Below are 230,686 nucleotides of genomic sequence, written 5' to 3' on the forward strand. Positions count from 1 at the left end.
GCCAGCCGGAGTTGCGGGCTGATTGTATCGTCGCTCGAGCGAGACATAGTGTTCTCTTAACGAATTGGTCCCTTCACCAGTGTGGTGACAGCAATCAGCGTTTGCAAGGACTCCACACGCCGTCCCAGCAGTCAGCGCCGTCCCTTGCACAGCATTGTTTCGAAGCCGCTAGTCTCGTCGGGGAAGCTATGCTTTCCCCTCCGGTTCTCCCCGGCAATCTTGCCGGGTGCGCTCGATAATTCGACTCTCGCGACCTCAACTGCCACTGGTCATGATTCGCGTTAGCGGCTGCAACAGTCAGTCTTAAGAGAGCCGATCTGCGGCGTGATACTGATCGGAATTGATCCGATTGCCATCGAGCCGGCGTCGCTCGGTGTGCTGCTTCCTAGGCTCTGTTGGAGAAGAAAGCCGCGTTTCCTCGACCTTGTCCTTGGGCAAATCGGTCATCGCGCGGGCGCCGGAGCCTTTACCCTGACGGCAGAGGTGATGTCTACCGCCGGATGCCATCTAGTCCTCCTTCGGATTGTGGGCACTCACAGGTGCTTTTTCTATTTGACGCCCGAACAATCATTGGGCCGTAATGTTCCGTCGGATGCAGTAAGAAGAAAGGCATTGCCATCCCACAGCCGGAAAGGCTTCTCGCCGTCAACCACGACCTGCATGCCGTGGGCTTCGGCGAGGCGGTGAACATCGGCACGATCCAGCGCCGGCGGTCCGCGATAGGAGTAATTCAGAAGTGCTGCCATGCCTGACGTTCTCAGAACACGCGCAATTTCCTTGAAATACCGCTCCGCCAGGCCCGCCAGCACTAGATAGGGGAAGCTGTCGACAGCCAGCACGCAATCGAAGCTTGCGTTGCTGAAATCGGCAAGATCTAGACCAGAGGTCGACCGCAGGTCCACATTGCGCAGCCCGGCACATCGCCGACGAGCAACCGAAATCATCTTTGAGGATACGTCGATGCCGACGAGCCGGTGCGCTGCATCCGAGAGCGCGCTTTCGAAACGTCCGATACCGCAACCAATATCCAGAATGGTTCGGTCGGTGCCGGTGAAGCCTTGCCTTTCCAGCCATGCGACGATCTCGTCGGTGGCGGCGGTGAGTTTCTCCTCGTCTCCCAACGAAGACAGCTGAACGCTCGCCGCCAGGGAAACCGTCGCCGCTGCATCAAAGCTGGCGGCCAGCCGCCTGACCACCGCGGCGTCAGTTTCCCACCCATCGCGCTCGTGGCGAACGGCCGCACCTGTCTCACGGAGCATGGCAAAGATATCAGGCCTATGACGAAGAAGATCGGCGATCCGCTCCAGTCTGTCTCGTTTTCGAAGGTCGGCTGAACACATATCCAGCGCCACATCGGCCAATTCTGCGGCATCGATTCCCGTCTCGAAGCGAAGCGCCAGTCTGGCGATGATGGCTTCGACGCAGGCGCCGTCGGCCATGCACTCATCGAGCACCATTCTTGCAGTCGACGCCTGTGGCGATGGCTTTCGTTCAGTCGTGCTCATTGAGCGATGCTCCGCGTCCAGACCTTTCGCATTGTCCATTGGTCGACGGCGCCCCAGCCGTATTTGTAGGTTTCCTGGCCGCGCAGAAAGTCGAACTCCCGCGCCCCTTCACGAGCCGCCTCGGCAATCGCGTGGCCGATGAGGATTGCGCCGGGACTTTCCTCAGCATAGGCCGGATCAAAACCGCCAAGGTAGGCGTAGGCGCGGTGGCGATGATGAAATCCGTAGTAGGCGCCGACGACCGCATCATCGATAGCAACAAGCCAGCATCGGATAAGGCCCTGTGCGGCAAGCAGGGGAAGCGCCTGCCGATGGAATTCTTCTGCAGCCGGATCGGCCAGCACGCCATCGCCATGCCCGGCCCAGCGCGCGCCGTGAAGGCGGATCAGGTGATCCAAGAACGTTTTGGGATCGGCTTGCGCCGACATGATGGAAACGCAGCCGCGCCTGCATGCGGCTTTATGTGCGCGGCGCAACTGGCGTCTTCGCCGCGCCGGAACGCAGACCGCCAGCGCCTCGTCCCCGGCAATCGAGAGCACGGGACAAGCAGCGTGATCGACGAGTTGACCTGCCTCCAGCGCAGGGTGCGTTATGGCGAGACCCGCGGCACCCGCCGGTAGGTCTGGCAAAATCCATTGCAACCAATTGAGCGCAAGAACCCGGTCGGCGATGACGGCGGCGACAGCCGCTTCGATGCCGGGGAAACACAGGACATCCAGATAGTCGCTCAACGAAATCCCGACCGGAAGCAGTTTCGAACCAGAAGTTCTGTGTTCTAGATAAAGCGGCGCCAATCCCACCAGATCGTCGCCACGCCAGACGGCGATCGTCGCCAGTTCTCCGGGCGCGAATGTGCGCCACCACGGCACCAGCCAGGCGGGGCATTGAAATGGCGTCGCCGTCCGGCTGTGCGCCCAGAGCTCCCGCCAGCGCGGCGCCAGGGCCTCAAGGGCGGCCGGATCGTCGATGATCTCAGAGCGGAGCATGAAAACCGCTCACTGCACCGGACTGCGGCCGGCACCAAGCTCTGCCAGCGCATGGTACGCGTCCATGTAAGACGAAATCATTTGGTCGAGCGAAAAGCGCCGCCGCGCCTCGGCCCGGCATATCTCGGCATCCAGGCGGGATGCTGCGACGATGGCTCCCGCCATCTCATGGACGTCATTGACCAGAAAGCCCGTCCTGCCGTGTTCGACCACGCCCGGCAGCGCGCCGTTTGGAAAGGCGACAACCGGCGTGCCGCAGGCCAGCGCCTCCATCGCGACAAGCGAACTGGTTTCTGCGGCAAGGCTGGGAATGACCAGGCACCGGGCGGCATTGAGAAAGCGCCGTTTGGCGGTGAAGCCGAGCGGACCGAGGAAGCGGCGCTGCTTGTCGAGGCGCGGCTGGACCTCATCACGAAAGTACAGAGTGTGCGTTTCATAGGGGTAGACCTTGCCGCCGATGACCAGCGGCACACCAGCCTGTTTGGTCGCATCCAGTGCAAGATGGATGCCCTTTTCCGGGCAGATGCGGCTGAGCACCAGTGCGAAATTGCGCTTGGACTGCCGACCGCTCAGCGCGTCGATATCGACGCCGTTTGGAATGGGCGCAGCCAGTTTGGCACCCGGCGGCGCGGTCCTCTGTTGGGCCGCAGAGACGGCGTGCAGCCATAGATCGTCACGGATTGGGCGCAAAGCATCGGACGGATACCAATCGAGCGGCAGGTGCAGGCTTACAAGCGTCGGGCCATGGTCAGGCAGATAGGCATCGAAATCGATGCCGTGCAGATGAACCACGTCGATCGGCCAACGGGCGCGTGCGACGTCTATCGCTGCGCGGTGGGAGCGCTGTGCCCGTTTTTTCGCCCCATCGTCGAGCACGCCTGGTTCAGCAGGTGTCTCGATGAGGACGCCCGCTGCTTTGGAGCCCTGGCAACCGATTACGATGGAGCCGTGTCCCGCGCGCACGAGTGCCTGGTCGAGCATCGACAGCACCTGCTCGGCACCGCCAACCGCATCCGGGCCGACTGGCGCGAGAGGGTAGGCGACGTTCAGGACGGTGAGGGTCATGGCCGGCCGAGCCCAAGCTCCTCATGTGCAGCGGCCGCGGCGTGGAGCCAAACCGCCGGCTCGAAGCCGAGCGGCAGCGCCTCGTAAAAGAGCTTGCCGTTGTTCGGCAGCGCCAGGAAATCATAGGTGGGCGCCACCCGGAAACGTTCAACGCGCGCCGTAAACGGCGCCAGCGTCCGTTGCTGTGTCCGGTGGCAGGCCAGCATGCACTGCTTCCGTTCGAAGGCCGCTTCCGTAAGGTGGAGTTCGATGCACTCACCGCCGGGATCGCTGTTGAAATCCTGGAGGACTGCGCCCTCAGGTCCGGCGCAATAGAACGCCATTTCGACGATGGCCGGCGCCGGGCGTCCATCGCGGCGCAGCAAATGGCAGGCCGCATGTACGGCAAAGGCCGTCGCGTCATGATCGGGGTGACCGCCTTCATAAGGATGCGTACAGACGAAACTGACATTGCGATCGGCCAAAAGGCCGGTCAGCTCCCGTGCGAGCGAGCCAAGATTCCCGGCGGCTTGTTTGTCAGGATAACCGAGGCTGATCATGGCCGTCGACGGAAATCCCGCTGCCGCCAGCGCCGTCTCCAATTCCCTATGGCGGGCCTCGGCGTAGTCCTGCCAAGTCTCGAAGCCGTACGCTCGCGCGTCATCAAGGTCTCGCGGCGCGCCGTCAGTGACATGCACGATGCGAGATCCGCGCAATCCGGCAAGATGTCCGCCGATGCCGATAGTCTCGTCATCCGGATGCGCGACAACGATCATGATTTCAGCACCGTCAGAGCCGTGCGGGGCAGCGCCTGTCAACAGGGCCGCGAATTCGGCAATCGTTCCGGATCTGTCAGGTGCGTGTTGCATTGCTCACTCATGCTGCCGAAGCCCGCACCGCTCTGACTGGCGAGGCAGCCATGGCGGGAGCGTAGCGGCGGGTCATCGTCGCGCAAAATTCGGCAAATTCCTCCGGCACTAGCGGCGGACTGGTGTGATGCGGCATCACTCCGCGGTGCTCGGGAGTGAAGCAGAAGGTGATGGTCACGTCGAAGTCGGCAAGCGCTTCCATCTGCCGGTCGTACCAGTCCAGCGCATTCGGCCTGAAACTATCGGCCCAGGAAAGTCCGGTGCGCAGATTGGTGACGCCCAGCCGCTTCATCCAGGCGACGGCGTCATCCAGCCGGGGATCTTCAAAGTGGAACCATTGCACCAGTCCCATTTCGGGCGTGTAACGCAGGAATTCCTCGAGCGCGGGTTTGGGCGTACCGTCTTCGCGTAGCAGGCCCATGTAGAAGTGGCGATAGTAGGAGGAGCCTTCCGCCTCGCGATGGCGTGTCGTTGCCCCCCATTCGCGCGGAAGATCGTAGAGGCTGTACCATTGTATGCGAGAGGCGTTGCCGAGCAGCAGTTCGGCGGTCCGGCGCAAGCCCCATAGCTGCACCTCCTCGGCACCGAAGCTCGACACACCGACTTCGCTGACCCATACAGGAAGATCGGTGACGGTGGAAATCTCGGCGATCTTCTGGGGCCACTCCTGAATCTGCCAGAGGTTCCAGTCGAGCGGGAAGCCATGCACGGCGACAGCATCGACATGATCCAGCGCGCCATACTGCTTCATGAGCGCCATGAAATCGGCATCGATCGGCGAAATGCCGCCCAGGATCTTGGTTACGGTGGGGTTTTCCGTTGCGATCGCATCGGCGGCCAGTATTGCCATATCGGCGAAGCGGCTCCAGTCGGGGTCGAGTTCGGGATCCCAATGGGACTTGTTGTTCGGCTCGTTCCAGATCATCGCAGCTTCAATCATGAAGTTGTCCTTTCGACGGGTAGGCGGCGCCGCCACCGGCCGGTTCGTTGGCGGCGCGGCAGAAATAAACCTCTTGCTCCGGGTGCAGCACGGTCTCGAAGCCGGCGCTGCGCAGCATCGCTTCGGTGCACGCGCGATTGGGAATCCACCAGTTGGTCGGGTCGTCGGCATAGCGATGCTCGACGAAATGCAGCTTCGGAAACTCGGGCCGGTCGAACAGATCGTGTGTCCAGAAAGGATAATTCTCATCGAGTGCAGGCAGTTCGGTGCTGCCACGCTGCATGGACTGGAAGATCATCAGGTCGCCGGCGACGTGCTCCCGGATCAGATCGAGAGCGAGCAGGGGGTGGCGCAGGTGATACAGCACACCCATGAACAGGACGATGTCGAATTTCTCCCGCAGCGCGCCGACGTCGTAGACCGACAGTAGCTGGAATTCGATGTCGCAGTCCGCGATCTCGGCGGCGAAGCGCGCCTGCGCCAGATAGGCTTCATCGAAATCGATGCCGAGGACGCGGCCGGCGCCGCGTCGTTTCATCTCAATCGAGTAGAAGCCGGCGTTGCAGCCTATGTCGAGCACGGCCTTGCCGGACAGATCGGCAGGAATGGCGTCGGCGAACTTGCGCCATTTGATCAACGGGTAATTGCCGAGGAAATGGTCGGGGGCGGTTTCGACGCCTGCCAGCTCCATATTGTGAAACCACGGGCCAAGGGCATCGATGCGGCGACGGATTTCGGCGTTCGAATGCAGCATGGCTAGCCTCCTTCGCCTGGATGGCTTGGTAACTGCGACTGCCCTCGCAGCGCGAACATGAGGTTTTTCGGGTCCTCAAACGTAGTGTCGTTGTTCTCAAGCAGCCGAAGTGCCGTGCGGTAGCCGTTGAAAGTGCCGACGTCGACATAGGCGGTGCCTGCCTTGACGCCGTAAGCCTCACCGCCGGCCGCCAGATAGGCATTGATGAGTGTACCGACATATTCGTCGCTTTGATCCCGCTCGCGCCAAAGCGCGGCAAGCTGGTGAAGTATCCGGCCCGGCATCTTGAACGCGCCCCAAATCCAGTTCGATGCGGCGTCTTGTTGCTTGACCTGGATCTCCCTCACTCGGTCGCCCTGGTCGAGAACGACGGCATCGAAGAGTTCGGGGTGATCCACCGGGAAGAGTAGAAACGACAGCCGGTCGTCCGGCAGGCGGCAGAAGCCATCTTCCGGAAACCAGATCGTATCGGGCAGGCCGATCAGAACCGTCTCGTCCGGTGCGACGAGCGGGGCGGCGCGGAAGATCGCATCGCAAAGACCGACGGGGGTGGGCTGTACGACGAACAGTGCGGCGGCGTCGCCGTAGCCGGCGGCATAGTATTCGAGGATGTCCGATTTGCCCGATCCGATGACGAAGCAGATTTTGTCGACACCGTTGCGCACCATGCGACGCACCAGATATTCGCTCACCGCGCACGGGCGCTCGGTCTGGCCGTCGACGCGGCTGCCGACCGGCAGGAGCTCCTTCGAGAAGCCGAGCGGTTGAATACGGCTGCCGCGGCCGGCAGCGGGCACGATGCCCAACATCAGATTGCTTCCTTCAACGGCTCGTCCGCCGTCAAGCCCTGCAATGCATCGGACAGGAGGCGGTCCAGTTCCCTGGCGCGCTGCGCAGAGGTGTGCTCGTCCAATACCCGCTCGCGCGCACGGCGCCGGATTGCGTCGACGTCGCTGTCGGACAAGCAGACTGCCGCGACCACGTCGTCGGTGGTGTCCGCCAGGATGATCTCGCTGCCGGGTTGGAAAAAACTGCTCAGGCCTGGCCAGGTGTCGCTCACGATCGCCGCGCCGCAGGCTGCCGCCTCGAACAGCCTGCCCGAAGGACACCAGCCCCTCTTGGCCATCGCCTCGCGGGTCACGTTCAGCGTCAGACGCGATGAGCAAAAGAAGGCCGGATGATCCGCAGGCGGAAGATGCCTGACAAAGAAGATGTTTTCGCCCCACGGAAATTCGTGCGGATATTGGGCGCCGCCGATGACGAAACGGTGGTCCGGCAGGCGCGCTGCCGTGCGGACCAGCAGCTTTTCGACGCCGGCCTGGCGATCAGCCGCATAAGTTCCGAGATAGGATAGATCTCCGGCAAATTCAGCCCGGGGCTCTGCTGGCCGGTGTCGCTCGGGATCGACATGACCATAGAGAGGCAAGACACGGCGCGCACCCAGCAGAGTTTTCAGCGCATCGATTGCGGTTCCCCCCGTATAACTCAGGACGAGGTCGAAATCCCGAAGGCCTTCGGGCCCGTAATACGCCGGTCGTAGACCTTGTTCGATCCGGGCGAGTGTGACCGGGGTGTCCAGATCGTAGAAAACTTTCAGCCCGCGACAGGTCTGCTGCGCCAGGCGCGATGCCTCCACGGCGTCGGGGCAATAGGACGTGACGATGACGACGTCCGATTGCCCGATAGCCTGTTCCGCGACATGGCGAATGTCTTCCCAGTCCGGATAGAGAACGACGTTGCCGCCATCGAGATGATCAAGGTCGCGCGCCCCGGCATAATAGGGAGTGTTGCGTTCGAAGAAGGTGACGGACCAGCCCAGCCCGCCCAGCGCCCGGATCAGGCCGCGCCACAGCGTCGCGTGTCCGTTTCCCCACGAGGAGGTGACGGTGAGACCGAAAATGACCATTCGCATCCGGCAGTCCTCGTCAGGCGGCTTCGTTCAATCGGATCAGCTTGGAGCCCCAGTCACCGGATACGACCGTGGTGATCGAAGCAGGATCGATATCGAAGCGAAAACAGTCTCCCAGCGGCAAGCCGAGCACCTTGCAGACGGCGGCCTTGATCACGTCGGCATGGCTGACCAGTGCCACGGACTGGTTCTGGTAGCGTTTGCGAAGCTGCTGCATCAGCGAGGTGACACGTTGCTGCACGTCCAGCATGGTCTCGCCGCCCGGCGTCCTCGCCTGCTGACGCCGACTGTTCCACACCCGCCAGTCGGCGTCCTGGTTCAACTCTTCGAAAGTCTTTCCCGACCACGCGCCGAAGTCGATCTCATCGAGCTCTTGGCAGATTGTAATCTTATCGGGACTGCAGGCGATTGCGATCGGTTTTGCGGTTTCCAATGTTCGTTCGCGCGGGCTGCAACAGATGGCTGCTAACGGCTTCGGTGCCATGTGGCTGGCCAGGCGCAACGCCTGTGCCCTGCCGGTGTCGCCAAGGCAAACTCCGGCCATGCGTCCGGCAAGATAGGTGCCGACATTGTCGTGCGCCGCATGGCGGATCAAAAAGAATGTCGTCGTCATTCCGCGGCATCGAGCATCGGCTCGTCCCTACCGGCGATGAAAGACAGCGTGCGCAGGCGTGCCTCGGCATCGGTGAACTGCTCGGGCGGCGACTTCATGAAATAGCTGCAAGGGCCGGTCAGCGCTCCCGCGATGCCGCGGTCGAGCGCCAGCTTGGCGCAGCGGACAGCATCGATAACGACCCCGGCGGAGTTGGGCGAATCCCACACTTCCAGTTTGAGCTCTGCATTCAGCGGCACGCCGCCGAACGTCGTGCCTTCGACGCGGATGTAGGCCCATTTTCGATCGGTAAGCCAAGGCACATGGTCGCTGGGGCCGACATGGATGTTACCGGCCTCCAGGGGAACGTCGAGCTGGCTGGTTACGGATTGTGTCTTGGAAATCTTCTTCGATTCCAGCCGCTCGCGTTCCAGCATGTTGAGGAAATCGGTGTTGCCGCCGAAATTCAGCTGATAGGTGCGGTCGATGCGGACGCCGCGCTCGCGGAACAGATTAGCGAGCAGCCGGTGCACGATCGTCGCGCCGACCTGGCTTTTGATATCGTCGCCGATCAACGGCAGGCCACGCTGTTCAAAGAGCTGGCGCCATTCCGGTCGCGACGCGATAAAAACCGGTATGCAGTTGACGAAGGCGCAGCCGGCCTCGAGCGCGCATTCGGCATAAAAACGCGTAGCCTCTTCCGAGCCGACCGGCAGATATGAGACCAATACGTCAGCGCCGCTTTCCCGCAGCAGCGCGCTGACATTCGCGACCGGCTCTTCTGCCTCCTCGATTTCGTCGCGTAGATATTTACCGATTCCATCGAGCGTTGGTCCGCGCTCGACGCGAACGCCGGTTGCTTCGACATCGGCAAAGCGGAAGGTGTTGTTGGGCGCATTGTATATGGCTTCCGCCACATCCCGCCCAACTTTGCCCTTGGCGACGTCGAAAGCACAGACGACCTCGATGTCATCGACATGATAACCGCCAAGATCGGCATGCATCAGGCCCGGTATCGGCTCATTACCTCTGGCGTCCCGATAATATGAGAGGCCCTGGACAAGGGAAGACGCGCAATTGCCGACGCCGGCTATTCCAATCCGTACCTTTTTCGATCCCACGAAACTGCCGCCATCGCTGTTGAAGGTAAGTTCCTCGCGCCGAACTGCCAGCTGCCGGGAATGTTCCTTGCGACCTGGAAAAATCACGAACTCCATGGCCGATTAAAGCTGGCGCTGTTTGAGGCTGCCTGGGCCTAAGCGCCGCAAGCCTCAGTCGAGCCGTCGCAGCATATCCGCTTCTTTTTCGAGGATGGTGGCCACTTCCTCGCGCTCGAGGTGCGTCATCATCAGGCTCACACAGCATTCAAGGTAGGTGATCGAGGCACGTCTCAGAAAGGCAGCCGTTTCCCTTTCGGCCATTTGCTCGATGTCCTTGGCGGATCGTTTTCGATGCACGGGTCGGTTCTCCATGCCGGTATCTTCGCCCAACGGCGAGCTCGGCTGGATGTTCCCATAATGACAAAAAGTGTAGCGCGCGTTCGGACGCCACGGTCTCACATGGCCGTCCGAGCGCACAGCTCTCCCTGACTTGAGGCCGGCAAGTTTTGCAGTCGGCCTGAAGCGGACCTCACGCTTGGCGCAATTGGGGGAATTCGATCCTCGTTGCGGCTCGCTTCGAGCTCCATAAAATAGCTGATCGTCTGCATCAGGCCTTGCCTGAGCGGCACCTTTGGCGACCAATCCAGAAGGGTTTTTGCTCGGGAAATGTCCGGTTGCCGCCGGCGAGGGTCGTCTTGCGGCAGTGGCAGGAATTTGAAGACCGAGTTGCTATGGGTCATATCTCTCACTAATCCAGCCAGTTGAAGAATGGTGAATTCCCCGGGATTGCCTAAATTGACCGGTTGGCGCGGATTAAGATCGACATCCATAAGACGGACCAGACCGTCAACCAGATCGGAGACATAGCAGAACGACCTGGTCTGCAGCCCGTCGCCGAATATCGTCAGTGGTCTCTTCTCGAGAGCCTGCATCACCAGGTTCGAGACAATCCGGCCGTCGGCAGGATCCATCCTCGGACCATAGGTGTTGAAGATGCGCGCGACCCGGATGTCGGCCATCTCGGTTCTCAAATAATCGAAGCACAAGGTTTCGGCGGTTCGCTTGCCCTCGTCATAGCAGGCACGAGGACCGGTGCAGTTCACATGACCGACATAGTCTTCCCTTTGCGGGTGCTGTTCGGGATCGCCATACACTTCGCTTGTCGATGCCTGAAGGAAGCGCGCATTATTTCGGGCGGCAAGCTCAAGCAGATTGAGCGTTCCGATCACACAGGTTCGCGTGGTATGAACCGGATCGGCTTGATAGCGCGGCGGCGATGCGGCGCACGCCAGGTTGAAAATGCGGTCCACCGGCTCAGCAAGATCCAATGGTCGGCAAATATCCTGCTCGATCAACCGGAAACGAGGACGGTCCATCATCGAGACCATGTTTTCCATCCGGCCGGTAAGAAAATTGTCGACACAGGTCACCCGGTACCCGGTCTGAAGCAGTTTTTCGCAAAGATGCGAACCGAGGAAACCCGCGCCGCCGGCGACAAGCGCCGTTTTGGTCCGTTGCGTCCTTCTTGATTGCCGCATCTCTATTTTCTCCTGTCTGCCAGTCATGCTGCACTTTCGATGTCCAGATCGAGAGCTGGACGTGCCGATCTTGGCCGCGCCAGCAGTGAAACGAATTCGCGAGCTCTCGCGGCGCCAGTATGTGATGCCAGGATCGTCGCGCGCGCTCGCTTGGCCATAGCCAGCCTGACGCGGTCGGATTGCCTGGACAGGATATCGATCACCTCTTCCGCTTGGCCGGCCGTATTGATCGTGGCTGTCGGAAAGAAGCTATCCAGACCGGTCCAGCGATCGCTGATGATCGCCGTGGCACAGGCAGCCGCCTCGAAGAGGCGTACGCTGGGAGACCACCCAGCCGCTACCATGGAGCTGCGTGTGACGTTCAATGTGTAGCGCTGGCGGCTGTAGAAGGCGGCGTGGTCTGCCGGCGGCAAGTGCTCGATGCGATCGACGTTGCTTGGCCAGACGGTCTCGGACGGGAATTGCGAGCCGGCCACGACGAAGCGACGGTCCGGCATGCGTCTTGCCGGTTCGAGCAGGAGAGCATCCAGCGTCGCCTGCCGGTCCGAGCTGTAAGTACCGAGGTAGCCAAGGTCCCAGCAGATCGGATCGGACGTTCGGCGATGCCGCTCCGGGTCGACGGAGCAGTAGAGCGGCTCGGCGCGCCGTGCACCAAAATCCGCCGCCAAACGGGCGAGCGTTGGCCCGCCGGTGAATGAGAAATAGACGTCGAAATACGGAATCTGCCGTCGGCATATGTAGTCGCAATCATTCGCGGCGAGCTTTGCCAGCGTGACCGGCGTGTCGATGTCGTAGAAGCAGAACTGGCCCGTGCACAAGGACGCGACGATGTCGATAACGGCTCGCCCCTCCGGAACGAAGGACCCAACCACCACGACATCGGCCTGCTGCAGGCAGCGAGCATACGTCCGACGAAGATCGTTCGTCGTTTCGTAGTAGCGCAACGTGCAGAAATCCGGGTCGCGTAGATCGCGATGGTTTGCATACCATGGCACATCGCGCTCGAGGAAAGTGATGCGATGGCCTAGTTCGTGCAGGCCCTTCAGCAACCCGCGAAAAGTCGTGGCGTGGCCGTTTCCCCATGAAGAGGACAAAGACAGGCCAAGAAAGACGATATCCAGCCGCTTGGTCATTCTGCTGCCTCCACGGTGGGACGCTCGAAATGACGCCTGAAAACGGCGTCGGCCGCGGCTGCCCTCAACGCATAAGTATGCTCGGCGAGAACACGCCGAAGCGCAGATGCGCCGATCGCCTTTGCCCGCTGGGGTGTGAGGGTTCGCATGATTTCGGCGACATCGTCGCCGTCGCGCGCCACCAGGATCTCTTCGCCAGGGATCAGGAACAATTCGACGCCAAGCCAGGCGTCGGTGATGAGGCATGCGCCGGCGCCCGCAGCCTCGAAGACGCGCGTGGCAGGTGAAAAGCCGTTGGCGGCCATGCTGTCGCGGCTGATGTTCAGCACCGCCTTGGGTGTGACGTTGAACGCATTGTGGTCGCGCGTCCCGACGTGGCCGAGCCATGCGACATTTGCCGGAAGCTGCTTGTCACCCCAACCCGATCCGCCGAGCAGGAAGCGCTGATCGCCCGAACGGCTGGCCGGGTCGAGGAAGAAGGCTTCGACGCGTGCCTCGCGATCCGGGAGGCGGTTGCCGAGGAAGGCAAGGTCGCAAGCGAAACGCTTGTCCTTGGCGACCGGATGATGCGTTTCGGGATCGAGCGCATTGTAGATCGGCACGCATTCGGCAGCCCCCAGCGCACGATAGGCCCAGACGACCGGATCGCCGCCGCCGTAGGTGAGGACGAGGTCGATTTCCCGCAACACGCGGTGAAGGGGGTGGTCCGGCTCGTCGCGCAATTGGCCCAGCGTGGCCGGTGCGTCGACATCCCAGAACACTGTCAGCGCATCCGTACGGGCGTGGTCGAGTACGGCGCGCAGCAGCGCTTCGTCCTCGAAGCCTACTCCGCTCGCCTTGACGACGATGTCGGCTTCGCGTGCGCTTGCTGCCACCTGCATCAGCGCATGCGGGGTCGCCTCGTAGACGACGACGTTGCACCAGTCTGGTGCCTCGATATCGCGGTTCTTCTGCCTGTCGTAGACGTCCGGTTCATAGAAAGTGATCTCGTAGCCGAGCTGAGAAAGAGCCTTGAGCAATCCGCGATAATAGGTCGCCGCGCCGTTCCAATAGGACGACAGCAGGCTCGATCCATAAAATGCAATCTTCATGCGACTGTCTCCTCTATGGCGATGGGACCGATGGCTTGGCGGTTGCCGCATTCGGCGAGCACGCCGAACAACTCATCCGCCCGGTGCCGGCAAGTGTGTCGCCTCCCGATGGTTTCGAGGCCGGATTTCACCAGAGAGGCAGCCAGGTCAGCATCGTCCAGCACGTCGCAAAGATGACGGCACATCTCGGATCCGTCGCGCGCGAAAAGGAAGTCGATGCCTGGCCTGAAGAGTTGCTCAACATCGGTCCAAGGCGCCGAAACGAGCGGGATGCCACAGGCGAGCGCCTCGAACATGCGGATCGTCGGGATTCCGGGCAGGCTCTCCCGATAGGGTCGCCGCGGAATGTGGACGGTTACGCGATGGGCCGCGAATGCCTTGGGCACGTCGGCATTGGCAATCCAGCCTTCGTAACCCAGGCCAGCGGCGGCAAGATCGGCGAGCGCTTCGCGCGGATAGCGCACGCCATGAACAGTGCCACCCAGGCCAAGTTCTTCCACTGGATTGATCAGGAATTCCTTGATTTCGGCACTGCGCTCGTCGTCGCCCCAGTTGCCGATCCAGATCACGTCGGATGTAGGGTCGATCTCCGGGTGCGGCTTGAACAGGCGCTCATCCGCCGCCTCGTGCCAGGTGAAAGCACGTTTGCCCCAGCCGGCGCGAAGATAGCTTTCCCGCAACGCTTCGCCGAAGGCGAGCACGCCGTCATAATGCTCCAGCCGCAGAGCCGAGATCGCCTGCGTCGCCGAGACGGCGCGATGATGGGTGTCATGGAACAGAAGCGTGAAACCGCCTCCGTTCGCCTTTGCCCTGCCGATGCGCGCGACAAGGTCCGGGTCAGTCCATTCGTGGACGATCACCACATCGGCGCCGGCAATCCAGCCTTCATGGACGAAGGAGGCGTCGTAGGTCACCGGCATCAGCTCCGGAAAATCCTTTCTGAAGCGCTCGACCGCGAAGGGTCCTTTCTCTGCCAGCAGGTTCGAACGGCTCCAGCCGTCTGCGGGCTCCAGCGCGATCGCCTGATGTCCGCGTGCAACGAGCTCCCGCATGATGCCGCGCAGGAAATGTGCGTTGCCGTGGTTCCAGTCGGAAACGACCGAATGGGTATAGAACAGGAACCGCATCGTCAGCGTTCCGCAACGGCCAGGGCGGCCCGATCGTAGATCTTGTGCATGGCCGCCGCTTGCCTTGCCGGCGAAAACTTGCGCGCTCGGCGTGCGGCGGCTTCGCCGAGCCGGCGCCTATGTTGGGCGTCGTCAGAGAGACGATCGACACATCTGGCGAGATCGCGTGGATCATGGGCGTCGTAGAACATAGCCGCGCCGTTCCACAATTCGCGATAGGTCGGGATATCGGCAAGCACCAAAGGTGTTGCGGATGTGGCTGCCTCCAGTACGGCAAGGCCAAAGGGTTCATAGACGGATGGCGACACGAAGATGCCGGCCTGCGCCATCAACCGACGTACTTCATCGTGGCAGACAGAACCCAGAGGAGCGACGTTGCTGAAACTGGTGCGTTGCCCATCGGCGCCCTCGAGCGGCCCGGCAGCGAAGACCGGCCATGTCGTCAGCGATGCTGCCTGGTCCAGCGTAGCTGCGTTCTTTCCTTCGTCCCACCAGCGCGCGGCGGCGAGAACCATTGGTTCGCGCGTCTCTGCCTTTGGACCCGGCCGTGTGCCGTTGCTGACAACGCTCAGGCGGGCGATCGGCCCGTAGCAGGCCTCGAGCATGTCGGCATGGCTGCGGCTGGGCGCGATTACGGCATTTGCCCAATCGAAACCGCGTCTGTTGCGGTCCTTCTGCCAGGCCCATTCGCCGTCCACAGCCTGTCCCCTGACGGCGTGGAGCCACGTCACAACGCATGAATGCGAGACCGCCACGACCGGGCAAGGCACATCAAGTCCCACGGCCTGCGTCGGCGCATTGAGATGGACGAGGTCGATCGCGCAATCGCAAACAAGCGCGCGCAATTCCTGCGGCAATCTTTCCAGATCGCTCTCATTCCGCGTCATCCAGTCCGGCGGTGTCTTGAGCCACGCCAGGGCCGCGAAAGCCTGCACGTCCTTCGCCTGCTCCTCGGACGGTTCCGGGCCTAACCCGGCGAGCACGATGCTGTCGCCGCCGTGGGTCAACTCCCGCGCCAGATCAAGCGCGTAGCGCCAGACGCCGCCGACGGCGTCGACGGTCATCAGGATTCGCCGCGGGCGGCGGATCAGCGACTGCAACATGTCGCCTCCAACTCGGCCAACGCGCGCGGACGCTTCTCCTGGATGTCGCTGAAGGTCCGGAACGAGGCCAGGTAATGCTCGTGGGCGCGCTCCCAGGCGAGATCGTCGGGCTCGCCCCAAAGCTCGCGATAGCTGGGCGAACTGGGGTAGGGATAGAGCGGCACCGGTTCATTGGCCCATACACCGCGGTCGATGAGGTGCTTGCGCCAATGATCGACCAGAGCGGGATCGTCCTCGATCACGCCGATCAGATTGGCCTGGACGAACGGAACGTGACGTCGTGCATTGACCAGCAGCGCGGCCAGTTCCTCGGTGCCCAGCCGGCAACGCTTTGCCAGCATGGCCCGGCCTTCCACGGTCAGGCTTTCGAGGCCGGCCTCGATGGAAACGCAGCCGGCGGCACCCAGCAGTTCCAGGAGCTCCGGCTTCCAAAGATCGATGCGGGTCTGCACGCCGAACTTGACGTCGCGATCGACCAGTGCCTCCAGCAGCGCCTTCTGCGGCAGGAAGATCTCGTCGATAAAATAGATGTAGCCGACGCCTTGTCCGATCAGCCGGTCGATTTCCGCCATGATCGCATCGTGGTTCCTGCGGCGATAGGCGTCTCGGAAATCGATCTTGGCACAGAAGCTGCAATTGTAGGGGCAGCCGCGAGACGCCTCGACCTCCGCTCCGAAGCCCATCTGATTGTCGTCGAACCTGTGGTGATGGTGCAAATGGGCGGCAATCCAGTCGGACGGCCAGCTGAGAGGCGGATGACCGACAAACGAGCTGGCGTGGACGCCGCCATTGCCGACAAGTTTTCCCTCGTAGAGATGAGCGGTGTGAGGCACGGCTCTCCAATCGTCACTGCGGGCGAGTTCGGCGACGACCTCTTCGCATTCGCCGCGCACGACGACATCGACGCCCAGCTTGCGCAGCGTTGGCGCCGGCGTCGCCGAGCTGTGCGGTCCGACAGCCACGGTGCGGCCGCCGCGCCCGGCAAGGCTGTTGAGGAAGTCGGCAGGCACGCGCAGCTCGGGCGGCGCGCAGCGCCAGAACAAATAGGTCGGCGCCGTGCTGACAACCGTCATGGCCGGAGCGAAAGCGGCGACGCGATCGGCAAGTGCTGCGTTGTCCAGCTTCTGGATTTGCCCGTCCAGCATCAGCACCTGATGGCCGTCGGCCTCCAGCAAGGCTTTCGAGTAGCCCAATTCCAGCGACAGATGTGGCTGTCGGCAGCCGAAATAGATGCTGTCCTCGTAGGTCCAGAACGGATTGACCAAGGTGACTTTCATGCCACGTACCTCGCTGCTTCAGCATGTGGTTCGAGGCGATGAAGCTGGAGCCAATCGGCCAGATCACGGACGCCGTCGCGCCAGGACACATGGGCTTTCCAGCCGAGCGTCACTTCTATCTTGCGGGTGTCGGCGACAAAGAATGGCTGGTCGCCGGTGCGTTCCCGGTCGTAGCGGATCGAGAGGTTCCGCCCGGTCAGCTCGCCGATCTGCTTGAGCAGCATGCGCAGGCTGACGGCGTTGCCCGGACCGCCACCGAGGTTGAATGCCTGCCCCTTGATATCCTCGATCCGGGCAAGTACCCCGCGATAGGCCGCAACAGCATCGGAGACATGAAGGATGTCGCGCACCTGCTTGCCGTTGCCGTAGATCGTGATCGGCCGGCCAGAAAGCGCGCTGAGCAGAAAATGGGCGACCCAGCCCTGGTCTTCCGTGCCGAACTGGCGCGGTCCATAGATGCAGCTCATGCGCAGGACCGCGGTCGGCAGATCGTACGACTTGGCATAATCGAGCACATACTGGTCCGCCGCGCCTTTGGAGCAGCCATAGGGCGTGCAGAAATCCAGACCGCAGGTCTCGTCTATGCCGTTGGCGCGGATGCCGCCGTCGCAGGGTACGCACCGATCGTCCTCTTCGCGGACTGTGACATCGGGCAGGCCGCCATAGACCTTGTTCGTGCTGGCGAAGATCACGGGAATGCGTCTGCCGCTCCGGCGAGCCGCTTCCAGGACGTTGAAGGTTCCGCGAAGATTGATGTCGAAATCTTCACTTGGCTGGACGAGACTAGTGGTTACAGCGGTCTGCGCGGCGAGATGGAATATCGCCTTGGAATGCGCCAAAAGCCGCGCCAGCACGTCTCCGTCCCGCACATCCACAGTCTCCACGGCAAGTTTATTGCCGTGCTTCTGCGCCAGCCAAGCCAGGTTCTGATCGACGCCCGGGCGGCTGAGATTGTCGATGACCAGCACCGGCACCCCGTCCGACAACAGGCTGTCGGCGAGGTTCGAGCCGATGAAGCCACTGCCGCCGACGATGGCAACCGGCGCTTCACGAAACCCGTCCGGCCTCATGATACCAGTCCCCGCTCTTCGAGTTCCCGTTTCATGTCGGCGCCGCGGTCGATGGCGACCGTGTTGCGAACCCATGCGACGAACTCGTCGAGTGAATCCTCCAGCCGGTGCTGCGGCTCGAAACCGAGCAGTTCGCGCGCCTTCGAAATATCGGCGAAGCAATTGCGGATATCGCCGGCGCGCGCCTTGCCGAGGATTTCAGGCCGATGTTCCGGCACACCCATAGCGTCGGCGAGCAACCGGGCGACCTCGCTGATCGCATAGGCCCGTCCGCTGCCGATGTTGATGACGTGGCCGCGCGCCTGGCGTTGTTCCAGCGCCAGGCGGAAGGCGCGGGCGACGTCGCGCACATGGACGAAGTCGCGCTTCTGCTCGCCATCTTCGAAAATCATGGGCCGCTGGTCGTTGGCGAGGCGTGAAGCGAAATTCGCCAAAACGCCGGTGTACGGGTTTGAAAGCGCCTGTCCGGCGCCGAAGACGTTGAACAGGCGCAGCGCCACCGAGTCGACGCCATAGGCATCCCCGAAGATCAGCACCGCGCGCTCCTGGGCATATTTCGTCAGCGCATAGATAGAGGCGAGGTCGACCGGCTTTTCCTCGTCTGTCGGCAGGGGCGACAGACTTTCATCCGCCGCCGACAGCGGATTCCATTGGCCGCTCTTGATGTCGTTAGCCTGCCGCCGTGCATTGTCGATGCGCCGACCGCCTGGCGTGACATAGAGGCCCTCACCATAGACGCTCATCGACGAAGCGACAACGATCCGCTCGACCGGATGTTTGATCAGCGCTTCGAGCAGGGTGGCAGTGCCGAGGTCGTTCGCGCCGACATAGCGGGCGATCTCGTACATGGACTGGCCGACGCCGACCTCGGCCGCCAGATGGATGATGGCGTTGACGCCCTGGAGCGCTTCGGCGACAGCGTCGCGATCGCGAACGTCGCCCTTGATCAGTTCGGCTCCCGCTGGCAGGCCGATCGCCCCACTGCCGTGCACCTGTTCCAGCAGCGCATCGAGAATGCAGACAGCATAACCATGTTCGACGAGTTCCTGGGCGACGTGGCGGCCAATGAAACCGCACCCTCCTGTTACCAGTATGCGTTTCACGATAACTCCTCAGGCAGTTGGCCTTGGCGCCCCGAACTGTTTGGCAAAAGGTTTGTTCCCTCTGCTTCAACAAAGATCGATTGGAGAGGCTCGCAAACCGACGTGGCGGAACATTGCAGCTTCCTTGGCGTTAGGGCGCTCATCCGGCGCGTAGTCGGGAAAGCGGGTATGATCTAGCCGTCCGGTTCCGCCGCATAGCAAGCAGACCCGATGGTGAGGATCATGCGCCTGCGAAATCTGGGATCGAAAGGAGATTCCGATGTCTGAATCGAAGACGACTACCGATCATGACGAGATCCGCCAGTGGGCCAACGATCGAGGCGGGCGGCCTGCCACTATACGCACCAAGGGCGAGGGTGGTATCCTGCGGATCGATTTTGGCGAGCCCGAGGAGGAGTTCGAAGCCATCGAATGGGATGAGTTCTTTCGGATCTTCGACGAAAACAACTTGGCCTTCCTCTACCAAGACGAGACCGGCGGGGGGAAAACCAGCCGATTCAATAAATTTGTCGACCGGAGCAAGAACGGCTGACAAGGCTGCTCGAAGGGCGGCGGGCCCTTGGAGCGCTTTGTCCTCAGTTTGGTGTATCCAACTTTGCCGGGCGCCAAACAATGACGCTTGGCCGCGAAATGGGACAATTCATAAGTTAAACCCTTCGGAGGTGCCGAACGGTCGCAGCCTCAGTGCAACAGGCTCGCCCCGCTCGATCTAGCGACATTTCGCATGATGCCGTTCAGCCAGTCTTCGGTCGACACGCCGGCCCGCCGCCTGTCGATCTCGCCGATGGCGCGCTCCAGCGTTCGCTCGACCAGACGGTCGGAAGCCTCCACGTCCCCCCAGAAGCAGACGCGCCACGAGCCTGAGCTTCGGCAGAAGTGAAAAGACGTTGTCGGACAAGTTGACGGGAGGGCTCCCCGCCAAGGCCGATCTTTCCGGAGGAAACAAGGCATCGAAGACGGCAAAGCTGTCAGACGATTTTCGAAGGTTGCTGGCGTGGCGCAGACGTTCGGGAATGACGATGTCCTCGTCACCGCTGAAAAAGACGAACGGCACGCCGCGGCGCATCAGCTCGTCTGCGATCGGAAACACCCGCCGCCCATTGAGATTGACGTCGAGGATCGCGGCCTCAGCCGCCTCGGTATGCATGGACGCATGTTCGACTGTCGCCGCAGGGCCGAGGACGACCGCGCCCATATTGCCGAAATATCCTGACAATGGCAGATCCCGACCCGTAGCGGTGTGCCGCTCAACTTGAAGCGAACAGCGCCGCACAAGCAGCCGCCGTCCCGTACGATCCCGGCCTCGCCTTTCAGTCCAGCGGCTTTTCCGTCGGCCGTGGCGTGGTGCCTGACTGGCGCGGCCGGCCGGCGTTGCGGTTCGCTACCGGATTGTCCAGCGGAGCAGTCGATGGCTTCGAGGTCCCAGCGGTCTTTGGCGTCGGCGGTCTCGCTCCCGCATCCGTATCGTTGGCGTCCCGCCTTGGATGTCGCAAGCCGTCGGCATTAGCCTGCCGAATTGCCGGCTTCGATGTGGTATTCTTGTTGGCCATGTTGTCTCCTTCCTGCTGCGACTGAGAACTATGAGCGGCTCATCGCTCGCCGCCCATCAATCGTGCATGTCAACCGCCGGCAAGGTGCGAAGTTCCACGACCTTCAGCTTTACGCATCCCCTGGATGCGCAACGTATGCTGCAAGGCATTGATCTTGCCAATTCATGGTAGATGGGAACCATTTTCGATACTGGCTGTTCGGCTCGCAGGAAGGAGCCGGACATGGAGCGACGTAACGCTATACTTTCGCTGGTGATAGCAGCGATCATTATCGTCGGCTTTCTCATTGGCTTTTTGTATGCCGATATGGGCTGGCGCACCTCGCCATTTGAAAGGGCCGCTGAACAAAACCAAGGGGGAAACGCCCCGGCCGACACCTCGCCTGCCGCGGGGATCAAGAAGAACCCCAAAGAAAATACCGAGATGCCGGATCAGCAATAACCGCGGTCCTTCGGGCAGGAATACAAACCGGGGAGTGCATTGGCGACACGCTGGGATAGCCTCACTCAACGCCGGCAACCGATCGCTGCATCGGTTTCGCTGGTGATGTCGGACTTACGTAGGCTGCTGGTTCCTGGCTGCCAACGCAGCGGCCTCTTCGTCCGTCACTGAAATCTTCCCTGCGGGTGTAAGCCATTTCTGACATTTGCGTATGGAATCACGCCGTGCTCAGGCTCCAGGGATGATAACCGGCCGATCCAATTGCTTCTCACCGATGCATCTTGATTGGCTCTCGCTGCGAGCCACTCCGCCCGCTCCCGCGTCAAGCCGATAAGGCAAGTGCCAGCGAAGTCCGCGGGCACATCCACGGTGGTATCGAATACGGCCCATGTGTTGGTCGGTTCCTGAACGGGCAAAAACCTCATAACAGCACCTGCTAATATACAGTACGAACTTACGGACGGAGCATTGTTCCGGCATCAACCAAACGAAGGAGAGTTTTTCGTTTTTGAGACGCCGCGGCGCGTTGAGCCTTGAGCGGGCAAATTGATCGATACCTTCTGCATCGCGGCTGCGACGTCGCTGAAATAGGGTGGCAGATCGACGAGCCAACGCATCGGCTGATGTAGTTCACCGGCTTTCCAAAAGCGCAATTTCGAAACCTGCCGAAGCCCGCCAAGCGGCGGCGCTTTTGTGCGTCAGCTATCCGCCTTCAGTGCTTCATCTTGCGGGTAGTCGACCTCAGGGTATCCCCCAAGGAACTGTCAGCTGGCTTGGGAGCGCTGCTCGGAACCAGGAATCCACCCTTTAGCAACTCCAAGGCGTCGAGTGCCTCGTCGTCCTGCAAATTTGTCAGAGCCACCCCGTCTGCGAAGACAACCCTATCGTCGTCTATGTCGTAGACCTCCCAAAGCCCATCCTTGATTCTTCGAATGGCGTGCCGATGCTCCATAAGAAGACGCTAATTGAGTCTCGGAAACGGTGGCTAGAGAAAATCAGGGGTAGTCCGATATTAGTAGTGGAAAACTCGGGCGCTCTCCGACGCGTGGTGCGTGGACGGAAGGCAAGAGTGCAGGGCGGCCGTCGGGCCTGGCAGGCGGCAGTTGACGTTCGTCGCTGGGCGAAACATAGGTGCGCCCGCGCGAGCTGTGTTTTATTGGGGGCATCGCCGACCACAACCAGCTGCAACTTGCCACGATCAGAATGCCAGCCGCGCGTGGTCCGAGAGGGGACCAAATCGACCACGGGTCCAAATAGCCGAGGTTGAGAAACCGTTTGACAATCATTGCGGACACTCGGGCTCTGATGTAATTTAGGGTTCGATCAAGTGAGGAATATACCGCTGTCGCGACGGCTGTTCTCTCTTTCCTGTCTCGGCAGATAGCATGCTCTCTAACGGACCTTGGCACTGCAAGCTGTGTTCTTGTGGTCGCCAGGTAACAGCGTTTAAGGGATTTGCCATGCTCCGACGTTGCGGAATCGTTGCGGCCTTGATGCTCGCAAGCGTCACGACTTTCGAGGCTTCTGCAATCGAACGAAGGGTCGCCTTTGTAATCGGCAATTCCGACTACCAAGAAATCTCGGCCCTCAAGAACCCGGCCAAAGATGTGGTGGACGTATCCAACACGTTTCGAGCGGCTGGTTTTGATGTTTTCGTCGCGAGCAATCTTACAAAGCTGCAGTTTGAAGACCAGTTCCGCAACTATCTTGCCGCCGTGGACGGCGCGGAGGTGGCTGTCGTCTACTATTCCGGTCACGGTTTTCAGATCGGCGGCGAAAATTTCCTGATCCCTGTCGATGCCTCGTTGAAAGATGCGGCGGACGTCGAGGTCCAGGCAATCAAGCTGAACGATGTGCTGCAGCAGATGCGTTCGAAATCGAAGATCCAGGTGATCATCCTCGATGCCTGCCGCAACAATCCATTCCCTCGCAAGGACTATTGGCTCAGGGACCAGCTTCTTACCGCCAGCGGCACCGGCCTTGCGGAAGTAAGAAGCTCGCTGAATACACTGATCGCTTTCGCCACCGAACCCGGCGCGGTTGCCTACGACGGCGCCGGCGACCTCAGCCCATTTTCATTCGCGTTTTCTCGTCGGGCCTTGGCTCCGAACCAGGAGATTCGCACGGTCATGGCGGCCGTGCGCCGGGATGTGGTTGAGGCTACCAAGGGCCTGCAGGTTCCCTGGGAGAACTCTTCGCTGATCGACGAAGTCGTTCTGATGCGTCGCAGCAGCCGCCCATCGCTGCCGCCCGTGTTGGAGAAAGTCGTGTTGTCGGGAGTCGGGCCTGTCGATCTCAACCTCCCGGAACCGGTGGAGGTCGACGGCGGATCAATCACCGTCAGCATCGAAAGACCGCCCGCCTTGGGACGTCTGATGCTGAATGGCAAGGTTGTCGAGGCCGGGGATCTGATCCAGGGCAAGGATCTGCCGCATTTGCAGATGGATGTCCCCAAGGGAGTTGGCGAGCCGGAAGAGATGGATATGCTGGCCTACGCTGCACGCGACAATTGGGGCGGCGAAGCCAAGGGCATGCTGGTGTTCCGGGTCAAGAGCGGCGAAGGAGCCCAGGGCGAACAGGTGATGGCCTCACTCGAAGCCGAGCAGAAGCAGCAGGTGCTGCAGCGCGGCATTCATGTCACTGGTGCGGCCGAGGCGATCGAGAACCGGGAGATCGACGTTCCGGTCGGCATCGGCGCGGTTGCTCTGAACCTGGACCTCCCGACAGACGATTCGGCGGTCAGCCTGAAGGTTACCAGCTATCCGGCAACGGGAACGCTCTCCCTGCCGGATCGAGCCCTGTCGCCCGAATCGAGCTTGACGGTCGGTGAAGTCGAGGGGCTGCGCTATGAACCCCAGATCGGAGCCAGCGCACCGGTCGAGATCGCCTTCGAAATTCGGGCGGACAGCGCAGTGTCCAAACCCGCCAAAATGAAAGTGTCGCCAACCGTTGATCCGTGCGACTTGGCTGCCGGCGAACCTCTCGACCTTCAAGGCGTCGTCCCCGGCCTGCTGCCAAATGAAATCGGCGCCGACGCGGTGAAGCTCTGCGAGGCTGCGGTGAAGGCATATCCCGATGTCGCGCGCTTCCGCTACGAACTGGGGCGCGCGCTGCTTGCGGCCGGCAAGGTGGAGCAGGCCAGGAAAGCCATCCAGCAGGCTGCCGATAGGGGACACGTGCGCGCAGTGTTCGAACTCGGCTACCTCTACGCGACCGGAACAGGCGTGGCTGTCGACCGCAAGCAAGCCAACACCTTCTACGCGGCTGCGGCCGACAAGGGCGATCCCTATGGGATGACGTCGTGGGGCCGAGCCTTGTTCCATGGCTCCGGCGTCGAGCCCGATACAGCCAAGGGGCTGGACCTGCTGCTCAAGGCGGCGGCGATGGGTCACACATATGCCATGAACGATCTCGGCGCGATCTTCACCGAAGGCCGCAACGGTGTGACCGCAGATCAGGCCCGTGCCGTTGCCTTCCTGGAGGCTGGCGTCGAGCGGCAGGACATGTATTCGATGAACCTGCTTGGCCGGAACTATCTGTCCGGCGCGGGCGTCGATAAAGATCCCAAAACGGCGCTGGCCCTGTTTCAGAAAGCCACCGAACTCGGCCAGCCCTACGCTCCAAGCAACCTGGCGCGCATGTACCGCGACGGCGTGGGCGTGGAGCGCAACCCGGCGGAAGCGCAAAGACTGTTCGAGATGGCGACCATGCGGGGCGATGAGTATGGTGCATTCGATCGCGCGGTTCTCGAAATGGAAAAGGGCGAAAAGGCCGACCAGGCCACCGCGGTCCGCTTTCTTGCATTTGCGGCCGCGCTGGATTTTCGCAACCAACTGCCAGAGGCCCGGACGAACCTCGCAAATTTCGGCACCAAGGTGAAAACGACGGCGTTGAAGCAGCTGCGCCGGGAACTCAAATCGAAGATTCCTGCGTCCGGTTCGCTGGACGACCAACTGGTCGGCGCGGCCAGGCGGGTCTGGGAAGAAGCCAACCCGCGTCGGGACGTGTTTTAATCAATCAGGAGGTAAACGGTGCGCAGGACATTGAAGCACGCAATCGTCGGAACAGCCCTGTCCGGCATCCTGGTGGGGCTCACAGGCTGCACGTCCTTGATGCCACCCGAACCAACGCCGCTGGTGGAGACGTCACCGCCGAAGGTCGTTCGCAGGACACCTGTAGAGCAGAAGGTCGTCAAGGCCGCTCCCAAACGGGTGGTGACGAAAAAAGTGATCAAGCCGGTTGAGGTAGAGCCTGTTGCCGCACCTCCTGTGATCGCTCCTGCTCCTTGGCGAGGCGGAGGCGGAGGCGGAGGCGGCGGCGGCTGGGGATAAGCCAACTTCCGTTTCGCTTTCACGAAAGCTCGCGCAACATCACGGGGCGGATCGGAGGATGCCGCACCATGTCGTTCTCGACCGCACCGCGAAGATCTAGGGATGACGGATACCGTTGATCCACTGCCTGGCTTCGGACGACCCTATTTTTTTCCCGACCTATCTATAGACTTCGGCGATCCCGCAATCGACGGAAAGAGCTCAAAGGCAAGCCACGCTTCAGTCCGGTGGAAGGGCTCGACGAGGCAATATGGGACAGTCACTACGATGGCTGCCATGGAACTGGGCTCGGTTGTGCGGACAGGAAGTTTCGCCACCGACGACGTCTCGGTGCTGCGGCTGCAACATCCGCTGGGGACACGTTTCAGGGTGGCGCTGCCAAATGGGTCCAAGACGGCTGCAAGTAAGGCAAGCAATCAGGATCCAGACTGCACTCTAATTTGCATCCGCTGATTGGCGCAGCGCCTCGATCTCCGCCATCTGAATGCCCATTTCGACAAACGCGGAAAGAACTGAAAAGCGGTCCTCCAGCGCAACGCGTGCCAGTCCGGCCAGAACCCCCGCACTCACAGCGCGGGCGGCTGGTTGCAAGGCCGATACCGCTGACGTCTCCATAGCTGCACCATTGCCATGCCATCCTGCAGCCAGGGCAATCCAGACGGCAGGCGTTGTTGGCGGCATTCCTGCCGCAGCCTTGCTCACTTCTGGGCGATGGTGAGGGCTATCCGGTTCGCTGACCCAGTCACGAACAAGCGCGAGCAATTCCTGATCCCTGCGATCGAGCAGAACGGTGAGGTGGCTCAGGCACTCATGGGCCCACCACACCGCAGCCCGCTCGGGAAGCAGATAGGCACAGAACGTAATCGCCTCCTCGGGCACCCGCCCGGCAAGGAGGGCGCGGCAAAATTCGATTGAAGGCTGTTCGGTCGGGAGTGCCACCATGTCCCTGAAAACAGCGGGGCAGGCCATGAAAAGATCCCGTGCCGTTTTGAATCGAAGCTCATTGGCCATGGCCGCCACGCTTTTGCTGGGGAACAATCGACACTGAAGCCTGGACAGGGTGCGGGTCAAGTCTCCAGTCCTCAGCAAGATGCAACTGCCGCCCACTCCTCGTATGCCTGACGTTTATTGACAGACATTCGCTTCGGAATTTGGTATTGTCCGCAGTCGATGAAATCGGATGCTCAAGACAGGAGTAACCGTCATGCAGTTGGGCAGTTTAGCCTTCGCGTTTACGGTCACGCTTTTTTCGACCCACGCTTTTGCTGATCCGCTTCAGAAATCAGAAGACATCGTGAAGTTTTTTGACGCGGCGAGCGAGTTCGGCCCGTCGCGTGGAATTTGCGTCGGCACCGAAGAGGAATGCAGCAGCAAGAACAAAGCAGCGCCGGCCGAAAAAACCAGCCTCGACATGCTGATCAACTTCGGCCTGGATTCTGCGGAACTCGATGCGACTGCGCGCGCTGAACTGGACGAGTTCGCCAAGGCACTGAAGGACAGCCGACTGAGCACTCTGAACTTCGTTGTTGAGGGTCATACAGATGCGACCGGCTCGGCTGATTACAACGAGGGACTGTCGGAACGAAGAGCCAGATCGGTAACAACCTTCCTGACCTCTAACGGCATCGATCCTGCCCGCATCAAAGCGACAGGCATGGGCGAAACGAACCCACGCAACCCCAACCCATACGATCCGGTAAACCGCCGGGTGGAGATGCGGATAAGGACTGAGTAGCTGGAGCGGGTGCGCTAGGCTGAGACCAGAGCCGCGCGCCGTTTTCCACGCGCGAACCGGAGGTTAGCGCAGCAAAACCGATTCCGATTTCCGGGTTATGGTTGGTTCAAAGGGTATTCTGCATCGGGCTTATGAGGGCCGTGATCGCCTGCTTGTATTTTTCGAACTCCGGCGATGTCTGCCGGACTTGCGTTGTTGTCGTTGTCTGTTGAGCCACCTCAGTCGTCGTCGGGCTCAGCTTCCTGCCCATTTTCCTTTCGGCCCAGCTCACGACATAGCTGGCGGACTTGCCGGTGAGAAACGGGTTGGCTTGAATGACGGCCGACCCGAGCACGGCGCTCAATTGCGCCGAACCCGGCGATGACAACACTTGATGGGCGCCTTCCATTCCCAGGAAATGACAGAGATAAAGCCGGCCGGCTGTGATCTGGTGGCCGCGCGCCCGAAGATAGGCTTCGCCTTCGCGCGCCAGATTGCTGACCATCTCGCGCGAGATGGTGGCGTCGTAACGTAAAGCGAGCAGGTCGGCGGTTGACAGTGTCCGCGCAAGTTCGGGGCGGTAGGTGTTCATCATCCTGATCCAGGTCTTCGTTATGAACTGACCGGCGCCGGTCGCCGAAGAAAGTGGGTTCTTGGCGCGGGCGCTGCCGCCACTTTCGACTTGAACGATACGGTCGGTCAGCGTTTCGACAGCGGAATCATCCGTTGCGATGGCGGTAACCGTACCCAGGGGATCGATCGCCTCGCCATCGCGATAGAGTTCGAAATGCAGGTGCGGCCCAGTCGAAAGGCCGGTAGTGCCAATGTAACCAATGATATCGCCTGCCTTCACCTTCGCGCCGACACCGCCTTTGACCGCGAATTTCTGCATATGCGCATAGCGCGTCTCGCGCCCGTTTCCGTGCGAAATCTTCACCAGGTTGCCGTAACCCCCTCCGTCGCCTTGAAAAACGACTTCGCCGTCGAAGGCGGCTGCAATCGGCGTACCCAGAGGCGCCGCCCAATCCACGCCCTTGTGGATGCGAACAGTCCCGAGGATCGGGTGCTTGCGTGGGCCGAAGGTGGACGTCATGACCCCGTTGACCGGGGTGACCATGCCGTTTGTGACCGTCAGCGAGCGAACCTGATCGTCGCCGCTAACGCATGCAAACTGGCCGTCGGTCTGCTGGAACACGAAACAGTCGAGGCTTTTTTCGGCACCCTGGACACCCACATATAACACGCGCCCGGCCGTCTCTTCCTTGCCACGCGGCCTTTGCGAATAGATCAGGACCAGACGTTGCTCTTCGCTGGCAAACGCATCCAGATCCTGTCCTCGCGAGAGATACATGATCGCTTCTCCGATCACGCCGGTCGGGACTTTGTTGCGTGCTGCTGTTGAGTAGATTGCATCGAGCAGCCGGTATTGCCTTTTGTGCGTGCCTTGTGCCTGTGCGCCCGAGTAGTTGAACAGATCTTCGCGGACCCAGGGATCCACACCAGACACAAACACACCAGCGGCATTGCGCGTCAGCGTACCGACAAATACATTCTTGGCGTAGATTGAAACCTGCATGAGGGACATGGTTGTCGTCTCGCGCGTCGGCCTGAAACCGCGCATGGCGACGACATAACCTGGCTCAAGGCTTTCCCGATTGAAAAGCGTCTTCAGGGCTTCGCCTGCCAGTTTGGCATCCTCGGCGGAGAAATGCGCATCCAGGGCAACGCTGTCCAAGCTGCGGTGGTTGAGAATCTTTACGAATGTGTCCTCGGTAGCCTTGTATCGTTGATACTCGCTGGTGACGTTTGCGACGCTTGTGTTGTTTTCGATCTGCGTTTTCCGGAACGTGGGAAGGGCTGCCTCGCCTGAATCGATTGTTTCGCCCCAACCTGCTTCGGCATCATCGCCGTCCACCTGCGGGTCCGAAGCAACCGGAGCCTCGTTTAGAACGGGCGGTGGCTGAACATCGTCTTGCAGATCGTTGGATGACGCCGGCGCGGTCTGTCGCTGTGCCTGGAAGAATGCGAAATCTTCTTGTGTGGACGGTATCGTTGTCATGAACTTTTCGCTGGCGCTAAGCATCACGTCAGCCAGAATCTCGATCTGCGGAGAAACTCCGGCCCGCTCGAGTTCTGCCGGGCGCGGGATCACTTGGCTTTTTGTTGCGCCGCCGGTGTCGGGCGCAAGGGTGATCCACATCGGGTCTCCTGCGAGATCGATGATGGCAGGCACATAGACGGATGCGTCGGCTGGCACATCGTCGGTTCCCTCGACGGCCTGCAACTCCTCATCCTCGTCGCCAAACGACCAATAATCCGCGGTGAGATAGAAGCCGGCAGCGATCGACAACAGGACAGCCACGGCAAGACCGGCAAGCAGCCTGCGCCAGAGCCTGCGTCTGCGCAGGGCGGCGCGCGCCTGCTTTTTCAACCTGAAGCTTGTGTCGATACTGTGCGTCACGGATTGCTTCCGGTCAGAAAAAAGGTCCACCGCACCTGTTCAAGCGTATCGACTTCGAGAAATCGTGCGGCGATATGGCCGCGCTGCCAGCATTCATCGATTCCGCGTATCGAAAAACGCCGCCGGTCGATGCACATTTCGGTCGACCCGGTCAGGGTCGCATGGCCAAAGACGTCCGTCGCATAGATGTAAATGTAGCGGTTGGTGAGTTCCTCGCGGATGACGTTCACGCACTGATTTGCGCCGATGGTCCACCAGCCATCGGTCTGGTCCGCATTGTCGACCTTCTGGCCGACAGCGAGATTGACGACGTCGAGCGTCTGATTGCAGACGGTGAATTCGGCGCGCGCTTCGTGGGACGACAGGAGAGCCAGCAATGTCGCGCCCAACATGACCGCAAGTCTGATACGGCCTCTCAGGCCAAGCAGGCCGCGAAGCTGGTCACGCTGACTGTTGGGCGGGACAGTTGTCAGGAAGGAAATGCGCGAGCGGCGGTGGTCCATCGGCGTTCATGCTACCCGCCGAGCCGGAAGTACTTTGCCGTTGCGGAGAACTCAGCTCGGTTGGCGTCGATCTCATCGAGAATCCTGGGCAGCAGCAGCGCGGCTGGTGTCGGCGCGGAGAACGCCGCAGCCTGAATATCCTGTGGACCCGTGATCACCATTATGATCTGCGGCACGACCTTGCCGGCCGCCTTGTCGGCTGCGCCGAGATCGATCGGAATGTTGAAAGTGGCCTTGTCCGCTTGCGCCAGGATACGATCGTCAAGGCTGAATGCCATGCCCCTGTGGTCGATCAGCAGCACGCTGGAAATAAGGCCGCCATGCGTCACCAGCTTGCCGCCGATCGGCGAGCCGCTTGGCACCGTCGTTCGATCGAGAACAAGCTGCGGCTTGTCAGCCGGCATCTGGTCAAGAAAGCGCAGAAAGTTGGTGACTTCGCATTGAGCCGGCTCAATGAGGCGGACGCTGATGTCCGGTTCGACACGGAATCTTGCCTGGAAATCGGACAACATTCGTTCGAACGGCTGGACCTCCGTGCCCAATCCTTCGATCGCAACGGCGGCCTCGGTTGCCGACGTCAACGTCGCATAGAAACAGTCGCCGCCGTTGAAGTCGCGCACCCAGGAGACCCGTTGCGCAGCGTGGTCGAGGGCATTTTTCGGCGGCAGATCCGGTCTCGGCACGTTCAAGGCAACAGTGGCCTCGCCCGGCTGTTTGCCTGGCGCCGGCTCGTACCGCTGCCGTTTTGCGCCCCCATCATCCGTCTGGCTTGCGGCGGGTTCGGGCACCCGCGCGGCCGCCTTGGGTTGTGTCTGCTGGCTGGCCGGCTGATCGGGCTTCCGGCTCTCCATTATTTCGGGCTGGACCGCTGGGGGCGAAGCCTTGTCGGCCGCCGGCATCGGCGCGACCTGGATGCGCGGCGGAACCGGCTCCGGGGTTTCCTCGGTTGGCGAAAGGACTTCGGCCGGCCGTGTCGGCTCCAACTTTTGATCCGCCGCGGCATCTGCCCGATTTTCAGCTGGCGATGGCGCCTCGGCTGCCGCCGGCTCCGAGGTATCCTCGGATGCCACCGGCTCCGAAATGTCCTCGGATGCCGCCGGCTCCGGGGTGTCCTCGGTTGGCGAGAGGACTTCGGCGGGCCGCGTCGGCTCCAGGCTTTGATCCGCCGCTGCACCTGCCTGACTTTCAACTGGCGGCTGCGCTTCGGCTGCCGCCGGCTCTGAGCTTTCCGCGGATACCGCCGGCTCCGAGTCTTCCGCGGATACCGCCGGCTCCGAATCTTCCTCGGATGCCGCCCGCTCCGGGGTTTCTTCGGATGGTGAGAGGACTTCGGCGGGCCGTGCCGGCTCCAGCTTTTGATCCGCCTCGGCACCTGCCTGACTTTCGGCTGGCGGTGCAGTGGCTTCTGTTCGTGACTGCTCAGGTGGAACTGACTTTGCCGGTTCGTCGCCCGGCGAGCTTGCAGCGCTGTCCGTCGGGGCCGGTTTTGATGCTTTTGGCGACAAAAACGCTGTATCGCCGGCAGTCGGCGTGGAAGGCGTCATCAGGCCGCCCAGATAAACACCTGCACCCGACGCGACAGCCAATGTCGCCAAGGCAGCGATCGCGATCGATCGGGTCTTGGCCGACTTTGCAGGGAGCTTTGGCAAGACCGCGCGAGCAGGACCGGCAACTGGCGAAGGCCTTGACTCGGACAGAAGCGCCGGCCGGACATGCGGAACGAAGCGCTGCTCACCGGCAGCCGCCGGAGGCTGACTTGCCATATTAGGACCGGCAAGCTTGGGACCGGGAAGCTTGGGGCCAGGCGCGGCGGTTCCCCCGGTTCGCAGCGTCCGATCGCGCGGTGTGGTCGACGTTGGCGGCCTTGTCTCCTCGTCCGTGTCGTCACGTGTCGCCCTGGCGATATCCGCCATGCTGATCGGCCGTTCCTGTGGATCCGGCTGCAGCATGGCCTCAACAATTCCACGAAAATCGGCATCGATGTCGGATAGGTCCGGAACGCTTCGGCGTTTTTCCACGATCTCGTACTGGGAGCCGCCCATGTCGATCGGTTTTCCACGCAGAGCAGCGGCCAGCACCAGGCCCAGGCTGTAGATGTCGGATTGCTCGCTGACTTCGCCGCTGTACAGCCCGAGTTGCTCGGGAGAAACGTAGTCGTACTTTCCCGCGAACTTTCCGCCGATCAGCGTCTCGCCGCCGACGGTCGCCGACCGCGCAATACCAAAATCGATGATCTTTGCGCGATCGACCCGGCCTCCCGGCAGGATGATGTTGTCCGGGGAGAGGTCGCGGTGTATTGCTCCCGCCTGGTGCACGGCGCTCAAGCCGGAAGCCAGGCGATGGCACAGCTTGCGCACGTCTTCCGTCGGCATCGGGCCACGTCGCATAATATCGAACAGCGATTGGCCGTCGACGAATTCCATGGCGAGGTAGGGGCGACCAATGCCTGGGTCGATGGTGAAGACGTGATATCGCACGACCGCTTCGTGCGACAGGTGATTGAGGATCGATGCTTCCTTGCGGAACAGCGACAGGATCGTCTGATCGCGGGCGAACTCGGGCAATACGATCTTGATCGCGACGTGGTCGCCGGTCTGGATGTTGTGGCCACGGTAGACTTCGCCCATGCCACCGAATCCGATCCGCTCGTCCAGTTCATAGATGCCGCTGAGTTGCGTGCCTACGGCTGTTGTGGCCACGTCAGGCGATATCCGCGTCTTGTCGTCGGCGCTCATCAGCCTCAACCTTCCGCCCTGGAAGGACCGGGATAGGCCCCATTGCCCCCGTCTCCGATCTTGACGAGCACGATCGTGACATTGTCCGTTCCCCCGCGCGCCAGCACCATTTGCAGCAGGTTTTCGCATGCCGCCTGAGGTGTCGCCGACACCGCCGCCGCCTCGATCTCGGCGTCTGTGACATGCGCTGTCAGCCCGTCGGTGCTCAGCACAAATATGTCGCCCGGCGTGATTTCGCCTTGCTGGAAATCGATCACGATCTCGTCGCTGACGCCGACCGCATGCGTGATAACGTTGCGGCGCGGCCAGGTGAGCGCCTCGGCTGCGCTGATCATGCCCTTGTCGAGAAGTTCCTGGACTTCGGTATGGTCTCTCGAAATCTGGGAGATCGAGCCGTTGCGGATCAGGTAGACGCGACTGTCGCCCGCCCACAGGCAGGCAAACCGCCCGTCCATAGCCAGCAGGGCGGCGACAGTGGAGCCAATGGTCACGCCGCGGGATTGCGATATCCTGCGTATTTCGGCGTTGGCCCGGCTCAGCCGGTCCTCGAAGCGCGCGCGAAGATCCGGTGCGGAGCTTGCAATACCAATCGTTGCCAGATGATCGACGATGCTGGCCGATGCGACTTCCCCGGCATCATGTCCACCCATTCCATCGGCCACCACCCACAGGCCGGTGTCCGGCTCGACCAGATAGCTGTCTTCGTTGAGCTCGCGGACACAGCCTCTGTGGCTGACGCCGAAGCTTTCAAAGGGGAGGGCGACATCGTTCACTTTGCCACCAAGCGCTTCTCAAGCGTCCTCTGCGGCGCACCGTCAGGCGCTCGCTCGCGCCAGTTTGCCACAGGCTCGAACGTTAGAGTATCGAAATCAACGTCCGCCCAGCTGTTGCCGATGGACAGCCGCACCCTATTGGAAAATTCAAAGGTCATCTCAAAACGCCTTTGGACAGCTGAACCCGGAAAGCGCAGGAAGGAAGAGAGGGATTTGGTCCGAACTGGCCTGGACCGTATAGGCGACATCGCGTCCGCCGATCACGAAGCGGGCTTGCGTGTTGCCGCCGGTGCTGGTGATGTCAGCCTTGTCCAGCAGGCGCTTCAGTGCCCACGGACCGTCGAACTTGATCGCGGATTCACGGCCCGGCATTTGGGGAATGAGGCTCAGGCTCGCCGACGCGGAAGCCATGCCGCTCGGCCAGGTCACCGTGCTTGGCGCGTTGCCGGCCTGGTTGCTTTGGACGATCTGGCCATCGACGTCGAGTACCGCCGTCTCGGCATCGCCATGCAGTGAAAACGGCGTAAAGGTGACACTGACCGACGGCACCGAACCACCTGAAGGAAAGAAGGCGTTGCGGATTTCCGCCGCCAACTGGAAGTTTTTCAAGGTCGACTTCGACAGGTCGCGCCCGAAACGCGCATCCTGCTTCCAGTTCCAGTCCTGGCCGGTCATGTCGATCAGCGATGCGAGATTCTGTGCGAAGAACCGGTCCATCAGTCCGCCTGGAGCGAACAGTTTTGCGAAATCCGCCATCGCAATATCCTCCGGGCCATCGCTGGCGAAGGGATAACGGCCCTCGACCATAGCCTCGCAGGCGCGCGTGACCGTCTGGTCGAGCATCTGGTTCAAATTCGTCAGCGAGGTTTCTGCGACATTGCCATCAAGCTCGTCGGCGGTCGCAGTAACCATTCGGGCGAGTTGCTTGGGCAGACGCGAGACATTGGCGCGAAGGGTGGATATCTGCAGCTGCAGATTCATGTTGGCGCGTTCCGTTTGCGAAGGGACATCGGCCGCCAATTGCAGGCTTTGATGGATGTCGCGGAAATTCTGGGTCAGTGCATCGATTGGGCGGCGCCCAGTGGGACCGTTCACCAAGGCCTGAAATGATCTGAATTGCGCTTCGATGTTCGCCCCGGGGTTCTGGTTTTGCCCGCGAGCGGACCCCGTGCCGGCCCGGCTTTGCGATTTGCCGCTGGCGATTTGAATGCCGATGCGGGCCAATCCGCTGGCGATATCTGCAGCGTTTTGCGGCTCGGTTTGAAGCATGCCGGCTTCGGCCCCGGAGCCGGACTCTTCGCTGGGACCAGCGTCTCGCGTCAGCGCTGTTTCGTCGGCGATCGCGGTAAAAAGCTGGTCGATTGGCGAGCTTGGTGACGCGGCGGCGGAGAGCGCGATATAGTCCGGCTTGTCCTCCAGCATTGCCTTGAACTTCAGCTTTTCGAGAACGCCGTTCCACGCCGCGGCGAACTCCCTGCCATAGCGCTCGACAAGTTCGGGACCGAGTTTTGGCAACTCCTGGTCGATGCCGCCTTGCTCGGCGCCGCCGCCGAGAACCCACTGGTCATCGACAAGCATCTGCGCAATGCGCGAGAGTTGTCCGAGATAGAAGTCGTTGAAGCCGCTATAGGTGTAGATACCCGGAACGCGAAGACCTGACAGATCGCCGCCATCGACACGCTCGAACAACAGCTGCGCTTCCGGGCCGCCTTTGACGGACACGGAAAAATCATCCAGCGCTGCGGCGTAGACCGCCGACTTCACCAGGGCAGAGGCACGATCGGCAAGGCTCATGCGTCCGAGCGAGCGTTGAGCGGCTTCGACAAGTGGCTGGTTGAGTTCGAAAACCGGGTCATAGGCATCGTCCAGCGCAAGCATGGCCCGCAGATGCTTTTCGAGTTGCGCCCGTCCCTCGCGGTTGTTTTCACCCGGATACCGGTTCTGCTCCCAGTCCCGCCTCATCCAGGACACGATCAACTCGTCGTCGACCTTGGGCGCCTTGCCGCCAAGCATCATGTAGATCTTCAGCGGTTCGTAGAGCGAGGTGGGATCAGCCATCCTGGCCTGGATCGTCCGTTCGGCCTGAAGCAGCAGGCGCGAGCGGAACATGCGCTCCAGCGCTTGCCGGTAGGCTGCTTTTGATGCCGAAAGAAGTCTTTCCCGCTGACTGAGACCGAACGTCTCCTGGATCGGGGTCGGCAGGTCACTGGTGTCGAACCCGGCCGGCAGTTCGCGCAACTGGTCGAGCGGGCCGATGACGTTTTCAAGGTCGACGTCGGCGACGGTCGTGCTTTTGAGGAGCGGGTCCGCCGTCTCGCGATACTGGCTTGCAGCCTGCGTGGTGGAAGCGATCAGCGACCTGTTGGCCGTAAAGCTCAGGGCCAAGGTGCCCAGAGCCGCGGCAGCCATCAATGCTATTGCGCCAAGGCCGCCATACCTGACGATCGCTGCGCGCCTTTCAGCCGATTTGTCGTATGAAACCCAGCCGGATTCCGCGAAAATGACGCCGGTCAGAAGATCATGCAGGAAGAAGCTCTTGCCGGTGCCGGAAAGATGGGCGCGAGAAGCGCTGCCGAAACTGCGGCCGATTGCGCCCAGCACCTGGTCGATCGGCGTGCCCTCCTGCGTGCCTGACGAAAAATACAGTCCACGCAGGCTGACATTCACCTGGCTGCGGGCCGGATCGAACAGGCTGGCGACGAAATCGGCAATACGGCCTTTCAGCGCGCCAAACTGGGCTGGAAAGCCAAAGATGGCTATGCGCGCGACCGGATCGGCCTCTTCCTGCAGGCGGTCGGCGATCTCCTCCGCCAGGCGCTTTGCCAATGCGTCGAATTCGGCCGGTGCCTCACCGGCCATGTTCTTGCTGCGATCGGCGGTCTGGAATGTCGCGCCCCACACTTTGCGGCGGCGCTGCTCGTCGAAGCCGCCAAAATAATCCATGAAACCGGAGACAAGGTCGGCCTTGGTGAAGAGCAGGTACACCGGGAACTGGATTTTCAGTGTTTCGTGAATTTCGCGCAGACGGCTGCGTATTTCGACGACATGGACGTCAAGCTGCCGATCATCGAGGCTGATGAGATCGGCAAGGCTGATGGCCAGTATAACCCCGTTGATCGGTTGCCGGGGGCGGTATCGCTTGAGCAGCGACAAGAAGGCGAGCCAGCTCTTCTTGTCGCTCTGCGCATTGGAATCCTGCGTGGTGTAGCGTCCGGCGGTGTCGATCAGCACCGCCTGATCGGTGAACCACCAGTCGCAGGATCGTGTGCCGCCAACGCCGGCCACCGGCTGGGCGTGTCCCGAACCGGCAAGCGGAAAGTTCAGACCCGAATTGACCAACGCCGTTGTCTTGCCGGCACCGGGCGGGCCGATGACGACGTACCAGGGAACTTCGTAGAGGAAATTGCGCTTGCCGCTCGACCGCTTGAGCGCAGCGATGGCTTCATTCATCCGAGCCTCGAGCACCTGCGAGTCGTCATCCCTGTCGTCATTGCGGGCGACTATCGTCTCGAGCGCCTTTTGCGCCTTTCGCTTTTGCCAGAAACGCACGCCATAAAACAGCGTCGCGATCGCAACGATCACGCCGATGATCGTCACGCGCAGCCAGACGGGTGCCAGCGGACGCGTGTCGGCAAAGCGGATCAATGGTCCGGCAAACCAGACGGCCGCCGCGAAACCGGCCAACGCGATCGCGCTGAATATCCGCAGCAGCCAACGCGTCATGGGCGCTTCCAGATGGCCGTGCTCACAGCGTTTCCTCCTTGGGGATCATCAAGTCGACACGGCGATTCTGGGCGCGGCCTTCCGGCGTCGCATTGTCGGCGATCGGTTCGTCTTCACCCCTGCCGTCGACGGTGATCCGGGAAGGCTTGCTGAACCGTGGCGCCATGACAGCTGCGACGGCCTTCGCCCGGGCGATGGAAAGGTCGAAGTTGGATTTGAACGGGCTCGATTTCTGCGGCCTCACATTGTCTGTGTGGCCGACGATCATGATCGGTCCAGGCTCCGGTTCCAGCGCGGCGGCGATGTCCGCGGCGATTGGTCCAAACTCCGGTTTTATCTCGGCCCTGCCGGACGGGAACAACAGGATGTTGTTGATCTCCACGATGATGAACCTGCCCTGCGTGCCGACGCTCAGCCCGCCGCGCGCGATAGTCTCGGCCAGTGCCGCGTGGATGCGATCGATCTGGGAGCGGGTAGGGGCGACAGGCGGAGCGACTTTCACCGGCGCAGCCGACGGCGCCACGCTGGCGCGTTCGATGGCGATCGGCGTCGACGGATCGAGTGCCAGCAGCCTGCCGGCAAGAGCATCGCCCTCGTCGGTGACGAAGACCCGCAATGCGAAGAATGCCGCCGTCAGCAGCGCCGACGCAGCCGCCGCAGTCACCCAGAGCGGCAACCTGGCCGACGACTGTGGGCTGGACAGCGCCAGGCTCTGCCAGTGCGGCGAGATGTCGTCGTCGGCGCGCGCCCTGAAGTAACGAAGCGTCTCGTAGACGTCGCGTCGAACGCGTTCGAGATTGTTGTCCTCGCGCGCAAGGCCTCGATACTGGCCTTCGAACCCCAGCGACAGGCAGGCATGCATCAGTTCCAGCAAATCGTAGTGTGCCTCCGGCGCCGCCAGTATCTTGTTCAGCGCTGCGTAGAAACCCGAGCCGGTGGGCACGACGTGAAAGAACTGTGACAGCATGCTGTGCTGCGCCCAGGCGTCTGGCTTGGGCCAAGGCAGGTTGCCGATGAGGTCGTCAGCGGTTTCGCAGAGAACAAATTTTGCGATCCGTGCATCTTCTTCGGGAACACCGGCTTTCTCGATTGTCCGGTCGAATTTTTCGATCGCCTCGGAAACATGTTCCGCCAGCTGTTCCGCCTGTCTTTCGACAGCCATAAGCCTGAGCTGGCCAAACAGCATCAGCAAAGGCGCGGCCGCGGCGAGGATCTGATTGGCTGCGGAATATCTGACGCTGTCCGTGGCCTGCAGCAGGATGTCCTGCTGAATGCCCGGCGCCGCCGCAAAGGAGCCGGTTGCCGCTGCGCCGGGGTCTGCGCCCTGATAAATCACGGTTCCGGATGTCCAGCCCGGCGGTGCATGCCGAGCGACCGGATCGAAAACCGTTGAATCCTTGACCGGCGAGGGACCGGGGTGCCCGCCGCCGGGAACGGCCCCCTGGGGATCGGGCGCTGATTTTTCAGCGCGGCGCGGTGCGCGAATGACGGTCTTGCCCGCTGGGCCGAAAGGATCGTCCTTCGAGCTCATCGCCAAACGTCCGTCCACGCGTCGGCGCCGCCTGTGCGCCACATCAGGGCAAGACGGTCCCCGGCCAAGCGCAGGAACTGCAGGCGCTGCTGACGAGGGCAGTGCCTGCAAGAAGGTCGGCTATATTTTTCGATCCCGCCGTAACATGACATGTGCCGCAGACCCCCAGGTCAATCAGCCTACCCGCTGGCGAACTGTCGAAAATGATCGTAAGCTTAGAAACGGCCGATTGGAACCAGATGCAGTGCTGCGAAAGGATTTTTCTTCGCCAACGACAGCGCCGCATCTTTCGGCTCGCCAAGGGCGCCCTGATACATTCCAGTTGGTGCGTGATCCGTTCCGCAGCCGAAGCCAAGCGCAGCAAACCGATCCGATTTTCGGTGCATCTGCCAGGTTTCGGTCTACTTTTGCTTGTCGGCTTTGGCATAGGCTTCGCTGAAATAGGCCAGGAATATGTCCAGCATTCCGTTTTCGTGCGCTTCCTCCATGGTCCGCCATTTGGCGACGAAGGCGTCCCAAGCCAGGCCCTTCTTCGATGTGAATGACGTCGGTGGAAGTTTCTTGCTGATCGCCTCGGGCGACAAATCGTCAAGCAGCCGCGAGAGCGCAGCTTGCATGGCTGCATAGGTGGCAAATTCGTGCGTCTTGAGATCGCGGAACGCGTCTTCGACACTGTGCCTGGCATCAAGGTAGCCGGATCTGCGCCGCGCAAACATGATTTCGAGGATTTCGTCGGTTCCCGGGACGAACTTTAGCGGATTGTTGTCGGCAGCGCTGATCATCGTCCGGTGTGTGCTCTTGGCCAGTATTTTCGCAGCCGCACGTGCTTTCAGCAGCAGGGCCAGTTCCTCGACAACCGTCCGCAGCACCGCGCCGATTTCGGCAGCCACTTCATGCGGATCACGCGACTGAAGCAATTCCGGCGCGATGCCGGCTGCGATCGCGATTTCCCGCAGCACCTCGTCTCTCGTCGAAGCGAGAGGCGCGGGCGGCGAAGACGTCGACGCCGGTGCTCTCTGCCCGGGCCGTTGCTCCCCCGGCTCGAAGAAAGGCTGGTCTGCGATATCCTTGGGCCGGCCTGTTGTGATCGGCATTTGTCGCTGCGTCGAACCGTGGCTGCTTCGAGGAAGCCCTGTCGCGGCGCGCTCGTCATCAATGGAAACCAGGACGACATAGCGGCCGATCAGCAACCGGTCGCCTTGACCGAGCCGGTGAGGGCCGGCCATGCGCTGGGTCGATCCGTTGATGAATGTGCCGTTGCGCGAGAAATCGTACAGCCAGAACGCGCCTGCCTGGTAACGCACTTCGCAGTGTCGGGCGGAGATGAACTTGTCGGGATCTGGCAAGGTCCAGTCACAGGCCTCGCGGCCGATTTCAAAGCTGCGATCACGAGCGGAGTAGCCGGTCGACATACCGGCGGGCAGGGAGACGACATTGTTGATCTGCAGACTGATATACATTCAAAATCGCCGTCGATCCTGTCGGCAAACTCGCCCAGGACACCCCATTATACCAGCAATTTCTGAGCGCGGCGGCACAGAAGCGTTCAAGTCGATGATTTCACAGGCGATTAGGCTGCAGTCGCCAACGGTCCCCTTTGGTCGGTGCAAGACATGTGCTAGGCTCAGCCAGAAACGAGCGGCGGGAGGGGGCACGACCCATGCCGAACGAACGTGCCACGGTTGTGCAGACGCCGGTTGGCGCTGAGCTGTTGACCTTCACGCATCTTGTCGGGCGCGATGAGATCAGTCGTTGTTTGGCCTACACGGTCGGGTTCGTCAGCAGCAGCCCCGACGTCGATCCGCTGAAGATGCTGGGCGGTGCTGTTTCGATCGAAGGTGAATCCGATCCCAAACGCTGGTTCAGCGGCCTTGTCTCCGAGTTTCGGCTGACCCGCATCGAGGACCGCCTGGCATACTACGAAGCCGTCATCAGGCCATGGCTCTGGTTTCTCGGCAATACCACCGACTGCCGTATTTTCCAGAACATGAGCGTCATCGAAATCGTCGAGGAGGTTTTCTCGAAATACAGCACGGCAAAGTTCGAGAAGCGCCTGCAGGGGTCCTATCCGCCGCGCGAATATTGCGTCCAGTACGACGAGACCGATCTCGATTTCGTCCAGCGGCTGCTCGAGCACGAAGGCATCCTGTATTTCTTCGAGCATGACGAGGGCAAGCACACGCTTGTGCTCGCCGATGCCATGAACAAGCTCAAGCCGGCGCCGGGCTATGAAAAGGTGCCCTATCACTTTGAAGGGCAGGGCTCCCGGCGCGATGTCGAATACATCACGGAGTGGATTCCGGGCAGTTCGGTGCGGCCGGGCGCCTATGTCCATACCGACTATGATTTCAAGAAGCCGGGCGCCGACCTGATGGCCAAATCCGCCCAGCCGTTCAGCCACAAGCAGGCCGCGGGCGAGAATTACCGCCAGCCCGGCGCGCATCTCGACGTCGGCCGCGGCGACAGCCTGGCCGCGATCCGGCGCGAGGAAATCCAGGCCGTGCACCAGCGCATCGCTGCAGTCGGCACCGTGCGCGGCCTGTATTCCGGCTGCACGTTCAAGCTGGACGGGTTCCCTAGGGAAGACCAGAACCAGGAATATCTGGTGGTCAGCGCCGAATACAGGCTGTTCGATCCCGGCTACAGAGCCCTTGCCGACGTCGAAAGCGAGAACTTCAAGGTGATCCTCGGCGTGGCGCCTACCGCCTTGCCCTATCGCCCGCCGCGGGTCACGACACGGCCGATCATGCGCGGCCCGCAGACGGCGACGGTGGTCGGCCCGTCCGGCGAGGAAATATTCACCGACAAATATGCACGGGTGAAGGTGCAGTTCCACTGGGACCGTCTCGGCAAGAAGGACCAGAACAGTTCTTGTTTCGTGCGGGTGTCGCAGACCTGGGCCGGCAGCGGCTGGGGATTCATCCAGATCCCGCGCATCGGCCAGGAGGTGATCGTCGATTTCATCGAAGGTGACCCCGATCTGCCGATCATCACCGGCCGCGTCTACAACGCCTCGCAGATGCCGCCCTACGGATTGCCGGGCAGCGCCACGCAATCCGGCTGGAAATCCGACTCCTCGAAAGGCGGCGGCGGATACAACGAGCTGATGTTCGAGGACAAGGCCGGCTCCGAACTGGTCAATTTCCAGGCGCAGAAGGACCACAACCTTCTGATCAAGAACGACCGCACCAAGCTGGTGCAGCACGACCAGTCCGACCGCATCGACCACGACGCCAAGCACTCCGTCGGCCACAACCTCGACGAGGACGTCGGCAACAACAAGACGGTCAAGGTCGGCGTCGACCAGACCACGGATATCGGCAACAACGACACCGAGACCGTCGGGGTGAACCGTTCGCTGAAGGTGGGGTCGAACGAGACGATCAATATTGGGTCGAACTCGACGGAGACGATCGGCGCCAATCATACGCAGACCGTGGCGCTTGTGCAGACCATCACGGTGGGCGCCGCGCGAGTGGATTCAGTGGGCGCGGCAGAAACCCGAAGCGTTGGCGCCGTCCAGACGAATCAGATCGGTGCATCGCGCTCGATGACGGTTGGGGCCGGACAGAGCCACAGCATCGGCTCCTCGGATACATGGAAGATCGGCGCAAGCCAGAATATCAGCATCGCTGCGGACCAGAATAAGAAGGTCGGCGGTGGCCAAAATTTTGAAATCGGTAAAGGCCGCAAGTTGAAGATCGGCGCGGACGACGCGACCGACGTCGGCGGCGGGCACACCCTGAAGGTCGGCAAGTCCAGTGCCGTGGATGTTGCCAACGATGGAAGTTTCAAGATCGGCAAGGACTTTGCGATCGACGCCGGGGATTCGATTTCGCTGACGTGTGGCAGTGCCTCGATTACTATGAAGAAGGACGGAAATATCATCATCAAGGGCAAGGACATTACCGTCAACGCATCCGGCAAGATCAATATCAAGGCATCGAGCGACATCACCATGAAGGGTTCCAAAATCCACGAAAACTAGCGGAAGCCTTGTTTTCATCGATGGCGGGATAGCGCATTAACAAATCGCGTACCGTGAGAGAATGGCTTCTTGCCCCAAATGAACATCCTAGCGAATATTGTAGGGCAGCATGCTGAGCAGGCGGCATCGTTGTGGGCACAAAGGGACAATTTAGCCCTTGACGATCCCCCAGATCTGGACGCCGTAGCGGCTATAGACGATAGATTGGAAATGAGCCTCGATGGCATAAGGGTCGCAAGCCGGGCGGCTTGGCCCTGTGTCCTCGCCCTCCATCAGGCGTCGCCTGGCAAGGGCGAACTCTTCGTCGTGTCTTGGACGGCTCTCGAGTTCGAGAGCGCCGATCATGTCGCGCAAGCAGTTGAAGTTGGTCGCACCGCGATCGACGGCCCAGGTGGCCTGCTCGGCGCGCTGGCCTGGCATACGCCTCGCCTAATTGCGCCATGGGTGCGAGCGTGGATTAATGACGCGTGTGATCCGTTCAAGCGGTTCCTGGGCGTGTCGGCCTGCTTCGAACACCGCGTCGATCCAAAACAGATGCTATCGTTGCGACTGCGCGATCCCGACACGTCAGTACGTGCGGCGAGCCTTCGGCTGGTCGCGAAGCTCGGTCGCGCCGATCTGACGGGCGAAGTCAGGAATGCGGGTTTCGATGAGGACCAGCAGGTGCGTTTCTGGGCTGCCTGGGCTTTGAGCGAACTTGGCTCAGGCGACCTCGCTGTTCCTGAACTGAGAAGGGTAGCAGTGCAAGGCGACGACAACGCGCTGAGCGCGCTTCGAGCTGCGGTAAAGGCGATGCCGATGAAGGAAGCGCGAAGCTGGATAGGCTCGCTGTATACCTCACCGCAGAGCGCCTCCCTCGGGGTGAGAGCGGCTGGCATGCTGGGCGATCGATCGATCCTGCCGTGGTTGATTGAACAGATGGGCAATCCCGCCCTTGCAGTGACCGCGGGCGCGTCGTTTCTGGAACTGTTTCCCGAGGCGCGGCAGGAGAGCGATCTCTTCACGACTGACCCCGGCGCGGCGGGGCTTCGGTTCGAGGAATATTTCGGTAATCAGGCTGCAAGGGTCCCGCTTGCCGACAGGGTCCTGGAATGGGGGCGGCGACAAGGATGCATCATGTAGCCGGAGTGAATGAGCAGGTATTAGGGGGCGGCTGGATTCATGGTAGGCGCGTGGGCGAGCGAGCCAAGCTGTTGGCTAGGGGAGCATCCGGCGCACTTAGCGCTAAATCCAGGGTGGCGCCTCGCCTCTGACGCTGCGTCCCGTTTGCAAAGATCTCCATCAGATTCTCCGCCGCTAGGGCCTTGCCCTGCAAATACCTTTTACCTGGACTGAAATCTGTCTGGTTGCGCCGCCACCATTCGCGGATCTTGCGGACATCGGGCCAGACCAGATACTCGTCGCGAGCGGAGTAATCGTGTGGCGACGCATCCCCCGAGTCCATGTCAGCCGGCGGCTCGACGTGCATCGCCTCGCGCTCGAGCGACATCCCGGTGATCGTTGCAAAACTCTCGCCGGCCAGCCGTGCGAGTTTCGGGTCACGCATGCGCGTAGTTAGCCACGGCACGAAGACGGGGTCCCCCAGGATGCCGGCCCCGGCGGCAATCAAGCGCTCCTTCGAACGATCTCCACGCAGGCTGAGCAGCCATTCCACGGCGCTTTGATGATCCGCGGCTCGCAACAGAAGCTGCACGCCCTTCCAGCCAAGCGCGTCAGCGCCGCAGTACAGGCGCAAGATCTTAGGCGCCTCATGCCTGTCGCCCAGCAATGTGCAGGACCATGCCGCCCAGAACCGGCATGTTTCGTCCGGATCGTTCAAAGCTGCCTTGATGTCGGCGAGCAGATCGACGCGCCCAACTTCGCCGGCGAGGCGCAAGGCCCTGGCGCGCACCGCTGGAGCATCGCTGAGGAACAGCGGAAGACGCGCCGCGGGATCCATCCGCCGGACGGAACACGCGGCCAAGCCGAGCAGGCGCCTGCTCGGGCGCGCATCGTCCAAGAGAGAGCGTACGGTCCCGCGAAGCCGGTGCGGTTCCACCCAGCCCAAGGCCGACACGGTGGCTCGGAATAGTTCTGACGACGCTTCGGCGAGATTCAAAACGTAGCCAATCCTGTTCTCGGACAGGCTCTCGAGGGCAAGAACGGCCGCCACGAAGGTTTCGCCAGGCTCCTTATACTCGTCAAAGGCCCGCTCCGCTGCGTGCCAGCCCCATTCGCCCGCAATACGAAGACCGTCAATATGGGCCTCCAGCCGGTTGTCCAGCCGGTTCAAATCCTTGAGATACAGGTCGGGAGCATCGACCGCCCTGTCACGCTGCAGCCAAAGAAAGGCCGCGTCCTCGGCATGCTGCTCGACGATGTGCTCGATAACGCGGCGCGACATTCGAGGCTCTAGTTAAGCTGGATGGAGCCCCCCTTGATCTTGTTGGGGCCAGAGGAGCGGCTGAGAATATACGTGCCGCGCAGAATGATCTTGCCGGTACGGGTCAGCGTTATGCTGGCCTTGCCGCAGCGAAGCACGATTTCGCGTTCGGCGGAAAGATCCAGGCGCTCCCCGTCCAGCGTCACGGCGACATCCTCCGCGGTAACCGGCTTCGGACGCAGCAGGCGGCCCAGAATGACGGCGCGGTCGGGATCGCCCCCGTCGAACATCACGACCACGTCGGTCCCGAAATCCGATGCCTCGAGCATGGTTGCCGCGCGGGCAGCAACCATCCTGCTCTCGATTCCGTCCGGTACGGAGACGATCGGCTCGCCTGACTTGTTGCGTCCTATGAAGGTGCCGATGACAAGGCCATCGCTGAGACCGCTGCCTACGCGCGCGAAGTCGGGGCGATCGTTCACAGGTGCTTACCTTGTGATTAGCTTGACGTCTTTGGCGCATGATAGCCGTGATCTGAATGCGGCGCAATTCGTCGCTATGCTATGGGGAGAACTACAGGCGCACTGACCTGCACCCGCAGGATGTTATTTCTCATGGTGCTATACAAAACTTGCAACGTATACTCAGGGAATTTCCAGGTTGCCTCTCCTGTGAATTCCTCGTCATAATGCTTGATCGGCTCCGCTGGGATCTTTCGAAATACAACTTCGGGCGAATCGTCGAAGTGCAATCCATTCGGAAGTGTGCCGGGCCAACGCGCCCCGTCAGCTTCGTATTCTCGATAGAACAGCACATGGGTCAGCGCCAGATCGCGCCCCCCCTCCATGTACCGGAAGTGAAGGAAAAGACCCAAGTGTTTATCGAATCTTCCAACCAGGCCGCCATCATCGGCCTCCAGATTTTGCTCCAATCGCAGAGGCGAAAACATCAGCCGGAGTCCGGGGTCGGACAACTTCTTGCCAAGCGCGGCCATGATATTTGGGGTTGACGGTATCAGAGCTGCATCGTCGTAGTCGGCAGGCATCGGCGGCGGTCGAAGTTGACAAGAAACGAAACCTATATTCGTGCCGCCATTTGCATAACCAATGATGAGCTGAAACTGTGGAAGCTCCCACGTGTCCCTGGTGTAGGAACGCCGGGTGCTCTCGTAGGCGGCCAACCTGTCTCGCGCCGAAATCCTGCTGTCCGAAGCCACGAGGCCGGCAGGCAAAGATCCTTGGTACGGGCCGACATCATAGCGCTCGCAGTAAAAGTAGATCTGAGTGAGCAGCATCGGCTCGTTCTTGGGATCCTCTATTTCCTGCCCGAGCAGGTGCGCTCTCGCCTCGAATCCCAGTTCCACCCCAAGCTTCTTGTTCAGAAGCCAATCCTGAGCATTCAGGACAGAGCCGTCGTTCTCGTCGAGCACGACTTCCGGCTGCCGCAAAATGGCCAGCCGCGACATCAAGGCCTGAACCTCGGTATCCGTTGACGATCTCCCAAGAAGGCTTACAGCTCCGCTGAAGTCCATGCCAGGCCGTATCCGTCCCCTATTTCGGTTCTTCCATGCTTAAGGTAACCTTCATGAGAGCGTCACCATCGATTTTGTAGCGAGCCTTCAGGAGAAGTTTGTTGGACACTCTCCATTGGTCCCAAGCTTCCTCCTGCTCGACCGGAGTTCCAAATCTTTCCCTCAGGCTCGGCCGAGTTGCATCTTTTGGGATATCATAAGGAGACGGCCAGGGTTCCCTTTTCACATGCATGGTCACACTGGTGAGCACGCATGTGCCGGCGCCCCCCGGAACATCCTTGAAGAGCTCAACATCCTCAAATTGAAGGGTCATTCCATCTACATCGACGGAGAGGTAGATCTCATCCCTCGGCATAACCACACGTTTTGTGACACCTGACCGTTTCAAATTTTCCTTTAAATCCGGATCGTTATTCGTCCTTCCAAACAGGTCTACCCATTTCTGATAATCCATCACTGCCTCCATACTGACTTGATCGATGGTCAGCCCTCGCACTCCTTGACCGCCTCTTTTATCATTCCCTCGAAATCAAACTCTTTAAGTTCCTTGACCGCCGCAGCATATGCGGGTCCGCACTCGGTGTCGTCCAACGCTGCTTGTATTGCGTCGGTGTCTCGTTTTATGGCATCTTTCATGCTTTGCTTGGTTTCCGCGTCCGGCTTCATCAGCGGTTTGTTTAAATTCCCGCATGTTTCACTGTCCGCCCGGTGAACTTTGCGTGGGATTACGATAGCCATGCCCCTGCTTTCCACTTTGTCCTTTACGCACTTTGCAACGTCTGGGTCGAAAGGGCCGAAGCGTTTTACGGCGCGTGCATATAAGGTTCCCTTCGCCGGAACGTGGTCGCGCTCCCATACCCGCGACCCGTCTGCTCGACTCGCCTTGCCGCTGTTACAAAGACTTCCATAGCTGCCAACCTCGCCGCATTTATGCATCGGCTTGTTGTCCGGACCCTGCTTGTTACCGGTCGAGGTGGCGGAGTTCTTAGCTCCCATTGTTCGTCATCTGATCGCCGAGCAGTTGGATGTTCTTGCCTTCTGCCTTCACGTCCATCGAGCCGGGCGCGACGAACTCGGTCTTTCCCTGTGTAGCCGACGACACCACGCCGCCGCCGGTGCCCTGGCTCGCCACATCAGGCGACGGCGCGCTCATGTAGTAGCTTCCCTTGATGGCTATCTTCTTCCCTTCGATCTTGACCGTCGAGGTGGCATCCGACAGCCTGTCGGCGGAGCGTCCGAAATTCGGCAGCGGAACAGGCACGAACGGAGCCGGCGGTCCCGGCATCTTGCACACATTGGGCACGTCCGCCGGCGCCATGTCTATGCTGCCCTCGGTCACCGGCGTCTTGGGCGGGTTGACTCCAACGGAAACCATCAGGCAGCCTTTCTTGGCGGGTTGGCAGAAAAGTCCAGTAGCGTCACCGCGCGCTGGCCGCCTTCGGAACTGGCCCAGAGCGCCGCTCGCGAACCGTGGCTGTAGCCCTTGCTGGCGGCGGCGTGAGCCAGCGCCGCGAACAGTGGACCTGACGCTGCGCCGACATCGCCCCAGCAGTCAGCTGGATGCAGATAGTGGGTTGCCTCATCTGAAAGATGCTGAACTCGCAGGATCGTGTAGACCAACTCCTCGCTGCGGTAGCGCTGTCCATTGAGATCGCAGTAGGTGTCGGTGATCTTGCGCCGATCTGTGCCAATGACCGGCTCGAGTCCGAGGAAGGCGGAGCTCAGCCCTTCGCCCACGCAAACGCCGTCCTCGCCGTGTCGCTTGATGGTGATCCGCTCGGGCGCGGTGCTAACTGCGCTCAGTTGCGCCAGGGCCTCCAGGCCCAGTTCTGATATCAGATTGCGGCGTGCCAGCAGGCACGCGCCAGCTCCCTCTCCCGGGAAGAAGCCGTCTCGGTTCACCTCGGATTTGAGTTGCCCCGTCTCATCCATCCATTCCAGCGTTTGATAGTCGTGATAGGAATCCACGCCTGCCACCACCGCCAGATCCGTCTTGCCTTCATCGATCGCCTTGGCGGCCATACCGAACGCAAACATTCCGGCAGCGTGTCCGTTGGCCAAGCATTGCACGCGCAGGTTCGCCGGGCCGAATCGTCCCATTACGGCACGACCGAGCACTTCGGCGATGCCGTCCGGTAACCCGGGCCGCGGCTCCGGCGCACAGATGATCAGGAGCGTTCTCAGGCCGTTGGCCGACAGCGCCGCGGCCTGCGGCAGTTGCAGCAGCGTCGACAACAGCAGTTCCTTCATGCGCTCTGCCAGCGGCACCTCGGGGCCGATGACCGCATCCTGCGCCAGGCGCATGGGCTCGCCATTGCGGTCGACAAAGAACGGATGCTCGGAAATTGCTGAGATCCCCGCCCGCACCGCTGCGGCAGCGCTTTCGGGACGCAGACCAACCGGAGTCCGCGCTGAAAGACCGGCCAGCCAGACTGGCGTCCGAGGGAGATAGGCTGCGACGCTTGGCGTAGGCATCGTCATTCCATCACATCAGCTTTTTCAGGCGGACAGAGGTTTGATCGAGATAGTCGATGTCCTTATTGCATATGAGCGAGCTTTGCCAAACCATAATCACGCGCGAAGTATCCGGCTCTAGGATCACGGTCGCCAGCGTGCCTTTGGTGTGAATCGTCTCGCGTTTGATGCGTGTTGAGAAGCCGAAAACAAGCCGCGGAAGATGGAAGCGTATCGGGCCGTTCGGCGAGAGATTTATGAGCTGCACCGGCTCGCCGCCCCGCAGATAGCCGGCGACCTGTTGATCCTGCGGGGCGCAGCAATAGTAGTGGGAATCGAGATCATCCGCCCAGAGCGGGAAGCGCGTCTTCTGCCAGATCTCGTCATAAGTGCCGGCGAGTTCCCGGCGCGGCGACCAATGACAGGCCACCGCGTTGAAGCCGGCCGGCGCGGGGCGGCTAGCGACGGATGAAATCAGGTTTGCCGGATACTCGATATTGGGAAGCGGCCGTCCGAGACAGCCATTCGGGTTGGAGATGAAGCCCCGCCCGACCGGATTCCTCGCCTCTAGGCGATGATCCTTCGGATTGCTCGCAGTGCGATCCCAGCCGCCGAATGCCGCCTCATACCGGATCGGCATCTTGAGAAACGGGTCGGGGCTCGCGATGACACGTTGTCCGGCAAGGTTCACCGTCCACCAGCGATTGCCGAATACGCTCAGGCGCTTTTGAACCGGACCAACCTGGAATCCTACATCGAGCTCTGTGATCGGTTTGCCGTTCGGTGACCAGGCGGTACCGTTGACGAGCACGTCCGTGCAGGGCTTCACCCCGAAAAAATCGGCTTCATAGATCAGGCTTTTCTCGTAGTCGCCGTCGAGGGGCTGTCCCTGTATGAACGGCGGCACCTGGTTCTCCGAGGGCCGCGTGCTTCCGTCGGCCAGTATGTCCAAGGTAGCTTTCACGCAGACCAGCCAGGTCTTGTTCGCGGCCTTGTCCTGAACCCAGCTCCCCATCGCTGGAAACCCGGTGCTGTTGCTGACTTCCCACATGGCGGCGGGGACCCTCAGGCGGTAAATCGTTGGCTTAGGATGTTCTCGGAATGCAGGAGCATCCGGCGGGTTCACTCAGGGAATAATGTTCGGTATTTGATCCGGTCATATCAGCCCAGTCTTCCATCTTCCTGAGAACACTTGCTCCAGCGTTGCTTGCGGCGACAGCGGATCAATATCGAAAATGTCCGAATGCGAAGTCCACATCACCATATCGCTGATGATCTCACTCCCCGGCTCGACCGGCGGCACCGGCAGTGTGGCCAAAGCGGCATCCAGTTCGTCGGGCGTCAACTCGCCCTGCTGGGCGGCAAAGGCCGCCTCTTCGATCCGGGCAAACCACGCATCGGCGCGAGCCAGCTGAACGGGCGCCTTAGCAAGCTGCGCGACGACGCTCAAAGGGAACTGCCGGCCGACCCTGTCGGCGCTCTGCAGAATAATGCCTGTTGAGGCACTGAAAGAAGCCGGACCGGCCAAAAAACGCAGCGCGGTGGTGCGCGGCCAAGATTCCAAGCCGATCAGCGGCACGATGTGCTGCGCCAGCCAGCGGTCCCAAATGCGCACAAAATCCCCCGGCAGCCGCCGCGTGACGAAATCGCCGGTGGCAGGCATTTTGCCGTAAAAGCCGGGCAGGATCATATCTGTGGCGGACATGAGAATTTCTTGAACATCTGCAAATTGTAAGGGTTCTCGACACTTGCCGCCTTGAGCTCGAAATCGGCGTACATGCCTTGCGTGCCCAGGCGCAGGCTGTAGACGTCGGACAGCAAGGTGCCGGTGAAGCGGCCGCTACGCAGCAGCCTCAGCCAGGCCCAGCTGCCGGTTTCGTTCAACATGACTTCGGGCGAGCCGTCGATCGGCCGGAAGGCGAGCGAGATGACGCCGGTGCCGTCCTTGCCGGGCCAGGTCATCGGTTGCGGCCGCGTCGCGTTATTGTAGTAGACGAGGTTCTGGCCATCGAGATTGAGCGTCACGCGCGTCACGTTGGGCGACAGGTCCGTCGGTTGGAGCGTAAAACTCATCACCGGCCCGGTGCCACCTGGAAACAGATCGTCGCGGATCCGCCTGGCCTGTTCGAACGCTGCCAGAGCCGCCGCGTCGAGGCCGAAATCGGCGCGCCATTTCCATGGTTGGCTTGCGGTGTCGACATAACTGATCAGGTGATCGTTGATGAAGGCGTCTATCATTCCGGCCGGCCCGAACAAGCGGGCGAAATCGCGGACATTGACGTCGACCGCGCTTTCGGGGCTGAACGGATAGCGGTCGTTCAGCGCCGCCTGGCAGAACGGCAGGATGTCGGCGCGCCAGATGGCGTTGAGCTCCGAGGTGACCGCCTTCTGGGTCAGGCCGCTGGTGTCGCCGGCAATGCCGCCGAGCCAGTCGTCGACCGGGTCGGGCAGGATCTGCGCTTGCCTGGCCACCGCTCCCGTCAGTTCGGCCAGCCCGCCCTGTTTCTTGATGGCGTCCTGCGGATCGGGATTGGCCGTGACCGTCTGCAGAACGTTCGAAAGTGCGGTCAGCGCCACCACCGCGGCGTCGAGTGCCGGCGGCTGGCCGTCGACCTCGGCGATCGCCCCCTTGAGCGGCTTGAAATGTTCGGCCACCAGAGTGCCGGTAAGATCCACCTCGTTGGCGGAGCCGGCGCGCGGCAGCAGTTTTGCCCCTGTCTTTACGATCTTTCCCAGCTTCCCCAGCTTGCCGAGCAGTTTCGAGGTGCCCTTGGCTGCCGCCTTGTTGTCGGCGGCCGGCGCTTCATCGGATCGGGTCAGCTCGGTCTCCTGAACCACCGCTGTAAGCAGGCGCTTCAGCGCGGAATCGGCGCTCGAGAGATCCTTTAGGTTCTCGCTGGCGATGTTCAGGTCGGCCAATGGCGCGAGCCTGATATCGCGCAGGATGCTGTCCCATTGCGCGATGTAGTCTTCGTAGTAGAGTTTTAGAATATCCTCCGACAGCGCCGAAACCGAGGTTTCGGCATTTTCCGAACAGCCCCCGGCAAACACCGCCCGATCGAGTGCGGCCTGGGCGGCAACGTCCTCGACCCGTTCGAGAATGGCATCGTGGAAGCCGGAATAGGTGAACGCGCCTGAAATGCCGACGCGCAGCGTCTTGTCGGAACGCCGCGCAAAAACCTTGGCGCCGTTGGGGCCGGCGAAATTCGCCGGGATCCATTCCTTGAGGCCGGCCACCGCCGGGTCGGCCAGCAACTGCCTGTAGGCGCGCGCCGGCAGCGAGATCGTGCAAACCGTTTTCAGCGCCTCGGCAACCAGCGCCTGATCCGGCGCGATGTAGCTGTCGTCGACCGCCATGCGACGGATCGCGGCAAGCTGGTGCTCTTCCGCGTCGGCGGTCGGAAACGGCGCCGCCGGTGCGAATTCCGGCAAGTCGCTGACCCACCAGCCCTGGACGTAATCGGCGTCCATCTGCGACAGGCCGGTCATCATGCGATAGGTTTTTAGCGCCCCCAGCATGAAATCCGGATCGCGGATCTGCCGCCACATGGTCGCCTCGAGCAGCGCGACCATGTGCGGCTCCAGCACGTTGCGCAAAGCGTGGTCGTAAGTGTCGGCCTGCGCCCGCAGCAGCTCCGCCGACGCCGACGGCCCCAGCAGGTCCTGGGCACTGCTCGGCGGTGCGGTACGGGCATTTGCGACCTCGGCCATCGCGTTGAGCGCGCTGTCGATGGCGGGCTGCTCCACCGATGCCGGGCTCGCGGCTGCCGCAGTCAGCGGCGCCTGCAGCGCTTCGAACTGGCCCGCCTGCGCTGCGATCGCATTGCGGTTGTCATAGTAGGACCAGGTGAACATCGCACCGGCCAACAGGGCTGCGGCGGCACAGGCTGCCGCGGCGCCACGCCAGATCCAGGCGCGGCGGCGCTGCGCCAGCGGATCGAACGTCCCCAGGCCGGCTTCCCTGAAAATGACCTCGGTCAGCAGGTTCTTCAGGAAAAAGCTGCGTTTTTCGACGCGCGGCGCCGGCATCGCCCGTCGCGGCGGAAGACCGAAGGATGACGACAGCGCCGCGGTCAGCCGGTCGATGGGTGCCCCTTCCTGGGTCGCCGACGTCAGATAGAGGCCGCGCAGCCAGGCGGCTTCTTCGTAGCGGCTTTCGCCGAACATCGCCTCGACCAGCACCTGGATAGGCTCGGACAGGCTCGTCAGCTGGGCGGGAAACCTGAAAATCTCGGCGCGGGCGGCGAGCTTGTCCTCGTCCTCCAGGCGCGGCACCAGCCGCCGCTCGAGTTCCGTCGCAAGGGTGGCAATTTCCCGTTCTATGGTCTTTGCGTCGACGCGCGCATCGAGCGCGAAGGTCGTCCCCCAGACCTGCTCGCGCGAGGCCGTCGACAGGCCGCCGAAGAAAGCCTCGAAGCCCTTGATCAGATCGGCCTTGGTCAGCATCAGATAGACTGGAAGGCGGATTTCGAGCCGGTCGTTGAGCTCTGCCAGGCGACGACGGATCTTGCGGCCATGCGCCTTGATGGCTTCGTCGCCCTCTGAAAGCGCATCGATCGACAGCGCGACGATCACGCCGTTCAGCGCCCGGCGGCCACGATGCTTTTTCAACAGGTCGAGGAAGCCCAGCCATTCCGCCGCATCGACGTCCGGCTGGCTCTCCTGCTGCACATAGCGGCCCGCCGTGTCGATCAGAACCGCGTTCTCGGAGAAAAACCAGTCGCAGTTGCGCGTGCCGCCAACCCCCTGCAGATCGTCGGTGAGATCGATCGGAAAGTTCAGGCCGGACTGGCGCAAGGCCGTGGTCTTGCCGGTGGCCGGCGGCCCGACGATCACGTACCAGGGCATCTCGCGCAGGAACTTGCGTCCGCCCAGCTTGCGGCGCTTCAATTCGACCATCACCTCGGCGAACTTGGCGCCGACGGCGGCGACGTTCTCTTCGCCGGGGCTCAGCGGTCTTTCCACCACGGGCGCAGCGATTTCTGCGACGAACATGCGGTTGGCCCGGATCGCCCGGCGCTGCGCGACGATCAGCCAGATCAGCCAGAAGATGACCAGCAGCGCAATGATGACGATGCGCACGTTTTCCGAAGCGAAGGGTTCGTAAGCACCGACCCTGACGATCGGGCCGAACACCCAGATAACCAGAGAAAGCAGCGCGATGCCGATCAGCGTCCACAGCCAGCGCGATGTCAGGACCGCCCACAGGAAGCGCAGGATGAACATCTCACAGCCTCTTTTCGACCAGCACCTCGACGCGGCGGTTCAGGGCCCGTCCCGCGCGGGTGCTGTCGTCGGCCACTGGATCGGTAGCTGCACGTCCTTCGAAGCGAATGCGGTCCTGCGGCACACCATTCTGGACCAGCATCTCGGTAATGGTTGCCGCGCGCGCTTCGGACAGCCGCTGGTTGGTGGAAAGCGGATTGGACCGTTGCAAGGGAATACTGTCGGTATGGCCGACCACGGTGATGTTGCCGATCAGTTCCTGATTGGCGAGGATCACTTTGGCGATTGAGCCGATCAGCGGTTCGAAGCCTTCCGTCAGTGTCGGCCGCGACGACTGGAACAGTTCGGGGTTGGAGGCCTGAATGATCAGCCTGGCCAGCGAAACGCTCTCGGTGCCGCTGAGCGCGGCCCTGAGGTTGGCCGGCGCTCCGGCCTGAAACTCCGGCACCAGCGCGAAATCCACTGCCTCCGGCGGCGGCGCGTCGACCTGTGGCGATGTCCGGCTGATTTCGCCGCGAGCTGGCGGCGGCAAAGCACGAACCAGGGTCGAAAGCTCGACCGCCTGACTGCTCAGTCCCATCGACAGCCCGAGATAGATTGCAGTGGCGACAACCGCCGCGCCGAGCCCCATCACCCAGATCGGCACGATGAAGCGCTGCGGCTCGTCGGATGCGATCACGCCTTTCCAGTTCGGCGACAGCGGCGCGCCGTCGGCATCGGCATCGCGCAGAAAGCGCGCCGCAGCAACGCGAACGGCATTGAGCGAGCGGTCGCCCGACCGGCCTGGAACACGATATTTGCCGCGGAAGCCGAGCGCCATGCAATGATATTGCAGTTCGAGCAATTCGCGATCCCGGTTCGGATGCCGCTCCAGTTCGTCAAGACGGGTGAAGAACTGCGTGCCGGCATCGACATCGCCTCGCAGCATCACCACAAGCGGCTGGCGCGGCCATGCGCTGGCGCCGCCCCATGGCGTGTTGAGAGCCAGATCGTCGAGCAATGCCGCCACCACCCAGGCTGCCTGGTCGGCGCGCTCCAGAGAGGACCCCGCCGCCATTGCCGCGTCACGCGCCCGAACCAGCTCATCGAGCAACCGGGTGCGCAACGCTTCCGGGTTTTCCGGCGGCAGTGCGCTTTCAAGCTCGGGCGCGAACTCGAGCAGCGGCGCGAATGCGTTGACCAGCGTGTTCGGATGCGTACGCGAGCGTTTGATTGGCACGCCCGACAACAGTGGCGTCATCGGTCGCGGCATCGGCGCGCCGGTCAGTCGTATGCGGGTGCGTTCGCGATCCTCCGACAGTCCGAAAGGATCATCCCGGCTCATCATCTCACCTGTTTACCGAATAGCAGTCGACCTGCGGCTCGCTCGGCAGCACGCCCGACACGCCGATGACGAAGCCGGGGGCATCGAGCAGCGAGGCCCAGTGCTCGCTTTTCTGATCCAGCTCAAGGCACAGCCGATCGCCATCGTAGGGGATTTCGCGCGGCTGGGAATGCAGCGGCTTCAGCGGGATGCCGGGTAGACGGGACTTCCACAGGCCCTCGAACTGATCGGCCGAACCGACGGTCGCCTGGTTGACGAAAATCTTGCGCAACGCGTCTTCCGACAGCTCGGAACCGACCCGGATGACGATCCGGCTGGCCACCAGCAGCTTCGGGTTGTCGATGCGGATTTTCCAGACATTGGTCGAATGCCGCATGACCGGCAGTGCGCGCGATTTAGGCTCGATGTAGCGCAGGCTCAGGATGAGCGAGCGCAAGGCGTCGGCCAGCGCCGAATAGGCGGGGCCGGGCGCCATGTGATCGTAGGCCGGCAACTCGCTCAGCCGTCGCGCGCTCGAGCCGTAGGTCGCCATTGAACCGGCAAGACCGGCAAGCTCCAGGTAAAGCTCGGCCGGATGGAAGACATCCTGCGCCAGCATGTGGGCCAGTCGCGGACGCGCCGCATTGGCGAGATTGAGCATCAGCAGGTCTTCGACGCTGCGCCCCGGTCCGCCCATGACCATTTTGCCATGCGCCTCGGCGATCTGGTCGAGGCCGGTGACAACTTCCAGAAGCAACTGCCGGTACCAGGCCACCGCTCCGGTAACCAATGTCGGCGGCAGGAACGTCTCGTCCAGCGAGACGCCGCCGTCGGCTCTAACCCCTTTGATGTCGGCTATCGGCAGGGCGGTGTAGCCGCCAACCGATTTTCCCGGTGCAATCAGCAGCGCCTGCGGGCGGGCGATTTCGATTTCTTCAGGATCCGAACCGCCCTGGACGGCGTCGCGCACCGAAACGATCCGCCCATGATAGCGTGCGCCTGTCGATGCGGCGTGCGCCGGATCGAAGCCGACACCGCCGGCAGGCTCGAGCGGCAGGGCGACCAGCACCGGTCCGGCGCCGGTATCGGCGGTGACCGGCAGCGGTCGTGGCGCATCCATCATGTCTGGGATGGAGAAGGGGGTCCCATCCGGAAAGATGCCCCGGGCCGACAGGATAGAGACCTGTCCGGCGTCGAGCATTGCCTGGTCCAGCGTCAGCTGCTGAAAGCCGAACGTATGGAGCTGCCCGGCCTGCAACGCGCCGCGCACAGTCGCCTCGAAAAAGCGATCCTGCTGCTGAAAATGCTGGGTCCGGAGAAACAGGCCTTCGGACCACAGCACCCTGTTTGCATCGCTCATGCCGCTATTTCCTGCATTGAGCACCCCTTGCCCTGGCCGCTAGGCGGAAATGCCGCCGCTGCCAAGCGTGACGTTGACGGTTACTTTTGACCCCGGCGACACCGACTTGGTTGTACGCCAGCTCCGGCCGCCAGGCTCGCGAACGAGGGCAACGAAGCCCAGCGCAGCCGCGTCCGGCTCGACCGTAATGGTTTTGGATGCGGTCTTTCCAGGTCCGATGGAGATCTGGTCGGATCCAATGAGATCGCCTCCGAGTGCGGAGCCGGCATCCCCCTGCAACGCGAAATAGTCGGCCGAGTTGAATTTACCGGTGCTGCGCAGCCGCATCACGAGGACCGTCACCGGCCGGTCGCCGCCACCTGGTCCCGGGTTCATGCCGGCCGCCCCGGTCAGATTGACAGTGACCGCCGATGGTTTTGGCGGACCACTCTGGCAAGCCGCCAGCAGCCCGGTTGCGCCCAGGGCAACGATGAATTCGCGGCGATCGATCATGTTTCACTCCTCCTCATATGCATCCCGAAAATCAGCGCCGATTTCGCCCAAAAAGCTCGATTCCGCACGCTGGGCGATTTCACGATGGCGTTTCTGGTAGAGCTCCCACAGCTTGGCGCGGCGCCCGCCCGAAAGCAGGGTGCCGATCGCGGAACTCGATTTGAGCTCTTCCTCGATCACTGCCGGGTCAAAACGGTCAATCATTCGCCGCAAGGCGGACTGCACGCCTCGCCAGGCGCGCACGTGATGTTGCGCGAGATCGCGGACCGCGTCGGCAATTGCCGCTTCACCGGCCAGAAATCCGGGGCTGCGCTCGGCGATAAGGGTCACGATGGCGTCGTCCACCGTCGGCAGAAACTTGAGCGGATTGACTTCAGAGGCCCCAACCACCGTCTGGGCGACGCGAGCGTTTCCTTTTTCCTCGGCCCGCTTGCGCAGCAGCTGCATCAGGCCTTCCATCATGAGCCGATACTCGCGACCGAATTTTTCCATTTCCGCGATGCTGTCGCGTCCGGGAAAATCGGCTTCCTCGATGCCCATGCCTCGCAAGAACGCGGTGCGAAGGGCCATGTTCGCCGGTTGCGCCGCTGCCGGGGAGGGGGCGGGTTTGGGGGCAACGCCAGCACGTGGCGGCGAAGGGATAGCTGCCGCCTGGCCAGGCAAATCCCAGGGATTGGCCGGCTGCGGCTCTGGGGCGACCTGTTTGCGTTGACTGGCCGAGCCGGCGCCGTTCCTCAAATCGGGCGACGCGGCCGGCCCGAAACCGAAACCGTCATCGAATTCGGAGGACTTTCTTGAAACGGGCTGGCCTGGGACGGGCTCGCTTGCACCGAAAGGCACCGGATCGAAGCTGAATGGGTCTGCGGCGTCCGGCGCACGACGTGGTTCGGAATAGCCGGCGCCATTCGGCGCGGGCGTCGATACCGGGTCGAGGCTGAACGGGTCGTCGAAGGCTGGCGAACTGCGCTGGTTGGCGCGCTCGAACGCTCCTGGAACGGGTTGCTCGAACGGGTTCGGCAGATCGGCGGGACGCGGTCGTCGCGGCTCTTCCTCGACCGAGGCTGAAAAGAAATCATCGCGGCCGATGCTTACCGGCGCTCGCGATGCCGGCGGCGACCGCTCTGTGAACGATTGGCTGCCCGCTGATGCTTGAGCGGCCGGCGTCTGCAGATCGACGCATACGATGTAGTCGCCCAGCCTCAGCCGCATGCCGTTCTGAAGACGGACCGAGGTGCCGGCGCCGAGCGGGCTGTCGGAATCGTTTATGAACAAACCGCTGCTTGACGTGTCGATGACGAAATACCCATCCGGCCCGCCGGTGATCCTGCAATGGGCGCGTGAAACGAACATGTCGGGATCGTCGATCTGCCAGTCCGCGTCCGCGCTACGGCCGATCACCAGTTCACCCTCGTCCAGCCGGGTCTGCCGTACCGCCTGGGTGCGTGGCCCGTGCTCCAGCGTCAGCAGCAGACTCATGCCGCGACCTCCGCCATTTCCGGCCGCCATCCGACGATTGTCCGCAGCCGCATATCGTCAGCATCGCCCCTTTCAGCGGGCCGCGCAAGCCAGCTGGTTCGGCCGAGCTGCACCGCTCCGATACGGGGCTGCGGCACTGCTTCACGCGCGAGCACGATCCGCAGATCGACATCGAGCGATTCCCCAACCATGTCGCGAACGGCCTGTTTGAACATTTTCAGACGTTGACCGCCCGGCAGGAACGTTTTGAACTCCTCATACCCAAGCGGGCCGACGCGGAGTTCGATCCTGCTTTGGCGGCTGAAAACGCGCGGGCCGATCGTCGCCCCGCGACCCAGCACCGCGTAAGCTTGGGCAAGTCGGGTCTGGAGCGACGCCGGTATGGTCATCCAGGTAGCAACGAACTCCTTGATCTGGACCGGGACCTTGAACGCTTCCGCCAGGAACAGCGTCAGCCGCTCCGGACCGTCGACCTGGCTGGCGAGCGACGCGGCCTGGCGAAGCTTCACGGCGTCGAGATCGGGATTGTCGGTGCCGGGAAGTCCGATACCCGCCATGGCTTCAAGCATGGCCCTTACCCGGCCGCCGACCGCCCGTTCGACCTGTACCGCCGGATGCGCGTCGGCCCAGGCTCGATAGTACAGGGCGATCATGCGGTGCTGGAGGATATTGACGAAGTCCACGAACGTCGTGTCGCTGGTCTGCCGTGCGTCGGCGCCGGTGAACCAGCGCTGCGACAGACGATCGAGCACCCAACGTGTCAAATGAAGCGGCATCGGACCTTCCGGTCCCATCAGCCCGAGATTTGCAACCGTGACCCGGGCCGGCGTCCCGACCTTCCCCGGCGTCTTGTCCTTCGCTTCGCGGAACGCAACCACGTCCTTGGCGGAAAAGCTAAGACGCACATGCTGCCCGAGCCTTGCCGGCTCGCGATCCGCGTGGCCGGAATAGCCGAATAGCCCGCCCCTGCGTTCGAGCCGGCGCAATAGTTCGAAAAAATCGAATGTATCATCCAGCTCTTCGACCCGGTCCAAGTCGAATTTGTCTAGATCAGGTAGCGATTGCCGGGCGTCATCGGCCATGGCACATCCTCCTGCTTCTGCAGCAGCCGCGTGCGGGTCCGCACAAAGCCGTTTAGTCCGGCGTGACGGGCAAACAGCCGTGCAAGCAAGGCTGAAAGCAGCAATGTGCTTTGCCCTGCCAAAACCGACTGGTCCACATGCAGCGTCACTTCCGTGCCCCGTCCGAAGCACATCGGCCCATCGATCTGCAGCCGTTCGATGACGGACCGCGAGTCGATGCGAACAATCGAGTGCACATTGCGGGCGAGGCTCGGATCTCCCCGGTCGGCATAGAGATCGAGCAGCGCATGCAGCGGATCGACACCGCGGCCTTCCTTGGCAAGGCTGAGAAAGTTGAGCGCCAGCTGCGCCACCAGCCGCCAGGCGAGATTGTCGGCGCGGGACTCGCCTTGGGCGCCCGCCGGCAGCGCGGCCGGGATAGCCGGCTGGGGCGGGCGCAAAGCACCAATAAGCCGGATCGTTTCGACCGGATCGCCAGTCTCCAGCGTCAAGGTAGGGTTGTCGTCGAGGATCGGCAGATCCCGGTTGGTGCAAAGCGCCATGATGTCGAGACGCTTCAGCGGCCGGTTCGCCGGGCTTCCGGCCGGCCGTGAAACCGAAAGGAAAACGTCGTCTCCGGTGTATGAAGTACGGGTCAACCCGTCGCGCCGTTCATCTTCGGTGGCCCGCCGAGGCCGCCGTTCGGTGGAGTAGACCCAGCCATTGCTGCGGTTTTGCCCCAGGCTGAAGAGCTCCGGAATTTCGGCGTCGGGACCCTCGGCGTCGGCGTCCTCGACGTGGGTGACCCGATAGATTTCGAAGTCCCGCGCCCGCGTGCGGTCGGCATGCAGCACTTGCCGCGTTCTGCGCGGATCAAGCTCGATGACGTTGCAGTCACGCTCGAAGAGGTTGATGATCGGCGTCGCAAAAAGTTCAAAATCCGCCGGCGTCACATCGGCAAGTTCGGGTACCGGACGCCGGAACATGAAGATGATCTCAAGCCCGGCGTCGCATCTGCGCACGACCGACTGCAGTCCTGAAACCCGCACGTAGTGAAAGCGCTCGGGCATCATGAAATATTCGCGCAGCAGACGGTACCCTTCGAATGTCGGACGGGTACGAGGCATCAACGCCTCGTCGTCGCTGATGCCGACCATTTCGGGTCCCGGCAACGGCGATAGCGGATTGGCCTTGCCCTCGGCCCGTGCAACAACGGCCGAGCAGGCGCCGAAAATCGCGTCGAACAGCAATGGCGCTTTGGCGCGCCCGGCAAAATAGAAATCAAGCCGGTCGAGCGCCAATTCGCTAAGCCTGCCTTTTCCGACCCGCCCCAGCGTGATGCGCAGCGCCGCCTCGCCGCCAACGCCGCCGATCGGTGTTATGCCGGCCGCTGCCAACCCGCTGCGATCCTGGAAATAGCTGACCGATATGATGGCTATCGGCCACAGCGTCATTTCCTGCGCGGTGGTGAATGTGCAGCGCGTCGACAGGCCGGGTTGCAGGCTGGACACCAGCCGCGTGTTCCGCTTGATGACATGGCCGGCAATCATCGACTGGACCTGCTGGCCGGGTTTCAGCACTGCCATTGCCGTTGCCGGCGCGGGCGTAACCAGATCGGGATAGAGGACATCCAGCACGCTGCGTGAAAACCGCGAACGCTCGGCATCGACTTTCAACCGGGTGCGCGCGGCGAGGAAAGCGACGCCGTCAAGCAGCCGCTCGACATACGGGTCCGGGCAGGGGACCGTATCGAGCGAAAGATTGCGCGCCACCGCCGGATGCATGTCGGCAAATTCCGCCGCGAGTCCGCGGATATGGGTCAGTTCCTCCTCGTAATATTCTACGAAGACCCGATCCATCTCAGCTTTCCCTAAATTCGGTCCGCGCCAGGCCGTTGTCGAGATTGATCGTGGTGCGCAGGCGCATGCGTTCCGGCGTCGGCGTCATGATCAGCACGGCGTCTATCTCGATCTTAAGGCCCACACTTTTGTCGCCGAGGGTCACCGTTACCTTGGTTGCGCTTTCCTTGAGACGGGGCTCGAACGTGGCAAGGACCGAGCGGATCTCGCGCGCCAGGGTCTCGCGATCAAAGTCGCGGGACGAACGGCCCGAAAAGGAAGGCACACCGTAGTTGACCACACTTCGGCGCACCTCCGGAAAATCGGCCAATGATGGCGGATTGTCTGCGGCCTGTTCACTTTCGAAATCGGAGAGAAGCGGAACAGCTTCGAAACGCTCGGTGTTGAACAAGGCCTCGATGTCGCGCCGCACGGCCTCCTTGAGGACGCGGGCGGATACGACCACGCCACGGCTTTCGATCTCCGCGCGGTGTTGGGTCTGAAAGGCCAGGCGCTGCAGACGCCGCTTCTGATCGGGCGTCAGCTCCGCGTCGGTATCGATAAGCCGCGCGCTGCCCGCCAGCAGGGTATCCAGCCGGTCCGCGCCAAGCTCGTCCTGTAATGTCTGGCGCAGCCCGTCTATCTCGGAGGTCACGCCCGGCAGGTCGTTGACGAGGCGGTCCCAAAGAGAGGGCTGGACCGCTTCGCGTTTCGCTCGCGAACTACCGGTTACCTGTAGCTTGTCCGCGCCGGGCCGCCGCACCTCACTTGCCGACATAGACATCCATTTCGATTTCGTCATCCTTGTTATAGACGAACTTGATCTTCTTGTAGGCGAAGCTGACCTCCTCCTCGATCAGGTCCGCTTCATCTTCGGCCTGTTGCATGTCGTATTCCATTATGGAAGCGTCGGTCAGGGTAACGACCAGATAGTCGCTGGTCTCGCCATCGATGGTCCGGCGGGCGGAGAACACAACTTCGTCCAGCGCCTTGTTGTCGAACAGCGCCTTTTTCAGATACGGCGAGGACTTGTCATAGTGCTTGGTGAACTTGATCATGCCCAGGGACACACGACCGCGGCGTGAGAGCGAATTCGGATCGTACGGCGCGATTATCTTGTAATCGACCCCATGCACTTCGATTTCATCCTCGTGGCCGTCTCGAACGCTTGGACCTTTGATATCCGGAACCTTTAGAAAACCATCAATTTTCACTGGCATTGTCTTTCTCCACCGCTTTCAAACAGAACAAGGTGTGGTTGCTGCGAATCAAGTCTTTACGGACGGGAGTTCCGACACCAGTCGGAGCGAAGCGTTGATGCCCTCCAGCTGGTAATGCGGACGCAGATAGAAGCGAGCATTGTAGTAGCCCGGCCGTCCTTCCACGCTGTCGACCTGGACCTCAGCAGCAGCAAGCGGGCGCTTGGCGCGCGCCTTGTCGTCGGCAAAGGCCGGGTTGGCCAGCACGTATCGGTTGATCCACTCGGTCAACCAGATCTGCATGTCGGAGCGTTCCTTGAACGACCCGATCTTGTCGCGCGCAATGGCCTTGAGGTAGTGCGCAAAGCGCGAAACCGGGAAAAGATAGGGCAGGTTGGCGCTCAGTCGTTCATTTGACTGTGCGTCGGGATCGACCAGCCGCCCGGCACGTGTCTCGTCGTCCTGCAGCGAATGCGCACCGATGAAAGCCGCGAGATCCGTGTTTTTCCTGTGCAGGATGGGCATCAGCCCCAGCTTGGCCAGTTCCGCCTCGCGCCGGTCGTCGATGGCGACTTCCGTCGGACATTTCATCGCGATCGACCCGTCGTCGGTCGGGAAGCTGTGCACCGGCAGGTTGAGCACCGTGCCGCCATTCTCGACGCCGCGGATCTGCGTGCCCCAACCGTAGAGCTTATGGCTGCGGTTGATGTTGACGCCCATCGGGAAGGCGGCGTTCATCCAGACATATTTGTTGTGGTCGCCGTGGACCTCTTCCTCGAAGGTGAAGCCCTTCACCGGAACGGTCTCCGAGCCATACGGCAGTCGTGCCAGGACGCGGGGCATGGTCAGGCCGATGTAGCGCGCGTCCTCGCTCTCGCGCAGCGATTGCCACGAGGCATAGGCCGGGTTCGAGACGATCATCTGCAGGTCCTGCGGGTTCGGCAGTTCCTGCCAGCTGTCCATGCGGAACAGCCGCGGGTCGGCGGCTGCGATGAACGGCGTATGCGCGGAGGCACAGATGCCCGAGATGTTACGCAACAGGCCGACGTCGCGCGGATGGTTCGAGAATTCGTAGGCGCCGATCAGGCAGCCGATCGGCTCGCCACCCAGCATCGAATACTCGTCCGTATAGACTTTCTTGAAGATCGGACTTTGATCCCACATCTGGCCTTCGTAGTCTTCAAGCGTGTCGGCAAGCTGAACCTTGGAAATGTTCATCACCCGGATCTTCAGCTTCTGATCCGTCTCGGTGTTGTTGACGAGATACCAGAGGCCGCGCCATGTGCCTTCCATTTCGCGCACTTCCGGCGCATGCAGGATCTCGTTCACCTGCTCCGACAACATCTTGTCTATGCCCGCGATCAGCGACTTGATCGACTTGATCGCGTTGGACGAGATGGTTGTGGTGTCGGAACGGGACTGCGCCGCGAGCGCGAGATTGCGCACGAGTTGCTGCAGCTTCTCGCTGTCGTCCTTCTTAACCTTGAAATCCTTCTCGAGGAGCCCGCTGAATTCTCCGAGGTCGATGGCTTCCGCCTCAGCGGCGACAGCTGCGGTTTTTTGTTGTTCGGCCATGATTTACTCCTGAACCTTATCGTCGTCGGATAATGCCTGGTTGGCGATCTTGCCGAGAAGCGGCTCGTTGTTCAGAAGTTGCGCGATGCGCTTTTCGGCGTCGACACGGCCGTCCATGAAGCCGAGCAGTTCCTCGAGCTGACGACGCATCTTGAGGATTTCGGCCAATTGCGGAACTTGCTCGGCGATCTTGTCCGGCGCGAAATCACCCATTTTGGTGAAGGTGAGGTCAAGCGCCAGTTCCTCGTCCCGTTCGGCGCCTTCAGCCTGGGGTAGTGTATTTTTCACTCGGGCTTTCACGCGTGGCCCGAGTGCCTCCATGAACTTGGGGAAGCGGTTGGCGTCGGTCTCGACAAAGGCGCGGTCCAGCACCGATTTCGACGCTTCCCTGGTCTGTGAAGCGCCGGAGAGGTCGGCCATCACACCCATGACAAACGGCAGTTCGATCGTCGTCGGGCTGCCGTAGGTCTCCACGTCATAGGCGATCTGCACGCGCGGAGCGCGATTTCGTTCGATGACCTTCGCTTTACTTTCGGCTGGCATGGCTTGTTACCTTTCATCCTTCTGAGCCGTCTTCTTGGCATCGGGAACGCCGGCAAGAAGCCGGAATTCCTTCAGCCCCGACGGGGCGAGATCTTCCATCAGTTCAACGAAATCCATATGCACCATCCGGCGCACGCGGCGGGCGAGGTGCGGGATCGGGCTCGACGGTTCGGTGCGGTCATAGAAGGCGACGACGAGGTCGAGGCATTTCACGACGTCGTCGCGCGAGGAAATCCGATCAGGGAGCCCCGTGCTCGGTTCCGCGTAACTTGCCATACTTGCCATCGTATCGGCTCCATTACCGTTTCGAACAGGCGCTGCTGGTTCTGCAGGCGCGGAAACAGGCTTTGCGGCGCCATTCGCGGTGACGCCGGCGGCCGAGTTTCGTTCGAGGGTCGTCAGCAAACGCTGCAGAAACCGCTTTAATTCCGGAACGGTGGCGCCGCTGCCCTCGATGCGGGCATTGAGTGCGGTCTCCACCGCCTCGAGGGCCGCGATCGCGGCGCGCGCATTGGCAAAGAGCGACGTCATCTCCGCGCCGGCCTGATCGATCTGTGCGGCGCATGCGCTGCGCACCCGGTTCACCAATTGGCTGTGCGCGCTCGCCAGAGCCGCCTTCTCGGTCGCGTTCATTCCCGAGGCCGCTTCCTGAAGCATGACACGCTCGTCGAGCGCGCCCTTCTCCAGATCCTCGCCGAGGATCGGGCCGATTGCACGCGGCGCGAAAAACGTCATTTTCCGCAAATCCTTGAGCAGGCCATCCTGACTGTTCTGGAGGTCAGTCAGCGCATTGATGCGGCGCAGGGCGGCGTCGCGCGGCGTAGCACCGGACCGCAGGGCCGGGTGCATGGTTGCCCAGTGCTGATCGAAGGTCTGCGCTATGAGGGTCAGGCCCTCAGCCAGCCCGGCAAGCCGATACTCGTTGGCCAGAGCACGCGCAACGATCACGAGGAGGCGCAGGTCCCGGCCGTGTGGACGCAGCTCTTCGGCCTTGGTGAGCACGGTGGACCAGTCGATCGGAACGGCAACTTCTAACTTGGCGTTCCCTTGATACTCGACCTTTTTCTGCTGTTCCGTCAGACGCTCCAGCTCATGAAAGGCTGGATCGTTGCGCAAATCCTCCCCTGACGGATTTTCACCGTCCAGCGGATTCAGCCAGAGTGCGAGATCAATCACACCATCCCCCAGCGAGCGGCTCCTGGGCCGTGCGTGACCCAACGTTACCACACCGCGACACTTTACCACAATTTAGTTGCTGCTCAATCTTAATGGAAGCTTGCAGAGCGGGGCCTGAGCTCGAAATCGCTTGGGCAATTGTCGAACCCTATACGTGAAGGCATCGCAAAGAGGTGGCATTCCATGGCTGTTTGTAGCAGATGACGTCGGCCTTGCTGTCAGGGGAGAAGTCGACTGGTTCGAACACCCAAACGCCCCGTCGATAACGCTCTTTGTCAAGTCGCTGCTTATGTGGCAGTTTATTGACTGGCAGATTGGAGGAGCAAGTTCGATGGAACAGCGCCGGTCGTCGCAGAGCTTTAAACGCAAGGAACTGGTCGCCAAACTCAATCCTGTCTGTTTGCGCGCCTTCAAGGCGGCCGGCGCCGCTGCCAAATTGCGCGGCAATCCCTATGTCGAGCTCGTCCACTGGATCGAACAACTGGTGCTTTCCGAGCGCTCTGATGTTCAACTGATAATTGCCGACGCGGGAGTGGATCTGAGCCGGCTATCGGCCGACATGACCCGCGCCGTCGACAAGCTGCCTTATGGCGCCACTTCGATCGAGGAACTTTCCGATCATATCTTCTACGCCATCAAGGAAGGCTGGAACCTGGCGGCTCTGGAGTTCAGCGTGGAGGAGGTCCGCAGCGCGCATATTCTCCTTGCCTGCCTGAGGACGCCGGTGCTGGAAGGCCTGCTGTCAAAGATCAGCGGCGAGTTCGACAAGATCGATGCCGACGCGGTCATCGCGCGCTTCGCCGAGGTGACGGAGCGTTCACTCGAAGCTGGTGCCTCGACTGCGGTTCCCGCCGCCGAAACGTCGCGGCGGTCTCCGAGCGGGGATTCCGCGCTGGCGAAGTATGCGACCGACCTGACCCAACGCGCTCGCGACGGCAAGATCGATCCTGTCGTCGGGCGCGATCCGGAGATCAGGCAGATCGTCGATATCCTGATGCGACGCCGGCAAAACAACCCGATCCTGACCGGCGAGGCCGGGGTCGGCAAAACCGCGGTCGTCGAGGGTTTTGCCTTGCGCATCGCCGAGGGCGACGTGCCGCCGACGCTGCAGGGCGTCAGTGTGCGTATGCTCGATGTCGGCCTGATGCAGGCGGGCGCAAGCGTAAAGGGCGAATTCGAAAAACGGCTGAAGGCGGTCATTGACGAGGTCCAATCCTCCGAAACGCCGGTCATCCTCTTCATCGACGAAGCTCACACCTTGATCGGCGCCGGCGGCGCGGCAGGAACCGGTGATGCGGCCAATCTGCTGAAGCCGGCGCTGGCGCGGGGTGAGCTTCGCACGATCGCAGCAACGACCTGGGCCGAGTACAAGCAGCACATCGAGAAGGATCCGGCACTTACCCGTCGCTTCCAGGTCGTCAAGATAGATGAGCCGTCGGAAGCGGTGGCTGTTCTCATGCTGCGCGGTGTCGCCGGTGTTCTCGAGCAGCACCACAAGGTGCAGATTCTCGATGAGGCGATCGAGGCGGCGGTCAGCCTGTCCCACCGCTACATCCCGGCGCGGCAATTGCCCGACAAGGCCGTGAGCCTTCTCGACACCGCCTGCGCCCGTGTCGCCATTTCGCAGCATGCCACCCCAGCGGAGGTGGAGGACATTATGCGCCGCCGCCAGGCGCTCGAGGTCGAGCGCGGCATCATCGGCCGCGAGGCAGCGATCGGCATCGACGTGGCCGACCGGCAGGGTCGGGTCGAAACGGGGCTCGCCGAGACCGAACTTACGCTTACTGCCGCGCAGGAACGTTGGGATCGGGAAAAGGCGCTGGTTGGCGAGATACTGGAATTGCGCGCCAGGCTGCGCGGCGAGGGTGTGCCGCTCGATGCAGTGGAGACTCCGCAGGCGCTCGCCGAAACGGCAAGTGCGGATGCGCCCGAGATCGAAACGCTCGAGATCGAAACGCCTGAAACCGATGTGGATGCAAAGGCCACTGCCGATCCTTCTCCACCCGATCCGGCTGCCGATCTCGCGCGGCTGCGGGAGCTGATGGCCGAACTCGCAGAAGCGCAGGGCGAGACGCCGCTGATCTTGCCGTCGGTCGACCGCAATGCCGTGGCTGCCGTGGTGCAGGACTGGACCGGCATCCCGACCGGCCGGATGCTGTCGAGCCAGACCGAAAAGGCGCTGCGGCTCGCCGCCACCCTGTCCGAGCGCGTGGTCGGTCAGGATCACGCCATGGAAATGATTGCAAAGCGCGTGCAGACCAGCCGGGCCGGGCTCGGCGCGCCCGAAAAGCCAGTGGGGGTTTTTCTGCTCTGCGGTCCCTCGGGCGTCGGCAAGACCGAAACCGCGCTGGCCTTGGCCGAGACGCTCTATGGCGGCGAGCAGAACCTCATTTCGATCAATATGTCCGAGTTCCAGGAGGCGCACACGGTCTCTACCTTGAAGGGCGCGCCACCCGGATATGTCGGCTACGGCAAGGGCGGCATCCTGACCGAGGCGGTCCGGCGCAAGCCCTATTCGGTGATCCTGCTTGACGAGGTCGAGAAAGCGCATCCCGACGTGCATGAAATCTTCTTCCAGGTCTTCGACAAGGGAATGATGGACGACAGCGAAGGCCGGCGGATCGATTTCAAAAACACGCTGATCCTGCTCACCTCGAACGTTGGCTCCGAAGTCATCATGGACCGGACCAGCAGCGGCACGGTACGGGCAGGGCTCGACGATCTCGACACGGCCTTGCGAGGCCCGCTGTTGAAGGTTTTCCCCGCGGCCTTCCTTGGCCGGGTGGTAACCATCCCGTACTACCCGCTCTCGGACACGATGATCGAAGCGATCACCCGCCATCAGTTCGCCAAGATCGCCCGCCGGCTGCGTTCAAGCAACGATGCCGAGCTGGTGATCGGTGACGGTGTCATGGATCTGGTCAAGGCCCGCTGCACCGAAATCGAATCCGGCGGGCGGATGATCGACGCCATTTTGACAAACACGCTTCTGCCGGAATTGAGCCGTGGCGTGCTGAACCGGTCGCTCGAGGGCGAGAAGATGACGAAAGTGACTGTCGGAGCCTCCGAAGGAGGCTTCACCTATTCCTTCGAATAGCCCAGTAGCAATTCTATAGTTAGTGATCACAATCTGTCGCTTTGTATCGGAGCCGTAGGACCGCTCAGAGCCGACTTCTTTTCCCGAAAGACATTGGCCTAGAACAGCGTTCATGACCCATTGCTGACTGGCCTGGGCTTCCGGCGGGACGGCACACCTGCCTGCCTGGTCTCCGGCGCGATTAGCAATTTTGTGAACCAATTCTCGGTGGCGGCTCCGGGTTAGATGAGCTCTTATCCCCGCTCTCCGGGGTGGGCATGCCCACGACCAAACGGATCACAATGGAAAGGGAACCTCGTGGATGGCCTGGGGAACTGACGGCTTAAAACCTAGGCGCACAGGAACATCATAGAGCCTGCCGCCGCCCAACCGGGGCTTGGTAGGACGAAGTCCAGGTACAAACACTCGTGCAACAGGCGATTCGGCGTCGTGCGTCAGGTTGACCGCAAAAATCTCAAGTTCGTGCTCGCGGCAGATGTCGAGGCAATAGTTCCAATCCAGTCGCAACTCGGCTGACGAGGCCTGAACTGCTGAATTGCCTGACAGGTGAGGAAGGCGGTGAACGTTCTCGTCCATGTGCCACCGATAGAGGTGCAGCGCGCCGGGGGTGAAGGCCGCCGTGCCGGACCTATCGGCGTTCCGTTTGAGCAGGGTAAGGTTCGCCTCACATTCTGCAAGTTCCCCCACCGCGCGCCGGGCCGCCTCCGACATGGATCGTCCGGCCGCGAATCCGAACGCAATCGCGCCACCCCCGACGTGATGAGAAATTGCAGCGACAATGGGGATGGGCAGGTCAAGCGTCAGGAGCAGAAGCCGCAATTCGCGGTACTGCGTCTGCAGCCAATCGGAGTATTGGGACGCCAGTCCATCCGACAGCGAAGTCAGGTCTATCCGAGGCAGAACCAGCCGATTGTACCACCATATGGCTGTTGCATCGCGCTCCACGATTTCGCAGAAGCCGCGCACGACCGCGTCCTCTATGCTCGATCCCCTCGCGAGACCATTGGAGTCCGCCGGGGGCAGACCTGATGACTCGTTGTTGGGATACCCGAGAAAGCACAATCCCGCAGGCAGCCAGGCCGCGCTCGTGCTGAAGCGCGGATCGCTTCGGATCCAGTCCAGCGGCTGCGACCTGCGCCAGCGGATCGGGACCGCGCGGCTATCATCGACGTTTTTGTTCCAATGCAGCCGCTCGCAATACTGCGCATCACTGAAAAGTGTGAGTGCAGGCGGCTCGATCACGCGCCCGCGCAATTCGCCGACGCGGGCGCGTGAGAGTCGCTCATGAGGGATCATCTGGGCGAAATAAGTTTCATCGGCCTCATACCCGCAAGCGGTTGCCGCCTCCCGGGTGGTCTTGCCCCACCCTGACGCAAAACGAGAAGGTCTGGCCCCTCGTACGGGACCGACCGCGACCGTGATCGGGCATCCGAGCGTGGGATCGGTGATCACGATGGGGCCGTAAAACAGGCTTGCCCGGCCGGCCCCTGCCTCAGTCGCCTGCCGCTCCGGCATTATGGATCCTTCACCCAAGCGCGGCCCTCACATGTTCAATCCTCTACACTATCGGCACCAATTGCTCATTCGCACGCTGACACGCGCTGAGGTATGATGCAAACTCCTGCGAGACGCCTTGATATCGTCAGGCCAACGTCGAGCATAGTATGACCCGCCGAGGAAGAGAATGAACGCGGGCGACAGCAATCTTCAGCGACGTCTGACGGCTATCCTGGCTGCGGACGTGGTCGGTTACTCTTCGCTGATGGCCCGGGACGAGGAGCGCACCTTCGCGCTCGTCAAGCATCTCATGCAGGACGAAGTAGAGCCTAGGATCACGCAGCACCGGGGACGGGTTGTGAGAACGACCGGAGACGGGATGCTCGCCGAGTTCCCAAGCGCTGTTGGAGCCGTGCGGTCAGCAGTGGAACTCCAGGAACTGCTTGTCGGCCAGTCTTCGGGGAAGGCCAGCCAGCAAATCTCTCTCCGGATTGGGATCAACTTCGGTGATATCATTGTCGATACCGATGGCGATGTGTTTGGAGATAGCGTCAACATAGCCGCGCGCCTGGAACAGTTCGCCAGCCCGGGCGGCATCTGCCTTTCCGGAAAGGTGCACGACGAAGTCCGCGACAAAATTCATCTTCCGTTTGAATATTGCGGCGAACAGCATCTCAAGAACATTCCACGCCCGATTCCCGTATACTCGTTGTTCCACAAGCCCAAAGGGCTGCCACCTGCATCGACTGCACAGCTGGCTGGTCCGAGCAAGCCCTCCATCCTCGTTCGCCCGTTCAAGAGCGCGGGCGACGTCCAGCCCTATTTCAGTGACGGCTTCACCGAAGACATCGTCACGGAACTCACGCGCTTTACTCAGCTTACGGTTGCGTCCCATTACACGTCGACGCGGCTCAAAGACGTGGACCCGGTCGCGGATAACGGCGTGGATTTCGTCATCGAAGGCGGCATCCGCCGCATGGGCCGGCGAATGCGCATTACATGCGAGTTGGTCGACGCAACCTCGGGTGAGTGCTTGTGGGCCGAGCGCTACGACGGGGACGAGCAGGACATCTTCGATGTCCAGGACGAACTGATCGGAAAGATCGTCGGGACCGTTATCGGCCGTCTTACGGCCGCAGGCGCCGAGAAGGCGCGGCGTAAACCACCTGCCAATCTCGCGGCCTATGAGTGCGTGCTTCGGGGCAATGCCCTGCCGCTGGGCGACATCGCGGCCGAAATGGAGGCTCGACAGTGGTATCAGCGGGCGATCGAGCTCGATCCATCCTACGGGCGCGCCTACGCCAAGCTCGCCCACTATAAACAGCTTGAATGGTTCCGCGACATGGGGCCGTCGGATGCGGTGCTTGCCGAGGCTTATGATATCGCCAAAAAAGCGGTGGCACTTTCCCCCAACGATCCAGTCTGCCTGAACATACTGGGCTGGGTGCTCCTCCACCGTCGTGATTTCGACGTCGCATCTCAGCTATACACGCGCGCGCTCGAACTCAATCCGCACGATCCCGAGCAGGTCTCCTACCAAGGGACTTATCAAACATTTGCCGGCGAGCCCGAAAGTGCCTTGGGCTGGTTCGAACGGGCGCGAGTGCTCGATCCCCTGTACGAGCCTTCATGGTATTGGCCGTTCCGGGGTCTTGCCCATTTCATTGCCCACCGTCCGGATAAGGCAGTCGTCGATCTGGGCCGCTCGTCCACCATGCCGACCTGGGTTATGGTCTATCTGGCTGCCTCAAACGCTCTGCTTGGGCGAAGTGCGGAGGCGGAGGCCTATACGTCTCTGGTTATGCGAGGCACACCGGAGTTCTCCGGGCTGCGGTTCGCCACCAAGGAACCTTACAAGCTGGACGGAGACCGCAACACGCTGCTCAACGGCATGCGGGAAGCTGGATTGCCCGAGTAGGGACTGGCAACTATCTGCAGCCGAAGAGCACGGCCGTGGCGAGCTCGTCGTGGTAGTGGCGGCCCTGGGCGTATTTGTGATAGTCATGGAGATAATCGATCAGATCGCCGCGGGTCAGGACCTCCATCGGCACCTGGGGCACTACCACATTGATCAAGTTCGGTTCGTCCACGTGAACTTCGACAGACACTCCCGCTTCCACGATGTCTTCCAGCACCATCTTTAGATCACGCTTCAGGTCCGCATAGGCGGCAGCATCCGGGATCGCGTCGCCCCCATCGAGAGGGTCATCCCCGTAGTTTATAGGCTGCCCATTCAGATCTTCCATCGTCAGTGTCTGCGAATGTGGCGCTGTTCCGGCGGCGGCGGTCCGGACCCTCATGTCGCCGATAGCACGGCCCGCTTCCGGGCGAAGTCTTATAGTATCACCTACGGTGAAAATCTGCCGATCAATGGTAATTGTTAGAGGATTTGTTGAATCCATGGACAAGATACGTGACGAGGCCGGCAAAAGCTTGAGCCAAGCCCCTACGATCGCTGCGCCGATCTCTTGGACTTGCCGACCTGGCTTCAATTCTGCCCTGGGCATCGCCGAGGCTCCCCTCCGAGGTCAATGCAAATAGCCTAAACGCATTTTGCATCTGTCGCAAGCAGTGCGCAGGCGTCATGCTCGCATCGACTCAATGTTTTCATGGACAGAAAATCGTATTGGGAGCATTCTGATCCTCGGGGTGCCAGTAACGACAGCCGGAGGATGCACGATGATACTTGCTCAACTTCGTGTGCTGTTGATCGGCTGTCTCCTCGCCGCTGTCGGAACCGAGAGACCGGCTGCGTCAAGCCAGGAGGGCTTCACCGACGGCGGTAACATCGAAAAGACTTTCATCGCCAACATCGCCAGGGCGGAGGAGTTACGCAAGGATATCGGCGCGCTGAACAAGTTCATCGCAGGCAAGGGCAAACTGGAAGCGGTGGATATGCCGGATATCGGTATCAGCATCGTGACGGGGACGTTTTCCGAGAGCGAGATCGAAGAGCTGCGCTCCAAGGGATATGAGGAACCGGATCCTTTCGTGGTGAACCTGTTCGATGGTGCCACCTGCGAGGGGCCGGAACTCTTGGGCACCTCGCCGACTGCGGATATTGTCCCTCCCAGCGTCTGCAGGGTCGTCGGGTCACCACAGCCGGTGGCTTCAGGATCGCCCACCGTGTGGATCATCGACAGCGGAGTGGATTGGAACGTTGTCACCGCGGGGCTCCTCAAGGTTCAGGAAGCAATCGATTGCACGAGCAGCCCATGCCAGACCGTGTCGAGCCTCGACGACACGGTAGGGCACGGGACGATGGTGGCAGCAGTTATCGGCGGAAAGCGTGTCCAGCAGGGCAACCAGTATGTAGGTCTGGTTGGTGTCAGCCCCGACGCCCCGCTCAAGATCGTGAAGGCCTTCAGTAGGCTGAAGACCGATATTTTCGGCCCGCCTCTTCTCGCCCTTCGCCATGTTCGGGACAACGCGGTCGCTGGGGACATTCTGAACGTGAGTTGGGGTGCATTATATCTGGAGAGCACCAGACGCGGAAGCACGCTGCAAGATCTTAAATTTCTCGACGCCCTTCTTTATCAGATCGCCGACCGCCAGGTGCGCGTTGTCGTAGCGGCGGGCAACCCCAGGGAAGACGAAAAGGGCCCTTGGGTACAGTCTTATTTCCCGGCCAATGCGGCGACTTATTTTTCGCCTGTGACGACAGGAAACAAGGTGGGAGCGATATACAGCGCGTCGGCTTCCAACAGCGAATATATTCAGGTGGCAACTCCTGGGAAATGCCAAGGCATCGGCAACGCCTGGTGCGACACGCTATGGCGCGGGGGGGCGTTCGGCGCGTCCTATGCCGAACCGGGCGTCAATGTCCTGTCACTGTGGAAGAGCCGAAAGAACGGCAAGCTCCGGAGGAACATCTGTTCGGGCACATCTTTCGCAGCCCCGGCACTTGCCGGCCTTTTGGTTCGCAACGCGCAGCCGACGAACAAGGCTCTGCCAACGGGAGGTCTTATCCCGAATACGGATCTGGTAGGGTATATGACCGCGGGTACGCCGGTGAACCCAAGTTCGGACGAGCCTAAATGCAATTGACCCGAAGAGCAGCGCTGCAAGGTTTGGCCTTGGCGTCCGCGTTCGGTAGCGTGCGTCTGGCCGGTGCCTCGCCTGTGGACGAAGATTCTCGCCTTCTGCTCGTCCACCTGCGCGGCGGGCTCGATGCATTAGCTGCCGTGCCGCCCTACGGCGATCCGCATCTTGCCTCGGCGCGCGGGCCCCTCGCGCCTTTCCCGAACTCCGGCGTCGCCGAGATGCTAAAGCTCGACGGGCTCTTCGCGCTTCATCCGGGGCTCGGGCCGCTCCTGCCCTACTACTCGTGCGGCGAGTTGCTCATCGTGCCCGCGACCGCCATTCCGGATGCGGGCCGGTCCCACGCGGCCGCCCAGGCGGCGCTGTTCGACGGCGATATCGACGGCGGCAGCGCCGGGTGGCTCGACCGGGCTTCCTCTGTACTGTCGCGCCGGCAGAAGGCGGTGTGGCAGGCCAGACCGGCCGATCGCTCGATGGACATGCTGGCCGATCTTGCGCTAGCCAATCCTCGGCTCGACCTCGTCCGCCTCTGCGCTGAGGGCACTTGGCCGTCCGGCGGCAAGGGCGGCGAAAGCCTGCTGGAACAACATGCCGCGTTCGAAGCGGTTCGCTTCAGCGACGCGGCCAGGAGCGCGGCGCTTGCACTGTCAGCTACGGGCGGACCGCGGATCGCGATGCTCGAGATGGCCGGCTTCGACACGCATGTGGCGCAGGGAGCGGACTTCGGAAGGCTGGCGCGGAGTTTGAATGGGCTGGCGCGGGGTCTCATTGCATTTGCCCAAGCGTCCGGGCCTGCCTGGAACAGGACGGCGGTGCTGGTAGTCACGGAGTTCGGCCGTTCCGTGGTGCCCAACACCGACGGCGGCACTGATCACGGGGCCGCGAGTGTCACATTGTTAATGGGTGGCGCCGTTGCCGGCGGGCGTGTAGGCAATCGCTGGCCCGGAGTTGCTCGCGACCTGCTTCATGGCGGAACAGACTTGGCTGCTACGACGGACGTACGATCGATCATAAAGGCCGTGCTGACGGAACACCTGCGTATTCCTGACCGAGCAATGGCTAAAATTTTCCCAGGCGCTGCCGGGATACCGGCGATGCGTGGACTGTTTTTCAGGAGCCGTTGCGGCGGAGGTTAGACTGCTTCGATGTGATCTCTAGCGCGGTTTAGCTTCTTATCCGCGTTTTCGTCGGCCACGGGACGCATCGGACTGCAATAGGCGACTCCTAATCCTAAGTGTCCGCTTCTCTAAGAAGCTTCCGGAATGACGGCTATTGTGAAGTGTTTCGGATGCCCTTGAATGGCCGAGATCAGGCGCATTGCTGCGGTTCACAACGCGGACAATGCTCGTGCCGCGACCTCGCTTCCGGATGCGCGAAGTGTCTTAGATCTTCAGGTGCTGAAGAACGCGGGCCGCTGTGCGCGCCGACTTGGTGCTTTCTCATCCGGATTTGATCCTGACTGTGCGAAAACGGGGGAGTCAGGTAAGGTTTTGAACTGCCGACGCTCAGCGCCAAACAATGAGCGTCCTAGATGGGTCGGAACAGGTAATCCGTATCACCCGCTTTCGGCCGGAGAAGCAGCTGTTGTGATCGGTCATCCGGGGAACATTTTCGTCAGCCTTCAATTTAAGCAGAGAAGCTGGCTTGGAGCAGATCAATGGGCATTTTTTCCGACCTCGACAAAAAACTGACGGAAAATCTCTACGCGCACGGCAACGACCTCATCGATCCTGCTGCGGATCTTCCGGAGAAAGTCGAGGAGCGCGTCGAACTCTTGATGCCGTTCGTTCAGCCCGAGGCTCGCGAGCTAGTCCGATCGCAAATCCTTGGCCTCATTCACGAGTACAGGAATGAGGATCCCGCGTCCTCGAATTAGCGAGGATCGCGTCTGCTGCGAAAACTTGCAGGTCCTGCCGAGTTCAACTGCCGTCATCATCCGTCCTGGTCTATTGCATGGGGCGCAGGCTGAGTCCCGTCGCTCGTCCGCCCGGTCTGGTCGATCCATAGCCAACCGATGAAGACTACCGACAGTACGATCACGATCCAGGCGATCAGACGAGGCATGGCGAGACGAGGCATGGCGTTTTCCTTTCCGTGCCGAACAGCCGGTCAAGAGATCGGCTTGCCGTTAGCCCGGGCGCCGCCCGTATCGGGTTCGGAGTCGGCGCCAACGGTCGGGTCAGGCACGACCGGTCCACGTTCTGCTTCGGAATCCTCTGCCTCGATCTCTTGCACGGCCTGATCCCAATGCTCGCGCTCCCGCCCTTCGGGACGGCCTTCACGCTCCCATATTTCATGGGCTCGCCGCCTGATACGCTCTTCCCGGTCCATAATAGGCCTCCTGGTGTTTTCCTAATTCTGCTATCGATGGTTTGTTCCGCGCTGCCGGGGCAGTTGCCGCGCTCGTCTCTCGCGCATTCATACAGCTCATGCCGGACTGCCAAAATGATCGCGCAGGTCCGTCAGCGGTTCAGTTGACGCAACCATGATGTGCTCTATTTCAAGTTGCACACCAGTCTCGTGGTCCGTTCGGCGCTGGGAGGACAATGTGTGGAAGCAACGCTACAAGCGCGCACTGTAAATACCAGTAAACGTCTCGGTCTTCGACTTGACTGCCTGTGGTCACCATCACCCTTGAACAACTGCCTGGGGGACGTGTGTTTTCGCAGCGCCGGAACAACATCGACGGCATCGAGGAGACACGCGCCGAATAGGACGGCAATGGTCTCGTGGTCACCGGTACCGGAGACCGGGGTCCGATGAGAATTCTCGTTGTTGGCGCCACCGGCCTGATCGGCGCTTCGGTCTGTTCCCGCCTCGTTTCCGAAGGACATGAGGTGGTCGGCATCGTCCGTATCCCTCGGGAAAATGCGGCCCGCGACTACCAGTTGCTGGTGCTGGACATGGCGACCGCGCTACGCCCTGAAGATTGGCTGCCGCATCTGGCCGGCATCGATGCCGTCGTGAACTGTGCCGGCGTGCTGCAGGACAGCCCTCGCGAAAAGACCGGGCAAGTTCATCGCGATGCTGCGGCGGCTCTTTTTCTCGCCTGCGCGCGGGCCGGCGTTGCCAAGGTGATCCACTTCTCGGCAATGGGTGTCGATCGGGCACAGCCTTCGTCGTTCTCGGCGACGAAATATGCTGGCGATCAGGCCCTCATGGCACTTGATCTGGACTGGATAATCCTTCGCCCTTCCGTGGTGCTCGGCCGGCCTGTGTTTGGGGCCAGTGCATTGTTTCGCGGTCTGGCCTCGCTGCCGGTGCTGCCGTCAATGCCCGATACCGGCCGGCTACAGGTCGTGCAACTCGAGGATGTGGTCTCGACGGTGCTCTTCTTTCTCAATCCCGGCAGGTCGTCTCGTATGGCGCTGGAACTTGCAGGTCCCGAACAGCTGACCATGGACGAGATTGTCGGCACTTTTCGCCGCTGGCTCGGCTGGGGTTCCGCAGCCAGGCTTGTCTTGCCGGGATGGGTTGCCCGATTTCTCTACCGCCTCGGCGATCTTGCCGCGATGCTCGGCTGGCGACCTCCGATGCGCACCAATGCCGCCAAGGAGATCACGCGAGGGGCGGTCGGAGATCCCTTGGACTGGATTTCCTTGACCGGCATACACCCTCAAAGCTTGGCGCAGTTCCTCGCGCTCAATCCGGCAACGGTGCAGGAGAAATGGTTCGCCGGGCTTTATTTCGCCAAGCCTGCAATCTTCGTCGTCCTGCCGTTCTTCTGGATCATGACGGGGATTGTTTCGCTGACCACTGGCTACGGCAACGGTATCGGCCTCATGCAAAGCACTGGGGCTGGCATGTTGTCGGCGCCTGCCGTGATCGCCGGCGCTCTTGCCGACGTCGTCGTCGGCGCACTCATAGCCTGGCGGCCAACGGCGCGAAAAGGCGTCTACGCCGGCATCGCGCTCTCGCTGTTCTATCTAATCGTGGGCACTTTCCTGCGCCCGGACCTGTGGAACGAACCGCTTGGGCCGTTCCTGAAGGTCTTGCCGATCATCGTCCTTCACTTCGTTGCCTTGGCAATCCTGGAGGAGCGCTGATGCTCTATTTCGTGCTGAAGTACCTGCATGTCATCGGTGCCAGCGTGCTGCTTGGCACCGGCGCCGGCATTGCCTTCTTCATGCTTCTCGCCCACAGGACCAGTAATGCAGCAACAATTGCGGCAGTGGCGCGCATCGTAGTGGTCGCCGACTTTCTCTTCACGGCAACTGCCGTCGTGGCGCAGCCGATAACCGGCGTCGCGCTCGCCTGGCAGGCGGGTTACGCGCTCTCCGAAGGCTGGATCGTGCTTTCCATCGCACTCTACATCGTCACCGGTGTGTTCTGGCTGCCGGTGGTATGGATGCAGATGGAGATGCGCAATCTGGCGTCCGAAGCCGCCAAAGCGGGGGCCCCGCTGCCGGCCCGGTATGTCAGGCTTTTCTGGCTGTGGTTCGCCTTTGGCTTTCCCGCCTTTGCTGCCGTCCTCGGGATTTTCTGGCTGATGATCGCACGGCCGGCGATCGAGTGGTGACGCCTTGCCGCGACAGATGTCGCGGCTTTCGATTTCGGCGGTGGAACATCTTTCCCATGAGTTCGTTCGGCGCGGATGGATCAATCCGTGCGCAAACGCCGACATTCAGCCTCATCCGCGACTGAAGCGGATGTTCTCATTGTTGGCGGCGGACCTGCGGGGCTGGCGGCCGCTATCTATCTCGGCAGGTTTCGTCATCGGGTCGTCGTGGTCGACGCGGGTGAGTCGCGCGCGATGCTGATTGCGGAAAGCCGTAACTGCCCGGGATTTCCGGAAGGGGTCAGCGGCCCCGATCTTCTGCAACGCCTTCGCGCTCAGGCCGCGGAATACGGAGCGACACTGGTGCAGGATCAGGCGTCATCGATCGAGCCGACCGTAGGCGGATTTGGTGCCGAGACAAACGCGGGGCGGATCGTCGCCCGCAAGATATTCCTGGCGACAGGTATCGTCGACGTCGTGCCTGCAATTCCGCGTCTGGGCGAGGCCATCGCCAGAGGCAGCGTACGCCTTTGCCCGGTTTGCGACGGCTATGAAGTCATAGATCGTCGGGTCGCCGTTATCGGACACGAGGCGAAGGCGCTGCGAGAGGCCTTGTTCCTCAAGCAGTACACGCAGCACGTCACACTGCTCGCACGCTATCTTCCCGATTTTTCTGCCAGCACACGGCGCGTGGCCATGGAAGAGAACATTGCCATTTGCGACACCTTCAAAAAGTTTGTTCCGTCCGACAATGGTTACGAGGCCATCCTTAAGGACGGCGAGGTGCGACATTTCGACGTCATCTATCCGGCGATGGGATGCCGGGTGCGTTCCGAACTTGCACTGGCAATGGGCATCGAATGCTGCGACGAGGGCTACGTTGTCGTCGACAAGCATCAGCGGACTTCGGTCGATGGAGTGTATGCCATCGGCGACCTGGTCAAAGCCCTGAACCAGATCGCAGTCGCTTTTGGTCAGGCTGCGATCGCCGCGACAGATGCTCACAATGACCTTGCCCTCGGGTACGAATAGCTCTCGAAACGTACCTCGCTAGCGCAGCATGGCTGCTATCACGAAGACCGCGGCCGCTACGAGAACGACTGCGGCAATCACCAGCACCGGCCAGTTGCTGCGAGGCTGAAGATCAGGCTCGCTTCCTACCGGCCGCATCGCATCGCCGAAGCTTGCTTCATTCTTGAACTCTGGTTGTCGCCGTGGGCGAGCCTCGGCGACAGTGCTCGGCACATCTGCCGCTTCGGCGTCGGTCGCTTCAGGCGCCGCGGCAGGGTCGAACCCCGGGGTCTTGTCCTGCGTCGCCCCGGCCTGGATATCGCCTCTCGCTTTGGCAGGCGTCTGATCTCGTCGTGCGGCCATCATCGTCTCCCTGACAACCAAACTTCGATCTGCCTCAGCGGTTCCAGTCTGCGCCCGATTTGCTGAACACCCCCGATTTTCTGAACAGACTTGGCGGTGATCCGCTTCTCCGGAACACAGGGCGCCTTTCGCAGTTGTGTTGGATCATTGCCTGGTGAGTTGGCCATGCCGTCTGCACTCGAGCAACTGGCTCAGTCCGTGAAAGAGCGACGAGCGATCCTGTTCGTTGGGGCGGGGGTGTCGATGAGCGTCGGCCTGCCATCCTGGCAGAAGCTCATCGAGCATATGGAGGATGAACTCGGCCTCGACCGCGACATGGTCGACATGCCTGAACCCAGCTACCAGGCTCTTGCCGAATATTACCGGCTGAAGAATGGGGGTCTTGGTCCCTTGCGCAGCTGGATGGATCGCGAATGGAGCGTCTCGCGGGAAAAAGTCAAGGGATCGGCGATCCACAAGCTGATCGTGTCACTCGATTTCCCGATCATCTACACCACCAACTATGATCGGAACCTTGAGGTTGCGTTCGAAGTCCACGACCGCCCATTCGTAAAAGTGGCCAATGCCAAGGATATCGCAAAGGTGAAAGGCGAGGTTGCCCAGATCATCAAATACCACGGCGATTTCGACGACGATGCATCTCTGGTCCTGGCGGAGTCCGACTATTTCGAGCGGCTCTCGTTCGAGTCGCCATTGGACGTGAAGTTTCGCGCCGACGCACTGGGGCGCACCATCCTGTTCATCGGCTACAGCATGTCCGACATGAACATCCGTCTGTTGCTGTATCGGCTTTGGGAAACCTGGCGCCGGTCCGGCTACGAAAAGAACCGTCCGAAATCGTTCGTCTTCATGCCGCAACCGAGCGTCGTCCAGGAAGCGGTCCTCGGATGCTGGGGCATCGACATGCTGACCGAGGAGGCCAATCGGCCGGAGGATGCTCTGGTGGCATTCCTAAGCAAGCTCAAGGATAGGGTAGACCAGGCCTAGAGCACGCGCTGCGCTTAAAGCTGACTTCGTTCGACCGGGCCGGGAACATTGTCGATCGCTGCGACGTTCATAGCCGGAAAGGGACGCTGTTTGCGGAGGCCTAGGATGGGCCACTTCGAAATGATCGATCTCGTTTCCGTCATCAACGCTTGCACGACCGGTCGCGCCGCCGGGCGATTGGTGTCGATGGCCAAAGCCGTGGAAGAGTTGCGGGTGCTGACCGGGGATTTCATCTCGCCGGACGAAATCGTGGCCAACGCCCTGTCGCCGGTGGCGTGGGAGCGCGGCTGCGCGGTCCTGTTCGACGAGCAGCCGGGCGCCGATATCCTGCACACGCCATGGCAAGAGGCCTGACTGACGCAGACGATCTGAGGATTGCCGAATATCGGCAGGCGCGCCAGCGGGCGCCGCGTCCGTTTGCAGATGTCGCATATGCCGGCAGTGGGGAGTACGGGCGGCAGTTGGAACCCGGCCGTCACAGGGCTGTTTAACCGCTATACATGAGGCAATCGGAGACCCGCCATGACTGAAAACGAGACCCGCTACGAACATGGTGCTACCAAGTACCCGGCCAAGAAATATGCGGACGCCTCGGATCAATTCTCCCAAGATGCGGCCGGCAACAAGAAGCCTGCCGGCGGGATGGGCCTGACACGGTCGAAGGACGAGGTGGAGGACAAAACCCATCAGTCCGAAGGGCAAAACCCGCCCAGTCAGTCCATGCCCAGTGCCGTGACCGAAAAGACATCCGGCGCCGGTCCGTCTATCGCCGAGCGTTCCAAGGACGCCAAGGCTCCGAAGAGCGGCCGCCAGCCAGGCGCCTACGTCAGGGAGTGACCGGCCAGGGAACCTGCAGTCAGCCCATCATCGTCTTCAGCGGCTCCCGAGCGAGGTTTGCTTCGATCTCCTTACGGCCTGGCGTTTCCCGCAGCGCTGTGCGCATGTTCTTGCGATATTCGTCCGGCATGCGCGGCGGCAGCATAGGTTCATATGCGTCGACGACCGCCTCTATGATCACCGGACCTTCTGCGGCAAATGCGGCATCAAGGACCCCATCGACGTTCTCAGGCCGAGTGACGCTGTAGCCGATGCCTCCCATAGCTTCAGCGGCCAAAGCGAAATCGATCGGCTGGAGTTCGCAGGCAAATTGCGGGTTGCCGAGGAACATCATTTGCTCCCAGGCGATCTGGTTTAGCATGTTGTTCTTGATCACCAGAAGCTTGAGCGGAATCTTGTAACGCACGGCCGTCGAGAATTCGCCAAGCTGCATCGCCAGCCCGCCATCGCCCACCACCGCGAAAACCGGCCGGCCCGGAAAGGCGATCCCGCCGGCAATCGCGTAGGGCAGCCCGCAGGCCATCGATGCCAGCGAGCCGGAGACGGCGAAATCCTGTCCTGCCTTGATATCGATATGACGGGCGGCAAGTTCGGTGTTCTGACCGGAATCGCTGGCCAGGATCGCATTGGCCGGCATTCGGTCGCCGAATGCCTTGACGACGCGTTGCGGCTTGAGCGGCACGTCGTCCCTGCTTTCGGCCTCGGCCATCATCTTGCGCCAGCGCTGTAAGCTCTGCTGCGCGTTATCGAGAAAGGATCTGTTCTGCTTTGGCTTCAGCCTTTCATTCAGCAATTGCAGTGTGATGGCCGCATCGCCGACGAGACCGGCCTCGACCGGATGGCGAAGGCCGATCCGCTGCGCGTTGCGGTCGATCTGCACGCCGCGCGCCTTGCCGGGCTTGGGATAGTATTCGATGTAAGGGAAGGTCGAGCCGACGATCAGCAGCGCCTCGCATTCCTCCATGATCTCCTGCGAGGTCAGCGAGCCCAATATTCCGATTCCGCCCATGACGTGCGGGTGATCGTCCGGCAAGACGGCTTTGCCGAGCAGAGCCTTGGCAACGGGTGCGGCGAGGAGTTCCGCCGTCCTCTCGAGTTCGGCCTGGGCATGCAGCGCACCGCGCCCGGCGAGTATCGCCACCTTTGAGGCTGTGTTGAGGATATCGGCCGCAAGAGCAAGCTGGGCTTCGTCGGGTCGCTTGTCCCCTTCGAACCACCGTTCGGGCGTGTGTCTTGGAAGGTTGCGGGGCGAGCGCTTTGCCGACGCCTGTTCCTGCACGTCGCTGGCTATCGAGAGATGGGAGACGCCGCGTCCCGCAAGCGCGGAACGACAGGCCAGGCCGGCAACGTTTTCCATATGCGCTGCGTCGGTCACTTGCGTGTTGAAGATGGCGACGTCGTTGAAAACACGGGTGAGATCGACATCCTGCTGCGTGAACGTCTCGATCAGGTCGTGAAATTGCATGCCGGTTATGGCAAGGACCGGCGCCTGGTCGAGCTTTGCGTCGTAGAGGCCGGTGAGCAAGTGAGTGCCTCCTGGCCCTGAGGTGGCGAGGCAGACGCCGAGTTTGCCCGTCCATTTGGCATAGGCCGTTGCCATGAAAGCCGCGGATTCCTCATGCCGCACCTGTACGAAGCGGATCTTGTCCTGCCTTGTGCGCAGCGCTTCCATGATGCCGTTTATGCCGTCTCCCGGCAGGCCGAAGATCACGCGAACGTCCCAGGCGATCAATGTGTCGACAAGGATCTCGGCAGTGTTGGGCATGGTTGCCTCCTCTGTATCTGGTATTTGCAGCTTTACGCTCTCGCTGCGGCGGTAGGCGTCAGACGTGGACATCGGCGATCAGTCGCCGAACGACGGAGATGCCGGGATGTTCCATCGGAACGGCAGGCGGGCAGCGCCGCCTGAGAGGCGGGGCCTCGGCCTTTGCCTAGCAAAACCGCAGGAGACCGCGTTCGGAGTTCAAGCCAGGTCTCGGTTTCTCGGAAATGGTTCGGCGAGGTCAAGTCGCGCCTTAAGCGTGACATGCAGCTCTGAGGGATAGCCGAAACTCAAACAAAAAACCCGCCTCGGCGGCGGGTCGTCGGCGCAAATCAGCACCACAGCCAAATCAGTCGCATAATTGCCGTCACAAAGCAACGGATCGCGAGCTGGCAGAAAGGCAATCGCTTCGGGTCGAGCGCCGTCCGCAGCGAACAGGGTTCTATTTCGCAGAGCCCAGGAACGGTTACGGCGCCTTCTCGGTTGTGAGGGAAAGGAGATGGTCCATGTTTGAGAACAGCATGTGGTTGCTCGTCGTTGCAGGCGGGCCCCTGATACTGGCAACCCTGATCGCCTACGCGCTCCTTACGCGACGCCGTCGCGGTCCCGCAGAACGCAGGGAGAGCGAGCGGGCGACCGAGCGCTTGTATCGCGAGGAGAAAGACTGACGGATCGTGGCAGATGCGGATGGGCAGTCCGGAGTCGATGAGCGATAGACGGTTTATCCGACCGCCATTTCGGAACGATCCCGCGGCCCTGCCATTATCGCCATAAGGAGAGGCTCAGATCGTGGTGCCCACGATTCGGCAAGGACCGTGGTCCCTGCAATCACCGGGAAGTCGACGATGCCGCCGGCAATCTGGGCCTCAAATCGAACGCAAGGCATCTTGGAGGTACCAATGGCTGGACGCAGGACCCATGAGCAGCAATTGCGCATCATTGAAAAGCGGGAGAACACGAAGGGCGCCGGCAAGGATTTCGACGCAGTGGCGGACCTGAAGCGATCCGCAGCGGAACGTGAAGCGCTGCGCAAGGGATCGGAAATCAGGTCCAAGACACCCGACCTTGTTGATCCTGACGATCGCAACATTCTTCGGGGAGAAAATCAGGAGAGCGTTCATCACAAGAACCGTCCCGACGACTAAGAATTGGAGCAAGCCTATGGCAAAAGGTAGCAAGAAGCATATCGGAGCGGGTGCACGGGGAAAGGGTTCTGGTACAGGTGCCATGACCACGACCCCAAAGGATAAGCTCGAAGAAAACCAAATCCTGTCCAACCGCGACAAGGCTCAGCATACGAAGGAACGCGGTCTGGATTCCAAGCAGGTCGCGACCGAGCAGCGCCAGGATCACGCTGCCAATCGTTTGCGGGACTGACGGCTCGCCCGCCGTCGGGGCGCGGTCTGGCTGGTAGAGAAAGATATCGCCCGCTCGACGATCTGCATCGTCGGTCCTTAGCGATAGCGTGCTCCTTCGGCTGTCGGCGATGAGTTAATTGGCAGATCGCATCGACGATTTGCTCTCGAACTGTTCTGCCTCACGCAGCAGCCGGATCACCTCCGCGTCCGTGGTCTGCGCAAAGTCCTCATAATACCGGCCCACCGCAACAAACGGCTCGGGCGTGGCGAGACAGACCACTTCGTCCACATCCGCTTTTATCAGGTCAAGCGTATCCCTGGGTGCTACCGGAACGGCCAAGACAACATGCGCGGCCCGATCCTTCCTTAACGCCTTGAGCGCCACTCTGACCGTGCCTCCGGTCGCTATGCCGTCGTCGACGACGATAACGGTCCGGCCAAGGACCGAAGCCGCAGGCCTGCTGCCGAGATAGAGGCTTCTGCGGCGTTCGATTTCGAGCAGTTGCCGCCGTTTCTCTGCCTCGACGTAATCGTCTGACGGTTGGACCAAAGCCATCGCCTCCTCGTTGAGGACGAGCTGCGGATTCTCCCCGTCGACGACCGCGCCGATGCCATATTCGGAATGGCCCGGCGCGCCGATCTTGCGCACAAGCAGCACGTCGAGCCGGGCACGGAGTGCCTTCGCCACTTCGAAGCCAACCGGCACTCCGCCGCGTGGCAGCGCCAGCACCAGTGGATCGGTTGCCGCGAACCCGGTCAAAGCGGCGGCAAGCTGGCGCCCCGCATCCGTTCGATCCCTGAATTTCGGCGCGTCAAAAATCATTGGCTTCACCTTTGCAAGGGCGAGACCTGGCATCGCTGGGTCGCTACTCGTGCCAAGATATTCGCGGTCTGCAGCGTCTTGCCGAAAACCTCGGGGCCGGTTGCACTCATCGTCGCCTCCTCGCCCAAAATTAACCTTGCTGGCGAAACGGCGATCGGAGGCAATTGTTTCGTTTCACCTTGATAAAAATTGCGGCGGTCGTCGCGAGGCCGCATCGATCAGGCCCCTTTGCGTCTGCGGGATTTCCGCAACCTGTCGGAATCGGCCATTTTCCACGACATTGAGCGCCGTGACGACGGCCAGGTTGTCGCCTTTTTCGTCCCACTGCACGGGATCGCTATAGGCAATGCCTTTGAAGCGGAGCTTCCGCATTGCAGTCAGAACGTCGCGCCGGCTCGGATTCCCTTTGGATTCAGTGATCGCGTCCCTGATTGCGGCGATCAGCACGCGGACTGAATCGTAGGAATTCACGGCATAGTTGCCGATCGGTCCGAACAGCGCCGCATAGCGCGCAGCGAAATCGCTTGAACCAGCGACTCTACCCACTTCGGGCGTGGCGGACAGCACGAGAACGCCTTCGCCCAATGTTGCGGTTTCTCCCGCAGGCTCAAGGAAATTCACCGCGTCCCAACAGCCGTCACCGCTGGCAAAGAGCTGGTGGAGACCTGCACGGCGCATCGCCCGCAGGATGAAAGCACCCTCGAAACTGCCGCCGTAGAATAGCAGATCGAAATCGGCCCGCAGAGATGCGACCAGCGGGTCAAAATCGCGGCTCCCTTCGCGAACCGTTCGCCGCTCCGCGATGCGTCCTCCGAGCGACAGAAAGGCCCGCGAGAACGCGATGCCCATACTGTGGCCGTACATCGTTTCGGTTTCGACCAGGACGGCGCGGCGCTTGCCCATGGTGTCGTAGAGATGACGGGCAATGGCTGCTCCGGTCTGATCATCCCGGTTGGTGAAGCGAAAGACATTCGGCAGAGAGCGCTCGGTGAGCGCTGTGTCGGAAGCGATCGGCGTGATCATCGGGAGGTCGTGGGCGGCATAGATTTCCGCCGCAGCGATGGTGACATTGCTGTTGTAGTGGCCAACGACGCCAAGCAGATCCGGCCGGTTGCAAAAGTCGTCCGCGACTTGCCGTCCGGTTTCGACCTTTCCCTGATCGTCCGCACCCTCAACCATGATGGGAAAGCCCGCAATGCCACCGTCCGCGTTCTGCTCCTTGACCGCGAGCTCGATCGCCTGCTTCATCTCGGCGCCAAGCGCCGCCGCATTTCCCGACAATGGAGCGCCGATTGCGATCCGGATCGCTTCCGACATTGAAATGGTCCCTGTGCCGAGCTGTTTGTTTGCCCCGAACTGCGCTTGCGCTCATCGGTTCCTTCTCGACCCGGAAAAATGATGGATCCTTGCTGGCGAGCCTTGGGAGCGCGACGAAACGATGCTGGAACAATCGATCACCTTGATGCGTTCGGCTGTATTACACCTGCCGAGGATCCTCGATGGCGCCGCGTCCTTTCTGGAAAGGCTATCTCAAGCTTTCGCTCGTGACCTGTCCGGTCGCGATGACGCCCGCTACCACCGAGAGCGAAAAGGTCCGGTTCCATACGCTCAATCGCAAGAGCGGGCATCGCGTCGTCAGCCAGTATGTCGACGCCGTCAGCGGCAAACCAGTTGCTGAAGACGACGAGGTCAAGGGCTATCAGCGCGGCGAGGACGAATACGTCCTGCTCGAGGAGGATGAGATCGACGCAGTCGCGCTGGAGAGCACGCGCACCATCGACATCGACATGTTTGTCGATGCCGACAGCATCGGCTGGATCTGGTACGACAAGCCCCACTATCTTACCCCTGACGATCCGGTCGGGGAGGAAGCATTCTCGGTCATTCGCGACGCGATGCAGTCGACAGGGACAGTCGGAATATCGCGACTGGTCATGTACCGCCGCGAGCGCGCCGTCATGCTTGAACCACGAGGCAAGGGCATCGTGCTGTGGACACTGCGCTATGGCGACGAGGTTCGCGATCCCGAGGATTATTTCGGCAAGATCGAAGACGCCAAACCCGACCCGAAACTGATGGATATGGTCTCGACCTTGATCGATGAGCGAACCAGGCAGTGGGATCCCGCCATGACCGGAGATCCCGTCCAGGCGCGGCTGCTGGAGATCATTGCCTCGAAGAAGAAGGGCAAGAAGCGTCCAGCCAAGGCGAAGGCCAAGGCCGAGCAACCGCCCAGCAACGTGATCAACATCATGGATGCGCTGCGCAAGAGCATCGGCTCGGAGGCCGGAAAGCGGAAATAAGCGCCTGGGAGCAGGCTGGGCTGGGACAAAGGCAGCACAATGAAGGTCATACCCCGCGATCCTGCTTTCGACAGCACCCGCCGATGACCCGCGATTTCCTCCTGCCGCTCGATACGCCTCCGATGGAGGCCAAGGCCGCCGATGCGATTCCCGAAGGAGACGGATGGCAATACGAGCGCAAATGGGATGGTTTTCGCTGCCTAGCATTTCGGCAGGATGATGCGGTGGAGTTGCGCGCAAAGTCAGGCAAGCCGCTCGGACGCTATTTTCCCGAACTCGTCGCGACATTGAAGGAACTACCGTCGCGCCGTTTTGTCGTCGACGGTGAAATCGTCATCTCGGTCGACGGCAAGTTTTCGTTCGACGCGCTCCAGATGCGGCTTCATCCCGCCGAGAGCAGGATCCGCAAGCTGTCCGCCGAAACCCCGGCTCGCATCGTCCTGTTCGACATGCTCTGCGATGAGCACGGAACCGTCTGGTTGGCGCGGACCCTGAAAAAACGGCGAGCGATCCTTGAGGCTTTCGTCGCTTCGGCAAACCGCAGGAACATCGTGCTTTCGCACTGTACGCGCGATGTGAAGGAAGCCCGCTCCTGGTTAGGGGCTGCCGGACATGGGGCGACAGACGGCGTGGTCGCCAAGCGGCTGGACGGTCCGTACCAACCGGGGGTGCGCGCGATGGTGAAGGTAAAGCGGTTGCGGTCGGCCGATTGCGTGGTCGGCGGCTTTCGCTATCTCAGCAACAGCCCGCAGGTCGGCTCTCTGTTGCTGGGTCTGTACAACCAGGCCGGCAAGCTCGATCACGTCGGTTTCACCTCGACCATTGCCAAGGACGACAGGGCCGAGCTTACCCGCAAACTCGAAGCGATGCGCGAGCCCTCCGGCTTTACCGGAAAGGCGCCGGGCGGGCCGAGCCGCTGGAGCACCGAGCGCAGCGGTGAATGGGAGCCGGTCCGGCCCGAATTGGTGGTCGAAGTACGCTTCGATCACGTCACCGGCGACCGTTTCCGGCATGGCACCAAGTTCCTGCGCTGGCGGCCGGACAAGGCTCCGGAACAATGCACGTTTGAGCAGATCGCCTGATTATTCCGATTCATGACTTCGTAATGCCGTCCTCAAGCCGCTTTCTTGCGCCGGTTTGCACGGTCTTCGATTGGCTCTGCGGCCGCTCGGAAATCCTGCCAGGGATCCAAGGACAGCGAGGCAAGCCGGGTCGGCGTGTTCTCGACGGTAAAATAGGCCGGTCCGATGCCGGGTCCGAGCTCGTCCCAGGCAAGCGGCATCGACACCGCTGCACCGGGTCGCGCTCTTGTCGAATAGGGTGCGACCGCGGTCGCACCGCGCTGGTTGCGCAGATAGTCGACGAGGATTTTTCCGCGCCGTTTGGATTTGGTGATGGTCGAGACGTAGCGGCCGGGACTGTCGGCGGCCATGGAGTCGGCTATCGCCTTGGTAAACGCCTTTACCACAGGCCATTCCGCTTTCGGCTTCAACGGCGCCACGACGTGCAGACCCTTGCCGCCGGAGGTCTTGATGAAGGGGACAAGCCCTGCATCCTTCAGCCGGTCGCGGGTCTCGACGGCGGCTTCGATCACCGCCTCCCAGCTCACGTCCTCGCCGGGGTCGAGATCCATGATGATCGTGTCCGGACGCTCCCAATCGCTTACCATCGAACCCCAGGGGTGGATCTCCAGCGCCGCCGATTGGACGAGACCGATCAGCCCATCGAGATCATTGATGCTGATCAGCCGCTCGTCGGGCGGATCCTTGGGGTCGTGAACCAGGACAATGTTGGGGTTGAGCCCCTTCCAGGCATGCTTCTGGAAAAACTGCTCGCCCGAAATACCGCTGGGGCATCGCACCAACGCCAGTGCCCGGCCGACGATGTAGGGCGACGCATAGCGCCAGACCTCGGCATAATAATCGGCGAGACCTTCCTTGGTCACGCCCTGGTCCGGCCAGTAGAGGCGATCGGGATGGGTGAGCTTGACGGTCCGACGCTGAGGTTTGGGTGCTGCCTTGCTCGTCTTCGGCGTTTCGCGGACGATCTCCTTCGCCGGCTTGTCTTCGCGTAATCCGCGGAATGAGGCGTGGCGCAGATTTCCGTCGGCGGTCCACGCCCGGAACTCGATTTCGGCGACGAGTTCCGGCCTGACATAGCGGACTTGCCGAGCCTCCTCGGCGGTCAGCCGTTCGTCGAACGGGGTTGACGGAATGCGTATTCGCTCGAGCTTCTTGAAGAGGCTCTCGGCAACCGCCGCCGTGTAGCCGGTGCCGACGCGTCCGACATGATGAAGCTTGCCGTCATCATAGACACCCAGGATGAGCGAACCGATCGCATTGCGCGAGGTTGTCGAGGGGACATAGCCGGCCACGACAAATTCCTGCCGCGCCGAGCATTTCGACTTCACCCAGTTCTTGCTGCGGCCAGAGCGGTAAGGCGCATCGCGAAGCTTAGAGACGATACCTTCCAGGCTCAGCCGGCAGGCGTGTTGCAGGACCAGAGCGCCATTCTCCTCAAAATGTCCGCTGTAGCTGATGATGCCGTTATCACCGCCGATGATCTTTTCCAGCAATTCCTTGCGGGTGATCAACGCAACGTCGCGCAGATCGTACCCGTCGAGATGAAGCAGGTCGAAGACGTAGAAGCGAAAGCGATCACTGCGGCCCTCGCTGAGATCGGCTTGCAGCGCGGAAAAATCCGAAGCGCCGGCGGAGGTCTCGACCACGAGTTCACCATCGATCAGCGCCGTCCCGACAGGGATATCGGCCAGCGCCGAAACGACCGCCTTTCCGAATTTCTTTGTCCAGTCGAGACCGCTCCGCGTCAACAATTTGACGCGACCGGCTTCGATCCTGGCCTGCAGCCGGTAGCCGTCGAATTTGATCTCGTGCAGCCAGCGTTCGCCGGACGGCGCGGACGAGACCAGGGTCGCCAGCGTCGGCTCGACGAAATCGGGAAGCACTGCCTTCTTGGCACCCTTGATCTTTGACGGTTCGGGAACGCTTACGGTTGCAGGCCGCTCTTCTGGTTGAGTTGCCCCCGTGCGGCCGCCGCGGCGCTTCCGAATGCGTCCCGTCTTGGACGACCAGCCGGGCTCTTCGCCGGCGACGTCCTCGATCTTGCGGCCGGTCGCGACGGATTCCGGCCGCTCGTCCAGAATGTCGGGATCACCTTCCGTGCGCGCGGCGTCATCGTCGCCTTTGATCAGCAGCCAGTTCTCGCGCTTCTCCCGCGGCTTTCCGGCCATCCGCACAAGATGCCAGCGGCCGCCAAGCTTCTCGCCGTGAAGTTCGAAATCGAGATGGCCTTTCGCATAGCCGCGATGCGCGTCGCCGATCGGCGACCAAGTGCCTCTGTCCCACAAAATAACGGTGCCGCCGCCATATTCGCCTTTAGGGATGGTGCCTTCGAAACCGCCATATTCCAAAGGATGATCCTCGACATGGACGGCAAGGCGCTTCTCGCCGGGGATCAGGCTCGGCCCTTTTGTGACGGCCCAGCTCTTGAGCACGCCTTCCATTTCGAGACGAAAATCATAATGGAGTCGGGTGGCATCATGCTTCTGTATGACGAAGCTGTTCCCGGTCCCGGGCGCCCTGCGGCCCTGCGGCTCCGGTGTAACGGAAAAATTGCGCTTCTTGCGGTAGGTCTCGAGCGCCATCGATCAGCCGGCCTTCCGACGCGGTGCTGTCTGCTTCGCCTTTGCGTGGCGCGCCGGCTTTGACTTTGCCGGGGGCTTTCTTGTCGAGGGCTGCTTGCCGCCAACGCCGGCACTCTGGCGCAGCGCATCCATAAGATCGACGACCTTCTCCCGCTTGGCCGGCTTCGGAACGGCGATCTTCTTGCCTTCGAGCTTTGCTTTCACAAGCTCGGCAAGCGCCGCCTCATATCGGTCGTCGAATTTGGTCGGATCGAATTTGCCCTTCTTGGTCTTGATGATGTGTTCGGCCAGTTCGAGCATCTCGCCCTCGATCTTCATATCGGGAATGTTGTCGAAAGCCTCCTCCGCCGAGCGCACCTCGTAGTCGAAGTTCAGCGTCGTTGCGACCAGGCCTTCGTCATAGGCCCGGATGAGCAGGGTCCGGATGCGCCGGAACAGGACGGTCTGGGCGATGGCAGCGACTTTCTTCCTGCGCATGCCCTCGCGGATCAGCCCAAAAGCTTCCTCCGCGTGTTTATCCGGCGGGGCGAGGTAATACGGCTTGTCGAAATACACGTCGTCGACATCGGAACAGCCGATGAAGGCCGAGACCGACAGCGTCTTGTCGCTCTCGGGGACAGCGGCTGCGACCTCATCGGGTTCGAGCACGACGTACTCACCCGAGCCGATCTCAAAGCCTTTGACCTGGTCGTCCTTCTCGACCGGCTTGCCGCTATCGCTGTCGACGAAGGAGCGATGCACCCTATGGCCCGTGGCGCGGTTTATTGTGTGGAAAGCGATCCGCTCTGAGGTTGAGGCAGCCGTATAGAGCGCCACCGGGCAGCTGAGTTCTCCAATTTTCAGAAAACCCTTCCAATTTGCTCTCGGCGCCAAGACGTTAGCCTCTCTGTCACAAGCATTGCAATGGAAATGCAACGTGGCGGCGCCGAGATTTGTTCCTTTGGCGCCTACACGGTGACGATCAGAAGGGTCCTGGGCCAGCAGACAACCCATTCCGCTGCAACCAAATTCACGACCCGCCGTTGTCGAGCAGAAAGTGGAGCGGTTGGCCATGATGAGACTATCGATGACGAGGCTATCATTTTTGTCGGCCCTGGTGGCGGCTCTGGCTTTGGCGAGTTGCAGCAACGAGGCCGGACCGATACAGGGCAACACCACTGAACCGACACAGAGCAATACCAACACCGTCGACCCAAATCCCGAGGTCGACAAGGATCCAAGGCCCAAGACGACCACGGGCGGCGATCAACCCGGAACCCCGCCGGCGCAATAAACGGTCGGATGGCGACCGGACCCTATGAGGCAGGCATTCCCGGTTTCATTACCGGCGACAAGGCACCCGGTCTCACCCCGACTGGCTCTGCTCGACCAGATGGTACCTATATCGATCGCGAATGAACGCGTTGAAGAACCGACCTTTTGCCGTGGCGTTGCGGAATGCAGCGTAGGTCTGCTGCGGCACGTCGTGGTAATCGTAGCGATATCCGCTTGGGACGAACCATACTGAGAGGGTCCTCGTCGCCGGATCGTAATTCATACGTTGGATAGCGGCTGAAGGCATTTCCCAACACTCGACCCCAACACTCGACGCGTCTGGGCAATAACCCGCCCCGGCAAGCCAGGTTCCGTCTCGTGAAGATATGGGACGATGATCAAGCGGGCTCGACGCCTCCGGTCTTGCCGCCGCCGGCCGGCTTCACCAATTAGGGTTGATGCCATCGCTCAAAACCAAGCAGCCGGAATTCGCTGGCCAAGGCGACCTGTTTCGTGCGCCCAACGATCTGCCGGAAGGATTTCACTATCAGCCGGAGCTGATCACCGCGGAGGAAGAGGCCGAGCTAGTGCGGCAGCTCGAAAGTCTCGCCTTCCAGCCTTTCGACTTTCATGGCCATCTCGCAAACCGGCGCGTCGCCGGTTTTGGCCTGCGCTACGATTTTGACCAACGCAAAGTCATCGAGGCGCCGCCTATCCCTGCTTTTCTGATGCCGCTCAGGGACAAGGTGGCGGCATTTGCGCGGCTGCCCGCCGATGCTTTCGTGCAGGTCTTGATCAACGAGTACCGGCCCGGCGCGGGTATCGGCTGGCATCGCGACAAGCCGCAGTTCGATGCCGTGGCCGGCGTTTCTCTTCTTGCGCCCTGCAGCTTTCGGCTCCGCCGGAAGAACGGCGTTGGATGGGATCGCCAGACCATCATCATCGAGCCAAGGTCGGCTTACCTGATGACGGGACCGGCGCGCACCGAATGGCAGCACAGCATCCCGCCGCTTTCCGAGCACCGCTACTCCATCACCCTGCGGACTCTGCACCCGCAACGGTCGCCTCGATCAGAAGCGACAGTTCGATGACCAGGATCGAGACCGGCTCCTGTTTTTGCGGTTCGATAACGGCTGAGATGCATGGCGACCCGTTCTGGATCTGCTCCGATCACGACGACGATTGCCGCAAGGCCATAGGGAGCCCGCTGACCGTCTGGGTCGGCTATCGACCGGCCCAGCTCAAATTGCTGACCGGCACGCCGAAGACGTTCTCGAGGACCCCAGGCGTGCTCCGCACCTTCTGCGCCGATTGCGGGACATCCATAGCCTATCTCGACCAGGGGCTTCCCGAAGAACTCTATGTGACGATCGGCTTCTTCGACCACCCCGAACGTTTTGCGCCGCAGGCTCATGCCTATTGGGACATGAAGCTGCCGTGGGTGGAATTTCGTGACGATCTGCCACGTGTGGGAAGATATTCAAGGCGGCGCGATCAGGCGGTCGGAAATCCCGCCGATCGGTAACCAGCAAAACGCCGCCGATGGGTCGATCTGGTGATACTGCGCGAACACCACGCTATTTTGGCGCTCACCTGGAAGGCGGCGGATCATGAAGAGCTTGACACGATCGCCGGGCCTTCCGGTTATCGAGCACGCCTGGTTGGAATGGAGCGGCGCCCAGATCGCGACAGGCCGGTGGTGTCGTTCGAGATCAGTTGGAGGCGGCCTGACAAGGCACCGCCGCCGACGGATTTGTTGGCATTGGTGGGTGAGCATTGCGAGATCGAAAAGTTTTGATGTCCTCAGCGAGGCCCGATAGCCGTTACAGTGCCCGATAACCGCTACAGTGAGCGGGCCGGGAACCAGAATCGAGCATCGGCAGCCTGAAACGGGCATCGCTTCTTCACGCCGCTTTCGATATATCTGTCGAGCGCAAGGCATAGATCGGCAACAGGCAGCAAGATTTGGCACAACGATCGGGTAGCGCAGACCTTCCACTTCATGGCGGACGCGTACCGAAATGGCTCGGCGACCGGATGACACGCCTTGGCGCGGTCATGTGCGAGGCGATCATTCACCACTACGGTCGCGAGGAGTTGCTGCGCCGACTGGCGCATCCCTTCTGGTTCCAATCGTTTGGCGCCGTCATGGGGATGGACTGGCATTCATCCGGCATCACGACCAGCGTCATCGGCGCCTTGAAACGCGGGTTGGCTCCGCTCTCCGGCGAACTTGGTATTCACGTGTGCGGCGGCCGCGGCGCGCATTCACGCAAGACCCCGCACGAGCTTGCCGTGATCGGCGAGCGCGTCGGCTTCGACGGAACAGGCCTGGCAACTGCCAGCCGGCTCGTCGCCAAGGTTGACAGCGCCGCCGTTCAGGACGGCTTCGACCTCTATCTGCATGGCTTTATCGTGACCAATGATGGCGACTGGGTCGTGGTGCAGCAGGGCATGAACGGCGACAGCAAGGTGGCGCGCCGCTATCACTGGCTGTCCGAAGGCCTGAAGAGCTTCGTCGACCAGCCGCATGCCGCCATCGAGGGCGCCAACCAGGGCGAGATCGTCAATCTGACCGACCGCCGCGCCGACGCTTCGCGCAAGGGACAGCTGGAACTCCTGCAGGACCTCGGACCGGATCGCATTCTGAGGGTATTCGCCGCGCTTGAGCATGACGTGGCTGCAGCGCCGGAGCCCGAACAGCCAATGCTGCCGCACCTGGTCATGCCGGCACACCACGATGTTCGCGAAAGCGATGTCGTCATGCGCCGCCTTCATGGGAACATGGCGGCGGCTGCCGAGCGTGGCCCCGCCGATTTCTCCGATCTTCTTCTGGTCCCCGGCGTCGGTGCGCGCACGGTGCGGGCGCTGGCGCTGGTTGCCGAGGTTCTGCATGGCGCGCCATGCCGGTTTTCCGATCCGGGGCGCTTCTCGCTGGCGCATGGCGGCAAGGACAGGCATCCATTCCCTGTGCCGCTGAAGGTCTATGACGAGACGATCGGTGTGCTGAAGTCCGCCGTCCACAAGGCCAGGCTCGGCCGCGACGAAGAAATCGGTGCCTTGAAGCGGCTCGACGATCAATCACGGCAGGTCGAACGCTATGCCACAGGCCCCAGCCTGAAGGAAATCGTTGCCGGAGAGTTCGATCAGTCGCATCTGCTCGGCGGCCGCAGCGTATTCGGCTGGGAGGCCGCACCCGAGACGCCCGCGGACATCAAACAAAACTGATAATCGGGTCCGGATCGCAATTCAGCGGACCTGGCCTGATCCGCATTCGGCTTCAGCCATCCAGATCGATCAAGGCGATCCCGAGTTCCGGGCGTTTTCTGCGGCGCAGGTGACCAGGCGCTTCCACCAAAGTGACTTCGAGTGTCGGCCGAACGATGCCTTCGAGCAGATGCCCGCCGCGCGTGGTGCCATCGCGCAACCCGAGCACCGCGTGGATGTGAAGGCTGGGCTTGCCGTCGTCGCCGATCGCGACATCGCCGATCGCGCTGAGCACCTCGCACTGTTCGCGGACCGGGATTTTGCGAAAAGTCTTTTGCCCAAAGTCGAACCAGCCGACGGTCGCCGTTTCGAAGGCGCCGAGCGCGGTCAGCGAGGCGCCGCCAATGTCCTGATCGATCGCGAAAGAGGTAAGCGCCGCGAACGCTTCCTCGCCAGGATCAAGCACCACCACGAATGTCCTTTGTCCGGCGCTTTCGGCGACGAGCTGCGATTTCATAGGTTCACTCCAGACACCGTGTCGGCTTTGCGTTGTGTTTCGATCGAGAGTTCGAACGGAAAGCTGGCTCGCGAGTTCCCAACAGTTTGGTCTGATTTGAACATCGTTGCGCCGTCTGACTATCGAAGAATGCAGTGGTCCGGAACAAGATCGCGCAGGAAACATTGTTCCCCGCAGCATCTCTGAGGGAGCGGACGTGGCGCCAACTGAAATCATCGTCAGGCGTGGGCCAACGCCGCGTGAGTTCTGGATTGGTCTTGGGCGCGCCTTCGCCGGAGCGTTGATCTTCGCCGTCCCGGTGCTGATGACCATGGAAGCTTGGGCGCTGGGATTTCACCTTCACCCACTGCGGCTCGCCCTGTTCCTCGCTGTCACTTTGCCAATGCTGGTGCTGCTGCACAAGTACGGAGGCTTTCGCCAGACGGTGGCGCTTCGCGACCGCATCGCCGATGCTTTTGTGGCCATACTTGTGGCCGCTGTGGCGGCTGCTGCGGTGTTTTTTATTTTCGGCATCGTGACCGTCGAAATGCCGCTACGGGAGGTGATTGGCAAAATAGCGGTGCAGGTTGTCCCCGGCAGTCTAGGAGCATCTTTGGCACGCGCTCAGCTTGGCCCGAGTTTGTTGGAGGAGGAGGACATTCCCGAGCCCGGCTACACCGGAGAGCTGTTCCTGATGGTGGTCGGAGCTCTGTTTCTATCGGTGAACATCGCACCAACGGAGGAGGTCGTCCTCATCGCTTACAAGATGCGCCCCTGGCAGGAAATCGCTCTGGTGGTGGTCACCCTCGCTCTCATGCACGCCTTCGTCTATGAGTTCGAATTCCGCGGCTCGCACAGTCCCGAGCCAGGCGCTGGATTCGTCAGCATCTTCTTTCGCTATGCAATCGTCGGCTATGTCCTGGTGATGCTTGTGAACCTTTATATCCTGTGGACCTTCGGCAGGACCGATGGCGCCGGCTTTTCGGAGACACTCAGTGCAGTCGTGGTTCTGTCGTTTCCTGGCGCGCTCGGGGCGGCGGTTGCGAGGCTCATTCTGTGACAAAGAATCCCGCAAAAGGCGACAAGCAACAGAAGCAGCAGTCCGACAACAAAGGAATGACACGCAAACCCGGGACTTCGGTCACGGAGTGGGTCGTGGTGGGGATAAGCTCGGTAGCCCTGCTTGCCGTGCTCACCTATCTTGTCGTCGATGGCTTGAGCACGCGCGATGGGACCGCCCGGATCGTTGTGCTGCCGCTCGCGGTCGCGGTCACCGATGGCGGCTATGTGGTCGAGTTCGCCGCCGCAAACAGGGCGGGGAAATCAGTTGCTGCTGTCGAGATCAAAGGTGAACTCCGCAATGGCGATGAGGTCGTCGAGGAGAGCAGCGCTACGCTCGACTATGTCCCACAGAAATCCCAACGGAAGGGCGCGTTGATCTTTCGTCGAGATCCCGAGGCCTATGACCTGCGCCTCTTTGCTAGTGGATACAGTGAACCCTGACCAGTCGAAAACGTCATGGATGAAATGGCTGTGGAACTCGGCATGGATCACGAGGTCAACCGGGCCGGCGTCAAGGGCTTTGGCGAACACTCGCAAGTGCGGTTTATCACGCCACCGGCAGGCGTATCCGCGATCTGCTGATCAGAATAGAGGATTTAATAGTATAGCTTGCTCCGGTAATGGATTGAAAATACAGAGATAACACTGTTTCGTTCAGACCTGTCCGAGTCGATTTGCGACGCTAATTGTGTCGGGCCACCAAATCGGAAATGGACGGGTCGCGAGTTACGATGTTGACCGCTTCGCCCTGCCGCAAAAGCGACATGGCTGCAGCAGAACCAACATGGCCCGTGCCTTCGAGAATGATGTGTATGGGCCGATCCCTTCGCTCCCTATTCCTCCGGGGCGGTGGCAGGAGCCGTATAACGGCGACGTACTGCATCCAGAACGTGCTTGCGGCTTTCCTGCGCCGAGAGCATTTCGTCTTTTTCTGCCTCGGCGGTTTCGCGCGCCAGCTCCTTGTCCCTGATCTGTTGGCGAAACCATTCGGAATAGTCGCCCGCGCGCAGGTGATGCTCCCAGGTCCCGTCGTCGATGCCTTCTGCGATCTGAGCGAAGATCATCAGGTTGTGGGCCCGAAGATTCATCGCGTTGTCGGGACCTCTGAAATAGAAGCTGCCGGCCTCGTCGAGTTGACCTTCCGCATATTTGCGGCTGTGACGCTTGAGCGACTGGCGCGGCTCGATCGCTTTGACCACGGCAATTTTCTTGCGGGCTTGCGGCCGCCAGAACAGCACGCGCTCGCCTTTTGGCGAGGGAATATCCTTTGGCGGCTTGGTATCCGTCTCATGACAAAAGGCCTTGATGACATTCTTGGCCTTGGGACCGAGCCCAATGACGGCAGTGACCAGACGCAGGGCATCGGTCGAAATCGCTTCCGGATGAACGGTGATCAGGACAGTGCCAGGTAGTTCCAACGACAGGACGGCGCGCGTGTCGTCGCGCTTCTTGGGGAGAAGATGATGCGCCTCATCGATGATTAGCCAGTGTGGCCTCGCTGTACGGAAGCGGAAACTGCCAAGGCCGGGAAGCAGATCGGCAAAGAAGTCTGGTCGCTCATGGACCCGCAACGCCAGCCCATTGACGACCACACTGGTGTCCGGCTTCTCGATCAGGTCGAGCACTTGTGCCTTTGTCGGTTCGCTCGAGCCATCGCCTATCCGGACGGCGCCTTCCAGGCCATCATAGTCGCCTTCCGGGTCGAAAACGCAGAACTGAAACCCGTTCTCGACGAAGCGTTCCGTCAGCGCGGTGGCCAAGGTGGATTTACCGATGCCGGAGCTTCCGGCGATCAGAACCGTGTCGGTCGGCGTCAGATAGACTTCGTCGCCGCCGACCGAGCCGAGAAGGATGCCGTCACGGCGTTTTCGGACAAATTCCCGATCGCGCTTTACCAGTTTTTCGATCAGCTCCTCGACGCCTTTTCCACGCGCGCCGCGGGTTACAAGGTCCGCGGTATCCTTGACCGCCGCAAGTGCATTGTCGACAGCGACGCTGCAGCCGCAGGCCTGCAGGAAGGCATGATCGTTTTCAGCATCGCCAATACCGACCACATTGTGTGGCGACAGCCTGAGGTCCTCAAGTGCGGCGGCCAGCCCGGTTGCCTTGTTGATGCCGCTGGGCAGGATCATCACCGCGCCCTTGTTGAAGATGATTTCCAGCTCCAGCCCGAGTTCCTTGATGACCTCAAGAACTGTTGCCTGGTGTGGTTCCCAGGTCGCAACGATCGACCGTCCGACTGAAAGCGGCTTGACGCCGTGTTTCTTCAGTTTGGCGACGAACTTGGGCGCCGGTGCCAGTGAGATCGCACGTTCTTCCTCGCTGGCAGGCGTGTAGATCAACGCCCCATTTTCGGCGACGACCTTGTCGAACACGCTGAGCTCGGGAAAAACGCGCTTGAGATCGGGCAGTTCGCGGCCAGTGACGAGGATGAGCTTGCGGCCACTTTTCTTGACCCGTTCGAGGGCTGCAAGCGTCTTTTCAGCTACGATCCCATCGTGCGCCAGCGTGCCGTCATAGTCTGTGGCCAAGGCAATGAAATACATCTGTCGACCATTTCATGTCTGAGTTCGCCGCTGCCACCGTCATACGTGAGGTCGCACGCGATCGAGCTGAGCGGCGACGAGCACTTAGTAGCCGCCGATGATCGGCAATATCTCGCCGGTGATGTAGCTCGAGCAATGCGGTGAGGCGAGAAACACATAGGCCGGCGCGATCTCCTCCGGTTGTGCGGGCCGTTTCATCGGCGTGTCTGCGCCAAATTTCGAAACGTCACCGGCTTGCTTGTCCGACGGGTTGAGCGGCGTCCACACCGGGCCCGGCGCCACGGCGTTCACCCGGATTCCCTTTTCGATAAGATTGCCCGAGAGCGCGCGCGTGAAGGCATGAATGCCGCCCTTGGTCATCGAATAGTCGACCAGCTGCTTTGAGCCCTCGATGCCGGTTATGGAGCCGCTGTTGATGATCGCCGAACCGGGCTTCATATGCGGCACGGCCTCCTGTGCCATGTGGAAATAGCCGTAGAGGTTGGTCTTCAGCGTCGTGTCGAAATGCTCTTCGGTCAGCTCGCTGAAGTCGCTGGAATGGATCTGGAAAGCGGCGTTGTTGACCAGCACGTCGATCCGGCCAAATTCCTTTACCACCTCAGCCACCGCGTTGTGGCAGTGGTCGCGTTCGCTGACGTCGGCCTTGACCAGCATGCAGCGCCGGCCTTCGGCTTCGACGGCCCTCTTCGTCTCTTCGGCATCCTTGTCCTCGGTTAGATAGACGATCGCGACGTCCGCGCCTTCGCGCGCATAAAGCACGGCCACGGCTCGGCCGATGCCTGAATCGCCGCCTGTGATGACGGCTACTTTGCCATCTAGTTTTTTTGATCCGATATAGAATGGCGCATCATAGAGCGGCGCCGGCTCAATCGCCCATTCGTGCCCCGGCTTCGGCTGGTGCTGTTCAGGAAAGGGCGGCTCGGGATATTTGCGTGCTCCGGCCTGCATGGCGCCTTGTTGCTTGCCGTTGCCCTTCGATTGGTCCTTGGCGTCGATGCCGCGCTGGATGTGGCGTTGCTTGGCGGCCTCGCCGGCGATTTCCGATTTCATCTGCATGGCTGTCTCCTTGGCTTGGAGAAGGGACAACGCATGTCCGGCGAAAAAGTTTACGCGACGGCGTCATTCCTTCAGTAGCGAACCAAAACGCCAGGAAATCGACCGGCGCTGCCCAACTGGCAACGAATGACGCGGCCGGACGTTTGGGCAGAAGCGGTGTCCGAGAACCTGAAGGCGCGCTAGCCAGGCAGAAGGTATTCCGAGGCTGGTGACCTGAAGATTTCCCGCTTCTCGGCCGTACAGGCGATTTTGACACTGAATCGCGCCAAGGGAGAGGAAAATGGCTGAAGGTCATACCAAACTAAGCGGGCCGGACCTGGTCGAGGGCATCGCGTTATCCGACCTTCCCGATGGCGGAAAGCTCCTCGGCCATTGCGGCGATGAGCAGGTGCTGCTGGTGCGCCGCGGGGCCGAGGTCTTCGCCATCGGGGCGACATGCACACATTATGGCGGGCCGCTCGTCGACGGTCTTGTGGTGGAAGACACCGTCCGGTGCCCCTGGCATCACGCGTGCTTCGACTTGCGTACAGGCGAGGCCTTGCGCCCCCCTGCTTTTAATCCACTCGCTTGCTGGTCGGTGGAACAACGCGATGATCGGATATTCGTGGGAGAAAAGCGCAAACGGACGGCACCGAAGCAGCGCAATGGAAGCTCCGGCCAGGTTCCGGAGAAAATCGTCATTGTCGGTGGCGGCGCGGCCGGTTTCGCGGCGGCAGAAAAGCTGCGGCGCGAACACTACCTAGGCAGCATTGTCATGCTCAGCAACGACGAAGCGCCGCCCGTTGATCGGCCCAATCTTTCCAAGGACTATCTCGCCGGCAAAGCACCTGAGGATTGGATTCCGCTCCGCCGAGAAAGCTTCTACTCGAAGAACGATATCGACCTGCGTCTCAATGCGAACGTCGCCAGCATCGATGCACGTTCTGGCGAAGTTGTACTCGCGGACGGGGCCCGGACTCCCTACGACAGGCTACTCCTTGCGACCGGAGCCGAACCGGTTCGCCTGACCATACCCGGCGCCGACCAACCACACGTTCACACGCTGCGCTCGTTCGCAGACTGCAAGGCGATCATCGAGCGAGCCACGACTGCCCGCCGGGCCGTCGTGCTTGGCGCCAGTTTCATTGGTCTGGAGGTTGCCGCGGCCCTGCGCTCGCGCGAGATCGAAGTTCATGTCGTGGCGCCGGAAAAACGACACATGGAACGGATCCTGGGTCCGCAAATGGGCGACTTCATCCGCGCCCTCCATGAGGAGAATGGTGTCGTATTCCATCTCGAGGACACCGCGAGCAGCATCGACGGCAGCAACGTGAAACTCAGCAGTGGCGATACGTTGGCGGCGGATTTCGTCGTCGCCGGCATCGGCGTGCGACCGCGGACAGGGCTTGCCGAAACGGCGGGGCTCATCCTTGACCGCGGTGTCGTCGTGAACGCCTTTTTGGAGACGAGCGCACCAGGCATCTTCGCGGCCGGCGACATTGCGCGGTGGCCAGATCCTCACAGTGGCGAGAACATTCGGGTCGAGCATTGGGTGGTTGCCGAGAGGCAGGGGCGAACCGCGGCCCTCAACATGCTCGGCCATCGCGAGAAATTCGTCGCCGTGCCGTTCTTCTGGAGCCAGCATTACGATGTTCCCATCAACTACGTCGGCCATGCCGCGCAATGGGACGAGATCGTGGTCGATGGAGACATCTTTGCCAAGGATTGCCTGCTCCGCTTCAAGCGCGAAGGGCGTACGCTGGCTGTCGCTTCGATCTTCCGCGACATCGAAAGTCTAGGGGCCGAGGTGGAAATGGAGCGCCAAATGGCCTAGCGAGCGCCCCGCCTTCCGTGGCGATCAGCATTCAATTGCGCTTCCTGACTGGAGCTCGCGGGCAATGATCCAGTCGGCTGCCGCCGCGAGATCGGCGACGGTAGCGGTCGGCTGCGGATCAAACCGTTTCTCATCGCCCTGCCGGTATTTGCCTGTCCGCACCAGCAATGCGCCCGAAAGTCCGGCGCGCAGGGCGCCAGCTATATCGGCCTCGGCGTCGTCGCCGACCATGATCGCCTGATCTGGCAGACAGTCCATGCTTGCCAGCGCCGACAGAAAGAATGCCGGCGAGGGCTTGCCGAGAACGTTTGCGCGTTTCAGGGAGGCAAATTCCAATGCCGCGACGAATGGCCCTGCATCGAGGCTGAGCCCGCCGTCAACATCCCTAAACGTCCGGTTGGTGGCAAGGGCCAGCAATTCGGCCCCCGCGCTGAGCTCGCGGAACGCGTCATTCAACGCCGCATATGTGAAGGCGTCTCCGGCATCGCCGACGATGACGGCGCGCTTGTTGCGATCCGGCAGTTCGCAAAAATCCGGCGCAAGGCCGGGGTGAACCAACAAGTATGGCGCACGGCCATTCCGAAGGAGCCATTCGCGTGCAGCGTACGCCGGGGTGAAAACATCTGCGGTGGTAACGGTGAGTCCCATCGCCTCCAGACGTTCGAGGACGCTCTGTTTCGACGAGCGCGTGGTATTGCTTACGAAGCGTATGGCCAAACCGGCCTGGCGCAACCGCGCGACGGCGTCGATCCCGCCTGGTATGGCGGTCTCGCTATCATAGATGACGCCTGCGAGGTCCAGCAGTACACCCCTGATCATCGGTCCAGCATGACCACGAGTCCGCCATGCGTCAAATCCGGAACAAGGCCATGTTGTTCCTTTCGGATCAGGGCGGGCAGGCGCACTCGATTAACCGACGGTCATTGCCACCATTCGGGGAAGGCCGTGCGTGCGGCTTCGGCCAGCGTCGCGATCTCCTCGTCGGGAACTGAGCTGTACGGCCAGAGCAGTCGCGGGCCAAGCGGCGCCCAGCCGCCGGCCGCCGCCATCGCTTTGTCGAGCGCCGCATCGCTGACATTGTAGCGAGCGCGAAAAGGCAGAACGTGGGTGGCGAGAAAACTCTGGATGCGCGTCTCGACCTCGGCAGCGGCCGCCGCATCGGTGCGGATCATACGCCACCACATCACCGCGCCCTTCGGGTTGAGGCAGGCGACATTGGAGTAGCTGCCGTGGGCGCCCTGGACATACCCCGTCGCCAGCGCTTGGCCGGGCACGAAGACCGAAAATCCCGGCAGTTCGCGGCGCATGTCGGAGTACCAGCTGGTATCGCCGCCCGGCAGCTTGGCGCCGACCAGCGAGGGCACGGCTGCACGCAGCCTGGCGATGCCTTCGAGCGTCAGGCGGCGCTTGGCGTGCGGTGGATTGTAGAGCACCAGCGGCATGTCGGGCGCAGTCTCGCCAAGACCGCCGACGAAACGCATGACCTCGTCGTCGCTGGGCGGCCACCAGTCGGGCAAGGTGAATTGCACTGCCGCCGGGCGAAGCGCCGACACCCGCGTCAGACGCTCGCGCGCGACGCGCGGATTCGACTGGCTGATGCCGATCTGGAAAGGCAGGCGCGCGCGGCCGCCTATCGTGGCCACCAGGTCGCAAAGCCGGTCGAACTCGGGCTCGGTCTGGCAGTGGAATTCGCAGGCGGTGCCGTTGGAATAGATGCCGTCGACTCCCGACGCGCAGAGCCGTGCGACCGTCTCCCCCGTCGCGTCCCAGTCGATCGCTCCGCGATCATCGATGGCCAGCATCACTGCACCCCAGACACCGCGCGGCGCGTGTGCAGGCAAGTGGTTCAGGTGGTCGTCCGGTTCAGCGCGCATCGGCGATTTCGTGCTCGCGCCGGGTTTCGTTCGACGCAAAGGCGGCCTCGATGATGCCAATGATCTTGCGTCCATAGGCACCGTCGACCGGCACCGGCCTGTCGTCCGCAATGGCATCGCGCATTGCGCTCCATTCGCGCACCAGCGCGTTGTGCATCCAGTTCGGCTCGAACGAGCCGGGCAGGTCGGTCCAGACCCTATCGCGGCCAAGCATCGTGCCGCGGTCCATATCGATACGCAGCGTTCCCCGCTCGCAGACCAGGTCCATGGCGTAAGTGGTGGCGCCGTTCCGATAGCCAACGCTCTGCACCTGGCCGAGCCCGCCGCCGGCGAAACGCAGTCCGAGCAGGGCGGTGTCGTCGGCTTCCTGGTCATGGAACTTGGCGCCGAGCATGGCGCTCACCGACACGACATCGTCATCTATCAGCCAGACCAGGCGGTCGAGCGCATGAATGCCGGCCGTCAACAGCATGCCGCCGCCGGTTGCTTTGCGCAGATGCCAGTCGCGGCGATTGTGCTCCATCCAGAGCTTGATGATCCAACTCGATCCGATGAGCGGTCGGCCGAGCGCTCCTTCGTCGAGCATTTGCCTGGCCGCCATGCAGGGCAGGGCGAAATGCATGAGATGGGCGACCATCAGCTTGACGCCACCGGCGGCCACAGCAGCATTGATCGCATCGCAGGCCGCCGCCGTCGGGGCCATCGGCTTTTCCAGCATGATGTGCTTGCCGGCCTCTGATGCGCCGATGGCCATTTCGGCATGAAGATGGTGAGGGCTGGCGATGAGGACAGCGTCGACATCCTTGTCGTCCAGCAGCTTGCGCCAGTCGGTGTAGCCGCGACCGCCATGTTCGCTGGTGAAGCCGGCCAGGGCATCGTTATTCCCGCGGCACGATGCGACGAGGTGCAGGCCGCGCACTTCCTTGATTGCCCTTGCATGGGCCGCGCCGAAATCGCCCGCCCCGATAATGCCTATTCCAATCATCGTCCTGCCTTTTCATACGCGGCATCGATCAGCGACATCGCCGCAACATAGTCATCGATCGAAATCGCCGGCGGCGCTTTTCGAGTCAGCCGGGAGAGCGTGTCGCTCATGCAGAGGCGGTAGCGCGTCGCCGGCAACTCGATCGGCAAGTCGACGATAGCGCCATCGTCAAGTGTCGCACAGATGGCGCGGTCGCCATAGTCGATGAGGGTCGCATTCTCACTGACGATGCGCCATTCGAAGTCGCCGCCGGGGCGCATTGACGCGAAAGTGTATCCTGCCTCGACGACGAACAACGCTCCGGCAGAGTCTTCCAGTACAAGCAGCGCATGGTCCTCGACCGGGGCGCGGTGAATGCGGTTCTCGATCGAAACGGCTTTGAGCCCGAGCCGGCCGGTTGCCAGACTGAGCGCGGCGTCGACGCCGTGTATGCCGAGGTTCCTCAGCGCGCCGCCGCCGCCGATCGCCGGATCCACGACCCAGGCGACGCCTTCGGCCGCATAGCGCTGCGGCGGGCCATTGACCAGCCGGAACTGGCAATGCGCAACCGCACCGGCCCGGCCTTGCTGGCGCAGCCGTTCAAAGGCGGTGACGGCCGGTCCAAAGCGGTTGGGCAGGGGAACGCTGACAAAGGCCCGGTGCTGCCTCGCTAGGTCGCGCAGCGCGGCCAACGCTCCGGTGCTGCTCGCCGCCGGCTTTTCCAGGATCAGCGGTATGCCGGCTTCGATGACGGCATGCGCCCGCGCGAGCACCGTCGAAGGATGTCCCATCAGCAGGATCACGTCCGGTGGGCTGGAGAGGGTTTTCGCAAAATCGGTGATGAGCGGCAAATGATGACGCGTCGCGAAGGCGCGCGCATGCTCCGCGTCCTCATCCCAAATGCCGGCAATCTCAACGCCACAAGCGTGTGCGGCGTCGAGATGCATTTCGGCGTGCCAATGGCTCGAACCGGCTAGGACGATCTTCATTTCGGTGACGAATCCTGTTACTTGCAGGATATCCTACAAGTCGCTATGGTACAAGCATCGACCGCTTTGCAACGCGCCATCGGGCGCAATTGCAGCGGGGCTGGGAGCAAAATGTCGGAACTCAAATCGATCTCGGAACCCAAATCCAAGTCGGAACCCAAGTCGATCGAACCGCTGACCCGACCGCCGCTGCTTCACGTCAGCGTGCAGGAGAGCCTCAGGAAATATATCCAGAGCAACAAGCTCAAGGCAGGCGATCCCTTGCCTCCGGAGACCTTCCTGGCGCAGCGGCTCGGCGTCGGCCGCAACTCGGTGCGCGAAGCGATCAAGGCGCTGGAGTCGATCGGCATTCTGGAGACGCGTCGCGGCATCGGTGTGTTCGTCAAGGAATTCTCGTTCAAGCCCTTGCTGGATAATTTGGCATATGGCCTGCAAGACTCGTTGCGCGACGTCGAGGAGCTGCGCGAGATCCGCCGCGTCCTTGAAACCGGCCTCATCGCCAAGACCATCGAGATGATCAGCGCCGAAGACATCGCCGCGCTGCGCCAGCTGACCGAAAGCATGCGGCGGCGCGCCGAGCGCCAGGAGAGCTTTGCCGAAGAGGACCAGCAATTCCACCAGCTGCTGTTCCGCTGCCAGAACAATCACATGCTGAGCGCGCTGATCGACATCTTTTGGGTGGCGTTCAACAAGGCCTCGAACTTCACCAGCCTCGACAATCCGACACCGCTGGCGACATGGCGCGACCATGACGAGATCGTCGAGGCCGTCGCCGCCAAGGATGTCGACCGGGCGCGTCAGCGCCTCGACGACCACTACAGGGGGATTCAGCAAGTCATCGCCAAAAACCGAACCACCTGACCCAACGCCGAACTACCTGACAATGCCAAGGGAGGAAACCATGCGCATCAAGACTATCGCTCGTCATCTGGCCATCACCGGACTGCTGCTCGGCGGACTGGCCACCAGCGTCCAGGCACAGGGCGCCAAGACCATAACCGGGGGCTTCGACGTCGGTCCCGGCGGCTTTCCCAAGAACTTCAATCCGCTGGCTGCGACCGGCGGCTTTACCTGGCTCAGCACCTATTTTGAACCGCTGGTCATCTTCAACGCCGAACTGACCGAACTCGAAGGCGATCTGGCCATGGACTACAAGGTCAGCGACGATCAGCTGACCTATACGTTCAACCTTGTCCAAGAGACCTGGCACGACGGCAAGCCGTTCACATCCAAGGATGTCAAGTTCACGCTTGAGCTCGCCAGGAACAAAGCGTCCGGCAGTCTGTTTGCCGCCCGTCTCGGCGATATCGCGTCGGTCGACGCGCCGGACGATCGCACCGTCGTCGTCAAACTGTCGAAGCCCAACGGCTCCTTCCTGTCCATTCTCTCGCAGGTGATGATCCTGCCGGAGCATGCCCTGGCCGGGATGCCGCCGGAGAAGCTAGCCACAAGCACCTGGTGGTCCACCACTCCGGTCGGCACCGGCCCCTTCAAATTCAATCACTATGTCAGCGATCAATATGTTGAGCTGGCCGCGGATGACGACTATCGCAGCGGCAAGCCGAAGGTCGATGTGCTCATCAACCGGTATTTCGAGAGCCCGGCGGCGGCCGTTGCCGCGCTGCGCGCCGGAGAAATCCAGTTCACCTATGTCGAGCCCGACGATGCGGTATCCTTCAAGAGCGACAGCAATTTCAAGGTGATCGAGGGCGCTTCTTATGTGGTCAACTACATCGGCCTCAACCAGAAGGTCGAGCTCTTTAGGGATGTTCGTGTCCGCCAGGCGATCATGTACGCGATCGATCGAAATGCCATCATCGAGAGCCTCTATGGCGGGGCGGCCAAACCGGCCAACTGCGGCTACGTCGCGCCGCATCTGCTCCCCGAAGGCCTCGAACCCTATGCCTACGATCCGGCAAAGGCCAAGGCTCTGCTTGCCGAGGCGGGCTGGGACAAGATCAACGGCGACAAACCCATCACCTTGCTGACCTATTACGGCTCGCCGCAAGCGGCCAATGTGATGGCCGCCATCCAGTCGATGCTGGCCGAGGTCGGGATCAACGTGGTGCCGCGCGTCGTCGATACGCCGACCTATAACGGCATCGTCTACAAGGAAGGCACGCCGGACTGGAACGCGTTTCCGATGGTCTATGCCGGCCTGCAGAACGGTCCGAATCCGGCTGGCATCAGCCCTGGTCTCAACAAGTCCCAGATTCCGCCGGCAGGCTTCAACACCATGCGCATTGAGTTCGACGATCTGAGCGCTGCATTGGACGCTGCGCTCGGCCAGACCGATCCGGCCAAGATCGATCAATCCTGGCAGGAAGTCTGCAAGGTGATGAACAAGGATCTGCCCTGGGCGACGTTATGGGTAGCCAACCGCTATGGCGTGGCCTCCAACAAGCTGCGTGACTTCGTCTGGACGCCGGCGCCGGCCGGCGGTCCTTATGCGGCTCACCCGGAACGCTGGGACATCGAGTAACAACGCTTGGCAGGCCACTCCCAGCCCGCCGTGCAAGGCGCCGGCATGATGCCGGCTCCGCTCACCATCATTACGGACAGCCAATGCTGAGTTTCATTGCCCGCCGCAGCGCTGCAGGACTGTTGATGCTGGTCGCCTTGAGCGTCCTCATCTTCATTCTGCTGCGGCTGGCGCCCGGCGATCCGATCGACGCATATATCAACCCGTCCAGCCCGATGTCTGCTTCCGACCTCGAAGTCCTGCGCGACCGGCTTGGGCTCGACCAGCCGCTTCCCGTGCAATACCTCGCCTGGCTTCGCGCAGCGCTCAGCGGCGACTTCGGCTATTCGATCCAACGCAGCGGCGTTGCCGTGCTGCCCCTGGTCATGGAGCGCATCGGCCCAACCGCGCTGTTGATGGGTACGGGCCTGGCCATCGCCATCGTGCTCGGCATTTCTGCCGGAATTTTCTCCGCCGTCCGCCGTAACGCGCTGCCCGACATCATCCTGTCGGTGGTTGCTTTCGTCGGCATCTCCAGCCCGGCTTTTCTGACGGCACTTCTCGGACTGTACTTTTTCTCGGGGCTGCTGCGCTGGGCGCCATCAGGCGGCATGCAGACCGCCGGCGCACCCTTTTCCGTATCGGATGTGCTCGCGCACCTCGTTCTGCCCGCCTGCCTGCTGTCCATCGGACACGCCGCGCTGATCATGCGCTACATGCGCGCGTCGCTGCTGGAAGTGCTCAACCAGGATTATGTGCGAACCGCGCGTGCCAAGGGAGTGCGCGAATTCTGGGTGATCATCAAGCACGCGACGCGCAATGCGCTGTTGCCGGTCATCACGCTGATCGGGTCAACGGTCGGCATCGCGATCGGCGGCGCCATCTTCCTCGAAAGCGTGTTCAACTGGCCGGGCATGGGCCTGCTGCTGGTCAACGCCGTCGGCACAAGGGATTACCCGGTGATCATGGGCGCCACTCTGGTAATCGGCATCTGCGTCATTCTGGTCAATCTCCTGACCGACATCGTCTATGCCGTCGTCGACCCACGCATACAGGTGTCGTGATGACGATCACCGCGCCAGATCCGACCGTCGACCCGACAGCCGTACCGCAAACCAAAGGACCACTCCGCCGCGCGCTCGACCGTTTCTTTGAGAATCGTGCGCCGCGCGCCGGTCTGCTTATCATCGTCCCCATCCTGCTGGCGGTTTCGACCTATCATTTATGGTGGCCATTCAGCCCCAACGCCATCGACCTCAGGGCGATCAACAAGGGACCGTCCGCCATTCATTGGCTAGGCAGCGACGGTGTCGGCCGCGACGTCATGGCACGGCTGATGCAAGGCGGTCGGATCTCGCTGCTGGTCGCGGTCTGCTCGGTCGCCATCTCGATCGTCATCGGCTTCCTGGTCGGCGCCGTCGCCAGCTTCGGCGGGCGTCTTGTCGACGGCACGGTGATGCGCTTCGTCGATCTCGCAATGACGCTGCCGCCGGTGATCTTTCTGCTCGTGCTCGCTTCGATCGCCGGCACCGGCATCGCGCCGACCATCCTGGTGATCTCGCTGCTCTCATGGCCGGTGCTGTCGCGCATGGTGCGCGCCCGGCTGCTCGAGCTGCGCAAGCGTGACTTCGTCGTCGCCGCCCGCGGCATGGGGGCGGGGCTGCCGCATCTCCTGTTCCGTCACGGCCTGCCCAACTGCATCGACATTCTTGTCGTCTACGCCACGCTGCAGATCGCCAACGCCATTCTGCTCGAAGCTGGCCTCTCCTTCCTCGGCCTCGGCATTGCGCCGCCCGAAGCCAGCTGGGGCAACATGCTCAATCTCGCCCGCTCCACAGTGGTGCTCGAACAATATCCCTGGCAATGGATGTTTCCCGGCGCCGTGCTCGTGCTCACCGTCCTGGCCATCAACTTCATCGGCGATGGCCTGCGCGATGCATTCGACCCTCGTTCCGATCTCAACTGACCTGAAGGTTCAACAAATGCCTCTGTTTACCGGTGTCGTGCCACCCGTCGTCACTCCGCTCCATTCCGATTTCACCATCGATTTTGCGTCGTTCACCCGGACGATCGAAAACCTGCTCGACGGCGGCGTTCACGGGCTCTTCGTGCTCGGCTCGACCAGCGAGGTGGTCTTCCATGACGAGGCCGGCCGCAGGGCCATCATCGAGCACGCGGTCAAGGTCAACAACGGCCGCGTTCCGATCTTCGCCGGGGTCATCGACCCGACGACCGATCGTGTCATCAACCACGCCCGGATGGCCAGATCGGCCGGCGCCGACGCCGTCGTGGTCACCGCGCCGTTTTATACCCGCACCAGCCAGCCCGAGATCGGCGATCACTTCCGCTATATCAAGGACGCGGTCGACATCCCCATCATCGCCTACGACATCCCGGTCTGCGTCCATGTCAAGCTGGAGCGCAAGACCACGGTCGGCCTTGCCAGGGAAGGCGCTATCGCGGGGATCAAGGATTCCAGCGGCGATGACGGTAATCTGCGTTATGTGCTCAAGGACATGGCCAACGATCCGAATTTCTTCGGCATGACCGGATCCGAGATCCTGGTCGACAGCGTGCTGGCCATGGGCGCGCATGGCGTCGTGCCGGGCCTCGCCAATGTCGACCCACACGGTTACGTCAAGCTGTGGAACCTGATGCAGGCTGGTCAGTACGCCGAAGCCCGCGTGGAGCAGGAGCGGCTGTTGAAGCTGTTCGAGATCGTCTGGATCTCGCTCGGCAGGACAAGCGCCGGCTCGGCCGGCGTCGGCGCCTTCAAGACCGCGATGAAGAGCCTCGGCATCATCGCCTCCAACACCATGGCGCGACCGCAACGCAGCTTGAACGACGAGGAAAACGCAAAGGTCGAAATTGTCCTTCGCGACGTCGGGTTGCTGCGCTGACCGTGGACGCTCCGATTCTCTCGATTTCCGGTCTGCGGGCGGTGTTCCGTATCGCCGGACGCGACATCGCCGCCGTGCAGGACCTCGATCTGGTGATCGGATCGGGTGAAACGGTCGCGCTCGTCGGCGAGTCCGGATCGGGCAAGTCCGTCACCAGCCTGTCGATCATCGGCCTGCTGCCTAAGAAGATCGGACACATCGCCGAGGGATCGATCGCGCTGCGGCGCAGGGATCGCACGGTCGCCGAGCTGACCGGCCTCGATCCTGAGTCGCTGCGCAAGGTGCGCGGCAACGACATCGGCATGGTGTTCCAAGAGCCGATGACCAGCCTCAATCCGGTTTACACGATCGGCGAACAGATCGCCGAGCCGATCCGCATCCATCTTGGCAAGTCGCGTCGCGATGCGGCCGCCGACGCCGTGCGGCTGCTGGCTCAGGTCGGCATTCCCGATCCCGATCGGCGGGCTCGGCAATACCCGCATGAGCTGTCGGGAGGGATGCGCCAGCGCGCCACCATCGCCATGGCCTTGTCCTGCGATCCGACCTTGCTGATCGCCGACGAGCCGACCACCGCGCTCGACGTCACCATACAGGCCCAGATTCTTGACCTGCTGGCCGAGCTGCAAGCGCAACGCGGCATGGGCATTCTGTTCGTCACGCACAATCTCGGCGTCGTTGCCGAGATCGCCGACCGGGTCGCGGTGATGTATGCTGGGCGCATCGTGGAATCGGGTCCGGTGAGCGAGGTGTTCACCCGTCCGCGTCATCCCTACACCGCGGGGCTGATGCGTTCGGTGCCGCGGCTTGGCCAAGCCACCACGCTGAAGGCAGCAGGAACGCCGCTTCCAACCATCGCCGGCAATGTTCCGTCGCTGGCCTTGTTGCCCAAGGGCTGCTCCTTCGCGCCGCGTTGCGCCCTGGCTATCGATGCCTGCCGCACTGCAGTACCGCCATTGTTCGCGGCGACATCGACCCGGCAAAGCCGCTGTTTGCGTTGGGAGGATCTCTGACAGTGGACGCCCCCTTCCTTTCGGTCAGGAACCTGACCAAGCATTTTGCGCCGACGGCATTCTCGCGCGGTCCCATCGTCAGGGCGCTGGAGGATATTTCCTTCGATATTGCGCGCGGCCAGGTGGTCGGCCTCGTCGGTGAATCCGGATCGGGCAAGACCACGATCGGCCGCTCGGTGCTGCGTCTCATCGAGCCGACATCCGGCGAAATAAGCTTTGACGGCATCGATATCACCAAGCTGAGCGCGGGGCCGCTGGCTCGCCAGCGCCGAAAGATGCAGTATATTTTCCAGGATCCGTTCGCCAGCCTGTCGCCGCGCATGACCATCGGGCAGATCCTGACCGAAGGCTTGGATATTCAGGGCATCGGCAATAGGCGCGAGCGGCGGGCGAGGGCGGAGAAGGCACTTGCTGCGGTCGAGTTGCCAGTCGATGCCTATGATCGCTACGCCCACGAATTTTCGGGCGGGCAGCGTCAGCGCATCGGCATCGCCAGGGCGCTTACGCTCGAACCCGAATTCATCGTCGCCGACGAGCCGGTCTCTGCCCTCGATGTCTCCATTCAGGCGCAAATCATCAATCTTCTGCGCGACCTGCAGGTCCGGCTCGGTCTGACCATGCTGTTCATTTCGCATGACCTGGCCGTCGTCGAATATATCTGCGACACGGTGATCGTTCTCTATCTCGGGCGCATCATGGAAGTTGCACCGGCGGCCGCGCTCTATGCCCGTCCGCAGCATCCCTATACGCGCGCGCTGCTCTCGGCCATTCCGTCGCTCGACCCACTCGCCAGGCAAGGCCGGCAGGTGCTGAAGGGCGATATTCCAAGCCCCGCAAATCCGCCAACGGGGTGTGTTTTCCGAACCCGTTGCCCGGTTGCCCTAGACGCTTGTGCTGGCATTGTCCCACCGCTGCGGGCAACGTCCGATGGCCATCTGAAGGCCTGCATTCGCGACGACATCGCCTAGCACTCACTCGATACCCCCGCGCGCGGAAATTGAGCTACTTGTCTTTCCAGAAATCGGCGTGGAGTTGCGCCGCTTCATCGGCAAGCAGCGGGCCGACGACTTCAGTCGGACGCTGCCCAGCTTCGAAAACGATCGTGCAGGGCAGGTCGAGTGTGGGATTCTCGACGTGTGCACCCGTCAGTGCCTTCATGTCATGCTCAGCCAGCCCGAACACGACGCGTCCGATACCGGCCCAATAGATTGTCCCAGAACACATCGCGCAAGGTTCGGCCGAAGTGTAGAGTGTGCAGGAGGCCAGCTTTTCGAGACTGAAATTCATCCCCGCCCACGAGGCCAGCAGCCTTTCGGCATGAGCGGTGCGGTCGCCCCCTCCGGATTTGTAACCGTTGAGTTGCTCGCGCAACACATTGCCGTCTTTGTCAGCGAGGAGCGAACCAAAGGGATGTTCGCCAGCATCGCGGGCCTTGCGCGCGACTTCGAACGCCTGACGGAGCAGGCGCTCATCATAGGGGCGTTGTGGCATCGGCAGATCCTCCGGCAGCGCCGTTTGATCATAGTGCCGAACAATCCGCCGTCTCAAGTCGGCGGATTCAATCAACAACCTAGTAGGCAAGCCGGCGCGGTAGCCGCGGCCCGAATCAAAATCGCACGGGTCGATCCGTTCGAGCTTGACGTTCGGCTATTCAAACGGTGACGGCGGTAGGATGATATCCGAGCCGGTACAGAAGTCTTCGGCGACGCGGGGTTGGCATCCATAAGACGTCGCTCGCGCTTGGCGCTAGGCCCGGACGAGGACTATTGAGCTTGCGTAACCCATTTGGGCCTGGGCACAGCCTGCAACAGGCTTTGCGTATATTCGTGGCGAGGCGCCCCGAACAGCGCCGAGGTTTGGCCTTCCTCGACAATCCTTCCATCTTTCATGACCATGATCCGGTCCGCGAAATGGCGCACGATCGGCAGGTCGTGTGTGATGAAAATATATGAGAGGCTGAGCCTGGTCCTAAGGTCGGCGAGAAGGTCGATCACCTGCGCCTGGATAGAGACGTCGAGCGCCGAAACCGCCTCGTCGCAGACGATCAGTTCCGGCTCACTCGCAAGCGCGCGCGCAATGGCGATGCGCTGTCGCTGGCCGCCGGAAAACTGGTGTGGGTAGCGGTCGGCGTGCTCCGGCAACAGCCCAACCAATTCCAGGAGCTCTGCCACTCGAGCCTTCCGCCTGTTCTTCGGCAGAATATCGCGGTGGATCACCCAGGGTTCGGAAATGATGGAGTAAACGCGCATGCGCGGATTCATCGATCCGAATGGATCCTGGAAGACCATCTGGACCTTGCGCCGAAACGCCATAAGACGCTTCTCGTTCATTTCGAAGATGTTCTCACCGGCAAACACGGCCTTGCCTGAGCTTGGCGTGTTCAGCCCCAACAGCATGCGTGCGACGCTCGATTTGCCGGAGCCGGACTCGCCGACAATGCCGAGCGTTTCTCCTCTCCTGACTTCGAAGCTTATGTCATCCACCGCCTTGAACGTCCGCTTGCTGCTGAAGGCTCCGGAAGCAAGCACGTAATACTTGGTGAGATGTTCCACCTTGAGCAGGGTTTCGACGGCGATCTTCGTCGAACGCCTGTTCGGCGCCTCCGCTGCATTGCCGTGGGGCAGGGCGGAGATGAGGCGGCGCGTATAGCCGTGCTGCGGATTGCTGAAGACCTCCTTGGCGATGCCTGTCTCCACAACCTTGCCGCCGTTCATGACGATAATCCGGTCCGCCATGGCAGCAGCGACTTCGAGGTCGTGGGTAATCATGATCAACGCCATGCCGGTCTCACGCTGGAGATCGCGCAGCAGATCGAGAATCTGCGCTTGCACGCTGACGTCCAGAGCGGTCGTCGGCTCATCGGCGATCAGGATGTCCGGTTTCAACGCGATCGCCATGGCAATCATCACGCGCTGGCGCTGTCCGCCCGAGAACTGATGCGGATAGAAGTCGACGCGGTTTTCCGGCTCTGGAATGCCCACGCGCCGAAGCAGTTCTATCGTCCTGGCGCGTGCGTCCTTGCCGCTTCCCGCGTCGTGGCTCTCATAGACCTCCTTGATCTGACGCCCCACCGTGTAGACTGGGTTCAGGTAGGCGAGCGGATCCTGGAAGATTGTCGCAATCCTGCGGCCGTTGATGCTTCTGCGTGCCTCTGCGCCGAGGCCTGAGAGTTCGACGCCGTCGAAGAGGCAGGAGCCGGACACGATATCGCCTGGCGGGCAGTCGATGATATTCATCACCGTGCTGGTGCTGACGCTTTTTCCCGAACCGCTTTCGCCGAGGATCACGAGCGTTTCGCCACGGCTGACGTGGAAAGAGACGTCGTCGACGGCACGTACCGGCTTGTCGTCCGAAAGGAAATCGACGGTCAGGCCGTCGACCTTGAGAATGGGATTGGTCGCGTTGCTCATCGGGCAGCTTTTCGCAATGTCTGAAGGCGCCAGCGTTGTTGCGGATCAGCGACGGTGCGCGCCCAGTTCGAGAGGATGTTGAGCGTCAGCGTCGTCAGCATGATTGCAAGACCCGGCCAGAATGCGATCCACCAAGCGGTCGCGAGATAGCCGCGGCCGTTCGCCACCATTGCACCCCAGGTAAAGTCCGGCGGCTGAATGCCGAGGCCAAGGAAACTCAGCGCCGATTCCGATAAAATGACGGTCGCGAAATCAATGGCGGAAATCGTCACCAGTGTCGGCAGGACGAGGGGTGCGATATGCCGGACGATGATCCGGGCCGGCTTCGCACCCATGGCGTGCGCCGCGCTCACGAACATGCGCTCGCGCAACTCCAACACTTCTGCGCGCGCCGTTCGGAGGTAGATCGGCATGCGCGTGACGGCGAGAACGATCACCAAGTTGGTGATGCTCGGGCCCAGCGTATAGAGCACGATGAGCGCCAGCAGCAGCGAGGGAAAGCTCATAACGATATCGGCCAGGCGCAGAATGAGATGGCTGTACCAGCGCTCAGAATAGCCCGCTATAAGGCCGAGTGTTCCACCAACCAGCATGGACGCGAATACCGCCGCCGCGGCAATGCCGAACGTATTCTGCGCGCCGACAATCAGCCTGACGAGGATGGGCCGGCCGAGGGTATCGGCGCCGAGGACATAGATCCAGCCGCTGGCCAGCGAGAAGGGGGCGAGATTGCGCTGGCGCAGCCCTAGCCGCGAAGCGGCGTCGCCCACCAGCCACGGGCCGAGGACCGCCGCGATGACGACGATCGCCAGGAAAATAGCGGCGGCGAGCGCAAGCTTGTCGCGCTTCAAATAGGCGAGAAGCACGCTGCCGCTGCCTGGAACGGCCGCCGGCTTGATGTCGGGAGTGATGATCGTCATGGCTCAGTACCGGATGCGCGGATCGAGAACCGCATAAAGCAGGTCGATCGCGATGTTCAGGATGAAGATGGCGGTAGCCGTCACCAGAATGGTCGACTGGACGACGGCAAAATCGCGCTGGATGATCGAGTCGATCATCAGCTTGCCGATGCCGGGCCAGCCGAATATCGACTCCACGACCACGGCGCCGTTGACGAGACTGGTCGCCAGGTCGCCGGCGACCGTGACGACGGGCAGCAGCGAGTTGCGAAGCGCATGCCCGAAGATGATCTTCTGGCGGGGCAGGCCCTTGGCCCTTGCGGTCTTGATGTATGGAGAGGCAAGCGCGGACAGCATCGTTCCGCGCACGACCTGCACCAGGAGACCGAAGGGGCGAAGCATCAGCACGAAGGTGGGCATGATCCAATGGGCCCAGGTTCCGGTGCCGGATGTCGGCAAAAGCCCGAGCCCCACAGCGAAGACAAGGATGCCGACGATGGCGATCCAAAAATCCGGTGCGCTTGCGCCGGCCAGAGAGACGAGGCTGGCGGCACAGTCGAATATGCTGCCCGGTCGCGCGGCCGCAAGAGAGCCGACAAGGATAGCCAAAGCGGTCGACAGCGTCATCGCGACGGCGGCAAGCTTCAGCGTTTCCGGGAACGCCTCAAGAGCGACCTGCATCGCCGAGCGGTTCTGGCGTAGCGATTCACCGAAATCCAGCTGCAGAAGATCGCGCAGATATTCCAGAAACTGCCAATAGATTGGCTGATCGAGGCCGTTCAACCGCGCGAACGCGGCCCGAGCTTCCGCAGTCGAGTCCAGAGGCAGGTACAAGGCGGAAGGATCGCCGGTGAGCCGTGTCAGGAAAAAGACCAGCGTCAACAGACCGATGACCGACAGGATGCTGTGGAACGCCCGGCGTCCAAGATAGGTAATCATTTGGGATGCCCTTGGACGGATATCGACGGAGGCAACAGATCAGGGGCGCAGGATCACGATCGGACCCGGCGCCCCCCGTATCACTCAGTCTTTTTTGATAGCGATATTGGCCAGCGGTATTTCGCTGTTGGTGGTGATATCGGGCTTCCATTCCAGCCTGGTGCCAACGCGGGTATAGCCGATCATGTGGAACATCGGGATGTCCGCCACCACTTCATTGCGGGCCTTGCTGAAGATGGCCTTGAAGCTGTTCGTGCGGGCCTCGCCGGTCGCCGCCAGAGCCTCGTCTATCTCCTTGTCGAATGCCGGATCGGCCACGGTCGAGTAGCTGCCGCTCGACCGATAGAAGATCGGAACCGTGAAGGCCGCATCGCCCTTGTTGTTGTCGTGCATCATCTGCAGGAGATTGGGGCCACGCTCCGGCGGGAACGGCTTTTGCAGATAGCGCAGCCAGTCGGCGACGTCGAGCATGGTAAGCTTGACGTTGAGGCCGGCGTCTTGCCACATCGTCATCACGGCCTCCATCGCTTCGGCGCCGTTGGGATAGATGCCGTTTCGTCCGATGAGCTTGATCTCGGTGTCGACCGCCACACCCGCCGCGCGCGCCTCTTCGATGAGCTTTTTCGCCTCTTCCGGATCATACGGCCAAGGCTCGAGTGCATCGTCATGGCCGTTGATCCCGGAGACGACCATCTGCGACGCACGTTTGACGTCGTCGCCGAACAGCTGCGCAAGGCCTTCCCAGTCGATCGCCAGGTTGAGCGCCTTGCGGACGCGCAGGTCATTGAGTGGCGGCTCGGCGGCATCGATACGGATCGCGGTGGTTTCGGAGTTCAGATAGGCGAAATCCGTCTCCGGATTGCTGGCGTCCTGGATGGCAATCGACGGCGTCAGGTCGGCTTCCCCGGTTTCCACCATGGCCGCTCGAATCGAGGATTCGGGCCGCCAGACATAGGTTGCCTTCGTGATCTCCGGCTTCTTGCCCCAGTAGCCGTCGAACGCGTCCAGTACCACGGTTTGCGGGGAAAAGGTCGACAGCTTGAATGGGCCGGTCCCGACCGGATCGTTCACCGCCTGGTCGACCGGTGTCTTCGGCGAGACGATCATGACCACGCTCAACAGCGTTGGCATGATGGGTTCGGGCCTGTCGGACTTTATCTCGACGGTCAGGTAGTCGACCGGCGTCAGCGTTAGTTTGGCATCGCCGAATTTCGCAATGTTGCTGCAAGTGAGCTTGCCGCTGATCATCCTGTTGATGGAGAATGCGACCGCATCCGCGCTGAGTTCCGTTCCGTCCTGGAACTTAACGCCCTCGCGCAGCTTGATCCGCCATGTCGTCGGGTCCACGCTGGTCCACTCGGTCGCCAATTTCGGTTGAGGTTGCCCGGTTATCGGATCGATGACGGTCAACGATTCAACAACGTTTTGGCTGAGTATCTGGCCGACATTTGTGATGATGGTGCCGCAGGGCTCCAGATTGGCCGGCTGCTCCGGCAGGACGACACGGATTTCCTGCGCCGCACCTTGTGCGACAGCCGATGACGCGGCAGCGGTCATCAATACGACAGCTGCAATCGTATGAACGCCTCTATTCATGTCTCTCCTCCCTTTGATCCGTTTTGGCTGTCGTGCGACGGACGAACCTCCTCGTCCCGTTCGTCCGACAATTTGCCGATCTCCCGGCGACTAGGCGGCGATCTTCTCGATCAGTCCGCGCAGCACGGCTTTTTCCTGCGGCTTCAGATCCGTCAGCGGCGGACGAAGTGGGCCGGGTGTCCGTCCTACTAGTTCGACGCCTGCCTTGATGATCGACACCGGATAACCTTGTTCTCGATCGCGCAAAGCCGCGAAGGGGAAGAAGAAGCTGTGCAGGATTTCTTCCATTGCAGTGCGATCGCTTGTCCGCATCGCCCCGTAGAAGCGCAGTGCCAATTCCGGCACGAAGTTGAAGACCGCAGAGGAATAAGTCGTCACGCCGGCGCCGTTGAAGCCTTCGGCAAAGAGCTCATGCGTGGGCATGCCACCGATGTAGCAGAGCCGATCGCCAAGTTTTGCGGTGACGTGGCGGACAAGATCGATCTTGCCCGTACCGTCCTTGAAGCCGATGAGGTTTGGGCACGCGTCGGCAAGGCGAGCAACCGTGTCGGCATTGGCGACCGAGTTCGCACGGTTGTAGATGATGACGCCGAGGCCGGTGGATTCGCACACGGCTTTGACATGCCGGAATATCCCCTCTTGCGAGGCCTCCATCAGATAATGAGGCAGAAGCAAAAGACCGTCGGCTCCCGCAGCCTCGGCGCGGCGGGCAATTTCCGTGGCGAGCGCCGTGCCGTAGCCGCAGCCGGCGATGATAGGCACGTCTCCGGAGGCATCCTTGGCCGCGCGGGTAACCTCGGCGACCTCTTCCGGCGACAGGGAGAAGAATTCACCCGTGCCGCCGGCCGCGAACAGGGCAGCGGCACCGAATCCCGACAGCCATTCCACGTGCGCGCGATAGCTTTCGAGGTTGAGGCTGAAATCCTCGTTGAAATGTGTGACCGGAAACGACAGCAGCCCTGAAGCGACCCGCGACTTGATTTCATCTGGCGACAAAGGAACTCATCCCACAAATTAATATGATGTAATTTAGATTCATATGATGAGTATGCGGACGAGTCAACCGCCGGATTTGCTTTGGTTGGTCGAGCGCCGGACGGTCAGGGCGCGATAGCGCTTTATCCCCGTCACCAGATGGCGGCGCATCGCCTCACGCGCCTTTTCCGGGTCGCGGGCGAGAATCGCATCCGCGATTTCCCTGTGCTCCTCCAGAATCGGCTGGTCGCGATTGGGCAAGGGATCGATGCCGCCCATCATGGTTTTGAATTTCACCCGCGGGATCATCCGCCGGCCGACATGTTCGAGGAATGACTTGAACCTGGCGTTGTTCGTTGCGGTGGCAATCGCCATGTGGAACTGGAAGTCCGCCTCGTCGGTGGGTTGCCCTTGCGCCATGAGATCGGCGAACCTTTCGACCTGGGCCTCGATTTCGGCCTCCTGCGCCGGCGAACTGCGGGCTGCGGCAAGCCCGGCTGCCTCGACTTCGATGCCGATGCGCAGTTCGAGCTCTTCGATGATGTCCGAGATCTTGTTCGTTTCGTCGGTGAAGAGCTTCAAACCGTCGTCGACGGGTTTCGGGCCGAGAACGAAGACGCCGGCGCCTTGCCGCGATTCCACCAGCCCGTCGGCGCGAAGGGCGGCAATGGCCTCCCGGACCACAGTGCGGCTGAACCCGAACCGGTCGATCAGAGCGGGTTCCGTCGGCAATTTGTCGCCAGGCGCATAAAAGCCGGCTTCGATCTGGCCGCGCAGCGCATCTGCAACCTGAGAAACGAACGACCTGCGGGACGTTCGATGTTCGACCTGCTGCATGGGTCCTCCAAACTTTGCCGGATCGAGAGATCCATACTCGCAGTGCGGGGCAAAAGCGAGATCATCATATGAAAATTTATCAGCCAAGATCGAATGCGTTTAGATCATCATATGGCTTCTGCACTCCGCGTGTCGGCCATCAGGTCACCTATAGCTCGCTTTTCGTTGGCACTTGCTGATGCGGCTACGGCGATCAGCGAATCCACCGCGTGGCGGCTTTCAGGCCGTCGGCAGGTGATCGCGGACCCACCTGACGATCTGCCCCGCCGTCATGGCGCCGGATGTGCGCGCAATCTCCTGGCCGCCATGGAAGAGGATCATGGTCGGGATGCTGCGAATGCCGAGCCTGGCTGCAACGACCTGCTCATTGTCGGAATTGAGCTTGATCAGGCGAACATGCGGCTCCAGTTCGTTTGCTGCCGCTTCATAGGCCGGCGCCATCATCTTGCAGGGGCCGCACCATGGTGCCCAGATGTCGACGACTACGGGGAGGCTGCTTCGCGTGACCTGGCGATCGAAAGTCTGTGCATCGACGCCTGCCGGGTGACCCGAGAACAGCTTGGAGCCGCACTTTCCGCATTTCGCGTCCCCGGCATTGCGTGCCGGCGGCAGGCGATTGACCCCGCCGCATTTGCCGCAGACCACCAGTTTTTCCCGCGTCATGCCCATTCACCCATCTTTATGCGCGTCGATCGCTGCCGTCACGATGCTGTCTTGAGTGGAGCACCCTGCGCAGAAACGGCCGCGTCCGAAAGGCTCGCCAACTCTGCTGCGATGTCGGCGAGCTTTCGATCGGCGTCGACCTTGCGCCAAGTGGACGGGGTGGCCTTTCGCTGCAATTGCCGCGAAAGGATATCGATGGTCGCATCGGAAGGACCACCGCTGCGCTCGCTCACCCGCTGCCAAAGAACAAGCGGATCCGCTTCCAGCCAGAATCCGGCGAAAGCTATGTCTCCGCCATTTGCCGCCTTCTCGATGCGGTCGCGATCGGCCGGCCTGTCGAAGACGGCATCGGCGATCACCGAACCGCCTTCGGAAAGAATCAAGTCGGCGCGCCATGCCATTTCGCGGTAGACGCGATCGGACACATCAGGTCGATAAGCCCTGTCCGGCAGCCTCGTCTCAGCCGGCACCCCATGCATGGCTTTGCGGATGCGATCGCTCTCGACAATGCGCGCGCCGGGCGGCGCGCCGACATGCGCGGCGAGTGCCTCGGCAACGGCCGTCTTGCCGGAACCACTCAAGCCGCCGATAGCGATCAGCCGAGGAGGCCTTGCCTGGAGAAGTGTTCGGGCAAGCTCGAAATAGGATCTCGCCTCGGCAATCAGCCCGCCGGAATCGGCACTGCCTTCCTCGATCTGGGTTGCGGTGACATGCGCGCGCACTGCGGCCCGCACTGCCATGAAAAACGGCAGGAGAATGAAGCCGTCCTCGTCGTCTGCCTCGTCGAGGTAGCGGTTCATCACCAGGTTGGCGAGTTCCGGAAAGCCGCGATGCCAGAGGTCCATCAGCAGGAAGGCCAGATCGTAAAGCACATCGATGCTGGCGATCTGGTCATTGAATTCGATGCAATCGAAGAGGCGGGGCTCTCCGTCGAAGAGACAGATGTTGCGCAGATGCAGATCGCCGTGGCATCGCCGGATCTTGCCTGCCGCTTCCCGCCGGTCGAGCAGTTCGCGATGACGGGCAAGGCCGGTGCCGAAAATCCCGGTGAATGCGTTGATCTCGGCTTCGTCGAAAACCTGGCTGGTGGCAAAGCCGGCTTCGTTGATGGCGAGCACGCCTGCCAGGTTCGAGGATCCGCTGCCCTTGTGGACCTCCGGCGCGCCGCGATGATAGCGCACGATCATGCGCGCAACCGCCGTCATCAGCGCAGGCGTCAGTTCGCCACCGACTGCCATTCGATCGAGCAGCTTCGACTGGTCGAAGCGGACCATTTCGATCGTCGCATCGACCAGTTCGCCGCTCCCGTCGAAGGCGAGCTTGCCATCGGCCTCTCGCGTGACGCGCCGCACACCCAGATAGAGGCCGGGCGCGGTCTTGGAGTTAAGCTCCACCTCCTTCTCGCAAGCCGCGAGCCGCAGCACCGGGGTCGAGAAGTCGACATAGGGCAGCTTTACAGCTCGCTTGATCTTGTAGGCGCGCTGGCCAACCAGGAAGATACGCGAGATATGGGTTTCGATCGCCTCGACCGGCCCAGTCTCGCCAGATGCGGCAGGGTCCATCAACATAGCGACCACGGATTCCTGATCGTCGACGATCATCGGATGCCTCCTTGTTTGTATCCACCCTGGAATCCGATGGGCGTGGTCGCTGAAATTGCGCGCCATCGGGCCCCTCCTGCTGCAACGTCTGGATATAACCAGCCAAGTCACGGATGCGTTCCCTAGTGCGACTTTCTCCGGCGTTCGGCCGTATTTGTTGCCTCCTTCGGAAGACATTGGCGGCCCCACAACGGCATATCGCGATCGCCATGTTTCGGCACGACGTAGCGGCCTGCGCCAGTTAGCGTCGGCACGTGGGCATGTTGATACGGATCAAAATGATGCGCGGCGACGTTCTTGTCTCAGCGCTAGGAACGCGCCGAGCCGTCTCGCTGTTGTTGCAACGACGATTGGACTTTGAGGATCGGGAGCAGCCGCCATGGCTTTCAGGACGATACTTACCGTTGCGGGACCGAACAAGGGTGACGGTGATCTCAAGCTCGCCGCCGGCCTGTGCACCGAAATCGGCGCCCATCTTGCGGTTCTGGTCGTTGCCGTAGCTGCGCCGCCACCGGTCGGGGAGTATGCCGCAGTCGTTTCAGAAGCCTGGCTCGAGGAGCGTCAGGCCGACGAGAATCTGTTGAAGAAGCGAACCGCTGCCGTGTCGGCTTTTCTCGCCGGCAGGGTGCTTTCGGCCGATGTCTCCAACGAATATCCGGAAGCCGGCTGGGCCGACGACACCATTGGCGGCCGTGCCCGCTACGCCGACATTACGGTTATTGGACCGGAGTTGCTTGCCAATGAAACGCTGAAAAGCAAAGCGATCGAAGGCGCGTTGTTTTCTTCAGGAAAGCCCTTGCTGCTCATCCCCGAAGGGTTGCGGCCGACACTGAAGCCGAAACGCGTGCTGATTGCATGGGACGCTCGTCTGGAGTCGTCGCGTGCCGTCCGCGAATCTCTCGACATGCTGCCAGGTGCCGAAGAGGTACACCTTGTCATGGTCGATCCGGTGGAGGACCAATACCGTCACGGGGCCGAACCCGGAGCCGACGCCGCTGGCTATCTCGCGCGGCATGGCGTGAATGTCACGGTCGACCGGCTGCCCAGCTTGGACCGTTCAGTCGCCGACGTGCTTCGCAGGCACGCGGTCGACATCGCCGCCGATCTGATGGTGATGGGCGCCTATGGTCATTCCCGGTTGCGCGAGCGAATCTTCGGCGGCGTCACCATCTCGATGCTTGAAGACCCGTCGATGCCGATCCTTATGGCGCGTTAACCGCCGGCCAATACGGCATGGTCAAGCCCGAAAACGCGCAGAAGGGCTGGGCTTGCGAGTGAGTTTCAGGTAGGATTTCAGGTGGGAGGCGGCTTCGGGAAAAAGCTAAGTGCTTGTTTTTTCTGGTCGGAGTGGCAGGATTTGAACCTGTGACCCCATCGTCCCGAACGATGTGCGCTACCAGGCTGCGCTACACTCCGTGACCAGACCGCGGGCTTATAGCCGCCGCACTTCGTTCCTGAACGCGTCGGGTCAGAAGCCGCGACCAATTGACCCGACACCCGCGCTTGCGCTGGCACGGGACAGGCCTAGGCTCCCCTTCGGGATCAAGCGTTGCCACGGAAACATTGCCGATGACCGACAAGACACATTTCGCGCAGAAACCTGTTCTGGCGCTGAAACCCCTCAATGCTCCGGGCAACAGCTTTACGGGTCTCTTCTCCGGCCACATCGACGGCACAAGCTTCGAGCGGGTTCAGTTCGACTGGGAGCACCTGGGCCGCGGCCGCTACGACATCGTCCTCTTCCACTGGCCGACCGAATTCTTTCGGCCGAGCAGCCGCAAGGCGACGCTCAAGCTTCTCGGCCGCATGCTCTGGGACAGGGTCTTTCACGGAACCAGGTTTCTGTGGGTGGTACACAACCTGGAGCCCCATGACGGCGGGAGCTTGAAATCGGGGCTGACCACCTACCTGTTTCTGAAGCTGCTCGACGGCGTGATCCTCCTCTCCGAACATTCCCGCCGCGAGTTGCATCGCCTGCATCCCGCGGCCCGTTCGCTCGCCACGCTGGTCACGGTCCATGGTCGTTATGAATCGGTCGCCGAACCGCCGCGGGACGCCAGACCATCCGAGCGACACAACAGGCTTCTCTTCTTCGGACTGATCAGGGAGTACAAGAACGTCGAAAAGCTGGTTACCGAGGCCCGCAAGGCGACGGCCGCGTTTTCGCTCACGGTGATCGGCGTTTGCCCGGAAGAGGATCTCGAACGCAGGATCCGCACAGCCGCGGGCGATGACAAGCGGATCAAGCTGGACATCCGAAGGGAGTTCGTGCCGGACGACGAGTTAGAGCGCGTCATCGATTCACACGACGCCGTCGTGCTGCCATACCGCAACATCCTGAACAGCGGCGTCGCCTTGCATTCGCTCGGGCGCAACAAGCCGCTCCTGGCCCCGCGGATCGGCAGCCTGCCGGAGCTTCAGGAGGTGGTCGGAGCCGAGTGGGTGCATCTGTTCGACGGCGAAATATCGGCCGCCACTCTCGAGAGCTTCCTCGCCGCACTCCGCAACTCCACGTCGCCGCGCCCGGATCTGTCGCCATTTGAGTGGACGAGGGTCGGATCGGATGTCACGCGCTTCCTGAAATCGCTGACCGCGCGGCGCGCTGCTGTCGAGCCGACCCCGACGGCCTCTCAGCAATCCCAGAGATCGTAGGGGAAGCTCGCCTTCAGCCTCGCGAGATCTGGCCGGGCCGTGCCCATCGGGCTCGCGCGGACGGCCTCCTCGCGCGATCGCGTGATGTCCAGTCGCGCGCGGCCGACGCCGAGGACATAGTCCTCATATTTCAGTGTGTTTTCTTCTTCCGACAGGCGCAGATACGTACAGGGAATGCCGAACGCGTCGGCAATAACCAGCCCGTGGAGCGAGCTCGAGATGACATGGCTCGCTTCCGAAATGCGCCGTACCACGCTCGCCCAATGGTCGAGTGGAGAGACGACGTTTTCCCATCCCTCCATCTTCGGCAGGTCGTGCAAGTTGGGGACGTACGCGACCGGCGTCTTGCGCTCGGCAGGTTTCGGAAAACGGGAACCCAGAAGATCGGCAACGAGGATCCCGGGGTCGCCGAACACCTCGGGCACGTCGATGCCACGCCGCATGAGAAAATCGCGGGTGAGGGGACCACGGACGGCGCGCACGTCGAGCGAGCTGAACACGTGCCGTTCGTCTCGGATCTTGCCGTTGATGCCGGAACCCCAGACGACGTCGCCGTTGCGCGCGAAATGCAGGATCGAGCCTATGCCCAGGAGCCTCACCGGCCTCGGACGTTCCTCGTCCAGGAAGCAGCCGGCGTCGGCCGCCATCTTGTTGACAATCACCGAGGAGAGATAGTCGCCGAAGTTCACGCCGAGGGGCGACTTCCAGTAGAACAGCTCGATCGTGTTCGGCTGGAACGGGGGAGGGGGCACGTAGCCTCTGTCCCGTCGAGCAAGACCGCGCACCTTGCGGACAATTTTCCTCACACCTTGAGCCACGGCGGCCTCTTCCAGCAAAACGAACACCTCTTCCCTCGGGCTTGCTCTCTGCCAGACCCGCCACCGGAAGCGGTGTAGCACATTCTACCGCGGGTGTTGCCTCATTCTCGACCAACGCGAGCCGTTGTGCAGTGCGGCAAATCGGCGCCACCGCAAATGTGAAAAATCCGCTCCGCGCCGGCTCTCCACGGTAATTGTGCGGTGCGGCAAATGGGCGCTGATCTTTGTTCTCGTTACCCGTCTTCGTTCGCGGTATAAGCGCTGCGGCTCGGGGTGCAACAAGAGCGCCAAATGGCGCTGAGAGTATCGGGAATCGCCTGAAGCATGAGCAGTATCACCGGGCGGCTCATCAAGGGAAGCATGTGGCTCAGCCTGTCGCGAGCGATCGTGAACGGGCTGGCGACGCTCAGCACCTTCGTGCTGGCGTGGTACCTCTCGCCTGCCGATTTCGGTCTCGTTGCATTGGCGACGACGATGCTCCTGATCGTCACCACAGTCACCGAACTCTCGCTCACCCAGGCGCTCATCCGACATGAGGCGCCCACCGAATCGCATTTCAGCGCTGCCTGGACCCTCAATGCCACGCGCGGACTGATACTGTGCCTTTTCTTCGCGGCCTGTGCCTGGCCGGCATCGGTGGTCTATGAAGACCCGCGCCTGTTCGGCGTCATGGTTGCGCTGGGCTTCAGCGTGCTGCTCGGCAGCATGACGAATCCGCGGCTGATCATGCTGCAGCGCAAGCTGATCTTCTGGCAGGAATTCGTGCTGAGCGTTTCGCAGAAGTTCGTCGGGGTCGTCGTGGCGGTGGCCATCGCGATGATCTTCCACAGCTACTGGGCCCTCGTGGTGGGTACCCTCGTGAGCCAGGCGACCTATCTCGTCACCTCCTATCTGGTGGTGCCGTTCCGCCCGAGGATCGTCTTCAAGCACATGCGGGAGTTCTTCTCTTTCTCGGCCTGGTTGACGGCCGGCCAGATCGTCAACACGCTCAACTGGCGCTTCGACCACCTGCTGATCGGCAAGGTGCTCGGCAATGCGCAGCTTGGCTACTACACCTTCGGCAGCAATCTCGCCCGCCTGCCGACACGCGAGGCGACGGCGCCGCTCACCCAGACGATCTACCCGAGCTTCGCCACAATTCGCGACGACCCAGGCCGCCTCGCCGCCGCCTATCAGCGCGTCCAGGCACTTGTCGCCGCGATCGCGCTTCCTGCCGGCATCGGCGTCGCGGTGATCGCCGATCCCCTGGTCAGGCTGACGCTGGGTGAAAAATGGGCGCCGGCAATCTTCATCATCCAGTCGCTCGCCTCGGTGTACGCCCTGCAGACGCTGGGCTCGCTGGCGCAGCCGCTCGGCATGGCGAAGGGCAAGACGAGGCTTCTGTTCGTCCGGGACACGCAGATGCTGTTCGTCCGCGTACCGATCATCTTCGGTGCCCTCATGCTCTACGGGCTCGAAGGTGTCATCTACAGCCGAGTGTTCACCGGACTGCTCGGAGCGCTCGTCAACATGGTGCTGGTCAAGCACTTCATCGGCGTCACGGTGCTGGAGCAGCTGGCGGCCAACGGGCGTGCGCTCGCAAGCATCGCGATCATGGCCGCGGGCGTCTTGTTCGCCTCGACCTGGCTGCCCGCGGCGAACGACAGCGTGGGGCTCGCCTGGCAGCTGGCGATCCTCGTTCCGTTGGGCGCGGTCCTCTATTGCGGGTCGAGCTTCGGGTTATGGCTGTTGATGAAGCGGCCTGACGGCCCCGAGCGGGAAATCCTGAACATCTTGGGCAAGATACGGTCGAAGGTTCGCCATGGCTGAAGCTAGCACGTCGCATTTGCTGCAACACGAGCCGGACGGCCGGCCAGATGGAGGAAGAGGAATGCCATTGGAAACACCTCCGGTTCTGATCGCCAGGTTGCAGGACATGATCCATGACTGCCTGAAGGACTATGTCCGGGCGGACGAGCCGCTGGCGATCCTCGACTTTCCGGATATCCGCAATTGCGGCGACTCAGCCATCTGGCTCGGCGAGATGGCCTACCTGAAAGATCGCTACGGCAAGCGGCCGGCCTATGTCTCGCGCATGCGCGATTTCTCGGCGGAGGATCTCGAACGGGCCGTCCCGACTGGACCGATCTTCATCCATGGCGGCGGCAATTTCGGCGACCTCTGGATCACGCATCAGGATTTCCGCGAGCGCGTGCTCGAGCAATTCCCCAACCGCCGGATCATCCAGTTTCCGCAATCGATTCACTACAAGTCGCAGGAGCGCCGCGAAAGGAGCGCGCGCATCATCGGCAGGCACAAGAACTTTGTTCTCCTGGTGCGCGACGAGGAATCGAAGGCGTTCGCGGAGAAGCACTTCGATTGCGAGGTGCGGCTTTGCCCCGATATGGCATTCTGCATCGGCGCGCTCGAACCGGAAGCATCCGAGTTTCCGGTGCTGGCGATGTTGAGGGCGGACCTCGAGAAGGCAGGTGACGCGGATCGCTCGGCCTATCCCGACATTCCGATGGAGGACTGGATCACCGAATCTGCGCGGCAGGTGCGCGTCGCCAAGGCGATTGGTACTGCCTCCGCGCTGCTGGCGCTCAAGCCGGCAGAGGTGCGGCTGCGCAAGCTGGACGCGGCCGCGCACAATCGCTTCCGGCGAGGCATCCGGCAGATTTCGCGCGGGCGTGCGATCGTCACCGATCGCCTGCACGTCCATATCTGCTCGCTGCTGATCGGTCGGCCGCATGCGGTCCTCGACAACAGCTACGGCAAGATACGGCGGTTCATGGCGGCATTCTCGGGGGGATCCGACCTTTCCTACAAGGCGACCTCGCTCGACGACGGGATCGGCTGGGCGCGGCAGGCAGCCGCTGTCGCCGCCTGATCTTTGGCACGCAGAAGACATTTGCTGAGGTTGAGATGACACTCGTCACCTTCATCATTCCCGTGCGCCACCAGGACAATGCGCGCGACTGGAGCAGGCTCAAGGCGAATCTCGCCCAGACGGTTCGCTCGATATCGAGCCAGACCAACGACGACTGGCGGGGCATCATCGTCGCAAACGAGGGCGCCGATCTGCCAAATCTCCCCGAGCGCTTCAGTGTCGAACGCGTGACCTTTCCGCCAAACGATGCGCATGAGCGGGGCGGGGCGAGCAAGGAGGACTTCTACGACGCCTTCCGCGTCGACAAGGGCCGCCGCGTGCTGAAGGGCATGCTGCGGGCACGCGACAGCCGCTTCTTCATGATTGTCGACGACGACGATTTCGTGAGCGCCCGCCTTGTCCAGCACGTGTCGGAGAACCGAAACGCAAACGGATGGACCATCGACCGGGGCTATGTCTGGGACGACGGCGGCAAGCTCCTGCTCGGCTACGACGACTTTAACCATCTTTGCGGGACGTCATTGATAATCCGGTCGGACCTCTATGGTCTGCCCGACCGTTACGGGGACGCCTCTCCCGACTGGATGAAGTCGATGCTCGGCAGTCATATCCGGATTGCAGACATTCTGGCCGAGCGCGGTACGCCTCTGGCGACGCTGCCGTTTCGCGGCGCCGTCTATCGCGTCGCCCATGCCGGCTCGCACAGCAGGACGCCCGGTATCATGGCCAAGTATTTCCTGAACTGGGGCGCGCTCAAACGACCCAGGCGACTGCTTCGCAATGCCTCACGGCTGCGGCTGGTCGGTGAGGCCGCGAAACGCGAGTTCTTCGGCAAAACCGCTGTTCGCCGGGATACATGATCACCCCGGGCAGGCCAACTTGATGGGAGAGGAGAGGAGCTTCTGGTCGGAGTGGCAGGATTTGAACCTGCGACCCCATCGTCCCGAACGATGTGCGCTACCAGGCTGCGCTACACTCCGTGACCAGACCGCCGGGCTTATAGCCGCCGCACTTCGTTCCTGCAAGCGCCAATGGCAGCGCTTCTGCCGCATTTCTTCCGCTTTCGCCTTAACGTCATACAGGTTTCAGTTTCCTGCGGGATAAACACTGCTTAAAGGCTCGTGTAATAGGTATCGGCCACCCGCCTTGAAACACCCTGATTCCAGCCGCTTGGAGTTGCTGTCTTGCCCCTGAAGATCGTTAGCGAAGCCCGTCCCAACACCTTCGAGTTTGAAGCCTCGGCGCTGATCAAACCGTCCGGCTTTCGTGAGTATGATGCGCGCTGGTGGTTCGGCCACCCGGCCTCGGCGGAGCCGCCGGAGCTCAACCTGATCGGTGTCCAGGCGCTCGGCATGGGGCTCGGCACGCTGATCCGGCGCCTGGGCGCCGGGCCGGATATCGTGACCGGTCATGATTTCCGCTCCTATTCGCTTGCGATCAAGCTGGCGCTGGTTTCCGGACTGATGGCCGCCGGCGCGCGAGTTAAGGATATCGGGCTGGCGCTGTCGCCGATGGCCTATTTCGCCCAGTTCGCGCTCGATACGCCGTCCGTCGCCATGGTCACCGCTTCTCACAACGAAAACGGCTGGAGCGGCGTCAAGATGGGGGCGGCGCGCCCCTTGACCTTCGGTCCGGAGGAAATGAGCGCATTGAAGACGATCGTCCTTGCCGGCGACTTCGACCTTGTCGGCGGCGGCTCCTATGACTTCGTTGCGGATTTCCGCAAAACCTATCTGGACGACCTGACCCGGGACAAGCGCATAGCGAGAAAGCTCAAGGTGGTCGCCGCCTGCGGCAACGGCACTGCCGGCGCCTTTGCACCTGAAGCGCTGGAAAGGATCGGCTGCGAGGTGATTCCGCTCGATGTCGAGCTCGATCATACGTTTCCGAACTATAATCCGAATCCCGAAGACATGAAGATGCTGCACGCCATCCGCGACAAGGTGCTGGAAACGGGAGCCGACGTCGGGCTTGGCTTCGACGGCGATGGCGACCGCTGCGGCGTGGTCGACAATGAAGGCAACGAGATCTTCGCCGACAAGGTCGGCGTCATGCTCGCCCGCGACATCGCGCGACTGCATCCCGGCTCGACCTTCGTCGTCGACGTCAAGTCGACCGGATTGTTCAACACCGACGCCGCCCTGCGTGCCGATGGCGCCGTCACCGACTATTGGAAGACCGGCCACTCCTACATAAAACGGCGCGTGGCCGAGCTCGGCGCCATCGCCGGGTTCGAGAAATCCGGTCATTTCTTCTTCAATCCGCCGATCGGGCGCGGCTATGACGATGGTCTCATCACGGCTATCGCCATCTGCCAGATGCTGGATCGCAGCCCGACCAGCAGCATGGCCGATCTCTATCGCGCCCTGCCGCTGACCTTCGGCACGCCGACCATGTCGCCGCACTGCGCCGACGAGCTGAAATACGGCGTGGTCGAGCGAGTCGTTTCCGACTTTCAGGCAATGAAGCAGGATGGCACTGTCTTCGCCGGCCAGAAGATCGCCGATCTGATCACCGTCAATGGCGTTCGCGTCGTTGCCGAGGACGGCACCTGGGGCCTGGTGCGGGCGTCGTCGAACAAGCCGGAGCTGGTCGTGGTGGTGGAGAGCCCGGTGTCGTCCGAGCGGCGCCGGCAGATGTTCGAAGGCGTCGATGCGGTGCTGCGCCGCAGCCCTGAGGTCGGCGCCTACAACCAGACGTTCTAGGTTCTCCATTTCATCGCGGCGCGAGAAGGCCACGATGGGGAAGCGGACCACGGGTTTCCCGTTGCAGCTGGTCCGCTCCCCCAGGTTTTCGTCGGCCGATGATGTCCCCAGGAACTCAGGCAGCGGAATAAGCCCGCTCAAGGGCACGCCAGTCGAACTCCCGCGCCCAGTCGGCAAAACTGTGCCAGCGGACCTCCGGGAAATCTCGGTGTAAAGCCGCGATATTGACGTCATAGCCGACGCGGTCGAACCACTCGAACATCAGCGCCGTATCTTCGCTTTGTTGGCGGGCCACCGCGATTGGAATTGCCCGATAGTTGATCGGGCGGCCGATGGACTGCGAAAGGATCTTGGCCTGCTCTTCGCCGGACAATTCGCTCCCGGCGAAATCGAAGCGCTTGCCGAACACGCGCTCGCGCCGCTCGACCAAGGCGGTAACGAAGGCTCCGATATCGGCAAGTGCGACCAGCTGGAGGACACGTTTGGCAGGCATCGCAAAGGCATGCGTGCCTTGGATGAGCGCGCCAATCGACCACGGCGCGACGATATTCTCCATGAAGGCCACCGGCGCGCTGATCGTGTAGGGGATGCCGAGCCCGGCGACATGTTGCTCGACAAGATATTTGCTCTCGAAATGCGGAATGCCGGTGTTCTTGTCGGCGTCGGCAACGGATGAATAGATCAAATGCCCGACGCCGGCAGCCTTCGCCGCGTCGGCGGCAACGATCCCCTGGCGGGTTTCCTCTGCTATGCCAGCCTCGTAGCTGTTGCCCATCAGGAACATGGTATCGACGTCTTTTGCTGCCTTCACAACGGAGGCCGTATCGCCAAGATCGCTGGCCACGATCTCGACGCCTGCCGACGCCAATTGCCGCGCAGCATCGCTGTCCGGCCTTCGCGTTAGTGCCTTGACGCGGTGCCCACTCGACAGCAAGGCACGCGCAACTGCGCCGCCTTGCTGGCCTGTGGCGCCGGTCACTAGAACGCTTCGTTTGGTGGTCATGTGTTTGCTCCTTCTTTTTCCGATGGAGCAAAATTAGGGTTTGTCACATTGATGCATAATTGCCTATAATTGGAAAACTTTGTCCCATGCATGGATACAATGCTCGATCTTAATGATATCGTTGTGTTCGCTCGCGTCGTCGAAGCTGGCAGCTTCACCGCTGCTGCGCGGCTGCTTGCCATGCCCAAGACGACGGTCAGTCGACGCGTTGCCGCGCTCGAGCGTGAGGTTGGGGTTCGCCTGCTGCAGCGCACGACGCGCAGCCTCAACGTGACGGATGCCGGGCGTCTATATTACGAGCAGAGCAGTCAGGCCCTGCGGACGATCGAGGAAGCAAATCTGCGCCTCGCGGAAGCGAGGGCGGAGCCATCGGGCACGATTCGCATCTCGGCGCCCGTTGGCTTCGGGGGTCATTTCCTCACAGCTGCTGTGGTCGACTTTCTGGCAATGTATCCGAAGACCAAAGTCGAACTGTGCCTGACCGACGACAAGCTCAACCTGGTCGAGGACGGCATAGACCTCGCCTTCCGCACCGGGGTGCTTCAGGATTCGACGCTGATCGCCCGCAAGCTCGGATCCACGCACAGGTTGCTCTGCGCCAGCCCGGACTATCTCGCAAGGCACGGGGTGCCGGAGCGCCTGGCGGATCTCGCGCACCACCAGTGCGTCCTCGCAGGCCCTTCGACCTCGGGCACGCATTGGGTGCTGGACGGGCCACACGGTCAGGAAACGGTCACAGTGGCCGGGCGCTTCGCCGCCAATGAAATGCAGGCGGTCGTTGCGGCCACGCTGGCAGGCTTCGGCATCGCCCAATTGCCGCACAGCATCGCCGAGCCCCTCATCAATGGGCAGCGGCTGAGCCGCGTTCTCAGGGACTACACGACGCCGGTCGGCGGGCTGCATGTCCTATATCCGAGCAGCCGGCATCTTTCGCCCCTCGTCAAGGCATTCATCGAGCTTGCATCCGACCGGATTTCCAGTCGGGCAAATACAGCGGCTGACCAGCAGTAGCCGCGAGCCTCAATACGGGCTCGCGACATCGCCGATCTCGACATAGACCGACTTCAGCTGCGAATAGAGCGCCAGCGCCGCCAGCGAATTTTCGCGGCCGATACCGGACTGCTTGAAGCCGCCGAACGGGATTTCGACGGGCGTCAGATTGTAGGCGTTGATCCAGCAGGTGCCGGCCTGCAGCTCGGCGATGACGCGGTGGGCGCGTCGCAAGTCGCGCGTGAACACGCCGGCGGCAAGGCCGAATTCGGTGTCGTTGGCGCGATCGATCACCTCGTCCTCATCGTCGAATTTCAGCACGCTCATCACAGGCCCGAAAATCTCCTCGCGGGCGATGCGCATCGTGTCGGTGACGCCGATGAAGACCGTCGGCTCGACGAAGAAGCCGCCTTGGAAACCCTGCAGCGAGGGCACGTTGCCGCCGCAGGCGAGCACGGCGCCATCCTGCTTGCCGGCTTCGATATAGCCGATGACCTTTTCGTGCTGGGCCCTGGAGACAAGCGGCCCCATCTGCGTCTCCTGGTCGAGCGGATCACCGATACGGATCTTCTTGGTCCGCTCGACTAGCCGTTCGACGAAACGGTCGTGGATACCCTTCTGCACGAAGACCCGCGTGCCGTTGGAGCAGATCTGGCCGGTCGAATAGAAATTGCCGAGCATGGCGCCGCCAATGGCGTTTTCGAGATCGGCGTCGTCGAAAACGATCAGCGGCGACTTGCCGCCGAGCTCCATGGTGGCATGCTTCATCTTCGAGCCGGCGAGCGACAGCACCTTGCGGCCGGTCGGCACCGAGCCCGTCACCGAGACCTTGGCGACGACATCGTGCCCGACGAGGCCGGCGCCGACATCGCCGTAGCCTTGTACGACATTGAACAGCCCGTCGGGCAGCCCAGCTTCGGTATAGATTTCGGCGAGCGCCAGCGCCGACAGCGGCGTGTTCTCCGACGGCTTGAACACCATGGCGTTGCCCATGGCGAGTGCGGGTGCCGATTTCCAGCCGGCGATCTGGATCGGGTAGTTCCAGGCGCCGATACCGACGCAGACGCCGAGGGCCTCGCGCCTTGTATAGGCAAAGGGTCCGCCGAGTTCGAAGGACTCGCCATTATAGGCAGCGACCGCGCCGCCGAAATATTCGAGGCAGTCGGCTGCCGATGGCGCATCCGCCACCAGCGTCTCCTGGATTGCCTTACCGGTATCCAGCGTCTCGATGCGCGCCAGGTCGGCGTTGCGCGCACGCAATATGTCGGCAGCGCGGCGCAGGATGCGCCCGCGCTCGACCGGCTTCAGCCGCGCCCAGGCCGGTTGTGCTGCACGCGCGGCTTCGATCGCGAGTTCCAGCACGTTCGGCGTCGCCGAACGCAGCATCGCGATGGTCTCGCCGGTTGCCGGATAGATCACCGGCAGCGGCGCACCTTGCTCATCGTCGATGTAGCGTCCGTTGACATAGTGCGATGCTTTTGGCTGGGCGCGCATGGGAGCTTCTCCAAAGTCTTTCACCGGGGGCCGGCGGGCGGACAGTCCGCCGGATCATCACTTATCTGTCCGACACCTGCCAGCGCGGATTGATCCATGGTTCCTGGTTGGACGGCGCCAGCGACGTGCGGCCAAGAATGTGGTCGGCGGCCTTCTCGCCGGTCATGATTGACGGTGCGTTGAGATTGCCGTTGGTGACGCGCGGGAAGATCGAGGAATCGGCGACCCGCAGCCCCTCGACGCCGATGACGCGGCATTCCGGATCGACGACGCTCATCGGATCATCCTTGCGGCCCATCTTGCAGGTGCCGCAAGGGTGATAGGCGCTTTCGGCGTGATCGCGGATGAAGGCGTCGAGATCCTCGTCCGACTGCACGTGCGAGCCCGGCGAGATCTCCTTGCCGCGATAGGGGTCGAATGCCGACTGGCCGAAGATCTCGCGCGTCAGCCGGATGCAGTGGCGGAACTCGGTCCAGTCGTCCGGATGCGACATGTAGTTGAAGCGGATCACCGGCTTCGATCCGGGATCGGGCGAGCGCAGCGTCACCGAACCGCGCGACTTCGATCGCATCGGCCCGACATGCGCCTGGAAGCCGTGCGCCTTCGCCGCCGCCCTGCCGTCGTAGCGGACCGCCGCCGGGATGAAATGATACTGGATATCGGGATAGTCGACACCGGCGCGCGAGCGCACGAAGGCGGCCGCCTCGAAATGGTTGGTTGCGCCGAGACCCGACTTGAAGAACAGCCATTGCGCGCCGATCATTGCCTTGGAGAAGGGGTTCAGCACCGAATTCAGTGTGATCGGCTGCGTCGATTCCTGCTGGATATAGAGCTCCATATGGTCCTGCAGGTTGCGGCCGACTCCGGGCCGGTCGGCGACCACCTGAATGCCGTATTCCCTAAGATGTTCGGCCGGGCCGATGCCGGACAGCATCAGGATCTTGGGCGAATTGATCGAGGAGGCGGCAACGATCACTTCACGTCGCGCCTTGACCACCTGAATCCGTTTGCGGACTTCAATCTCGACACCGGTGGCGCGTTGATTCTCGATGACCACCCGCCGGGCTAAGCCCTTGATCAGGCTAACGTTTTTCCGCCTGAGCGCCGGCCTGAGATAGGCGCTCGCCGCCGACCAGCGGCGGCCGCCGCGAATGGTCTGTTCCATCGGCCCAAAGCCTTCCTGCTTCGCGCCGTTGTAGTCGTCGGTCAGCTCGAAGCCGGCCTGACGGCCTGCCTCGACGAAGGCGCCGTAGAGTGGGTTGGTCCTTGAGCCGCGCTGCACGGTCAGCGGGCCGTCGTGGCCGCGCCAGCCATTCTCGCCGCCGTTGCTGTCCTCCATGCGCTTGAAGTAGGGGAGCACGTCGGCAAACCTCCAGCCAGTTGCGCCCTGTTCGGCCCAATGGTCGAAATCGCGGGCGTGGCCGCGTACGTAGACCATGCCGTTGATCGAGGACGAGCCGCCGATGACCTTGCCGCGCGGCGTCGCCAGCACGCGGCCGCCGAGATGCGGCTCCGGCTCGCTGGCAAAGCCCCAGTCGTAGAGGCTCATGTTGAGCGGGATCGACAGCGCCGACGGCATCTGGATCAGCGGCCCGATATCGCTGCCGCCAAATTCGATGACGATCACCGAATATTTGCCGTCTTCCGACAGCCGGTAGGCCATGGCCGAGCCGGCCGAGCCGGCGCCGATGATGACGAAATCCGCCTCAAGCATGGTTCATATGCGCTATGAAATCGGTGAGCGAGACATTGCCGCCGGTTGCCACCACGAGCACCGTCTTGCCGCTCACATCCACCTTGCCGCCGAGCAGCGCCGCCAGCGATGCAGCGCCCGAAGGTTCCAGCACCAGCTTCATCCGCTCGAAGGCGATCCGCATCGCACAGCGCACCGATTGATCGTCGACGGTGATGCCGCGAACGCCCGCGGTCCTGACCGCTGCGAACGGCGCGTCGCCGGGCTTTCGCGCCATCAGCCCGTCGCAGATCGATTTCGGCCCGATCGGCATGGTCTCGATGGCGCCATGCACCAGCGACGCGCCCATGCCGTTGAAACCTTCCGGCTCAACGCCGATGATCTCGGTCGCCGGCGACAGATAGTGGAAAGCCAGCGAAACGCCGCCGATCAGCCCGCCGCCGCCGACCGCGCAGAACAGCAGATCGGCGCTGGCATTCCTAGCATCGAGTTGCTCGAGTGCCTCCAGCCCCGCACCAGCCTGGCCGGCGACGATCTCGGGGTCGTCGAACGGATGCAGCAGCGCCAGCCCCTCGGTCTCGGCGATCTCGCGCGCCCTGGCGGCGGCAACCTCCTCACGCGCGCGTTCGCCATGGTCGGTCAGCACCACGCGCGCGCCATAGCCGGCCGTTGCGTCGCGCTTCACGGCCGGCGCGTCGATCGGCATGACGATGGTGACCGGAATGCCCAGCGCCTGGCCGGCGGCGGCCAGTCCTTGCGCGAAATTGCCGGAGGAATAGGCGACGACGCCCTTCCTGGCTTCATCGGGCGACAGCCGCTTCAGCCGCCAATAGGCGCCGCGCACCTTGAACGATCCCGCCCATTGGAGCGATTCCGGCTTGAGGAAGACACGGGCAGCTCCGGCCTCCCTGGCGAGCGCCGCCGATTCCAGCAATGGCGTGACCTGCGTCGCCTTGGCGGTGACAGCATAGGCCTGCCTGAGAAGATCGAGGGAGGGCACAAGGGGTGTCATCATTCGCCTCGCGGATACCTTTTGCTCTCTTCGAGATTGTCGAGGTTCATGTGATTGCGCATGTAGCGCTCAGAGGCCTTCTGCAGCGGCTGGAAATCCCACGGGTAATAGGCGCCGTTGCGCAGCGCCGGGTAGACGATCCAGCGGCGCGCCTGGCTTTCGCGCACGGCGGCGTCGAAGCCGGCCATGTCCCAGCGCGCCCGCACCTTGTCCATGAACGTCGTCACCAATGCAGCATGGGCCTGATCGGCGGCGAGATTATCCCGCTCGAGCGGGTCAGATTCGAGGTCGAACAGTTGCGGCGGGTCAAGCTCGCAATGGACAAACTTGTATCTGCCGTCGCGGATCGCCACCAAGGGCGCACAGGAGCCTTCCGCTGCATACTCGATCAACACAGGCGCGGTGCGCTGCCTGCCCACGGTGAGCGGCAGCAACGACTGGCCGTCGGTCCACGGCGCGATCGCCCCGATGTCAATGCCGGCGAGGTCGCAAAGCGTCGGGCCCACATCGAGATTGGAAACCGGGGCCTTGATCAGTCCTGCTGGTACGCCATTGCCGGCGATCATCAGTGGCACCCGCACCGAGCCTTCGAAGAAGCTCATCTTGAACCACAGGCCGCGTTCGCCGAGCATGTCGCCGTGGTCCGAGCAGAACAGGATGACGGTATCGTCGAGCATGCGTGTTCGCTTGAGAACGTCCAGAAGCTCGCCGAGCTTGTCGTCGACATAGGAGATGTTGGCGAAATAGCCGCGCCGCGAACGACGCACCTGCTCAAGGGTGATCTCGAACGAGGGGTAGTCGCTGGCGCGGTACAGACGTTGTGAATGCGAGTCCTGCTCGTCATGGGCGATGAACCCCGTTTCCGGATCCAACGCCTGGCAATGTTCGTAGAGATCCCAATACTGCTTGCGCGCGACATAGGGATCGTGCGGGTGCGAGAGCGAAACGGTGAGGCACCAGGGCCGATGGTTCGCATCGTCCTGTTCGCGCGAAAGCTGATAGACTTTCTGCGTGGCCAGGAACACCACCTCGTCGTCATACTCCATCTGGTTAGTGGTCTCGGCGACGCCGGCGCCTGTCACCGAACCGAGATTATGATACCACCAGTCGATACGCTCGCCGGGCTTGCGATAGTCCGGTGTCCAGCCGAAATCGGCAGGATAGATGTCGGTGGTCAGCCGCTCCTCGAAACCGTGCAACTGGTCCGGCCCAACGAAATGCATCTTGCCCGACAGGCAGGTGTAGTAACCGGCTGCCCGCAGGTGATGGGCGAAGGTCGGGATCGACGAGACGAATTCGGCAGCATTGTCGTAGACTCCGGTGCGCGATGGTAACTGTCCGCTCATGAACGAGGCGCGGCCCGGCGCGCAGAGCGGCGAGGCGGTGTAGTTGTTGGCAAAGCGTGCCGAGCGGGCGGCCAATGCCTTCAAATGCGGCACGTGCAGGAAGTCCGCCGGCCCATCCGGGAACAATGTGCCGTTGAGCTGATCGACCATGACGATCAGGAAATTGGGTCGCTTGGACGTCACTGTGCGCTCCGCCGGCTGAGTTTCGTTTCGAGATAGTCCTCGATCAGTGCGATCGCGGTCGCGGCATTGGGCACGCCGTCCTTCAGCGCGCGCCTGATATAGAGCCCGTCGATCAGCGCCGCTGTCGCCTCGGCGACCCGGTCGGCTTCGCTTCTCGGCAGGATGCCGGTCAGCCCGCTCAACAGATTGGAATGCAGGCGCCGCGCATAAACCTTGAGCAGCCGGCGCAGCGCTGACGATTTCTGCGCCTCGACATAGAAGGCAAGCCAGGCGGCGATCGTTTCCGGGCGGAACTGGACGTCAGAGAAATTGACGGCGACCACCGCCGAAACGCGCTCGCGCGCCGTGCTGGCCGATCGAAGCGCGCGCCGCATATCGGCGGTCAGCTCGGCCAGGATATGCCGCATCGTCGCCAGCAAAAGTTCGTCCTTGGCGCCGAAATAGTGATGGGCTAGCGCAGAGGAGACGCCGGCGCGCCCGGCGATTTCCGACATCGTGACATCAAGCGAGCCGCGCTCGCCGATCGCCGAGATCGTCGCGTCGATGAGCGCCTTGCGGCGCAACGGCTCCATTCCAATTTTCGGCATCTTCGCTCCGGCTTGTTGCGACAAGGTTATTTTTTATTGACGGATCAATCAACAAAAATCCGGGCTGAATTGGTAGCAAAAGTCAGGTGCCGTGACCAGATATCAAGATCAAGCGATTGTGTGGTTCTGGCCCCTTCACGAAGTCGCAGGAACGGTTCATGCTTGAACAATGCTTTGGCGCGCCGCGACGTCGCGTAGCCTGGCCCGCAGGATGGAGATAGCTATGACAGCATGCATCGTCGGCTGGGCGCATTCGCGCTTCGGCAAGCTCGAAGGCGAGACGCTGGAGGGCCTGATCGCCAAGGTGGCTAGCGAGGCGCTCGATCATGCCGGGATAGGCCCGGATGAGGTCGACGAGATCGTTCTCGGCCACTTCAATGCCGGCTTTTCCGCGCAGGATTTCACCGCAAGCCTGGTGCTGCAGGCCGACGACCGGCTGCGTTTCAAGCCGGCGACGCGTGTCGAGAACGCCTGCGCCACCGGCTCGGCGGCGGTCAGGCAAGGCATCCGCGCGATCGACGCCAATGCGGCCCGTATCGTGCTGGTGGTCGGCGCCGAGCAGATGACGACGACATCAGGCGCAGAAATCGGCAAGAACCTTCTCAAGGCTTCGTATCTGCCCGAGGAGGGCGACACGCCGGCAGGCTTCGCCGGCGTTTTCGGCAAGATCGCCCAAGCCTATTTCCAGCGTTATGGCGACCAGTCGGACGCGCTGGCGATGATCGCCGCCAAGAACCACAAGAACGGCGTCGACAATCCCTATGCACAGATGCGCAAGGATTTCGGCTATGAGTTCTGCCGGCACGAGAGTGAGAAGAACCCCTTCGTCGCTGGCCCTCTGAAACGCACCGACTGCTCGCTGGTTTCGGACGGCGCCGCAGCTCTGGTCCTAGCCGACACGGCGACGGCGTTGAAGATGCGCCGCGCCGTTGCCTTCCGCGCCAACGAGCATGTGCAGGATTTCCTGCCGATGTCGAAGCGCGATATCCTCGCCTTCGAAGGCTGCGAGCATGCGTGGAACCAGGCGCTGAAGAAGGCCGGCGTGACGCTCGATGATCTGTCCTTCGTCGAGACGCATGACTGCTTCACCATAGCCGAGCTGATCGAATATGAGGCGATGGGCCTGGCGAAACCGGGCGAGGGCGCGAAACTGGCGCTGGGTGGGGAGACGGCGAAGGACGGCCGGCTGCCGGTCAATCCATCCGGCGGGCTGAAGGCCAAGGGCCATCCGATCGGCGCCACCGGCGTCTCGATGCACGTGCTGAGCGCCATGCAGCTCGTCGGCGAGGCGGGCGGCATCCAGGTGCCGGGGGCCAAGCTCGGCGGCATCTTCAATATGGGAGGTGCCGCGGTCGCCAACTACGTTTCCATTCTCGATCGGATCAGATAAAAGCGGCCCGCATTACAGCGCCGCGCGCCCTTCCGGGCGCGAAAAAGACGCTGTAACACTTTGATTTTACGCATCCTTTTTCGAAAATCGATTCGATTTTCGAGGTCATGCGTTAGCGGGGAATTCATGACAAATCCGGTTCTGGTCGAAGTTTTGCGCGGCGCCGTGGTCGAGAGCGCGCATCGTGGCGCTATTGCGGTCTTCGATGCCGACGGAAAGCCGGTCTGGGAAATCGGCGATACGGCTCGCCCGGTGTTTCCGCGCTCGGCGGTCAAGGCGATCCAGGCGCTGCCGCTGGTCGAAAGCGGCGCGGCCGATGCGTACGGTTTCGGCAACCGCGAATTGGCGCTTGCCTGCGCTTCGCATTCCGGCGAGCCGGCGCATGTCGAACTTGCGTGGGCGATGCTGGCGAAGGCCGGGCTGGACGAGACCGCGCTGGAATGCGGCGCCCATTGGCCGTCCAGCCATGCGGCGACAGTTGCGCTCGCCCGTGCCGGCAAGGCGCCAAACGCACTGCACAACAATTGTTCTGGCAAGCATGCGGGCTTTCTCTGCACCTGCGTCCACGCCGGCATCGCCCATCGCGGCTATGTCAAATCAGGCCACGCCTCGCAGGAGATGGTGCGCGACGCAATGCAAGCGGTGACGGGTGCTGCCCATGATTTCGATCATTGCGGCACTGACGGCTGCTCGATCCCGACCTATGCCGTGCCGCTACGCAGCTTCGCGCTCGGCTTTGCCCGCATGGCGACCGGTGTCGGCTTTGAACCCGTGCGCGCCAAGGCCGCAAAGCGGCTGCTTTCCGCCTGCATGGCCGAGCCCTTTCTGGTCGCCGGCACAGGCAGGGCTGATGTTGCGCTGATGGAGGCCGCACCCGGCCGGATTTTTGTGAAGGGAGGGGCTGAAGGCGTCTATTGCGCTGCACTTCCAGAGCTTGGCCTTGGCGTTGCGCTCAAATGCGATGATGGCGCTGGCCGCGCCGCTGAAGTCATGGTCGCGGCATGCATTGCCAGGTTTTTGCACGCCGACAAGGCGCTGGCGGCGAAACTGAAAGAACAGGCACTTCCGCCCATCGAAAGCCGGATCGGCGCCAAAGTCGGCGCACTTCGCCCCACCGCCGCATTGAGCTGAGAACGGCTTTAGCTCACATGATTGCGCTCGATGGTCAGATGCGCATAGCCGGCATCGCCTGATGAGGCGAGGTCGCCGGTCACCGGCTCGGCCCAGCGGTGGCCGACGATCGCGCCGTTTTGGGCGCCGTCGATGACATTATCGGAGACGACCGCCGTCCCGGCGCCCTCGACCACGGTGACGGCGATGCCGGTTCCGGCTTTGCGGATGATGTTTGCGGTAGCGACCACATTGCGCATGAACGGCCCCCAGCCGATGTGCATGCCGTAGAGCGGCGCATTCTCGACGACGTTGCCGGAGACCGTGGTATCCGCCTCGACGCTGATGCCGACGCCGAAACCGGGCGCATCTGCAGGGTAGGGGCCGCTGGTCGAGAGGTTGCGGACGATGTTTCCTGAACACACGCCCATACGGCCGCCTTCGTTGAAATTGACGATAGAGATGCCGTTGGCGGCGCCATCGACAATGTTGTTGCTGACGATCGCTCCCTCGAAGGAGAATTCGGAATAGAGTGCCGTTTCGCCGGACCGCGAACAGGTGTTGCCGGTGATGTGCAGATTGCTGGCGCTGTTGGCGCGGATCGCCGAAAACGCGCAGTCCGAGACGATATTGCCCGAGATGACGACGTTGCCGGCGCGGAACGCATTGATGCCGTTGCCGTTCTGGCCGGTTCCCCCGCTACGCGCCTGAATGCGTTCTACGCGGTTGCCGCTGACGATGGTGCCATCCTCGGCCGCTTGCCAGCGGTGCACCAGGATACCGCCATTGGCGCAGTCGGAAACGGTGTTGCCTGATATCTCCAGGCCGGCGGCTTCGACCGAATAGATTCCCGCGTCGGCCGCGCCCGATATTCCCGAGCGCTCGATGCGGCCCGAAGCGTGCTCGAGCGCCAGGCCGCTCTTGCCGCTGCCTGATATCTGGCAATTGTCGATGACGAGGTGAGCGACGCGGCGGAGGTCGAGCAGGCCTTGCGCGTAATCGCCCATCCAGCGGTTGGTGCCGTCGAACACCAGCCCGGTGAATTCGATGTGCCCGGCCTGTTCGGCCATGAGCAGATGGCCGTTGCCGCCATAGACGATCCGCGATGCGCCCGGCACGCCGGAAAGCCTGACGCGGCTGGGCAGCGACAGGTTGGATACGACATAGGTTCCCGGCGGCAGGAACACCGGCATGTCGCGGTCGTTTGCGTCGCGCAGCAGCCTGGCGAAGGCCTTGCTCTGGTCGTCAAGCGCGCCGGGCCGCACGCCTAGGTCGGCTGCGTTGATCGAGCCGCGCATCGAGGCATTGTCGATTCCGGGCAGGCTGCCCGCAGCTGCCTTGCCGAGCGAGAGGCCCAGGACGGCAAAGCCGGCGGTTTGTGCGAGAAATTTTCGTCTGTTCAACATCGGCACAGATTCCCAGCGTTCGGCCGTCGCGCCGCAGGAATCGTGCCAGACCGGATCGGCCGATCCGGTTTGCCGGCAATAGCTTGTGAAGTCGCCGCGCGAGGCATAAGCTCGACTGATGAGCAGAGCCTTCACGCGCGAAGAGGACAGCGAAAACGCCATCGCCGGCATCGGCGAGCGGCCGATCAGTCAGCACCGCAATCTGGTGACGCAACGCGGCCTGGCGCTGATCGACGCCGAACTGGCGGCCCTGCGTGATGATCTGGCCAGAGCGGAAAAGAGGGCCGACCGCGAGCGTATCGCGCTCATTTCGCGCGACCTGCGCTACTGGACCGCGCGGCGTGAAAGCGCCGAGCTGTCCGTGCCGGAATCGGGCAGCAATCTGGTTCGCTTCGGCATGGGCGTCACGCTGGAAGGCGATGACGGCAGGAAGGTACACTGGAAGATTGTCGGCGAGGATGAGGCCGATCCGGGCAAGGGCACAATTTCCCATGTTTCACCGATGGCCCTGGCCTTGTTCGGCAAGAAGGTCGGCGAAATTGCCGTGGTGAACGGCAAGGAATGGGAGATTGTGAAGCTGACTGCCAGTTAGGCCTCGACCTTGACGACATGGTCGCGGAAGAACGCCGCCGCGCCAGCCTCGTCGATCTCGCTGGCCGCGACCATCATCACCAGTTGAATGATGTCTGCCTGCCCGGCTTCGATGCTTAGCCCATTGAAATAAAGAAAAAGATCGGCTGCGGCAAAAGTGGTGCGCTTGTTGCCGTCGACGAATGGATGGTTCTTGGCGATGCCGAAAAGACAAGCGGATGCCAGCTCGCAGAGGTCGGGTTCGCCATAGATCTCCCTCGGTCGATAAAGCGCCGACTCCAGCAACATACATTATAGCCGGTGTCAGCCGACCTGCAGCAGCCGGTCCATCAGCCGATCCGCCGCTTCCGGAATGACCGTGCCAGGCGGGTAGATTTCGGTGGCACCTGCCTGACGTACCGCATCGTAATCCTGCGGCGGGATGACGCCGCCGGCGACGATCAGCATATCGTCGCGGCCGAGCTTCTTCAGCGCGTCCTTGAGTTCGGGAATGAGCGTCAAATGTCCTGCCGCTAGCGACGAGGCGCCGATGATATGCACGTCGTGCTCGACCGCGAGCCTGGCGATCTCCTCCGGCGTCTGGAACATCGGCCCAACGGTGACGTCGAAGCCGAGATCGGCAAAGGCCGTGGCGATGACCTTCTGGCCGCGATCGTGGCCGTCCTGTCCCATCTTGGCGACGAGAATGCGCGGCTTGCCGCCGGACTTCTCCTCGAATGCCACGATCTTGTCCTGCAGGCGGTCGACCACGGGATTGTCGCCGAGCGCCTTGCGATAGACGCCGGAGATCGTCTGGACCGAGGCGACGTGACGGCCGAAAACCTTTTCCAGAGCCAGCGAAATCTCGCCGACCGTGGCGTTGGCGCGCGCGGCGCGAATGGCGAACTCCAGCAGATTTTCGCCGCTCTCCGCAGCCCGGCTCAGCGCACTCAGTGCGCTCTCGACGGCGCCGACATCGCGCGTGCCTTTCAGCCGTTGTAGTTTCGACAATTGCCGGGCTCTGACTTCGGCATTGTCGATCTTCAGCACGTCGACTTTGATATCCGTCTCGGGACGATGGGCGTTGACGCCGACCAGTATCTGCTCGCCGGAATCGATCCGCGCCTGCGTGCGCGCGGCGGCCTCTTCGATGCGCAGCTTCGGTATGTTTTTTTCGGTTGCGGCGGCCATGCCGCCCAGGCTCTCGATCTCTTCGATATGGGAAAGCGCGCGCGCCGCCAGATCATGCGTCAGCCGTTCAAGATAGGCAGAGCCTCCCCACGGGTCGATGATGCGGGTGGTGCCGGATTCCTTCTGCAGGATGAGCTGTGTGTTGCGGGCGATGCGGGCCGAATAGTCGGTCGGCAGCGCCATCGCCTCGTCGAAGGAGTTGGTGTGCAGCGATTGCGTATGACCCTGCGTCGCCGCCATCGCCTCGATCATGGTGCGGATGATGTTGTTGTAAGGATCCTGCGCCGTCAGCGACCAGCCCGAAGTCTGGCAATGGGTGCGCAGCGATAGCGAGCGCTCGTCCTTCGGCAAGAAGTTCTTCAGCATCAGGGTCGACCACAAAAGGCGGGCTGCCCTCAGCTTGGCGACCTCCATGAAGAAGTTCATGCCGATCGCCCAGAAGAAGGAAAGGCGCGGCGCGAAACGGTCGATATCGAGACCCGCCGCGACACCGGCGCGGGCATATTCGATGCCGTCGGCGATCGTGTAGGCGAGCTCGAGGTCGGCGGTCGCCCCTGCTTCCTGCATGTGATAGCCGGAGATCGAAATCGAATTGAACTTCGGCATGTGCTGCGACGTGTAGGAGAAGATGTCGGACACGATCCGCATCGAAGGCTTTGGCGGATAGATGTAGGTGTTGCGCACCATGAACTCTTTCAGAATGTCGTTCTGAATGGTTCCGGCGAGGTCCTTCTGCGCAACGCCCTGTTCTTCCGCCGCCACGATGTAAAGCGCCATGATCGGCAGCACCGCGCCGTTCATGGTCATCGACACCGTCATCTCGTCAAGCGGGATGCCGTCGAAGAGCTGGCGCATGTCGAGGATGGAATCGATGGCGACGCCCGCCATGCCGACATCACCGGCAACACGCGGATGATCGCTGTCGTAGCCGCGATGGGTGGCGAGGTCGAAAGCGACCGACAGTCCCTTCTGGCCGGCTGCAAGGTTGCGCCGGTAAAAGGCGTTCGACTCTTCCGCCGTCGAGAAGCCGGCATATTGCCTGATCGTCCAGGGCTGCTGGACATACATGCTCGGGTAGGGGCCGCGCACAAATGGCGGCAGGCCCGGATAAGTGTCGAGATGCGGCAAGCCCTTGAGGTCGCCCTGGTTGTACAGATGCTTGATGGCCAGTCCTTCCGGGGTCATCCGCTGGCCCTTGACCTCGATCGGCGCCCGGCGCGGCGCCGACCAGCCGATTTGGCTAAAGTCCGGGATCATGGCGCTGCTCCGATCGATTGATCAAGGCGGATCGGAAACAGCGGCTCGCACACCGCCACGCCCTCGGTGACGGCAGGACGCCGCTCCGCCGCCAGCGTTTCGACCGGACGTTCAGTCTTCGACGGGTGAAGCGTCGTGCCGATGATGGCCCGCTCGCCCGCTTGATAGGCAGCATTGCGGCGGGCGGAGGCCGCCTGAACTCGTTTCTGGATGTGTCCTTGCTGCAGGCTGGACAGCACGCCGCCTTCCGCCTCGATCCGCTGGAATTCTTCCCACGCCGCTTCGCCGAGTTCGGCGGTCAGCGCTTCAACGGCGCCCGAACCGCAAGCAGGGTCGGCGACATGATCGATATGGCTTTCGTTGGTCATAATCAGTTGCGTATTGCGGGCGACACGGCGGGCAAAGCCCGTCGGCAGGCCATGCGCGATCGTATGCGGCAGGATGGAGATCGAATCCGCCCCGCCGGCTGCCGCGGCAAAAGCGGCGATCGTGGTGCGCAGGATGTTTGTCTCCGGGTCCGCCAAAGTCATCATGCGGAAGGAGGTCTCGGCATGGATGTTGGCGGTGGACGCGGCGATCGAACATGCCTCCTGGACCCGCGCCCATAGCCTGCGCAGGGCCCTGACCTTGGCCATCGACACGAACTGGTCCTGGTCGACGCTCAGCGCGAAGCCGATATGGGGCGCCGCATAGACAAGCGGCTGGCGCGCCTCTTCGAACATCCTGAGATAGGAGACCGCCGAAGCCATCATGGTGCCCAGCTCCTGCGCTTCGGTGGCGCCGGCATTGTGGAAGACGCGTCCGTCTGCCTCCAGCAGGACCCCGGGCACGCCAATCGAGAAAAAATGCGCCAGGGACTGCGGCATCGACGCCTGCAGGGCCTCGATCGACATGCGCAACCGGCCGGTTCCGGCAAAGATCGCCGCCGGATCGATACCGAAGGACAGGTTGAGCTTTGCCGGGTCTGACCGGCGCTTGCTCAAGAGCGCAAGCAGCCAGTCGGCCACGGCGCGGCTCCAGGGATGCGCGTCGATGCGAACCTGGATGCGATTGAGCGGCACGCCGTCGAGCACGGTCTCCAGCGCCTCGGCAGTCCTCGGCAGGCCGTAGCCGAACGCATTCGGCGCGCCTTCAAAAACAAGCGACAATCCGGTGGCGCCCTGTGCGACGTCTTCCAGGGCCTGGGCTTTGGCGCGGCCGATATCCGGATCGTCGATACGCTGGCTGACGATCCACGGCGATCTGGGATTTGCCCGCGCCAGAGGCTCTGCGGTGACCGAACGGTCGTAGAGCGGTTCGATGCGGATGCCATCGTCCGTATGGGATACAAGCTTTTCCTCGAAGGATCCGCCGGCCAAGGCTTTTTCCGCAAGGCCCAGCCACCGCTGCCGGTCAGGGTTCGGAAGTTCGGCATCGTGGTTCAAGGCACCGGCGCCCATCCGCTCTCCTCGTCTTCTCGGCCGATAGGCCTGGAACGTCAGTCTACGGTTCCCCGTCCCATATCACAATGCAACACGCGTCCTGCGACGATGAACCGTCAACCGATTGCCAAACATGCGCAAAATCCGCAAGCTCCAAAAACTCAATTCGACCATGGCCATTGTCGCTGCGCAATGGCGTCATTATACCTGCGGCGAGCCCCGCTACTTTCAATAGACCGGGGCTTCAACACTTCAGGTTTGCGGAGACCGTACACATGGCTGACGATACCAGTATTTTCATAGGAGCCAGCCGAAAGCCCGACGACAGCTACCAGCGCGCCGAAAATCTGCTGCTTCAGTATGGCAATCGTCACGGCCTGGTCACCGGTGCGACCGGTACTGGCAAGACCGTGAGCTTGCAGATTTTGGCGGAAGGTTTCTCCAATGCCGGCGTGCCGGTCTTCTGCGCCGACATCAAAGGCGACCTGTCCGGTATCGCGATGATGGGCACGCCACAGGATTTTCTGGTCAAGCGTGCCGAGCAGGTCAAGCTCGATCCCTATGATTTCCAGGAGTTTCCGGTCATCTTCTGGGACTTGTTCGGCGAGCAGGGCCATCCGATCCGCGCCACCGTCTCGGAAATGGGGCCTCTGCTTCTGTCGCGCCTGATGAACCTCTCCGAGGCGCAGGAAGGCATCATGAACATCGCCTTCCGCATCGCCGACGAGGAAGGCCTGTTGCTGCTGGACCTGAAGGACCTGCAAGCGCTTCTTGCCAACATCGCAGAACGCGCCGAAGAAATCGGCGCTCGCTACGGCAATGTGACCAAGCCCTCGGTCGGCGCGATCCAGCGCACGCTGCTGGTTCTGGAGCAGCAGGGAGCGACGAATTTCTTCGGCGAGCCGGCACTACGGATCGCCGACATCATGCGCACCACCCGCGACGGGCGCGGCGCCATCAGCGTGCTGGCTGCCGACAAGCTGATGATGAATCCCCGGCTCTATGCGACATTCCTTTTGTGGCTGATGTCGGAACTGTTCGAGGAGCTGCCCGAAGTCGGCGATCCCGACAAGCCGAAGCTGGTCTTCTTCTTCGACGAGGCGCATCTTCTGTTCGATGATGCGCCGAAGGTGCTGATCGACCGCGTCGAACAGGTGGTCCGCCTGATCCGTTCGAAGGGCGTCGGCGTTTACTTCGTCACCCAGAATCCGCTGGATATCCCCGAAACGGTTCTGGCGCAGCTCGGCAACCGGGTGCAGCACGCCTTGCGCGCCTACACGCCGCGGGAGCAGAAGGCCGTGAGAACCGCCGCCGAGACCTTCAGGCCAAATCCCGACTTCGACTGTGCAACCGTGATCACGCAACTCGGCACCGGAGAGGCGCTGGTTTCGACGCTGGAAGCCAAAGGTGTTCCGTCCATGGTCCAGCGTACGCTGGTTCGCCCGCCGTCTTCACGCCTTGGCCCGATCACGCCTGACGAGCGCCGCAAGCTGATCACTGAGAGCCCGGTTAGCGGGCAATACGACCAAACCATCGATCGTGAATCGGCTTTCGAGATGCTGCAGAAAAAAGCCAAGGACGCTCTCGACGCAGAGGCGCAGCAGCAGGAGAGCGGCCGCTCACGCTGGACCATCCCAGGCTTCGGCAATGACGATTCCGCCCCCCAGCCCACCGGCGGCAGGCGGGCACCGGCGCCGCGATCGTCCAATCGCCAGACGGTGGCGGAGGCGGCGATCAAGGCGGTGGTTCGCTCGGTCGGCTCGTCCGTCGGACGGGCGATCGTGCGCGGCATCCTCGGCAGTCTGGCAAGAGGGCGCTGAAAGCATCGGACCCAAAGTGGGCACCGGTTTTTGGGAAAATCCGATGCTCAAACAAAAAAGCATCGGACCCAAAAGTGGGCACCGGCTTTAGACGATGCTCAGGCAAGGAGCATCGGATTCAAAGGTACGCCGGCCGCTCCAGCCCTTTCGACCAGCTCAGAAGATCGAATCCGAGATCGACCTTGCAGGGCCGAGCAGGATGGATCCATCCGGGACGCCCGCATCGATTGGGATGGCTTTGCGGTCTGCCGTGGCAACCAGCTCCTGACCGACACCGGCGGTAACGATCACCGGCGTCTTGTTGGGCACACGGTCATAAAGGTCGATAATGTCCTGATTTATCAAGCGAACGCAGCCAGATGACACCGATTTGCCAATCGAGTACCACTCCGGCGAGCCGTGCAGGCGGTAAAGCGTGTCCTCGTTGCCCTCGAAGAGGTACAGCGCCCGCGCGCCGAGCGGATTCGTCAGCCCGCCGGGCATGCCGCCATTCTCGGCGCTGTATTTTGCGAGCTCGGGCTGGCGGGCGATCATTTCGGCCGGCGGGGTCCATTTCGGCCATTTCTGCTTCCACTGGACGACGGCGTCGCCAGACCATTCGAAACCGGCGCGACCCAATCCGACACCATAACGGATAGCTTGTCCGCCCGGACGCACGAGATAGAGGTGATGGCCGGCCGTATCGACGACGATGGTGCCGGGCGGCTGGCCGGTCGGGTCGGGAACGATCTGACGCAGAAATTGATCGTCGATTTTCTCGTACGGTATGCCCGGGAGCTCGAACCCACCATCGCTGACCGGAGCGTACATTGTTGCATAGTCCAGGAGCGGCGGCTCGACGTTGGCTAGCGGCGGCGGCTCGACCGGCTGCCCTCCCACCGTGGTGCAGGCGGAAACCGCAATCGAGGCGGCACCGAGCGCAGCGGCGCTGAGAAAGCCGCGACGGCTCAGGCGATAAGATTCGATTTCGGTGGTGAACATGGTTGCCTTTTTAGGTCTCAAATCGAAACAAACATGAATATGCCGATCAGTACGGCGCCAGCCCTACCAATGCCCGGCGCGATAGGCGGTTCCGATTCTGGCCTGACGGAGGACAAACAAAGGCAAAGCTGTGACGGGTCCGCCCCTGTTGCGCCGAGGCAACAGGCCTACAGCGCCGTGCGCCCATTTGGACGCGTAAAGGACGCTGTAGCACTTTTACTTTGGGCATGATCCTTTGCAAATCGATCCCGATTTTTGGGGTCATGCGCTAGCCCGCAATTCTCACATCGAGTGTGAGAATTGCGGGCTAGCCTCCGGTCAGCAGGCCTTCGAGCGAGGGCAGGATCAGGGCCGGCGGAAAGTCCCGGTATTCCTCGGGCTGGTTGGAACGGTTGATCCAGACTGTACGGAAGCCGAACTTGGTGGCGCCGGCAACGTCCCAGCGGTTGGATGACTGAAACGACACCGCACCCGGATAGAGGCGCCAGCCTGTCGTGACCATGTCGTAGACCGACGGATCGGCCTTGAACCGCTTGACGGCATCGACGGAATAGATGTCGTCCAGAACCTGGTCGAGCGCGGCCGATTTGACCGCCGCCTCCAGCATTTCAGGCGAGCCGTTGGAAAGAATCGCCAGCTTTGCGCCCGACGCCTTGAGCGCCTTGAGCACAGCCGGCACCTCCGGATAGCAGTCCAGCCGCCAATAGGCGTCGAGCAACTTGGCCCTGAGCCCCTTGTCCGCGGAGGGAACCTTGCGCAGGGCGAAATCGAGCGCCTGCTCGGTGAGTTGCCAGAAATCGGTGTAGGCGCCCATCAGAGTCCTGACCCAGGAATATTCAAGCTGCTTGGCGCGCCAGATCTCCGACAGGAGCTGGCCGTCCGGCCCGATCTGGTCGGCATGACGGCGCACGGCGGCATGGACATCGAACAGCGTGCCGTAGGCGTCGAAAACGTATGCCGCATGGTGCATGGTGACAGTTTTGCGGCGACGCAAGGCGAGGCGCAAGCACAGATTGCAATTCACATACCGCTGGCCTCAACAAATCTCAGCAAACCCCGTTGACGGCAGACGCCAAAGCATCTTCCAATGGCGAGACAGGACAAGTCTGTAACGGAAACAAGCGATGACACTGGCAACTGCGGCGCAATCCGCGACATGGACCTTCGTGGACGGCGACTGGTATGAAGGCAACGTCGCCATCCTGGGGCCGCGCAGCCATGCCATGTGGCTCGGCACCAGCGTGTTCGACGGCGCCCGCTGGTTCGAGGGCGTCGCCCCAGATCTCGACCGCCACGCCGCGAGGGTGAACGCATCGGCGATCGCACTTGGTCTCAAACCATCCATGAGCGCCGAAAAGATGGTCGGGCTGACCTGGGACGGGCTGAAGAAATTCGACGGCAAGACGGCGGTGTATATAAGGCCGATGTACTGGGCCGAGCATGGCGGCTATATGGGCGTGCCGGCAGATCCGGCCTCGACCCGTTTCTGCCTTTGCCTCTACGAATCGCCAATGATCTCGCCGGCGGGCTTTTCGGTCACCGTCTCGCCGTTCCGGCGCCCGACCATCGAAACCATGCCGACCAACGCCAAGGCCGGCTGCCTCTATCCCAACAATGGTCGTGCCATCCTCGAAGCCAAGATGCGCGGCTTCGACAATGCCCTGGTGCTCGACATGCTGGGCAATGTCGCCGAGACCGGAACCTCGAACATTTTCCTGGTCAAGGACGGCCATGTCCTGACGCCGGCGCCGAACGGCACGTTCTTGTCCGGCATCACCCGCTCGCGGACGATGACGCTGCTTGGCGAGTATGGGTTCAAGACCACCGAGAAGACGCTGTCGGTGCGCGACTTCCTCGAAGCAGACGAGATATTCTCGACGGGAAACCATTCAAAAGTCGTGCCGGTCACCCGCATCGAGGATCGCAATCTCCAGCCCGGGCCTGTAGCCAAGAAGGCGCGCGAACTCTACTGGGATTGGGCGCATTCGACTTCGACCGGCTGACTGGCGAAAAAGCGAACCGGGGCTTCATTCCGGAGTTGCTCCATATCAATCCAGACCTATGTTAGTCCGGTATCGCACCGGATTTTTTCCACGAGGAGTACGACCGATGGCTTTTGAACTGCCCGCCTTGCCCTATGACTACGAGGCCTTGCAACCTTACATGTCGAAGGAGACGCTGGAGTATCACCATGACAAGCACCACAAGGCCTATGTCGACAACGGCAACAAACTGGCTGCCGAAGCCGGGCTCGGCGATTTGTCGGTCGAAGAGGTGGTAAAACAGTCCTTCGGCAAGAACCCCGGGCTCTTCAACAATGCCGGCCAGCATTACAACCACATCCATTTCTGGAAGTGGATGAAGAAGGGCGGCGGCGGCAACAAATTGCCGGGCGCGCTGCAAAAGGCGTTCGACAGCGACCTCGGCGGATACGACAAGTTCAAGGCCGACTTCATCGCCGCCGGAACCACTCAGTTCGGTTCAGGCTGGGCCTGGGTTTCGGTCAAGGACGGCAAGCTGGCGATCTCGAAGACGCCGAACGGCGAGAATCCGCTGGTCCATGGCGCGACGCCGATCCTGGGCGTCGATGTCTGGGAGCACTCCTATTACATCGACTATCGCAACGCCCGGCCGAAATATCTCGAGGCCTTCGTCGACAGTCTCATCAACTGGGACCATGTCCTTGAGCTTTACGAAAAGGCCAGCGCATAACCCCGAACCGAAGGTCAGCGTAGCAAAATCGAAATCGATTTTTGCTGGGGATCATGCGCAAATCAAGGTGTTACAACGTCCCTTGCGCGCCGGAAAGGCGCGCGGCGCTTTAATCGCCAGATCGAGTTGTAGAAAGCCCCGGCAAAACCGGGGCTTTTCCTTTGGCTCAAGATCGGACGCCGTTTTTCCAGCACAGAACGACTGTCGCAAGAATTCACACAAGCGTGAGGCGAATTTCCGGAATTTTTAAGCCAATTTTGCCGTTATCGATCAGTGCCGATCTTCATCCGAAACGTCTTCACCATGGAGCCAATTGAATGAGAAAGCTTATCCTCGCCATCTCTATGCTCGCCTTCGCCGGTTCGGCTACATTCGCCGATCCGATCCAGGACCGGCAGGCCCTGATGAAGGAACGTGGAAAGCTCGCCGGCCAATTGTCGAAAGTGGTCAAGGGTGAGACCGCCTACGACGCCGCGGCCGTGCTGGCGGCGTTGAAGGCGCTGCAGGCCAACGCCGAGACATTCCATGCAAAGGTCGAGACCCTTTTCCCGGCTGGCAGCGAAACCGGCGACACCACCGCTGCCCCCAAGATCTGGGAGGATATGGCCGGCTTCAAGGCGATTGAGGAAAAATATCTCGCCGACGTCAAGGCTGCGGCGGCCGCCGCCCCGGCCGACGTCGATGCCTTGAAGGCGGGGTTCAACACCATAGGCGGCGATTGTGGCACCTGTCACCAGACATACAGGATAAAGAAGGGCTGATCGCGGGCGATGCGCCTGCTGAAAAAGCTCGTCGGCGCCGCCCTCGTTCTGGGCGCCGCCGGCGCTGTCGCCGGCTGGGTCCTGTCGGCGCCGGTCAGGCTCGACACAGAGACCCTGGCGCAGCTCGGCCCCGGCGATGCCGCCAGGGGCAAGCGCATTTTTTATGCCGGAGGCTGCACATCGTGTCATGCGAAGCCAGGTTCACAAGGCGATGCCCGCCTTCAACTGGCAGGCGGTCTCGAACTCAAGACGCCGTTCGGCACCTTCGTGCCACCGAACATCTCGCAGGATGCCAAGGACGGTATCGGCGCCTGGTCGGCCGAAGACCTCGCCAACGCCATGATGAAGGGAGTGTCGCCGAGCGGCGAGCATTTCTATCCGGCGTTTCCTTATGCATCCTATGCGCGCATGAAGCCGGCCGACATTGCCGATCTCCATGCCTTCATGAAAACGCTTCCGGCGGTCGCCGGCAAGGCGCCGGCCAATTCGCTGGGATTCCCGTTCAACATCCGTCGCGGTATCGGGCTGTGGAAACGTCTCTATTTGAGTGACCGGCCGGTGGTTTCCTTCCCCGAGGGCACGCCGGATCCGGTGATGGCCGGCCGCTACCTGGTCGAAGGGCCGGGCCATTGCGGGGAATGCCACACGCCGCGTGATTTTGTTGGCGGCACCAGGAAGAGCGAATGGCTGGCCGGAGCCACTGCTGCCGAAGGCAGCGGCATCGTGCCGAACATTACTTCGGGTGAAGGCGGGCTTACTGACTGGTTGGAGGCTGACATCGCCAACTTTCTCGAAACCGGCTTCACGCCGGATTTCGATACCGTCGGCGCCGCCATGGTCGACGTGCAGAGAAACATGGCCGAACTGACGCCCGAGGACCGGGCGGCGATATCAGCCTATCTGAAGGCCATACCGCCGCATCCCAATGGCTATCCGGCGCGCAAGCAGCCTTCGAGCTGACGCGAAAACCGCACGGGATGACGGCGCGTCAGCGGTCGCCGAGGAAATCGAAGCCGGCTTCGAAGAAATGATTGTAGTTGCAGGTCATTTCCTCGCCGGGCGCGATGTCGCGCGACGCATACGTCTCCTCGGGAGAGGAGACGTCGCAATTCGGGTCATCGGCATGGTTCATGTAGCGTGCGTCGTCGGCTTCGAAGACGATGTAGTTCGGGTCGCGCCGGTCGGGATAGGAATAGCGATCGAGATAGGCTTTGATCGGCCCCGTTTCGCGCTCATAGGTCTCGACGGGGATGCGCCGGTCGTAATTGGGATCGAGCTTCCAAACCAGAGTGCCACGGGGAATGTTGTTCTTGGCAAAGACTCCGATGCCCTGGATAGGCGATTTGTCGAGATAGACGTCGACGAGCAACATGGCAGACCCCCGGCGTGACTGGATGATTTTGGTGGCGCGGCTGCGAAAACCAGCGCATTGGGTAGCGCGCGGCCATCGCAATTGCGAGCGGAAAATCAGCCAGGCCGTGACCGGAAATTGGAATCGATTTTCCGCAGGGAATCGTGCGCAAGATCAAGCTCCTACAGCGCCCTTTGCGCGTCCAAAGGGTGGGTGCCGCTGGTGGTGGCAAGGTCGGCCTTGCCCGCCACCTTCAGCGCAAACGCGTAGGTGAAGGCGATTTCCTCGAGCCTGGAAAACCGGCCGGATGCGCCGGCATGGCCGGAGTCCATGTTGATCTTGAACAGCACCGGATTGTCGCCGGTCTTGCGGTCGCGCAGCCGCGCCACCCACTTGGCCGGCTCCCAATAGGTGACACGCGGGTCGGTGAGACCGGCAAGCGCCAGGATCGGCGGATAGTCGAGCGCGGCGACATTGTCATAGGGGGAGTAGGCGGCGATCGTTCGGTAGTCTTCCTCCGATGCGATCGGATTGCCCCATTCGGGCCATTCCGGCGGCGTCAGCGGCAAGGTCGCGTCGAGCATGGTGGTGAGCACGTCGACGAACGGAACCTCGGCGACAATACCGCCGAAGCATTCCGACGCCATGTTGGCGATCGCGCCCATCAGCAGGCCGCCGGCCGAGCCGCCCTGTGCGACGATGCGGTCATGTTGCGTATAGCGTTCGGCGACGAGGTGGTGGGCGACCGCGACAAAATCGGTGAACGTGTTTATCTTGTGCGCCCGCTTGCCGTCATCGTACCAGCCATAGCCCTTGTCCTTGCCGCCGCGGACATGAGCAATCGCGTAGACGAAGCCGCGGTCGACCAGCGAAAACAAATTGGTGTTAAAGGCGGCCGGGACCGTGATGCCGTAGGAGCCGTAGCCGTAGAGCAGGCAAGGCGCTGATCCGTCGAGCGGCGTGTCGCGATGGTGGATGAGCGAGATCGGCACCAGTTCGCCGTCGGCGGCGGGCGCCATCAGCCGCCGCGTCACGTAATGGTCCGGGTCGTGACCGGACGGAACTTCCTGCGTCTTCAGCAGAACGCGCTCGCGGGTCCGCATGTTGTAGTCGAAGACCTGCGCCGGCGTTGTCATGGACGAGTAGGAAAAGCGCATGATCTCGGTGTCGTATTCATAGGATCCCGACAGGCCGAGCGAGAAGGCTTCCTCGTCGAAGGAGATGAGGTGTTCCTCGCCGCTCTTGCGGTCATGCACGACTATGCGCGGCAGGCCTTCCTTGCGCTCAAGCCTGACCATATGGTCTTTGAAGCCGATCATCGAAAGGATCAGCCGGCCCGCTTCGTGCGGCACCAGTTCCTGCCAGTTGGCGCGCACCGGATCGCTCGCCGGCGCCGTCATGATCTTGAAATCCTTGGCGCCGTCGGCGTTGGTGAGAATGAAGAAGATATCGCCGCCTTCTTCGAGGTCGTATTGCAGGCCGGTCTCGCGCGCCGAAACCAGCTTCGGTTCGGCGAACGGCTCGCTGGCGCTCATGATGCGATATTCCGAGGTCTCGTGGTCGTTGATGCCGACCATGATCCACTCGTTGGAGCGCGTGCCGCCGACATTCATGAAGAAGCCCGGATCGGTTTCTTCGTAGATCAGCCGGTCGTTCTCAGGACTGTCGCCAAGGGCATGGAACAGCACCTTGGAAGGACGGTGGTTGGGATCGAGGCGGGTGTAGAAAAATCCGTCATTGTCGGCATTCCATACGCCGCCGCCACCGGTAGCCGGGATCCTATCCGGCAACTCCTTGCCGTCGGCGAGATCGCGGACGCGAAGCGTGTAGAATTCGGAACCCTTGTCGTCGAAGGCCCAGAGAAGCTTGCGGTGGTCGGTCGAATGGTCGACACCGCCGAGGCGGAAATAGGCCTTGCCTTCGGCCTCGAGATCGCCGTCGAGCAGGATCTGCTGGTCGCCGCCATCGCGCGGCGTGCGGAAGTAACGCGGCTGCTCGCCGCCAAGCTTGAAAGATGAGCCATAGGCGTACGGCCCATCCTTCATCGGCACGGAAGAATCGTCTTCCTTGATGCGGCCCTTCATCTCCTTGAAAAGCTGCTTCCGCAACTGGGCGGTGTCGGCCATCAACGTCGCCTGATAGGCGTTTTCGGCTTCGAGATGGGCGCGGATTTGGGCGTCGAGCAGGGACGGATCCCTGAACATCTCTTGCCAATTGTCGGCTCTCAGCCAGGCATAGTCGTCCGTCCGGGTTACTCCATGATGCAGATCGAAGACCGGCCGCTTCTCGGGTTGTGGCGGGCTGACAGTCGGAAATGCTGGGATTCGGGTCATTGCGTCTCGCTGTGGAAGTTATTTGAATGGAGAATGAACACGCCGATCAGCGCAGGTTCAAGAGCCGGAGTATATGTTTTGCGCCGGGCTCCAGAAGATGAGCCGGAGGAGAGAGAAAAATGAAATTCCGTTTTCGCGCTGCCGCGGCTTTCGTCGTCGCTTCGACAGTTTTGGCCTCTACCGGCCAATCTCATGCAACCGTGTTCGCAGCTTGGCAAGTGACCAACGTTCCGTTTGGCGACACGCTCAATGTGCGCAAATATCCGGCGGGGTCATCCCAGAAGCAGGCCGCCTATCCCAACGGTGCCGTTTTGCAGATGACCGGGAAATGCACCGGCGGCATAAACCTGCTCGACATCGCCAAGCAGCCGGTTTGGAAGCAGGAACAGAAGATCCGCTATCGCTGGTGCGAAGTTTGGCATGATCCGGCACACAACGGCAATTTCGTCACCGGCTGGGTCTACGGAAAATACATTACCCCACATTGATGGATCGGTGCCGGTCCGCAGCGCTGATTTCTGGCTTGCTTGCAAACAGCAAATCGCAACCTATGGTTTTTCAGATTCTGAAAACAACCAGATAGCCTGCGCCACAACCAAGCATAGCCAAGCATTGAGAACATTTTACTGGCCATCGAGGATGTAATGGCAGTCCGAGGGGGCGTCAGCCGTTGCTGGTCGGACCAGAAATATCGCAAAATTACAGAGTGCACGAAAGGTTGAAGCTGATCGTGGAATATTTTATTAACATCGATGAATACAGGGCAAGAAGCGAATTGACTTACTTGGTTCACTGGCTCATTAGGATGATGACGCGAATCGCAGAGGCTCTTTCCTGCTGAAATTTCGCGCGATGCCCGACCTGTCAGAAATAGGGCGCAGATAGAAACAACTCTCGTTGGGGCCAGGAAGCCATGGATATTATCGAAACACCTTCCAGAAATAGTGATGCGCTGATCGAATTGACGGCCGACGTCGTGGCCGCCTATGTCAGCAACAATCCGGTGCCGGTCGGCGAGCTGCCGAGCCTCATCGCCGATGTCCATGCCGCCCTCGGGCGCGTGGGCGGGACCAGTGAACAACCTCCTGCCGACAAGCAGAAGCCGGCAGTAAACCCGAAACGCTCCGTCCATGACGACTACATCGTCTGTCTTGAAGACGGCAAGAAGTTCAAGTCGCTGAAGCGCCATTTGATGACCCACTACGGTCTGACGCCCGACGAGTATCGTGAAAAATGGGGCCTGGACGCAAGCTATCCGATGGTTGCTCCCAACTATGCTGCCGCCCGCTCCCAGCTCGCCAAGAAGATGGGTCTCGGCCGCAAGCGCAAGGGGCGCTGATATCGGCTCTTCCCAACGTGGGTTGAACGATCAACGGCGCCTCCGGGCGCCGTTTTGCTTTAATTGCTGGAGCAATCGATACACCTTGCCCGATGCGTGGGGCTCTCCGCCGTGCCGGGGCAATCGCGCGCTGTTCGTCTAATCAGGCGGTCTGCCTCAACGCCGCCTCGGCATCGCGCTTGATGCGCTTGACCATGGAACGAAGACCATTGGCGCGTTGCGGTGACAGGTGTTCGTCGAGGCCAAGTGCCTTCAGCGTGGCTTCCGCGTCGGTTTTCTGGATCTCGCTGGCGGGTCGTCTGGAAAACAGCGCCAGCATGATAGCGACGAGGCCGCGCACGATATGGGCGTCCGAATCACCGGCGAAGGTGACGACTGGATCGGGACCCGGTCCATATTCGGTTGTCAGCCAGACCTGGCTGACGCAGCCGGGCACCTTGTTGGCGGCGTTGCGTTCCTCATCGGGAAATGGCGGCAGGGCCTCGCCCAGTTCGATCACATAGCGGTAGCGGTCTTCCCACTCGTCAAGCAGGGAGAAGTCGTCGCGGATCGTTTGGATCGTCGTGGTCATCACCTCGGATATAGTCATCCGGCGACGCCGCGTCACGGAAAAAGAGGAAAAACACCATATGCGTCGAGGTGCGGACGGCCTGCGGTGCAGTGACAGATGCGCTGGAAAATATCTCAGTTTTTCGCCGGCAATTCGACTTTCGCGGGCAAGACGATGTCCTCGGGCAAGCTGCCGGTCATTGTCGCCGTGTCGGGTTCGGCGGTCTTGTCGTCCAGCATGGCGGCCGCGATCTTGGCGGTCTCCTTGGCCCGGGCGGTGATCGTGTGCATTGCGGACTTGCCGGTCTCGCAGACGTCGGGCTTGCGCTCGCATATGCCGGCAATGTCGCCAACGGCTTCGCGTGCCGCAAACAACGCCTGGATCGGCCCGACGCTTTGGTGGCCTGTCTCGTCGGAGCCGACATTCAGCGGCAGCGCCAGAAGCACCAGCGAAAACCAGAAAGCCATTCTGATCAGAAAGCCCATCTGTATGCCCTCATCTTTGACCGGATCATGCATTCGTGCGACATGACCTCTTTTATGGGTATGATAGTGGCATAGACGCGCAAAGGACGGCTTGCCCGGTCAGCGAAAATTTTCCTCAAATTTTAGGCAAACTCGAAACGTAGCATTTTGCAATGGATTTGTCTCAAATCCAGCCGATTTTCTTCACCCGGGGTTAACCATCCATCTGCCTGATTTCTATAGTTATTCCCCGGAAGCGCGGCGTGCCGGTGGCGACTGTCAGAGGCGAAAGGGCGGTCCGCCCGAATAACGCTCCATTTACTATGGCCGCAATTGCCAAGGTTTTGCCGCGCCGGCCTCCCAATATTTCCCTCCGGCCGGGCATTGATCGGTCCCGCCTTATCCATTCCTTAAACGCTGGATGCGAGTTTCAGATCAACAAAAGCAACCTGCGAAGCAGGGCTGTTCACGACCAGGTGCGAGTGCGTTGAGTTGAGTTCGATAAGGGCCAGATACGTTGAGTTGCCCGGCGCGATGGCAGCCGGTTGCGAACGTATGGTTCATCCGTCGATCCTCGGAAAGAACGACCGCCGGTGCCAGGGGCGGTTTATCGGTGTCATGCTGGCCGCTCCGTTCTTTGCCGCAGGTGCAGCAGTCACGCTGGTCACCTCGGGCATGGGCGTGGCCGTGACCATGGCTGCGATCTTTGCGACATTCGGCCTCTGCTGGTTTGCTGCCTTGCTGGTGGCAGCATCGGGCAAGATGGCGTTCGCCGGCCAGGTCGCCCTGGTGATGGGCAGTCTTGCTCTTGCCGGTGTCATTGCCGCGGCGGGCGGGATGGCCTCGCCGATCGCCATGCTTGTCGTGGCGCTGCCGTTCGAAGCCTGGTGGATCGGCGCGTCTCGTCGCGCTGCACTCTGGGGTGCCGCATCCGCATTTGTCGCTATCCTGCTGCAGGCTTTTGCCGGTTCTGTTTTCCCGTTCGGCCCGGCGGAAATCGCTGCTTGGCACTGGCTGCTGCCGCTGGCTTGGGCGCTCACCCTCGTTCCCCGCGTCGCAGCACTTGGCAGCCCGGCCGGCGCGCAGCTAGATCCGGCGACCGATGACCGGCTCGAGAACATCATCGACGCCGTTGTCCTGCGGGCCGGCAGGCATGGCGAGGTACTGGATGCGTCGGCAAAGGCGCGCACGATCCTGAAACTGCAGCCGGAACTGCTGTTCGGTACCGGCCTGTTCGACCGTATCCATCTGTCCGATCGCGTCGCATACCTCAGCGCGCTGGCCGACATGCGCGACGGCGCGTCGGCGCGCCGGCTCGATCTTCGCGTCCGGTTGCCGCAAAACGGCCATAGCCCGACGGCGGACAACTACCGGCCGTTTTCCCTTGAGCTGATGCGGGCGGAGCATGAGGATGTCTTCACGCTCGTCCTGCGCGAAAACGACGAACTTGCCGGCTTGCGCGAAGAGCTTGCCGGTGCGAAAGAGGCGGCCGCGTCTGCCGAAGTGGCGAAGGGACGGTTTCTGGCGGTCGTCAGCCACGAGCTTCGCACGCCGTTGAACGCCATCATCGGTTTTTCCGACATGCTGCTGCATGAGATGTTCGGCACCTTCAAGGATCCGCGCCAGAAGGAATATGTCGGTCTGGTCAAGGAGTCCGGCCAGCATTTGCTTGCCGTCGTCACCTCGATACTCGACGTGTCGAGGATCGAAGCGGGCTCCTACGCAACCGAGCCGGAACCGTTCCGTTTCGTGGAAGCCGTCGAAATGTGCCAGTCGATGATGCGGCTGCAGGCCGAGGCAAAGAACATCGATCTGCAGGCTCAGATCGCACCGGATGCAGGCGAGATAAACGCTGATCGTCGTGCCGTGCAGCAGATACTCATCAACCTAGTCTCCAATGCCATCAAGTTCACGCCCGATGGGGGCGATGTCGTCGTCGGCGCCAAGCGGATCGGCTCGCGACTGCATTTCTGGGTCAGGGACACCGGTATCGGCATCGCCGAGGAAGACTTTGCCAATCTCGGCAAGCCGTTCATGCAGATCCAGAACGACTATACGCGCCGCTTCGAGGGAACCGGGCTCGGCCTGTCGCTGGTGAAGGGCCTTGTGGCGCTGCACGAGGGCACGATGTCGATCGAAAGCATGCCGGGCGAGGGCACCACGGTCACGATCAGCTTGCCGGTGAACGGACCGAAGGGACGTACGACCGACAAGCCCGGCGTGCTGCCGATGCCTGCAGCCAAGGCGGAGACGAAGGGGGACAGGCATGGCTCGCTCCGCAAAACAGCCTAAGGCGGTCAAGCGCCGTGGCAATGCCTTCCAAGGTAGCGCGGCCGCCGTCGGCAGCCTGATCTCGCGCAATCCGGTTCTGGTCGGCGGTTCGACCGCCTTCCTGGTGACGCTGTTCTACGTCTCGGCGAATGCCCTGTGGTATCAGCCTTTTCCTCATGCCGGCGCGTTTTTCGCGACCAGGAGCATCGAGGGCTTTCCTCGAGCCGGCGCCGACGAACCCGAAACCACCATCAACATCTTGCGGCCGGGCTCGGCTCCGATCAAGAGCGATCCGGTCGTCGAGCAGATCCAGGGCATATTGAAGGATCTGGACCTCTATTCCGGCACCGTCGACGGCATTTCCGGCCCCAACACGCGTAAGGCCATACAAGCCTATCAGCAGAAAGTCGGGCTTAGCGCTTCCGGCGAGATCGACAGCGTTTTGCTCGATCAGCTGGGCGCCACGCCAACCGCCTCGACGGTCGTGCCGCATCCGGCACCTCGTCCGGACGACATGGCCGCAATTCCCGTCTCCGCTTCGGCGCTGGCAGATGCGCCGGTGCAGGCACCCGATGCCCGCATCATCAAAATCCAGGCCGGGCTGAAGGCATTCGGCAATGACGACATGCAGCTCGATGGCGTGGTCGGGGCCCGCACCAAGGCAGCGATCAAGGAGTTCCAGTCGCTGTTCGGGCTGCCGGAGACCGGAGAGCCCGACGAGGTCGTCTACGTCAAGATGCGCGAGATCGGCCTGACCAACTGAGGCTTTGGCCTACTAATAGTCGAAGCGATCGCTCGCGGATTGGCGATAACCTCGCTAAACAGCATCCGGATCTCGTCCGGAGTTTGTAATGCGCGTAACCACCGATCTGTGGGTGTCGGCCCTATTGCGCCGGGTTTTCGGCGCCGGCGGATTCGCCGCCGTGGTCAAGCGCGGCGCAACTGAGGCCGGCGCCGTCTTCGTGCTGGCGCGTGGCCGCCTGGGCGAGGTTGCTTTGTTTGGACCGGCGCCGCAGACGAGCTACGATTCAGCGAAACCCGACGACCGTTTCTTCAGTCTGCTCGGCGCCGGCGACGATGCCGCCGCCTTTGACGCGCGACTGGAAAGGGAGAAGAAATTCGATCCTGACATCTGGGTGGTCGAGATCGAGGCCGGCGCTGTTCCCGTCGAGGAACTTATTTCCGTCAAGTCGCTCTAAACGATTATCGATGAAAACAAAGGCTTAAAGCGTTCGCCTGAATCTCGTTCAGACGCGACGCGCCTTAGGCCTGGCGGCAGCATTCTCGCTGTCCGCTTTGCGGATGTCGGCGTTCGCCGCGATGGGTCCGGCATTGCGAATGGCCTTCGACAGTGTCTCCGCCTTCCAGCCGCGTAGCTTGTCCAGCGCCGCGTCGCGATGCAGCAGTCGGTAGCGGTCGAGAAAGATGCGGATGGCCTGCGGATGCGGAAACTCTGTGGGATAGACGGCGGCGGTGATCAGGAACGCCCTCTCTTCGCCGAAATCAAGCGCGCGCAGGGCGGCCAGCAGCAATGCGTAGTTCTGGTTTGCGGTGAGCGACCGCGCCGTTGAAAAATCGATTTCGAGCGCGTCGGCCAGTGCTGTCTGGAAGAATGCGGCGTTGCCGGTCAGCGCCGTCTCGCGCAATTTGACATAGGTTTCAGCGCCGGCGAACGGATTGACGGTCGCGCCGCTCTCAGCATCGGCACGCATCAACGACCGCAGCCGGCGCCGTGCATTCTCGGCGGCGGCGCCGGGCACCTTCTGGCTGTCGGGGCTGGGCGCGACGATCTCGGCGCTTTCAGGCGCCGTGTTGGCGATTGCCTCCGGCTGCCGCACGCTCACCAGCGTCGGCTTTTCAAGCGCCCTGATCAGCTGGGCGATGGTTGGGTTCAGATCCTTGCGGCGCGCGATGGCGCGCGCATGCGGCAGGCCGTGCCGTCCGATCAGCGCGATCAGGTCGATATCGCTGAGCGCGCACGAGCGGATGAGCAATGGCGCGGCAACGTCGACCGGCTCCTCGCAAAGCCGCCGGACCAGCGCAGCAGGCGCATATTCGCATTCGGAAAGGGCGGCGGCGACGTAGCGGCGCGATTCGACCGATACATTGGCGAAAAGCGGAAGCGTCAAATCCTCAAGTTGCGCGATCTCCCGGCGCGAAGGGCGGGTGAGCGAACAGAACGCCGACACCGCGGCGCGAAACAGCCTTTCGGCCTTTCCCGATTCAGCTCGTATAGCGATTTGCCTGAAATCCGAAGCTGACACGAAGGATACGCCTGAACACTCGACACAATCTGGACCATGCTCGACCGGGACTGTGTCGGTTTCGCATTTGCCTCGGGTCAGAACTTCCTGACCTCAGAACAAACATCAAATTAGCGGCGATCCGTTAGCGTTCCGTTAACCTACTGGCTCCTTAATCAGATTGGAGGCGTTGCGTTGTGCTCCGGGGCAACCGAGAGGAATGCACGAACCATGGGCATGGTACTGTCTTTCGTGCCGCGAACCGCGGCAACCAATCGAGCAGAACGAAACACCGGAACCCCGGCAGCGGTGATCATTTTCCCCGGCGTCCGCTACGAGCCACGGACGGGCGAAACGCGGCCAGGCGCCGGTCCGGACAAGCCGGGCTCGTCAAGGACGATGCCGGGATCGTCGGGGACGATGCCTGTTCCGCATCATTAGGCGCCGCGCGCCCTGTTCGGCGCGTACAGGAGGCTCTAACTTTGAATCGCTGCAGGCCGGAAAACCGGCCGCCGCGTACTTCGGTTGACGTCAGTAGCCCTGCAGCTCGCAGGAACTCTGCTCGAGAAACCGCGACACGATCGGCTTCCAGCTGTCGTCGGGCACGAACGAGCGGATGACGAACATGCCTTCGTCGATGGGCGCCTCGACGAAGATTGCTCCTTGCAATTCCTCCGGGAGATCCTTGCGGATCTCGATCATCTGGGCCGGCGTCAGTACGATACTGTCCAGCACTCTTCCGGTCGCACTATGGTCGTTGAAGGAGTAGATGTTATGCCCGCTGCGGTCATAGACCGATACGGACCAGAACGGGACGTTTCCCGGTGCCTTCACCCGAACCATCCCGTCGGACAGATCGAAGCGGCAGGCCGCGGCATAAAACAGCGGATCGACGGATTTCACCACTGGCGTACCGCCGGCCTCAGCGTCCAGCCTGGTCATCCGATAAAGGTCGGAGGCCATGGCCAGCCGCGACCAGGCATTGCGTTCGGAAAATTCCGAGACGAGCAGCAGCACGATGATGTGTACGATGCCGGCGCCAAGCAGGCCGAGCAAGATCGCGTGCAGCAGCCTACGCATTGCAGCCGACCTTCACGATCCGCGGCAGCGTGACATCCGAAAGGCCCGTGCTGCTGGCGATCGGCGTGTCGTAGAATGTCAGCACGAGATACATCCGGCCGAAGCCGTCGGAAAGCAGCCAGTTGCCGGGCGCGGGGCGGTTGCTGACGGAAATAAGCACGGAATTGTCGGGCTGGCGCAGCACCTGGTAGGACTGAAGTGCTGCAAGCCTTGGCTTGCCGGTCTCGACCACGCCGAGCGACCGATCGGCGGCATAGAGGGTCCAGAATCGGGCTGTGGGAAATCCGCCTTCGATTTCATAGGCGCATTGGCGTTTCAATTGTTCGCCATCGGAATCGCGTTCGGCGATAAACGACAGGCCTTCTGCCTGTCCGAGTGCAAGGACACCCTCGCGCGCCACGCGGGCTTTCGAATAGGGATCCGCCGCCTGCGTGCCGATATCGGGAAACGCCGTCCATTGGCCGATCCTGATCGCGCCAATGCCATCCTGCGTCTTGAGCGCGTACCAGACGCTGCCGCCGCCGCCGCCGATGGCTATGGCAAGCGCGAGGAGCGTCAGGAATGCGTTCTTGAGCATGAAGAGCCGCGGGAAAGAGGGAGTGCCGCTCGGGGATATCGCGGGGCAGGGGGCGATGGCAAGCGGACCCCTGTGGAATTGCCGGCGAGGGATGGCCTAGCCCGTCGTGCCGGCATCAAAGCGCCGACAGGGTCTCCGGCGTCGCAGGCGCCTGGAGGACGGGCGCCGACTGGAACAGCCTTGTGATGTCCCTGAGCGCCCGCGTCGTCTGGCTGGACAGCACCGGCGGCCGCTCGGCGGCGGTGTCGGCCGCTGCCTGCCCGGCACTCTTCTTTTCCGCTTCCTCGGCCTTGGCGGCGATCTCTTCGTCGACGAAGGGATGATCGAGGCCGGGGATCGGCTTGAGATCGATATTCTGGTGCGCATAGACCATCAGCCGCTGCCAAACCATCGCCGGCAGCGAGCCGCCGGTCATGTTGTTGGTTGGGGTGAAGTCGTCATTGCCGAGCCACACGGCAGCCGTGTAGTTGCCTGTGAATCCGACATACCAGGCGTCGCGGTAAGACTGCGTAGTGCCGGTCTTGCCGGCCGAAACGATATCGGGAAGGGCAGCGCGCCGCGCCGTGCCCATCACCGGCACCGCCGCCAGCATGGTGTTCATAGATTTCAGCGCCTGTTCCGAGAGCACACGGCGCGGCGGCGGCGCATCCTTGGCGAAATCGTAAACCACCTCGCCGGTACGGGTAACGAGCTGGGTGATGCCATGCCGGGAGCCGACAAAGCCATTCTGGGCGAACACGCTATAGCCTGTCGCCTGGTCCATCACGGTCATGCCCGATGTGCCGAGCACCATCGTCTTGTGCGATTCGAGCGGCGATTCGACGCCCATGGCTTCCGCCATCGCCTTGATCGGCCCGATGCCGAGATGATTCTTGGCCAGCCGCACCGGCACGGTGTTGACCGATTTGGCCATCGCCGTGATCAGCGTGACCTTGCCGGCCCGTCCGTCATTGTAATTGTGCGGCGACCAGGCACCCCAGGAGATCGGCGCGCCGGAAACGACGGAATCCGGCGTGAAGCCGTGCTCCATCGCCGTTGCGTATACGTAGGGTTTAAACGATGAGCCGCTCTGGCGCAGCGCCTTGGTGGCGCGGTTGAACTGGCTGGCACCGTAGTCGCGGCCGCCGACGATCGCCCTGACTGCGCCATTGGTTTCGACGACGACCATGGCGCCTTCGGTGACGTTGTATTCCTTGCCGAACTGGCGGAGATGGAACTCCATCGATTCTTCCGCCGCCTTCTGGATGTTGGCGTCGAAAGTGGTGTGGGCGACCAGCGAATGCTGGCCGGACTTCGCGGCGATCTTCTTGACCTCTTCGAATGCCCAGTCGAGGTAGTAATCCGGGCTCTTCTGCTCGCCGCGGTCGACGATTTCAGCCGGATGCAGCCGCGCCTGCAGCACCTGACCCTCGCTCATGAAGCCGCCTTCGACGAGATTCGACAGCACCACATTGGCCCGCGCCCTGGCAGCAGGCAGGTTAATGTGCGGCGCGTATTTGGTCGGTGCCTTGAACAGGCCGGCCAGCATCGCCGCTTCGGCGAGGTTCACATCCTTGACGCTTTTGCCGAAATAGAAATCGGCGGCCGCTTCGATGCCGAACGTGCCGCCGCCCATATAGACGCGGTCGAGATAGAGCTGCAGGATCTCCTTCTTCGACAGATTGGCCTCGAGCCACAGCGCCAGGAAGGCTTCCTTGACCTTCCGTTCCAACGTCCGTTCATTGGTCAGGAACAGGTTCTTGGCCAGCTGCTGGGTGATGCTCGAGCCGCCCTGCACCACGGAATTCGCCCGCACGTTCGCGAAGATCGCGCGCGAAAGGCCGAGCGCGTCGATGCCGTAGTGATCGAAGAAACGCCGATCCTCGGTGGCCAGCACCGCCTTGATGACCTGATCGGGCATCTCGTCGACCGGCACCGAATCGCGCTGGATGATGCCGCGCTGGCCGATCTCATTGCCGTAGCGGTCGAGGAAGGTGATGGCGAAATCGCCCTGGGCGCGCCAGTCGCCGGCGGTTTCCTGGAAGGCCGGCAAAGCGAGTGCCAGCATGACGACGATGCCGCCGGCGCCGAGCGTGAAGCCTTCGCTCAACAGTTCGATGATGCCGCGGCGCCAGCCGGAGACGCGGAAGCGCCGGAAAAAAATGGTGGCCGCTTCCCAGAACCGGCGCGACTTGAAGCCGGTCTCGTAGAGCGAGGAATCGAACCACGCATCCGCCGCCAGCAGCCTTGCGGCAATCGGACCCCTTCTCTTGCGTGATTTCAAAGGACTGGCCATTCCAGGATCCGGCTGCGGCTACGCCCCACTGAGAAGCGGCACTCGTACCAGACTATTTGTCCATTTTGGCCTCGCTCACAAGGGTGAGGGGAGCTTTCGCGGTACAGTTTGTTGATACCAGGGTCGCGCATGCCACCTCGCATCCACCTACCGCGCCGCGATAAAGCGCATGAAATGCGCCACGTCGGCATCGCTTGGCTCCTGGCCGGTGAAACTGCGCAGATAGGCGGCGAGATAACTGACCCTCGCCTCGACCGGTTCCTTAAGGTCGAGCACATAATAGCCGATCTGCATGTAGTAGAGCACACGGGCGCGGATGAAGGCATCATCTTCGCCGTAGCCATGCCGGCGATACATGTCACGGATCGCGCCCAGTCGGTCATTGTCGGCCTGGTCGATGGCCCGGCGCACGTCGTCGGAGCGCCGCGCCCATTCCCGGATGGCGAAGTCGAGCCTGGGATCGAACAGGCGCTCGTCCGCCCAGCATTCGAACACGTTCATGACGCCCATGATGATACTTTCTGCCGGCCGCTGTGCGCGTTCGACGATCGCCCTGGTGTTGGTGTCCCGCCAATGGGCAAGCAACTGGTCGAGCAGATCCTGACGGCTCTCGAAATACCAGTAGAAACTTGAGCGCGAGACGCCGAGCTTGTGGCCGAGCGGCAGCACGCGCACGCTTTCGATGCCATTTGAAATCAACGTGTGGAGCGCAAGACTGATCCAGTCCCAGCGCGTCACCTTGATTTTGCCGGGCGCCGGCTCGTCCTGCGGAGCATTCATGATCATGGCCGCACAACAGGCATGAGGGGGAGCTGCATACAACCATACTAGACACATATGTACAGTGCAAGTATCCTGCCAACTCAACGAACTGCGCCGAGCGGCCGGCCCGCGTCCTCGCGGCTTCTCCCTACGATCCCCAAGGCAGGGCAATACGGCAAGCATACGGCAATGAGGAGTATCCGCCATGATCGATGACGCCGCACGTGATCTCAGGCGCGAGCGCAGGCGCGGACGAACCGGCGACGCCGGCAGCGAGACCAGCCGCCGGCCGGACTATCGCTCGCTGAAGAACCCGTTCCTGCCGCAGCCGATCTTTTCGGTCGACCAGGTCGCCGCGATCCACGACACGGCGCTGCGCGTACTCGAGGAACTCGGCGTCAAGGTGCTGCTGCCGGAGGCGCGCACCATTCTTGCCCGTGCCGGCGCGCTGGTTGACGAGGACAGCCAGATGGTGCGCATCGGTCGCGACATCGTCGCGGCGGCACTGGCCTCGGCGCCGAAATCGATCCGCGTCTATGCCGGCGACCGTGCCCGCGACCTGACGCTCGAGCTCGGCTCGATGACGTTTCTGGCGGGATCCGGGGCGCCGAACGTCACCGATCTAGAGCGCGGCCGGCGGCCGGGAACGCTTGCCGCTTTCGAGGATTTCATCCGCCTGGTGCAGCATTTCGACGTGCTGCACATGCTGGGACCCTGCATCGAGCCGCAGGACATCGATAACCGCTTCCGCCACTATGCAGTCAACCGCGCGCAGCTGACGCTGTCGGACAAGTTGCCGTTCGTCTTCGCGCGCGGCACGCCGCAGGTGGAGGACGGCTTCGAGATGCTGCGGCTGGTGCGCGGCCTGTCCGAGGACGAATTCCGTTTGGGCGCTCATTGCTATACCGTCATCAACACCAATTCGCCTCGCCAGCTCGACATTCCGATGGCGCAAGGCATCATCGACTTTGCCAGGGCGGGGCAGGTGTTGATCATCACGCCCTTCTGCCTGGCCGGCGCGATGGCGCCGATCACTGTGGCCGGCGCGCTGACGCTGCAGCACGCCGAAGCGCTGGCCGGGCTGACGCTGGCCCAGATCGTGCGGCCGGGTACGCCGGTCGTCTATGGTTCCTTCTCCTCCAATGTCGACATGAAGTCGGGGGCGCCGGCGTTCGGCACGCCGGAGCACGTCAAGGCGACGCTCGGCGCCGGTCAGCTTGCTCGCTTCACCGGCCTTCCTTGGCGGTCCGGCGGCGGCAGCGCCGCCAACATATCGGACGCGCAGGCGGCCCACGAAACGCAGTTCGCGCTGTGGGGCTCGGTGCTTGCGGGTGCAACGGTCTGCATCCATGCCGCGGGCTGGCTCGAAGGCGGCTTGAGCGTCTCTTTCGAGAAGCTGATCACCGACGTCGAGGCGCTGCAGACGGTCGCCGAACTCTGCGCGGCGACGCCCGGCGACGAGGACGCGATCGGCTTTGAGGCTATCGCTGAAGTGCAGCCGGGTGGGCATTTCTTCTCGGCCGGGCACACGATGGCGCGCTACCGCACCGCATTCTACGAGCCGCTGGTCGCCGACTGGTCGAATTTCGGCAACTGGACGCAGGCCGGGTCAAGAACCGCCACGGAGCGCGCGACCGGCATCTGGAAACGGCTGCTTGCCGATTTTCGGCCGCCGGCTTCCGCCGCTGCCACATCAGGTGTTCTCGACGAATTCATCGCGCGGCGCACGGAAGAGGGTGGCGCAGCACCGGTGTCGTGATCTGATTCAGTAACTGCGTCAAAGGGGACGCGGTTGCTGCCAGCGCACGTGAGCTGCCACCGCTCACCTCTTTGGAGCCGATGGCTCAAAAATGTTCATGGGCTGGTGGAAACTATCGAATAGTATTACTCGGCAATTTATTTTTACGAATCTGGGCGATCAAAGATAGCTTGGAAATTGAATTTTCTGCTCAGAGCTCCTACTTTAGGAGGGAATTGCAATTTCATCATCTCGGTCAAAAAGGGATATTTTATCGATGGCGGAATTCAATCAAAGTATCACGGATAAGGCTGAAGCGCGCTTCATGGAGAAGCAGAAGAAAACCGCAGAGCGAAACCAGGCTACGGCCGAATATGTTTCCGAGGCCAAGGCCAGGACCATTAAGACCCAACGGTTGCGGGCGCTGCGGCTAGCCAAGGAAGAGGCCGACCGCGCGGCGGAAGCCCTCAATCCCGTCGCCCCCAAGAAAAAGCGGGCCGCAGTCAAGAAGGCGGGGGCCGCTTGACGGCCGTCAAGTCATGAGCCTGACATTTCCAAACCTAAGCCGAAGCTACGACGAGGCGAGCCGACGGATCCGCTTCGTCGGCTATGACGGGATGTCCCAGATTTCTTTCTTTGTCGATGCAGCCGCCATCTCGACGGCACCGCCGGGGACGGCGACAGCCGAAGCCACATATCTCGCCGCTTTCGATTCGGCCGTCGGTCCCATACATGACGTCGCAAGGAATGCTTATGCCCGTACCGGCAAGAGCATGTATGTGCTGACAGCGGCCGATTTTCGATAAATCCCGACCGTCCGCGCGATCGGGGCCTTGGAAATCCCGTGATCTGGCGCCAGAGCTTCAACGCGGCTACGCTGCAAGCAGGAATCGCTGATGGCACAAAGGCCTGTTCAGCCGTGACGGGCGAGGGGAGAACACAATGACCGCGCCGGCCGCCGCGCTGCAGAAGGCCTTGTTCGAAGTGCTGAACGGTGACGGTTTTCTGTCAGCGGCATTGGGCGGCGCAAAACTGTTTGACCATGTCCCGGAAAATGTCCCGTTTCCCTATGTCACCTACGGCCGGACCAGCGTCTACGACTGGACAACAGGCATGGAGAACGATGCCGAGCAGCTTTTCACACTGCATTTCTGGTCGAAGTCCGAGGCCAGGAAAGAAATGCTCGATGCGATGGACCTGGTCAGCACCCGCCTCCAGGATGCGGCGCTCGCGCTCGACGACCATCACCGCGCCAATCTCAGGCTCGAATTCACCGAAGCCCGTTACGACGAGGATCTTTCAGCCTGTCACGGGCTGCTGCGCTTTCGCGCCGTGACGGAAGAAAACGCCTGACGCGCTTTCAATATGGCTGCAACACAGTCTAGACTGGCACTTGGATGAGTTTGCCGGGTTGGGGCGGCGAATCATAGGGTCGGTTGTCTCGCGTTTCAGGGGGTGAGATAGGCATGTGTTGCAGGCGTTCACTGTTCATTTCACGTTCAGCACCGATGCGTTAGGACGCTGATCATGAAAACGCTTCGCTCCCACTTCCGAACCGCGACACTGGCGCTCTGCGCTGCCGGTCTGTTTGCGCCGCAGGCGACGGCGCTGCCGGTCGTCGTGCCCGAGCAGAATCGGCCGATCGTCCTGGCTGCCTCCGACTGCTACGCGATCGGTCAGCAGGTTGCCGAGCAGAGTGGCGGCACGCTGGCCAAGGCGTCGCAGTCGACGCGCGGTGGCCAGCCGGTCTGCGTCATCGTCGTGCTGGTCCCGGGCAAGGACGGGCAGCGTCCGCGCCGCACCGAGATCGTCGTTCCGCTGAACTGATCCCTGCCGTTTCCCAGGCGCTGGAATCGGCCTATATCTGACGCCCAGTTTCTCGACAGGGCAGCTTCTCAAACAGGGCAGCTCTTCAACAGGCCAGTTCTTCAACAGGTATGATCCCCGCATGCGCGTACTCGTTGTCGAAGATGACAAGGATCTCAACCGGCAGATATCGGACGCGCTGGTCGATGCCGGCTATGTCGTCGACCGGGCTTTCGACGGTGAGGAAGGGCATTTCCTCGGCGACACCGAACCCTATGATGCCGTCGTGCTCGACATTGGCTTGCCGCAGATGGACGGCATCAGCGTGGTCGAGCGCTGGCGGCGCGGCGGCCGCAAGATGCCGGTCCTGATTCTGACGGCGCGCGATCGCTGGAGCGACAAGGTATCCGGCATCGACGCCGGCGCCGACGATTATGTCACCAAGCCGTTCCACATCGAAGAGGTGCTGGCCAGGGTGCGAGCGCTGATCCGGCGCGCGGCCGGCCATGCGTCGTCCGAGTTGACCTGCGGGCCGTTGCGGCTCGACACCAAGGCCTCCAAGGCCGATGTCGACGGCGTGCCGCTGAAGCTGACGTCGCACGAATTCCGCCTGCTTGCCTATTTGATGCACCATATGGGCGAGGTCGTGTCCCGGACCGAACTGGTCGAGCATCTTTACGATCAGGATTTCGACCGCGATTCCAACACAATCGAGGTCTTTGTCGGGCGGCTTCGCAAGAAGATGGGCATCGACATGATAGAAACCGTTCGCGGCATGGGCTATCGAATGCGTGAGCCGGAGGCGTAAGGCGGAACCGCTCAAACAGACTGCAAGAACGCCGCTTTCAATGCGGTTCTGGCCGCGTTCGCTGGCGTTCCGGGTGATTGCCTTTTCCACGGTCTGGGCGATACTCACCCTGATTGTCATCTTCACGCTGATCACGACCCTCTATCGCCAGGCGAGCGAGCGCGGTTTCGACAGCCTGCTGTCGGCGCATCTGTTCAATCTGATCGGCTCGGTCGGCGTGTCCGAAGGCGGTTCGCTGACCGGCGCTCCCGACCTTGGCGACCTCCGGTTCTCGGAGCCGAATTCCGGCTGGTACTGGTCGGTGGAGCCTGCGTCGGAAGGCGTGCGCGGTGAGCTGCACTCCTCCTCGATGACCAAGGCGATCCTGTCGCCAAGCGTCGCCGAGGTTCCTTTCAATGCCAGCTTCCAGCGCAGCTATGCGACAGAAGGCATCGATGGCGAGGAACTGGAAGTGTTCGAGAGCGAATTCGTTCTCGACGCGAAAAATCGCGCAGCGCGCTTCCGTGTCATGGGAAACCAGACCGAGCTCGAGCAGGAGATAGGCGCCTTCCAGCGTCGCCTGCTGACCTATCTTTCCCTGTTCGGCGTCGGCATGATCGCCATCAACGCCATTGCCATCCTGCTGGGCCTGCAGCCATTGCGTCGGGTCAGGAACGCTCTCGCTATGGTGCGCGAAGGAACCGCGCAAAGGCTCGACGGTCGCTTCCCGGCCGAGATCGAGCCGCTCGCCAACGAGACCAACGCGCTGATCGAAAACAACAAGCGTATCGTCGAGCGCTCACGGACGCAGGTCGGCAACCTCGCCCATTCGCTGAAGACGCCGCTGGCGGTGCTGATCAATGAGGGGCGGGCGCTCGGCGGCGCCAAGGGCCAACTCATAGCCGAGCAGGCCGCCTCGATGCAGAAGCAGGTTGACCATTATCTGCAGCGCGCCCGCGTTGCGGCACAACGCGACAGCGTCGTCTACCGCACGCCGGTGGCGCCGCTGGTCCAGCGCATGGTTCGCGTGCTGCAAAAACTCAACCCGCAGACCGCTCTCTCGCTTTCGCTGCCGGCAGTCGATATCGTCTTTGCCGGCGAACGCGAGGATTTGGAAGAATTGCTTGGCAATCTGCTCGACAACGCCATGAAATGGGCAAAGTGCGCGGTCGCCGTGTCGGTGGCGCCGATCTCCGGCAAGGAGGGTGCTGTCGATCTGTTCGAGATCAGCATCGAAGATGACGGCCCGGGCATTCCCGAAGACAAAGCGCGCGAGGCGCTGAAGCGCGGACGGCGGCTCGACGAGACAAAGCCGGGGACCGGGCTTGGACTTGCCATTGTCGCCGACCTGGTCAACGAGTATGGAGGCGTTCTGGCTTTGGAACGGTCGAGCATGGGCGGGTTGAAGGCGGTGGTTCGATTGCGGAGCCTTCACTAGACTTATGCTTTGCTGGGCTAGTCGACATTGATCGACGGTGCGTGATATTGCGGCATGTCGACTGGTCCCGGAGCCGTCGGCCGCGGCCAAATTTCCGACAAACATCGACACTATGGCCACGCCGACTTCCCCGATGGCGCGGCCCAGCTACTCTAACTCAAGAAACTGGTTGTTGGCATGAAGATTCGCGTCGCGCTCGTTTCCGCACTGCTGGCCGTTTCCGGCTGCACGACGCTGGGCAGGAGCCCTGGCTCCACGGTGGCGCCGCAGCCGGCCGCCACGCCGAAAAGTGACGGCAAGATCGCGACGACGATCATTTCCGCCATGGGGGGCGGCCTCGTCAGCGGATCGATCGGTACCGGCTTGAGCGATCCCGAAAAGCGCAAGGCGCTGGAAGCGGAATACAGGGCGTTGGAGTACACGGCGAGCGGCCAGAAGGTGACGTGGAAAAGCGATCGGTCGGCGCATTACGGTGAAGTCGTGCCCGCCCAGCCCTATCGTGTCGGCTCGCAGGACTGCCGGCAATACACCCATACGGTCTTTACCGGCGCCGCCGGCACCACCGCGCGCGGAACCGCTTGCCGCAACGCCGATGGCAGCTGGACGCCACTGACATAACGACCGGCCGAATAGCTCCGGTTGACATCAATCAAGGACATGCGACGCACCTGCCGTCAAAGCGTCGCAGGACACCTGTGTTGGCAGGGCAGGGCTCTGCCGTTATTGGAAGAAGCATGCTGTTCTGGGTCATAGCTGCCATTCTCACGCTGGGTGCAAGCCTGGCGGTTCTGCTGCCGCTGGCCGGCGGCTCGAAGGGTGGTTCAGCGAGCAGCGATCATGACCTTGAAGTCTATCGCGACCAGTTGTCCGAGCTTGACCTGGACGTGGCGCGTGGCCTGATCCAGCCGGCGGAGGCCGAAGAGGCGCGTGCGGAGATCGCCCGCCGCATCCTTCGACTTGACAATGCCGCCGACAAGTCAGCGGCGCGGCAGCCGTCGACGGCGACCAGGCTGGTTGCGACGGCCGCGGTCCTGGCGGTTCCGCTGGTCAGTTGGGGCTTGTACAGCCAGCTCGGCTCGCCCGATCTGCCGTCGCAGCCGCTCAGCGAGCGACTGGCCAAGAATCCCGCCGACAGTTCGGTGGAGGAACTGGTGGCACGCGCCGAGGCCCACCTTGCCGCGAATCCGTCCGACGGCAGGGGTTGGGACGTTCTGGCGCCGGTCTATCTGCGCATGCAGCGGTTTTCCGACGCGGTGACGGCGTACCGCAACGCCATTCGCCTCGACGGCGACAGCGCCGCCCGCCAGGTCGGCCTCGGCGAGGCGATCGCCAGCGCAGCGGGCGGCATAGTCTCGGCCGACGCTCAGGCCGCCTTCGAGGCGGCGCTGAAGCTCGATCCGGCAAATCCGAAGGCCAGCTTTTATCTGGCGATGGGCATGGCGCAGGAAGGGCGCACTGAGGAGGCGACAGCTGGCTGGCAGAAAATGCTAGCGGCCTTGCCGCAGGACTCAGCCTGGCGCGGCGCCGTCGAGCAGGCATTGGCCGAATCCGCCAGGCAGAACGTCGCTTCGGGAGTGCCTGCAAAAGGCCCGGACGCCGCGAATGTCGATGCCGCCTCGTCGATGTCGCCGCAGGACAGGGAAGCGATGATCAACACCATGGTCGCGGGACTTGCTGAAAAACTGCGGCAAAACCCACGCGATGCGGAAGGATGGATGCAGCTTATTCGTTCCTATGTCGTGCTGGGCAAGGCCGATCAGGCGCGCGACGCGCTCAATCGCGGTATCGCCGTTTTTGGCTCCGATAGTGACGAAGCCAAGAAATTCACCGCCTTTGCCGTCTCGCTCGGCCTGACGGCGACGGAGTAAAACATGACGCGCAAGCAGAAAAGACTGTCTGTGATCGCCGGAGGGTTGGCCTTCCTCGGTGCCGCCACCGGCCTGACCTTCTACGCGCTCGGCCAGAAGGCCTCCTACTTCTACATGCCCGCCGATCTGACCACCGCCGGCCTGCAGCCTGGGCAACGTATCAGGCTCGGCGGCCTCGTCGAAAAAGGCACGATCGAGCGCGGTCTGGGGGCTACCGTCGCTTTTTCGGTGACCGACAACCAGAAGCAGGTCAAGGTCACCTACACCGGCATTCTTCCCGACCTTTTCCGCGAGGAGCAGGGCGTCATCACTGAAGGCACGTTTCGCCCGGACGGCGTCTTCGTCGCCGACAGCGTGCTGGCCAAGCACGACGAGAACTACATGCCCAAGGAGGTGGCCGACGGCCTCAAGTCCAAGGGCGTGTGGCAGGAGAGCAAGAGTGACTAAGCAGGTTCCGCAACAGTGTCTCACGGTTTTGCGGCAAGAACCTGTGGCAAAACAAAAACCTGGCGGGCGCCACAATGGTTGAAACCGGACATTTCGCGCTGGTCCTGGCGTTCGCGCTGTCTTTGGTGCAGACGCTGGTGCCGATGTTCGGCGCGCGCATGAACAACCAGAAGATGATGGCCGTCGGCGGTCCGGTCGCGGTGACCGGCTTTACCTTGACCGCTCTGTCCTTCGCGGCGTTGGCCATAGCCTATGCAACGTCCGATTTTTCGGTGGCCAACGTCTGGGACAACTCGCATTCGCTGCAGCCGCTGATCTACAAGATCACCGGCACTTGGGGCAATCACGAGGGCTCGATGCTGCTCTGGGTGCTGATCCTGACCTTTTTTGGAGCCCTCGTCGCGGCTTTCGGCAGCAATCTTCCCGCGACCCTTCGAGCCAATGTGCTGGCCGTGCAAGGGGCGATCGGCGCCACCTTTTTCCTGTTCATCCTGGCGACGTCAAACCCGTTCGCCAGGCTCAATCCGGCGCCGATCGAGGGCCGCGATCTCAATCCGATCCTGCAGGATCTCGGCCTCGCCATCCATCCGCCGCTGCTCTATCTCGGCTATGTCGGCTTCTCGATTTGCTTTTCCTTCTCGGTCGCCGCCCTGATCGAAGGCCGCATCGACGCGTCGTGGGCCCGCTGGGTGCGGCCATGGACGCTGGTCGCCTGGATGTTCCTGACCGGCGGCATCGCCATGGGTTCCTACTGGGCCTATTACGAACTTGGCTGGGGTGGTTTCTGGTTCTGGGATCCGGTCGAGAACGCCTCCTTCATGCCTTGGCTGGGGGGCACGGCGCTGCTCCATTCGGCGATCGTCATGGAAAAGCGCTCGGCCCTGAAGATATGGACACTGTTGCTGGCGATCCTGACCTTCTCGCTGTCGCTGCTCGGCACCTTCCTGGTGCGCTCAGGCGTGCTCACTTCCGTCCACGCCTTCGCCACCGATCCGACGCGAGGCGTGTTCATTCTCTGCATCCTGACACTGTTCATCGGCGGATCGTTGGCGTTGTTCGCCCTGCGCGCCTCGAGGTTGACGGCCGGCGGCCTGTTTCATCCGATCTCGCGCGAAGCAGCGCTGGTCCTCAACAACCTGTTCCTGACCACGGCCACTGCCACCGTGCTGATCGGCACATTGTATCCGTTGGCGGTCGAGGCCGTTTCAGCCGATAAAATTTCGGTCGGCGCGCCGTTCTTCAACCTGACATTCGGACCGCTGATGGTGCCGCTATTGGTCGTGGTCCCGTTCGGACCACTGCTGGCCTGGAAGCGCGGCGACATCTTCGCCGTCGCCCAGCGCCTGATGGCGGCCTTCGCCGCAGCGCTTCTGGCCGTGCTGGTAACGGCCTTGTTCATCGATGGCGCCTCGGTGTTCGCGGCACTTGGCGTCGGCCTGGCCTTCTGGCTGATCTGCGGCGCGCTCACCGATATTGCCGTCAAGTCCGGCTTCGGCACTGTCGCGCCCGGCGTCATGCTCAGGCGCTTCGCCGGCCTGCCGCGTTCGGTCTTCGGCACCGCACTCGCCCATCTTGGCCTCGGCCTGACGACGCTGGGCATCATCGGCACGCTTTGCTTCGGCACCGAGAAGATCTTGTCGATGCATGCTGGCGAGACCGTGCAACTGTCCGGCCACACGCTGCGCTTCGAAGGGCTCTATCCGGCCCAGGGACCTAACTATAGCGAGGACCGCGGCCGCTTCGCTCTGCTCGGCGCCGATGGAAGCACTACCGCTGTAATCACCTCCGCCAAGCGCTCCTATCCGGTCCGACAGATGACGACGACCGAGTCCGGTATCAAGACGATCGGTTTCAGCCAGCTCTATCTCTCGCTTGGCGACGAGGGGACCGACGGCTCCGTCGTGGTGCGGCTGTGGTGGAAGCCGCTGGTGACGCTGATCTGGGGTGGCGGCCTTGTCATGATGGCGGGTGCCGCGATGTCGCTCATGGACCGGCGCCTGCGCGTCGGGGCACCGTCCCGCCGTCGCAAGTCGGCGGGCGCCGTACCTTCCGCGAGCCTGCTATGACCGCAAGATTTTCACTGGCCTCCCTAGTCTTGCTGCTGACGCTGTTGTTTGCCGGCGCCGCACTTGCGGTGAAGCCCGACGAGGTTCTGGCCGACCCAGCGCTCGAGGCGCGGGCGCGGACGCTTTCGGAGCAGCTGCGCTGCATGGTTTGCCAGAACCAGTCGATCGACGACTCCGATGCCGACCTTGCCCGCGACCTGCGCGTGCTGGTGCGCCAGCGCCTCGTCGCCGGCGACACCGACCGGCAGGTGATAGACTACATCGTTTCCCGCTACGGCGAGTTCGTGCTGTTGAAGCCGCGCTTCAGCCTGCGCAATGCGCTGTTGTGGGGTGCGCCGGTGTTTCTGCTGCTTGCCGGCGGCGCCGTCGTCGTGCTCGGCGCCCGCTCGCGCCGCTCCGCGCCTGCGGCCATGCTCACCGCCGAGGAGAAGGCAGCGTTGGACAAGATGCTGGGCAACTAACTCGGCCATTCCTCCGGCGGCCACTCCCGCGACGTTGCCGGTACATTACAAAAGTTTCATGCACCGGAAATGGCGCCGTAATGTGCGCGCCCCTATTTCTCTTGCCCGAGGATGCCGACCGAAGCGCATCCCTTGAAAGAGGATACGAGACCCATGAATATTGCCCCCAATTCAAATCCCCGCACCCGCAAACGCCTGTTGGCTGCCGCCGCTTCAGTGGCCATTGCCGGCGCGATCGGCTTCGGCGCGGTTGCCACCGGGACAGCCCCGGTCCTGGCCGAGGCGGTGCGTGTCGAGGCACCGCAGGTCCCGAGCTTCGCCGACGTGGTCGAGCGCGTTTCGCCGGCGGTCGTCAGTGTCCGCGTCAAAGCCAAGATAGAAACGACCGCCGACGACGGCTCCGACCTGCCCGACGCCTTCGGCAATCTTCCCGACGATCCGCAATTGCGCCGCTTCTTCAGGGAGTTCCGTGGCTTTGGCGATCAGGATGGCCGGGATGGAATGCGGCGTTTCGGACGCCGTGACCGCCAGCCGCGGCCGGTCGCCCAGGGTTCCGGTTTCTTCATCTCCGAGGATGGCTACCTCGTCACCAACAACCATGTCGTCGGAGACGGCACGTCCTTCACGGTGGTGATGCATGACGGCAAGGAACTCGACGCCAAGCTGGTCGGCACAGATCCGCGCACCGACCTCGCTGTGCTCAAGGTCGAAGGCGACGGCAAGTTCACCTATGTCGACTTCGCCGATGATTCCAAGGTTCGCGTCGGCGACTGGGTCGTGGCCGTCGGCAATCCGTTCGGCCTCGGCGGCACGGTCACCGCCGGCATCGTCTCGGCCCGTGGCCGCGATATCGGCGCCGGCCCCTATGACGACTTCATCCAGATCGACGCCTCGGTGAACCGCGGCAATTCGGGCGGCCCGACCTTCAACCTCAACGGTCAGGTTGTCGGCATCAACACCGCGATCTTCTCGCCGTCCGGCGGCAGCGTGGGCATTGCCTTCGACATTCCCGCCTCGACGGCCAAACAGGTCGTGCAGGATCTGATGAAGGACGGCACCGTCCAGCGCGGCTGGCTTGGCGTCGAGATCCAGCCGGTCACCTCAGAAATCGCCGAATCGCTCGGGCTGAAGTCCGATAAGGGTGCGCTCGTTTCCAGCGCGCAGGAGGATGGTCCCGGCAAGAAGGCCGGCATCACCGCCGGTGACGTCATCACTCAGGTGGACGGCAAGGACGTCGCTTCGCCGAAGGAACTCGCCCGTCTGATCGGCGCCTACCAGCCCGGCAAGCCCGTCGACGTCACGTTGTGGCGTGACGGCAGGAGTGAGACCGTCAAGGTCGATCTCGGCACGCTGCCTTCGAGCGACAAGCAGGCTTCGGCCGACCAGCAGCCTTCCGCTCCGCCAAAGGCCGATACGCTGGCCGATCTCGGTCTCACCGTCACCAGGTCCGACGATGGCAAAGGGCTTGTGGTAACCGATGTCGATCCCGACAGCGATGCCGCCGATCGCGGCATCCAGCCCGGCGACGTCATCACCTCGGTCAATTCGACGGAGGTCAATGGCACCGACGACGTTGCCAAGGCCATGGCCGATGCGGTGAAGTCGGGCCGCAAGGCGGTGCTGATGCAGATCACCCGCGACGATAGCAACCGCTTCGTCGCGCTGCCTGTCGCCAAGGGCTGACGTCCAAACTTTTCCGGTGCGGCGGTTTCAAACACTCCCGAGCCGCCGCACGGGAAAGCACGGGGCTTGAATACATTAGTTAGTCAGTCATCGTGTTCCGCCCCAGCGGCAGCGGGCGATGGGAGCCCGCTGCCGCTCGAACAAGCATGACGGCATGCCAACAACAAAGCAGGTCGCCCAAATGCCCGCCTCGGGCTTGATCCGAGGGTGCCGGCGGCTCGGCGTCAACGACATTCCAAAACAAAGACTTACTGCGTATCCTTGAATCACTTTGTTCGCGATACGCCCTGATGAAGGCCACGATACATATGCCGGCCACTCAATCTTCCAGCGAAATCGCGTATAACGGTCCCATGAAGATTCTCGTCATAGAAGACGATCGCGAAGCGGCCGATTACCTCCAGAAAGCCTTTACTGAGGCCGGACACACCGCCCATGTCGCCGGCGACGGCGAAACCGGCTTCGCGCTCGCTGATTCAGGCGACTATGACGTGATGGTCGTCGACCGCATGCTGCCGCGCCGCGACGGCCTGTCGGTCATCGCCGGTCTGAGATCCAGGGGCATCACGACGCCGGTGCTGATCCTGTCGGCGCTCGGCGAAGTCGACGACCGGGTCACCGGCTTGCGCGCCGGTGGCGACGACTATCTGACCAAGCCATATGCCTTTTCCGAGCTTCTGGCCCGGGTCGAGGTGCTGAACCGCCGCGCCAGCGCCAGGGAAGCCGAAACCCTCTACCGGGTCGGCGATCTCGAGCTCGACAGGCTCTCTCATTCGGTGCGGCGCGCGGCGCGCGAAATCACGCTGCAGCCGCGCGAGTTCCGCCTGCTGGAATATCTGATGCGCCATGCCGGCCAGGTGGTGACGCGCACCATGCTGCTGGAAAATGTCTGGGACTATCATTTTGATCCGCAGACCAACGTCATCGACGTTCACGTCTCGCGGCTGCGCGGCAAGATCGAGAAGGGCTTCGACAAGCCGATTCTGCACACGGTTCGTGGCGCCGGCTATATGCTCAAGAGCGGGTAGCATGGCTCTTTCCATGCCGTCCATCATGAAGACGACGGCAGCGCGGCTTTCGGCGCTCTATCTCCTGCTGTTCGCCATCTGCGCTGTGCTGCTCGTCTTCTACATGACCTCGCTGTCTGCACGCATGCTGACCGGCCAGACGCAGGAGACCATCAACGACGAAGTGCTCGGCCTCGCCCGGGCCTACCAGCGCGGCGGCTTGCCGCTGCTGGTCCGCGTGGTCGAGCAGCGCTCCCGCCAGCCCGGCGCCAATCTCTATTTGATCGCCGACACCAACGGCCAGATCCTGACCGGAAACGTGCAGAGCCTGGAGCCCGGCGTTCTCGAGGCCGAGGGCTGGACGACAGAGCCATTTTCCTATCGGCGCTTCGGCGAGGGCGAGCTCGAGCGGCAACGCAACCCGGTCGCTGACCCGAACAAATCCAGCCAGAGCGAAGTCCAGGTCCAAGGCGAGAAGGGCCATAACGCCATCGCCTTGGTGCTGCGCCTGCCGAACCAGATGATCATGCTGGTCGGTCGCGATCTCGGCGAGCCTGAGCGGTTCCGCGCCGTCATCCGTCGCGCCTTGATGCTGGCGCTCGGCATGATGGCGCTAGGCGGGCTCCTGATCTGGTTCTTTGTCGGCCACGCAGCGCTGAAGCGCATCGACAGCGTATCGGAAGCCAGCCGCCGTATCATGGGCGGTGACCTCTCCGGCCGGCTGCCGGTCACCGGGGCCGGCGACGAGTTCGACCGGCTGTCGGAAAACCTCAATTCCATGCTGGCCAGGATCGCCACGCTGAATGAAGGGCTGAAGCAGGTCTCCGACAACATCGCCCACGATCTGAAGACACCGCTGACCAGGTTGCGCAACCGTGCCGAAGCGACGCTTTCCGGCAAGCACAGCACTACCGACTACCGCCAGGCGCTGGAAGGAACGATCGCCGAGTCCGACCAGCTGATAAAGACCTTCAACGCCATCCTGATGATCTCCAGGCTGGAGGCGGGCTATTCCTCCGAAAGCACCAGCCGGGTCGATCTGGCTGCGTCCGTGCACGATGTCGTCGAGCTCTACGAGCCGGTGGCGGAGGAGGCGGGGGTGACACTCGAGACGTCGGTGCAGGATGGCTTCGCCGTCGACGGCAATCGCGAGCTGATCGGCCAGGCGCTATCGAACATCGTCGACAACGCGATCAAATATTCAACCGACTCGACAGCCAAGCCGACCGTCCGCGTGGCGCTCGATCGCGTCGGCAGGGAAATCAGGCTTTCCGTCACAGACAACGGCCAGGGCATTCCCGACGATGCCGATCGCGCCAGGGCAACCGAGCGTTTCGTGCGGCTGGAGAAAAGCCGCTCGCAGCCGGGTTCCGGCCTGGGCCTCAGCCTCGCCAAGGCAATCATGACATTCCACAATGGACGGCTTGACCTTCTGCCCGCCGATCCCGGATTGTCCGTCGTCATGAGTTTTCCCGAACGGGAGGATCGCTGATGGCGGTGAGGGCGGCTGCGGAACAGACCAACTGGCTTTTGAAGCCGGCCGCAAAGCTCGTCCCCCTGGATCGGAACCGCGCCAGGCGGGAATTGTCGGAAATCGCTTCCGCCGCGCAGGAAGACGGGCTTACCCGGCTCGCGAAATTCCTTGCCGGCAAGAGCGCCAGTCAGGAGTTCCTCGCGGCAGTGTTCGACCTGTCGCCATTCCTGCGCGGCACTGTGCGCCGCCGCCCGCAGATCCTTGATGCGCTTTTGGATGAGACCGTCGAGACCCGGCTGGCCTCGATCGGCGCCGCGATCGACAAGGCCGTGCAGGCGGAAGGCATCTCTGAAAACAGCCTGATGATGGAGCTGCGGCAATGGAAAGCGGAAGCGCATGTCCTGATCGCGTTGGCCGATCTTGCAGGCGAGGCTGAAACTGCAATCACAGTACGGCGGCTGAGCGGTCTTGCCGACGCCTGCATCCGCGCTGCTGTCGACTTCCTGCTTCGCGACGCGCACGGACAAGGCAAGCTCAAACTGCCGGACCCCGAGGGTCCGGCGCGCCGGTCGGGCTGGATCCTGCTCGGCATGGGCAAGCTTGGCGCGCATGAGCTGAACTTCTCCTCCGACATCGACCTCGTCGTTTTCTTCGACCCGCAAGCGCCAGCCGTCGTCGATCCGCTCGATGCGACGGAGCTGTTTTCGCGCCTGACCCGCCGGCTGGTCCGCATTCTCCAGGACCGCACCGAACACGGCTATGTTTTCCGCACCGACCTAAGGCTTCGTCCCGATCCCGGTTCGACGCCGCTGGCGATCCCGCTCGAGGCGGCACTGCGCTACTACGAGGCGCGCGGCCAGAACTGGGAGCGCGCGGCCATGATCAAGGCGCGTCCGGTGGCCGGCGATCTCGCCGCCGGTGCTGCGTTCCTGAAGGACCTCCAGCCCTACATCTGGCGCAAATACATGGACTACGCGGCGATCGCCGACGTCCATTCGATCAAGCGCCAGATCCACGCCCACAAGGGCCACGGCGAGATCGCCGTGAAGGGCCACAACGTCAAGCTCGGCCGCGGCGGCATTCGCGAGATCGAATTCTTCGTCCAGACCCAGCAGCTCATCGCCGGCGGCCGCTTCCCCGAGCTGCGCGGCCGCGAGACCGTGCCGATGCTTGGCCAGCTTGCGGCACGCGGCTGGATTACGGCCGATGCGCGTGACGCGCTCGCTCGGCAATACTGGTTCCTGCGCCGTGTCGAGCATGCCGTCCAGATGGTCGCCGACGAGCAGATCCATATACTGCCGGAAGATGACGAAGGGCTCGAACGCATTGCCTGCATGCTCGGTTTTGCCGATGCGGCGGTCTTTGCCGAGGCCTTCCGCGCCGCACTCCATCAGGTCGAACGTCACTACGCAGCGCTTTTCGAAACCGCGCCCGAGCTTTCGGCCGGCATCGGCAATCTGGTCTTTACCGGCGATGTCGATGACCCCGATACGTTGCAGACCCTGCAGAGACTGGGGTTCCAGCGGGCGAGCGACATCTGCCGGGTTATCCGCGGCTGGCATTTCGGCCGCTATCGCGTCACCCAGTCGGCCGAGGCGCGCGAGCGGCTGACCGAACTCACGCCGGCGCTGCTGCAATCCTTCGGTCAGACGCGCCGGGCGGACGAGGCGTTGATGCGCTTCGACGAATTCCTCGCCGGCCTGCCCGCCGGCATCCAGCTCTTCTCGCTGCTCCAGTCCAATCCGGCTCTGCTGAAGCTGCTGGCGACGATCATGGGCGCGGCCCCCCGGCTGGCCGCTATCATCACACGCCGGCCGCACGTGTTCGACGGTCTGCTGGATCCAGCCCTTTTGACCGAACTGCCGGACCGCGCCTATCTGTCCGGCCGTCTCGCCGCCTTCCTCGAAGACGACAGGGCCTATGAGGACGTGCTCGACCGCTTGCGCATCTTTGCGTCCGAGCAAAAATTCCTGATCGGCGTCCGGCTGCTTGCCGGCTCGATCGATCCGACCCGCGCCGGCCGCGCCTTCTCCGATCTGGCCGATCTCACCATCGACGCGGCGCTGCAGGCGGTCATCGCCGAGTTCGCGCTGCGCCACGGTCGCATCGCCGGCGGCACCGTTGCGCTGCTCGGCATGGGCAAGCTCGGCAGCCGCGAATTGACGGCCGGCTCCGACGTCGACCTTATCCTGCTCTATGATCACGACACCGATGCCGAAGAATCCGATGGCGACAAGCCGCTCGCCCCATCCCACTATTACAGCAGGATGACGCAGCGGCTGATATCAGCCGTGTCCGCGCCGACCGCCGAGGGCGTTCTCTACGAGCTCGACCTTCGCTTGCGGCCGTCCGGCAACAAGGGGCCGGTGGCGACCCATGTCGATGCCTTCGAGAAATACCAGCGCAAGGACGCCTGGACATGGGAACACATGGCGCTGTCCAGGGCTCGCGCGATCGGTGGCGATCAAGCGCTGTGCACCGAGGCCGAGGCCGAGGTGGCGGCGGTGCTTGCCCTGCCGCGCGACAGCGCCAAGGTGATAGCCGAGGCGTCCGAGATGCGCACGATGATCGAGAAGGAGAAGCCGCCACGCGATCTCTGGGACATCAAGCTGATTCCGGGCGGTCTCATCGATCTCGAATTCATCGCGCAGGTGGCGGTGATCACGGGAAAGGTCGAAGCCGGCCGCCGAATCACCGGGACGGCGGAAGTCCTGTCGAGGCTGGCGCCGGATTTCGCTGAGGTCCAGGTCAGGCAAGAGCTTTGCGATGCTTATGCGCTTTATCTGGCGCTGACCCAGATGACGCGGCTCTGCATCACCGGCGTATTCGAACGGGACGACGTTCCGCCGGGGCTTTCGGATCTGCTTCTGGCGGTTACCGACCTGCCGGATTTCGGAGTGCTGGAAGCGCACCTCAAGGAGACATCGCAAAAGGTCAGAAAGGATTTCGACCTTTTGCTTCGTGCGAAACGATCATGACGTCGCAACGCCAAACGGCTGTTTCGAAAAGCATCGGGGGCGCTGTCCATTCGGCGTTTCCGAAAGTTTCCAACCACTTCACGACAACAGAGCGTCAGGCGGCGGCTCTGACCGGCTGCGTCGACTTCTTGATCGGAATGCGCACCGACACGATCGTGCCGGTGCCTTCGGTGGAGCGGATTTTCAAGGCGCCGCCCTGAAGCTCGGCCAACGAGCGTGAGATGGCAAGGCCAAGGCCGGAACCGGCATGGCTCTTGGAAAACTGGTTCTGCACCTGTTCAAACGGCCGCCCGAGCTTGCTCAGCGCCTCCTTGGGGATGCCGCAGCCATTGTCTTCGATCGTCAGGACCAGAGCGCTGGACGTGTTGCGGGCCCTTACCGCAATGCGGCCGCCCTGGCCGGTGAATTTCACCGCATTCGACAGCAGGTTGATGATGATCTGCTTGATCGCCCGGCGGTCGGCGAACAGCGTCAATGAATCGGGGATGCGAGTTTCGACGGTGATCGACTTTTCCGCTGCCTGCAGCGAGATGACGCGCACCGTTTCCCTCATCAGCGGACAGAGGTCGATTTCCTCCTGATCCATCGAGAACTGGCCGGCCTCGATCTTCGACATATCGAGGATGTCGTTGATGACGCCCAGAAGATATTTGCCGCTGCCGTTGATGTCGGTGGCATATTCCTCGTAGCGCGGCGAACCCAAGGGCCCGAACAGCGCCTGTTCCATCAGCTCCGAGAAGCCGATAATCGCGTTGAGCGGCGTGCGCAATTCATGCGACATGTTGGCCAGGAACTCGGATTTGGCCCGGTTCGCTGCCTCGGCGCGCTCGGTTTCCTTCATGTATTTGCGATTGAGATCGACCAGTTCGCGCGACCGCTCTTCTTCCGCCCGGCGGGCAAGGCTGAGATCGTGGATCGTCGCCATCAGCCGGCGCTCGCTGTCGACCAGCTTCTCCTGGTGCAGCTTGATCTGGGTGATGTCTGAGCCGACCGAGACGGTGCCGCCGTCCCTGGTCCGCAGCTCGTTCACCTGCAGCCAACGGCCGTCGGCAAGCTGCCGCTCGAAGGTCACGCCGCCTTGCTGCCCGTTGGTGTTGGCAAGCCGGCGCTCCGAAGCGAAGGCAAGCATGCGATCTTCGAGAACGGCGCGCGAGGCGCCCGGCATCACGTCGCGATCCGACAGACCGTTGTCCTGCTGGTACTTGGAATTGCACATGATCAGGCGCTGGGCGGAATCCCAGAGCACGAAGGACTCGTTGATGTTTTCGATGGCCGTTCGCAGGCGAAGATCCGCGGCCTCGGAGCGCAGCGCCAGGTGCCGCTGCTCGGTGACGTCAACGGCGATGCCGATCAGCTGGATCTCCGGCGCTTCCGGATCGATCACCTGCGCCCTTGCGCGCATCCACACCCATTGTCCGTCGGCATGGCGCATCCGGAACACCTGGTCGATGTGATCGATCTCGCGGGCGACGATCCTGTTGGCGAGCTGGAACAGGTCGCCGTCCTCGGGATGGATGATCTCGTCGACCTCGCCGAACGACAGCATTGCGTCGCAGGGCTCATAGCCCAGCATGTCGTACATCGAGCGCGACCAGTACATCTTGCCGCGCACCATGTCCCAGTCCCACAGGCCGCAGCGGCCGCGCACCAGCGCCATGTCGATGCGCTGGTGCGCTTCGAGATAAATGCGGTCGGCGGCCAGGGCGCGCGCCGCCTGACCGAAATAGGCGTAGAGGATGACGATCAGCACGCCGGCTGTCAGCACGAACAGCGTGACGTTGAGCGAAACGGTCTTGCGCCATGTGTCGAAGACCGCATCCTGCGGAACGAGCGCTGCGGCAGCACCGTTCCTGCCGTTTGTCAGGCTCACCGCCGCATACCAGTCCAGGCCGCCGATTCTGACCTCCATCACCCCGGCGCGGTCGCCGAACATGAACAGCGGCTGACCGCCCTGGGCGATGGCGTCGAGCGACCGCCCCTCCCAGCCCGTCGATTGCGGTGTCACGGCAACGATCTTGAACGCGCTGTCGGTGACCGCAAGCACGTGGCTTCGGCCCATCGCGCCCTGACGGCTGATGCCCTCCAACAGGTCCTGCGTCGCGCCAGGCGTTGAGCCCAAGTTCGCAGCCACGCTAATCGAACTGGCCAGTTGGCCCGCCGCGAGCGAGAGGATCGCCTTGGCGTCGCGTTCCACGTCGTCACGCTCGTTCATCAGCGACAGGAACCGCAGCGCCGCGATGACGACCAGGAAAATGATGATGAGGGCCGGTATCGATCGGCGCAACAATGGCTCGGCTGCCAGAAGCCGTCGGTAGGCGGGTTCGGCGATGAGCCGCGCGTTGCCGGCGAGACCATCGCTTCTCGCCTCACGCCGCTCAAAAGCTGTCCCTCCGGGCGCGCCCCACGCGTCCGCCTTCGCCATAAATGGCTCTCCCCGATTTTAAATCTGCTTGATGATCCGGCGACGCCGCACTTCCGAATCTTCAGCTAAAGAATCAAAGGTGATTCGGCTTGTCCATAGGCGCGGCGAAAAAAGATTAAAAATCGACTAAAATAGTTCGGCGCCGACTCTCCCTTGAGGGAAGGGTGGCCCATAGGGCCGGGAGGGGTCCCCGGCGAAGCGCTCCACCTTTTAATCAAAGGTCGGGGCTGGTGGCGTCGGTCGAGGCCGCGTACTGCCGCAGCGACCCACCCGTCCATCCGCCTTCGGCGGCTGTCCACCCTCCCTCAAGGGGGAGGGGAACCCTCACGCCAGCGTGCGCTCGACGATGTCCCGCAAATCGGCCGATAGATTCTCGACATTGGAGATCGAAAGCAGCGCTTCCCTTGCCTTGGCCTGCCGGGCAGGTTCGAGCGAGCGCCATGATCTGAGTGCTGTCGCCAGCCGGGCGGCCAACTGTGGATTGCGCTTTTCGACATGCAGGACCGTTTCGACGAAAAACCTGTAGCCTTCGCCGTCGGCGCGATGGAAGCCGGTCTGGTTGGCGCTGGAAAACGTGCCGACGAGCGAGCGCACCCGGTTCGGGTTGGCCATCGAGAAGGCCGGATGGCTGGTCAGGGCGCGCACCGCGTAAATGGTTTGCGGGCCGGGCACGCTGGCCTGGATCTGGAACCATTTGTCCATCACCAGCGGATCGGTCGTATATTTCGCTTCGAAGTCGGCCAGCGCCTTGACCGTCTCGGGCGAACCGCTGTGGCGGAGCGCAAGCACGGTCAGTGCGGCGGCGCGGTCCGTCATGTTGGTCGCGGACTGGAAATGCCGGGCCGCAAGCGCCGCACCTCCCGGCAGCAGCGAGAGATAGTCGAGCAGGATGTTGCGCAGCGCTCGGCGCCCGGCGCTCGCCGCATCCGGACTGAAAGCGTCCTTTTCGGCCAGTCGATGGTAGAGGTCGGAGAATATCTCGCCATTCGCCTCGGCGATCGCGGCCGTCAGCGCCTCGCGGGCGGAGAAGATGGCATCGGGATCGATGTTCTTGCCGATGTCGCGGGCGATATCGGCTTCGCTCGGAAGCGCCACAGCCAGCGCCCGATAGGCCGGTTCGAGTGTCTCGTCGCCGGCTATTTTGCCGGCAAGCCCGGTCAACCGTGATGCGAAACCGGGCTGCTGGCCGTCAAGGACCTGACGGAAGGCTGATATCAGCGCCTCGGTCAAAAGCGTGTTGAACGCCTGCCAGCGCGAGAAGGTATCGTTGTCATGGCCGGCAAGGAAGAACTGATCATCGGCCTTCTGCTCGACCGAAAGCGTCACCGGCGCCGAAAAGCCGCGATTGAGCGACATCGCCGGGCGCTCGCCAACGCCCGAGAAGCGAACCATGTGCCGGCGCCTGCGGATATGGATGACGCCGTCCTCGACGCTGGCGCCCTCGACGCCGCTATAGACTATCGCTTTGCCGTCGGTGCCGACCAGGCTGAAGGCAAGCGGAATATGCATCAGCCGCTTGCGGCTTTCGGACGGCGTCGGCGGCACCGACTGCTCGATCTCGAGCGTGAACTCCTGCGCTGCCGCATTGTGCGTCGAACTGATCGTCAGATTGGGCGTGCCCGCCTGATGGTACCAGAGCGAAAATTGCGAGAGGTCGCGGCCGGACACATCTTCGAACACCTTGATGAAGTCCTCGATCGTCGCAGCCTCGCCGTCATGACGCTCGAAATAGAGATCCATGCCGGCCCGGAACGTCTCGCTGCCGAGAATGGTGCGGATCATGCGCACCACTTCCGAGCCCTTTTCATAGACTGTCGCCGTGTAGAAATTGTTGATCTCGCGGTAGCGGCGCGGCCGCACAGGATGCGCCAGCGGTCCCTGGTCTTCGGGAAACTGATGTGCCCGCAATGTCCGCACTTCGGCAATGCGTTTCACCGCTCGCGAGCGCTGGTCGGCGGAGAATTCGTGATCGCGGAAAACCGTCAGCCCTTCCTTCAGGCAAAGCTGGAACCAGTCGCGGCAAGTGATTCTGTTGCCAGTCCAATTGTGGAAATACTCATGCGCGATGATCGCTTCGATATTGGCGAAATCGGCGTCTGTTGCGGTCTCCTGATCGGCCAGTACATACTTGTCGTTGAAAATGTTGAGGCCCTTGTTCTCCATCGCGCCCATGTTGAAGTCGGACACGGCGACGATGTTGAAGACGTCGAGGTCGTATTCGCGGCCGAACGCCTCCTCGTCCCATTTCATCGACCGTTTCAGGGCGTCCATGGCATAGCCGGCGAGCCCCTCCTTGCCCGGCTCGACATAGATGCCGAGCTCGACCTTCCGGCCAGACAACGTGACGAAGCTGTCCGCGACCTTGCCGAGAGCGCCCGCCACCAGGGCGAACAGATAGGACGGCTTGGGGAAGGGGTCGTGCCAGACTGCGTAATGCCAGCCGTCGGCAAGTTCGCCGCTTCCAGCCGGGTTGCCGTTGGAAAGAAGCAGTGGCGCCTCGTGGTGCCGCGCCTCGATGCGTACCGTATAGACGGACAGGATATCGGGGCGATCGAGAAAATAGGTGATGCGCCGAAAACCCTCGGCCTCGCATTGCGTGCAATAGACGTTGCTGGAGCGATAGAGGCCCATCAGGGCTTCGTTGTGCGCCGGCGCCAGCTCGGTTTCGATCAGGAGCTGGAAGCGGGATGCTGCGGGCGGCGTGGTGATCGTCAGTTGATCGGGCGTAGCAAAAAAATCAGTCGGCGCGAGTGTCCGGCTGTCGATTGCGATGTGGCTGAGCGTCAATCCATCGCCGTCCAGCACCAGCGGCACTGACGCCGCGATACCGTCGCGGCGTTCGACCGTCAGCACGGCGATGACGCGCGTGGCTTCTGGTGACAGGCGGAAAGTCAGGCCGGTTTCCGGAATGAGATAATCGGTGGGGCGATAGTCTTCGAGCTTGAAGACCTGGCCGGTGTCCGTGCGCATTCCGTGGGGTTTCCCTGTCGATACCCGCAGCGGCAGGTGGTCCGCTGGTCCAAGAAATTTGAAGCACGCGCTCTTTACACGAAACCGTCACTCGACAAAACTGGCGCAGCGCCTATTTCAGGCACTCGTTTTCCAATCATCATCGCGAGGCATCTATGACCGTCGTCACACCGAAATTCGGCATGGGCGCCTCTGTGCTGCGTGGTGAAGACCAGGCCTTCCTGAAAGGTCTCGGTCGCTACACGGACGACATCCAGCCGGCCGGCCTCCTGCACGGTTACGTCCTGCGCTCGCCGGTGGCCAAGGCAAGCTTCACCGTCGGTTCGACCAAGGCGGCCAAGGCAGCACCTGGCGTCCATCTGGTACTGACTGGTGCGGATCTTGCTCATCTCGGCAAGCTGAAATCCGGCGTCATGCAGAGGCAGCCGGACGGCACCAAGGCGCCGACCCGCGACATTCCGGTCCTTTGCCGCGACCGGGTCAATTATGTCGGCGACGCCGTCGCCTTCGTCGTCGCCGACAGTCGCGCCCTGGCGCAGGACGCGGCCGAGCTGATCGAAGTCGATTACGAGGCCGAGGATGCCGCGTCCGGCACCGCCACGGCGCTTGACGAAGGCACACCGCTGGTCTGGCCGGAACTCGGCTCGAACCGCGCCTTCAGCTACCACATCGGCGACCAGGCGAAGACAGCGGCGGCATTCGCCAGGGCGGCGCATGTCACCCGCATCGAATTCATCAACAACCGGCTGGTCTGCAACTACATTGAGCCGCGCTCGGCGATCGGCGAGTGGGACACGCAAGAAAACCGCTTCGTGCTGACCACGGGCTCGCAGGGCGTGCATTCCATGCAGTACATCCTGGCCGATGTGTTCAAGATCAAAAAGAACCAGCTGCGCGTCATCACGCCTGATGTCGGCGGCGGCTTCGGACCGAAAAGCTTCGTCTATCGCGAACATCCGCTGGTGCTCGAGGCCGCCAGGCGCCTTGGCCGCCCGGTGAAATGGGCCGGCGACCGCACCGAGCATTTCCTCACCGATGCGCAAGGCCGCGACAATGTCGTGACCGCCGAGATGGCAATGGACAAGGACGGCCGCTTCCTCGGCATGAAGGTCGATCTTCTCGCCAATATCGGCGCCTATGTCTCGCAATACGGCCCATTCATCCCCTATGTCGGCGTCACCATGTCGACCGGCGTCTACGACATCCAGGCGCTCGATGTTTCGGTGACCGGCCTCTACACCAATACCTGCCCGGTCGATGCCTATCGCGGCGCCGGCCGTCCGGAAGCGGCATTCCTCCTGGAAAAGCTCGTCGACGCCTGCGCCCACGATCTGGGCTTGCCAGTCGAAGAGATCCGCCGGCGCAATTTCATTCGGCCTGAGCAGTTTCCCTATCGCACGCAGACGGACCGCCTCTATGATACCGGCGAATTCGCAGGCCATATGGACCGCGCCATCGAAGAGGCGGAGTGGCAGGCGTTTCCGGAGCGGCTGGCGCAGTCGAAGGTGGCCGGCAAAATCCGCGGCATCGGCATGGCGACCTATATCGAGGCCTGTGCCTTTGCGGGCTCTGAACCGGCCTTTGTCGAATTGAACGGCGACGGCACGGTGACGCTGAAGATCGGCACCCAGACCAACGGGCAGGGGCATGCGACCGCCTATGCGCAATTCCTCTCGGAAAAGCTTCATCTCGACATCGGCAAGATTCATGTCCGCCAGGGCGACACCGACGAGCTGAAGGCCGGCGGCGGCACCGGCGGCTCGCGCTCCATACCCCTTGGCGGTGTATCAGCTTCTCGCGCGGGCGAGGATCTGGCCAACAAGATCAAGCGCATCGCAGCGGATGAGCTGGAAGCCTCGGCCGACGACATCGAATTGTCCAACGGCGTTGCCCGCATCGTCGGCACCGACCGCATGATCGATTTTTCGGCCATCGCCAAGGCCGCCAAGAACCCGGACGATCTCAAGGGCTTTGGCGAATTTGTGCAGCACGAATGCACCTATCCGAACGGCACCCACATCTGCGAGGTCGAGATCGACCCCGATACCGGCATGACGGAGATTGTCCGCTATACGATCGTCGACGATTTCGGCGTCACCGTGAACCCGATCCTGCTGGCCGGCCAGGTGCATGGCGGTGTCGTCCAGGGCATCGGCCAGGCGCTGACCGAGAACACGGTCTATAACCAAGACGGGCAGTTGTTGACGGCGAGCTTCATGGACTATGCCATGCCGCGCGCCGACGATTTGCCGTTCTTCCATTTCGAGACCCGCAACGTGCCCTCGACCACCAATGCACTGGGTATCAAGGGAGCAGGCGAGGCGGGCACGATCGGAGCAACGCCGGCCGCGCTCAACGCGGTGACGGATGCGCTCTATCGCGCCTACGGCATCAGACATATCGATATGCCGGCGACGCCGGCGCGCATCTGGGCAGCGATCCAGGAAGCAGCTGCTAAGTGAACCCGACGGACCATCCCGGCGGGCACAACACGCTGACCGGGATCATGCTCAAGATCGTGTCGGTGGCGGTGTTTGTCGGCATGTCCTCTTGCAAAAAGGCGGCGGGCACGTTGCCGGCCGGCCAGATCGTCTTCTTCCGCTCCTTCTTCGCCATCTTTCCGATCGTCGTCTTCCTGGCCTTCCAGGGAAAGCTTGGCACCGCGTTCTCGACCAAACGCCCGCTCAACCACATTGCGCGCGGGGTTGTCGGCGTCTGCGCCATGGGGCTCGGCTTCTTTGCGCTGACACGGCTGCCGCTGCCCGAGGCGATCACGCTGAACTACGCACAGCCGCTGCTGGTGGTGGTGTTCAGTTCGATTTTCCTCGGCGAGGCGATCCGCGTCTATCGCTGGAGCGCGGTTGCGGTCGGACTGCTCGGGGTGCTAGTCATCTCATGGTCGGAACTGACGCTGCTGGGTTCGGGCGCAGCACTCGGCGATCAGGAGGTGCTCGGCGTCATTGCCGCCTTGGTCGCGGCAGCGATTTCGGCCGTCGCCATGCTGCTGGTGCGCAACCTCGTCCAGAGCGAGCCGACGGCAACTATCGTGCTGTGGTTTTCGGTAACGGCGAGCATCCTGGCGTTGCTTTCGCTGCCGTTCGGCTGGCAGGCGCTGACCCCGGTCCAGGCGGGCCTGCTCATTGCTGCAGGCTTTTGCGGCGGGGTCGCTCAGATTCTGATGACGGCAGCCTATCGCCATGCCGAGGCCTCGGTCGTGGCGCCCTTCGAATACACGTCGATGCTGCTTGGCATAGTCGTCGGCTATCTCGCTTTCGGCGACGTCCCGACGGTTCATATGCTCATCGGCGGCCTGATCGTCGTTGTCGCCGGCATCTTCATCATCTGGCGCGAGCGTCAGCTTGGCCTCGAACGTGCCCGCACTCGCCAGGCGGCCCCACCGCAAGGATGATCAGGACGGCTCGGCCCGTTCCTTCGCCAATCGCACCAGCACCGTCCGCGTTTGCTCGTCGGCGGGGAAAAAGGATTCGATCGCCAGCTCCGACAGCGTCACGTCAAGCGGCGTGCCGAACACGGTGATGGTGCTGATGAACGACAGCACGGCATCGCCATGCGCAAGCCGCAGCGGGTGCACGATCGCGTTCGGCTCGACCGGCACCGGCCGTGCGCCGTTCAGGCCGGACGGATAGGTCCGAAGCTCGCGCTCCAGTTCAACCAGAACCGGATCGCCAGTGGCGTCGTTCTGGCGTTTCAGCCGATCGAGAAGATGCGCGCGCCATTCGGCGAGGTTGACGATGCGCGGCGCGACGCCACCGGGGTGCAGACTGAGCCGCAGCACATTGACCGGCGGCGTCAGCAAGGACGCCTCGGCGACGTCGGCGAGGAACGGGCCGATGGCGGCGTTTGCCGCTACCAGGTTCCAGTGCCGGTCGACAGCGAGCGCTGGGAAGGGTTCGTGCCCCTTGAGCACGATCTCGACGGCTGCCATCGCCGGCGCCAGCGAGGCATCGGTGAGCGAACGCTCGCTGAAACTAGGGGCAAACCCCGCGGCCAGCAGGAGCTGGTTGCGCTGCCTCAGCGGGATCGACAGCTGCTCGGCCAGATGCAGCACCATTTCGCGCGAGGGCGCCGCGCGGCCGCTTTCCACGAAGCTCAGATGCCGTTGCGAGATTTCGGCTTCCATGGCGAGATCGAGTTGGCTCATGCGCCGGCGCGTGCGCCATTCGCGAATGAGGCTGCCGGCGGAAGTCTGGGTTGCTGTCATGAGCGGATGACTAGGCCGGCAGCGGATGTATTTCAATTACCGGGCAGGTTATAGGTGAAGCCCTTTCCTTCTCCCCTTGTGGGAGAAGGTGGCCGAGCGAAGCTCGGTCGAATGAGGGGTGTTCCAGTTTGGCGAACACCCTCATCCAAGTCGAGAAGCTGGCGCACGGCGACAGAATTATCAGCGCCTCGTTTCTTCCAGCACCCCTCAACCGTCTTGGCGCTACGCGCCAATCCACCTTCTCCCACAAGGGGAGAAGGGAAGCTGCGCCCCACCTCAACCGAGCGCCCGCAGCGTCGCTTTCACCTCGAGGAAATCCCGCCACGCCAGCTTCTTGTGCGCGGGGGTTCTCAAGAGATAGGCCGGGTGAAGGGTCGGCATGGCGGGAATGGCAATACCGGAGGCGGTCGTGTGGACGCGCCAATTGCCGCGCAGCCGCAGGATGCCCTCGGTGGTGTTGAGCAAGGTCTTTGCCGAGGGGCCGCCCAGGTTGACCAGCACCTTCGGATTGACCAGCTCGATCTGCCGTTCGATGAATGGCCGGCAAATCTCGGTCTCGTGCGGTGTCGGCGTGCGGTTGCCCGGCGGCCGCCAGGGGATGACATTGGCGATGTAGGCCGAGGTCCGGTCGAGCCCGATCGCGGCCAGCATTCGGTCAAGCAGCCGGCCCGAGCGGCCGACGAACGGCAATCCCTCGAGGTCCTCGTCGCGGCCGGGCGCCTCGCCGACCAGCATCACCGCGGCATTCGGATTGCCGTCGGCGAACACCAGGTTCTTGGCGGTGAATTTGAGATTGCAGCCGTCGAATGCCGCCATGTGCTGGCGAAGCTCGTCCAGGCTCGTCGCCGTCGTTGCCAATTGCCGCGCCAATGCCGCTTGCTGCTCGTCGGGCACCGTCGCCGTACCGGACGGGGCGCGCACCGCCGGTGCCGCAGCTTGCCTTTCGCCCATTCCGGCGCGTGACAGGCTTGTCGAGCGTGGCAGTGCGGCGCTCCCACCAGCTGGCGGCGTAACCGTCGCCGGCGCTCGCTCAGGTGGCTTTGACGCAGCCTCGGCAAACCTGTTCAGCGGCTCCTCCTCGAGCGCTTCATCGACGCCCGCGCTGGCGTAAAAGGCCAAAAGGTCGGCGATAGCAGGTCGGTTGTCTCGGGGAACGGCAGTCATGCTTTCACATTCGGCCGCGCAGCAGGAATTTGCAAGTAATGCATGTCGCCCAAAAGCATGCCCTCGGGCTTGACCCGAGGGTGCGTAGCGGTTTTGGGGAACGACATAACAGGACCCTTAGCTCGACGGTATACGCGGATCCTGCACCAGATAGAACGTCCAGCGCGGTGTGTAGTCGGTGATCAGGTAATCGAATTTTGCTGTCTTCAGCGGGTCGATCTTGCCACTCTTGAACAGCAGCCGATCATAGGGCTCGAAGTCGCGATCGAAATCGGCAAAGCTGCTCGACCAGATGTTGTCAGGCGTCTTGTTGCGCTGATCGAATGACAGGCCGTCGCCAAACACGCTCGGCTGGTGGAGCACCTCCTGGAGCTCGAACTGGAACTCGACCCAGGCCTGGCCGCTGTTGTTGAGCACGTCGATGCGCATATACATGAGGCCGTTCGCAAATTGGCCCGCGGTGCCGAAGGGCTGGATCGGCTTCGTCGTGCGGATAGTCAGTGTCACCGGTGTTGCCGAGTTCAGCTCTTCGGTGATGACAAGCGGGTCCTCCTTTGTCCCGATGCCCGAGGCGCTGGTGATGCGGAAGCCGCCCAGCTCGTCGGAAAAGGAGTAGGCTCCGGCCGCCCAGACCCTCTGCGGCTCGGCATAGGCGCCAACGGGCGCCAGCGGCAAAAGGGCCAAAACGAGCGCCCGGCAAATCCGTCCAGGCGCGGAAAAAAAGCGCGTCGATGAAAAGCCAATTGGCCCGTATATGCGCATGGTGCGAAGTATGGCCGATAAGCAAGCCGTCGAACAATTAAAAACGTCAGGGCGCCGGCTCTCCTTAAAATGGGGCCTGGCCCGGATCGATATTCCGGGGACCGCAAACCGTGATTTTGTAGTACGATGCGCGACTTTTCGACGAAATCGGCATTGTCACATCAGCGCCGGTTTCGCGTCGCGAATTGATGCGCTATGCAGCGGATAAGCCAGCAAGATGCGCAAATGCGGCAGCCAGTGAGGGGTTGATGAGCGAGATCGAACGCGAAAGCATGGAATTCGACGTGGTCATCGTCGGCGCTGGTCCAGCCGGCCTCGCCGCTGCGATCCGTCTCAAGCAGGTCAATCCCGAGCTTTCCGTCGTCGTCCTGGAAAAGGGCGGCGAAATCGGCGCCCACATCCTGTCCGGCGCCGTAGTCGACCCGATCGGCATCGACCGGCTGCTGCCGGGCTGGCGTGACGAAGAAGGACATCCGTTCAAGACGCCGGTTACGGCAGACCATTTCCTGGTCCTCGGCCCCGCCGGTTCATTCCGTCTGCCCAACATCCTGATGCCGCCGCTGATGAACAACCACGGCAACTACATCGTTTCGCTCGGCAATGTCTGCCGCTGGCTGGCGACCAAGGCCGAGGCGCTGGGCGTCGAGATCTACCCGGGCTTTGCCGCGGTGGGCCTCATTTACGGTGACGAGGGCGCGGTCACCGGCGTTGTCACCGGCGATATGGGCGTCGAGAAAGACGGCACGCATGGCCCGGGCTTCGCGCCGGGCATGGCGCTGATGGGCAAATATGTGCTGATCGGCGAGGGCGCGCGCGGCTCGCTGGCCAAGCAACTGATCGCCAAATACCATCTTTCCGACGGCCGCGAGCCCGGCAAATACGGCATCGGCCTCAAGGAGCTCTGGCAGGTCAAGCCGGAGCACCACCGGCCAGGCCTTGTCCAGCATTCCTTCGGCTGGCCGCTCGACACGAAGACCGGCGGCGGCTCCTTCCTCTACCATCTGGAAGACAACCAGGTGGCGGTCGGCTTCGTCGTCCACCTCAACTACAAGAACCCCTATCTGTCGCCTTTCGATGAATTTCAGCGCTTCAAGACCCACCCGGCGATCAAAGGCACATTCGAGGGCGGCAAGCGGCTGGGTTATGGCGCCCGTGCCATCACCGAGGGCGGCTGGCAGTCGGTGCCGAAACTGTCCTTTCCCGGTGGCGCGCTGATTGGGTGTGCTGCCGGCTTCGTCAACGTGCCGCGCATCAAGGGCTCGCACAATGCCGTGCTCTCCGGAATGCTGGCGGCGGAGCACGTCGCCGAGGCGATCGCCGCCGGCCGTGCCAATGACGAACTGGCCACTTACGAGGCGGCATGGCGGGCGACCGATATCGGCAAGGATTTGAAGAAGGTGCGCAACGTCAAGCCATTGTGGTCGCGCTTCGGCACCGTCGTCGGCGTCGGCATTGGCGGCCTCGATATGTGGCTGAACACCCTGTTCGGCTTCTCGCCTTTCGGCACGCTGAAGCACGGCAAGGCCGACTATGCAACGCTGGAACCGGCCGCCAAGCATAAGAAGATCGCCTATCCGAAGCCGGACGGCGTGCTCACCTTCGACCGCCTGTCCTCGGTGTTTCTCTCCAACACCAACCACGAGGAAAACGAGCCTGTCCACCTGCTGGTCGCGGATATCGATCTGCAGCAGCGTTCCGAACACGATATCTATGCCGGGCCATCGACACGCTACTGCCCGGCCAGTGTCTACGAATGGGTCGACAAGGATGGCAACGCCGCCGCCGATCCCGAGGCGAAGGACGTGCGCTTCGTCATCAACGCGCAGAACTGCGTCCACTGCAAGACCTGCGACATCAAGGACCCGAACCGAAACATAACCTGGGTGCCGCCACAAGGTGGTGAGGGACCGGTCTACCAGAACATGTAGCCCAACAAGAACATGTAGTCCGCCAGAACCGCTGTGCCGGCCGTCCGCCGTCGACCAATGAAAGCCCGTGAAGGCCCTTTATATTTGCAGCATCTAAAAAAAGTTGAAGCGGCGCGGCGCTTGTGGTTCCTTTCCCTTCTGACCGGAGAGATGACCATGCGCCTGGCGGTTTTGACGTGCCTTGTGGCGATTGGCGCCTTGTGCGGCTTTGCACCGTCGGCATCGGCTGACACAAAGGTGCTGGTCAAGACCCGGACCTACGACATATCAGGAACCACGGGCGCCGCCCTGATCGAGGCCATGGACCGCAAGGGTCCGAAGCGGCACGGCTTCATGACGCACGCCATCGCGCTGACCGCCTATACCGTAAGTTGGGACCTTGAGGTCAGCAGGGAGGGTGGTGTCTGCCGTCTGCGGCAGGCCAATGGGAAACTCGATCTCACCTACACCTTACCCCGCATGGTCTCAGCCGCGACGCCGGCGCTTCAGAAGCGTTGGAAGCGGTTTTTCGTGGGCGTTCGTGCCCACGAGCATAACCACGGCCGCATCGCCAGGACAATGATGCGGGCCACCGAGAAATCGATCACGGGACTGGAGTTTGCCGACAACTGGGTTTGCAGCAAGACGCATCGCGAGGCGAGGCGCCGGATCAAGGCTGTCTATGCCGAATACGAGGCAAAACAGAACGCTTTCGACGCGCGCGAGCATCGCGACGGCGGCCATGTCGAACACCTCGTCGGTGCCCTGTTGCGCAAGCAGTAGGCGCTCAGCTTCGAGTCTTGCCGTTCTGTGTCATGGATGCGGATGCGGTCGCAGTTTCATCTTCGTCGACCGGCATTTTCTGTTCCGGCCTGAGCGAGAATTCCACCATCAGCGGAAGATGATCGGAGCCGCTGCCTTCCAGCCTCGACACCGAATGGATGAGAACCGCGCCCTTGCTGAAAACCTGGTCGATCGGCAGTCCGGCGAAGCGCAGGAAATCCGGCAGCTCGATATAGAGCCAGGTCGGCCCCGGCGAAGGCGCCACGGTCAGCTTGCCAAGATCTGCGACGCGCCGCACGGCGGCGCTCCACGGCACTGCATTGCAGTCGCCTGCCATGATCGATGTCTCGCCAAGCGATGCGAACTCTTCCGACAATCCGCCGATCTGCCGTGATTGGTTGCGCGGCCATGGCCAGGTGAGGTGCACGGCGGCCACGTCGACGTCGGTTCCGCCGAAATCGACCGTCGCGATGGCCACCGCGCCGCGCCTGTCGCAGCGCGGTTGCGTGCCGGCGGCAAACGGTCTTCTCGACAGCAGCGCAACGCCGAACACGCCATTTGGGTAAGGGCAGAGTATCCGGTAGGGATAGGCGCTGGCGAGAAGGCCAAGCTTCGCCTTCCACATTTCGGATACCTCCTCGAGGGTAATCACGTCAGGCTGGGTCCGGCCGATCAGCGACAGTACCTTTTCAGGCGTTGGGTTGTCGAACCGCAGGTTCATCTGCAGCAGGCGGTAGACCGCCTTGTCACCGGGATAGACAGACTGGTCGTCGGGGTAATCGGGCTGGTCGCCGGGGTAATCGGGCTGGTCGCCGGGGTTGGCTTCGTAGGCTGCCTGGACTGGCCACAGGCGGGGCACTGGCGACGTGGTGGCAAAGGCAGCCCCCGCAAAGAGCAGCGCTGCGGCGGCCTGCAGGCGAAACGAGGTCACGAGCAAGGGCAGCGCGCAAAGCGCCATCAGCACGGCAAGATGAACGCGGAAATGAGCGAAGGAATCGAAGGCCGGATGCAGCGTTCCGAAAAACCCAGCCACCAGCGCGACCGAGCAGCCGAGCATTGCGAGGAATGCCGCCGATGTCATCATGTTTCGAACGCGTGCCATCTACTTTGCTTATCGGTAGAAATGCGGCCCAATCAAGATGGCAAACCCTGCTGCGCTCTTACCAAGCTCCGGCCATGCTCCGGTCGATCGAGCGGTGCTACTGGAATGCCGTTTCCGAAAAGCTTCTGAGCTTGCGCGAATGCAACCGTTCCATCGGCATCTCGGCCAGCTTTTCCATCGCCCTGATGCCGATGGTCAAATGCTGTGCCACCTGGCGCTTGTAGAACTCGGTCGCCATGCCGGGCAGCTTCAATTCGCCATGCAGGGGCTTGTCGGACACGCAAAGCAGCGTGCCATAGGGCACGCGGAAACGGAAGCCATTGGCCGCGATCGTCGCCGATTCCATGTCGAGCGCAATCGCCCGTGACTGCGACAGCCGCTGCACCGGCCCGCGCTGGTCGCGCAGCTCCCAGTTGCGGTTGTCGATGGTGGCGACGGTGCCGGTGCGCATGATACGCTTGAGGTCGTAGCCGGAAAGGCCGGTGACTTCGGCGACCGCCTCCTGCAGCGCCACCTGGATTTCGGCCAGCGGCGGGATCGGCACCCAGACCGGAAGATCATCGTCCAGAACATGGTCTTCCCGCACATAGGCATGCGCCAGCACATAGTCGCCCAGTGCCTGGGTGTTGCGCAGCCCGGCGCAATGGCCGAGCATCACCCAGGCGTGCGGCCTGAGCACCGCAACGTGGTCGGTGATCGTCTTGGCGTTGGAGGGGCCGACGCCGATATTGACCATCGTGATGCCGCCATGGTTCGGCTTCTTCAGATGATAGGCCGGCATCTGCGGCAGGCGCGGCGGCGCCACGCCATGGCTAGGCGCGCTTTGTCCAGCCTTGGTGACGACATTTCCCGGCTCAACGAATTCGACGTATCCGCCGCCGCCTTTCGCCATTAGCTCATCCGCACGGGCGACGAATTCGTCGATGTAGAACTGGTAGTTGGTGAACAGCACGAAATTCTGAAAATGCTGGGGACTGGTCGCCGTATAGTGCGACATCCGGTGCAGCGAGTAGTCGATGCGTTGCGCCGTGAACGCCGCCAGCGGCCTGGCTTCGCCTAAAGCCACTTCGAACGTGCCGTTGGCGATCTGGTCGTCGGTGCCGTCGAGATCCGGCACGTCGAACAGGTCACGGATCGGCCGCCTGATGCGCTCGGCTGCCGCGCCGTCGACATGGGAGCCTTCCAGGAACGCGAAATGCAGCGGAATGGGCGTCGTCGATTCCGAAACCGTGACCGGAACGCCGTGATTGCGCATGATCAGGCGAAGCTGTTCAATGAGATAGCGTTCGAAAAGGGCGGGCTGGGTTATGGTGGTCGAGAAATGCCCAGGCGTCGGCATATGGCCGTAAGCCTGCCGCGAGTCGATCTGGGTGAACGAAGTCGTGGTGACGCCGACCTCGGGGTAAAAGGCCCGGTAGCGCTTGTTGTTGTCGCCGCCTGCGGCGAGCGCCGTAAACGAATCGCGCAGGAATTTGGTGTTGCGGTCGTAGAGGGCCTGCAGGGCCGCGACGGCCTTTCCGGCATCATTGAAGATCTGCCGGCCAAACGGCTCCGGCATCACGACTGAGTCTATGGCTTGGGGATAGATTCGCTTTTCCATGACCCAATATAGAGGCTTGGCCATACGGTTGGGAGGGGCCAAAGGGTCGTTTTTCATTATTGAATGGATTCAATGAAGGCCGATTGGCCTAGCCTCGCCGCAGGCTGACCAACAGCACAAAGCCGACGCCCTTCTTCTTCAACGCCGGCGCTTCGATCGTCGAGCCGGCATCGGCGCGCATCGTGGGCACGGCCAGAACCGGCGCTGCAAGGACCGTCAGGATGAGCGCCGCCCGCGGCAGAAGCCGAAGGGCCTTGAGGGTGTTGGCGACGATGCGGTTCATGGCTTTTGCTTTTTTTCTCTCTCTCGGGTCTTTGTCGGTTCAGCGGCGAAATTGGTTCATGCAACCGAACCGGCAGGCATTGGAGCTGGCTTCATCCCAGGCACGGGCGGGGCGGCCGGCCTCGGCAACCAGGATGGCGAACAACATGCCGAACAGGCTCATCAGCAGGCAGACGATGGTGAAGCGGCGGGCGAACATTGCGTGGTGTCTCCTTCAACACGCATGAGAATGCCCTAATGCAACTGAACCGGTTCTGATGCCGGCGTTCATCTGCGGTTCAAATTTATCGACGGAGTGTTGAGTGCCCGCCGCCACCGCGCGGTCGCCGGCCACGAGCGTCTTCGCAGTCTTGCTGCCGGCCCGCAGTCTTGCTGCCCCCCAGATCTTGATGACAGGGACGAAGGATGCACAAAAATTGCTGTTAGCTTAGGGCGCAGAAGGCGCGGCCCGCCCGATCGATCCGGTGTCTCAAACAGACGGCGCAAACAAAAACGGGGCCTTCGCGGCCCCGTTTTTCAATTTATGGCGGTGGAAACGATCAGAGCTTGTGCCAAGTCTGGCTCTTGCAAATCAGCCCGCCGAGCACGCAGCCGCTCATCTTGAGCGAAGCGCCTGAGACCGAGGCCTTGCCCGAATAGGTCTTGTCGGTCTCCGGGTCGGTTATGGTGCCCGTATATTTATTGGCGCCGGACACCTTAAACGAACCGATGCGCTTACCGGCAAACTTGCCAGATTTGAGTGTGATGGAAAATGCGCCGCTGCCGCCCGCGATGGCGGCGGTCGCGCCGGCCTGCGTTTTCCAGTTGCCTTCGATCGGATCGGCCCAAGCCGCGCCGGCCATGATCAATGTGGCCGCCAAGGCCATGCTGATTTTGCGAAACATGTTTGTCCTCCCTGTGGAAATCCGGCCGGATGTTCCGCCCGCCGGTCTGCCTTTTACGCAAACGTAAGCTAATTCACGTCCCGGCAAAACAAAAGCGGTGCCGCAGCGGAAGACTTCAGGATTTTCTGGTCGCCCGAAGCGGTCTCATCGGTGAGAAATGAAACGTTCGCAACTCCATCTTTGTCTCCCGTGGTTAGCGGAGTCTTGATCTTCGCCTCGCAAATTTTCGTCAAATTTAGTGCAAACCAGCGAAATTGCTGGCTTTGCATCCTTAACGAATTCTCGCGTTTACCTCTTGTTTTAGCTTTGTTTTCCTCAAATTAAGCACGCCACTTAACGACGGATTCAAGCCTCCGGTTCATTCTCGAAAACATCGAAAGAGCGGCCACCCCCAAGGTTTACCAACAGATACCAAGGGACAGAACGAGGCAGCTCTCGGGAGCCTGACAGGGGCTAGAACAGGGGATTGAAATGGCACGTTTTGAGATGCCTGAAGCCGGCTTCGGCGCCATGGGTGCAACTGCCCAGGCCGACATTCTTTTCGAACTGGGCATGATGTATGCGACCGGCCGCGACTGCGAGACCGATGTCGTCGCCGCCCACAAATGGTTCAATATTGCTGCGATCAAGGGTTCGGTCCGCGCTGCGGAACTGCGCTCGGAATTGTCGGCCGCCATGTCGAAGGTCGAGATCGCCAGGGCACTGCGCGAAGCCCGCGAATGGATGACGATGCACTAAGTTGGCCCTGAGTTCATCAGGCACCGAGATCACCGACAGGGACGCTTCAGGTCAAGGCCGCCCAAGACGGCCGGACCGGCAAGAATAAGGCCGCGCAAGACGGTCGAACCAACAATGACAAGAACGCGGCAGGCCGGATACAGCCAGGCTGCGCGACGGACAGGGAAGGCGAGCGGTTTTCGGGCGCGTGAGCGTTCGGGATTGTTCGATCGACAAAGCCGCGACCGGCCGGAACAAGGCAGGCGCGGCTTTTGCGTTTTCTGACCATGATCCCAAAAGTGGAAACCGGTTTTTGGAGAAGATCATGGTCAAACAGAAAGGCTTCAGGCCCAACTGAGTGCCGCCGATGCGCCTAGACAGGCTTGGCGAAGGGTGAGATTCTCCCGGCCACTCTGGAAGAGGCGCGGCCGGAGCGGTCGCGCGAGAGTGGAGGAGTTGTATTACCATGAAAAAGTTGGGTATTTTGAGCGTGGCCATAGTCGGCCTGATGATGAGCGCGCCGGTTGCGTTCGCCGAAGACATCACCTTTTCGGTGGTCGGACCAATGACCGGACAGCTTGCCACCATCGGCGACCAGTTCAAGCAGGGAGCGCAAGCGGCGGCCGACGCGATCAACGCGGCTGGAGGTGTCGAAGGCCGCCAGATCAAGCTCGACGTCCAGGATGACCAGTGCGATCCGAAACAGGCGGTTTCGGTCGCCAACCGCATCATTGCCAACGGCGTCAAGTTCGTCGATGGGCATGCCTGCTCGGGCTCGAGCATTCCGGCCTCGGCCGTCTATGCCGAAGCCGGGGCGCTGATGATGAGTCCGGCTTCGTCGAATCCAGAGCTGACCGACGCGGCCGCGAAAGCCGGCTGGCCGACGATCATGCGCCTTTATACGCGCGACGATGCGCAGGGCGCTTTCATCGGTCCATGGATCGCCAAGAAGTATGCCGGCAAGAACGTCGTTATCATGCACGACAAGAGCGCCTATGGGCAGGGCGTCGCCGACGCCGTCAAGGCAACGATGAACCAGAACGGTCTCAAAGAGATCCTTTACGAGGGCATCAACGCCGGTGAAAAAGACTACGCGGCGCTTGTCACAAAGCTCAAGGACCTGAAGGCGGATGTGGTCTATTTCGGCGGCTACCACCCCGAAGCCGGCCTCATCCTGCGCCAGTCGGCGGAACAGAACCTGAAGTATCAGCTGATCATGCCGGACTCGATCGCCACGCCGGAATTCTGGCAGGTCGCCGGTCCGGCCGGCGAAGGCACCATGTTTGTCTTCCCGTCGGATCCGCAGGCGAAGCCCGAAGCCAAGGAAGCCATCGAAAAGATCAAGGCGGGCGGCTTCGTGCCCGAGGGCTTCACGCTGTTCTCCTATGCCGTGATCCAGGCCTTTGCCGAGGGTATCAAGCGCGCCGGCAGCGACGACCCGGCCAAGGTTGCCGAAGCGCTGAAGAATGGTGAGCCGATCAGCACCGTCGTCGGCCCTGTCACTTTCGATGAAAAGGGCGACCTCAAGAACGTCAGCTACGACATCAACCAGTGGCACGACGGCAAATACGCGCCGATCCAGCCGTAATCGCCGGCGTCGCCTAGAGACCATCGGAGATGGCCGGGGCAGACCCGGCCATTTTCAATTTGGGCACGCGTTTGTGGCGCGTGTCTTGGACGTCGCCTCGTGGATGAAGGAACAGCGGTCAGACGTGGGCTTCCTCGGCAAAACGCACCAGCACGGTCCCGTCGGTGACTTGTGCGCCCTCCGCTGCGATCTCGGCGATCGTCCCGTCATGAGTGGCGGAAATGGTGTGCTCCATCTTCATCGCTTCCAGGATCAACAGCGGCTGACCCTTGATGACGGCGTCGCCTCTTGCCGCGCGCACCAGCTTGACCAGGCCCGGCATCGGCGCGCGCAGGCTGTCAGAGCCGGCGGCGATTTCGTCGGCCCTCGCCAGCGGGTCCGGCACCGCGAAGCTGTAGCCGATGGCGCCCGAAAAGACAGTGACATGGCCTGGCCAGCGGGCGAGGCGAGGGGCGGCGCGAAGATCGAGCGGACTGGCGCTGTCATAAGGTGCGTCCAGCGCCACTTGGAAGCGCTTGTCCGGCCGCACCGACACAAGCGCGACGATCTCACCATCGCCGTATCGTAGCCGCGTGCGCCGCGGAACAGTGTGGAAATGCGAATAACCGGCAAGCGACGACCACGGATCGTTGGACGGCGCCTGAGCCCCGGCGCCGGACGCCGCAAATGCGGCTGCGGCGACGATCTCGCTGCTCGGCGGCGGGACTGCGGTCAGCGCTCGCTGATGCCTGCCGATCAGGCCGGTATCGACATCGCCTGCCGAAAAGTCCGCATCAGCGGCAAGAGCAGCGAGAAAGGCGGTGTTGAAGGTCGAGCCGGCGATCTCGGTCTGCGAAAGGGCTATGCCCAGCGCTTCGAGCGCCTCCTGCCTGCTCTTGCCGTGCACGATCAGCTTGGCGATCATTGGATCGTAGAACGGCGAGATGGCATCGCCGGCCCGCACGCCGGTCTCGATCCGCATGCTGGCGCCCTCGGGCGCGGTATCCGGAAATTTCAGGTGATGCAGCGTGCCCGTCGCCGGCAAAAAACCCTTTGCCGCGTCCTCGGCATAGATGCGCGCTTCGAAGGCATGGCCGGAGAGCGTGATCTCGCTCTGCGTGTTCGGCAGCTTCTCGCCGGACGCTACCCGCAACTGCCATTCGACCAGGTCGATGCCTATGACCATTTCGGTGACGGGGTGCTCGACCTGGAGGCGGGTGTTCATCTCCATGAACCAGAAGCGGTCGGCCTTCAGCCCTTGCGAGGCATCGACGATAAACTCGATCGTGCCGGCGCCGGAATAGTTGATCGCCTTGGCGGCCTTCACCGCCGCCTCCGTCATCGCTTTGCGCAATGCCGGCGTCATGCCGGGGGCAGGGGCTTCCTCGATCACCTTCTGGTGGCGGCGCTGCGCCGAGCAGTCGCGCTCGTAGAGATGCACGACGTTGCCGAAAGTGTCGCCGAATACCTGAACCTCGATGTGGCGCGGCTTGTCGATATATTTCTCGACCAGCACGCGGTCGTCGCCGAAAGCGGCCTTGGCCTCGCGCCGTGCACCAGACAGCGCCTCGGAAAAGTCGTCGGGGTGTTCGACGCGCCGCATGCCCTTGCCGCCGCCACCGGCGCGCGCCTTGATCAGCACGGGATAGCCGATCTCGCGTGCCTTGGAGGCGAGTAGCACGATCTCCTGCGCCTCGCCGTGATAGCCCGGCACAACAGGCACGCCGGCCTTCTCCATCAGCCGCTTGGCCGCGTCCTTCAGCCCCATGGCGCGGATCGAGGCCGCTGACGGGCCGATGAAGACGAGCCCCGCAGCCGTCACCTGGTCGACGAAATTAGGGTTTTCCGACAGAAAACCGTAGCCCGGATGGATGGCTTCCGCGCCGGTGGCCAAAGCCGCCGCGACAATCTTGTCGCCGCGCAAATAACTTTCGCCGGCAGGCGAGGAGCCAATATGCACCGCCTCGTCGGCCATCTCGAGATGCAGCGACTTCGCATCGGCATTCGAATAAACCGCGACCGTGCGCACGCCCATCTTGCGTGCCGTGCGGATCACCCGGCAAGCGATCTCGCCGCGATTGGCAATCAGGATCTTGGCGAACATGGAGCCTCCGCGAGTAAGGTTCGAACCCCGCGGGGGGTAGGGCGCTTGAACACCCCCCTCTGTCCTGCCGGACATCTCCCCCGCAAGGGGGGAGATTGGTAGCTGCGCCCTCCAGTCGAACTTTCAACGTCGCAGTTTGGCGGAAGCAATAGCGACAGCCGATCTCCCCCCTTGAGGGGGAGATGTCCGGCCCGCCAGCCTGTCCTTGTCTCGCAAGAACAAGGAGTGGAAGCAGCGCCTACTTCGATGCCGCGATCGCGCAGCCGCCGCTGGCGGTCCTGACCTTCCACCTCGTCAAGCCGGCCTGGCAGTTGCGCAGCGCCATCTCTTCCGCAGCCTTCTGGGACGGCGCATTGAGTCTCGAGCCACAGATGACATAGAGGTCGACCACGCGCGAATAGAAGGTCGTGGCATAGGCGGAATGCCCGCTGGCCGCCACATAGGCTTTGTAGGCCTTCGGGCAGTCTCCGGTCGAACCTGGCGGAAAATTGACTGCGAAACGGCCGTCGCCCTTGCTTCCCGCCAGTGATTCCGCTGCGCCAACGCCAGGCACCGCTAATATAAGCAACCCTGAAAGTATAGATACAGTTGTCTTCTGAAAAAGCCGCAGTCTCATCTTCGCCCAATCCCCATTGGTATTTGCAAAGAGCAATAGCCGCAATTTTTCCGCGTGGCCAGTACCATAGTTGAAAATGAGTCTGAAGAATGTGGATTGCACTTCTCATCGGTGCACATCACCCTTCGCCAGGCGCAGCAACGCCTGTTGGTATAGTTCCGCCGTTTGCTGGTCGAAGCAGCAGAAGATGACAGTTTCCGGAACCGCATTCTGGCGGGTGAAGGCGCTCACAGTGCCAACGGCGATCTGCGTCGCCTGGTCCTTTGGATATCGGTATACACCGGCCGAGATCGCTGGAAACGCCACCGTCCGGCAACCCTTGGCGGCGGCGAGTTCGAGCGACCGGCGATAGCAGGAAGCCAACAACTCGGCTTCGCCCTTGCCGCCGCCTTGCCAGACCGGACCGACCGTGTGGATGATGTAGCGCGCCGGCAGCCTGTAGCCCTTGGTGAGTTTTGCATCACCAATCTTGCAGCCATTCAGCATCCGGCATTCGAACTCAAGCTCAGGGCCGGCCGCCCGGTGAATGGCGCCGTCGACGCCGCCACCGCCGAGCAGCGACGAGTTGGCGGCGTTCACAATGGAATCGACCGCCAGCTTGGTGATGTCGCCGGTATGAACGCGAATCCTGTGGTCGATTTCGCTCATTTCACATCCTGAACACGCCGAACTTTGTCTCCTCGATCTCGGCGTTCAGCGCGGCTGAAAGGCTGAGCGCCAGCACCTCGCGCGTCTTGGCCGGGTCGATGATGCCGTCGTCCCAGAGCCGGGCAGAGGAATAGAGCGGGTGGCCTTCATGCTCGTATTTCATCAGGATCGGCTTCTTGAATTTTGCCTCTTCCTCTGCGCTCCATTCCCCGCCCTTGCGCTCGATGCCCTCGCGCTTGACGACGGCCAGCACGGTGGCCGCCTGCTCACCGCCCATAACCGAAATGCGGGCATTCGGCCACATCCACAGGAAGCGTGGCGAATAGGCGCGTCCGCACATGCCGTAATTGCCGGCGCCGAACGAGCCGCCGATGATCATGGTCACCTTCGGCACGCGCGCCGTGGCGACGGCCATCACCAGCTTGGCGCCGTCCTTGGCGATGCCGCCGGCCTCGTACTTTCGCCCCACCATGAAACCGGTGATGTTTTGCAGGAAGATCAGCGGGATATTGCGCTGGCAGCACAGCTCGATGAAATGCGCGCCCTTTAGGGCGCTTTCGGAGAACAGCACGCCGTTGTTGGCGATGATGCCGACCGGCATGCCGTTGAGATGGGCAAAGCCGGTGACCAGCGTGGTGCCGTAATTCTGCTTGAACTCGTCGAACTCGGAGCTGTCGACGATGCGCGCGATCACTTCACGCACATCATAGGGCTGACGCAGATCGGTCGGCACAATGCCGTAGAGCTCATCGGCTGCATGAAGCGGCGGAACCGGATCGCGAAGTGCCAGCCCGATCTCCTTCTTTCGATTCAGGTTCTTGACGATGCGGCGGGCGATCGCCAGCGCGTGCTCGTCGTCCAGCGCATAATGGTCGGCAACGCCGGAAAGCCGCGTGTGCACATCGGCGCCGCCCAGTTCCTCCGTGCTGACGTCCTCGCCGGTAGCGGCCTTCACCAGTGGCGGACCGCCGAGGAAGATGGTCGCCTGGTTGCGCACCATGATCGTCTCGTCCGACATCGCCGGCACATAGGCGCCGCCCGCCGTGCACGAGCCCATGACGCAGGCGATCTGCGGTATGCCTGAAGCCGACATGTTGGCCTGGTTGTAGAAGATGCGGCCGAAATGGTCGCGGTCGGGAAACACCTCGTCCTGGTTTGGCAGGTTGGCACCGCCGCTGTCGACCAGATAGACGCAAGGCAATTTGTTCTGCAGCGCGATTTCCTGTGCGCGCAGATGCTTCTTTACGGTCAGCGGATAATAGGTGCCGCCCTTCACCGTGGCGTCGTTGACGACGACCATGACTTCGGTGCCTTCGACGCGTCCGATGCCGGCGATGATGCCGGCCGATGAGATGTCTTCGCCATACATCGACCACGCCGCGAACTGGCCGATTTCGAGGAAGGGCGAGCCGGTGTCGAGCAGCTGGGCGAGGCGCTCGCGCGGCAAAAGCTTGCCGCGGCTCTGGTGGCGCTCACGCGCTTCCTCCGAGCCGCCGCGCTCGACGGTTGCCGCCTTTTCCGCGATGTCGGCGACCAACGCCCGCATGCGCTCGGCATTTGCGCGGAAAGTGTCGGAGGCGGGCGAGATCTGGGACTGGAGCGTAGCCATCTTATACCCCCTCTGCCATGATTTCGCGCCCGATCAGCCAGCGGCGGATTTCGCTGGTGCCGGCGCCGATCTCATACAGCTTGGCGTCGCGCAGAAGCCGGCCGGTCGGATAGTCATTGATGTAGCCGTTGCCGCCCAGCAGCTGGATGGCGTCGAGCGCCATCTGCGTCGCCTTCTCGGCAGCGAACAGCACGCAAGCGGCGGCGTCCTTGCGGCTCGTGTGGCCGCGGTCGCAGGCGGCGGCGACGGCATAGACATAGGCGCGCGCGGCATTCATCGTCGTATACATGTCGGCGAGTTTGCCCTGCACCAGCTGGAATTCGCCGATCGGCTGACCGAACTGCTTGCGCTCGTGCACATAGGGGATCGCCACATCGAGGCACGCCGTCATCAGCCCGAGCGGTCCGCCGGCGAGCACCGTGCGCTCGTAATCGAGGCCCGACATCAGCACCTCGACACCGCGCCCTTCCTCGTGAAGCACGTTGCCGAACGGCACTTCGACATTCTCAAACACAAGTTCGCCGGTGTTCGAGCCGCGCATGCCGAGCTTGTCGAGCTTTTGCGCGACGGAAAACCCGGCCATCGATTTTTCGACGATAAACGCGGTGATGCCGCGCGAATGGAGCTCCGGATGGGTCTTTGCGTAGACGACCAGTGTTTCGGCATCCGGGCCGTTGGTGATCCACATCTTAGTGCCGTTGAGAACGTAGCGGTCGTTGCGCTTTTCGGCGCGCAGTTTGAGCGATACGACGTCGGAGCCGGCGCCGGATTCCGACATTGCCAGCGCGCCGACCTTTTCGCCGGTGCATAGCGCAGGCAGATGTTTCTCCTTCTGCGCCGGTGTCGCCCAGCGATTGATCTGGTTGACGCAAAGGTTGGAATGGGCGCCGTAGGAGAGGCCGACCGAGGCCGAGGCGCGGGAAATCTCTTCCATCGCGACGACATGAGCGAGGTAGCCCATGCCGGTGCCGCCGAAATCCGGATCGGCGGTGATGCCGAGCAGGCCGAGCCCACCGAGCTCGGCCCACAGATGCGCCGGAAATTCATTCGAGCGGTCGATCTCGGCGGCGATCGGCGCGATCTTTTCCTGGGCGAAGCGCCGAACCAGGTCGCGCAGCGCCTCGATGTCTTCGTCAAGCCCGAAGTTGAGTGTGTGCGTGTACATGCCTTTCCTCCCGGCGCATGGCCCCGAAATCGAATTCAATTTCGGCACGGATCATGCGCAAAATCAAAATGCTACAACGTCCTTTGCTCGCCGGAAGCGGCTGCGACGCTGTAGGTCGTTGTCGCGCCGTGGGCCTTTGCTCCAGCCAGGCGCATCGTCATTGAAAGAAATGTGGCGGTTACCTCCGAGATCGATAGCCGCTCGCCCGGCCGGAACCAGACGATGACGCCAGTCATCATCTGGATCAGCGCCATGGCAGTCAGACCTGTGTCTTCGACGCTGAAGTCGCCGGCCTCGACGCCGTCGCGCAAAATGGCGCGCAACTCCTTTTCATAGGCCGTGCGCAGGCGCAGGATCTGCGTCAGGCGGTCATGCGACAGGCTGCGCAGTTCCATGTTCGAGACATGGGTGGAATGGCGGCGTTCGATGTGGAAGGCGATGTGGTTTTTGACATAGGCGGCGAGCCGCGTCGCCGGATCGGCCGCGGCCGGGCGTGCCGCCTCCCACGCCTCGATCAGCCCTTCCATGTGCTCGCGCATCAGCGTGAACAAGAGGTCTTCCTTGGTCGGGAAATAGCGGTAGAGCGCCGCCGCCTGCACGCCGACCTCGGCGGCCAGCTGGCGCATCGACATCGCCTCGTAGCCAAGACGCGCGATCAGGCTGACCGCCGCCTCGCGGACCGCAGCTTCGGTCTTTTCCCCGTCCGAACCGGTCGTGCGCGCCATCGTCCCACCCCGTCGAGAAGCAAAATAATAAAACGAACGTTCAATTAATTCAAGCATTTTCAGAGGTGGAGGCACTTCATGCGGCGGCGGATTGCGATCTCACCCGGCTGACGGCCGACCTGGCACCGAACGACGGGTTCGCCGAGCCTGGGAAGGCTTGAAGCAGGTCATGTGCCTACTCGGTGACCGCAGTGTGGAAGGGAAGTAGTGGCATTGCCGAAACAACGGCGTTGCGATGCTCAGTTCCCTCGTGCGGCCGCCAACGCGCCCGGCAGCTCCACGGCAAAAATGTCGAGTTCGTGATCAAGGCCGACGCTGACCCTGATGCAGCGGTCGAGCACCGGCACCATCGGCTTGCGGATGAACACATCGCGCGACAGCAGCGCCTGCAGCACTTTAAGCGCGAAGGCGCCGTCGCCGCCGCAATCTATGGTGACGAAGTTGGTTGCAGACGGCAGCGGCTTCAGCCCATTCGCCTCGGCTATTTCGGCGATGCGCCGGCGGCCGGCAGCAACCCGCGCCACCACGCTTTGGAGATAGTCCTGATCGGCCAGCGCCTCGACGCCGGCGATCTGCGCCATGCGGTTGACGCCGTAATGGTTGCGGATCTTCTCGAAATCGCGGATCACCTGGGCCTCGGCCACCGCATAGCCGCAGCGTATGCCGGCCAGCCCGTAGGCCTTCGAGAAGGTGCGCATGCGGATGACGTTCGGCTGCGCGACATCGATCGGCGGTAGCGCCGAGGCCGGGCCCAACTCGCCATAGGCCTCGTCGAGCACCAGCATCGTGGTCTCCGGCAGGGCTTCGATAAAGCGGATGAGTTCGGCCGCTTCCCACCAACTGCCCATCGGATTGTCCGGGTTGGACAGGTAGACCAGCGCTGCATTTTCCCTGGCGACCGCAGCCAATAGGCCGTCCAGGCTTTCCCGGTCGTTCTGATAGGGGACCGCGACCAGCCGGCCGCCGACGCCGGCAATATGGAAATTGAAGGTCGGGTAGGCGCCGAGCGAGGTGACCACCGCGTCGCCCGGCGCCACATACATGCGCGCCACCAGGCTGAGCAACCCGTCTATGCCTTCGCCGACCACCACGTTTTCGGCGCCGACGCCAAGATGCGCGGCGATGGCCACCTTCAGATCGTGATTGTCGGGGTCGCAATACATCCACATGTCGCGGGCGAGGCCGGCTATGCGGGCGACGACGCGCGGCGAAGGGCCAAAGCTGCTCTCATTGGCGCCGATGCGGGCGCGAAACGCACGGCCCCGATCACGTTCCTGTGCCTCCGGGCCGACAAACGGTACCGTCGAGGGAAGCGCACTGACGATCGGCGTGAGGGGAGGGCGCTGGCGCATGGCAAAGGCTCGTTCGAAAAGGGCCTTCTTGCTAGCGCGGCACAGTTGGCCGCGCAAGCTCCCGCCTTGGCTGCAACCAGCATGCTGGATTCCCCCCGCTCTTTTTGCTAGCGAGATATCTCTTTTTGCTAGCGAGATGTCATGAACAATCGACTCCCACCTGCTTGGTCAAAGCACATCAAGCCCGGACCCGCGCCGAAAGCGAAGGTGCCGATAGTGAAGCCTTTGGCGAGCCCGCAGAAAGGAAACGCCCAGTCGCGTGCGCAAGCCGACGACGCGCTGCTGAAACAGGCATATGCCTTTCAGCAGGCCAAGCGGCTCGACGAGGCACAGGACCTATGCCTTCGGGTTCTGGCGCGCACGCCAAACCATCCGCTCGCCTTGTACATCTTGGGAACCGTATACCTGGGTTACGACGATGAGAGGGCCTTGCGATATTTCGCACGGGCGGTCGGCGAGGAACCTAAAAACCCCTTCTACCACCTCAGCCTGGGCGAGGCCTATGTGAAGGTCAGCGAGTATTCGCCCGCAATCAGGCATATGCAGTACGCCTTGGAACTGCAGCCCGGCCTTATCGAAGCACTTTGTGCATTGGGGCGCACTTACACGGCGTTCGACAAACCCGACATGGCATTGCCGCTTTACGAGAAGGCGCTGAAAATCAACCGCGATCATCCCAAGGTGCGAGCCGGGCTGGCGGGCGCGCTCAGCGGCCTAGGGCGTATGGATGAAGCCGCCGTCTATCTGAAAGAAGCGATCGATCGCCGTATTGGGGTGCCGGCTGCCTACAACGACCTTGTACAGACACGAAAGTTCACCGAGGAGCCCGAGGAACTCCAATCCATCCTTCGTGAACTCGGCAATCCGAAACTTGGTTCGGAAGCTGCGCAGCAACTCCATCTCGCCGCCGGCAAGGTGCTGAACGACCTCAGGCGCTATGATGAGGCATTCGACCATTTCAACAGGGCGAAACAGGCCTCCGGCTACAAGTTCGACATCGACTTGTACCGTCGGTGGATCGATTCAATGATCGAAACCTTCACGCCAGACTTTTTGGCTGCCCGGGCCGGCTATGGAAATCCTTCCGAAGTGCCTGTGTTCGTGGTTGGCATGCCCCGCTCCGGGACGACGCTCACCGAGCAGATCTGCGCCAGCCATCCCGATGTTCATGGTGCAGGGGAGCTTAGCAAACTAAGGCGGGTCGCGAATGCGATCGGTCTGAAGACATCATCGGCTGGAGATTTGCACCAGCCAGTCATGTCGATCACGGAAGACCTGTCCAGAACGCTGGCCGAAGAGCATCTGTCCTATTTGCGGGAGCGGGCGCCTGCCGCACTTCGCGTCGTGGATAAGATGCCGCACAATTTTGAACTGATCGGCCTTATCGGGCTTCTCTTCCCCAACGCACGCATCATTCATTGCCGTCGTGACGCCATCGACAATTGCGTCTCCTGCTTTGTCCTCAACTTCAGCGAGGGGCACAGCTACAACACCGACCTGAAAACACTAGGCCTGTACTATCGCGAGTATGACCGCCTGATGCAGCATTGGAACAAGGTTTTTCCTGGCCTTATCTTCGAAAATCACTACGAAACGCTGGTCGAGGACCAGGAAGCGCAGTCACGCCGCCTCATAGATTATCTTGGTCTGCCTTGGGATGACGCCTGCCTGCGCTTTTTCGATAGGGATGGTTCGGTCAACACGCCCAGTCGCTGGCAGGTTCGTCAACCGATTTACAAATCGTCGGTCAAGCGCTGGAAGAATTATGAAAACGAAATTCAGCCGCTGATACAGTCGCTGGGCGATCTTGCAGAGATTTGACTTGAGGTCGGCAATCCACATTGCGTGGACCGCGAGGGTCGCAAGCGCATAGGCAAGACGCTGGAGGGACAGCGCCCCCCTCTGTCCTGCCGGACATCTCCCCCACGAGGGGGGAGATTGGCAGCTTCGCTGACAGCGCCTGTTCATCAACGTTGGAGATTGGCGAAAGCCGCAATGACGGCCGATCTCCCCCCTCCGTGGGAGATGTCCGGCAGGACAGAGGGGGCGCGAAGGATCGCTGCTGCTTTCATTCTGCGCAGCTGCATTCTTCGGCTGAGGTAACGGAATGGATCCCAGGGTCTGCGCTCCGCTTCGCGTCGCTCCGCCCTAGGATGACGAAGGCATGATCGCCAATCGTCGGCGTTTGAGATTGGCAATTGAAGGCCAATCTAGCCGATGAAGACCGAGATCCAGCACAGAACGACCCTGGCCGGTATCGGCGGCGCCATACATTCCGCCCTTGACAGCTACGCAGACACGAAAAACCCGGCGGTTGCCCGCCGGGTTCGAGTTCAGTCAAACGCTGCTGATTAGAACGAGCGCTGGAAGCGGAGCTGGCCGCCGAAGTTGTCGTCGTCATCGGCACCGGTCCAGTTGCTGACGCTCTCATCACCAAGATGGAAGTAGGAGGCTTCAGCCGTGATCGTCAGGCCGGGGACGATATCGTAGGCGATGTTCGCCACGACGCCGAGGTTTTCGCCCTCGTCATACGATATCTGGGTGTTGAACGAGGTCTTCTCGTTGATGGTGAAGGTGCCACCGCCCCAGACTGCCCAATTGCCGCTCCACAGCTTGTACATGCCGCGGCCGGCGGCGGGGATTGCGAAGCCGCCATCCGTGTAGTTGTCGTCCGTGCCATACCCGGCCATGATGAACAGCGACAGGTTCTCCATCGGGGTGACGTCGAGGCGAACCTTGCCGGCCACTTCTTCATAGTTGCTGTCGTAAGCAATGACGCCGGTGATCGCGCCCCAGCCCTGCGTCCACTTCACACCGCCGACGACATGCGGGACGTAGCTGTCGATCGTGAAGTCGCCGTAACCTTGTTCGAGCGAAACCACGGCGGAGAAACCGTTGCCGGCGTCGAAATAGTACTGGACGACGTTGGTGTCGAAGCCGCCGTAGGGAACCAGCGTATCGTTCATGACATTGCCGGCGTAGCCGATAAACGTATCGAAGGCCGATTCGTCCTTACCGACGCGCAGCCCACCGAGCTGGATCCAGGCGAAGTTCAGCGAAACGCCTCTGTCGTAGGCTTCGTTGAGGTACGGAGATGTATCGCCTTGGGTGTTGCGGAAGTTGAAGCGGGTCTCGGTGTACGTCTTCAACGTGCCGAGCTCGGTTTCCTGGCCGGTCCAGGTCTTCAGCGCGAAGCGAGCACGCTTCCAGTAGGTATCCTGATCGTCGCCGTCCTCGTGGTCGACGGTCCCCGCACCGGTGAATGTGCCGACGTCGCCGACGCCGATGTCGTAGCGGACATAGCCGCCGATGCGCAGGCAGGTTTCGGTGCCGGGGATGTAGAAGTAGCCGGCGCCGTAGACGTCACAGATGCGGACGTATTCTGCGGGTTCCGGCTCGGCAACGACGACGGCGTCGGCGGCGCGCGCACCGGAAACTGCGACCAGTGCCGCAGCGGAGCCAAGAAGAAGGCTCTTGATGTTCATTTTCTGACCTCCAGTCAAAAGTTAAAAAACGGGTCTGGGTATTCTTTGCTGAAGGACAGCGTTCCCTGCCCCATCCCCACTACCGAAAAAGATGCGCACCGCGCCGCTCCTTCGAATTCGACATTACCCATGAGGCGGCGGCGTTCAACCACCATCGCACCGGCGAAAGGTCTGTGCAGGCGCTATCCCCCTGCCTTGTTGCACAAATGACACGATTTGGCCTCACTCGGAAAGCTCCCGTTAACCATTGAGCTATCGGAAACCCTTGGGCGAGCCCTTTGCAATCCGGCCGATTCCGACAATTGCCTGCCGGAATTGCGACGATGTCGTGAGTCGCCGGCCGAGGGATTGCCGCAGAATCGCCGCATGGCGAAAGCGCCGTTTTGGCGGAAGCCGGTTTTTTCAATGATAATCGCGCCGGCTTGTTGATTGTGCCGGCGCTTTTCTTTATCCACCGGCGCAACGGAGAGGTGGCCGAGTGGTCGAAGGCGCTCCCCTGCTAAGGGAGTAGAGGTCAAAAGCTTCTCGTGGGTTCGAATCCCATCCTCTCCGCCATCCTGCTTCGCGCTGCGCGCTTCGCAGGACAAGTCCCCCTTTCCGCGAAAGCAGGATGCGCTGCGGCACTGCCTCAAATAAATTCCTCAGTCCTCGAGCATTAGCTCGAGCCGATGCGTTGCTCGGCCCTGTCCAGAAAAGCGGCGATGGCACCGGGCAGGCCGCCGGTCTCGAGGAAGGGCGCATGGCCCTGGCCCTCGACCGTAATCGTCTCGACACAAGGGTGCTTTCGCATCTGTTCGAGCGTCTCGGCGGAAAGCAGCTTCGAATTGGCGCCGCGTATGGCGAGCAAGGGTATGGCCGCCAGCGCCTCGAACTGCGGCCACAGATCTGCCAGTGGCTGAGTAAGATCGAGACCCGCCAGCGTATCGACCAGCTTCGGGTCGAAATCCGGCACCAGCCCCTCATCCGTCTCTCGGTAGAGGGCCGATACCATCCGCTCCCAATCCGCCTCGGTCAGAGCTGGAAAGTCGCTGCCATGCGCGCCGCACTGGGCGCCGATCGCCTCGGCATGGGTTTTCGGCTTTGGTGTCTGCTCGAGATAGGAGCGGATATAGGCGAGACCGCTAGCCTCGACCACCGGGCCGATGTCGTTGAGGACGACGGCTTTAAGGACCGCTGGCCGCATCGTGCCGAGCACATGGATGATCAGCCCGCCACGCGACGTGCCGATGAACGCTGCCGCCTCGATGCTCAGCGCCGCCAGCCCGGCGAGGATATCACCGGCTTCAACGCCGATATTGTAATGGCCGATATCGGGGTCGTAGACGGATTGCCCGCGTCCGCGGTAGTCGAAAGCAACAATTTTTCGCGAACCTTCCGCCCGTCGCGACAGGTGCAGCGCCAGCTCATGAAAATCGCGGCAATTGCGGGTCAGGCCAGGCAGGCAGACGACGGGCCAGTGTTCGGAATTCGCTTCGCCGTAGACACGGGCGTGAAGTTGCAGCCCGTCCGGCGAGGCGTAGAAGAAATCGGAAAAACCTTCGGTGCTCGTCATTTGGACGCGATTCCTCGCCGTTGCCGGATCGTCTCGACTGCTACAGGCGAGGGGCGGGGTGGTCAATCGAGGGCGGAACGGCCAAGCTGCCAATCTCCCCCCTCGTGGGGGAGATGCCCGGCAGGGCAGAGGGGGGCGTGAAGGATCGTCAGCGTTCGGTTCACATTGAGAGCCCGTCGAGAGCTATCCCGAGGGCACGGCTGCGATGGGCTGGAATGTCGGCGGGACAGCGCCCCCTCTGTCCTGCCGGACATCTCCCCCACGAGGGGGAGATTGGCCGTCATCGACGCATTCGCCAATCTCGAACGCCGTCGACGCTCTTCAACTCCGCCCGTTCACCAAATCTCCAACGATATCGTACTTGCCGGAAATGCGCATCTTGTAGACTTCGTAATTCTCCATCACGCGCTGGACGTAACTTCTTGTTTCCGTATAAGGAATCCGCTCGATCCAGTCGACTACCGCGTCGATGTCCTTGCCGCGCGGATCGCCATATCTAGCCACCCACTGGGCGGCGCGGTTGGGGCCGGCATTGTAGCCGGCGAAGGTCAGTACATAGGAACCGTCGAAGCGGCCGAGCTGCTCGCCGAGGAAGGCGGCGCCCAAGGTCGCATTGTAGCCGGCGTCAGTGGTCAGTCGCGCCTGCGAGAAGGTCATTCCGGCCTTCTTCGCCAATTGCCTGGCGGTCCCCGGCATCAGCTGCAACAGCCCGCGTGCGCCGGCGCTGGAGACGGCGCCGATATTGAACTCGCTTTCCTGGCGGGCGATCGCATAGGCCAGCGCCTTGCCGGAGCCGGAAATGTTGGCGGTCTCGGGAATGACGCCGAGCGGATGCGACAGCGCCCCGACATCGATGCCGCGCGCGCCGGCGATCTTGCCGACTTTGAACGCCAGGAAGTGATTGCCCTGCTTTTCCGCCATCGCGGCCAGCAGCGCCAGCTCTCCGGGACTGGTCAACTGCCCGGCGAGGTCGCGATAAAGCGTGTCGGCGTAGCGCTCATAGCCCGCCTCCTGCAGCCGCTTGATGGCGCTGACCGCCTCGCGATTGGCGAAATTCCGCTGATCGGCGGCGCTCGGCTGCGGATGGGCGATGTTGAGGACTTGCCGGCCGACGCGCTCACCGGCGAGCTGGCCGTAAAAGGTCGTGCCGTAACCAGCGGCACGGGTGAAATTATCCTTCGCGCTGCCGGGACCGCCGGCTTCGGCCGCACGGCCGAGCCAGTAATAGGCGCGCGACAGCGAGATCGGCCCCTGGGCGAGACCGGCGATCCGCGCGAAATGCCTGGCAGCGGTGTTGGGCTCGTTGAGGCCGCGCAGCGCGTACCAGCCGGCATGAAACTCCGCATCCGCTGCGTTGGCAGCACTTTCGGCGGCGTGTGCTGCGACTATTTTGTAGGCGGTCTTCATGTCGCCCTGGTCGACCAGTTCGCGCGACAGCACCCGGCGCTCGGCCCACCAGGCATCCGGATCGATCAGTGCGCTGCGGTCGCTCGGCGCCTTCATCATCACTGCGGCGGCGTCGGAAAACTTCTGCTGCTTGCGTAGATATTGGGCTTGCGCGAAGAGATAGCCGGCCGAACGCTGCGCAGCGGGCACCGCCTTCAGCAGTTTGGCCGCTTTCTTGTCGCCCCTGTCCGCCGCTGCCCAGGCATCGGCCAGCTGTTGGGCGCCGGCAAGGCCGGCGACGCGCAGCGCGGAATTGACCCGGTCGCCATAGAACATACGCTCCATGCGAAAGCTGTGGTCGGCGGCGGCGATGAGCTTGCCGAATTCCTGGATGATCGCCGCTTCGTCCTTGGCTTCCAGTTTTTCGGTGCGCCAGAAAGGCGATAGCACAGAGCGCGCCGCCTTGACGTTGCCTAGCGACACATAGGAGCGGGCGAGGATCACCACGCCCTCGACTGTTTGCGGCTGGCTGCCGCCGAATGCCTGCACCACGATCTCAGGCGCGGGGTTCTCGCGATAGAGCGCGCGCTCGCTGTTCTTGCGCAAGGCGATCATGCCCGGCCAGTTCGGCAACATCTTGGCGGCATCGGCGATGTCGCCGCTTGGCACCTTGTCGCCGCCATAGAGCGCGATCGCCCAGGCAAGGATGTGCCGGTCGAGCGAATTGACCGGCAGGGTTTCGCGCGCTTGACGCGCACCGGCAATGTCGTTTCCCGCCAGCGCATCGAGGCCGCTTTTCAGCCTGGCGACACTGGCGGATGAAGATCCCGTATCCGGCAGGCCCGTATCCGGCAGGCCCGCATCCTGCAGGTTTGGCATCGGAATGGCCGAGGTGACCCGCACATCGACTTTACCGGCGGCTACAAGGCTCGGCGTCAGCAGGAGAATTGCGCCAAGCAGCGCAAAAAAATGAGGCTGCCTGGTCGGCATGGTCTTCATCATTTCCTGTCTACACATTACCAACAGGCACAGATCAACCGAAGCCTAGTTGGCTGTGATGAAGAGCCCGTAAACAAGGCTATCGAGGCCTTTCAAATTGCGCTTGCTGGCACTACCACCATGCTTGCCGCGCAACAGTGTCGAGACTATGGTGCGCCGCTTCGCTTTCGGCTAGAAGGCGCGCACGACAAAACACCTACAGCGCCGTGCGTCGTCTCAAACGCGCAAAGCACGCTGTAGCACTTTAAATTTGGCGCATGATCCCCAGCGAAAATCGACTCCGATTTTCGGGGTCATGCGCTAGTCCCAGGGAGTTGGACGACATGCTGAGAGGCTCGCTTACCGCGCTCGTGACACCGTTCGAAAAGAGCGGCCGTTTCGACGAGAAAGCCTTTCGCGCTCTCGTTGCCTGGCAGATCGCCGAAGGCACGACCGGTCTGGTTCCGGTCGGCACCACCGGCGAGTCGCCGACGCTGTCGCATGACGAGCACCGCCACGTCGTCAGAGTGTGCATCGAGGTCGCCAAGGGCCGCGCTCCGGTCGTCGCCGGCGCCGGCTCCAACAACACAGAAGAGGCGGTTGGCCTGGTGCAATATGCCGAGAAGGCGGGCGCCGACGCTGCACTCGTCGTCACGCCTTACTACAACAAGCCGACGCAGCGCGGTCTCTACGCGCATTTCGCCGCCGTCGCCAAGGCGACCAGCCTGCCGATCATCATCTACAACATTCCGCCGCGCTCGGTGATCGACATGACGCCCGAGACGATGGGCGAGCTGGTGCGTGACTTCAGGAACATCATCGGCGTCAAGGATGCCACCGGCAAGGTCGAGCGGGTTTCCGAGCAGCGCGCGACCTGCGGCAAGGATTTCATCCAGCTTTCCGGCGAGGATGCCTCGGCGCTCGGCTTCAACGCCCATGGCGGCGTCGGCTGCATCTCGGTAACGGCGAATGTCGCGCCGCGGCTGTGCGCCGAATTCCAGGAGGCGACGCTTTCCGGTGAGAACGCCAAGGCGCTGGACTTGCAGGACCGGTTGCTGCCGCTGCACAAGGCGATTTTCCTGGAGCCCGGCGTGTCCGGCGCGAAATATGCGCTGTCGAAGCTCGGCAAGGTCGAGAACGTGCTGCGTTCGCCGCTGGTCGCCGTCGAGCAGTCGACCGCCGAAAAGATCGATGCGGCCATGAAGCACGCCGGCTTGATTAATTAGCGAGCCCGTTTGGAAACTCTACTCCTGCGGCCATCTGAAGGCGTCACCTGCGTTTCCGGTGCTCACGTACTATATGTACGCTCCGCTCCGGTCCGCGCACGGTCCCGAAAGCACTTCGCTTTCGGAAAGGGCCATGCAGGTTTCCAGAGCGTCCTTTGCGCGTTTGAAAAACGCGCGGCGCTCTGGTGCCACCATCATCTGACTCGCAGGAGCGAGTTTCGAAACGGACTCTAGGCGTCATGAATCAAGTCAGAAAAGCCGATCCCAACAACAAGACCGTTGCGGAAAACCGCAAGGCGCGGTTTTCCTATGAGGTGCTCGACACGATCGAGGCCGGCCTGGTGCTGACCGGCACCGAGGTGAAGTCGCTGCGCCAGGGCCAGGCCAACATCCAGGACAGCTACGCCTCGGTCGAGGGCGGCGAGATCTGGCTGATCAACTCCTATTTGCCGGAATACCTGCAGGCCAACCGCTTCAACCACGAGCCGCGCCGGCGCCGCAAACTCCTGCTCAACAAGCGCGAGATGGCCAAGCTGTCGCAGAGTGTCGATCGCGAAGGCATGACGCTGGTGCCGCTGAAAATCTATTTCAACGACCAGGGCCGGGCGAAGCTTTTACTCGCCGTCGGCCGCGGCAAGAAATTGCATGACAAGCGCGAGACCGAAAAGCAGCGCGACTGGTCGCGCGAGAAGGGCCGGCTGCTGAAGGAGCGTGGGTAGGCTGGGAGCCACTCTTTTGAAGGACCGGATGAAGAACCGGATCGTCCTTTGGGGTGCGGCCAGCCTGATCCTGGCATGCCTCGTCGCGGCCGCCGGTTATTTCTACTTCCATCCGTTTTCTCCGGACCGCGGCAAATATCCGGTCAGGGGCATCGACGTTTCCCATCACCAGCGGCAGATCGACTGGCAGCGTGTTGCCAGCGACGATGTCGCCTTCGCCGTCATCAAGGCGACCGAGGGCGGTGACCATGTCGACGATGCCTTCGCCGCCAATCTCGGTGAGGCCCGTGCGGCCGGTCTGGCGGTGGGTGCCTATCATTTCTTCACCTTCTGCAGGCCTGGCGCCGATCAGGCGAAGAATTTCATCTCTGTCGTACCGCGCAATCAACCGCTGCTGCCGCCGGTGGTTGACATCGAGTTCGTCGGCAATTGTCCGCGGCGGCCATCGCCTGAGGAATTGAGTATTGAACTCTCGGCTTTCCTCGGTCCTGTCGAGGCAGCTTTCGGCAAGACGGCGATCCTCTATGTGACCGACGAGGCGGCACGGGTCTATGCCGCCCAGATCGCCGGCCGCCCGCACTGGGTGCGTTCGCTGGCGCTATGGCCAGGTCATGACGACTGGATCTATTGGCAGTACCACGACAGCGGTCGCGTCGACGGCATCAGCGGCGATGTCGATCTGAATGTCCTTCAGGGCGGGCAGGAGAAATTGGCCGAGCTGTTTGCGCCTCCGCCCGAATCTATCTCTCCAGAAACGCCGCTATATCCCTGAAGACGTTGACAAACATCGCTTCCGTGAGCACGCCGGTGTTGGTGTTGTAGCGCGAGCAGTGATAGCTGGAAAATAGCGTCACGCCATTGGTTTGCTGCTGCCCGCCATGCTTGAACGGATAAGCGGCAACACGTTGGCCGAGCGCCCGCACCGTCGACTGGTGCGCGATCGAGCCCAGCGCCAGCACGGCGCGCAGGTTCTTGAACCGCGCGATCGTCGGCACCAGGAACGTCCGGCAGGTGGCAATCTCGGCGCCGACCGGCTTGTTGTCCGGCGGCACGCAGCGCACCGCATTGGTGATCGCCGTGCCGACAAGCTCCAGCCCGTCATCGGGCCGCGCCTTGAATTGGCCGCGAGCAAAACCATGTGCGATCAGCGTGCTGTAGAGCAGGTCGCCGGCATAGTCGCCGGTGAAGGGTCGTCCGGTACGGTTCGCCCCACGCAGGCCCGGCGCCAGTCCGACGATCAGCAGCCGCACCGCATCCTCGCCCTCGGGCGGAAGGAAGGTCGGCACCGGCGCATTGAACCAGGACGGCTCGCGCTGTCGCCATTGCGCGATAAAATCGTGCAGCCGCGGGCAGAGCGGGCAGTCGCGATCGGGCTCGGGGGAGGCGACCAGGGGGGCGGTCAAGACCCCCGCCGTCAAAAGTCGTCCTCGTCGACTTCAGCCGGCTCGGGCCGGCGCACCGGCCGCTCGGACGGATCACGGCCGACTTCGTTCTTCAGCGTCATCAGATCGATGAAATGGTCGGCCTGGCGGCGCAGATCGTCGGAAATCATCGGCGGCTGCGAGGCCATGGTCGAGACGATCGACACCTTGCGCCCGCGCCGCTGCAGCGCCTCGACCAGCGTGCGGAAATCGCCGTCGCCGGAAAAGATGACATAGTGGTCGACGACATCGGCAAGTTCCAGCGCATCCACGGTCAACTCGATGTCCATATTGCCCTTGATCTTGCGGCGGCCGGTCGAGTCGGTGAATTCCTTGGCCGGCTTTGTCACCACCTTGAAGCCGTTATAGTCGAGCCAGTCGATCAGCGGCCGGATCGAGGAGTATTCCTGATCCTCGACCAGCGCGGTGTAGTAGTAAGCACGCAGCAGATAGCCGCGCTTCTGGAAGCTCGACAAAAGCCTGCGGTAGTCGATATCGAAGCCGAGGGCGCGCGATGTTGCGTAAAGATTGGCACCGTCGATGAAAAGAGCGATTTTTTCACGAGGATCGAACATGGAAAATATTCCTTTTCGAAAATAAGCGGTCGTCTAAATGCGCGTGACTATCGGTCGGCTTGAAATAACCGGCTGACCTTCGTCATTCGAGATAACGCCGGTTTTACGGCAATCCAAGGGTATGATGCTGCATAGCAAGCAATTGTGATCGGTGCCGTATCGTCGCAGGCGGCGCGCGTCCAGACCTCGCCTTGGCCGGCCCCGGACTTGATCCGGACCTGGCCCCGGACTGATACTGCCAAAAAGCTTGTATTTTGGCGGCGTTCGGGTTATGGACCGCGCCTGTTTTCCATCAAATCCAGGCATGAAAGGGGCAGCTCATGGCCCGTGTAACCGTTGAAGATTGCATCGACAAGGTCGACAACCGCTTCGAGCTCGTGCTTCTGGCCGGCCACCGCGCCCGTCAGATCAGCCAGGGCGCGCAGATCACCGTTCCTCGTGACAACGACAAGAATCCGGTCATCGCGCTGCGCGAGATCGCCGAGGAGACATTG

At 62.0% G+C, this 230,686-nt stretch carries 207 protein-coding genes, 3 tRNA genes and 2 pseudogenes (1 of these 212 only partly in view); 86 read left to right on the forward strand and 126 right to left on the reverse strand.

The window, feature by feature from the left end:
• Positions 1–303 precede the first annotated feature (303 nt).
• The 20 genes from EN807_RS18855 to EN807_RS18950 form a co-directional block, all read right to left on the reverse strand.
• On the reverse strand, positions 304–507 hold the full coding sequence (locus EN807_RS18855) for a hypothetical protein (protein WP_135936206.1): 204 nt from the start codon (positions 505–507) through the stop codon (positions 304–306).
• 41 nt (positions 508–548) lie between these two features.
• Positions 549–1,439: a class I SAM-dependent methyltransferase gene (locus EN807_RS18860; RefSeq protein WP_246684216.1), complete on the reverse strand. Its 891-nt coding sequence runs from the start codon at positions 1,437–1,439 to the stop codon at positions 549–551.
• Positions 1,440–1,501: 62 nt separating this feature from the next.
• Positions 1,502–2,491 carry a GNAT family N-acetyltransferase gene (locus EN807_RS18865; RefSeq protein WP_135936208.1) on the reverse strand — a complete coding sequence of 330 codons (990 nt, stop codon included), beginning with the start codon at positions 2,489–2,491 and terminating at the stop codon, positions 1,502–1,504.
• Positions 2,492–2,500: 9 nt separating this feature from the next.
• A complete protein-coding gene (locus EN807_RS18870; protein WP_127317155.1) occupies positions 2,501–3,556 on the reverse strand; it encodes a glycosyltransferase in 1,056 nt (351 codons plus the stop codon).
• Complete coding sequence (locus tag EN807_RS18875) at positions 3,553–4,404, reverse strand: PIG-L family deacetylase (protein ID WP_135936209.1); 852 nt, start codon at positions 4,402–4,404, stop codon at positions 3,553–3,555. The genes EN807_RS18870 and EN807_RS18875 overlap by 4 nt, the downstream gene beginning before the upstream one ends.
• A gap of 7 nt (positions 4,405–4,411) precedes the next feature.
• Positions 4,412–5,344: a beta-xylosidase gene (locus EN807_RS18880; protein WP_135936210.1), complete on the reverse strand. Its 933-nt coding sequence runs from the start codon at positions 5,342–5,344 to the stop codon at positions 4,412–4,414.
• On the reverse strand, positions 5,337–6,098 hold the full coding sequence (locus EN807_RS18885; RefSeq protein WP_135936211.1) for a TIGR04290 family methyltransferase: 762 nt from the start codon (positions 6,096–6,098) through the stop codon (positions 5,337–5,339). Before EN807_RS18885 ends, EN807_RS18880 begins: the two co-directional genes overlap by 8 nt.
• 2 nt (positions 6,099–6,100) lie before the next feature.
• A complete protein-coding gene (locus EN807_RS18890) occupies positions 6,101–6,907 on the reverse strand; it encodes a sugar phosphate nucleotidyltransferase (RefSeq protein ID WP_189522503.1) in 807 nt (268 codons plus the stop codon).
• On the reverse strand, positions 6,907–8,010 hold the full coding sequence (locus tag EN807_RS18895; protein WP_135936212.1) for a glycosyltransferase: 1,104 nt from the start codon (positions 8,008–8,010) through the stop codon (positions 6,907–6,909). Before EN807_RS18895 ends, EN807_RS18890 begins: the two co-directional genes overlap by 1 nt.
• Positions 8,011–8,023: 13 nt before the next feature.
• Complete coding sequence (locus EN807_RS18900) at positions 8,024–8,620, reverse strand: histidine phosphatase family protein (protein ID WP_127317160.1); 597 nt, start codon at positions 8,618–8,620, stop codon at positions 8,024–8,026.
• On the reverse strand, positions 8,617–9,720 hold the full coding sequence (locus EN807_RS18905; protein ID WP_065006871.1) for an inositol-3-phosphate synthase: 1,104 nt from the start codon (positions 9,718–9,720) through the stop codon (positions 8,617–8,619). Before EN807_RS18905 ends, EN807_RS18900 begins: the two co-directional genes overlap by 4 nt.
• Before the next feature lie 150 nt (positions 9,721–9,870).
• Entirely contained in the window at positions 9,871–10,089 is a 219-nt protein-coding gene (locus tag EN807_RS18910; RefSeq protein ID WP_189522526.1) for a hypothetical protein, read from the reverse strand.
• Between the two features lie 65 nt (positions 10,090–10,154).
• Positions 10,155–11,237, reverse strand: a complete 1,083-nt coding sequence (locus EN807_RS18915) for a UDP-glucuronic acid decarboxylase family protein (protein WP_135936488.1) — start codon at positions 11,235–11,237, stop codon at positions 10,155–10,157.
• Between the two features lie 23 nt (positions 11,238–11,260).
• Positions 11,261–12,370: a glycosyltransferase gene (locus EN807_RS18920; protein WP_127317162.1), complete on the reverse strand. Its 1,110-nt coding sequence runs from the start codon at positions 12,368–12,370 to the stop codon at positions 11,261–11,263.
• Positions 12,367–13,461, reverse strand: coding sequence for a glycosyltransferase (locus tag EN807_RS18925; protein WP_135936213.1), 1,095 nt, complete (start codon positions 13,459–13,461; stop codon positions 12,367–12,369). The genes EN807_RS18920 and EN807_RS18925 overlap by 4 nt, the downstream gene beginning before the upstream one ends.
• Complete coding sequence (locus EN807_RS18930) at positions 13,458–14,588, reverse strand: glycosyltransferase (protein WP_135936214.1); 1,131 nt, start codon at positions 14,586–14,588, stop codon at positions 13,458–13,460. Before EN807_RS18930 ends, EN807_RS18925 begins: the two co-directional genes overlap by 4 nt.
• 2 nt (positions 14,589–14,590) lie before the next feature.
• A complete protein-coding gene (locus tag EN807_RS18935; RefSeq protein WP_135936215.1) occupies positions 14,591–15,691 on the reverse strand; it encodes a glycosyltransferase family 4 protein in 1,101 nt (366 codons plus the stop codon).
• Complete coding sequence (locus tag EN807_RS18940) at positions 15,676–16,968, reverse strand: TIGR04295 family B12-binding domain-containing radical SAM protein (protein WP_135936216.1); 1,293 nt, start codon at positions 16,966–16,968, stop codon at positions 15,676–15,678. The genes EN807_RS18935 and EN807_RS18940 overlap by 16 nt, the downstream gene beginning before the upstream one ends.
• Entirely contained in the window at positions 16,965–18,038 is a 1,074-nt protein-coding gene (locus EN807_RS18945; protein WP_135936217.1) for an NAD-dependent epimerase/dehydratase family protein, read from the reverse strand. The genes EN807_RS18940 and EN807_RS18945 overlap by 4 nt, the downstream gene beginning before the upstream one ends.
• On the reverse strand, positions 18,035–19,141 hold the full coding sequence (locus tag EN807_RS18950) for an SDR family NAD(P)-dependent oxidoreductase (protein WP_135936218.1): 1,107 nt from the start codon (positions 19,139–19,141) through the stop codon (positions 18,035–18,037). Before EN807_RS18950 ends, EN807_RS18945 begins: the two co-directional genes overlap by 4 nt.
• Positions 19,142–19,400: 259 nt before the next feature.
• Between EN807_RS18950 and EN807_RS18955 the strand changes: the two genes are divergently transcribed.
• Positions 19,401–19,673 (forward strand): hypothetical protein, encoded by a 273-nt coding sequence (locus EN807_RS18955; protein ID WP_135936219.1) that lies wholly within the window; start codon positions 19,401–19,403, stop codon positions 19,671–19,673.
• A gap of 149 nt (positions 19,674–19,822) precedes the next feature.
• Here EN807_RS18955 and EN807_RS35585 read toward each other — a convergent pair whose 3' ends face one another.
• Positions 19,823–19,972, reverse strand: a complete 150-nt coding sequence (locus EN807_RS35585; protein ID WP_189522504.1) for a hypothetical protein — start codon at positions 19,970–19,972, stop codon at positions 19,823–19,825.
• Between the two features lie 163 nt (positions 19,973–20,135).
• On the opposite strand from EN807_RS35585, the gene EN807_RS35590 reads away from it, so the two are divergent.
• Entirely contained in the window at positions 20,136–20,354 is a 219-nt protein-coding gene (locus EN807_RS35590) for a hypothetical protein (RefSeq protein ID WP_189522505.1), read from the forward strand.
• Here the strand turns inward: EN807_RS35590 and EN807_RS36655 are convergent.
• Positions 20,348–20,437 (reverse strand): annotated as a pseudogene (locus EN807_RS36655) (GFA family protein); the annotation flags it as partial. The gene EN807_RS35590 and the pseudogene EN807_RS36655 sit on opposite strands and share 7 nt — an antisense overlap.
• A gap of 14 nt (positions 20,438–20,451) precedes the next feature.
• Complete coding sequence (locus tag EN807_RS18970) at positions 20,452–20,691, reverse strand: hypothetical protein (protein WP_127317172.1); 240 nt, start codon at positions 20,689–20,691, stop codon at positions 20,452–20,454.
• 222 nt (positions 20,692–20,913) lie between these two features.
• Here EN807_RS18970 and EN807_RS18975 point away from each other — a divergent pair, with 222 nt between their 5' ends.
• Positions 20,914–21,132, forward strand: coding sequence for a hypothetical protein (locus EN807_RS18975; protein ID WP_029356209.1), 219 nt, complete (start codon positions 20,914–20,916; stop codon positions 21,130–21,132).
• A gap of 1,493 nt (positions 21,133–22,625) precedes the next feature.
• The gene (locus EN807_RS18990; protein WP_246684218.1) at positions 22,626–25,145 is read left to right on the forward strand and encodes a caspase family protein; all 2,520 of its coding nucleotides are present in this window, start codon (positions 22,626–22,628) and stop codon (positions 25,143–25,145) included.
• A 753-nt stretch (positions 25,146–25,898) separates the two neighbouring features.
• Here EN807_RS18990 and EN807_RS19005 read toward each other — a convergent pair.
• Entirely contained in the window at positions 25,899–26,534 is a 636-nt protein-coding gene (locus EN807_RS19005) for a hypothetical protein (protein ID WP_246684219.1), read from the reverse strand.
• A gap of 133 nt (positions 26,535–26,667) precedes the next feature.
• Here EN807_RS19005 and EN807_RS19010 point away from each other — a divergent pair, with 133 nt between their 5' ends.
• Positions 26,668–27,198 carry an OmpA family protein gene (locus EN807_RS19010; RefSeq protein ID WP_135936223.1) on the forward strand — a complete coding sequence of 177 codons (531 nt, stop codon included), beginning with the start codon at positions 26,668–26,670 and terminating at the stop codon, positions 27,196–27,198.
• A 106-nt stretch (positions 27,199–27,304) separates the two neighbouring features.
• On the opposite strand, the gene EN807_RS19015 is transcribed toward EN807_RS19010, so the two are convergent.
• The 8 genes from EN807_RS19015 to tagH (EN807_RS19045) all read right to left on the reverse strand — a co-directional run bounded on the left by EN807_RS19015 (position 27,305) and on the right by tagH (EN807_RS19045) (position 40,363).
• Positions 27,305–29,638 carry a M23 family metallopeptidase gene (locus EN807_RS19015; protein WP_135936224.1) on the reverse strand — a complete coding sequence of 778 codons (2,334 nt, stop codon included), beginning with the start codon at positions 29,636–29,638 and terminating at the stop codon, positions 27,305–27,307.
• A complete protein-coding gene (locus EN807_RS19020) occupies positions 29,635–30,141 on the reverse strand; it encodes a DUF1036 domain-containing protein (protein ID WP_206523448.1) in 507 nt (168 codons plus the stop codon). The genes EN807_RS19015 and EN807_RS19020 overlap by 4 nt, the downstream gene beginning before the upstream one ends.
• Before the next feature lie 11 nt (positions 30,142–30,152).
• Positions 30,153–32,876, reverse strand: a complete 2,724-nt coding sequence (locus EN807_RS19025) for a serine/threonine-protein kinase (RefSeq protein ID WP_135936225.1) — start codon at positions 32,874–32,876, stop codon at positions 30,153–30,155.
• A 5-nt stretch (positions 32,877–32,881) separates the two neighbouring features.
• A complete protein-coding gene (locus EN807_RS19030) occupies positions 32,882–33,649 on the reverse strand; it encodes a protein phosphatase 2C domain-containing protein (protein WP_127210204.1) in 768 nt (255 codons plus the stop codon).
• Positions 33,646–33,807 (reverse strand): hypothetical protein, encoded by a 162-nt coding sequence (locus EN807_RS35595; protein ID WP_163603061.1) that lies wholly within the window; start codon positions 33,805–33,807, stop codon positions 33,646–33,648. Before EN807_RS35595 ends, EN807_RS19030 begins: the two co-directional genes overlap by 4 nt.
• A 1-nt stretch (position 33,808) precedes the next feature.
• Positions 33,809–37,372 carry a type VI secretion system membrane subunit TssM gene (tssM, locus tag EN807_RS19035; protein WP_135936226.1) on the reverse strand — a complete coding sequence of 1,188 codons (3,564 nt, stop codon included), beginning with the start codon at positions 37,370–37,372 and terminating at the stop codon, positions 33,809–33,811.
• 22 nt (positions 37,373–37,394) lie between these two features.
• Positions 37,395–38,903 (reverse strand): type VI secretion system protein TssL, long form, encoded by a 1,509-nt coding sequence (gene tssL / locus EN807_RS19040; RefSeq protein WP_135936227.1) that lies wholly within the window; start codon positions 38,901–38,903, stop codon positions 37,395–37,397.
• 401 nt (positions 38,904–39,304) lie between these two features.
• The gene (gene tagH / locus EN807_RS19045) at positions 39,305–40,363 is read right to left on the reverse strand and encodes a type VI secretion system-associated FHA domain protein TagH (protein WP_135936228.1); all 1,059 of its coding nucleotides are present in this window, start codon (positions 40,361–40,363) and stop codon (positions 39,305–39,307) included.
• Between the two features lie 200 nt (positions 40,364–40,563).
• Here tagH (EN807_RS19045) and tssI point away from each other — a divergent pair, with 200 nt between their 5' ends.
• A complete protein-coding gene (tssI, locus tag EN807_RS19050; protein ID WP_135936229.1) occupies positions 40,564–42,891 on the forward strand; it encodes a type VI secretion system tip protein VgrG in 2,328 nt (775 codons plus the stop codon).
• A 150-nt stretch (positions 42,892–43,041) separates the two neighbouring features.
• On the opposite strand, the gene EN807_RS36660 is transcribed toward tssI, so the two are convergent.
• Positions 43,042–43,311: a hypothetical protein gene (locus tag EN807_RS36660; protein ID WP_065006589.1), complete on the reverse strand. Its 270-nt coding sequence runs from the start codon at positions 43,309–43,311 to the stop codon at positions 43,042–43,044.
• A 75-nt stretch (positions 43,312–43,386) separates the two neighbouring features.
• Between EN807_RS36660 and EN807_RS36665 the strand changes: the two genes are divergently transcribed.
• Positions 43,387–44,013, forward strand: a complete 627-nt coding sequence (locus EN807_RS36665) for a HEAT repeat domain-containing protein (RefSeq protein WP_245485773.1) — start codon at positions 43,387–43,389, stop codon at positions 44,011–44,013.
• Between the two features lie 37 nt (positions 44,014–44,050).
• On the opposite strand, the gene EN807_RS19060 is transcribed toward EN807_RS36665, so the two are convergent.
• From EN807_RS19060 to tssA, 21 genes are all read right to left on the reverse strand, one after another.
• Complete coding sequence (locus EN807_RS19060) at positions 44,051–45,274, reverse strand: TIGR02270 family protein (protein WP_065006587.1); 1,224 nt, start codon at positions 45,272–45,274, stop codon at positions 44,051–44,053.
• Positions 45,275–45,282: 8 nt separating this feature from the next.
• A complete protein-coding gene (locus tag EN807_RS19065; protein ID WP_065006586.1) occupies positions 45,283–45,735 on the reverse strand; it encodes a DUF6484 domain-containing protein in 453 nt (150 codons plus the stop codon).
• Positions 45,736–45,809: 74 nt separating this feature from the next.
• Positions 45,810–46,784, reverse strand: a complete 975-nt coding sequence (locus EN807_RS19070; protein ID WP_065006585.1) for a hypothetical protein — start codon at positions 46,782–46,784, stop codon at positions 45,810–45,812.
• 19 nt (positions 46,785–46,803) lie between these two features.
• On the reverse strand, positions 46,804–47,238 hold the full coding sequence (locus EN807_RS19075) for a hypothetical protein (RefSeq protein WP_127210035.1): 435 nt from the start codon (positions 47,236–47,238) through the stop codon (positions 46,804–46,806).
• Between the two features lie 29 nt (positions 47,239–47,267).
• Positions 47,268–47,522 (reverse strand): hypothetical protein, encoded by a 255-nt coding sequence (locus tag EN807_RS35600; RefSeq protein WP_127210037.1) that lies wholly within the window; start codon positions 47,520–47,522, stop codon positions 47,268–47,270.
• Positions 47,523–47,769: 247 nt separating this feature from the next.
• Complete coding sequence (locus tag EN807_RS19085) at positions 47,770–48,159, reverse strand: PAAR-like domain-containing protein (RefSeq protein WP_065006582.1); 390 nt, start codon at positions 48,157–48,159, stop codon at positions 47,770–47,772.
• A complete protein-coding gene (locus EN807_RS19090) occupies positions 48,159–49,259 on the reverse strand; it encodes a beta-ketoacyl synthase N-terminal-like domain-containing protein (protein ID WP_189522506.1) in 1,101 nt (366 codons plus the stop codon). Before EN807_RS19090 ends, EN807_RS19085 begins: the two co-directional genes overlap by 1 nt.
• Before the next feature lie 10 nt (positions 49,260–49,269).
• The gene (locus EN807_RS19095; RefSeq protein WP_135936230.1) at positions 49,270–50,289 is read right to left on the reverse strand and encodes a DUF2169 domain-containing protein; all 1,020 of its coding nucleotides are present in this window, start codon (positions 50,287–50,289) and stop codon (positions 49,270–49,272) included.
• Between the two features lie 105 nt (positions 50,290–50,394).
• The gene (gene tagF, locus EN807_RS19100; RefSeq protein WP_065006579.1) at positions 50,395–50,928 is read right to left on the reverse strand and encodes a type VI secretion system-associated protein TagF; all 534 of its coding nucleotides are present in this window, start codon (positions 50,926–50,928) and stop codon (positions 50,395–50,397) included.
• Positions 50,925–54,464, reverse strand: a complete 3,540-nt coding sequence (gene tssM, locus EN807_RS19105; protein WP_135936231.1) for a type VI secretion system membrane subunit TssM — start codon at positions 54,462–54,464, stop codon at positions 50,925–50,927. Before tssM (EN807_RS19105) ends, tagF begins: the two co-directional genes overlap by 4 nt.
• Before the next feature lies 1 nt (position 54,465).
• Complete coding sequence (gene icmH, locus EN807_RS19110; RefSeq protein ID WP_135936232.1) at positions 54,466–55,788, reverse strand: type IVB secretion system protein IcmH/DotU; 1,323 nt, start codon at positions 55,786–55,788, stop codon at positions 54,466–54,468.
• A gap of 4 nt (positions 55,789–55,792) precedes the next feature.
• A complete protein-coding gene (gene tssK / locus EN807_RS19115; protein WP_135936233.1) occupies positions 55,793–57,127 on the reverse strand; it encodes a type VI secretion system baseplate subunit TssK in 1,335 nt (444 codons plus the stop codon).
• A 39-nt stretch (positions 57,128–57,166) separates the two neighbouring features.
• Complete coding sequence (tssJ, locus tag EN807_RS19120) at positions 57,167–57,619, reverse strand: type VI secretion system lipoprotein TssJ (RefSeq protein ID WP_065006842.1); 453 nt, start codon at positions 57,617–57,619, stop codon at positions 57,167–57,169.
• A 3-nt stretch (positions 57,620–57,622) separates the two neighbouring features.
• Complete coding sequence (tagH, locus tag EN807_RS19125) at positions 57,623–59,095, reverse strand: type VI secretion system-associated FHA domain protein TagH (RefSeq protein WP_135936234.1); 1,473 nt, start codon at positions 59,093–59,095, stop codon at positions 57,623–57,625.
• A complete protein-coding gene (tssG, locus tag EN807_RS19130) occupies positions 59,092–60,177 on the reverse strand; it encodes a type VI secretion system baseplate subunit TssG (RefSeq protein WP_135936235.1) in 1,086 nt (361 codons plus the stop codon). Before tssG ends, tagH (EN807_RS19125) begins: the two co-directional genes overlap by 4 nt.
• Positions 60,141–62,015, reverse strand: coding sequence for a type VI secretion system baseplate subunit TssF (gene tssF, locus EN807_RS19135; RefSeq protein ID WP_135936236.1), 1,875 nt, complete (start codon positions 62,013–62,015; stop codon positions 60,141–60,143). The genes tssG and tssF overlap by 37 nt, the downstream gene beginning before the upstream one ends.
• 1 nt (position 62,016) lies before the next feature.
• The gene (tssE, locus tag EN807_RS19140; RefSeq protein WP_135936491.1) at positions 62,017–62,772 is read right to left on the reverse strand and encodes a type VI secretion system baseplate subunit TssE; all 756 of its coding nucleotides are present in this window, start codon (positions 62,770–62,772) and stop codon (positions 62,017–62,019) included.
• Positions 62,759–63,214 carry an Hcp family type VI secretion system effector gene (locus EN807_RS19145; RefSeq protein ID WP_065006838.1) on the reverse strand — a complete coding sequence of 152 codons (456 nt, stop codon included), beginning with the start codon at positions 63,212–63,214 and terminating at the stop codon, positions 62,759–62,761. Before EN807_RS19145 ends, tssE begins: the two co-directional genes overlap by 14 nt.
• A gap of 48 nt (positions 63,215–63,262) precedes the next feature.
• Positions 63,263–64,768 carry a type VI secretion system contractile sheath large subunit gene (gene tssC, locus EN807_RS19150; RefSeq protein ID WP_135936237.1) on the reverse strand — a complete coding sequence of 502 codons (1,506 nt, stop codon included), beginning with the start codon at positions 64,766–64,768 and terminating at the stop codon, positions 63,263–63,265.
• 3 nt (positions 64,769–64,771) lie between these two features.
• Entirely contained in the window at positions 64,772–65,311 is a 540-nt protein-coding gene (gene tssB / locus EN807_RS19155; protein WP_065006836.1) for a type VI secretion system contractile sheath small subunit, read from the reverse strand.
• A gap of 6 nt (positions 65,312–65,317) precedes the next feature.
• Positions 65,318–66,487: a type VI secretion system protein TssA gene (tssA, locus tag EN807_RS19160; RefSeq protein WP_135936238.1), complete on the reverse strand. Its 1,170-nt coding sequence runs from the start codon at positions 66,485–66,487 to the stop codon at positions 65,318–65,320.
• Positions 66,488–66,818: 331 nt separating this feature from the next.
• On the opposite strand from tssA, the gene tssH reads away from it, so the two are divergent.
• Positions 66,819–69,584, forward strand: a complete 2,766-nt coding sequence (gene tssH / locus EN807_RS19165) for a type VI secretion system ATPase TssH (RefSeq protein WP_135936239.1) — start codon at positions 66,819–66,821, stop codon at positions 69,582–69,584.
• A gap of 276 nt (positions 69,585–69,860) precedes the next feature.
• On the opposite strand, the gene EN807_RS19170 is transcribed toward tssH, so the two are convergent.
• Positions 69,861–71,099, reverse strand: coding sequence for a YcaO-like family protein (locus EN807_RS19170; RefSeq protein ID WP_065006830.1), 1,239 nt, complete (start codon positions 71,097–71,099; stop codon positions 69,861–69,863).
• 169 nt (positions 71,100–71,268) lie between these two features.
• Between EN807_RS19170 and EN807_RS19175 the strand changes: the two genes are divergently transcribed.
• The gene (locus tag EN807_RS19175; RefSeq protein WP_065006831.1) at positions 71,269–72,999 is read left to right on the forward strand and encodes an adenylate/guanylate cyclase domain-containing protein; all 1,731 of its coding nucleotides are present in this window, start codon (positions 71,269–71,271) and stop codon (positions 72,997–72,999) included.
• Between the two features lie 10 nt (positions 73,000–73,009).
• Here the strand turns inward: EN807_RS19175 and EN807_RS19180 are convergent, their stop codons facing one another.
• Positions 73,010–73,588 carry a hypothetical protein gene (locus EN807_RS19180; RefSeq protein ID WP_135936240.1) on the reverse strand — a complete coding sequence of 193 codons (579 nt, stop codon included), beginning with the start codon at positions 73,586–73,588 and terminating at the stop codon, positions 73,010–73,012.
• 172 nt (positions 73,589–73,760) lie between these two features.
• On the opposite strand from EN807_RS19180, the gene EN807_RS19185 reads away from it, so the two are divergent.
• The 3 genes from EN807_RS19185 (at position 73,761) to EN807_RS19195 (ending at position 76,998) form a co-directional block, all read left to right on the forward strand.
• A complete protein-coding gene (locus EN807_RS19185; RefSeq protein WP_189522507.1) occupies positions 73,761–75,128 on the forward strand; it encodes a S8/S53 family peptidase in 1,368 nt (455 codons plus the stop codon).
• Positions 75,129–75,157: 29 nt separating this feature from the next.
• Positions 75,158–76,258 carry a DUF1501 domain-containing protein gene (locus EN807_RS19190; RefSeq protein ID WP_189522508.1) on the forward strand — a complete coding sequence of 367 codons (1,101 nt, stop codon included), beginning with the start codon at positions 75,158–75,160 and terminating at the stop codon, positions 76,256–76,258.
• Positions 76,259–76,779: 521 nt separating this feature from the next.
• Positions 76,780–76,998 carry a hypothetical protein gene (locus tag EN807_RS19195; protein WP_127315993.1) on the forward strand — a complete coding sequence of 73 codons (219 nt, stop codon included), beginning with the start codon at positions 76,780–76,782 and terminating at the stop codon, positions 76,996–76,998.
• Positions 76,999–77,231: 233 nt separating this feature from the next.
• On the opposite strand, the gene EN807_RS19200 is transcribed toward EN807_RS19195, so the two are convergent.
• Positions 77,232–77,453, reverse strand: a complete 222-nt coding sequence (locus EN807_RS19200) for a DUF2934 domain-containing protein (RefSeq protein WP_127315994.1) — start codon at positions 77,451–77,453, stop codon at positions 77,232–77,234.
• 428 nt (positions 77,454–77,881) lie between these two features.
• On the opposite strand from EN807_RS19200, the gene EN807_RS19205 reads away from it, so the two are divergent.
• From EN807_RS19205 to EN807_RS19215, 3 genes are all read left to right on the forward strand, one after another.
• Entirely contained in the window at positions 77,882–79,168 is a 1,287-nt protein-coding gene (locus EN807_RS19205) for an SDR family oxidoreductase (protein WP_135936243.1), read from the forward strand.
• Positions 79,168–79,641: a DUF2269 family protein gene (locus EN807_RS19210; protein ID WP_135936244.1), complete on the forward strand. Its 474-nt coding sequence runs from the start codon at positions 79,168–79,170 to the stop codon at positions 79,639–79,641. The genes EN807_RS19205 and EN807_RS19210 overlap by 1 nt, the downstream gene beginning before the upstream one ends.
• Positions 79,642–79,728: 87 nt before the next feature.
• On the forward strand, positions 79,729–80,652 hold the full coding sequence (locus EN807_RS19215) for an NAD(P)/FAD-dependent oxidoreductase (RefSeq protein ID WP_246684220.1): 924 nt from the start codon (positions 79,729–79,731) through the stop codon (positions 80,650–80,652).
• An 18-nt stretch (positions 80,653–80,670) separates the two neighbouring features.
• Here EN807_RS19215 and EN807_RS19220 read toward each other — a convergent pair whose 3' ends face one another.
• Positions 80,671–80,994, reverse strand: coding sequence for a hypothetical protein (locus EN807_RS19220; RefSeq protein WP_135936246.1), 324 nt, complete (start codon positions 80,992–80,994; stop codon positions 80,671–80,673).
• Between the two features lie 165 nt (positions 80,995–81,159).
• On the opposite strand from EN807_RS19220, the gene EN807_RS19225 reads away from it, so the two are divergent.
• From EN807_RS19225 to EN807_RS19235, 3 genes are all read left to right on the forward strand, one after another.
• Positions 81,160–81,981 carry an SIR2 family protein gene (locus EN807_RS19225; protein ID WP_135936247.1) on the forward strand — a complete coding sequence of 274 codons (822 nt, stop codon included), beginning with the start codon at positions 81,160–81,162 and terminating at the stop codon, positions 81,979–81,981.
• Between the two features lie 105 nt (positions 81,982–82,086).
• Positions 82,087–82,335: a hypothetical protein gene (locus EN807_RS19230; protein WP_065010363.1), complete on the forward strand. Its 249-nt coding sequence runs from the start codon at positions 82,087–82,089 to the stop codon at positions 82,333–82,335.
• Positions 82,336–82,503: 168 nt separating this feature from the next.
• Positions 82,504–82,818: a hypothetical protein gene (locus EN807_RS19235; protein WP_135936248.1), complete on the forward strand. Its 315-nt coding sequence runs from the start codon at positions 82,504–82,506 to the stop codon at positions 82,816–82,818.
• A gap of 19 nt (positions 82,819–82,837) precedes the next feature.
• On the opposite strand, the gene EN807_RS19240 is transcribed toward EN807_RS19235, so the two are convergent.
• Entirely contained in the window at positions 82,838–84,583 is a 1,746-nt protein-coding gene (locus EN807_RS19240) for a thiamine pyrophosphate-binding protein (RefSeq protein WP_135936249.1), read from the reverse strand.
• Positions 84,584–85,086: 503 nt separating this feature from the next.
• Between EN807_RS19240 and EN807_RS35605 the strand changes: the two genes are divergently transcribed.
• The 3 genes from EN807_RS35605 (at position 85,087) to EN807_RS19250 (ending at position 85,957) form a co-directional block, all read left to right on the forward strand.
• Positions 85,087–85,248, forward strand: a complete 162-nt coding sequence (locus tag EN807_RS35605; RefSeq protein ID WP_189522509.1) for a hypothetical protein — start codon at positions 85,087–85,089, stop codon at positions 85,246–85,248.
• 231 nt (positions 85,249–85,479) lie between these two features.
• Complete coding sequence (locus tag EN807_RS19245) at positions 85,480–85,725, forward strand: hypothetical protein (RefSeq protein ID WP_135936250.1); 246 nt, start codon at positions 85,480–85,482, stop codon at positions 85,723–85,725.
• Positions 85,726–85,741: 16 nt separating this feature from the next.
• On the forward strand, positions 85,742–85,957 hold the full coding sequence (locus EN807_RS19250; RefSeq protein ID WP_127317242.1) for a hypothetical protein: 216 nt from the start codon (positions 85,742–85,744) through the stop codon (positions 85,955–85,957).
• A 114-nt stretch (positions 85,958–86,071) separates the two neighbouring features.
• Here the strand turns inward: EN807_RS19250 and EN807_RS19255 are convergent, their stop codons facing one another.
• Entirely contained in the window at positions 86,072–86,761 is a 690-nt protein-coding gene (locus EN807_RS19255) for a phosphoribosyltransferase (protein ID WP_135936251.1), read from the reverse strand.
• 174 nt (positions 86,762–86,935) lie between these two features.
• The gene (locus tag EN807_RS19260; protein ID WP_135936252.1) at positions 86,936–88,078 is read right to left on the reverse strand and encodes a branched-chain amino acid ABC transporter substrate-binding protein; all 1,143 of its coding nucleotides are present in this window, start codon (positions 88,076–88,078) and stop codon (positions 86,936–86,938) included.
• 182 nt (positions 88,079–88,260) lie between these two features.
• Here EN807_RS19260 and EN807_RS19265 point away from each other — a divergent pair, with 182 nt between their 5' ends.
• A complete protein-coding gene (locus tag EN807_RS19265; protein ID WP_135936253.1) occupies positions 88,261–89,064 on the forward strand; it encodes a Ku protein in 804 nt (267 codons plus the stop codon).
• Between the two features lie 83 nt (positions 89,065–89,147).
• A complete protein-coding gene (locus EN807_RS19270) occupies positions 89,148–90,146 on the forward strand; it encodes an ATP-dependent DNA ligase (RefSeq protein WP_135936254.1) in 999 nt (332 codons plus the stop codon).
• 32 nt (positions 90,147–90,178) lie between these two features.
• Here EN807_RS19270 and ligD read toward each other — a convergent pair whose 3' ends face one another.
• The 3 genes from ligD to EN807_RS19290 form a co-directional block, all read right to left on the reverse strand.
• Positions 90,179–92,728, reverse strand: a complete 2,550-nt coding sequence (ligD, locus tag EN807_RS19275; protein WP_135936255.1) for a DNA ligase D — start codon at positions 92,726–92,728, stop codon at positions 90,179–90,181.
• A 3-nt stretch (positions 92,729–92,731) separates the two neighbouring features.
• Entirely contained in the window at positions 92,732–93,601 is an 870-nt protein-coding gene (locus EN807_RS19280) for a Ku protein (protein ID WP_135936256.1), read from the reverse strand.
• Positions 93,602–94,073: 472 nt separating this feature from the next.
• Positions 94,074–94,289, reverse strand: a complete 216-nt coding sequence (locus EN807_RS19290) for a KTSC domain-containing protein (protein ID WP_135936257.1) — start codon at positions 94,287–94,289, stop codon at positions 94,074–94,076.
• A gap of 151 nt (positions 94,290–94,440) precedes the next feature.
• Between EN807_RS19290 and EN807_RS19295 the strand changes: the two genes are divergently transcribed.
• The 4 genes from EN807_RS19295 to EN807_RS19310 all read left to right on the forward strand — a co-directional run bounded on the left by EN807_RS19295 (position 94,441) and on the right by EN807_RS19310 (position 97,210).
• Positions 94,441–95,073 (forward strand): alpha-ketoglutarate-dependent dioxygenase AlkB, encoded by a 633-nt coding sequence (locus tag EN807_RS19295; protein ID WP_135936258.1) that lies wholly within the window; start codon positions 94,441–94,443, stop codon positions 95,071–95,073.
• On the forward strand, positions 95,070–95,507 hold the full coding sequence (locus EN807_RS19300) for a GFA family protein (protein WP_135936259.1): 438 nt from the start codon (positions 95,070–95,072) through the stop codon (positions 95,505–95,507). Before EN807_RS19295 ends, EN807_RS19300 begins: the two co-directional genes overlap by 4 nt.
• Before the next feature lie 30 nt (positions 95,508–95,537).
• Positions 95,538–95,780: a hypothetical protein gene (locus EN807_RS19305; protein ID WP_135936260.1), complete on the forward strand. Its 243-nt coding sequence runs from the start codon at positions 95,538–95,540 to the stop codon at positions 95,778–95,780.
• A 167-nt stretch (positions 95,781–95,947) separates the two neighbouring features.
• Positions 95,948–97,210, forward strand: coding sequence for a DUF763 domain-containing protein (locus EN807_RS19310; RefSeq protein WP_135936261.1), 1,263 nt, complete (start codon positions 95,948–95,950; stop codon positions 97,208–97,210).
• Positions 97,211–97,262: 52 nt separating this feature from the next.
• On the opposite strand, the gene EN807_RS19315 is transcribed toward EN807_RS19310, so the two are convergent.
• Positions 97,263–97,706 (reverse strand): PPC domain-containing DNA-binding protein, encoded by a 444-nt coding sequence (locus EN807_RS19315; protein ID WP_135936262.1) that lies wholly within the window; start codon positions 97,704–97,706, stop codon positions 97,263–97,265.
• Between the two features lie 196 nt (positions 97,707–97,902).
• Between EN807_RS19315 and EN807_RS19320 the strand changes: the two genes are divergently transcribed.
• The 3 genes from EN807_RS19320 to EN807_RS37445 are packed head-to-tail and all read left to right on the forward strand — an operon-like array spanning position 97,903 to position 99,329.
• The gene (locus EN807_RS19320; protein ID WP_127211765.1) at positions 97,903–98,745 is read left to right on the forward strand and encodes a TIGR02587 family membrane protein; all 843 of its coding nucleotides are present in this window, start codon (positions 97,903–97,905) and stop codon (positions 98,743–98,745) included.
• A complete protein-coding gene (locus tag EN807_RS19325; RefSeq protein WP_246684222.1) occupies positions 98,742–99,188 on the forward strand; it encodes a TIGR02588 family protein in 447 nt (148 codons plus the stop codon). The genes EN807_RS19320 and EN807_RS19325 overlap by 4 nt, the downstream gene beginning before the upstream one ends.
• A gap of 15 nt (positions 99,189–99,203) precedes the next feature.
• Positions 99,204–99,329, forward strand: a complete 126-nt coding sequence (locus EN807_RS37445) for a hypothetical protein (RefSeq protein WP_281405211.1) — start codon at positions 99,204–99,206, stop codon at positions 99,327–99,329.
• 251 nt (positions 99,330–99,580) lie between these two features.
• Here EN807_RS37445 and EN807_RS19335 read toward each other — a convergent pair whose 3' ends face one another.
• Positions 99,581–101,293 carry an HAD family hydrolase gene (locus EN807_RS19335; RefSeq protein WP_135936263.1) on the reverse strand — a complete coding sequence of 571 codons (1,713 nt, stop codon included), beginning with the start codon at positions 101,291–101,293 and terminating at the stop codon, positions 99,581–99,583.
• A gap of 84 nt (positions 101,294–101,377) precedes the next feature.
• A complete protein-coding gene (locus EN807_RS19340) occupies positions 101,378–102,349 on the reverse strand; it encodes an SDR family oxidoreductase (RefSeq protein WP_135936264.1) in 972 nt (323 codons plus the stop codon).
• Between the two features lie 280 nt (positions 102,350–102,629).
• Here EN807_RS19340 and EN807_RS19345 point away from each other — a divergent pair, with 280 nt between their 5' ends.
• Positions 102,630–104,162 (forward strand): FAD-dependent oxidoreductase, encoded by a 1,533-nt coding sequence (locus tag EN807_RS19345; RefSeq protein ID WP_135936265.1) that lies wholly within the window; start codon positions 102,630–102,632, stop codon positions 104,160–104,162.
• A 24-nt stretch (positions 104,163–104,186) separates the two neighbouring features.
• On the opposite strand, the gene EN807_RS19350 is transcribed toward EN807_RS19345, so the two are convergent.
• The 4 genes from EN807_RS19350 to EN807_RS19365 form a co-directional block, all read right to left on the reverse strand.
• The gene (locus EN807_RS19350; RefSeq protein WP_135936266.1) at positions 104,187–104,981 is read right to left on the reverse strand and encodes a TIGR01458 family HAD-type hydrolase; all 795 of its coding nucleotides are present in this window, start codon (positions 104,979–104,981) and stop codon (positions 104,187–104,189) included.
• Between the two features lie 101 nt (positions 104,982–105,082).
• Entirely contained in the window at positions 105,083–106,036 is a 954-nt protein-coding gene (locus tag EN807_RS19355; RefSeq protein ID WP_135936267.1) for a dihydrodipicolinate synthase family protein, read from the reverse strand.
• Positions 106,026–107,021 (reverse strand): Gfo/Idh/MocA family oxidoreductase, encoded by a 996-nt coding sequence (locus EN807_RS19360; RefSeq protein ID WP_135936268.1) that lies wholly within the window; start codon positions 107,019–107,021, stop codon positions 106,026–106,028. Before EN807_RS19360 ends, EN807_RS19355 begins: the two co-directional genes overlap by 11 nt.
• Positions 107,018–107,989, reverse strand: coding sequence for a Gfo/Idh/MocA family oxidoreductase (locus EN807_RS19365; protein ID WP_135936269.1), 972 nt, complete (start codon positions 107,987–107,989; stop codon positions 107,018–107,020). Before EN807_RS19365 ends, EN807_RS19360 begins: the two co-directional genes overlap by 4 nt.
• 111 nt (positions 107,990–108,100) lie before the next feature.
• Between EN807_RS19365 and EN807_RS19370 the strand changes: the two genes are divergently transcribed.
• From EN807_RS19370 to EN807_RS19400, 7 genes are all read left to right on the forward strand, one after another.
• Positions 108,101–108,850 (forward strand): FadR/GntR family transcriptional regulator, encoded by a 750-nt coding sequence (locus EN807_RS19370; protein ID WP_135936270.1) that lies wholly within the window; start codon positions 108,101–108,103, stop codon positions 108,848–108,850.
• Between the two features lie 40 nt (positions 108,851–108,890).
• The gene (locus EN807_RS19375) at positions 108,891–110,471 is read left to right on the forward strand and encodes an ABC transporter substrate-binding protein (RefSeq protein WP_135936271.1); all 1,581 of its coding nucleotides are present in this window, start codon (positions 108,891–108,893) and stop codon (positions 110,469–110,471) included.
• A gap of 83 nt (positions 110,472–110,554) precedes the next feature.
• Positions 110,555–111,514, forward strand: a complete 960-nt coding sequence (locus EN807_RS19380) for an ABC transporter permease (protein ID WP_135936272.1) — start codon at positions 110,555–110,557, stop codon at positions 111,512–111,514.
• Positions 111,514–112,416, forward strand: coding sequence for an ABC transporter permease (locus EN807_RS19385; RefSeq protein WP_135936273.1), 903 nt, complete (start codon positions 111,514–111,516; stop codon positions 112,414–112,416). The genes EN807_RS19380 and EN807_RS19385 overlap by 1 nt, the downstream gene beginning before the upstream one ends.
• A 16-nt stretch (positions 112,417–112,432) precedes the next feature.
• Complete coding sequence (locus tag EN807_RS19390; RefSeq protein ID WP_135936274.1) at positions 112,433–113,350, forward strand: dihydrodipicolinate synthase family protein; 918 nt, start codon at positions 112,433–112,435, stop codon at positions 113,348–113,350.
• A gap of 2 nt (positions 113,351–113,352) precedes the next feature.
• Positions 113,353–114,360, forward strand: a complete 1,008-nt coding sequence (locus EN807_RS19395; protein WP_135936275.1) for an ABC transporter ATP-binding protein — start codon at positions 113,353–113,355, stop codon at positions 114,358–114,360.
• A gap of 2 nt (positions 114,361–114,362) precedes the next feature.
• Positions 114,363–115,328 carry an ABC transporter ATP-binding protein gene (locus EN807_RS19400; protein WP_135936276.1) on the forward strand — a complete coding sequence of 322 codons (966 nt, stop codon included), beginning with the start codon at positions 114,363–114,365 and terminating at the stop codon, positions 115,326–115,328.
• 34 nt (positions 115,329–115,362) lie between these two features.
• Here the strand turns inward: EN807_RS19400 and EN807_RS19405 are convergent, their stop codons facing one another.
• The 9 genes from EN807_RS19405 to EN807_RS19445 all read right to left on the reverse strand — a co-directional run bounded on the left by EN807_RS19405 (position 115,363) and on the right by EN807_RS19445 (position 125,280).
• Positions 115,363–115,851, reverse strand: a complete 489-nt coding sequence (locus EN807_RS19405) for a nucleoside deaminase (RefSeq protein WP_128204345.1) — start codon at positions 115,849–115,851, stop codon at positions 115,363–115,365.
• A gap of 272 nt (positions 115,852–116,123) precedes the next feature.
• Positions 116,124–117,770 carry an ABC transporter ATP-binding protein gene (locus EN807_RS19410; protein WP_135936277.1) on the reverse strand — a complete coding sequence of 549 codons (1,647 nt, stop codon included), beginning with the start codon at positions 117,768–117,770 and terminating at the stop codon, positions 116,124–116,126.
• Positions 117,767–118,690 (reverse strand): ABC transporter permease, encoded by a 924-nt coding sequence (locus EN807_RS19415; RefSeq protein WP_135936278.1) that lies wholly within the window; start codon positions 118,688–118,690, stop codon positions 117,767–117,769. The genes EN807_RS19410 and EN807_RS19415 overlap by 4 nt, the downstream gene beginning before the upstream one ends.
• A 3-nt stretch (positions 118,691–118,693) precedes the next feature.
• A complete protein-coding gene (locus EN807_RS19420; RefSeq protein WP_135936279.1) occupies positions 118,694–119,608 on the reverse strand; it encodes an ABC transporter permease in 915 nt (304 codons plus the stop codon).
• A gap of 84 nt (positions 119,609–119,692) precedes the next feature.
• Positions 119,693–121,165, reverse strand: coding sequence for an ABC transporter substrate-binding protein (locus EN807_RS19425; protein WP_348640252.1), 1,473 nt, complete (start codon positions 121,163–121,165; stop codon positions 119,693–119,695).
• A gap of 129 nt (positions 121,166–121,294) precedes the next feature.
• A complete protein-coding gene (gene kdgD / locus EN807_RS19430; protein ID WP_135936281.1) occupies positions 121,295–122,200 on the reverse strand; it encodes a 5-dehydro-4-deoxyglucarate dehydratase in 906 nt (301 codons plus the stop codon).
• A gap of 63 nt (positions 122,201–122,263) precedes the next feature.
• Positions 122,264–123,016 carry a FadR/GntR family transcriptional regulator gene (locus tag EN807_RS19435; protein ID WP_065006796.1) on the reverse strand — a complete coding sequence of 251 codons (753 nt, stop codon included), beginning with the start codon at positions 123,014–123,016 and terminating at the stop codon, positions 122,264–122,266.
• A gap of 219 nt (positions 123,017–123,235) precedes the next feature.
• Positions 123,236–123,679 (reverse strand): thioredoxin TrxC, encoded by a 444-nt coding sequence (trxC, locus tag EN807_RS19440; protein ID WP_135936282.1) that lies wholly within the window; start codon positions 123,677–123,679, stop codon positions 123,236–123,238.
• Positions 123,680–123,717: 38 nt separating this feature from the next.
• Positions 123,718–125,280, reverse strand: coding sequence for a bifunctional aminoglycoside phosphotransferase/ATP-binding protein (locus EN807_RS19445; RefSeq protein ID WP_135936283.1), 1,563 nt, complete (start codon positions 125,278–125,280; stop codon positions 123,718–123,720).
• A gap of 379 nt (positions 125,281–125,659) precedes the next feature.
• Between EN807_RS19445 and EN807_RS19450 the strand changes: the two genes are divergently transcribed.
• Positions 125,660–126,496: a universal stress protein gene (locus tag EN807_RS19450; RefSeq protein WP_135936284.1), complete on the forward strand. Its 837-nt coding sequence runs from the start codon at positions 125,660–125,662 to the stop codon at positions 126,494–126,496.
• A gap of 123 nt (positions 126,497–126,619) precedes the next feature.
• Here the strand turns inward: EN807_RS19450 and EN807_RS19455 are convergent.
• Positions 126,620–126,696: transfer RNA gene (locus EN807_RS19455), tRNA-Pro, on the reverse strand.
• A gap of 147 nt (positions 126,697–126,843) precedes the next feature.
• Between EN807_RS19455 and EN807_RS19460 the strand changes: the two genes are divergently transcribed.
• Positions 126,844–127,932, forward strand: a complete 1,089-nt coding sequence (locus EN807_RS19460) for a hypothetical protein (RefSeq protein ID WP_135936285.1) — start codon at positions 126,844–126,846, stop codon at positions 127,930–127,932.
• Here the strand turns inward: EN807_RS19460 and EN807_RS19465 are convergent.
• On the reverse strand, positions 127,911–128,777 hold the full coding sequence (locus tag EN807_RS19465) for a polysaccharide pyruvyl transferase family protein (RefSeq protein WP_210239993.1): 867 nt from the start codon (positions 128,775–128,777) through the stop codon (positions 127,911–127,913). The genes EN807_RS19460 and EN807_RS19465 overlap by 22 nt on opposite strands.
• Before the next feature lie 297 nt (positions 128,778–129,074).
• Here EN807_RS19465 and EN807_RS19470 point away from each other — a divergent pair, with 297 nt between their 5' ends.
• The 3 genes from EN807_RS19470 (at position 129,075) to EN807_RS19480 (ending at position 132,479) form a co-directional block, all read left to right on the forward strand.
• Positions 129,075–130,559: a lipopolysaccharide biosynthesis protein gene (locus EN807_RS19470; protein WP_135936286.1), complete on the forward strand. Its 1,485-nt coding sequence runs from the start codon at positions 129,075–129,077 to the stop codon at positions 130,557–130,559.
• A 61-nt stretch (positions 130,560–130,620) separates the two neighbouring features.
• Positions 130,621–131,619 (forward strand): polysaccharide pyruvyl transferase family protein, encoded by a 999-nt coding sequence (locus tag EN807_RS19475; protein ID WP_135936287.1) that lies wholly within the window; start codon positions 130,621–130,623, stop codon positions 131,617–131,619.
• Between the two features lie 35 nt (positions 131,620–131,654).
• A complete protein-coding gene (locus tag EN807_RS19480; protein WP_065010395.1) occupies positions 131,655–132,479 on the forward strand; it encodes a galactosyl transferase in 825 nt (274 codons plus the stop codon).
• A 43-nt stretch (positions 132,480–132,522) separates the two neighbouring features.
• On the opposite strand, the gene EN807_RS19485 is transcribed toward EN807_RS19480, so the two are convergent.
• Positions 132,523–132,599 (reverse strand) — tRNA-Pro (locus EN807_RS19485).
• 204 nt (positions 132,600–132,803) lie between these two features.
• Here EN807_RS19485 and EN807_RS19490 point away from each other — a divergent pair.
• The gene (locus EN807_RS19490) at positions 132,804–134,324 is read left to right on the forward strand and encodes a phosphomannomutase/phosphoglucomutase (RefSeq protein ID WP_135936288.1); all 1,521 of its coding nucleotides are present in this window, start codon (positions 132,804–132,806) and stop codon (positions 134,322–134,324) included.
• Between the two features lie 115 nt (positions 134,325–134,439).
• On the opposite strand, the gene EN807_RS19495 is transcribed toward EN807_RS19490, so the two are convergent.
• On the reverse strand, positions 134,440–135,327 hold the full coding sequence (locus EN807_RS19495; RefSeq protein ID WP_135936289.1) for an NmrA/HSCARG family protein: 888 nt from the start codon (positions 135,325–135,327) through the stop codon (positions 134,440–134,442).
• A gap of 99 nt (positions 135,328–135,426) precedes the next feature.
• On the opposite strand from EN807_RS19495, the gene EN807_RS19500 reads away from it, so the two are divergent.
• A complete protein-coding gene (locus tag EN807_RS19500; protein ID WP_135936290.1) occupies positions 135,427–136,338 on the forward strand; it encodes a LysR family transcriptional regulator in 912 nt (303 codons plus the stop codon).
• Between the two features lie 9 nt (positions 136,339–136,347).
• On the opposite strand, the gene betB is transcribed toward EN807_RS19500, so the two are convergent.
• The 5 genes from betB to betI form a co-directional block, all read right to left on the reverse strand.
• The gene (betB, locus tag EN807_RS19505; protein WP_135936291.1) at positions 136,348–137,811 is read right to left on the reverse strand and encodes a betaine-aldehyde dehydrogenase; all 1,464 of its coding nucleotides are present in this window, start codon (positions 137,809–137,811) and stop codon (positions 136,348–136,350) included.
• Positions 137,812–137,872: 61 nt separating this feature from the next.
• A complete protein-coding gene (gene betA / locus EN807_RS19510) occupies positions 137,873–139,525 on the reverse strand; it encodes a choline dehydrogenase (protein WP_135936292.1) in 1,653 nt (550 codons plus the stop codon).
• Positions 139,518–140,519 (reverse strand): threonine/serine dehydratase, encoded by a 1,002-nt coding sequence (locus EN807_RS19515; protein ID WP_135936293.1) that lies wholly within the window; start codon positions 140,517–140,519, stop codon positions 139,518–139,520. The genes betA and EN807_RS19515 overlap by 8 nt, the downstream gene beginning before the upstream one ends.
• Complete coding sequence (gene betC, locus EN807_RS19520; protein ID WP_135936294.1) at positions 140,516–142,045, reverse strand: choline-sulfatase; 1,530 nt, start codon at positions 142,043–142,045, stop codon at positions 140,516–140,518. Before betC ends, EN807_RS19515 begins: the two co-directional genes overlap by 4 nt.
• On the reverse strand, positions 142,042–142,632 hold the full coding sequence (betI, locus tag EN807_RS19525) for a transcriptional regulator BetI (protein ID WP_127313611.1): 591 nt from the start codon (positions 142,630–142,632) through the stop codon (positions 142,042–142,044). Before betI ends, betC begins: the two co-directional genes overlap by 4 nt.
• A gap of 223 nt (positions 142,633–142,855) precedes the next feature.
• Here betI and EN807_RS19530 point away from each other — a divergent pair, with 223 nt between their 5' ends.
• Both EN807_RS19530 and EN807_RS19535 read left to right on the forward strand, forming a co-directional pair.
• A complete protein-coding gene (locus EN807_RS19530) occupies positions 142,856–144,022 on the forward strand; it encodes an acetyl-CoA acetyltransferase (RefSeq protein WP_127313610.1) in 1,167 nt (388 codons plus the stop codon).
• 126 nt (positions 144,023–144,148) lie between these two features.
• Positions 144,149–145,153: an asparaginase gene (locus EN807_RS19535; RefSeq protein WP_135936295.1), complete on the forward strand. Its 1,005-nt coding sequence runs from the start codon at positions 144,149–144,151 to the stop codon at positions 145,151–145,153.
• An 8-nt stretch (positions 145,154–145,161) separates the two neighbouring features.
• Here the strand turns inward: EN807_RS19535 and EN807_RS19540 are convergent, their stop codons facing one another.
• Positions 145,162–146,538, reverse strand: a complete 1,377-nt coding sequence (locus tag EN807_RS19540) for a TIGR03808 family TAT-translocated repetitive protein (protein ID WP_135936296.1) — start codon at positions 146,536–146,538, stop codon at positions 145,162–145,164.
• A 118-nt stretch (positions 146,539–146,656) separates the two neighbouring features.
• On the opposite strand from EN807_RS19540, the gene EN807_RS19545 reads away from it, so the two are divergent.
• The gene (locus EN807_RS19545; protein WP_029354644.1) at positions 146,657–147,130 is read left to right on the forward strand and encodes a GreA/GreB family elongation factor; all 474 of its coding nucleotides are present in this window, start codon (positions 146,657–146,659) and stop codon (positions 147,128–147,130) included.
• Here the strand turns inward: EN807_RS19545 and EN807_RS19550 are convergent.
• From EN807_RS19550 to EN807_RS19560, 3 genes and pseudogenes are all read right to left on the reverse strand, one after another.
• Positions 147,127–147,414: pseudogene (locus EN807_RS19550) on the reverse strand (type II toxin-antitoxin system death-on-curing family toxin); the annotation flags it as partial. The gene EN807_RS19545 and the pseudogene EN807_RS19550 sit on opposite strands and share 4 nt — an antisense overlap.
• A gap of 18 nt (positions 147,415–147,432) precedes the next feature.
• Positions 147,433–149,556 carry a methylmalonyl-CoA mutase gene (scpA, locus tag EN807_RS19555; protein WP_135936298.1) on the reverse strand — a complete coding sequence of 708 codons (2,124 nt, stop codon included), beginning with the start codon at positions 149,554–149,556 and terminating at the stop codon, positions 147,433–147,435.
• Positions 149,553–150,995 (reverse strand): methylmalonyl-CoA mutase subunit beta, encoded by a 1,443-nt coding sequence (locus EN807_RS19560; RefSeq protein ID WP_135936299.1) that lies wholly within the window; start codon positions 150,993–150,995, stop codon positions 149,553–149,555. The genes scpA and EN807_RS19560 overlap by 4 nt, the downstream gene beginning before the upstream one ends.
• A gap of 257 nt (positions 150,996–151,252) precedes the next feature.
• On the opposite strand from EN807_RS19560, the gene EN807_RS19565 reads away from it, so the two are divergent.
• Positions 151,253–152,797 carry a helicase HerA-like C-terminal domain-containing protein gene (locus tag EN807_RS19565; protein ID WP_135936300.1) on the forward strand — a complete coding sequence of 515 codons (1,545 nt, stop codon included), beginning with the start codon at positions 151,253–151,255 and terminating at the stop codon, positions 152,795–152,797.
• Between the two features lie 156 nt (positions 152,798–152,953).
• Here the strand turns inward: EN807_RS19565 and EN807_RS19570 are convergent, their stop codons facing one another.
• Both EN807_RS19570 and EN807_RS19575 read right to left on the reverse strand, forming a co-directional pair.
• Complete coding sequence (locus EN807_RS19570; RefSeq protein WP_135936301.1) at positions 152,954–153,778, reverse strand: L,D-transpeptidase; 825 nt, start codon at positions 153,776–153,778, stop codon at positions 152,954–152,956.
• 307 nt (positions 153,779–154,085) lie between these two features.
• Complete coding sequence (locus EN807_RS19575; protein WP_127313638.1) at positions 154,086–154,748, reverse strand: haloacid dehalogenase type II; 663 nt, start codon at positions 154,746–154,748, stop codon at positions 154,086–154,088.
• Positions 154,749–154,902: 154 nt separating this feature from the next.
• Between EN807_RS19575 and EN807_RS19580 the strand changes: the two genes are divergently transcribed.
• The 4 genes from EN807_RS19580 to EN807_RS19595 all read left to right on the forward strand — a co-directional run bounded on the left by EN807_RS19580 (position 154,903) and on the right by EN807_RS19595 (position 158,211).
• Positions 154,903–155,781, forward strand: coding sequence for a branched-chain amino acid aminotransferase (locus EN807_RS19580; RefSeq protein WP_127211997.1), 879 nt, complete (start codon positions 154,903–154,905; stop codon positions 155,779–155,781).
• A 106-nt stretch (positions 155,782–155,887) separates the two neighbouring features.
• Positions 155,888–156,490, forward strand: a complete 603-nt coding sequence (locus EN807_RS19585; protein ID WP_127313602.1) for a superoxide dismutase — start codon at positions 155,888–155,890, stop codon at positions 156,488–156,490.
• Between the two features lie 317 nt (positions 156,491–156,807).
• Positions 156,808–157,251, forward strand: coding sequence for a cytochrome c (locus tag EN807_RS19590; RefSeq protein WP_135936302.1), 444 nt, complete (start codon positions 156,808–156,810; stop codon positions 157,249–157,251).
• 9 nt (positions 157,252–157,260) lie between these two features.
• The gene (locus EN807_RS19595) at positions 157,261–158,211 is read left to right on the forward strand and encodes a cytochrome c (RefSeq protein WP_135936303.1); all 951 of its coding nucleotides are present in this window, start codon (positions 157,261–157,263) and stop codon (positions 158,209–158,211) included.
• Between the two features lie 28 nt (positions 158,212–158,239).
• On the opposite strand, the gene EN807_RS19600 is transcribed toward EN807_RS19595, so the two are convergent.
• On the reverse strand, positions 158,240–158,623 hold the full coding sequence (locus EN807_RS19600; protein WP_127313599.1) for an SET domain-containing protein-lysine N-methyltransferase: 384 nt from the start codon (positions 158,621–158,623) through the stop codon (positions 158,240–158,242).
• Between the two features lie 161 nt (positions 158,624–158,784).
• Positions 158,785–160,935, reverse strand: coding sequence for a S9 family peptidase (locus EN807_RS19605; protein ID WP_135936304.1), 2,151 nt, complete (start codon positions 160,933–160,935; stop codon positions 158,785–158,787).
• A gap of 119 nt (positions 160,936–161,054) precedes the next feature.
• Here EN807_RS19605 and EN807_RS19610 point away from each other — a divergent pair, with 119 nt between their 5' ends.
• Complete coding sequence (locus EN807_RS19610) at positions 161,055–161,423, forward strand: SH3 domain-containing protein (protein WP_135936305.1); 369 nt, start codon at positions 161,055–161,057, stop codon at positions 161,421–161,423.
• A gap of 425 nt (positions 161,424–161,848) precedes the next feature.
• The gene (locus tag EN807_RS19615; RefSeq protein WP_029354623.1) at positions 161,849–162,274 is read left to right on the forward strand and encodes a MucR family transcriptional regulator; all 426 of its coding nucleotides are present in this window, start codon (positions 161,849–161,851) and stop codon (positions 162,272–162,274) included.
• A gap of 142 nt (positions 162,275–162,416) precedes the next feature.
• Here EN807_RS19615 and EN807_RS19620 read toward each other — a convergent pair whose 3' ends face one another.
• Together EN807_RS19620 and EN807_RS19625 are read right to left on the reverse strand one after the other, a co-directional pair.
• A complete protein-coding gene (locus EN807_RS19620) occupies positions 162,417–162,845 on the reverse strand; it encodes a SufE family protein (RefSeq protein WP_065010477.1) in 429 nt (142 codons plus the stop codon).
• 113 nt (positions 162,846–162,958) lie between these two features.
• Positions 162,959–163,309: a DUF5330 domain-containing protein gene (locus tag EN807_RS19625; protein ID WP_135936306.1), complete on the reverse strand. Its 351-nt coding sequence runs from the start codon at positions 163,307–163,309 to the stop codon at positions 162,959–162,961.
• A gap of 534 nt (positions 163,310–163,843) precedes the next feature.
• Between EN807_RS19625 and EN807_RS19630 the strand changes: the two genes are divergently transcribed.
• The 3 genes from EN807_RS19630 to EN807_RS19640 all read left to right on the forward strand — a co-directional run bounded on the left by EN807_RS19630 (position 163,844) and on the right by EN807_RS19640 (position 166,758).
• On the forward strand, positions 163,844–165,580 hold the full coding sequence (locus EN807_RS19630; RefSeq protein ID WP_135936307.1) for a HAMP domain-containing sensor histidine kinase: 1,737 nt from the start codon (positions 163,844–163,846) through the stop codon (positions 165,578–165,580).
• Positions 165,555–166,322: a peptidoglycan-binding protein gene (locus EN807_RS19635; protein ID WP_135936308.1), complete on the forward strand. Its 768-nt coding sequence runs from the start codon at positions 165,555–165,557 to the stop codon at positions 166,320–166,322. Before EN807_RS19630 ends, EN807_RS19635 begins: the two co-directional genes overlap by 26 nt.
• Positions 166,323–166,410: 88 nt before the next feature.
• A complete protein-coding gene (locus EN807_RS19640; RefSeq protein WP_135936309.1) occupies positions 166,411–166,758 on the forward strand; it encodes a DUF1491 family protein in 348 nt (115 codons plus the stop codon).
• Between the two features lie 48 nt (positions 166,759–166,806).
• On the opposite strand, the gene EN807_RS19645 is transcribed toward EN807_RS19640, so the two are convergent.
• From EN807_RS19645 to EN807_RS19670, 5 genes are all read right to left on the reverse strand, one after another.
• Positions 166,807–167,823 (reverse strand): hypothetical protein, encoded by a 1,017-nt coding sequence (locus EN807_RS19645; RefSeq protein WP_189522510.1) that lies wholly within the window; start codon positions 167,821–167,823, stop codon positions 166,807–166,809.
• 510 nt (positions 167,824–168,333) lie between these two features.
• Entirely contained in the window at positions 168,334–168,882 is a 549-nt protein-coding gene (locus tag EN807_RS19655; protein ID WP_065010421.1) for a DUF1254 domain-containing protein, read from the reverse strand.
• On the reverse strand, positions 168,875–169,459 hold the full coding sequence (locus EN807_RS19660) for a DUF1214 domain-containing protein (protein ID WP_065010422.1): 585 nt from the start codon (positions 169,457–169,459) through the stop codon (positions 168,875–168,877). The genes EN807_RS19655 and EN807_RS19660 overlap by 8 nt, the downstream gene beginning before the upstream one ends.
• Positions 169,460–169,574: 115 nt before the next feature.
• Positions 169,575–171,734: a PBP1A family penicillin-binding protein gene (locus EN807_RS19665; RefSeq protein ID WP_135936311.1), complete on the reverse strand. Its 2,160-nt coding sequence runs from the start codon at positions 171,732–171,734 to the stop codon at positions 169,575–169,577.
• 147 nt (positions 171,735–171,881) lie between these two features.
• On the reverse strand, positions 171,882–172,520 hold the full coding sequence (locus EN807_RS19670) for a TetR/AcrR family transcriptional regulator (protein WP_135936312.1): 639 nt from the start codon (positions 172,518–172,520) through the stop codon (positions 171,882–171,884).
• A 181-nt stretch (positions 172,521–172,701) separates the two neighbouring features.
• Here EN807_RS19670 and EN807_RS19675 point away from each other — a divergent pair, with 181 nt between their 5' ends.
• The 16 genes from EN807_RS19675 (at position 172,702) to EN807_RS19750 (ending at position 190,249) form a co-directional block, all read left to right on the forward strand.
• A complete protein-coding gene (locus EN807_RS19675) occupies positions 172,702–174,255 on the forward strand; it encodes a trimethylamine methyltransferase family protein (protein WP_135936313.1) in 1,554 nt (517 codons plus the stop codon).
• Positions 174,256–174,511: 256 nt separating this feature from the next.
• Positions 174,512–174,760, forward strand: coding sequence for a hypothetical protein (locus EN807_RS19680; RefSeq protein WP_135936314.1), 249 nt, complete (start codon positions 174,512–174,514; stop codon positions 174,758–174,760).
• A 13-nt stretch (positions 174,761–174,773) separates the two neighbouring features.
• Positions 174,774–175,040, forward strand: coding sequence for a DUF1488 domain-containing protein (locus EN807_RS19685; protein ID WP_127313587.1), 267 nt, complete (start codon positions 174,774–174,776; stop codon positions 175,038–175,040).
• 136 nt (positions 175,041–175,176) lie between these two features.
• The gene (locus tag EN807_RS19690; protein ID WP_135936315.1) at positions 175,177–175,587 is read left to right on the forward strand and encodes a DUF3168 domain-containing protein; all 411 of its coding nucleotides are present in this window, start codon (positions 175,177–175,179) and stop codon (positions 175,585–175,587) included.
• A gap of 174 nt (positions 175,588–175,761) precedes the next feature.
• Entirely contained in the window at positions 175,762–176,061 is a 300-nt protein-coding gene (locus tag EN807_RS19695; protein WP_127313585.1) for a hypothetical protein, read from the forward strand.
• Positions 176,062–176,182: 121 nt separating this feature from the next.
• Positions 176,183–176,848 (forward strand): response regulator transcription factor, encoded by a 666-nt coding sequence (locus EN807_RS19700; protein ID WP_023800820.1) that lies wholly within the window; start codon positions 176,183–176,185, stop codon positions 176,846–176,848.
• A gap of 40 nt (positions 176,849–176,888) precedes the next feature.
• Positions 176,889–178,265, forward strand: coding sequence for an ATP-binding protein (locus tag EN807_RS19705; RefSeq protein WP_189522511.1), 1,377 nt, complete (start codon positions 176,889–176,891; stop codon positions 178,263–178,265).
• Positions 178,266–178,442: 177 nt separating this feature from the next.
• A complete protein-coding gene (locus EN807_RS19710) occupies positions 178,443–178,883 on the forward strand; it encodes a hypothetical protein (protein ID WP_135936317.1) in 441 nt (146 codons plus the stop codon).
• A gap of 116 nt (positions 178,884–178,999) precedes the next feature.
• Positions 179,000–180,133, forward strand: a complete 1,134-nt coding sequence (gene ccmI / locus EN807_RS19715) for a c-type cytochrome biogenesis protein CcmI (protein WP_135936318.1) — start codon at positions 179,000–179,002, stop codon at positions 180,131–180,133.
• Between the two features lie 3 nt (positions 180,134–180,136).
• Complete coding sequence (gene ccmE, locus EN807_RS19720; protein WP_135936319.1) at positions 180,137–180,580, forward strand: cytochrome c maturation protein CcmE; 444 nt, start codon at positions 180,137–180,139, stop codon at positions 180,578–180,580.
• A gap of 74 nt (positions 180,581–180,654) precedes the next feature.
• Positions 180,655–182,646 (forward strand): heme lyase CcmF/NrfE family subunit, encoded by a 1,992-nt coding sequence (locus EN807_RS19725; RefSeq protein ID WP_135936320.1) that lies wholly within the window; start codon positions 180,655–180,657, stop codon positions 182,644–182,646.
• Positions 182,643–183,107 (forward strand): cytochrome c-type biogenesis protein, encoded by a 465-nt coding sequence (locus EN807_RS19730; RefSeq protein ID WP_135936321.1) that lies wholly within the window; start codon positions 182,643–182,645, stop codon positions 183,105–183,107. Before EN807_RS19725 ends, EN807_RS19730 begins: the two co-directional genes overlap by 4 nt.
• 153 nt (positions 183,108–183,260) lie before the next feature.
• Positions 183,261–184,790 carry a DegQ family serine endoprotease gene (locus EN807_RS19735; protein WP_135936322.1) on the forward strand — a complete coding sequence of 510 codons (1,530 nt, stop codon included), beginning with the start codon at positions 183,261–183,263 and terminating at the stop codon, positions 184,788–184,790.
• A gap of 353 nt (positions 184,791–185,143) precedes the next feature.
• Positions 185,144–185,818: a response regulator transcription factor gene (locus EN807_RS19740; RefSeq protein WP_189522512.1), complete on the forward strand. Its 675-nt coding sequence runs from the start codon at positions 185,144–185,146 to the stop codon at positions 185,816–185,818.
• A 1-nt stretch (position 185,819) separates the two neighbouring features.
• Positions 185,820–187,289, forward strand: coding sequence for an ATP-binding protein (locus EN807_RS19745; RefSeq protein WP_135936323.1), 1,470 nt, complete (start codon positions 185,820–185,822; stop codon positions 187,287–187,289).
• A complete protein-coding gene (locus EN807_RS19750; RefSeq protein ID WP_135936324.1) occupies positions 187,289–190,249 on the forward strand; it encodes a bifunctional [glutamine synthetase] adenylyltransferase/[glutamine synthetase]-adenylyl-L-tyrosine phosphorylase in 2,961 nt (986 codons plus the stop codon). Before EN807_RS19745 ends, EN807_RS19750 begins: the two co-directional genes overlap by 1 nt.
• A gap of 94 nt (positions 190,250–190,343) precedes the next feature.
• On the opposite strand, the gene EN807_RS19755 is transcribed toward EN807_RS19750, so the two are convergent.
• Positions 190,344–192,671 carry a PAS domain-containing sensor histidine kinase gene (locus EN807_RS19755; RefSeq protein WP_135936325.1) on the reverse strand — a complete coding sequence of 776 codons (2,328 nt, stop codon included), beginning with the start codon at positions 192,669–192,671 and terminating at the stop codon, positions 190,344–190,346.
• A 324-nt stretch (positions 192,672–192,995) separates the two neighbouring features.
• The gene (gene pepN, locus EN807_RS19760; RefSeq protein WP_135936326.1) at positions 192,996–195,641 is read right to left on the reverse strand and encodes an aminopeptidase N; all 2,646 of its coding nucleotides are present in this window, start codon (positions 195,639–195,641) and stop codon (positions 192,996–192,998) included.
• Positions 195,642–195,796: 155 nt separating this feature from the next.
• Here pepN and EN807_RS19765 point away from each other — a divergent pair, with 155 nt between their 5' ends.
• Both EN807_RS19765 and EN807_RS19770 read left to right on the forward strand, forming a co-directional pair.
• Positions 195,797–198,103, forward strand: a complete 2,307-nt coding sequence (locus EN807_RS19765; RefSeq protein ID WP_135936327.1) for a xanthine dehydrogenase family protein molybdopterin-binding subunit — start codon at positions 195,797–195,799, stop codon at positions 198,101–198,103.
• A 44-nt stretch (positions 198,104–198,147) separates the two neighbouring features.
• On the forward strand, positions 198,148–199,050 hold the full coding sequence (locus EN807_RS19770; RefSeq protein ID WP_135936495.1) for a DMT family transporter: 903 nt from the start codon (positions 198,148–198,150) through the stop codon (positions 199,048–199,050).
• Here the strand turns inward: EN807_RS19770 and EN807_RS19775 are convergent, their stop codons facing one another.
• The 3 genes from EN807_RS19775 to EN807_RS19785 all read right to left on the reverse strand — a co-directional run bounded on the left by EN807_RS19775 (position 199,051) and on the right by EN807_RS19785 (position 201,789).
• Complete coding sequence (locus EN807_RS19775; RefSeq protein WP_135936328.1) at positions 199,051–199,863, reverse strand: helix-turn-helix transcriptional regulator; 813 nt, start codon at positions 199,861–199,863, stop codon at positions 199,051–199,053.
• A 276-nt stretch (positions 199,864–200,139) separates the two neighbouring features.
• Positions 200,140–201,027 carry a uracil-DNA glycosylase gene (locus EN807_RS19780; RefSeq protein ID WP_135936329.1) on the reverse strand — a complete coding sequence of 296 codons (888 nt, stop codon included), beginning with the start codon at positions 201,025–201,027 and terminating at the stop codon, positions 200,140–200,142.
• Between the two features lie 117 nt (positions 201,028–201,144).
• On the reverse strand, positions 201,145–201,789 hold the full coding sequence (locus EN807_RS19785) for a hypothetical protein (RefSeq protein WP_135936330.1): 645 nt from the start codon (positions 201,787–201,789) through the stop codon (positions 201,145–201,147).
• Between the two features lie 248 nt (positions 201,790–202,037).
• On the opposite strand from EN807_RS19785, the gene EN807_RS19790 reads away from it, so the two are divergent.
• Together EN807_RS19790 and EN807_RS19795 are read left to right on the forward strand one after the other, a co-directional pair.
• Positions 202,038–203,717: an electron transfer flavoprotein-ubiquinone oxidoreductase gene (locus EN807_RS19790; RefSeq protein ID WP_135936331.1), complete on the forward strand. Its 1,680-nt coding sequence runs from the start codon at positions 202,038–202,040 to the stop codon at positions 203,715–203,717.
• A 156-nt stretch (positions 203,718–203,873) separates the two neighbouring features.
• Positions 203,874–204,479, forward strand: a complete 606-nt coding sequence (locus EN807_RS19795) for a DUF922 domain-containing protein (RefSeq protein WP_135936332.1) — start codon at positions 203,874–203,876, stop codon at positions 204,477–204,479.
• A 4-nt stretch (positions 204,480–204,483) separates the two neighbouring features.
• Here the strand turns inward: EN807_RS19795 and EN807_RS19800 are convergent, their stop codons facing one another.
• The 5 genes from EN807_RS19800 to EN807_RS19815 form a co-directional block, all read right to left on the reverse strand.
• On the reverse strand, positions 204,484–205,581 hold the full coding sequence (locus EN807_RS19800) for an endonuclease/exonuclease/phosphatase family protein (RefSeq protein WP_135936333.1): 1,098 nt from the start codon (positions 205,579–205,581) through the stop codon (positions 204,484–204,486).
• Positions 205,582–205,678: 97 nt separating this feature from the next.
• Positions 205,679–207,139 carry an AMP nucleosidase gene (locus tag EN807_RS19805; protein ID WP_246684223.1) on the reverse strand — a complete coding sequence of 487 codons (1,461 nt, stop codon included), beginning with the start codon at positions 207,137–207,139 and terminating at the stop codon, positions 205,679–205,681.
• Positions 207,140–207,269: 130 nt separating this feature from the next.
• Positions 207,270–207,464, reverse strand: coding sequence for a hypothetical protein (locus tag EN807_RS19810; protein ID WP_135936334.1), 195 nt, complete (start codon positions 207,462–207,464; stop codon positions 207,270–207,272).
• A gap of 39 nt (positions 207,465–207,503) precedes the next feature.
• Positions 207,504–207,662, reverse strand: coding sequence for a hypothetical protein (locus EN807_RS35610; RefSeq protein WP_164783594.1), 159 nt, complete (start codon positions 207,660–207,662; stop codon positions 207,504–207,506).
• Positions 207,663–208,002: 340 nt separating this feature from the next.
• Positions 208,003–208,347: a DUF2147 domain-containing protein gene (locus EN807_RS19815; RefSeq protein WP_135936335.1), complete on the reverse strand. Its 345-nt coding sequence runs from the start codon at positions 208,345–208,347 to the stop codon at positions 208,003–208,005.
• Positions 208,348–208,818: 471 nt separating this feature from the next.
• Between EN807_RS19815 and EN807_RS19820 the strand changes: the two genes are divergently transcribed.
• Together EN807_RS19820 and EN807_RS19825 are read left to right on the forward strand one after the other, a co-directional pair.
• Positions 208,819–209,085 (forward strand): sel1 repeat family protein, encoded by a 267-nt coding sequence (locus tag EN807_RS19820; protein WP_027152750.1) that lies wholly within the window; start codon positions 208,819–208,821, stop codon positions 209,083–209,085.
• Positions 209,086–209,530: 445 nt separating this feature from the next.
• Positions 209,531–210,652: a branched-chain amino acid ABC transporter substrate-binding protein gene (locus EN807_RS19825; protein ID WP_127313563.1), complete on the forward strand. Its 1,122-nt coding sequence runs from the start codon at positions 209,531–209,533 to the stop codon at positions 210,650–210,652.
• A 118-nt stretch (positions 210,653–210,770) separates the two neighbouring features.
• Here EN807_RS19825 and EN807_RS19830 read toward each other — a convergent pair whose 3' ends face one another.
• The 7 genes from EN807_RS19830 to EN807_RS19860 all read right to left on the reverse strand — a co-directional run bounded on the left by EN807_RS19830 (position 210,771) and on the right by EN807_RS19860 (position 218,850).
• Positions 210,771–212,735 (reverse strand): acetyl/propionyl/methylcrotonyl-CoA carboxylase subunit alpha, encoded by a 1,965-nt coding sequence (locus tag EN807_RS19830; RefSeq protein ID WP_135936336.1) that lies wholly within the window; start codon positions 212,733–212,735, stop codon positions 210,771–210,773.
• A gap of 238 nt (positions 212,736–212,973) precedes the next feature.
• Positions 212,974–213,453 carry a hypothetical protein gene (locus tag EN807_RS19835; protein ID WP_348640247.1) on the reverse strand — a complete coding sequence of 160 codons (480 nt, stop codon included), beginning with the start codon at positions 213,451–213,453 and terminating at the stop codon, positions 212,974–212,976.
• 3 nt (positions 213,454–213,456) lie between these two features.
• Entirely contained in the window at positions 213,457–213,999 is a 543-nt protein-coding gene (locus tag EN807_RS19840) for an O-acetyl-ADP-ribose deacetylase (RefSeq protein ID WP_135936337.1), read from the reverse strand.
• Between the two features lies 1 nt (position 214,000).
• Complete coding sequence (locus EN807_RS19845) at positions 214,001–215,608, reverse strand: carboxyl transferase domain-containing protein (RefSeq protein ID WP_135936338.1); 1,608 nt, start codon at positions 215,606–215,608, stop codon at positions 214,001–214,003.
• Between the two features lies 1 nt (position 215,609).
• Entirely contained in the window at positions 215,610–216,773 is a 1,164-nt protein-coding gene (locus EN807_RS19850; RefSeq protein ID WP_135936339.1) for an isovaleryl-CoA dehydrogenase, read from the reverse strand.
• 71 nt (positions 216,774–216,844) lie between these two features.
• A complete protein-coding gene (locus EN807_RS19855; protein ID WP_135936340.1) occupies positions 216,845–217,498 on the reverse strand; it encodes a TetR/AcrR family transcriptional regulator in 654 nt (217 codons plus the stop codon).
• 239 nt (positions 217,499–217,737) lie between these two features.
• Positions 217,738–218,850, reverse strand: a complete 1,113-nt coding sequence (locus tag EN807_RS19860) for a pyridoxal phosphate-dependent aminotransferase (protein WP_135936341.1) — start codon at positions 218,848–218,850, stop codon at positions 217,738–217,740.
• A gap of 141 nt (positions 218,851–218,991) precedes the next feature.
• Here EN807_RS19860 and EN807_RS19865 point away from each other — a divergent pair, with 141 nt between their 5' ends.
• Complete coding sequence (locus tag EN807_RS19865) at positions 218,992–220,671, forward strand: sulfotransferase (RefSeq protein ID WP_135936342.1); 1,680 nt, start codon at positions 218,992–218,994, stop codon at positions 220,669–220,671.
• Between the two features lie 530 nt (positions 220,672–221,201).
• Here EN807_RS19865 and EN807_RS19870 read toward each other — a convergent pair.
• Positions 221,202–222,335: a porin gene (locus EN807_RS19870; RefSeq protein ID WP_135936343.1), complete on the reverse strand. Its 1,134-nt coding sequence runs from the start codon at positions 222,333–222,335 to the stop codon at positions 221,202–221,204.
• Between the two features lie 464 nt (positions 222,336–222,799).
• On the opposite strand from EN807_RS19870, the gene EN807_RS19875 reads away from it, so the two are divergent.
• A tRNA-Ser gene (locus tag EN807_RS19875) sits at positions 222,800–222,890 on the forward strand.
• 100 nt (positions 222,891–222,990) lie between these two features.
• Here EN807_RS19875 and EN807_RS19880 read toward each other — a convergent pair.
• Both EN807_RS19880 and EN807_RS19885 read right to left on the reverse strand, forming a co-directional pair.
• Positions 222,991–223,887 carry an alpha/beta hydrolase gene (locus tag EN807_RS19880; RefSeq protein ID WP_135936344.1) on the reverse strand — a complete coding sequence of 299 codons (897 nt, stop codon included), beginning with the start codon at positions 223,885–223,887 and terminating at the stop codon, positions 222,991–222,993.
• A 321-nt stretch (positions 223,888–224,208) separates the two neighbouring features.
• Entirely contained in the window at positions 224,209–226,263 is a 2,055-nt protein-coding gene (locus tag EN807_RS19885; RefSeq protein ID WP_135936345.1) for a lytic transglycosylase domain-containing protein, read from the reverse strand.
• A gap of 332 nt (positions 226,264–226,595) precedes the next feature.
• On the opposite strand from EN807_RS19885, the gene dapA reads away from it, so the two are divergent.
• From dapA to EN807_RS19900, 3 genes are all read left to right on the forward strand, one after another.
• Entirely contained in the window at positions 226,596–227,477 is an 882-nt protein-coding gene (gene dapA, locus EN807_RS19890; RefSeq protein ID WP_135936346.1) for a 4-hydroxy-tetrahydrodipicolinate synthase, read from the forward strand.
• A gap of 239 nt (positions 227,478–227,716) precedes the next feature.
• Complete coding sequence (gene smpB / locus EN807_RS19895) at positions 227,717–228,196, forward strand: SsrA-binding protein SmpB (protein WP_006202221.1); 480 nt, start codon at positions 227,717–227,719, stop codon at positions 228,194–228,196.
• A gap of 28 nt (positions 228,197–228,224) precedes the next feature.
• Entirely contained in the window at positions 228,225–228,968 is a 744-nt protein-coding gene (locus tag EN807_RS19900; RefSeq protein WP_135936347.1) for a GH25 family lysozyme, read from the forward strand.
• Here EN807_RS19900 and EN807_RS19905 read toward each other — a convergent pair.
• Together EN807_RS19905 and EN807_RS19910 are read right to left on the reverse strand one after the other, a co-directional pair.
• Positions 228,937–229,599 carry a uracil-DNA glycosylase gene (locus EN807_RS19905; RefSeq protein WP_135936348.1) on the reverse strand — a complete coding sequence of 221 codons (663 nt, stop codon included), beginning with the start codon at positions 229,597–229,599 and terminating at the stop codon, positions 228,937–228,939. The two genes, EN807_RS19900 and EN807_RS19905, sit on opposite strands and share 32 nt — an antisense overlap.
• Before the next feature lie 11 nt (positions 229,600–229,610).
• The gene (locus tag EN807_RS19910; protein WP_029354483.1) at positions 229,611–230,192 is read right to left on the reverse strand and encodes an NYN domain-containing protein; all 582 of its coding nucleotides are present in this window, start codon (positions 230,190–230,192) and stop codon (positions 229,611–229,613) included.
• A gap of 320 nt (positions 230,193–230,512) precedes the next feature.
• Here EN807_RS19910 and rpoZ point away from each other — a divergent pair, with 320 nt between their 5' ends.
• Positions 230,513–230,686 carry the 5' portion of a DNA-directed RNA polymerase subunit omega gene (gene rpoZ / locus EN807_RS19915; protein ID WP_135936349.1) on the forward strand. The gene runs 228 nt beyond the window's last position, so 174 of the gene's 402 nt are visible here — the first part of the coding sequence; the start codon lies at positions 230,513–230,515; its stop codon lies off the right edge, out of view.

Origin of the sequence: Mesorhizobium sp. M5C.F.Ca.ET.164.01.1.1 (genome assembly GCF_004792125.1) — a bacterium.
GTDB lineage: Bacteria > Pseudomonadota > Alphaproteobacteria > Rhizobiales > Rhizobiaceae > Mesorhizobium > Mesorhizobium wenxiniae.

Bases quoted from the DNA above. Each gene is read 5' to 3' on its own strand.
- EN807_RS18855 (WP_135936206.1), bottom strand. From the start codon at position 507: ATGGCATCCGGCGGTAGACATCACCTCTGCCGTCAGGGTAAAGGCTCC.
- EN807_RS18860 (WP_246684216.1), bottom strand. From the start codon at position 1,439: ATGGCCGACGGCGCCTGCGTCGAAGCCATCATCGCCAGACTGGCGCTT.
- EN807_RS18865 (WP_135936208.1), bottom strand. From the start codon at position 2,491: ATGCTCCGCTCTGAGATCATCGACGATCCGGCCGCCCTTGAGGCCCTG.
- EN807_RS18870 (WP_127317155.1), bottom strand. From the start codon at position 3,556: ATGACCCTCACCGTCCTGAACGTCGCCTACCCTCTCGCGCCAGTCGGC.
- EN807_RS18875 (WP_135936209.1), bottom strand. From the start codon at position 4,404: ATGCAACACGCACCTGACAGATCCGGAACGATTGCCGAATTCGCGGCC.
- EN807_RS18880 (WP_135936210.1), bottom strand. From the start codon at position 5,344: ATGATTGAAGCTGCGATGATCTGGAACGAGCCGAACAACAAGTCCCAT.
- EN807_RS18885 (WP_135936211.1), bottom strand. From the start codon at position 6,098: ATGCTGCATTCGAACGCCGAAATCCGTCGCCGCATCGATGCCCTTGGC.
- EN807_RS18890 (WP_189522503.1), bottom strand. From the start codon at position 6,907: ATGTTGGGCATCGTGCCCGCTGCCGGCCGCGGCAGCCGTATTCAACCG.
- EN807_RS18895 (WP_135936212.1), bottom strand. From the start codon at position 8,010: ATGCGAATGGTCATTTTCGGTCTCACCGTCACCTCCTCGTGGGGAAAC.
- EN807_RS18900 (WP_127317160.1), bottom strand. From the start codon at position 8,620: ATGACGACGACATTCTTTTTGATCCGCCATGCGGCGCACGACAATGTC.
- EN807_RS18915 (WP_135936488.1), bottom strand. From the start codon at position 11,237: ATGCGGCAATCAAGAAGGACGCAACGGACCAAAACGGCGCTTGTCGCC.
- EN807_RS18920 (WP_127317162.1), bottom strand. From the start codon at position 12,370: ATGACCAAGCGGCTGGATATCGTCTTTCTTGGCCTGTCTTTGTCCTCT.
- EN807_RS18925 (WP_135936213.1), bottom strand. From the start codon at position 13,461: ATGAAGATTGCATTTTATGGATCGAGCCTGCTGTCGTCCTATTGGAAC.
- EN807_RS18930 (WP_135936214.1), bottom strand. From the start codon at position 14,588: ATGCGGTTCCTGTTCTATACCCATTCGGTCGTTTCCGACTGGAACCAC.
- EN807_RS18935 (WP_135936215.1), bottom strand. From the start codon at position 15,691: ATGTTGCAGTCGCTGATCCGCCGCCCGCGGCGAATCCTGATGACCGTC.
- EN807_RS18940 (WP_135936216.1), bottom strand. From the start codon at position 16,968: ATGAAAGTCACCTTGGTCAATCCGTTCTGGACCTACGAGGACAGCATC.
- EN807_RS18945 (WP_135936217.1), bottom strand. From the start codon at position 18,038: ATGAGGCCGGACGGGTTTCGTGAAGCGCCGGTTGCCATCGTCGGCGGC.
- EN807_RS18955 (WP_135936219.1), top strand. From the start codon at position 19,401: ATGTCTGAATCGAAGACGACTACCGATCATGACGAGATCCGCCAGTGG.
- EN807_RS18970 (WP_127317172.1), bottom strand. From the start codon at position 20,691: ATGGCCAACAAGAATACCACATCGAAGCCGGCAATTCGGCAGGCTAAT.
- EN807_RS18975 (WP_029356209.1), top strand. From the start codon at position 20,914: ATGGAGCGACGTAACGCTATACTTTCGCTGGTGATAGCAGCGATCATT.
- EN807_RS18990 (WP_246684218.1), top strand. From the start codon at position 22,626: ATGCTCGCAAGCGTCACGACTTTCGAGGCTTCTGCAATCGAACGAAGG.
- EN807_RS19010 (WP_135936223.1), top strand. From the start codon at position 26,668: ATGCAGTTGGGCAGTTTAGCCTTCGCGTTTACGGTCACGCTTTTTTCG.
- EN807_RS19020 (WP_206523448.1), bottom strand. From the start codon at position 30,141: ATGGACCACCGCCGCTCGCGCATTTCCTTCCTGACAACTGTCCCGCCC.
- EN807_RS19025 (WP_135936225.1), bottom strand. From the start codon at position 32,876: ATGAGCGCCGACGACAAGACGCGGATATCGCCTGACGTGGCCACAACA.
- EN807_RS35595 (WP_163603061.1), bottom strand. From the start codon at position 33,807: ATGACCTTTGAATTTTCCAATAGGGTGCGGCTGTCCATCGGCAACAGC.
- tssM (WP_135936226.1), bottom strand. From the start codon at position 37,372: ATGACGCGTTGGCTGCTGCGGATATTCAGCGCGATCGCGTTGGCCGGT.
- tssL (WP_135936227.1), bottom strand. From the start codon at position 38,903: ATGAGCTCGAAGGACGATCCTTTCGGCCCAGCGGGCAAGACCGTCATT.
- tagH (WP_135936228.1), bottom strand. From the start codon at position 40,363: ATGTATATCAGTCTGCAGATCAACAATGTCGTCTCCCTGCCCGCCGGT.
- tssI (WP_135936229.1), top strand. From the start codon at position 40,564: ATGCCGAACGAACGTGCCACGGTTGTGCAGACGCCGGTTGGCGCTGAG.
- EN807_RS36660 (WP_065006589.1), bottom strand. From the start codon at position 43,311: ATGCCAGGCCAGCGCGCCGAGCAGGCCACCTGGGCCGTCGATCGCGGT.
- EN807_RS19060 (WP_065006587.1), bottom strand. From the start codon at position 45,274: ATGTCGCGCCGCGTTATCGAGCACATCGTCGAGCAGCATGCCGAGGAC.
- EN807_RS19070 (WP_065006585.1), bottom strand. From the start codon at position 46,784: ATGGACTTCAGCGGAGCTGTAAGCCTTCTTGGGAGATCGTCAACGGAT.
- EN807_RS19075 (WP_127210035.1), bottom strand. From the start codon at position 47,238: ATGGATTATCAGAAATGGGTAGACCTGTTTGGAAGGACGAATAACGAT.
- EN807_RS35600 (WP_127210037.1), bottom strand. From the start codon at position 47,522: ATGGCTATCGTAATCCCACGCAAAGTTCACCGGGCGGACAGTGAAACA.
- EN807_RS19085 (WP_065006582.1), bottom strand. From the start codon at position 48,159: ATGGTTTCCGTTGGAGTCAACCCGCCCAAGACGCCGGTGACCGAGGGC.
- EN807_RS19090 (WP_189522506.1), bottom strand. From the start codon at position 49,259: ATGCCTACGCCAAGCGTCGCAGCCTATCTCCCTCGGACGCCAGTCTGG.
- EN807_RS19095 (WP_135936230.1), bottom strand. From the start codon at position 50,289: ATGTGGGAAGTCAGCAACAGCACCGGGTTTCCAGCGATGGGGAGCTGG.
- tagF (WP_065006579.1), bottom strand. From the start codon at position 50,928: ATGATCCTGCCCGGCTTTTACGGCAAAATGCCTGCCACCGGCGATTTC.
- tssM (WP_135936231.1), bottom strand. From the start codon at position 54,464: ATGTTCATCCTGCGCTTCCTGTGGGCGGTCCTGACATCGCGCTGGCTG.
- icmH (WP_135936232.1), bottom strand. From the start codon at position 55,788: ATGAGCCGGGATGATCCTTTCGGACTGTCGGAGGATCGCGAACGCACC.
- tssK (WP_135936233.1), bottom strand. From the start codon at position 57,127: ATGAGCGATGCAAACAGGGTGCTGTGGTCCGAAGGCCTGTTTCTCCGG.
- tssJ (WP_065006842.1), bottom strand. From the start codon at position 57,619: ATGATCGATCGCCGCGAATTCATCGTTGCCCTGGGCGCAACCGGGCTG.
- tagH (WP_135936234.1), bottom strand. From the start codon at position 59,095: ATGAGTCTGCTGCTGACGCTGGAGCACGGGCCACGCACCCAGGCGGTA.
- tssG (WP_135936235.1), bottom strand. From the start codon at position 60,177: ATGGCCGATGACGCCCGGCAATCGCTACCTGATCTAGACAAATTCGAC.
- tssF (WP_135936236.1), bottom strand. From the start codon at position 62,015: ATGGATCGGGTCTTCGTAGAATATTACGAGGAGGAACTGACCCATATC.
- tssE (WP_135936491.1), bottom strand. From the start codon at position 62,772: ATGTCGGCAAGTGAGGTGCGGCGGCCCGGCGCGGACAAGCTACAGGTA.
- EN807_RS19145 (WP_065006838.1), bottom strand. From the start codon at position 63,214: ATGCCAGTGAAAATTGATGGTTTTCTAAAGGTTCCGGATATCAAAGGT.
- tssC (WP_135936237.1), bottom strand. From the start codon at position 64,768: ATGGCCGAACAACAAAAAACCGCAGCTGTCGCCGCTGAGGCGGAAGCC.
- tssB (WP_065006836.1), bottom strand. From the start codon at position 65,311: ATGCCAGCCGAAAGTAAAGCGAAGGTCATCGAACGAAATCGCGCTCCG.
- tssH (WP_135936239.1), top strand. From the start codon at position 66,819: ATGGAACAGCGCCGGTCGTCGCAGAGCTTTAAACGCAAGGAACTGGTC.
- EN807_RS19170 (WP_065006830.1), bottom strand. From the start codon at position 71,099: ATGCCGGAGCGGCAGGCGACTGAGGCAGGGGCCGGCCGGGCAAGCCTG.
- EN807_RS19175 (WP_065006831.1), top strand. From the start codon at position 71,269: ATGAACGCGGGCGACAGCAATCTTCAGCGACGTCTGACGGCTATCCTG.
- EN807_RS19180 (WP_135936240.1), bottom strand. From the start codon at position 73,588: ATGCCCAGGGCAGAATTGAAGCCAGGTCGGCAAGTCCAAGAGATCGGC.
- EN807_RS19185 (WP_189522507.1), top strand. From the start codon at position 73,761: ATGATACTTGCTCAACTTCGTGTGCTGTTGATCGGCTGTCTCCTCGCC.
- EN807_RS19195 (WP_127315993.1), top strand. From the start codon at position 76,780: ATGGGCATTTTTTCCGACCTCGACAAAAAACTGACGGAAAATCTCTAC.
- EN807_RS19200 (WP_127315994.1), bottom strand. From the start codon at position 77,453: ATGGACCGGGAAGAGCGTATCAGGCGGCGAGCCCATGAAATATGGGAG.
- EN807_RS19205 (WP_135936243.1), top strand. From the start codon at position 77,882: ATGAGAATTCTCGTTGTTGGCGCCACCGGCCTGATCGGCGCTTCGGTC.
- EN807_RS19210 (WP_135936244.1), top strand. From the start codon at position 79,168: ATGCTCTATTTCGTGCTGAAGTACCTGCATGTCATCGGTGCCAGCGTG.
- EN807_RS19220 (WP_135936246.1), bottom strand. From the start codon at position 80,994: ATGGCCGCACGACGAGATCAGACGCCTGCCAAAGCGAGAGGCGATATC.
- EN807_RS19225 (WP_135936247.1), top strand. From the start codon at position 81,160: ATGCCGTCTGCACTCGAGCAACTGGCTCAGTCCGTGAAAGAGCGACGA.
- EN807_RS19230 (WP_065010363.1), top strand. From the start codon at position 82,087: ATGGGCCACTTCGAAATGATCGATCTCGTTTCCGTCATCAACGCTTGC.
- EN807_RS19235 (WP_135936248.1), top strand. From the start codon at position 82,504: ATGACTGAAAACGAGACCCGCTACGAACATGGTGCTACCAAGTACCCG.
- EN807_RS19240 (WP_135936249.1), bottom strand. From the start codon at position 84,583: ATGCCCAACACTGCCGAGATCCTTGTCGACACATTGATCGCCTGGGAC.
- EN807_RS35605 (WP_189522509.1), top strand. From the start codon at position 85,087: ATGTTTGAGAACAGCATGTGGTTGCTCGTCGTTGCAGGCGGGCCCCTG.
- EN807_RS19245 (WP_135936250.1), top strand. From the start codon at position 85,480: ATGGCTGGACGCAGGACCCATGAGCAGCAATTGCGCATCATTGAAAAG.
- EN807_RS19250 (WP_127317242.1), top strand. From the start codon at position 85,742: ATGGCAAAAGGTAGCAAGAAGCATATCGGAGCGGGTGCACGGGGAAAG.
- EN807_RS19255 (WP_135936251.1), bottom strand. From the start codon at position 86,761: ATGATTTTTGACGCGCCGAAATTCAGGGATCGAACGGATGCGGGGCGC.
- EN807_RS19260 (WP_135936252.1), bottom strand. From the start codon at position 88,078: ATGTCGGAAGCGATCCGGATCGCAATCGGCGCTCCATTGTCGGGAAAT.
- EN807_RS19265 (WP_135936253.1), top strand. From the start codon at position 88,261: ATGGCGCCGCGTCCTTTCTGGAAAGGCTATCTCAAGCTTTCGCTCGTG.
- EN807_RS19270 (WP_135936254.1), top strand. From the start codon at position 89,148: ATGACCCGCGATTTCCTCCTGCCGCTCGATACGCCTCCGATGGAGGCC.
- ligD (WP_135936255.1), bottom strand. From the start codon at position 92,728: ATGGCGCTCGAGACCTACCGCAAGAAGCGCAATTTTTCCGTTACACCG.
- EN807_RS19290 (WP_135936257.1), bottom strand. From the start codon at position 94,289: ATGCCTTCAGCCGCTATCCAACGTATGAATTACGATCCGGCGACGAGG.
- EN807_RS19295 (WP_135936258.1), top strand. From the start codon at position 94,441: ATGCCATCGCTCAAAACCAAGCAGCCGGAATTCGCTGGCCAAGGCGAC.
- EN807_RS19300 (WP_135936259.1), top strand. From the start codon at position 95,070: ATGACCAGGATCGAGACCGGCTCCTGTTTTTGCGGTTCGATAACGGCT.
- EN807_RS19315 (WP_135936262.1), bottom strand. From the start codon at position 97,706: ATGAAATCGCAGCTCGTCGCCGAAAGCGCCGGACAAAGGACATTCGTG.
- EN807_RS37445 (WP_281405211.1), top strand. From the start codon at position 99,204: ATGGATGAAATGGCTGTGGAACTCGGCATGGATCACGAGGTCAACCGG.
- EN807_RS19335 (WP_135936263.1), bottom strand. From the start codon at position 101,293: ATGTATTTCATTGCCTTGGCCACAGACTATGACGGCACGCTGGCGCAC.
- EN807_RS19340 (WP_135936264.1), bottom strand. From the start codon at position 102,349: ATGCAGATGAAATCGGAAATCGCCGGCGAGGCCGCCAAGCAACGCCAC.
- EN807_RS19345 (WP_135936265.1), top strand. From the start codon at position 102,630: ATGGCTGAAGGTCATACCAAACTAAGCGGGCCGGACCTGGTCGAGGGC.
- EN807_RS19350 (WP_135936266.1), bottom strand. From the start codon at position 104,981: ATGATCAGGGGTGTACTGCTGGACCTCGCAGGCGTCATCTATGATAGC.
- EN807_RS19355 (WP_135936267.1), bottom strand. From the start codon at position 106,036: ATGCGCGCTGAACCGGACGACCACCTGAACCACTTGCCTGCACACGCG.
- EN807_RS19360 (WP_135936268.1), bottom strand. From the start codon at position 107,021: ATGATTGGAATAGGCATTATCGGGGCGGGCGATTTCGGCGCGGCCCAT.
- EN807_RS19365 (WP_135936269.1), bottom strand. From the start codon at position 107,989: ATGAAGATCGTCCTAGCCGGTTCGAGCCATTGGCACGCCGAAATGCAT.
- EN807_RS19370 (WP_135936270.1), top strand. From the start codon at position 108,101: ATGTCGGAACTCAAATCGATCTCGGAACCCAAATCCAAGTCGGAACCC.
- EN807_RS19375 (WP_135936271.1), top strand. From the start codon at position 108,891: ATGCGCATCAAGACTATCGCTCGTCATCTGGCCATCACCGGACTGCTG.
- EN807_RS19380 (WP_135936272.1), top strand. From the start codon at position 110,555: ATGCTGAGTTTCATTGCCCGCCGCAGCGCTGCAGGACTGTTGATGCTG.
- EN807_RS19385 (WP_135936273.1), top strand. From the start codon at position 111,514: ATGACGATCACCGCGCCAGATCCGACCGTCGACCCGACAGCCGTACCG.
- EN807_RS19390 (WP_135936274.1), top strand. From the start codon at position 112,433: ATGCCTCTGTTTACCGGTGTCGTGCCACCCGTCGTCACTCCGCTCCAT.
- EN807_RS19405 (WP_128204345.1), bottom strand. From the start codon at position 115,851: ATGCCACAACGCCCCTATGATGAGCGCCTGCTCCGTCAGGCGTTCGAA.
- EN807_RS19410 (WP_135936277.1), bottom strand. From the start codon at position 117,770: ATGAGCAACGCGACCAATCCCATTCTCAAGGTCGACGGCCTGACCGTC.
- EN807_RS19415 (WP_135936278.1), bottom strand. From the start codon at position 118,690: ATGACGATCATCACTCCCGACATCAAGCCGGCGGCCGTTCCAGGCAGC.
- EN807_RS19420 (WP_135936279.1), bottom strand. From the start codon at position 119,608: ATGATTACCTATCTTGGACGCCGGGCGTTCCACAGCATCCTGTCGGTC.
- EN807_RS19425 (WP_348640252.1), bottom strand. From the start codon at position 121,165: ATGACCGCTGCCGCGTCATCGGCTGTCGCACAAGGTGCGGCGCAGGAA.
- EN807_RS19435 (WP_065006796.1), bottom strand. From the start codon at position 123,016: ATGCAGCAGGTCGAACATCGAACGTCCCGCAGGTCGTTCGTTTCTCAG.
- trxC (WP_135936282.1), bottom strand. From the start codon at position 123,679: ATGACGCGGGAAAAACTGGTGGTCTGCGGCAAATGCGGCGGGGTCAAT.
- EN807_RS19445 (WP_135936283.1), bottom strand. From the start codon at position 125,280: ATGATCGTCGACGATCAGGAATCCGTGGTCGCTATGTTGATGGACCCT.
- EN807_RS19450 (WP_135936284.1), top strand. From the start codon at position 125,660: ATGGCTTTCAGGACGATACTTACCGTTGCGGGACCGAACAAGGGTGAC.
- EN807_RS19470 (WP_135936286.1), top strand. From the start codon at position 129,075: ATGAGCAGTATCACCGGGCGGCTCATCAAGGGAAGCATGTGGCTCAGC.
- EN807_RS19475 (WP_135936287.1), top strand. From the start codon at position 130,621: ATGCCATTGGAAACACCTCCGGTTCTGATCGCCAGGTTGCAGGACATG.
- EN807_RS19480 (WP_065010395.1), top strand. From the start codon at position 131,655: ATGACACTCGTCACCTTCATCATTCCCGTGCGCCACCAGGACAATGCG.
- EN807_RS19495 (WP_135936289.1), bottom strand. From the start codon at position 135,327: ATGACCACCAAACGAAGCGTTCTAGTGACCGGCGCCACAGGCCAGCAA.
- EN807_RS19500 (WP_135936290.1), top strand. From the start codon at position 135,427: ATGCTCGATCTTAATGATATCGTTGTGTTCGCTCGCGTCGTCGAAGCT.
- betB (WP_135936291.1), bottom strand. From the start codon at position 137,811: ATGCGCGCCCAGCCAAAAGCATCGCACTATGTCAACGGACGCTACATC.
- betA (WP_135936292.1), bottom strand. From the start codon at position 139,525: ATGCTTGAGGCGGATTTCGTCATCATCGGCGCCGGCTCGGCCGGCTCG.
- EN807_RS19515 (WP_135936293.1), bottom strand. From the start codon at position 140,519: ATGATGACACCCCTTGTGCCCTCCCTCGATCTTCTCAGGCAGGCCTAT.
- betI (WP_127313611.1), bottom strand. From the start codon at position 142,632: ATGCCGAAAATTGGAATGGAGCCGTTGCGCCGCAAGGCGCTCATCGAC.
- EN807_RS19530 (WP_127313610.1), top strand. From the start codon at position 142,856: ATGACAGCATGCATCGTCGGCTGGGCGCATTCGCGCTTCGGCAAGCTC.
- EN807_RS19535 (WP_135936295.1), top strand. From the start codon at position 144,149: ATGACAAATCCGGTTCTGGTCGAAGTTTTGCGCGGCGCCGTGGTCGAG.
- EN807_RS19540 (WP_135936296.1), bottom strand. From the start codon at position 146,538: ATGTTGAACAGACGAAAATTTCTCGCACAAACCGCCGGCTTTGCCGTC.
- EN807_RS19545 (WP_029354644.1), top strand. From the start codon at position 146,657: ATGAGCAGAGCCTTCACGCGCGAAGAGGACAGCGAAAACGCCATCGCC.
- scpA (WP_135936298.1), bottom strand. From the start codon at position 149,556: ATGATCCCGGACTTTAGCCAAATCGGCTGGTCGGCGCCGCGCCGGGCG.
- EN807_RS19560 (WP_135936299.1), bottom strand. From the start codon at position 150,995: ATGGGCGCCGGTGCCTTGAACCACGATGCCGAACTTCCGAACCCTGAC.
- EN807_RS19565 (WP_135936300.1), top strand. From the start codon at position 151,253: ATGGCTGACGATACCAGTATTTTCATAGGAGCCAGCCGAAAGCCCGAC.
- EN807_RS19570 (WP_135936301.1), bottom strand. From the start codon at position 153,778: ATGTTCACCACCGAAATCGAATCTTATCGCCTGAGCCGTCGCGGCTTT.
- EN807_RS19575 (WP_127313638.1), bottom strand. From the start codon at position 154,748: ATGCACCATGCGGCATACGTTTTCGACGCCTACGGCACGCTGTTCGAT.
- EN807_RS19580 (WP_127211997.1), top strand. From the start codon at position 154,903: ATGACACTGGCAACTGCGGCGCAATCCGCGACATGGACCTTCGTGGAC.
- EN807_RS19585 (WP_127313602.1), top strand. From the start codon at position 155,888: ATGGCTTTTGAACTGCCCGCCTTGCCCTATGACTACGAGGCCTTGCAA.
- EN807_RS19590 (WP_135936302.1), top strand. From the start codon at position 156,808: ATGAGAAAGCTTATCCTCGCCATCTCTATGCTCGCCTTCGCCGGTTCG.
- EN807_RS19595 (WP_135936303.1), top strand. From the start codon at position 157,261: ATGCGCCTGCTGAAAAAGCTCGTCGGCGCCGCCCTCGTTCTGGGCGCC.
- EN807_RS19600 (WP_127313599.1), bottom strand. From the start codon at position 158,623: ATGTTGCTCGTCGACGTCTATCTCGACAAATCGCCTATCCAGGGCATC.
- EN807_RS19605 (WP_135936304.1), bottom strand. From the start codon at position 160,935: ATGACCCGAATCCCAGCATTTCCGACTGTCAGCCCGCCACAACCCGAG.
- EN807_RS19610 (WP_135936305.1), top strand. From the start codon at position 161,055: ATGAAATTCCGTTTTCGCGCTGCCGCGGCTTTCGTCGTCGCTTCGACA.
- EN807_RS19615 (WP_029354623.1), top strand. From the start codon at position 161,849: ATGGATATTATCGAAACACCTTCCAGAAATAGTGATGCGCTGATCGAA.
- EN807_RS19620 (WP_065010477.1), bottom strand. From the start codon at position 162,845: ATGACCACGACGATCCAAACGATCCGCGACGACTTCTCCCTGCTTGAC.
- EN807_RS19625 (WP_135936306.1), bottom strand. From the start codon at position 163,309: ATGGGCTTTCTGATCAGAATGGCTTTCTGGTTTTCGCTGGTGCTTCTG.
- EN807_RS19630 (WP_135936307.1), top strand. From the start codon at position 163,844: ATGGTTCATCCGTCGATCCTCGGAAAGAACGACCGCCGGTGCCAGGGG.
- EN807_RS19635 (WP_135936308.1), top strand. From the start codon at position 165,555: ATGGCTCGCTCCGCAAAACAGCCTAAGGCGGTCAAGCGCCGTGGCAAT.
- EN807_RS19640 (WP_135936309.1), top strand. From the start codon at position 166,411: ATGCGCGTAACCACCGATCTGTGGGTGTCGGCCCTATTGCGCCGGGTT.
- EN807_RS19655 (WP_065010421.1), bottom strand. From the start codon at position 168,882: ATGCGTAGGCTGCTGCACGCGATCTTGCTCGGCCTGCTTGGCGCCGGC.
- EN807_RS19660 (WP_065010422.1), bottom strand. From the start codon at position 169,459: ATGCTCAAGAACGCATTCCTGACGCTCCTCGCGCTTGCCATAGCCATC.
- EN807_RS19665 (WP_135936311.1), bottom strand. From the start codon at position 171,734: ATGGCCAGTCCTTTGAAATCACGCAAGAGAAGGGGTCCGATTGCCGCA.
- EN807_RS19670 (WP_135936312.1), bottom strand. From the start codon at position 172,520: ATGATCATGAATGCTCCGCAGGACGAGCCGGCGCCCGGCAAAATCAAG.
- EN807_RS19675 (WP_135936313.1), top strand. From the start codon at position 172,702: ATGATCGATGACGCCGCACGTGATCTCAGGCGCGAGCGCAGGCGCGGA.
- EN807_RS19680 (WP_135936314.1), top strand. From the start codon at position 174,512: ATGGCGGAATTCAATCAAAGTATCACGGATAAGGCTGAAGCGCGCTTC.
- EN807_RS19685 (WP_127313587.1), top strand. From the start codon at position 174,774: ATGAGCCTGACATTTCCAAACCTAAGCCGAAGCTACGACGAGGCGAGC.
- EN807_RS19690 (WP_135936315.1), top strand. From the start codon at position 175,177: ATGACCGCGCCGGCCGCCGCGCTGCAGAAGGCCTTGTTCGAAGTGCTG.
- EN807_RS19695 (WP_127313585.1), top strand. From the start codon at position 175,762: ATGAAAACGCTTCGCTCCCACTTCCGAACCGCGACACTGGCGCTCTGC.
- EN807_RS19700 (WP_023800820.1), top strand. From the start codon at position 176,183: ATGCGCGTACTCGTTGTCGAAGATGACAAGGATCTCAACCGGCAGATA.
- EN807_RS19705 (WP_189522511.1), top strand. From the start codon at position 176,889: ATGCGGTTCTGGCCGCGTTCGCTGGCGTTCCGGGTGATTGCCTTTTCC.
- EN807_RS19710 (WP_135936317.1), top strand. From the start codon at position 178,443: ATGAAGATTCGCGTCGCGCTCGTTTCCGCACTGCTGGCCGTTTCCGGC.
- ccmI (WP_135936318.1), top strand. From the start codon at position 179,000: ATGCTGTTCTGGGTCATAGCTGCCATTCTCACGCTGGGTGCAAGCCTG.
- ccmE (WP_135936319.1), top strand. From the start codon at position 180,137: ATGACGCGCAAGCAGAAAAGACTGTCTGTGATCGCCGGAGGGTTGGCC.
- EN807_RS19725 (WP_135936320.1), top strand. From the start codon at position 180,655: ATGGTTGAAACCGGACATTTCGCGCTGGTCCTGGCGTTCGCGCTGTCT.
- EN807_RS19730 (WP_135936321.1), top strand. From the start codon at position 182,643: ATGACCGCAAGATTTTCACTGGCCTCCCTAGTCTTGCTGCTGACGCTG.
- EN807_RS19735 (WP_135936322.1), top strand. From the start codon at position 183,261: ATGAATATTGCCCCCAATTCAAATCCCCGCACCCGCAAACGCCTGTTG.
- EN807_RS19740 (WP_189522512.1), top strand. From the start codon at position 185,144: ATGAAGATTCTCGTCATAGAAGACGATCGCGAAGCGGCCGATTACCTC.
- EN807_RS19745 (WP_135936323.1), top strand. From the start codon at position 185,820: ATGGCTCTTTCCATGCCGTCCATCATGAAGACGACGGCAGCGCGGCTT.
- EN807_RS19750 (WP_135936324.1), top strand. From the start codon at position 187,289: ATGGCGGTGAGGGCGGCTGCGGAACAGACCAACTGGCTTTTGAAGCCG.
- EN807_RS19755 (WP_135936325.1), bottom strand. From the start codon at position 192,671: ATGGCGAAGGCGGACGCGTGGGGCGCGCCCGGAGGGACAGCTTTTGAG.
- pepN (WP_135936326.1), bottom strand. From the start codon at position 195,641: ATGCGCACGGACACCGGCCAGGTCTTCAAGCTCGAAGACTATCGCCCC.
- EN807_RS19765 (WP_135936327.1), top strand. From the start codon at position 195,797: ATGACCGTCGTCACACCGAAATTCGGCATGGGCGCCTCTGTGCTGCGT.
- EN807_RS19770 (WP_135936495.1), top strand. From the start codon at position 198,148: ATGCTCAAGATCGTGTCGGTGGCGGTGTTTGTCGGCATGTCCTCTTGC.
- EN807_RS19775 (WP_135936328.1), bottom strand. From the start codon at position 199,863: ATGACAGCAACCCAGACTTCCGCCGGCAGCCTCATTCGCGAATGGCGC.
- EN807_RS19780 (WP_135936329.1), bottom strand. From the start codon at position 201,027: ATGACTGCCGTTCCCCGAGACAACCGACCTGCTATCGCCGACCTTTTG.
- EN807_RS19785 (WP_135936330.1), bottom strand. From the start codon at position 201,789: ATGCGCATATACGGGCCAATTGGCTTTTCATCGACGCGCTTTTTTTCC.
- EN807_RS19790 (WP_135936331.1), top strand. From the start codon at position 202,038: ATGAGCGAGATCGAACGCGAAAGCATGGAATTCGACGTGGTCATCGTC.
- EN807_RS19795 (WP_135936332.1), top strand. From the start codon at position 203,874: ATGCGCCTGGCGGTTTTGACGTGCCTTGTGGCGATTGGCGCCTTGTGC.
- EN807_RS19800 (WP_135936333.1), bottom strand. From the start codon at position 205,581: ATGGCACGCGTTCGAAACATGATGACATCGGCGGCATTCCTCGCAATG.
- EN807_RS19805 (WP_246684223.1), bottom strand. From the start codon at position 207,139: ATGCCGGAGCCGTTTGGCCGGCAGATCTTCAATGATGCCGGAAAGGCC.
- EN807_RS19810 (WP_135936334.1), bottom strand. From the start codon at position 207,464: ATGAACCGCATCGTCGCCAACACCCTCAAGGCCCTTCGGCTTCTGCCG.
- EN807_RS35610 (WP_164783594.1), bottom strand. From the start codon at position 207,662: ATGTTCGCCCGCCGCTTCACCATCGTCTGCCTGCTGATGAGCCTGTTC.
- EN807_RS19815 (WP_135936335.1), bottom strand. From the start codon at position 208,347: ATGTTTCGCAAAATCAGCATGGCCTTGGCGGCCACATTGATCATGGCC.
- EN807_RS19820 (WP_027152750.1), top strand. From the start codon at position 208,819: ATGGCACGTTTTGAGATGCCTGAAGCCGGCTTCGGCGCCATGGGTGCA.
- EN807_RS19825 (WP_127313563.1), top strand. From the start codon at position 209,531: ATGAAAAAGTTGGGTATTTTGAGCGTGGCCATAGTCGGCCTGATGATG.
- EN807_RS19830 (WP_135936336.1), bottom strand. From the start codon at position 212,735: ATGTTCGCCAAGATCCTGATTGCCAATCGCGGCGAGATCGCTTGCCGG.
- EN807_RS19840 (WP_135936337.1), bottom strand. From the start codon at position 213,999: ATGAGCGAAATCGACCACAGGATTCGCGTTCATACCGGCGACATCACC.
- EN807_RS19845 (WP_135936338.1), bottom strand. From the start codon at position 215,608: ATGGCTACGCTCCAGTCCCAGATCTCGCCCGCCTCCGACACTTTCCGC.
- EN807_RS19850 (WP_135936339.1), bottom strand. From the start codon at position 216,773: ATGTACACGCACACACTCAACTTCGGGCTTGACGAAGACATCGAGGCG.
- EN807_RS19855 (WP_135936340.1), bottom strand. From the start codon at position 217,498: ATGGCGCGCACGACCGGTTCGGACGGGGAAAAGACCGAAGCTGCGGTC.
- EN807_RS19860 (WP_135936341.1), bottom strand. From the start codon at position 218,850: ATGCGCCAGCGCCCTCCCCTCACGCCGATCGTCAGTGCGCTTCCCTCG.
- EN807_RS19865 (WP_135936342.1), top strand. From the start codon at position 218,992: ATGAACAATCGACTCCCACCTGCTTGGTCAAAGCACATCAAGCCCGGA.
- EN807_RS19870 (WP_135936343.1), bottom strand. From the start codon at position 222,335: ATGAACATCAAGAGCCTTCTTCTTGGCTCCGCTGCGGCACTGGTCGCA.
- EN807_RS19880 (WP_135936344.1), bottom strand. From the start codon at position 223,887: ATGACGAGCACCGAAGGTTTTTCCGATTTCTTCTACGCCTCGCCGGAC.
- EN807_RS19885 (WP_135936345.1), bottom strand. From the start codon at position 226,263: ATGCCGACCAGGCAGCCTCATTTTTTTGCGCTGCTTGGCGCAATTCTC.
- dapA (WP_135936346.1), top strand. From the start codon at position 226,596: ATGCTGAGAGGCTCGCTTACCGCGCTCGTGACACCGTTCGAAAAGAGC.
- smpB (WP_006202221.1), top strand. From the start codon at position 227,717: ATGAATCAAGTCAGAAAAGCCGATCCCAACAACAAGACCGTTGCGGAA.
- EN807_RS19900 (WP_135936347.1), top strand. From the start codon at position 228,225: ATGAAGAACCGGATCGTCCTTTGGGGTGCGGCCAGCCTGATCCTGGCA.
- EN807_RS19910 (WP_029354483.1), bottom strand. From the start codon at position 230,192: ATGTTCGATCCTCGTGAAAAAATCGCTCTTTTCATCGACGGTGCCAAT.